Here is a 224808-nt window from a genome sequence, read left to right on the forward strand (position 1 = left end):
CCCACACCCCCCTCCCCACCCTAACCGCCCCCGAATCAGCGGCCGTCACGCCGGGTCAAGGCACGCTTTCCCGCCTTGACGCGGCGTGACGGCCGTTGAACAATCCGGCGTTCGGGTCGGCTGGGGGCCCACCTGTCCACCGAAGTTATCCACAATCCCCACCACCTGTGGACAACTCCGGTGGACAAACCCCGATCGAGCGATTTCGACGGTGCCGGCCGATAGACTGGACTTGGGCACGCCCCCCAGGGAGGGCGGGGAGTCCGGCAGGTCGGTTACTGCTGCGGTGTTCGGTGGTAGACGCGAGATCTGCTGGTCGGCCTCCGTCCGGAGTTGTCGCCGGCCTGAGCGAGTTGCGGTGCCCACCACCCCGAAGTCTGATTGTCACTACGGCCGGTGGTACCGCGTCAAGGCGGGAAAGCGTGCCTTGACCCGGCACCACCGGCCGTGTGGGAGCTTCGGATCGGGGTGGGGGGAGGTCTGGCTGGGGTGCGGGTTGCTCTTCAGCGTCCCGTTCGGGCCGGGGCGGCAGCTGGGAGGCCCTTCGAACTCGCCGGAGCCCTGTAAGGAAGAGCGGGGAGCTGGGATGGCCCAACAAGCAGGTGGTCAGGACTTCAGAGCGGCCACCAGCGAGGACCACCCATCGCCACCTCGCGCGCCGCCGTCAGCTCGCGGATCTGAATGCTCGCTCGTGCCATTCTCCTCGGGTCGGGTGCTTGCACAGGAGACGTAGGCGCCGCCGGAGGAGATTTCGACAGGAGGCACCAGTGAAATACGTGGTCCTGATCTACGGCAACCCCGAGTCGCGCGCGGCCTGGGAAGGCATGAGTGACGCCCAACGCGCCGCCGGGCTCGCCTACTACCGGCAGCTCAACGACGATTTGGACGCCTCCGGTGAACGGATCGTCTCCGAACGTCTCGCCTATCCCGAGCTGACCAAATCCCTCGGCCGCACCGACGGGCCCTTCGCCGAGGCCAAGGAGTTCCTCGCCGGTTTCTACCTGCTCGACTGCGAGAGCGAAGACCGCGCCCTCGAGATCGCCGCGAAGGTGCCGGAAGCGTCCTTCGGCAAGGTTGAGGTGCGGCCCGTGATGGGGCTGCACGGGCCGGAGCTGTGACCGACGTCGAAAGCCTGCTCCGCGAGCTCGCGCCGCAGGTGCTCGCCGCGCTCGTGCGGCGGTACGGCGGCTTCGACACCTGTGAGGACGCCGTTCAAGAGGCGCTGCTCGCCGCGTCGCTGCAGTGGCCGGTCGATGGCGTCCCGGATCACCCGAAGGGGTGGCTGATCACCACCGCGTCGCGGCGGCGGGTCGAGCAGTGGCGCAGTGACAGCGCGCGGCGACGGCGGGAGGAAGCCGTCGCCCAGAACGAGCCGCCGGGCCGGGAACCGGTCAGCGGGGTCGATGACACGCTGACGCTGCTGCTGCTCTGCTGCCACCCCGCCCTGAACCCGCCGTCGCAGGTCGCGCTCACCCTGCGGGCCGTCGGTGGGCTGACCACCGCCGAGATCGCGCGGGCCTTCCTCGTCCCCGAGGCCACGATCGGGCAGCGGATCAGCCGCGCGAAACAGAAGCTGAAAGGCGAACGGCTCACGAACGACCACCGGCCCGAACGGCTGGCCGCGGTGCTGCAGGTGCTCTACCTGATCTTCACCGAGGGCCACACCGCCAGCTCGGGAGACGCGCTGAGCCGCGTCGAGCTGACCACCGAGGCGATCCGGCTGGTCCGGCAGCTGCGCGCGGAACTGCCGGACGACGGCGAAGTCACCGGGCTGCTCGCGCTCATGCTGCTGACCGAGGCCCGGCGCCCGGCCCGCGTCGACGCGACCCGCGCCCTCGTCCCGCTGGCCGAGCAGGACCGGACGCGCTGGAACCGGGCGTTCATCGACGAAGGCGTCGCGCTGATCACCAAGGCACTCGCGACCACCCCCGTCGGCCCGTACCAGCTGCAGGCGGCGATCGCCGCGGTCCACGACGAGGCCCCGACGAGCGAAGACACCGATTGGGCCGAGATACTCACGCTGTACGACCTGCTGCGGGTCGTCGCGCCCGGGCCGATGGTGACGCTGAACCGGGTGGTGGCGTTCGCGCAGGTCCACGGCCCCGAAGCGGGGCTGGCGGAGCTGCGTGAAGCTGAAAAGCACCTCGCGCAGCACCACCGCGTCGACGCCGTCCGCGCGCACCTGCTCGAACGGGCCGGGGACCCCGCCGGGGCCCGCGAGGCGTACCTGGCCGCCGCCCGGCGGACACTGAGCCTGCCGGAGCAGGCGTACCTGCAGTCGCGGGCCGCCGAGCTGGAGAACTGAGAACGGCCGGCCGGGACGAGTCCCGGCCGGCCGCACCCTCAGAGGATCTCGGCGGAGGTGCCGATGTCCGGCGGGCCCAGGTCGGGGTTGAGCGCCCCGGTGAGCTCCACCAGCTCCGGCTCCACCTCGTGCGGCTGGATGCGCCCGTCGCGGATGTCCTCCGCGTAGTGGCACGCCACCCGGTGCCCGCCGCCGATTTCGCGCAGCTGCGGGCGGTCGGTGTCGCACAGGCTCGCCTGCCGCCACGGGCAGCGCGTGTGGAAGCGGCAGCCCGACGGCGGGTTCGCCGGCGAAGGCAGGTCACCGGCGAGCAGGATCTGCTCGCGGGTGTCCTCGACCTGCGGGTCCGGCACCGGGATGGCCGACAGCAGCGCCCGCGTGTACGGGTGCAGCGGCTCCCGGTACAGCGAGTCCGCGTCGGTCTCCTCGACCAGCGCGCCCAGGTACATCACGCCGATGCGGTCGGAGATGTGCCGCACCACCGCGAGGTCGTGCGCGATCACGACGTAGGTCAGGCCGAGCTGCTGCTGCAGATCCTCCAGCAGGTTCACCACCTGGGCCTGCACCGAAACGTCCAATGCGGACACCGGCTCGTCGGCGACGATCAGGTCCGGCTCCACGGCGAGCGCCCGGGCGATGCCGATGCGCTGGCGCTGCCCGCCCGAGAACTCGTGCGGGTACTTGCGCAGCGACGTCTCCGGGAGGCCGACCGCGGCCAGCAGCTGCCGCAGCCGCCGCTGGGTGGCTTCCTTGTCCTTGTCGAGGCCGTGCGCGTGCATGCCCTCGAGCAGGATCGACTCGACCGACTGGCGCGGGTCCAAACTGGACATCGGGTCCTGGAAGATCATCTGCATCCGGCGCCGGGCCTTCCGCAGTTCCTCGCCCTTGAGGTGCGCGACGTCGGTGCCGTCGAACTTCACGGAACCGGCGGTCGGCTCGTTGAGCCGCAGGATCGCCCGGCCCAAAGTGGACTTGCCGCACCCGGATTCGCCCACCAGGCCGTAGGTTTCGCCGCGGCGGATGGCCAGGTCGACGCCGTCGACCGCGTACACGTGCCCGACCGTCCGGTCGATCACGATGCCGCGCTTGATCGGGAAGTGCACCTTGAGGTCGGTGACCTCGAGCAGCACGTCACCAGCAGGACGGGTCATCGGGTTCCTCCTCCCGCGGCGACCGCGGGCCGCACGGGGTTGTGACAGCGCAGCAGCCCGGCCCGGTCGGGCACCAGCTGCGGCTGGACCTCGCGGCAGACCGGCAGCGCGTTGGGGCACCGCGGCGCGAACGCGCACCCGTGGTCCCACGGGATGTTGTCGGCCACCGAACCCCGGATGGGGATCAGCTTCTCACCGCGGCCCGCGTCCAGGCGCGGGATCGAAGCGAGCAGGCCGTGCGTGTACGGGTGCCGCGGCTCGGCGAACAGCTGGTGCCGCTGCGCCCGCTCGACGATCTTGCCGCCGTAGAGGACGTTGACCTCGTCGCAGAGGCCCGCGACGACGCCGAGGTCGTGCGTGATCATGATCAGCGCGGTCCCGGTGTCCTGCACCAGCTCCCGCAGCAGCGCCAGGATCTGCGCCTGGATGGTGACGTCCAGCGCGGTGGTCGGCTCGTCGGCGATGAGCAGCCGCGGACGGCACGCCAGCGCGATCGCGATCAGCGCGCGCTGCCGCATCCCGCCGGAAAGCTGGTGCGGGTACTCGGAGAGCCGCCGCGACGGGTCCGGGATGCCGACCTTGTCCAGCAGGTCCACCGCTTCGACGGACGCCGCCTTGCGCGACATCCCGCGGTGGCGTTCCAGCACCTCGGTGATCTGCAGCCCGATCGGGATGACCGGGTTCAGCGAGGACAGCGGGTCCTGGAACACCATGCCGAGGTCGCGGCCGCGGCGGTCGCGCATGTCCTTGTCGGACAGGCGAAGCAGGTCGGTGCCCTCGAAGCGCACCGAACCGCTGACCTTGTTGCCGCGCTTGGCCAGCAGCCGCATGATCGCCAGCGACGTCACGGACTTGCCGCAGCCGGACTCGCCGACCAGGCCGACCGTCTGGCCCGGCTCGACGTCGAAGCTGACGTTGTCCACGGCGGTGAAGGACTGCTCGCCACGGCGGACGAACTGGACCGTGAGGTCACGGACTTCAAGGAGTGCCATCGGTTTTCACCGCCTGTTCTTCGGGTCGAGGGCTTCGCGGAGTGACTCGCCGAGCAGCGTGAACCCGAGCGCGACGATGATGATCGCGATCGCCGGGTAGTAGGCGAGCTCGGGCCGGACGTCGAGGAACTGCCGGGCACCCTTGCTCAGCATGATGCCCCACTCCGCCCGGTTCGGGTCCGGGTCGCCCAGACCGAGGAACGACAGCGCCGCGGCCTCCAGGATGGCGGTGGCCAGGGTCAGCGTGGCCTGCACGATGACCGGGCCGAGCGAGTTCGGCAGCATGTGCCGGAACACGATCGCCCCGCGCTTCACGCCCAGCGACGTCGCCGCGAGGACGTGGTCGCTGCCCCGCTGCACCAGCATCGAACCGCGCAGCAGCCGCGCGAAGATCGGCACGCCGATCAGCGAGACGGCGAGGATCACCGTCCACTGGCTCGGCTTGGCGAACAGCGCCGCCACCGAGATCGCCAGCAGCAGCGACGGCACCGACAGCATGACGTCGACCAGTCGCATGAGGACGGTGTCGACCCAGCCGCCGAACGCGCCGGCGAGCCCGCCGATGATGATGCCCAGCAGCACGCCGATGACCGTGGCCAGCACACCGACGAGGAGGGTGTTCTGCGCGCCGACGATCAGCCGCGACAGCTCGTCGCGGCCGAAGTCGTCCACGCCGAGCGGGTAGCCCGGCTGGGCGCCGGGGATGATCCCCTGGCCGAGGGCGACCTTGTCCTGCAGGTAGCGCTCGAACGGGTCCTTGGGCGCGATCAGCGGCGCGAACACCGCCAGCAGCACGAACAGGCCGGTGATCACGCCACCGGTGATGGCGACCGGGCTGCGCAGCATCCGCCGCAGTGCTTCGCGGCCGAGGCTGTTGCCGCTCGCCGCGGCGAGCTTGTCGATCGGTTCCTTCTTCTTGTTCAGCAGAGTGTTCATCGCACACGCACCCTCGGGTCGATGATCCCGTACGAGACGTCGACCAGCATGTTCACCAGCACGTACACCAGGGCGCCGAAGAGCAGCAGCGCCTGGAGCCGGGGGTAGTCACGCCGTTCGATGCCTTCGGCCAGCAGGAACCCGAGGCCGCGGAAGTTGAACACCCGCTCGGTCAGCACCGCGCCGCCGAGCAGCGCGCCGGTCTGCAGGCCGATGGTGGTGACCACCGGAAGCAGGCCGTTGCGCAGGATGTGCCGCCGCCGGACGACGGGCTGCGTGAGGCCCTTCGAGTTGGCCGTGCGGATGAAGTCCTCGTTGAGCACTTCGAGCACCGAAGCGCGGGTGATCCGGGTGATCACCGCGAGCGGGATGGTGGCGAGCGCGAACGCCGGGAGGATCAGGTGCCTGATCGCGTCCCAGACGGCGTCCCATTCGCTCGTCATGATGCCGTCGAGGACGGCGAAGTTGGTGACGGCGGTGGCGTCGAGCCCCGCGGTCTGCCGGCCCTGCGACGGCAGGCCCAGCGGCCCGGCCAGCAGGTCCTGCATCATGTAGCCGAGGAAGAACACCGGCACCGCGACGCCGATCAGCGTCAGCACGATGATCACGTTGTCAGCGACGCCACCGCGGTAGCGGGCCGAGAGGTAGCCGGCCGGGATGCCGATGGCCACCGCGATGATCATCGCGGTGATGCCCAGCTCGATGGTGGCCGGCAGGAACGTGCCGATCTCCGACATCACCGGCTGGGTGGAGACCAGCGAGGCGCCGAAGTCACCGGTGATCGCGCGGCCGAGGAACTTGAAGTACTGGATGATGACCGGCTGGTCGAGCCCCAGCACGTGGTTGAGGTTGGCGATCTTCTCCGGCGTTGCCTTGTCGCCGAGGAGGGCGGCCGCGGGCCCTCCGGGCAGCGAACGGAGCCAGGCGAAGACCAGGATGGACAGGATGAGCAGCGTCGGTATCGCTTGTAGCAGCCGACGCACGAGAAAACGGAGCACTTGCAGTCCTTAGGTGGCAGCCCGCTGAGTACGGAACATGGGGTGGGTGCGGTAGCACCCACCCCATGCCTCGCGGCGTTGAGCCGTCAGTTCACGGTGACGGTGTTGAACCGCTCGTCGGTCAGCGGGCTGGCAACCAGACCCTTGACCTTCGGGCCGACCACGATGGCGGGCGGGCCGTAGGAAATCGGGATGGCGGGCAGGTAGTCCATGATCTGCTTGTTGACTTCCTGGTACGCCTTGGCGTGCGCGTCGCCGGCGGGCGAAGCGTCCGCGGCGGCCAGCGCCTGGAACAGCTGCGGGTTGTCGAACCCGAACTCCTTCTTCGTGCGGCCGAAGAACGTGCCGACGAAGTTCCCGGCGTCGTTGTAGTCACCGGTCCAGCCGAGCAGGTGCAGGTCCTGGTAGCCGAACTTCTGGACGTCGTCCTTGTAGCCGCCGTTCCACGGCTTGGCGACCGGCTCGATCTTGATGCCGATGGCCTTCAGGTCCTCCGAGATCGAGGTGAAGACGTCCGCCGGGTTCGGCATGTACGGCCGGGTGACCTCGGTCGGGTAGTAGAACTTCAGCGTCAGGTTCGTCGCCCCGGCCTCCTGCAGCAACTGCTTGGCCTGCTGCTGGTTGAACGGGTACTTGGTGACGTCGTCGGTGTAGCCGGCGATCGTCTTCGGCACGAACTCGGTGGCCACCTCGGCACCCTCGGGCAGCTTGCTCTTGACGAACTGCTCGCGGTTGATGCCGTAGGCCAGCGCCTTGCGGACGCGGACGTCCTTCAGCTTCTCGCCGGCCGGGCCCGACTGGTTGATGCCCAGGTAGAGCACGTTGAACGGCGGGCGCACCAGCACCTGCTCGCCCTCGTTGCGCAGCAGGCCGTAGTCGGCCGGCGCCGGGTAGTCGTAGCCCTGGATGTCGCCGGCCTTGAGCGCCTGCTTGCGGGCGTTCTCGTCCGGGATCACCTTGAAGATCAGCTTGTCGAGCTTGGCCGTCTGGCTCGGGCTGGTGTCGTTCTTGGACAGGGTGATCTCACCCTTGCCCTGGTCCCAGCTGTCGAACTTGAACGGGCCGGTGCCGACCGGGTGCTTGTTCGCGTACTCGCTGTAGGTGAACGAGTCGCCGGACTGGGTGACCTGGTCCGCGTTGTACTGCTTCATCGCGGTGGGGCTCTGCATCGCGAACGACGGCAGGGTGAAGGCCGCCGGGAAGGCGCCCTTCGCCTTGTTCAGGTTCACGACGGCGGTCGCCGGGTCCTTGGCTTCGCAGCTCTTGTAGACCGGGTCGCTGTAGTCGTCGCTCTCGTTCTTGGCGAAGCCGCCGAAGACGTCGGCGTAGTAGATCATCTGGCTCTGGGCGGCGGCGCCCTTCATGTTGTACCAGCGGTCGAAGTTGGCGCAGACCGCGGTCGCGTCGAAGGCGGTGCCGTCGGAGAACTTCACGCCCTGCTTGAGGGAGAAGGTCCAGGTCTTGCCGTCGTTGCTGGGCTCCCACTTCTCGGCCAGCGAGGGCTCGAGGTCGGCGGTGCCCGGCTTGTTCTGGATCAGCGTGTCGAAGATCTGGCGCGTGATCCGGAAGGTCTCGCCCTCGTCGTTGAAGATCGGGTCGAACAACTTCGGGTTACCGGCCGCGCCGAAGATCATGGTGCCCCCGGAACCACCCCCTGCGCCCTCGTCACGCTTGGATTCCGCACAGGCGGACAGCGAAACCGCGAGCGCGCCGCTCAGCCCGATCAGGGCCACGCGGCGTGTTCGGGTCAGCCGCAATTGCTGCATCTGGCACCCCTTGGGAGATGTTCGGGATCAAAGTCACCGTCCGGTCGGTCAGGAACTCGACGGACGATCGGTGTGCCCCGCGACACTAGCGGGAACTCGGCCCAGGCTTAAGTACGTGAGGTTACGATCGCGCTACGTGGGCACCGATTTGACCGCATTGTGTCCATAAACTGCGACAGAATGTGACTGTTCGCGGCCTTCGGCTGCGTGCGGTGGCCGATCCCTAACTCAGATGGCGGTACCGAGATTAGGCCGGTCGTGTTGTGACCGCTCGTCGACTTGATCGATCCGGAGTGCCTCGCACACGCAGGGTGACCGCTTCGTCCCCTACAAAAGTCGGGTCCCGGCCGCTGCCGCGGTGCCGTCGACGGCGAACCAGCCGCGCTCGAACCGTTGCCAGCGGCCCAGTTCGGCCCGTGCGGCCTCACCGTCCCTGGCGACGGTTCTGGCCAGCCTGCCGTCCTCCGGGCCGCCATCGAGCCAGCAGAGGTGCGAAAGCAGGGGTCTTGCCGAAGCGCGGCCGCTGGAAACGCCCTCCAGCACGAGAACCTCCGGCACGGCCACCCGGACGAGCTCACCCGGACGAGGTACCCCAGTGGTCCAGTCCATGCGGCGGTAGGCGCCGGGCAGGCCGGCCGCCAGGGGACGCAGGACGCCGTCGACGAGCCGGGGCCACCACGAAACCGGGTCGTCCCACGTCGCGAAGGCGTCGGTGCTCACCAGGGCCGTTCGGCACCCGCGGGCGGTCAGCCCGGCGACGACCCGGGCGGCCAGAGTGGACTTGCCGGCGCCGGACGGGCCGTCGATGGCCAGCACCCGCACCCGGCCCAGCCGCGCCGGAGCGGCGAGCAGGGTTTCGACCAGGGCGTCACTTGCTGACGCGCTCGACCTCCGGGAGCCCTTTGACGTCGTCGGGCGCGGCCGTCTTCGCCTCCAGCTCGGCGATCCGGCTCGCCAGCTCCCGCCGGGTGTCTTCGAGCTCGCAGCGCAGCAACGCGATCTCCTCGACCGAGGTGCGCACCTCTTCCTCGAGGTGCCCGGTCTCGGTGGACAGGTGCAGCGACACGAGGGCCAGCACGACGCCGGCCAGGAGGAAGACGAAGTTCGACGGGGTCTCCACCCCGGTCAGCCGGGCCAGGAACTGCGCGGCCGCCGGGATCACGGCCAGCACCACCACGCCGATGGCGACGACCAGCCACACGCCCGCGTACTTCTCCCGCAGCTTGCGCCGCCGCATCATCTCGATGACGACGAAGAGCACCAAGCAAGCGATGACGATGCTGAGGATGCGCCAGCCCTGCATCTTCCCAAGCTCCTTACGCCGAGTCCGAGGAGTCGACCGCGGGACGGCGGCGGACCAGCGCGAGCAGCAGCGCGAGCCCGGCGCGGCCCAGGTAGACGGCCGACTTGACGGGCGAGTGGCTGGGCGTGCCGCCCGCGCGCTCACGCATGATGACCGGGATCTCCTTGATGGTCAGCTCGGCCCGGATGGCCATGACCAGCGACTCGACGGTGTCGCCGAGGTACTCGGCCGGGTAGTAGCCGGCGAACAGCCGGATCGCGCGCGGCCCCATCGCCTTGAAGCCCGACGTGACGTCGGTGAGCCGGGTCTTCGCCAGCCGCGAGAACACGATCGACAGCGCGACCATGGCGTACTTGCGCGGCCCGCTGGCCTTGTAGGCGCCCTTGCCGGCGAACCGGGAGCCGATCACGATGTCCGCGTCGGCCAGGCCGCGCAGCAGCGCGTCGAGCTCGTCCGGGTCGTGCTGGCCGTCGGCGTCCACCTGCACGACGACGTCGTAGCCGCGGGCGGCGGCGTAGCGGAACCCGGTGCGCATGGCGCCGCCGACCCCGAGGTTCACCGCGAGCCGGGCCACCTCGGCGCCCGCGGCGCGGGCCAGCTTCGCGGTGTCGTCCACCGAGCCGTCGTCGACGACCAGCAGGTCGCCCTCCGGGAGGGCGCGCTTCACCTGTTCGATGACCGACGCGACGCTCGCCGACTCGTTGAGGGCGGGCATCACGATGAGCACGCGGCGGCTGGTCACCGATGTCGCAGGCACGGGATCACTCTAGCTCTTCACCGGCCTTCACCCGCCGCGGACCCGGCCTCGACGACGTCCTGCTGCCCCTCGATCTCGTAGATCGAGGCACCGGGGTTGCGGTAGACCAGCTTGAACCCCGGAGCGGTGTCCAGGTCCAGCAGACCGGCGTCGTTCGGCACGTCGGGAATGGCGTTGCCCTTGCCGACGAAGGCGAAGCGGACCTTGAGCTCGCACAGGATCTTCCGCGCCCTGGGGTCGGCTTCCAGCCGGTTCGCGTGCGCGCTGACGTAGCCGACGTCGCTGGCGGGCTCGGCGCCGTAGTAGTTCCACTGGGTCGGCTTCACGCCCTGCAGCGCGTACATCCAGACCGACCCGTCGAAGCGGTCGTTCAGGACGCGCTCACCCGGGACGGTTCGCTCGGCCAGCCAGGCGAACGCCGTCTCCTCGTCCGCGCTCACCGCGGGGAAGCCGCGGTAACCGATGTTCACGTGGACGGCGTTGAGGCCGGCGTACCCGCGGCTGAACCCGCCGATCACCGCCGCGAGCAGCACCACGCCGGCCAGGACCGGCGCGGCCGGGTGCAGCTTGGGCAGCCGGGGCCGGACCTTCGCCGCGAACCACGCCGTCGCGGTGTTGACGAACTCGCCGAAGCCCACCGCGCCGATCAGCGGCAGCAGCGCGGCGATCCGGTAGTTGTCGTTGTAGAACGGCCCGGTCAGCAGGTGGATCAGGCCGGTCTCCATGGAGACCGTCGCCGCGTACAGCCCGCCGAGCACGACGTATGCGCCGACCAGCCAGACCGCCTTCCGCTGCCGGGCCAGCAGGACGATGCCGGCGAGCGCGGGCAGGCCGAGCCACCACTGCGGGAAGTCCGCCATCGGCGAGAACGTGACCGTCTGGCCCACCGCGCCGGTCACGGTCGCCGCGTTGCCCCAGACCGCGGACGTGACACCACCGGCGTTGTAGAGCGAGGGCAGCACCTGGGGCAGGCCGAGCCCGGCGGCGAGCACCGCGGCCGCCACCAGCGACGGCCAGGCGCGCTTCCAGTCGATCGGCTCGAACTTCAGCAGCACGGCGGCCAGGATCAGGACGCAGTAGACGACGAGGACGAACACGACGCTGGTGTGCAGGGCCGCCAGGCCGCCCGCCCCGACCCCGACGGCCAGCGGCCCGGTCGCCCCGCCCGGCTCGAGCAGCAGGCGGACCACCGCGAGCATGGCCGGGACCAGCGCGACGCCGGCGGCGTACGGCCAGACCGGACCGTGCCAGAACAGGTCGTAGGGGAACGAGGTGAAGCAGGCGGAAGCGGTGGCGGCCGCGGCGGCCGTCACCGGCGGGAGCCGCCACGCGCGGCACATCGCGGCCACCCCGAGCGGCACCGCGAAGGTGACCGCGATGGACGCGAAGTTGAGCAGCGGCATCACGGTCAGCCCGCCCTTGCCGAAGAGCAGGGCGAGCAGCGCGTGGTAGGTGTCCGGGTAGAAGTAGTGCGTCTCGTCCGGCAGGTTCGCGATGGTGCCGATGGTCGACGGGCGCGCGTCGCCGCGCTCGGCGATCCAGCGGACGAGGTTGGCGTGGAACGCCGCGTCCCAGTTCTGGTTGACCGTGCCGGACGTGGGGATGCCGCGCAGGACGGTGAGCGCGCCGACCGCCATCCCGGTGGCGACGCCGAGCGCCGTCAGTGCGTGCGCGCGCCACGACCACCGCGGGCGCTCGGGCGCTTCGGCGTCCGGACGGCGGTGCCGGTTGAACCGGGCGACGGCCCAGGTGACCGCGAAGCCGGCGGCCGAGACCACCAGTGTCCACAGTGCGACGGAGAGCGCCGTCCACCGGATGCCCGTGCCGCCGAGCAGCGGAATGGCCAGGGCCACGACCCCGAACGTGAGGATCGGCGCCGCCGCGCCCAGCGTCCAGCCGCGCAGGCCGATCGCCGCCCCGAAAACCGCACCCGGCACCCAGAATGCGGCCAGAACGAGCAGAAACCCCATTGTCCCTTCCCATTTCACGCTGATCCGTGCCGATGCCTCGTTGCACACTTCCGGACGGCGGCGGCCACGCTACCGTGCACGTCAGTTCGCTGGTCACCCGCATCCTGGGCACACCGCGGCCACCCATAGACTCCGGGCGTTGACGGCTTTGTTGATCGGAGAAGGCATGTTGTCCGAAGCTGTCCGGCTGGCCGTGGGAATCCTGGTGGTATTGCTTCCCGGATTCTTGATTCTGCTGGTCACCGGCGTCCGCGAACGGTTGTGGCTGGCGGGCCTCTCGGCGCCGTTGACCACCGGGTTCGTCCTGCTGGTGTCGCTCTTCACGGGGGTCACCGGGCTCCGCTTCGGACTGCTGACGACGATCGTCGCGCTCGTGGTCGTCCTGCTCGCGCTCGGCGGCGTGCGGTGGCTGCTGCGCCGGCGGCGCCCGGGCGGGGCACCGGTCGAGCCCGCCGAGGACCCGCGGCTGCGCACGCTGACCGGCCGCGCCGGGGTGGCGGCCCAGGTGCTGGGCGCGCTGATCGCCGTCGCCGGGGTCGGCCTCGGCATCCGCGTGTGGCACAAGGGGCTCGGGTCGTGGCGGACGCCGACCCAGGAGCACGACACCGTCACGCACGCCGTGCTGACCGCCTTCACGCACTTCACCGGCAAGGCCGCGCCGTGGCAGATCCTGCCGATCGACGTCGTGCACGACACGAACGTCCAGTTCTACCCGCCCGGCTTCACCGACCTCTGCGCGCTGCTCACCGACGTCTTCGGCGACACGATGCTGTCGCTGAACCTGGTGACGGTCGCGTTCATGGTGGTCGCGCTGCCGCTGTCGGTGGCCGCCTTCACCGCGGCGGTCCTCCGGCACGGCAGGCTCGGCCGCGGCTGGGTCGAGCTCGCCGCGGGCGTCGCCGCGCTGGTCTCCGTGCAGCTGTACCGCCCCGGCATCGCCTTCGCCCACGACGGCGGCGTCCTGCCGAACGCGGCCGCGATGGCGCTCATGCCCGGGCTCGTCGCCGTGATGCTGGTGCTCGGCAAGCGCAACTGGGGCCGCGCGGTGCTGGTCGGTGTCGCCGCGGCCGGCGCGTTCAACCTGCACCCGAGCGCGCTGACCTCGGTGGCGCTGACGACGGTCGCGGCCATGGCCGGGCTGTTGTTCACCAAGGCGGGCCGGCTCGCCTTCGCAAGGGCGCTGCTGCCGCTGGTGCTGACCGGCGTGGTCGCCGCCGTCCTCATCGTCCCGGACGTGCTGGCGCTCCTGCGGCTCGGCGGCGGCACGGTGGTCGACGCACCGGCCAACATCCCGGGCTCGCCGCTGGGCGAGTCGTTCAAGCTGGTCGCGCGGCTGCCCTACGGCGGCTACTTCGACCCGAGCGGCGTGATGGGCCAGCTGGTGCTCGGCCTGCTGGGCTTGGCGGGCGTCGCCGCCGCGCTGCTTTCGCGGCGCGCGTGGCCGCTGCTGACGGCCTGGCTGTTCTGGGCCGCGGTGATGGTGAGCTTCCACTTTTCGCCGAACTCCGGCTTCGGCGCGACGATCGGCCGGTACTACTACCGCGTCGCCAACCGCCTCGACACCCACGTCTACCTGCTGATCCCACCGCTGGCCGGGGTGCTGTTCGTGGCGCTGGGCCTGGTCGTGGTCGCGGTCCGGAAGGGCAACCCGGTCCCGGCGCGGCTCCGGCCGGCGGTGGCCTTCGGGCTGATCGTGGTGCTGCTCGGCGTGCTGACGGTGACGACGTTCCGCGGCTATATGAACACCGGCGCGCTGTCACTGAGCCAGCGCTACGCGACTCCGCAGTTCGTGCGCTACAACGCGGCCGACGACGCGGCGGCGAAGTGGCTGCACGAGAACGCGGCCCCTGGCGAGGCGATCCTCAACAACGCGAACGACGGCTCGACGCTGCTGTACGTCGACTACGACCTGCCGATCCTCAACATCGTCCCGGACGGCCACAGCCCGATCGAGGACAACATCACCCTGCTGGCGAAGTTCAACGACTTCCCCGAAGACCCCCAGGTGCAGAACATCCTGAGGGCGAAGAACGTCCGCTGGGTGTACGTGGACTCGTCGGCCCCGACGGTCGGCACGGACGGCCACCACTGGACGGGCCAGTCGACCTTCAGCCTGGCGCCGGGGCTGAGCGGCCTGACCGGGCTCCCGGGCCTGACGAAGACGTTCAGCTCGGGCACGGTCAGCGTGTACCGGCTGGACCTGCCGCAGACCCCGCCGCGGGGCTGAGTTCAGGCAGCGTCCGGGTCGGCCTCGACCGGCTCGGGCGCCCGCCGCAGGACGAAGGCGAGCACCACGGCCAGGCCCAGCGTCGGCGCCACCGCGAGGGCCACGACCGCGCGGAACACCGTGTCGCCCGGCAGGAACAGCAGCACCAGCGACGCCGTGCCGGTGACCACCGCCCAGGTCGCCAGCACCAGCTTCGCCTGGGTGCGGGCCACCAGCACCGCGGTGAGCAGCTGCATCGGCACCAGCAGCACCGACGACCAGACGAGCCCGGCCACCGACCAGCCGTCGATGTCGTACTTCGGCCCGCTGACGAACCGGACCGCCCACGGGCCGAGCCACAGCCCCACCAGCGCGCCGAGGGCGGCCAGAGCCAGCGACGCCGCCGCGCCAAGAGCGAGCACGCGGCGCAGCCGGTGGCGGCCCTCCGCCGTCACCGACAGCCGGACGACGAACGGCACCGCCAGCGACTGCACCGGCCCGATCAGCGTCAGCGGCAGCCGCGCGATGACCAGCGCCGCGAACAGCGAGCCGACGCGGTCGCCGTCGCCGCCCGGGGCCAGCAGGCCGACCAGTGCCGGGTAGCCGGTGATGACCGCCGCCGTCAGGGCCGCGCCGACCAGGAGCATGCCCATCCGGCGGGACGTGACGCCCCAGCCGTCGCCCTCGACGTGGAAGTCGAGCAGCTGCCGGGCCGGGCGCGCGAACAGCAGCCAGGCGAACGAGCCGGCCGCGACCGCGATGGCCAGCGAGACGACGTTGTAGGCGACCGAGACGAACAGCACGCCGAGGATCAGGGCGCGCACGGCCGGTTCGGCGATCACGAGCAGCGAGAAGGCCTTGACCTTGTGCTGCCCGATGAGCAGCCCGCGCGTGCCGAACTGGCAGGCGAACGCGACGCCGCCGGCCAGCACGATCACCGCCAGCGACCACTCGCCGTGGAACAGCTTGGCGTTGACCGGCGGGATCAGCAGCGCGAGCGAGAACGCGGCCGCGACGACCACGCCGACCGCGACCGCCCGCAGCGCCGGGCGGCCCGCCTTGCCCCCGGCGAGCGCGGCGACCGCCGACTGGCGCGAGAGCTCCTGCTCCAGCGGCGAAAGCGTGCTGCCGAGGCCCATGAGCAGGCCCCAGAAGGTGACGAAGACCGCGTACTCCTGCGGCGGCAGCAGCCGCTGGCAGGCGACGGTGAGCAGGTAGCCGAGGCCGATGGACACGATCAGCGAGCCGCCGAGGCTGCCCGCGGTCGTGCGCCCGCTGCGCGCGGCGGCCGGGGTGTCCACTTCGGTGCTCATCGACGGCGGAGCCGGGCGCGCCCGGCCATGGCCAGTCCACGCAGGACACCGGCGCCGAAGCCGCCGGCGAACACCGGCAGCAGCTTGGTGACCGCGCGGGCCTCGGGGCCGGTCGCACCGCACTTCTTGACGACCTGGCCCGCCGCGACCGCGCCGAGGACCCCGGCGGCCAGCGTCGTCTTCGGCTTCTTCGCGGCGAAGACGAGGCCGACGGCACCGGCCGCGAGCGCGCCGAACAGGGCGTTGCGGGCCGGGCCGGGCGAGGCGATGTAGGAGTCCACGTACGTCGTGCCGCGGAAGTAGGCCTGCTGCGTGAACTTCTTGAACGAGTCGCGCCCGTGGTAGGTCGCCGACAGCTCCGGGGCCAGCCAGATCCGCTCGCGCTCGGCGATCCAGCGCAGCATGCGCGTGTCGTCGCTGGCGAAGCGGAGGTCGTCGAACAGCGACGCGAACGCCGTCACCGAGCCCTCCAGGAGGCCGCGGCGGGCGCAGAAGAACGTCGTCCCCTTCGGGTAGACGTCGAACTCCTCGATGCCGTACGACATCAGGCGCGGGTTCGCGCAGTACTTTCGCCAGGGCACCTTGACCAGGCCGGCCAGGAAACCGGCGTACGGGTTGTGCTCGGAAGCGACGTTGATGTGCCCGTTCCAGACCGCGCGCTCGGGGTGTTCGACGAGCTGTTCGCGCAGGAACGGCAGGGTGTGCTCGTCGACGACGACGCGGCTGTCGAGCAGTGCGACCCACTCGCCGGACGACTTGGCGATGCCCGCCCGCCGGGCCTCGAACCGGCCGGAGTTGGCCTGGCTCAGCACCGTGATGCCGTGGCGTTCGCGCAGGTCGTCGAGGCGGGACGGGGTGGCGTCCGTGCTGCCGTCGTCGACCACGACGACCTCGATCGGCCAGCTCGCGGCCGCCGCCGAGGCGAGCAGCGCGCCGACACTGCGTTCGATCCAGTCCTGCTCGTTGTAGACCGGGATCACGACGCTGAGCGAGGGGAGGAGCGGGTTCGCACTCACCGTGCCGAGGCTACCCGGCAGCTCCCGTGGCAGGTCGGCCAGTATCCTTACGCCACCGCACCCGACCAGAAATGGGCTTCACGGTGATTTCCTTCATTCTCGGCACCACCGCGGAACTGATCAAGATCGCCCCGGTCTACCACGGGATCCGCGAGCGCGGGATGCGGCCGAAGATCTGGTTCACCGCCCAGCACGTCGACGAGGTCGCGGACGTCCTCGCGGACCTGAACATGCCGGCGCCGGACGTCTGGCTGGTGCCGGAGGACAAGGCCCACAACCTCGAGTCGCCGGCGCAGGTGCCGGGCTGGGCCGCGCAGGTGCTGCGCACCGCGTGGAGCCGCCGCCACGAGCTGCGCGCCGCGCTGACCGAGGACGGCCGTCCGCCGCTGGTGCTGGTGCACGGCGACACGTTCACCACGCCGTACGGCTCGCTGATCGGCAAGCGGATCCTCAAGTCCCGCGTCGGGCACGTCGAGGCGGGCGCCCGGTCGGGCAGCATCCTCTCGCCGCTGCCGGAGGAGCTGAACCGCAAGATCGCGGCGAAGATCGTCGATATCCACTTCGCGCCGAGCGCCCGCGAGGTCAACAACCTGCGCAACGCCCGCGGCGTGGTCGTCGACACCGAGGCGAACACGGCGATCGACGCGATGCGCCTGGCCATCGACCAACCGCTGGACGTGCCGAACCTGCCGGAGAAGTTCGGGCTGGCCACGCTGCACCGCTTCGAGCTGGTCTCGCGCCCGGACAAGTACCGCGAGGCGCTGGAAATCCTGCGCGAGCAGAGCCGCAAGATGCCGATCCTGTACATGGCCGGCGCGCCGGAGCGCGAGAAGATCCGCGCGCTGGGCATCGGGAACATCTTCGACGACCAGTTCATCGTCCAGCCGAAGATGCGGTACCTGAAGTTCCTGCCGCTGGTGGCGCGCGCCGAGTACGTCGTCACCGATTCGGGTGGTCTTTCGGCGGAGTGCTACTACCTCGGCCTGCCGTGCGCGGTGCACCGCGAGCGCACGGAGACACCGCAGCACCTCGGCGAGACGGTCGTGCTGACCGAGATGCGCGGCGACAAGCTGCAGAACTTCCTCGACACGTACCAGAACCGGCGCGGTGAGTCCTGGATGGACAAGTACCACCCGTCCGAGATCGTCGTGGACACCCTGGCGCAGCTCGGCTACTGCTGAGTCGTCGTGAGCGGTGAAGAGGGTTCTAACCCCCTTCACCGCTCACGACGCTTTAGAGCGCGCGGCGGCCGGAGAGCGCGCGGCCCAGGGTCAGCTCGTCCGCGAACTCGAGGTCACCGCCCATCGGCAGGCCCGAGGCCAGCCGCGTGACGCTCAGCCCCGGGAAGTCCCGCAGCATCCGAACCAGGTAGGTCGCCGTCGCCTCGCCCTCCGTGTTGGGGTCCGTCGCGATGATGATCTCCTTGATGTCCGCCTCGCCGATGCGCTTGAGGAGCTCGCGCATCCGCAGCTGCTCCGGGCCGATGCCCGACAGCGGGTCGAGCGCGCCGCCGAGGACGTGGTAGCGCCCCTTGAACTCGCGCGTGCGCTCGACCGCCAGGACGTCCTTCGGCTCCTCGACCACGCAGATGACCGTGAGGTCCCGGCGCTCGTCGCGGCAGATGCGGCACTTCTGCTGCTCGGAGACGTTGCCGCAGACCTCGCAGAACTGCACGCCCTCCTTGACCTTGCCGAGCACGTCCTGCAGCCGCGCGATGTCGGCCGGGTCGGTGGCCAGCAGGTGGAACGCGATCCGCTGGGCGCTCTTCGGCCCGACCCCGGGCAGGCGCCCGAGCTCGTCGATCAGGTCCTGGACGACACCTTCGTACAAGTTCGTCAGCCGCCGAAGCCGAGGCTGCCGAGGTCCGGCATGCCGCCGCCACCGCCGAGGCCGCCGGCCAGCGGGCCGAGCTTCTGCTCGGTGAGCTTCTGGGCGCTCGCCGACGCGTCGCGGACCGCCGCGACGATCAGGTCGGACAGCGTCTCGACGTCGTCCGGGTCGACCACCTTCGGGTCGATCCGGAGGCTCTTCAGCTGGCTGTCACCGGAGACGGTCGCGGTGACCAGCCCGCCGCCGGCCGTGCCGGTGACCTCGGTGTTGGCCAGCTCTTCCTGGGCTTCGACGAGCTTCTGCTGCATCTGCTGCGCCTGCTGCATCAGCTGGGAAAGGTCGAAGCCGCCGCCGGGTTGGGCCATGATCGCACTCGGTCCTCTCTGCACGCCTGTGTCACCACCAGGGTAGTCGCGCCACGCGAGGTGCCGGGCTGTGGCACCGTGGTCGCCGTGCGACGCGCGACTGCTCCCCTGCTGCTGGCCGGTGCCCTCCTGCTCACCGGCTGCTCCGACGACGCTCCGGCGGCTGCGCCTCCGCCCGCTCCGGTGGTCACCAGCGCCTCTCCTTCGCCTTCGGCGTCGGCGTCGGCTTCGGCTACGTCTTCGGTCGCTTCGCCGTCGCCGGTTGCGCCGTCGCCGTCGTCGGCCGGGAAGGTGGTCGTGCTGGATCCCGGGCACAACGGCGGGAACGCCGCCCACCCGGCGGAGATCAACCGCCCGGTGCCCGCCGGGCGCGGGCAGACCAAGCCGTGCAACACGACCGGCACCGCGACCAACGCGGGTTACCCCGAGCACGCGTTCACCTTCGACGTGGCCCAGCGAGTCGGAAAAGCGTTGGCGGACAAGGGGATCCGCGTCGTCTACACGCGACAGGACGACACCGGGGTCGGCCCCTGCGTCGACCGCCGCGCGGCGATCGGCAACGAGGCGAACGCGGACGCGGTCGTCTCCATCCACGCCGACGGCTCGGAAGCGGCCGGGGCGAACGGCTTCCACGTCGCGTATTCGTCGCCGCCGCTGAACGCGGCACAGGGAGCACCTTCGACCCGCTTGGCGCAAACACTGCGCGACACGATGCGCACGAGCGGCTTCAGCGCGGCGAACTACATCGGCTCGAACGGCCTGTCGGCCCGCACGGACCTGGCCGGCCTCAACCTCTCGACCCGCCCGGCCGCCCTCGTGGAGTGCGGCAACATGCGCAACGCCACGGAAGCGGCCCGGATGAGCAGCGCGGACGGACGCCGGCAGTTCGCCGACGCCATCGCGGCGGCGATCGAGGCCTACCTCGCCTCCTGACCCACCCGTGTCGTCCCTCCAGACACGTGAGCCGACCTTTTCCGCACACCTACCGCGTGCCGGAGCGGCGAACTCGCGTGCTTAGAAGGACGACACGCGTGATCCAGAGGACGACACGCGTACCTGGAGGGACGACACACGTACCTGGAGGGTCGGCTGGTGAGCCGGCCGTTCGGGTGCGCCGGGGTCAGTCGAGGGGGCGGGCGCCGAGGTGCTCGGAGAGGAGCTTGCGGGCCAGCTCGTCCGGGTCCTTGTCCGGCGGGGGTGGGGGCGGCGGGGGTGCCGGGCTGGCGTCCTCGTTGTAGAGGTCCTCGTCGTCCTCGTCGGAGGGTTCCGGGGGCAGCGGGATGTCCGGCTCGGTCGTGGTGACCTTGGGCCGCGGCGGGGGTGCCGGGGCCGCGGGGCGGGCCGGCGCCGGTTCGGCGGCGGGCGGCGCGGCCGTCGCGGACTGGCGGGTGAACGACCGCTCCGGCGCCGGGGCCGCCTGCTGCGGGCGGGCGGCGGGTGCGGCCGGGGCGGTGCCGTGGACGCAGCGGACCTGCCAGTCGCCGCCCAGGACGTCGGCAAGGGCGCCGGCGATCTTGCGGGCGTTGTCCTGGTCGGAGAGGCGGCGGGCCAGGGGTTCGGACTTGTGGGTCAGCGTCACGGCGTGGCCCTCGACGCTCGCCACCGTCGCCTGCGTCAGCATCGCTTCGAGGCTGCGGCCGCCGGTGAACTTGCGCAACGCGGTCATCAGCTGCGGCCAGATGCTCCGGATCCCGGCGGCATCCATTTCACCCGAGCCGGCCGCGGCTTCCGGGGCAGCGCTCGCAGGCGCGGGGGCACCGGGCTGGGCCTCGGCCGGAGCTTGGGCTGCCGCGGCCCCCGGGGCAACTCCCCCGCCACCGGGTTGGGCCCCGGCCGCCGAGGTGCCACCGCCCGCTGCTGCCGAAGCGGCAGCCGCAGCACCGCCATCACCCGGCTGGGCCGAAGCGGCGCCCGCAGACCCGGCACCGCCCGGCTGGGCCGAAGCACCACCCGCAGAGCCTGCACCGCCCGCTGGGGCCGGTGAAGCAGCCGCACCACCGCCCGGCGCGGATGAAACTCCCCCGCCGGCACCCGTGGGCTCGGCCACGCGGCCAGGCGGCTTGACCGGCTCCGGCACCGGAGCCGGGCCCGCCGCGGCCGCGCGCTGCGAAGGCCTCGAAAACTCGCGTTCCGGCGCCGCGCGCACCGGGGGCTCCACGCCGCCCTCGGCCGGGGCTCCGCCGCCGCCCGCCACCGTCGCGCGGCGCTCCAAGCGCTCGATGCGGGCCAGGAGCGCCTTTTCCGCGTCCGTCACCGACGGCAGCAACATTCGCGCGCACAGCAGCTCGAGCACCAGCCGGGGGCTGGTTGCGCCGCGCATCTCCAAGAGTCCATTGTGGACGATGTCGGCGTAGCGGGAGAGGGTGGCCAGGCCGATCCGCTCGGCCTGCGCGACCATCCGCGTCAGCTCCTCCTCCGGAGCGGACACCAGCCCGCCCGCGGACTCCGGCACCGCGCGCAGCAGCACCAGGTCGCGCAGCCGGTCGAGCAGGTCGGTCGCGAACCGGCGCGGGTCGTGGCCCGCCTCCGTCAGCTTCTCGACCGTGCCGAACACCGTTGCCGCGTCCTCGGTCGAGAGCGCGTCCACCATGTCGTCGATCAGCGCGACGTCGGTGACGCCCAGCAGCGCGACCGCCCGCGAGTACGAAACGCCTTCCGGCCCCGCACCGGCGAGCAGCTGGTCGAGCACCGACTGCGTGTCGCGCGCCGACCCGCCGCCCGCGCGGATGACCAGCGGGTACACCGCCGGCTCGACCTCGACGCCCTCGGCCGCGATGTTGCGCTCCAGCAGGCTGCGCATCGAGCTCGGCGGGATCAGCCGGAACGGGTAGTGGTGCGTGCGCGAGCGGATGGTGGTGAGCACCTTGTCCGGCTCGGTCGTCGCGAAGATGAAGATGACGTGCTCGGGCGGCTCTTCCACGATCTTCAGCAGGGCGTTGAAGCCCTGCGTGGTGACCATGTGCGCCTCGTCGATGATGAACACGCGGTAGCGCGACTCCGCCGGCGCGTAGAACGCCTTGTCACGCAGCTCGCGGGCGTCGTCGACACCACCGTGGCTGGCCGCGTCCAGCTCCGTGACGTCGACGCTGCCCGGCCCCTCGGGCGCCAGCGCGCGACACGAATTGCACTCGCCGCACGGGTCCGGCGTCGGACCCTTGGCGCAGTTCAGCGAGCGCGCCATGATGCGTGCGCTGGACGTCTTGCCGCAGCCGCGCGGGCCCGAGAAGAGGTAGGCGTGGTTGATCCGCCCGGCGGACAGCGCCGTGCGGAGGGGTTCGGTCACATGCTCCTGACCGACGACCTCGGCGAAGGTCGCCGGACGGTACTTGCGGTACAGCGCTAGAGCCACGCCGCGAGACTACCGCCAGGGTCCGACAACCTTCGCCGTGCGGTCAGGAGACCAGCGCCGCCGCTTCGGCGACCAGACCGTTCACCTTGGTGACGTGCGCTGCGGTGAACGCGTCACGCGCCCGCGCCCTGGGCAGCTCGACATCGAGGTAGTGCTGGTCGCCCGAGTCCGGCCCGTCGAGCACGCCCTGCGCGACCGCCCGCACCTCCGGGCCCTCCCCGAGGGTCCGGGTGACGTAGATGTTCAGGTCGATCAGGTGTGCGGTGTACCGGCCCTTGGCCAGGAACTCGCGGATGTCGGCCACGGTCCCGTCCAGTGCGTTCTGCGCCCACGACTTCGTGGCCGGGCCGCCGGCCGCCATGATCTGGTTGACCTCGACGCGGTCGTCGGTGTCCCGGCCCGGGTAGTCACCGGTGCGCAGCAGCGCGGCGACCCCGGCGTACGGGCCGGCGAGCGCGTCACGAGCCGCCTGGCGCAGGCCCGGGCGGGCGTTCGGGTCGGCCGCGATCGCCGAGACGGCGGCCCGGTCGTCGGACTCCTGCGCGACGGCGAGGCCGCTGCGCACGAACGTGACGACGTCGTCGTCCGAGCCGCTCAGCGCGGCACGGGCGGCGTTCTTGACCGCGGCGCCGCCGTTGCGCAGCAGGTAGACGGACGCCTTGCGCCCGTTCGGCACGGTCAGCGCCGGGTCGGCCGCGTCGGCGAGCAGCTTGTCGTTGTCCGTCTTGGCCTTCGCGGCACGAGCCGCGGCCTCGTCGGCCCGCTGCTGCGCGTCGTGCTCGGCCGCCGCGGCGTCCCGGCCGGCCTGCTGGTTCTGGCCCTGCTGGACGACGAGCCGGTCGGTGTCCGCCTTCCGCGCGTCCGCGGCGAGCTGCGCGGCCTTGTCGGCGGCGAGCTTCACGTCCTGGGGCCGGTTTCCGGCCGCGGCCGCCTTGGCCGCGTCGACCTGCTCCTGGACGGCGGTGACTTCGGCGTCGTAGTCCGCGGCGACCTGCCGCCACAGCGACAGGAAGTACCGGATGTCCTCGGGCGTGCCGTCGAGCGCGGTCTGCGCGGCGGCCTTGACCTCCGGGCCACCGGCGGCCATGGCCTGGGTGGCCGTGACCCGGTCGTCGACGTCCTTCGCCCGCTGCAGGCCGGTCTCCAGGAACGCCCGCACGTCCTCGGGGGTGCCGTTGTCGAGCACCTCGGCGCCCCGTTCGTTGACGGTCGGGCCGCCGACGTCCATGGCCTGGCTGACGGCGATCCGGTCGTCCGCGCTCCGGGCCAGCGGCAGGCCGTTCGCCAGGTATTCGCGGATGTCGTCCTGGGTGCCGCTGAGCGCCCGCTGGGCGGTGCGCTTGGTGATCGGGCCGCCGTTGCTCAGTGCCTGGGTGACGAGGACCCGCTCGTCGTCGTTCTGCGCCTGCCGGCGGCCGGTGGCCAGGAAGGCCGCCAGGTCGGCGGGCGAGCCGAGCAACGCCGCTTCGGCGGCCCTGGCCACGCCGGGACCGCCCGTCTCCAGCAGCGAAACGGCCTGCGCCCGGTCGGGCAGTTCGTTCGCGGAAGCGGGTGTCGCGAAGATCCCGGCCGCGAGCGCGGCGGCAACGATTACTGCGTTTGCACGCAAGTGAAACCCCCTCGATCGATGATCGTCCGTTCCCATATCGCGGCCGTGGTCGGAATGTTTCCGATAACCTCGGATTTCGTGAGCCGAACGCGGAAGACCGATCCGCAGCCCGGGCGGTACCCCGTGCGGTTCGGCACGGCGGAGCTGGTCCGCGACGCCGACCGCGGCAACGCCTGGCTGGTGTCGGTGGACGGCGTCGCGCAGTCGTACGTCGACCTCGACGACCCCGCGCACCTGGAATTCGACTACGTCCGGCGGTTCGGGGACGTGGTGGACCGGTTGCCGCCCGGTCCGCTGGACGCGCTCCACGTCGGCGGGGCGGCGTGCACGCTGCCGCGGTACGTCGCGGCGGTGCGGCCGGGCTCGCGGCAGCTGGTGTTCGACGCCGACGGCGAGCTGGTGGAGCTGGTCCGCGCGCAGCTGGGGCTGCGGGTGCCGGGCCTGCGCGTCCGGGTGACCGACGGCCGCGAAGGCCTCGCGACGCGCCGGGACGATTCGGCGGACCTCGTGGTGGTCGACGCCTTCGAACGAGCCACGCTGGCCGGCGGCCTGGCGACGCTGGAGGCGACGACGGCGATCGCGGGCATCCTGCGCGCCCCCGGGGTGTACCTGGCGAACATCACCGACGGCTCGGGTCTGCCGTTCGCCCGCCGGTTCCTGGCGACGCTGCTCGAGGTGTTCCCGGAGGTGCTGCTGCTGGCGGACCCGGGGGTGCTGCGCGGCCGCCGGTTCGGCAACCTGGTGCTGGCCGCCTCGGCGAGCGCGCTCCCGGCGGCGGAGATCGCCCGCCGGACGGCCTCGGCGGCGTTCCCGGCGCGCTGCCTGCACGGCGCGGAGCTGCGGAAACTGGCCGGGAAGGCGGCCCCGATCACGGATGCGGACGCCCCGCCGCCCCCGAACCCGCCGGACGACGTGCTGGGGCTGTTCTGAGACCCTGAGGCACCCAAAAAAAGGGGACCCCGCGCACCCGCCAGAGCCTGCTTATCCTTGCTGCCTTCCGGCCCTGGGGAGGTTCACAGGGTGGACGCCGCGCGGGGTCCGTGGATCAGTGTAGCGAAGGCCGCTCAGGCACCCGCGCCCGCCTGGGCCCTGGCCCGCTTGAAGGTGTTGTGCAGCACGGCCAGCAGCGCGTCCCGCACCGACAGCTTCTGCCGGGCGTCGAACGTGATCAGCGGGACGTCGTCGCTCACCGCCAAGGCCCACCGCACGTCCTCGAGGTTGTGCCCCAGCGAGCCGTCGAACATGTTCACCGCCACCACGAACGGCAGGCCCGCGTTCTCGAAGTAGTCGACCGCCGGGTAGCAGTCGTCCATGCGGCGGGTGTCGACGATGACCAGCGCGCCCAGCGCGCCGTGGACCAGGTCCTGCCACATGAAGCCGAAGCGGTCCTGGCCCGGCGTGCCGAACAGGTACAGCTTCACCTCTTCGTCGATCGTGATGCAGCCGAAGTCCAGCGCCACCGTCGTCGTGGTCTTGGCCGGGACGTGGCCCGTGCTGTCCACGGCCGCCGCCACGGACGTGATCGCCGCCTCGGTCGTCAGCGGCTTGATCTCCGAGATGGACGACACCGCCGTCGTCTTGCCGACGCCGAAGCCGCCCGCGATGACGATCTTGACCGGGGCCGGGGGCCGGGCGCCCGGTTCAGTGAATGGCTTCGAGTCCACGAATGACCCTTTCGATCATGCCGAGGTCGTGCTTGTTGTGGGTGCCCGGCCGCCGCACGACGACGTAACCCAGTTCGGCGAGGTCGGCCACCAGCACCCTGGCCACGCCGATGTGCAGGCCGAGCATGGCGGCCACCTCGGCGACCGACATCGTGCTCCGGCAGAGGGAAACGATTTCCTGGCGTTCGAACGTGAGCTTCGGGTGCGACGCCGCGCCGAGGCGGGACGTCATGACCTGCGCCTCGATCTCGAGGCTCTGGTCGACCGGCTGGGCCCGCCCCGAGGTCATCAGGTACGGCCGCAGCAGCGAGATGTCCGGCTCTTCGGACATCACGACCCCACGGTGTTCTTGAGCTCCTCGATCAACCCGGGTGTCAGGACCTCGGTGGCGCGGTTGGCGAACATCGCCATTTCGTAGGCGATGGTCCCGAGGCTGGCCTGCTTGTTGGCCAGCACGCCGAGCGAGCACCCGATGCTGATCGTGCAGACGAGCAGGTAGCCGTGCTCGAGCTCGATGATCACCTTGTCCGGCGAGCCGAGCGGGTGGCTTTCGGAGACGCCGTGGGCGAGGCCGAGCATGGCCGAGGAGATCGCGGCGAGGCGGTCGGCGTTGGAGCGCTCGAGCTCCGTCGACATCGCGATCAGCAGGCCGTCGGCCGAGACCGCGATGGCGGCTATCGCGCCCGCGGTGTGCTGCGCGAAGCGGCTCACCAGCCAGTTGAAGTTCTGGGCTTCGACACTGACGCCAGGTGCGGGGATGCTCATTTCCTGCTCTCTTCTCCTCGTTCCATCACACGACCGGCGACCACGCCTTGGGGCGGGCTGTCTGCCGTAACGTCCTCCGCCTTGGCGAGGCCGGCGGAGAACGCGTCGAACGCCGCTCGTTCGGCGGCCGGGTCCCGCTTGGTGCGGTTGACGACGGCGCGGGCGAGCGGCCGCCCCGCCGGCTGCTGACGCAGGCCGGGGGCGAGCTGGGCACCGGGGACGCGGCGGACCAGGCCGTCGCGTGCCTGCGCGGCGGCCGTGAACGGGGCCGTGGGCACCGGTGATGCGCGGACCGGGAGGGGTGACGCGGGTTCGGTCACGCCGGTGGGCGACGCGGGCGGCAGGTCGGCCGTCAGCGCGCTGACCTCGGCGGCCTTCGGGAAGGAAGCGGTGGACGGCGGGCCGGCTTCGGCGGCCTTCGCGAAGGCGCTCGCGAAGCCGTCCATCGCGGCCTTGGTCGCTTCCGGGTCGTGCCGTGGCTTGGTCTCGGCCGCCGGTGCGGACGTCCCCGGGCTGGGCAGCTGGGCGCCGCGGACCCGGCGGCGCAGACCACCACGGGACTCCGAAGACGCCGAAGCGGCAACGGACTCCGAAGAAGACAGAGCGGACGCGGCGACCACCTCCGGCTCGGGCGCTTCGGCGGGCTTGGCGTCGGGTTCGGCGTCCGGCCACACCGGTTCCAGTTCGCGGAACCAGCGGAAGCCGTTGCCGGGGCCGAGCAGCGCCGGGATCGCCGGCGCCGGCAGTCCGGCGGGCCGGTCGCGTTCGGGCGCCGGCGGCCGGAAGTCGTCCAAAGCGGACAGATCGGCCGGGGTGGCCGAGGTGGCCGGTGCGGCGTGCCGGGGCGGCGACGCGATCGGCGGCGCGGCCTGCGCCGGGATCGCGGGCGCCTGCTCGGTCTTCGGCCGCAGCGCGGTGCGGTGGCTGAACAGCGACGCCGGGATGGTCAGCCGCGCGGTCACGCCGCCGGTGGTCGGCGTCGCGAGCAGTTCGACGCCCAGCTCGTGGCGCCGCGCCAGGCGGCCGACCACGAACAGGCCGAGCACGCTGGTCGGCGCGAGCTCCAGGCGTTCGCGCTCGACGAGCCGCTGGTTCTCCTCGGCCAGCTTCTCCGCGGTCATGCCGATGCCGTGGTCGACGATGCTCACCAGCAGCGCGCCGTCGGCCAGCTGCATGGTGTCCACCTCGACCATCGAGCCCGGCGGCGAGAACGACGTCGCGTTCTCGAGCAGCTCGGCGAAGACGAGCACCAGGTCGGCACCGAGGGCCGACGACAGCAGGACTTCGGCGACGACACCGAGCTTGACGCGCTGGTAGTCCTCGATCTCGGCGAGCGCCGAGCGCAGCGCCGTGGACAGCTCGATCGGGCCGGCGATCCGGGTTTCGTCCCGGGTGCCGGACACCACGAGCAGGTTGTCGGCGTTCCGGCGCAGGCGGGTGGAGAGGTGGTCGAGCCGGTAGAGGCTGGCCAGCAGCCGCGTGTCCTGCTCGTTGCGCTCGACCTCGTCGATCAGGGCGAGCTGGCGGCCGACGAGGTTCTGCGTGCGCTTCGCGACGTTCGCGAACATCAGGCTCGTGTTGCGCCGGGTGAGCGCCTGGCGTTCGACCAGCTCGGCCGCGGTGGTCTGGACCCGGTTGAACGCGGCGGCCAGCTTGCCCAGCTCGTCTTCGGAGACGACGTCGATGGTGGCCAGGCGCGGGACCTGCTCCTCGGCCTCTTCGGTGTCGGTCACGCGGACGAGCTCGGTACCGGCGAGGTCGGCGACCGACGTCGCGGCGGTGGTCAGCTGGCGCAGCGGGCCGGCGATCGAGCGGGACACCGCGACGGCGAGGAAGGCGACCAGCAGGAACAGCGCGCCCGCGCCGAGGCCGACCGTCCAGGCCAGCTGTGTCGCGTTGTCGGCGCGTTCGGTCGCGGAGTCGGTGATCTCGCTGATCGCCTTCTCCTGCACGAGCTTGCGCTGGCCCGCGTGGGAGTCCGCCGCGGTGAGCACGTCGGCGACGTACTTCGTGGTGGCCGCCGCGTCACGGGGCTTCTCGACCTCGGCGGCGAGCTCGTCGACACGACGGCCGGCGTCGCTCTGCTCGACCCGGACCACGAGGGCGGAGCGGTTGGCATCGTCACCGTCGTCGCCCTGCTTGACGAACCGGTCGACGAAGATCGGGGCCTGCTGGGTCGCGTCGTCCAGGATGGGCCGTCCGGCCGCCGGCGACAGCGCGGTCACGATGAGGGCCATCGCGCGCAGCGAGTTCTCCTCGTTCGCCCGCAGCAGCGCGTCCAGCGCGGTCAGCTCTCGTGCGCCTTCGGCGTCACTGGTGAGCTGCGGGACCAGGCGCAGGGAGTCGATCACCGCGTCGATCACGGCGTTGTAGGTACGGGCGACGCTGTCGAGCGCGACACCGCGGCGGGCGGCGTTCTGCCGGAGCTCGGCGAGCGAGCCGATCCGGGTCAGCGCCGCGGAAAGCTCGTCGGGAGCGTCGTCGCCGAGGGATCCGCGGACCTCGGCGACCGTCTGGTCGACCACCTTCTGCTGCTGGACCATCTGGTCGGGGCTCGCCGACGGCGTCGCCACGAACGCGCCCGTCAGCAGCCGCTCGCGCTGCAGCTGCCACATCAGCCCGCCGAGCTGCTGGGCGTGCCGCGCCACGGCGGCCGACTGCGCCGCCGCACCGGCGCTGCCGGCCTGCGTCAGCACGAACGGCACCGACACCAGCACCACCGCGACCAGCGGGGGCAGGAGCAGCAGGTTCAGCTTGCCGCGAATCCCGAGCCGGGCGAGAAACCCGCCGCCGCCGGCCCGTTTCGCGGTCGGCCTGCCGTGTCTCATCCCGCGACCTTCCCGTCTTCCGTTCTCACTCGACCGCGGCCACCCGGCTCACGTGGCCCCGGTGCTGCTCCCGGACCAGGTCCTCGATCCGGGCGCGCAGCGCGAGGAACCGCGGTTCGCGCTTCACCGCCAGGTCGCGTTCGGCGGGCAGCGCCACCTCGACGTCGGCGGCGATCCGGCCCGGGTCGGAGGCGAGCACCACCACCCGGCCGCCGAGGAAAACCGCTTCCTCGACGTCGTGGGTGACCATCAGCACCGTCGTGCCGGTGTCGGCCCACACCTGGCGGATGAGCACCTGCATGTCCTCTTTGGTCTGGACGTCCAAGGCGCCGAAGGGTTCGTCGAGCAGCAGGACTTCCGGCTCGCAAGCCAGGGCGCGGGCGATCGCGACCCGCTGCTTCTGGCCGCCGGAAAGCTGTTTCGGCAGCGACTTGCGCACGGCGTCGAGACCGGTTTCGGCGAGGTACCAGTTCACCCGCTCGGCCCGCTCGGCCGGGTCGAGCGAAAGGAGCTCGAGTCCGAACGCGACGTTCTTCTCGACACTGCGCCACGGGTAGAGCGCGCCGGCCTGGAAGACGAGCCCGCGGTCAGGCCCCGGCCCGGTCACCGGCACGCCGTCGAGCGCGATCTCGCCCTCGGTCGGCCTGCTGAGCCCGGCGACCAGCGAAAGCAGCGTCGACTTGCCGGAGCCGCTCGCGCCGACGACGCAGACGAACTCGCCGCGCAGCACTTCGAGGTCGACGCCGTCGAGGGCGCGGGTGACCTTGCCGCGGACGGTGTAGTCCTTGGCGACGTTCCGCAGTTCCAGCGTCATGCCGCCCACTTCCCGACCCGCGTGCGCAGCAGGCGCAGCAGGACGTCGATGGCGAGCCCGGCGATCCCGATGACCACGAGCACCGCGAAGATCTTGTCGGTCTGCAGGAACCGCTGCGCCCGGACGATCCGGTACCCCAGCCCGGCCGAGGAGTTGATCAGCTCGGCGACGACCACGAAGTTCCACGCCGCGGCGGCGTTGACCCGGATCGCGTCGATCATGCCCGGCAGCGAGTGCGGCACGACGATCTTGCGCAGCACCTCGCCGCGGCGCGCGCCGAGGGTGTAGGAGACGTCGATGAGCGAGTTCGGCACGCCGCGGACGACGTCGGCGGTCATCAGGGTGTTGAAGAAGACCGTGCCGATGAAGAGGATGGCGATCTTCGACGGCTCGCCGAGGCCGAGCCAGATGATCAGCAGCGGGATGAACGCGCTCGCCGGCAGGTAGCGCAGCAGCCCGATCAGCGGCTCGAAGAACGCCTGCCCGGCGGTGAAGGTGCCCATCAGGATGCCGAGCGGCACGGAGACTCCCGCGGCGAGGCCGAAGCCCTCGAGCACCCGCAGGGTGGTGGTCCAGAGGTCGTCGAAGAGTTCACCGGTGCTCGCCATGTCGGCCCCGGCCTTCAGGACCGCGACCGGGGACGGCAGGAACGTCGAGTCGACGGACCCGCTGACGCTCAGCGCGATCCACGCGAGCAGCGGGATCGCGAACGACAGCGCCGCCAGCGTCCAGCGGGCCGCCGCGGAAATGGGCCTGCGCAAGGAGAACAGCGGTGAAGCGGTCGGCTTCAGCCCGGCCCGGCGGGGCAGCGGCGACCAGTCCGGTCGTCCGCCGGCCGCCCGGCCCGCCTCCTGCTGTTCGGCGAGCCGCTGCTCGGCTTCCTGCGCCTCGGCGGCCCGCGCCTCGGCCGTGCTCGCCGGGGTGGTGCGCTGGGTGGGACCGGTCACTGGGGCGCGGCCTTCACGAACTGGTCTTCGAACAGCCCGTCGAGGGAGGGCCGCTGCTGGGCGAGCCCGGTGCTGACGATGAAGTCGATGATCTTGTTCGCCTGGAAGTCGAGGTGCTGCGCGGTGACGCCCGGGGTGAACGCGTCGATGTTCTGCTGGCGCGTGAAGATCGTGGTGCCGGCGTCGTAGGTCTTGTAGTCCGCTTCGGACACGCCACCGCGCTTGGCCATGATCTTGACGGCCGCGTCCTTGTTGTTCTTGATCCAGGTCAGCGTCTCGAACCAGGTGTTGACCAGCGCCTGCACGTCCTTCGGGTGGTCCTTGACCAGCTTCTGCGACGTGACGAGGTGGTCCGGGATGGCGCCGGGGAACTCCGCCGACGAGGAGATCGCGCGGCTGCCCGGGCGCTCCAGCGCCGTCGAGGTGAACGGCGCGAACGCGGCGACCGCGTCGACCTGGCCGCTCTTGAACGCCGCGGCCGCGGCGTCGGTCGGGAGGTTGACGAGCTGGATGTCCTTTTCGGTCAGGTTCGCCGTCTGCAGCGCCAGCAGCAGCAGGTAGTGGTCGACCAGGCCCTGCTCGACGGCGACCTTCTTGCCCTTGAGGTCGGCGATGCTGGTGATCCCGTCCCGCGCGATGATCTTGTCGTTGCCGGTGGAGTTGTCGTTCACCAGCACGATCGACAGCTTGGCGCCGCCGGAGACCGACGACAGCGTGTCGTTGAGGGTCTGGCTGTTGGCGTCGATGGCCCCGCTGGAGAGGGCGTTGATGCTGTCGGTGTAGTTGTCGAAGTACTTGAGGTCGACGTTGACGCCGTTCTTGGTGAACAGGCCCTGTTCCTGCGCCACCTGCCACGGGAACCAGCCCGGCCAGGCGCTGAACCCGATGGTGATCTTGCTGCCGCTGCCGGAGGCGGAGCTGTCGCTGCACCCCGAGAGCGCGGTGACCCCGGCCAGGGTCAGCAGGGTCAGGAGCACCGTCAGCAGACGGGGGCGAGGACGGGAAATCACAACGAACTCCAGGTTGCGGGGGAAGTGGAGTGGTGCGGTGCCAAAAGGGGGAATCGGGGCGCTCAGGGGGCTACGGCTGGTGACGACGGGGAGGTCGATCGGTTCGAGCTGCGCTGCCGCGCACGGTCATCGCTGCTCACTTCCGCCGCACCTGATCGGGTCATCGCGAGAGAACGCGGACAGGAGGCGCCTACCACCAGTGAAATCCCAGCACTCAACGCACCGGATCAGCCACCCCTGTCCCTCTCCCGGCGGAGAGCCTAGCGACTAGCACAAGATCCCCACAACGTCCGGCCTTTGCATCCAAAAGAGTGACCACCACCCGGGTCAACCAGCGCAATGAGGGTTGTCCAAGATCACTTTGAAACGGGTTTCTGTCGGCCGACCGGCCAAAATTCCGCCGTGCGTGTGCACCGCGCATGTGCAAGCGCACGCCCTGAAGCCCCTGGTCGTTACCGCGAAAGCGGGGAGTGTCGAGATGATCACGCAGGGCGAGCCGATGGATCCGAACGGGCGTTCGGAATGACCCGGCCACGCTCCGGAAATTCGAACACCTGTCCGCCTTCGCCGATACCGCACCAGTCTGGATTACGCCGAACGATTCTCCGACTGTTAACACGCTTGAAACAATTCAACCGCCGTCGCGGAATTTCTATCAAACGACAGATTCAGCTAGGTCGTAAACGGTCGCGCTCCCGACCGTGCGTGCGGCGAAGTTCTGCTCGACCCAGGCCTGGATCTCCCCGGCGGTCCCGCGGCCGCCGCCGAAGCCGCCGCGGCCACCGGCGACGTAGTAGCGGATGTCGCCGTCGGCGACGTACTGCCGGAACTGCTCCAACGTCGGCGCCGGGTCGCTGCCGCTGAAGCCGCCGATCGCGAGCACCGGCCGTCCGCTCGCCAAGGCCAGGCCGGCCGACTGCATCGCACCGCTCTGCGCCGCCGCCCACTTCGTCGTCGTGCCCTTCAGCAGGTCGATCAGCGCGCTGTCGGTCTCCCGCGCCCCGAAGCCGCGCGAGCCGCCGCCGAAGCCGCGTCCACTCGCGACGGCCGGGCCGGACGACGGCGTCCCGCCGGAGTGCGCGGCCGCGGCCGTGGCCAGCGTGAAGGACGCCGTCCCGAGCAGCGCGCCGCACAGGCCGAGCACGGCCACGACCGGGCCGAGCCGCCGGAACCGGTCGGCACCGAACAGCAGCCCCGCGACGGCGGCGGCGCCGGAGACCAGGAGCGCGTAGCGCACCCACGGCTGCCACTCCGGCGTCCGGGCCAGGAGGACGAAGGCCCAGACCGCCGTCACCGCGAGCATGACGGCGAGCACCGCGCGCGCCGCGAAGTTCGCCCGGCCGCGCCAGAGCTCGCGCGCGGAGATCGCCAGCGTCGCCGCGGCCCCCGGGGCCAGTGCGACCGTGTAGTACGGGTGGATGATGCCGCTCATGTAGCTGAACACCAGCGCGGAGACCACCAGCCAGCCGCCCCACAGCAGCAGCGCCGCCCGTGTGCGGTCGGTGCGGGGCGCGCGGCGCGTGAACCACAGGCCGGCGGCCAGCCCGATGACCGCGGCCGGCAGCAGCCACGACGCTTCGCCGCCGAACTCGCCGGAGAACAACCGCGTCAAGCCGGCCTGGCCCCCGAAGCCACCGAAGCCGCCGCCCCGGCCGCCGGCGGGCAGCTCAACCCCGGCCGGCGGGGTGAACGCCCGGCCCCCGCCACCGCGCCCTTCGCCGAAGATCCGGCCGAGACCGTTGTAGCCGAAGGCCAGTTCGAGCACGGTGTTGTCGGTCGAGCCGCTGATGTAGGGCCGGGCCGAGGCCGGCCAGACGGCGACGGCCACGATCCACCACCCGGCGGAGACGACCACGGCTCCGGCCGCCGCACCCAGCTGGCCGGCCCGGCGCCCGAGCGACGTCGGCGCCGCGACGGCGTAGGCGAGCACGAACGCGGGCAGCACGAGGAAGGCCTGCAGCATCTTGTCGAGGAACCCGAACCCGATCGCGACGCCGGCGAGCACCAGCCACTTCGTGCTCGCGTGCTCCAGTGCCCGCACCACGCAGTAGCCGCCGGCGACGAGGAGGAGAACTAGGAAGGCGTCGGGGTTGTCGTAGCGGAACATCAGCGCGGCGACCGGTGTCAGCGCGAGCCCGGTCCCGGCCAGCAGCCCGGCGCCGGGTCCCGAAAGCCGCCGCACGGCGAGGTAGAGCAGGCCGACCGACGCGACCCCGGCGAGCGCGTTCGGCACGAGCAGGCTCCAGCTGGAGAAGCCGAAGAGCCGGCCGGACAACCCCATGATCCACAACGAAAACGGCGGTTTGTCGACGGTGACGACGTTGCCCGGATCGAGCGAACCGAAGAACAGCGCCTTCCAGCTCCACGTCCCGGCCTGCACGGCCATCGCGTAGAAGTCGTTGGCCCAGCCGGTTTTCGCCAGGTCCCACAGGTAGAGCAGGCCGGTCCCGAGCAGCAGGGCGGCGACGGAAGGCTTGACCCACCGGGGATCCCGGACGCGGGCGGGCGGCTGGGGCTGGGCGTGCTCGGGCGCCGTCAGCGTGGTCGTCATGAGGGTCACCGTGTCGGTGGCGCATGTGGTGAACTTGTGGCGAAGCTGTGCGCCGGCTGTGCATCGCCCCCGGACGGGTGATCACCGCGGCGGCGGCGCCTCCGGGAACGTGATTTCGAACTCCGTCCGCCCCGGCCGGCTCTGCACCCCGACCCGGCCGCCGTGCGCAGCGGCCACCGCGGCCACGATCGCCAGCCCCAGTCCGGTGCTCCCCGCCGCGCGGGAGCGGGAATTGTCGCCGCGGGCGAAGCGCTCGAAGATGTCCGGGAGGATCTCCGGCGGGATCCCCGGGCCGTCGTCGGCCACCCGGAGCCGGACGATTCCGTCCGAAGTGGACAACGCGGTCGTCACCGTGGTGCCCGGCGGGGTGTGCGTGCGCGCGTTGGCCAGCACGTTGATCACCACCTGGTGCAGCTGGCCCGCGTCGCCGAGGACGCCGATCGGCTCACCGGGCACGTCCATCAGCCACTTGTGGTCCGGGCCCGCCACGTGCGCGTCCGCGACCGCGTCGGCCACCAGCCGGCACAGGTCCACCCACTCGTGCACCACCGGGCGGCCCGAATCCAGCCGGGCGAGCAGCAGCAGGTCCTCCACCAGCGTCGTCATCCGGCGCGATTCGGACTCGACGCGGCTCATCGCGAACGCGACGTCGGGTGGCACCTGCTCACCCCCGCGGCGGGTCAGCTCCGCGTAGCCGCGGATCGCCGCCAGCGGGGTGCGCAGCTCGTGGCTGGCGTCCGCGACGAACTGGCGGACGCGGTTCTCGCTCGCGTGCCGCGCGGTCAGCGCGTTCGCGACGTGCTGCAGCATCCGGTTCAGCGCCGAGCCGACCTTGCCGACCTCGGTGTTCGGGTCGGTGTCGGCCTCCGGGACGCGCTCGGACAGCGCGACCTCGCCGCGGTCCAGCGGCAGCTCCGAGACGCGCGTCGCGGTCGCGGCCAGCCGGTCGAGCGGCTGCATCGTGCGGCGGATCGTCGCCGCGCCGAGCGCGCCCGCCACCACGATCCCGGCGAGCGCGACGCCGCCGAGGATGAACCCGAGCTGCCAGAGCGTCTCGTTGACGTCCCGCAGCGGCAGGCCGATGACCGTCTTCTCCCCGCGGGGCGACGTGGTCGAGACGACGCGGTACTCGCCGAGGGTGCCGCCGAGGTCGATGCTGCGGGCGCGGCCGTCGGCCGTGAGCCCGAGCAGCGCCTGCACCTGCTCCGCGGTGATCGGCTTGAGCGGCGGCTTCTTGCCCTGCCCGGAGCCTCCGGCAAAGTCCAGGACGCTGGCCCGGATCACCGGGCCGGTCACCGTGACCGCGAGCGTGCCGTCGCCCTGGCCGAGCACCCGCAACGGGTCGGGCGGCGGCGTGTCGCCGTACACCCACGGCGGGCGCTCGCCGGTGTGCTTGCCGCGTTCGCTCGCCGCGGCCAAGCGCTTGTCCTGCTGGCCGATGAGGAACTCGCTGAGCGCGAACTCCGTCACCACGCCGACGACCACGCACACCAGGGCGAGCAGCGCGGCGAGCTGGACGATCAGCCGTCGCCGCAGCGACCACGGCCGGCGGGCGCGCTTGGGTTCAGCCTGCGGGCTTGAGGACATACCCGGCGCCCCGCATGGTGTGGATCATCGGCTCGCGGTCGGCGTCGATCTTCTTGCGCAGGTAGGAGATGTAGAGCTCGACGATGTTGGCCTGGCCGCCGAAGTCGTAGCTCCAGACGCGGTCCAGGATCTGGGCCTTCGACAGCACCCGCTTCGGGTTGCGCATGAGGTAGCGCAGCAGCTCGAACTCCGTCGCGGTGAGCGGCACGAGGTCGCCGCCGCGGTGCACCTCGCGGCTGTCCTCGTCGAGGGTGAGGTCGCCGACGACCAGCGTCGACCCGCTCGCGCCGGTGACCCCGCCCGCCCGGCGCAGCAGCGCGCGCAGGCGCAGCGCCACCTCTTCGAGGCTGAACGGCTTGGTGACGTAGTCGTCGCCGCCGGCGGTGAGCCCGGCGATGCGGTCCTCGACCGCGTCCTTCGCCGTCAGGAACAGCACGGGCAGGTGCGGCGCCTCGGAGCGCATCCGGCGGAGGACCTCGAGACCGCTGAAGTCGGGGAGCATGACGTCGAGGACGACGGCGTCGGGGCGGAAGTCGCGCGCGACCCGGACGGCCTCGGTGCCGTCGCCCGCGCTGCGCACCTCCCAGCCCTCCATCCGCAGGGCCATCGACACGAGCTCGGCCAGCGTCGCCTCGTCGTCGACGACGAGGACCCGCACCGGGCTCCCGTCGGCGCGGCGCAGGTCGGCCTTGCCAGGGCCCGGTGACGTGGCGTTCATAGCGGTCATAGTGCCACCTTCCCGGCCCGGCGTCGGTGTTCGCTGTGCGGCCGCTGTGCGTTTCCTGTGAAGGTTCCCGCGATCGAGGCGGCTTTCGAGGCACAGCGCCCGCTGACGTTCCGCACAGCGCAAACACAGCCGCGGCGGCGAACCTGAAGGGGACCAGTGTGGGCACCACCGGAGGACACGATGACGACCGAGCCGATGCCGAACATCCAGCCCGAGGGCGCCAACTGGGGCGACCCGGCCCCGGCCGCGCCGAAGAAGGGCTGGTCCGGCAAGAAGACGGCGATCGCGGCGGGCATCGCCGTGGTGATCGCGGCGGGCGGCGGCGCGGCGATCTGGGCGGGCACGAGCAACGCCGACAATTCCGCGCAGGGCCCCGGCGGCTTCGGCGGCCCGGGCGGTGGCCCCGGCGGCGGCCAGTTCCGCGGCCAGGGCCCCGGCGGTGGCTTCGGCGGCGGGATGGCGGCGCTGCGCGAGGCCCTCCACGGCGACTTCGTGGTGGCCGACAGCAGCGGCGGCTACACGACCGAGCGCCTGCAGACGGGCGACGTGACGGAGCTGAGCGCGACGTCGGTGACGCTGACCAGCAAGGACGGCTACAAGCAGACCTACGCGCTCGACTCCTCGACCCAGAAGACGGGCGACGTGAAGACGGGCGACACGAACGTGACGGTGGTGGCCAAGGTCGACGGCCAGACGGCCACGGCGACCTCCCTCGGCAAGGGCTTCGAGCCGGGCCAGCGCCAGCCGGGCCAGCGCCGAGGCGGCTACTCGGCCCGCCCGACGAGCTGACCCCAGCGCCCCTCAGTCAGGGAACGTCCCGGGTGCCGCGCCCCCTCACGCGGCACCCGGGGCGTTCCCGTTCGCCGGATCAGGCCTCCGGCACGAGCTTGTGGCGGTAGGCGTAGACGACGGCGTGCACCCGGTCGGGCAGCCCGAGCTTGCCGAGCACGCGCGACACGTGCGTCTTGACCGTCTCCTCGCCGACGTGCAGCTTCCGCGCGATTTCGGCGTTGCTGCAGGCGCCGGCGAGCAGCAGCAGCACCTCGCGTTCGCGGGAGGTCAGCCGGCCCAGCTCCGGGGGTTCGGCGGCCGCCGGTTCGAGGACCGCCGCGAACTTCGCCACCAGCCGCCGCGTCACCGAAGGGTCGATCAGCGCGTCCCCGCGCGCCGCCACCCGCATCGCCGCGACCAGCTCCTCCGGTGCCAGGCTCTTCAGCAGGAACCCGCTCGCGCCCGCCCGCAGCGCGCGGTAGACGTACTCGTCGGCGTCGTAGGTGGTCAGCACGAGGACGCGGGTGTCGTTGCCCGGCGCGGCCAGGATCGCCTCGGTGGCGGCGAGGCCGTCGAGGCGGGGCATCCGGACGTCGAGGACCGCGACGTCCGGGCGCAGACGGGCGGTCTCGGCGACGGCTTCGCGGCCGTCGGACGCCTCGCCGACGCAGGTGAAGTCGGGCTGGGTGTCGAGCAGCGCGCGCATCCCGGACCGGAACATCGCGTGGTCGTCGGCCAGCAGGACGCGGATCATGTGCTCTCCACCGGGAAGGTCGTGCGCAGCTGCCAGAGCCCGCCGGTCTCGCCGTAGGAGACCCGGCCCCCGAACAGGGTGACGCGCTGGCGGATGCCGGCCAGGCCGCGGTGCGCGTGCTCGTTTTCTTCGCGGCGACCGGCGCGCAGGCCGTTCGTCACCGACAGCACGATTTCGGTGCGGCCGTGGTTCAGCTCGACTTCGACCGGGCCCTCGCCGTGGCGCAGGGCGTTGGTCAGGGCCTCCTGGGCGATCCGGTAGAGCGCGATGTCCAGTGAGCCCGGCAGTTCGCGGGGCTCGCCGCCCAGCGTCAGCCGGGTCGGCAGGCCGGCCGCGCGGACGGTCTCGACCAGCTCGTCGAGGTTGTCCAGACCGGGTTGTTCGGCGTGGGTTTCGGCGTGCAGGAGGTCGAGCAGCCGGCGCAGGTCGGCCATCGCCGAGCGGCTGGCCGACTCGACGGCGCCGAGCGACCTGCGCGCCGGCCCGGCACCCTCGGGGAGGCCGAGCCGGGCGGCGCCGGCGTGCACGCCGATGGCGCTGACGTGGTGGGAGATGACGTCGTGCAGGTCGCGCGCGATGGTGGTGCGCTCCTCGAGGACGGCCCGCTTGACGGCTTCTTCTTCGTGCTGGCGGCGTTCGTCGGCCGCCCGCTCGAGATCGGCGATGTAGGCGCGCCGGGCGGTCGTGTACCGGCCGACCAGCCACGGCAGGAGCGCGGAGACGCCGACGTTGATGCCGATCAGCCGCCAGTCGTTCGCGACCCGGCCGCCGCCTTCGAGACAGCCGGCGGTGACGCCGAGCAGCAGGGCACCGAGCGCGAGCACGGCGGGCCGCGTCCGCAGCCAGGCCCCGGCCCGGTAGCCGGCGATGAGGATCCCGGCGTTGTTGCCGGTGACGTACCCCTGGCAGGTGCAGAGGAGCAGCGGCGCGCCGGCGAAGAGAACGGCATGGGCGAGCGCGACCCACCCGGAGTACCGCGCGGCCCCGGCGAGCGCGGCGTTGACGGCGACGCCCGCGAACAGCACGACCCAGGCCCGCCACCCGGCTTCGGGAAAGGGACCGCGCAGGCCGAAGAGGGCGGCGTCGCAGACCACGCAGACGAGCGCGACCAGCAGCGACTGCCGTCTCAGCGACCCCCGGATGTCCTGCACAACGCCACTGTGCCCTAACCACGACCGCGGCGGCGACGTCCCTGCCTGCTTAGACTGGGCTCATGAAGCGGTGGATCACCCTGGCGGCGGGGGTCGTGCTCGTGCTCGTCGGCGCCGTCTGGGTGCTGCAGGGCATCGGCGTCATCACCGGCAGCTTCATGACCGGGCAGAAGCTGTGGTTCCTCATCGGGCTCGCCGCGTTCCTGGTCGGCGTGGTGCTGGTCGCGGCGAACCTCACCCGGCGCAAACCTACTTCGTGAAGATCTCGAAGATCGGGTAGCCCGGCGCGATCTCGCGCAGCTTCTCGTCCGAGGCCTTGGCGTCGACGCCGTCGAAGAACACGCCGACCTCGAACTTCCAGCGCTTGAGGTAGGCGCGCAGGATGCCCGGCTTCTCGTCGTCGGCCAGCTCGCGGAAGGTGAACGTCTCGACGCGGCGCCCGACGCGCAGCGTGCCCTGGCCCGCCGCCCGCAGGTTGCGCACCCACTGCGTCTCGCCGCGCGGGGCGACCAGGTAGCGGACGCCGTCGACGGTCAGCAGGTTCACCGGCACCGAGCGCGGCTCGCCGCTCTTGCGGCCGACGACGGTCAGCACCCGGCTGCCCCAGACGCTCACGCCCAGCTTGGTCAGCTTCGCGACCAGCTCGTTGAACGCGTTGGTCGACTTCTTCGGCTCGATGTAGCGGGCGGCGGTCATGGTGTCCTCCGAAAGTTTGGGAGAGCAGTGCTCTCGGTTAAGAGCAGTGAACACCAGAGCGCTGCACCCTGTCAAGAGCACTGCTCTCAGTTTTGTGCGCCGCTCTCGTCGTGGCACACTGATCCGCATGACCGCCACCCGAACCGCCCGCGAACGCGCCCGCGCCGAACTGACCCAGGAGATCAAGGACGAGGCCCGCCGCCAGCTCGCCGAGGTCGGCGCGCACGGCCTTTCCCTGCGCGCGGTGGCCCGGGAGCTGGGCATGGTGTCGTCCGCGATCTACCGGTACTTCCCGAGCCGCGACCGGCTGCTCACCGACCTGATCGTCGACGCCTACAACGCCATCGGCGAAGCGGCCGAGCGGGCGGACCCGGGCACCGGCGCCCCCCGCGACCGCTGGGTGGCGATCTGGCTGGGCACCCGCGACTGGGCCCGCGCGCACCCCCACGAGTACGCGCTGATCTACGGCTCGCCGATCCCCGGCTACGCGGCGCCGCAGGACACCGTCGTGCCGGCCGCCCGCGTCGCGCTCGCCCTCGTCGAGGTCCTCACGTCCGCCGAGCTGCGGGACGTCGAGGGCGAAGTCCCGCCCGAGCTGCGCACCCAGGCCGAGACGCTCACGCAGGTCCTCGGGATCGTCGCGAGCCCCGAAACCGTGGCCCGGCTGCTCATGGCTTGGACCCAGCTGTTCGGCACGATCAGCTTCGACCTGTTCGGCCAGTACGTCGGCAGCGTCGACCCGGCCGACGCGTTCTTCGCCCACTCGGCGAGGCGGATGGCGGAGTTCGCCGGGCTCTAGGCTGAGGCGGAGTCCAACGGCGGAAGGCGGGCACGACGTGACGGGGTGGGCCGGGAAGGTCGGCAGGATCCGGGTGATCGGCACCGGGGTGATGGGCCGCGGGATCGTCCAGCTGGCCGCGACCGCGGGGGTGACCGTCGAGCTGGCCGACGTCCGGCGCGAAGCCGTCACCGAGGCGATCGAGTACGTCGGCGGGATGGTCGACAAGCTCGCCGCCAAGGGCAAGCTCACCGGCGAACCGCAGGCGGTGAAGGACAGGCTGGTCGCCGTGGCCGCCCCGGACGCGCCCGCCGACGGCGTCGACCTCGTGGTCGAAGCCGTCCGGGAGGACCTCGCGACGAAACGCGCCCTGTTCGCGGGGCTCGAGCGCGTCTGTCCACAGGAGACGATCTTCGCGACGAACACGAGCTCGCTGTCGGTCACCGAGATCGCCGCCGAGCTGGCCGACCCCGGGCGGCTCGTCGGCCTGCACTTCTTCAACCCGGTGCCGCTGATGCGGCTGGTCGAGGTGGTCCCGGGCGCGCGCACGCACGACTGGCTCCCCGGCCAGGCGCTCGAGCTGGTCCGGAGCTGGGGCCACGAGCCGGTGCTGGCCAAGGACGCCCCCGGGTTCCTGGTCAACCACGCCGGCCGCGGCCTGAACACCGAGGCGCTGCAGATCCTCGCCGAGGCGCTGGCCGAGCCTGCCGACGTCGACCGCATCGCCCGGGACGTGCTCGGTCTGAAGCTCGGCCCGTTCGAGCTGCTCGACCTCACCGGCCTCGACGTCTCGCACGCCGTGCTCGAAAGCATCTGGAGCGGCTTCCACGGCGACCCGCGGCTGCGGCCGTCGTGGCTGACCCGCCCGCGCGTGGCCGCCGGCTTGTTCGGGCGCAAGAACGGCGAGGGCTTCTACTCCTACGCCGACGGCAAGCAGCAGGTCGCCGACGAACCCGCCGCCCCGCCGAAGCCGGCGAGCCCGGTGTTCACCGCGGACGACCACCTCGCCCGTGCGCTGTCGTCCGCGGGCGTGCAGGTGGTGTCCGACGCCTACCCGGACGCGATCCTGCTCGTGCCGCTCTACGGGGAATCCACAGTGGACGCCGCGACCCGGGCCGGGCTGCCGCTGGACCGCGTCGCCGGCGTCGACCCGCTCGGTGGCTACGAACGCCGGCTGACGCTGTCCGTCCACCCCGGACTCGACCCGGCGGTGGGCCGCGCCGCGTGGGGCGCGCTGGCCGCGACCGGCCACCCGGTGACCGTCGTCCGCGACGGGCCCGCCCCGATCGCCCAGCGCCTGCTGGCCTCGATCGTCAACACGGCGTGCTTCATCGCGGGCCAGCACCTGGCCACCCCGCCGGACATCGACACGGCGGTCCGCCTCGGCCTTGGCTACCCGCGCGGCCCGCTGGCCTGGGGCGACCTCGTCGGCGGCGACGTGGTGCTGCGCATCCTGCACGGCCTCACCGCGGCCACCGGCGACCCCCGCTACCGGCCGAGCCCCTGGCTCACCGAGCGCGTCGCACTCGGCCTGCCGCTGACGGCGGCCGGGACGACCCCGGCCGACCTGCGCACGTCCTGACCGGGCTCACCGGACCACCTGGACCTCATCGCCCTTGTCCAGGGTGGTGAAGAACTTCAGCGACGCCGGGCCCGAGAGGTGCACGCAGCCGGCCGAGTACCTGCCGAGGCTGCCCTCGTGGAACGCGATGCCACCGGGGGCGAAGAACACCGAGTTCGGCATCTCCGCGCCGTCGAACTCGGTGCTGAGGTGCATCTTTTCCTTGTACTGCACGTGAAAGGTGCCCACCGGGGTCGGCTCTTCCTTCTTGCCGGGCAGCATCTTCACCGGGCCGTACACGATCTTGCCTTCGTCGAGCAGCCAAGCCTGCTTGCCCGAAAGCGACACACACGCCCTCGCGGAGATCTTGCACGGAACCCCCGCCGCCATCACGGGCTTCGGCGGAGCCGCCTTGGTCGTGGCCGGCGCGCTCTTGGTCGTGGCCGGAGCCGAGGTCTCCGAAGGCGGCGCCGGCGCGGCGGCCGTCGACGGAGACGACGACGGCGTGCCTGCCGCCAGCCGGACGTCCGTGGTCCCGCCCGCCGAGCAGGCGGTCAGCACGGCCCCGGCAGCCAAAGTGGACAGAGCAACGAGAACACGTCGCACGCGCATGTGATCCCCCAGAACTTCGTGTTACCTGCTTTCTGCCACCCAAGACGCGCGGTGGTGGCCGGAGGTTGAGCGGGCGGAAAAAATCTTCGTGGCGGGTCACCAGCGGCGGTCGCGGGGCCCGGCGGAGCCGTAGGTGATGTAGCCGCCCTCGAAGTCGCTGCGGTACACCCCGTTCGCCACGTACTCGTCGGACCTCGGGTAGCGCAGGTAGGAGTACTCCCAGCCGAGGGCCGCCCACCGCTTCCGGATCTCGCCCTTCACCACGTGGGCGCCCGTGGTCCACGTGTAGTAGATCGAGCCGCCGGCGGTGAAGTGGTTGTACCGGCCGCGGCCGTCCGGCGTGCCGAGCTCGTCGGTCGCCGGGTACCCGAGACCGCGTTCGTAGTCGAGCGCCGCCCACTTCTTCCGGATCTCCCCGAAAATCGCGTGCGCACCCGTCCACGGCGTGTAATAGACCGACCCCACCGTGCCGTCCTTGACGAAGTGGTTGTACCGAGCCACCCCATCCGGCGTCCCCAGCTCATCGGTCGTGGGATACCCCACCCCGCGCTCGTAATCCAGCTCCGCCCACTTCTTCCGGATCTCCCCGAAAATCGCGTGCGCACCCGTCCACGGCGTGTAATAAATCGACCCCACCGTGCCGTCCTTGACGAAGTGGTTGTACCGAGCCACCCCATCCGGCGTCCCCAGCTCGTCAGTCGTCGGATACCCCACCCCGCGCTCGTAATCCAGCTCCGCCCACTTCTTCCGGATCTCCCCGAAGATCAGGTGCGCGCCGGTCGCCGGGGTGTAGTAGATCGAACCCACGGTGCCGTTGATGAGGGAGTGGTTGTACTGGGCCACCCCGTCCGGCGTCGTCAGCGTGTCGGTCGACGGCGGGCCGAGCAGCGTGTGCCCGTTGTAGGCGAGGTACTTGTCCAGCACCGGGCCGGTGATGTACCGGGTGCCGGTGTCGGCGCTCCAGTACATCCGGCCGTTCGCGTACGCCCGGTGGTGCACCGGTCCGTCGGTGAGCTCGGCCGCCACCGGCGCGCCGAGCGTCGCCCGCACCGCCGCGTCGGCGTCGTAGCGCTGGTCGATCGGGGTCGCGTAGTTCGCCGTCAGCGTCAGGTCGGTCGGGCCGGCGGTGACGATCCAGGTCGGGTCGGCCGGGCCGCCCTGCCAGCCGGAAAACTTCGAGGCACCGTCGGTGGCCAGCGGCGCGGCCTCGACGTCGAAGGAGGCTCCCTCGGTCACCATGGCCGAACTGGCCCCGCCCGCCACCGGGATGCCCAGCGCCGCGGGTTGCGTGCCGCGCAGCGTGATCCGGTGCCGGCGCGGCATCGCCGTGTACGTCTTGGCCGTGGACACGCCCGCGCTGTCGGTCACCGTCGCGGTGAACTCCACCCGGGAGTCCGGGTGCCCGGTGAAGGCCTGCGAGAAGCTCGCCCCGGTCCCGCCGATGCCCGGGTGCGAGTGGCACGTCGTTTCGCTCGGGCAGTGCCGCACCGCCGTGGTCCAGGTGACCGGCAGGGCGCCGTCCTCGGCGTCGGTCGCGGTGGCGCGCACGGTGACCGGCTGGTTCACGGCGAACGTCGTGGTCCCGGGCGAGGTCAGCGTGAGCACCGGCGTGTGGTTGCCGGGCGCGACCGCGACGGCGGTTTCGCCGCTGAGCCCGAGCGGGTCCCGCACCCGGAGCTTCGCGGTGAACGACGTGGGGCCCGCCGGGTAGGCGTGCGAAACCTCGGGACCGGCGTCGGTGGCGGTGGTCCCGTCCCCGAAGTCCCAGTCGTACCTGAGAACGTCGTTGTCGTAGTCGACCGACGCCGTGCCGTCGAACGAAACCGTGCGCGTGTCCGGGTTCGCCGACGTCGTCGCCTTGGCCACCGGAGCGGTGTTGCCGTCGGCGTAGCTCAGGCGGCGCAGGTTGCCGGACAGGATGTCGGCGTAGACGATGTCGCCGTTCGGCGCCGCCGCGAACTTCACCGGGCCGCCGATGCCGGTGAAGACCGGCGGGTTCTCCGGAGCCTGCGTGAGCCTTCCCTGGTCGTCGTACCGCAGCGTCCAGATCCGGTTCGCCACGTAGTCGCCGAAGAAGTACGAGCCGCGGTAGGCCGCCGGGTAGCTGGTTCCACTGTAGACAATCCCGCCGGTGACGCTGTTGCCCGTCATCACCCCGTCGCCGTGCGGGAGCTCGAACAGCGGCGGCTGGTTCGGCACGCCGGCACAGCCCCCGAGCCCGCTGTAGCCCGGTGTCTGGTGGTTGCCCTCCCAGCACGGCCAGCCCTGGTTGGCGCCGCGCTGGACGACGTCGAGCTCTTCCCAGCCGCCCCAGCCGACGTCGCCGGCGACCGGCAGGCCGAGGCTCGGGTCGATGCTGAAGCGGAACGGGTTGCGGAACCCGCGCGCGAACACCTTGCTCGCGGTCGAGCCCGGGTCGGCCGCGTCGAAGTACGGGTTCCCGGGCACGCCCCGGCCGTCGGCGGTCAGGTGGAGGATCTTGCCGTAGGGCTGGTTGACGTCCTGGGCGCGCAGCGCACCCGGGTCCGTCATCCGGTAGTCGGCGTCGTCGCCGACGGACAGCCACAGCGTCCCGTCCGCCGCGGTGACGACGGTGTCGATCCCGTGGACGTTGTAGGTGGCCGGCGCCTCGAACACGGTCCGCTCACCGGTCAGGCCGGCCGGGGCGCCCGCCGCGTCGGCGGTCACGGTGAACCGCGAAAGCCGCATGACGAACCCGCCGGCGGTGTCGATCGACCGCGTCAGGTAGACGGCCCGCGATGCCGCGTAGTCCGGCGCCACGGCCAGCCCGACGAGGCCGAGGTCCCCGTCGGCGTGGACCGGCAGCGTGGCGATGGTCCGGCCGGTGCCGCCGGCCGGCAGCCAGCGGACGCGGCCGTCCTTGCCGGTGGCGAGGACGGAGGTGTCCGGCAGGTACGCGAAGTCGGTGAGCTGGTACGGCCCCAGGCCGGAGTCGGTGTCCCGGAGCACGAACCCGGGCGGGAGCGTCGCCGCCGTCGCCACTCCGGTGGCGATCACGGGCAGCAACGTCCCGGCGAGGACCGTCGTCAGCAGCAGGCGAAGCGTCCGAAAGGCCATCTGGCCCCCCTTCCCTTGCGATCATTTGTCGCGGGAGAAGGGGGGCCAGTTGCAGCGATCGGGATTACTTGATCTTAATGTGACCTACACCACGTGACGGAAAGTAGTGAAATTACGGGACGACCTGCACGACGTCGCCGACGTGCAGCGTGTTGAAGAACTTGAGGGACGCGCCCGCCGACAGGTGGATGCAGCCGTGCGAGTACACCGAGAGGCTGCCCGTGTGGAAGGCGTCGCCGGGGTAGAAGAAGACCGAGTTCGGCATCGGCGCGTTGTCGAACTGCTTCGACAGGTGCATCTTCTCCTTGGAGAGGACGTGGAACGTGCCGGTCGGGGTCTCGTAGCCCTTGCGGCCCGGCAGCATCGGCACCGGGCCGTAGACGACCTTGCCGCCCTGCAGCAGCCACGCCTTGTGCGCGGAGATGTCGACGCAGGCGGCGGTGCCCGCCGCCGCGGCCGCGGCGGCGCACGGGACGCCCGGGTCCGGCGCGGGGGCCGGTGCGGGCTTCGGCGCCGGCTTGGGCTTCGGCTTGGCCGAGGTGCTGGTCGGCGCCGGCTTCGTGGACGCCGGGGTGGGCGTGGCCGACGACGTCGGGGCCGGCGTCGCCGAAGTGCTGGCCGGCGTGGTGCTGGTCGGCGCGGTGCTGGAGGTCGTCGGCGTCCCGCCGCCGGTCCCCGCCGCGACCGCCCCGCCGCCGGCGTTCGTGCCACCGGCCGAGCCCCCGCCGGAGCACGCGGCCAGCACGAACGCGGTGGCCAGCGCGGCCGCTCCCGCGAGAAGCCTTTTCACGATCCGGTACCCCCAGCTGTTTCGATCATCGCCTTCGGACACCGGTAAAGACGGCGTTCACCCGGTCGAGGTTCGTCGGCGAAGGTCACGATTTGGACAGCTGCACGTCAACCCGGGGGTGGAGACCGGAATCCACCCGGCCCCGGCCCGTGGGCCGACGAAACCGCGCCGCCGGTCGCCGACGCTGGGGAGACCGTCCGCAACCAGGGGAGTTTCCGAAATGCCCAGCGTCCTGCTCTACGTCGCCATCGCGGCCCTCGTCCTGTACCGCGTCGTCTACCAGCAGATCCGCGGCACCCTGCTCAGCCGACGGCGGCTCACCGTCCTGCCGCTGGTGCTCACGGTGCTCGGGGCGTACCTGACGCTGAAAGCGCTGCCCGGCGCACCCGCGGGCGAGCTGGGCCTGCTCGCGGCCGACCTGCTGGTGCTGGCCGGGCTCGGGGTGCTGCGCAGCACCACGACCACGCTCACCGAGCGCGACGGCACGACGTTCCAGAAAGGATCGGCCGTCACGATCGGGCTGTGGGTGCTGACGGTCGCCGTCCGGATCGGCCTGCTCGCACTGGGGACCGCGCTCGGCGTCGCCGGGCCGCTGACCTCGGCGTCGGTCGCGCTCAGCCTCGGGGTGACGATCGCGGTGCAGAACGCCGCGACCTACCGGCGGATCCAGCGCCGCGGGCTGCCGCTCGCCGCCGGCCGCCGCACGGCGGTCAGCCGCTGACGCGGCCCAGCATCCGGGCGTACATCCGGCCGGGACTGGGCACCGACGGCGGCACCAGGAACCCCGGCAGCGGCGGCAGCCCGCCGACGAACCCGCCGAGCCGCTCGTACAGCGCGGCGGCACCGGCCGGGCGGGCTTCCGGGTCCTTCGCCAGCACCTCGGCGAGCAGCGCGTTCAACGCTTTCGGCACACCGGTCACCGGCGGTGGGAGCTCCTTGACCTGCCGCTCGAACACCGCGTACGCGGTCGGCCCGTCGAAGAGCCGTCGCCCGGTGAGCATCTCGTGCAGCACGCACCCCAGCGCGTAGAGGTCGCTGCGCGGTTCGGCGCCGCCGCGCTGGATCTGTTCGGGCGCCATGTACGACGGCGTCCCCAGCAGCTGCCCGGCCCGCGTGAACTGCGCCGCGTCGGCTTCGCGGAGCACGGCCAGCCCGAAGTCCATCACCTTCACGCCGCCGTCGGGGCCGAGCATCAGGTTGGAGGGCTTGAGGTCGCGGTGGCAGACGGCGAGCGCGTGCGCGGCGGTCAGCACCGCACACGCCTGCGCCGCGATCGCCGCGGCCCACGGCACCGGCAGCGGGCCGTGCTCGGCGAGCAGGTCCGCCACGGTCACGCCGTCGACGAACTGCATGACCTGGAACAACCGGTCGTCGTGGGTGCCGTAGTCGTACAGCGTCGGGACGCCGGGGTGGTCGAGCGTCGCCAGGATGCGGGCCTCCCGGGCGAACCGGGCTTCCAGCTCTTCGTCGCGGCCCGGCAGCCTGAGCAGCTTGATCGCGACGCGGCGGCCCAGCCTGCGGTCGTGCCCGCCGTGCACCGCGCCCATCCCGCCGCGGCCGAGCGGCAGCTCGTCGAGCTCGTAGCGGTCGGCGATCAGCATCCGTTCCCCTAACGGCCCGGCCTGAGCCGTCCTTCGACAAGTCCCGCGAAGCCTAGCCGGACCAGCTCGCGGCCGGTTTCCGCCGCCTGGCGCAGGACGTCGTCGAACTCGGCGAGCTTTCCGAAGACCCCGCCGTACTCCCGTTGGAGCGCGATCGGCAGCCGCGGGATCCGCACGCGCCTGCCGTCGATCCGGGTGGACGCCGACGCGGCGGGCAGGTCGGCCGCGCGCAGGCAGCCGGCGAGGAAGTCCGCGTCCAGCCGCTCCGGGTCGACGCGGTACACGGTGAGCCCGGCGCCGACCGGCCGCGGTGGTCCACTGTGGACGTACGCGATGCCGGTCACCGACGCGACGACGTCACCCGCCTCGGCCAGCGGGTGCTCGGCGTCCGCGCGCACCGGTGCGTACCTGACCTCGACGACACCGGCCTTGACCAGCTCGCCAATCGTCGTGAACGCCGGTTCGGCGTCCGCCGCTTCGAGCTCCGGCAGCCGCGGCGTCAGCTCGGCGAACCGGGTGCGCACGGCCTGGAAGGCCTGCCCGGGGTCTTCGTCCCTGGTGCGGCGGCGGGCCGGCGTGAGGTCGATGTCGTCGTCGAGCAGGTCGATGATCCGGAAGCCGGACTCCGGGTGCCTGCCGAACTCGCGCCAGCTCTCCTCCACTGTGGACAGATCGTCGCCGGCTTCGCCGAGCAGCACGGTGGACGGCGCGCGCTCGCCGGGCGCCGGGCGCCGCAGCAGCCAGAGGTCGGGGCCGGCCGGGGTCAGGGTGACCACCGCGCGGACCGCGCCCGCGCGCAGCAGGTTGCCGCGGATCCGTTTGCCGCTGCGCCGCCCGGCCGCCGCGCCCGGCATCAGGATCGCCACCGTGCCACCGGGTTCGACGTGCGCGAGGCAGTGCTGCACCCAGGCGAGCTCGGGTTCGCCGCGCGGGGGCAGGCCGTACTCCCAGCGCTCGTCGCCGACCAGTTCGTCGTGCCCCCAGGCTCGTTCGTTGAACGGCGGGTCGCACAACACCGCTTCGGCGGTCCGGCCGGCGAAGGCGTCTTCGCGCAGTGCGTCGACCGCGTGGACCTCGGCCTCGATGCCGCGCAACCGCAGGCGCAGCGCGGCGATCGACGCCGTCATCGGGTCGCTGTCCTGTGCCAGCACGGTTTTGGCGCCGCTCGCCAACGCGAGCGCGCCGAAGCCGCAGGCGGGGTCGAGGATCGTCGACACCGGGCCGGCGAGCCGGGCCATCAGCTCCGCGATCGGTTCCGGGGTCGCCGACAACCGCCGCGAATGCGCCTCGAAGTACCGGCGGCACAACAGTTCGAACGCTTCGACCGGGCCGTCCCGGTGCGTCATCTCGCTGAGCAGGGTGAGCAGTTCCGGGTCGTCGAGCCGGCCGTCGAAGGTGTCGAAGACGCCGGCCTGGAAGGCGAAGAAGCCGCCCGCGCGGCTGACGCGCTCGGCGAGGTCGAGGTCGTCGCCGAGGGCGCGCAAGCGCTGCCACGCGCGTTCGCCGGCGCTCAGCTCGAACTTCTTGCCGCGGGCGCGGAACCAGCCGGCGACGGCGGAGAGGCCGAACAGCGGGCTCGACGCCGTGCCGCCGACCGGCTGCGGGAAGTCCGGGTAGCGGCGGCGCCAGTTGCTGACCGCAGCGCGCCCGACCCCGGCGAGCCGCGCGATGTCGGCCGCGCTGACCGTGGCATCGTCGTCCATGGCGAGGACTCTATCGGAGGATGCTCCATTCAGCCGAGGCGCTTGTGAACTCAGTCAACCAATGCTTTCATGGGAGCCATGACACACGATCGGTACGTCCTGCGGTACGCCGCCGGGTCGGACGTCGGGAAGCGTCGCCGGGTCAACGAAGACGCGGTCTACGCGAGTTCCCGCCTGCTCGCCGTCGCCGACGGCATCGGTGGCCAGCCGCACGGCGAGGTCGCCAGCGCGACGGCGGTCGACGTGCTGCGCGAGCTCGAGATCGACCTGCGGCGGCTCGACCTGACGAACGTGGACCTGGCCGCCACCCTGGCCGGCGTGGTCAAGTCGATCGCCGCGCGGCTGCAGGAGGTGGCGTCGCAGGAGCCGACGACCGAAGGCATGGGCACCACGCTGACGGCCCTGCTGTTCGACGGTGTCGAGTTCGCGGCGGCCCACATCGGCGACTCCCGCGGCTACCTCCTGCGCGAGGGCGGCCTGCGCCGGCTGACCCGCGACCACACGCTCGTCCAGGCCCTGGTCGAGGACGGCCGCGTCGCCGCGGCGGACGCCGAGTCCCACCCCCGGCGTTCCCTGCTGATGAAAGCGCTGCAGACGGCGGGCTCCGGCGACCCGGACATCTGGACGTTCAAGGCCAAGCCGGGCGACCGCTACCTGCTCTGTTCGGACGGCCTGAGCGGCCCGGTCGCCGAAGCAACCCTGCGCGACGTGCTGGACACCGGCAAGGAGCCGGCCGAGGTGATCCCGGAGCTGATCCGCCTGGCCAACGAGGGCGGCGGCCCGGACAACATCACCTGCGTGGTCGCGGACGTCGTGCCCTGACCCACCTTCACGGGTGACGCGGGCCATCCGGTATCGTCTCCTGCGGAGGATTGGCCGAGCGGCCTAAGGCGCACGCTTGGAAAGCGTGTTGGGTTCACGCCCTCGCAGGTTCGAATCCTGTATCCTCCGCCGTTTCACCAGGCAGAACGCCGGGTGCCCCGCCCTGGGACACCCGGCGTTCTCCGTCTTAGTCTCAGTTCTAGCCTCACTTCCCCAGGTCGAGGCTGCCCCGTCCGATCCGATGGATCACCACATTTTTACGCTATGCATCGGGTTGCATACAGAGAGTTAGATCTTGGTGATGCCCGCCAGCTTTGGGCATCCAATAGCGAGCAACCGTCCAACCCACAGGTTGCGACCGGACAATCAACTCACAAGTCACCGGACTTTTCCGCCTGCGCAGGCGCGCGCTCTTGAGGCGCCAGCCCCTCTACATCAGGAGAAGGAGGCTGCGCCAAGTTCTTAACAATAGAACGCGGAAAGCGTCGTTGGAAGGCGCCCAACACGTGAGCAACCATTACTAGCATACCGAGCAATAATGGCCCCGCTGCCCACGCGAAGATAATTTCAAAAGGACTACCGCCCACCTTTCCAACCTCGAATACCTTCTCAGCGAAATCTAATTGACCATCGAGGCTTGTTAGTTGATATTGAGACTGGTCTACGAGGTCGCCATGACTTAAGGCTCTCACGTACATCGGAATGAAAAGCCAAGGAATCTGTGCGCAGATGAAGATGGCTAACGCCAACCCCGTTAACACCTTAGCTCGGTTCTCACGTCTATACCAAGGTTTACCGAGAGCCAGGAAATCAACACTGATCCGCTTAGACGTCGGCCACTGCTCTAGGCTGCTACCCCGAATGGTCCCAACAACTTTCGGCGACTCTTCACCTTGATGTATTACTTCGAAGATTCCTCCGTCTCCCGCATCAACAAAATCAAAGTCGATAGCAATCGAAGACCTGTCAGCCTCGTCAATCTGGACTGAGAAGTTATTTTGATCACGACTCCAGGCGAGTAGTCGCACCTGCAAGGGGAAGTCACCCTTTTCCAACTGAAGTCGCAGCTTGTCCATTGGGACAACGTCAGATCCCCGCACCGTGTCACCCTGATGATTCCAGATTGCAACGCTTGTGCGCGAGATTCTTGTTATAGGCTCCCCACTTAAGGTGCGCATAAATCCAGCGTCGAACTCACCGTTACGCGAGCTAGCCAATACCTCAGAATCAATAATCGAACGTATGACGGGCCGCTTTCTTCCGCGACGCGCCAAAATGAACGCCAATGGAATACCTATGACCGAAAGTGCGGTACCTAGTATGGCAATAAGATCCATTAATGTCATTATTAGCCTAAGTCGCCGGGTGCTTATACCACAAAGTCGCCTCCTTCAACTGAAGCGTTACGCCAAGCCGCATTTCTCCCACGTCTAACCTCGGTTGCCGTCCGAGTTCGTCCACAACAGCCCGTCGACCCGGCCGGCCACGCCGCGCCTGATGCGGTCGGTCACGTGCTGGTATCGCACGGCCATGGCCGTGCTAGACCACCCCATGATGGACATCACGGTCCACTCGGGGACCTCCACAGCAGCAGGAGGACCGTCGCAGCGGTGTGCCCGGCGTCGTGAAGCCGGCGCTCCCCGACCCTGGCGTCGCGCAGCAGCTCCTTCCAGTGGTGGTAGTCGGTGTTGGGCACCAGCGGCTGACCGGTCGGCGGAAGCGCCTAGGAGCTGTCCTGTAAGTCATCGGAGCCAGAGCACGATTACGGCGATGGTGAGTTCTGCCTGGTAGTAGGCGGCGCGTTTGGCGTAGCGAGTGGCCAGGTCACGGAACTGCTTGAGCCGGTTGAAGCAGCGTTCCACGACATTGCGCTGCTTGTAGACCTCGGCATCGAACGCGGGCGGTCGTCCGCCGCGGGAGCCCTTGGCGGCGCGGCGGGCGATCTGGTCATCCCGCTCCGGGCTGACGACGGCGATCTGCCGGTCCCGCATCGCCTCACGCGTCGAGGGATGCGAGTACGCCTTGTCCGCGATCACCGTCTCCGGCCGGCACCGCGGACGCCCCGGCCCGAGCCGTGCGACGCTGATGCCGTCCAACAGCGGCACCAGCTGCGGATTGTCGCCCGCTTGGCCTGGAGTGAGCAGGAATCGCATCGGCAAGTCCCGCCCATCCGCGGCCAGGTGGATCTTGGTGCTCAGCCCGCCACGGGACCGCCCAAGTCCTTCCCCGTCGAGGGCGAGGGCTTCGATTCCGTCGCTGCATCCCCCTTTTTCCGGGCGCCAGCCGAGTGCTGGTGTGCCCGGACCACGCTCGAGTCGACCGAGATGATCCACTCGAGGTCGCCGACGGCGTCGTCTTTGACGATCACCCGGTCGAGGATCTTGTCCCAGGTGCCGTCCTTGGTCCACAGCTGGAGCCGCTCAAGCGCTGTTTTCCAGGGCCCGTAGGGGTCGGGCAGGTCCCGCCACGGGGCGCCGGTGCGCAGCTTCCACAGGATCGCGTTGATCATCTGGCGGTGATCCCGCCACCGCCGTCCGCCGCCTTGCTGCGGCGGCAGCAACGGCTCGATCACCGCCCACGCCTTGTCCGCGACCCACCACCGGGCACAACTACCAGAGGTCCAGCTCCACCGCTTACAGGACACGCCCTAGTCAGACCAACACCCAGCATGCGTTCAAAGCTCGTCCAGCGTGAGCTTGAAGAGACCCACGTACTCACTGCACCTCACTTCGGGATCGTCCTCCACGAGGTGAAGTGCCGCGCGGCCCGCAATCGGTCGTGTCTTGCACCGGTCGCGCAGATATGACCGTAACGTCGTGCCTACGCTGTTCGACCCGGTACGACGACACGTAGGAGGTAGTCGGCATGACTGACACCGCAGAGAGCGAACCAAACCGGGTGCGCCGGCTCTCAGCAGTCACACGAGCGGAGTTCGGATCCGACTCGCTGGTGGGCTCGTTCTTCTACTCCGACGCCCGGCGGCAGTGGCAGGGCTGTGTCGTGGCGGAGCCCGCACCCGGCTGGTTCCTCGTCGAGCTGTTTGTCCCGGCCATCCGCGAGTCCGAGAACCAGCGACTAGTGTCGATCGACCAGATGGTCGACTGGCGATTCTACGATGACGCGACGTGGATGACTAAGGTTGCCCACCTCGTGGAAGAACGCTGGAAACGTGAGCTCAACAGGGCCAATAAGTGATCTTGGTCACTCCGAGTGGCTGGCGCACTAGCGACGTCGGCCGTCTACGCCTGCTCGCCTAAGCGGGATGGTTAGCTTCGCACTTTGGCCGTCCACGCTCCCTCCGGCAGCCCTCGCCGGTGCATCCGACTCCCCGCCCCTGAAAGTTTGGCAGCCTGACCGTCACCTCACATCACGGCGAAGGCCGCCAATTCATCGCCTACCAGCTCGGCCACTCAGCCTCGGCAGACCCTCACCCCACCACACCTAGTCTCATTCACCCCAGTTCACCGACGTCCGTCAAGGCACACGCGGGGCCCTGACCTGCGCCTCACGGCACGCCGGACCCCGCGTACGGCCGTGTGTAGGCTTGGAAAGCGTGTTGGGTTCACGCCCTCGCAGGTTCGAATCCTGTATCCTCCGCGCTCGAAGCAGGCGAACGCCGGGCCGTCCTCACGGGATGCCCGGCGTTTCGTCTTTCCTGCCCCCTCTGTCACTCGCGTCCCGGCCGTACCTTGCGCGACCCACCGTCGGTATGCCTTGGACACAGTTGCGCGGCACTTTCGGCCCACTCGAACATGAAATGCCTTCCGTGCTGCGGAATTCTCCGCTTGTACGCGGAGTTACGAACAGGGCTGACCGAAGGCCGTTACTCCGGTCGCGCTAGTCTCACCAGCACCTCGCCCGCCCCCGTCGAGAAAGGCCAGCAGTGGCACGAAAACCGCTCTGACCTGGGGTAGCGCTGGCCAGCGACTTCAGTGCGCGGTACTGGCGCCGGGACGACCCCCGCACAGACCGTGATCGGCCCGGCCCCGGACGTTCCCACGTCCGGGGCCTTGCTGATTCCGGACCCGCGGTCACTCGGCAAAGTCTGATGATCACGCTGAGTTGCTGGATCTGTTTCAATGGAATCCGTCCCCGTACGACACCAGATTTCGAGGAGTAGAGGCCCGATGGCCGGAGTCGAAGAGATCCGCGCTGGCATCGCGCTCGCCAACGAGAAGGCGTCCGCGAGCATCGCCGCCCTGCAGCAGGCAGCGCAGTCTCTCGAAGAAGCCCAGCAGTCGCTCGCACAGGCGACGCAGGGGAGCAGCCAGCACGAAGTGAGCCAGGCGCACGGACTCCTGGCGGAAGCCCTGCAAGGCATCAACGGCTTGCAGAGCACCGTCCAAGCAAGCATTTCCTCCGCCGACTCCTACTCGGCGCGTCTGTAAGCCGGATGACGCTCGCCGAACTCCACCAGCTGCTCACCGCTGCCGTGACCGGGCTCGCCGACGCGCGCGCCCACTCCGAACGGGCCACAAGCCTGCTCGGAGAAGCCCGGCAAGCTCTCGTGGATGCCCAGGCCAAGGCCGATCCCTGGCTTCCTTCGCAGTACGCACAGGCCGGCGAGGGGCTGGACCAGCTCCTCGTCCGCCTGCACGCCGCCGAGGATCTGGTGAGCGGATACCGGTCGCGCCTGTAATCCTTCTTGGGGACCACCTTTTTCTTGGGGACGCCGATGGCCAACAAGTCAGCCGAGCAACGCAACCGCGTCGAAACCGCACTCGACCGGGTCCGCCATCAGATCGGACTGGTGCTGGGCGCGGCGGCCGGGGCGCGCCAAGCCGCGGAAGCCGACCTGGCGAAGCTCCAGCTGGAGCAGGACATCGTCAAGGTCGGCATGAACCACGCCAGTGCCGAGCAGCAGAACGAATGGGCACGTCACCCCGCCGCACACGAGGTGTTCGGTGCGCTCGGCAGCGTGCGAAGCGCTTTCTACACCGATTGGAGCCAAGGCCCCGCGACGCTGCGGGAGCTGGTCGCGCAGAACGCACCCGGCCCGGCCGGGCTGCCCCCGGGCGACTGGCTCGGCACGGTCGGGCACAACCCCGGCCTGACCTCGCCCGGGCTGTGGCGCGTCGGCTCGGCCACCGCCGCGGGTGGCGACGCGACCCGCACGTTCGACGTCGCCGTCCCGCTGCTCGACGAGTCGCACCTGGCGATCACGTCGGCGCCGAAGACCCGGCCCGTGATCGACGGCATCGTGCAGAACCTGCTGGTCCGCGTGCTCTCGACGTTCGAGCCCGGCGCGGTGCGCGTGCACCTGTGGGACATCGGGCAGCTGACCGCGATCCTGCCCGACCTCTACCCGCTCAGCCACACCAGCGCGCTTTCGCTGTACGACCCGGGCCGGCTGGAAGACCTGCTCGACGAGCTGGCCGGGCACATCCGCCGCATCCACGCCAGCTGCATGTCCGCCGGGTTCACGTCGCTGCGGGAGATGCGGAAGAAGAACGAGCAGCGGGGCGAGCCGTACCGCATCGTCGTTCTCTACGGCAACGGCGAGACCCTCGAACCCGAACGCGCCCGCGACCTCAAGCGCGTCGCCAGCGGCGCGCTGGCCGCGGGCATCTGCCTGATCATGATCGACGTCCCGACCGCGGTCAGCGCCCCGGTCGAGACGCTGAGCCTGCTCGACGACAAGCACGCGATCAGCAGCATGTCGGGCACCGACCTGGTCGTCGACCTCGATTCCGCGATGCCGTCCGCGCAGGTCATCCGCGCCGTCGACACGATCGCCAAGGCGCTGATCGCCAAGCAGGGCGGGCCGCGGTCGTTCGACGACCTCCTGCCGACGGAGCTGGGCCAGGAGAGCTCAGCCCGCGAACTGCGGGCGCCGGTCGGGTTCTTCGAGGGCGAGCCGGTCGAGGTCGTGATCGGCGACGCGAGCCCGCACGCCCTGATCGGCGGTCCGTCCGGCTCGGGCAAGACGAACTTCCTGTACGCGCTGCTGGGCAGCCTCGCGGCCCGGTACACCCCGGAAGAGCTGGCGCTGTACCTGCTGGACTTCAAGGAAGGCGTTTCGTTCGCCGGCCTGGCGCCCGGCCGGAAGGACGCCAGCTGGCTGCCGCACGCGCGGCTCGTCGGCGTCAACGTCAACACCGACCGCGAGTTCGGCCTGGCGCTGCTGCGGTTCCTGGCCGACGAGCTGCGCCGCCGGTCCGCGGCCGCGAAGGAGCACGAGGTCACCAACCTCGCCGACCTCCGCGAAGCCGACCCGGGCGGGCACTGGCCGCGGATCGTGGCGGTGATCGACGAGTTCCAGTACCTGTTCGCCGGCCGTGACCAGGTGACGGCGGCGGCGACGCAGCTGCTGGAGGACATCGCGCGGCGCGGCCGCTCGCAGGGCATCCACCTGGTGCTGGCCAGCCAGGACGTGGCCGGCATCGAGGCGTTCTGGGGCAAGCCGGCGGTCTTCGAGCAGTGCACGCTGCGGATCGCGATGCCGAAGGCGCGGCGCGTGCTGGCGGAGACGAACAACGCGGCGGTGTCGGCGCCGAAGTGGCACTCGGTGATCAACCACGACTCCGGCGTCGCGCACGGCAACCAGCTGGCCCACATCCCGGACGCGAGCAGCAAGAACGTGTTCGTCCGGCTGCAGCACCGGCTGTGGGAGGAGTACGCGGGCCACTTCCCGCGGCCGCGGCTGTTCGACGGCGCGCATTCGCCGATCCTGGAACGGTTCCCGGCCTACCTCGACCTCAAGCCGAACTCGAAGCCGCGGGCCCTGCTCGGCCAGTCGATCGACGTGACCGAGACGGCGTGCGGCGTCGACCTGCCGCGGGCGCCCGGCCGCAACGTCGCGGTACTCGGCTCGTCGACCGCCGAGGCACTGTCCATCATGGACTCGGCGGCGCGGTCGCTGGCCCGGCAGTACGAACCGGGCGAAGTCGAGTTCATCCTGAGCTGCCCGATCGAGGCGTGCGCCGACGCGGCGATGGAGCTGACCGAGCGGCTGCGCGAGGACCACGCGGCGTCCCTCGTGGACGACCTGACCAGCGTCCTGGAGTCGATGACCGGCTCGATGTCCGGCGGCGCGAAGGTGCTGCTGCTGTACGGCGTCGACGCGGCTCTGCCCGCGCTGGAGGCCAAGGCGGTCGGTCAGCTGAAGAGCGGCCTCGACCACCTGCGGGTGGTGCTCAAGCAGGGTCCGGGGCACGGCATCCACACGATCGGCTGGTGGCGCAGCATCGCCCGGCTCAAGGACACGCTGGGGTTCGCCGGCACCGACGACATCGGCACCTGGGCGGCGCTCGACGTCCAGGGCAACGAGCTGTCGCCGTTCGCGGCGGGCCAGGTCGTGCACTGGTCACCGCGGCCGGGCCGCGCGTTGTTCTTCGACCGCACCACCCACGGCGCCCCCGAAGTGATCATCCCGTTCCAGCGTCCGGAGAACGACCGATGACCGACGACGCCACCGCGGCCATGCGGTACAAGGAAATCATCGCCCTCTCCCGCGGTTCGGCGGAGAACCTGCGCGAGTGGGAGCTGGCGCGCGCGGAGGCGCTGAACGCGGAGATCGAAGCGGCCACCTCGGCCATCGAGGCGGCGGCCGAGCGCGAAGCGAGGGCGGCTGAGCGCGCGACGCGCTGGTGGAAGATGGCGCTGCACAACATCCAGGGCCTGACGTGGCTCAACCCGGGCGACGACCCGCGCCCGGTCTCCACCGCCCGGGCGGCCTACCTGGAGCGGTACCTCGAGGAGGTCAAGCCGAGTTACCAGGAGCTCGTGCAGGCGGTCTTGGCGCTGGGGTGGCGGGCCAAGCGGGCGGCCGCGAAGCAGCGTGGGGAGCCGCCTGCTTAGCGGGTTTCAGAGCGTCCACGGCGCCTCTCTCCCCGCTTGGTGCGGGGCGTGGACGAACTCGTAGTACCTCCCGAACCGGTGCTCGATCAGGGCGTAGCCCCGGCTTCGCGCGACCCAGAGCAGATCGGGTTTGCCGAGGCGGAACTCGACCGTGCGGACGGCCACCTTGCCGCGACCGTCCAGCTGGGCAGCCAGCCGGGCCATCTGCTGTTCGCGTGGCTGGGAGGCCCGGCTCATCCGGATGACCAGCACGGTCACGTGGGCGATCAGCAGGCCGCCCAGCACGACCATGAGGATCAGCCAGAGCCAGAGATCGGTGGCGTCCGAGCGCGCGGCCAGCACCAGCACCGGACTAGACATCGAACACCGTGTCGTAGGGATCGTCGTCGTCGGCCGGGGCTTGCCGACGCGGCGGCGGTGTTTGACGCGGCGGCGGCGCTTGGCGCGGCGCCGGAGACGGCCCGGCCGGGGGCACCGGAGCCGCCCCTCTCCCGGCGGCGACGGCTTCCCGGATGGCCGCGGTGATGGTCCGGCTCAGCGTGACGGCGTCGTACCGCATGGCTTCGGGCGCGAGCCGCACTTCACTGACGACCCCACCGGGCCCGGCCAGCACGGTGACCGACCGATCCGGCGAGGTGACGGTCGCGTGGTTGCTCCCGGCGATCCCCGCCAGGAGGCGCTGGTTCTCGGCTTTGCGGTCTTCGATCCGCCTGAGCTGCCAGCGCATTTCCTCGATCAGCCGATCGTTGTTCACCGCGTCCCCCGGTGTCGCACGAATTCGTAGACCTTCTGGTTCTGCTGGACGGTGTAACCCCGGCTGTGCGCGAGGACCATCAGCTCGGCGAGGGTCAGCGATGTGGAGAAGACGCGCATTCGATAGCTGGGCCGGCCGTCCAGATGCGCCGCGACCTCCTGCAGGAGCGGATTGCCCGCAAACGCCGTCTGCGGTGCGCCGAGCGTGAACTCGTATCGCAGCGCCGCACCGTTCGGAGCCATGGCGTAGCCGCGGGCCTGGGCCGTGCTGAGCACGTCCGGCACGGCCAGCCGGCAGTCGGCGTAGGGAACGTGGACGAGCGGACGGCCGTCGAGCTGCTGGACGAGCCGCTGCACACCGGCGCGCCGAGTCTTCTCCAGCCTGTTCTTCACGAAGAGGAACACACCGATGGCGGTGAGGGCGACAGCGGCAAGGATCGCGAGTGTCCCGAAGTACTCCGCGTCGCTTCCGGTGAACTTGGAGCCGGCGATGATCAGCTCGCTCACGCGTACCGCCCCGGCTGGTGCGGCGTGAAGACGAACTCGTAGTACTGCCCGAACCGGTGGTCGATCAGCGAGTAGCCACGGTGGTACGCGACCCGAAGCAGGTCCTCTTGGGACAACCCGAGCTCAATCTTCCGGATGTACACCTTGTTCCGGCCGTCGAGCTCGGTGGCCAAGCGTGCCATTTGCTTCTCGCGGGGCTTCACCGAACGAAGGACGCGGACGATCGTCAACGTCAGACCGGCGAGCGCCACGAAGCCGATGATCACGTAAAACGCCGTACGCTCGGTCGAACCGGCTGCCAACGTGCTGATCACGACGTTTCCCCGCGCCTGAGGCTCCAGGCCACTTTCGCCGTCGCTTCGGCGATCGCCGGCCAGGCGTCTTCGGACTCCGCCATTACCGACAGGATCACCACGGACCGGCCGTCCGGCAGGGGGATCTGGTACTCCGCCTTGAACTGGGTGCGCACCTCACGTTCGGGCAGGTGGAACTCGCCACCGCTGATTGCGACGACGGCCGGGCCGATCGGGAGGCGCACCGGCTGGACCACCGCGTGCTTGTGCCGGCCCCGGTACTGTTCGGCCATCGCCGCCACCAGAGCGTCACGGCTGCCCGGCGCCTCCTCGGGCCATTGGGCGACGCCGAGCGTCAGGGTCGCGACGTCACCCTTCCGAGGGCCGACGGCGAACTTGCCGAAGACCCGGATGCCGTTGGCCTGCATGGTCGGGATCAGCGCCATCAGGTAGCTGCCGAACTGCTCGACGCTGGCCCCGGACTCGAGGTTTTCGGCCACCATCCAGGCGTGGCTGCGGTTCATCCGGTCGTCGCTGCCCACCGGCATGCCGGCGAATCCGGGCGGCAGGTCGATTTCCAGAGGCATCAGTTCCACACCTCGTCTTCCGCCCGCTCACGCCGGCGCTCCGGCGCGTTGTCGGCCTGCATCCCAGCGTCGGCCGCATTGGTCACCGCGACCGCGGCCCACGGCGCAGGCCCGGTGACGAGCGTGCTCGCGACCACGGCCGCCTGGCCCATGTCCTTCGGCACCCAGTAGTTCATGAGGTCACCAATGGGCCCCTCGAAGCTCCCGCTGTCGCCCATAACCCGTACGCCGGCGTCGATCTGGAACTGAGCCCCGAACGCCCCGTAGCCGAGGCCCTTCGCCACGCCACCGACACCCGGCGGGGCAAAGGTGCCGACCAGCGAAGTCACGGCACCGATCCCGTCGAAAGTCAGCGTCTCCGGAGCTACGTCGGCGCCCGCGATCGCGGCCGTGGCATGACCGGCCAACGCACCCAGCCCCATACCGGTCGCAACGGCTCCCGCGATCGCACCGGCCGGTTCCGGAAGGAACTCTCCGACGAACCCGAGAGCGTTGCCCATGTCACCCATCACGTCCGAGACCTTGGCGATCACCTCCGCGTGGTCCTGGACGAAGTTCCACGCTTCGTCCACCCCGTCCGCGAGGGTGTTCGTCAGGTCGCCGAGTGCCCCGCCGACCGCGTCGCCGAGTTTGTCCAGGACGTCCGGCTCGTCCGGGGCCAGCTCCTTGGCCTTCCGCAGCAGCTTCGCGACCCGGCCCGCCGCGTCCGCGTGCTCCTGCTGGAGCTGCTTCGCCGCGTCCTGGACGTTCTGGCAGCCGTCGATGGCCGCCTGGAGCTGTTGGCCGGCGTTGTCCAGCAGGCGCTGGGCGATCTGCAGGGACTGCTGGTCCGGGAACGTCCGGTCGGCCAGCGCCAGGTCCGGGTTCGCCCGCGCCTGCTCGGCCGCCCGGGCCGCGGCTTCCGCGCGGGCTTCCAGGTCAGCCGCGCGTTTCTGCAGGTCACCCAGGCTCTGGGCCCAGCCTTCGAGCGCTTCGGCGGCTCGGCTCATCGACTTGGCGGCATCGTCGAGGTACTGCGGCAGCGGGCCCACGCGCCGGGCGAAGGCTTCGCTCGCCTCGCCCTGCCAGATGCCCTGCTTCCGGACGATCCGGCGGAGCGAGTCGTCGGCCTCGGTCAGGTCGCCGGCGACCGCGCGGTACTTGCCTGCCAGGTCGGTGATGCCGTCGAGGTCGCCGGGCGCCGGGTCGAAGCCCAGGGCCGGGAAGTCGCGGGCGCTCATCGGTCGAGGCCGTTCAGGATGTCGGTGATGCCGCCGGTCGCGCCGCCACCGACCGGCCGATCGGCGCCCGGCGAACCGCCCGCCTTCGACGCGAGATCGCCGATCCCACCGGTGTAGCCACCACCCACCGGGCCGTCGCCCGAGCCCAGGTCGGCGCCCGGATCGGTCCGCTCGGCCAGGCCGCCGATCCCCGGCACGCCGCCGGTGTAGCCACCACCGACCGGGCCTCCGGACGGCTGCCCGACCCGCGGGTGGTTTCCCTTCACCCCACCGGTGGGCTCGCCACCGGCGGAACCCAGCACCGCCGAGCCGAACCGGCCCAGCTCGTCGCCGAACTGGGCTTCGATCTGCTCGTACTTCTGCTTCGCCGCCTTCAGCCGCTCGGTCACCTCCGAGGCCGCTTCGCCGAGGCGGCCGATGCCGTAGCCCCAGGCCTCCTCGAACTCGACGCCGGCCTTGCCCAGCTCCGCGGTGCCGAGCGAACCGAACGCCCCACCGCCACCGAGCTTCTTGTTGGCGTCGGTCATCTTCCCCGCCGCCGTGTCGAGGTCGCCGATGAGCTTGCCCAGCTCGCCGGCCTTCACCGCATACCCGTCCACGCCACCCTCCCCTTGTGGTCCGTCCACCGTATGACGGCCGTCAACGCTCCGCGGTTCCAGGGTCACCCATCGGAGCGGAAACGGGAAAGGCCACCACCGGGCAAAGCGCCCGATGGTGGCCTTTCCGCCGCGCAGCTACTTGTCGAAGACCTGCTCCAGCCAGTCGAGGAAGTCGTAGACCCCGTCCTCGATCGGGTTCCCCGCGCCCGGCCGGAACCGGATCACCTGCGGGTCGTGGTCACTGGCCTGGTCGGCGAACTCCGCGTTGATGTGGACGACGTCGTAGTCCACCCCGCGCGGCGCCCGCGAAGCCAGGATGTGGTCCAGCACCTGCGACTGGCCCTCGAAGACGTAGCTGTAGCGCTCGGCTTCGGGCACCGACGCGATGAGGTCCTTGAGCGCACCGCCCGCGGTGAGCGTCTGGACCGCCGGCGAGAACGGGTAGTCGTTCAGGTCACCCGCCACCACGATGTTCGCGTTGCGATCGGCCGCCAGCAGCGCATCGACGAACCCGCGCAGCACCGTCGCCTGCTTCGCCCGCTGCACCTCGGAACTGCGCGCCGGCGGCTGGAACCGGCCGTGCGTCGGCTGGTCGCCACCCTTGGAGTTGAAGTGGTTGGCGATGACGAACACCGTGCGGCCTTTGAAGACGAACTCGCCCGCCAGCGGCTTGCGGCTGGTCGTCCACGCCTCGTTCGCGGGGTCGACGCGGCCCGGCGACGCCGTCAGGTGCGCCTTGCCGTGTTCGCGCACGACGCCGACGGCCGTGGTCGACGTCCCACCCGGACGATCCACAAAGGACACGCGGGCCGGGTTGAACAGGAACGCCACCCGGATGTTGCCACCCGGCTGCCCGCCGTCGGAGTCGTTGACCGGGTCGATCTCGCGCCACTGGTAGCGCGGGCCGCCCTTGGCCACGATCGCGTCGGTGAACTTCTGCAGCGTCTGGTCGGCGGCCACCGTGCCGTCGTCGGTCGCGCCCGAGTTGTCCTGGATCTCTTCCAGGTTCACGATGTCCGGCGTCGCCAGGTGCGTCACGATCGCCTCGCCGAGGCGGTCGTACTTCGCCTGCGGGTCGCCCGGCGCGAGGTTTTCGACGTTGTAGGTGGCGACCGCGAGCTCACCGGTCCGCTGCTTGCGGGTGGTCTCGCCCTGCAGCCCGTTATCCTTTTCGGTGCCAAGGACGCTGGCGAACAGCGTGTAGCCACCGAAGTTGCTGTACTCGACCGGCCCGGACGTGGTGCCGGTCAGCACGTCACCGACGTTGAGCTTCGGGAACGGCCGCTCGGCGAACGGGATCAGCGACGAAACCTTCATGACCCCGCTGTTGAGCTGGTCGTACCCCAGGTAGACGCTGCCGCCGCGGACCGACCTGTGCTGGTCCGGCTTCGACGTCACGTACAGCTCGTTGAACGAGTTCGACGGACCGACGACCCGCGCGTCGGTGATCGAAACGATCTCGCTCTCGTGCGCCTCCCAGAAGTCCAGCGCGTACTTCGACGGCTCCAGGGTGAGCGGTTCGATGTTGCCGCCGGGCGACGGCGCGTACGTCGTCGGCACGGTGTCCGGGTTCAGCACGGTCGGCGCCGGGAGGGCGTTCCCGTGCGAGTCGACCGTCCACTGTGCACTGCTCAGCTCGGTGAGCGACTGGTAGTTCGACGTCGCGGGCGCGTCCGGGTAGAACTCGCGCACGGTGCCGGTCGCGGTCACCGCGTCGCCGGCCGCGACGGCCGGGCTGGTCGAGCCGGTGAACACGAACAGGCCCTCGCTGGTGCGCGGGTCGCTGTCCGGGTTCGGGTCGGTGAGCCAGAAACCCCGCGACGAGCCGAACGTCCGGGTCGCGGTGACGACACCGGTGACGCCGGAGACCTTCTTGTCCTTGAAGGGCGAAATCCGTGTGGTGCCCTGGATGTCGTGGATCTTCGCCGGGGTCGGCGCCGGGCCGGTGTCCCCGCCGGTCGACTCGCCCGCGGTGTTGGTCGGCGTCGGCGCGCCGGCGCTGAAGTCGGCGGAGTTGTCGTCGGTGTCGGCCAGTGCCGCACCGCGCGCGACGGAGGTCGTGTTCGACGGCGCCGCGGTCGGGCTGCCCTCGCGCACGGTCGCCGCGCCGAACCCGACGAGGTCCTTGATCCGCGGGTCGGCGGCGCAGTCGGCGACGGTCTTGCAGGTCAGCGCGGTGGTGCCGGAGACGAGGGCGATCGTGCCCGCGGTGGCCGACATCGCGATCGTGCCGGTCGCGTCCGGCGTGGGCAGCTCGACGGTGCCGCCGGCGCCCTTCCCCTCGGCCACGAGGTAGCGGCCGCCCGGTGCGACGCTGCCGGCCAGCGGCGTCACCTGCCAGGTGCTCGACGGGCTCGCCGAGCCGGGCAGGTATTGGACGCTGAAGCCGGCGAGGCTCGCGGCGGCCGCGCCGCGGTTGGCGAGCTCGACGAAGTCGCTGGTGAGCGTCGCTCCGGAGTTGCCACCGCCGCCGTAGACCTCGGCGATGACCGCGTCGGCGCTCGGTGTGGCGAGCGCGGCCGGTGCGGCCACGCCGCCGAGCACCAGGCCCGACGCGACGGCCACCGTGAAGGCGGCCTTGGATCTGTGGGTCTTGGTCACCCTGAGTCCCCTTTGTGCTTGAACAGTCGTGGCATAGTCCCCCGAACAAGTGAGGAGGAGGAAGACAAAGGTGCAACGATTCGTAACAACTACTTTCGTCGTCACTCACTCGGCAGAGCAGGTTTCGTGATCACCCTCGTCCTCGGCGGAGACGTCGCCCTCCCCGCTCGCACCACCCTCACGACCGCCTTCGGCCGGCTGAACCCGCTGCTCGACGGGGCCGACCTCCGGTTCGTCAACCTCGAAGGCCCGGTCGACGCGGCGGCGGCCGAAGGGCTGAAGTCGGCCGGCATCGACGTCGTCTCGGTCGCCAACGACGCACCCCACTCGCCGGCGAGCCTGGCGGCCCTCGACCACGCCGGAATCGCGCACTGCGGGGCCGGCGCGAATCTCGACGCCGCGCACGCACCCGCGGTGCTCGAACGATCCGGCGAAAAGGTGGCATTTCTCGCGTACACCTCGATTCGCGCCCACGGCCAAGCCGCCCAGCCGGACTCGCCGGGGGTCGCGCAAGCGTTTGCGACGACGGCCTACCAGCCCGACCCCCGCGTCGGGGAGATCCCGGGCCGTCCGCCGCTCGTCCGGACGGCACCGGTCCCCGAGCACCTCGAACGGCTCGTCGCCGACGTGAAGCGCGCGAAGGCGGCCAACGACCACGTCGTCGTCTCGATGCACTGGGGGCTGCCGGGCCCCGACCTGGCCGAGTACCAGGTCGCGTACGGGCGCGCCGCGCTCGACGCCGGCGCCGACCTGGTCGCCGGGCACGGGCCGCACACCATCCAGGCCGTCGAGGTGTACCGCCGCCGTCCGATCCTCTACAGCCTCGGCAACCTCGTCGCCGGCCGGCCGGACGGGCTGCTGGCCGGGTGCATGTTCGGCGCCGAACCGCGGCTCGAGCTGATCCCGGTGCGGCGGAACGCCGGCAACGAGTGCGAACCGCTCGCCGGGGACGAAGCGGACAAGGTGCTGCGGTACGTGGCGGAAGCCTCGGCACCGCGGTCGGCGAAGGTGTCCGTCCAGGGCGGAATCGCGTCGGTTGTTGTTGGTGCGTAACGGATTGCGCGCAGCCTGTGACAACGGCACACCGGCGTGTCACCCATCCGGCGCATCTGCCTTAAATGAAGGTCAAGGGTCGGAACAACCTGCGTGAAGCGGCGGTACGGTCTGCGTGAGCCGCCGGAAAAGTGGCACAGACCACTCCCCGACAGCTCTCGGTCGGCACAACACGGGGGGAGGGAGAACGATCATGTGGGGGTTGATTGTTTTCAGCTGCGTGTTCGTGCTGGTGCTGGGGATAGCCGCGGTCGTGGACCTTCGGGACCACGACCGCGGCGAACACCGGGTCTAACGCGCCGCCTGCCTCGTCCGGTACCGGCCCAGCAGCGTCCGCGCGCCGGCCAGCGCCACCCGCCCGGCACCCTTCGCGCTCGCGGCCAGCACCGTCGTCCAGTCGAAGTAGTCGCGCCAGAGCACGATCCGGCCCGCCTCGACCTCGAACGTGCCGCACACCCAGAACTCCGCCTCCCACGCGCCGCGGCGCAGCACGTCGGTGCGTTCGGTGAGCACGACGTTGCCGTCCGCGGCGATGTGGTGGGTCCGCGCCTCGAACCCGGAGCCGTACTTGGCCATCGCCCGCAGTTGTTTTTCGAAGGCCGCGAGACCGCGGGCGGGCGGCAGGGGCACGTTCTGGTACACGATGTCGCTCGCCACGAACGTCAGCGCGCGGTCGACGTCGAGGTCTTCGAGTGCCTTGAGGAAACCGGTCACCACTGCTTTGGGTTCATCGGTCATACGGCCAGGCTACTGCTCAGTAGGGGCGATCGCCCGCGATGGCGACGCGCTCGGCGATCCGGACGTGCGGGTGGTAGTCGTTGACCGCGTAGTGCTGCGTCACGCGGTTGTCCCAGAACGCGACCGAGTTCGGCCGCCAGCTGAACCGGACCTGGAATTCGGGCGTGTGAGCCTGCAGGAACAGGTACCGCAGCAGCCGGTCGCTTTCGGCGCGGTCCAGGCCGGCGATGTGCGTGGTGAACGCCTGGTTGACGAACAGGGTGCGCCGCCCGGTCTCCGGGTGCGTCCGGACCACCGGGTGCGCCACCGGCGGGAAGCGGTCCTGCCACCGCGCCAGCAACGCGGGGTCGGAGAACCGGTCGAAGCCGGGGAGGTAGTCGTGCACCGCGGTGAGCCCGTCGATGCGGGCGCGGACGTCTTCGGGCAGGTTGTCGTAGGCGGCGGCCATGTCGGCCCAGATCGTGTCGCCGCCGACGGGCGGCACCTCGATCAGCCGCAGCACCGAACCGAGCGCCGGGTTCGGCCGCCAGGTGACGTCGGTGTGCCAGATGTTCTCGTAGCCGGGCATGGCCGCGGTGCGCTCGAAGCGCGTGACGGCGTCGTCGTCGCCCTGCGGGATGAACGGGTTGGTCTCCAGCTCGCCCCAGTTCGCGGCGAACGCGCGCTGCTGCGCCGAGGTGATGTCCTGGTCGCGGAAGAAGAGCACCTTCCACTCGAGGAGCGCCTGGTTGAGCTCTTCGCGCAGGTCGGGACCGACCGTCGCGCCGAGGTCGACGCCGTCGACCTCGGCGCCGATCACCCGGCCCAGCGGGCGGAGGGTGAACAGTTCGTACTGCTTCCGCTGCGGTTCCCGGAGCATCCGGGGGCCTTCGACGATGCCATCCGCGGGCGTGACGGCCTCGCGCAGCTGAATCCGGGCAGGGAGCTCTAAGGACATGGTTGTGCTCCAAGGGTTTTCGGGGAATCGGACGCCGGGTTCGCGTCAGGCGGGCGGCGAACCCAGGCGGCCGCGGCGCAGCAGGAGCGCCACGACGCCTTCCCCGATCGACCGCGCGAGCGCCCGGATCGGCGTGCTTTCCGAGGTGGCGGGCATGTGTTCATGGTCGCCTTCTTCCCGATGCGCGGTCAAGACGTCCACTTGGTGGAACGCGGCCAACGCCGCAGGTCACCGCGATGCGGGCGGCCCGGGAGCATGAGGCAAGATCTTCCCCGATCGAGTGAGCGCCCTTGATGACGGAGGTCCCTAATGCCGGCAGGCAGAGGCTCGCGGATCAGTGACACCCCGGGGCGCCCTCCCGGTGGCTTCGCCACCCGGAACCCCCCGGAGAAGGCGGACCGGCTGCGCGGCGCCGCCGATCTGCTCGACCAGGCCGCGGCCGCCGACGACAAGGCCGCGGGGAGGTTCGCCGAAGCCCGCGTCGAATCGACGCCGTTCGGCATCTCCCCGCAGGCCCGTGAACTGGCCGCGCGCTGGGCCACGGCGCTGGCGGCGCGCGAGGCGGACGCGCGGGTCCTCGGCGACGCGACGTCCGACCTGGCCGGCCGGCTGCGCATGACGGCGGTGAGCACCCGGAGCACCGGGTTCCGGGGGCGGTTAGCGGTGGCACCGTGACCACTGAGGTCTTCGAACACCCGGCGCTCGCGTCGGCGGCTTCGCAGCTGTCCGCGTTGCGCGCGGCAGCAGGCCGGCTCGGCGTCGCGGACCCGGTGGCGGCCCTGCGGCACCTCGACTGCGCACCGGCGTCGATCCGCTCGTCCGCCACCGCGGTCGACACCGGCGCGCTGGGCGTGACCGCGGCGCAGGCCGAGTTCCGCGCCGGCGTCGAGCGCGCCGAAAACGCCGGCAGCACCGAAGCTTTCGGCACCTGGGCGGACACAGTGGACGGTCAGTACGCGGCGGCGGCGCGGGCGGCCGCGGAAACGGCGGCGCTGGGCGTCCGCATTGCCGAACGGCTGGACGAGCTGGCGGTGGCCGCGGCCGAGGAGGTGTGCGCGCTCGCTGCCGCCGCCGCGGCCCCGGTGTCGGCGGTGCTGGCCGGCGACCGCTCGGCCGAGGTGGTGAGCGAGGTCGGCACCGCGTGCACGGCGGTGCTCCGGGCCGTGCGGGAGAAGATCGCGGCGCTGACCGCGCTGGCGGCCGAGCTGGAGCCGTTGACGGCCCCGGCCGTCGAACTCAGCTGAAGTGCTCGCGGGCCCACTCCGCGAACGGCCGCGCGGGATGCCCGGTGACGCGGGGGACGTCCAGCGAAACGGGTTCCGGATCCTCGACGAGTGACGCCCAGTGATCCACGGCGCTCGCCGCGAATTCCGCACCCAGGTAGGAACTCAGCTGCGCTTTCGCCTCTTCCGGCGGCTGTTCCTCCCACCTGACGGGTGATCCGAGCGCTTCACCGATGAGCCGCGCCTGTTCGGCCTGCGTGACGGATTCCGGTCCGGTGACGAGGTAGATCTGCTTCGTGTGGTCCCCGGTGAGCGCCTCGACGGCCATGTCGGCGACGTCGCGTTCGTGGACGACCGACCGTCTCGCCTGCCCGTAGGCGGCCCGGACCACGCCGGTTCGCGCCTGCTGCGCCCAGGCGAGCGCGTTGGTGGCGAGGCCGGTGACGCGGAGGAAGGTCCAGTCGCCGGTGACCTTTTCGACGGCGGCCTCGACGTCTCCCCAGACGCCCCCGTCTTCGGCGGACATGGCGGAGAGGTAGACGATTTTCTTGCCTCTGAAGGGTTCCACGGCCCGCTCGATGCCGTCGGCGGTGAAGAAGGGCCACAGCAGGTAGACGGCGTCGACGCCTTCGGCGGCCTTCGCGGGATCGGTGAGGTCGCCCTGGACGACGTCGACGCCGTCCGGGGCCTTCGAGGCATCCCGGACGAGGACCCGGACGTCGGCGCCCGCGTCCTTCAGCCCGGCGACGACGTGCCGTCCGGTGTGGCCGGTGGCTCCGGTGACGAGAACGGTCATTGGTGTGCTCCTGGTGATCGGCTGGTGTCGCCCACGGTCACACTTCAAGAGCCCTTCAAGTCAAGCGGACGGCTCAGCTCGTCCCGCGCGGCGTCGAGGAAGGCGATCTTCGGGCCCCTGAGGTGGTCCCACAGCGAGCCGTCGGCGGGTTCCTGCCAGAGAACGTGGTCCAGCGCCTTGACGTAGGCGCGGGCCAGGCCGTGCAGGGCCGAGGCGAACAGGACGTGGATCATCCGTTCACAAACCCACAGCTCGTCGACGACATCGAGGGCGGCCTTGTTCCAGTCCGGCGACGTCGGCTCGCGGTCCTCGGCCGCCCGTTCGGCCTGCTGGGCGACGCGGATGAACTGGCGCAACAGGTCCACCTGCTCCTCACGCCGCTTGTCGGCGCGCTCGGCGGCCAGCCGTCGCCGCTCGCTGCGCTCGTTGCGCCGTTGCACGGTGGTCTGCACGAGGTAGGACAGGCCGCCACCGAGCACCACGCCGGCCAGGGAGAGGATCGCGAGCCACACCTGCATGCCGCACTTCTTACCAAAGCACAGCAAAACACCCGGCGCCTTCGAGAAGATCGCCGGGCGTTTTGCCGGTAAGAGCGGACCTGCGGGGACGTCTTTCAAACCCGGCCAACCGCCACGGTGACCACCACCGGGGGTCCGGGGGCGAAGCCCGCCGGGCGGGGTCTGGGGGTTGCACCCCCAGAAAACACGGCGAGCGAGGCACGCCGACGCTTTCCGTCGGCACACCTCGCCCACTCGCGAGCGGTGGCGGTGGGATTTGAACCCACGGACGGGGATTAGCCGTCACACGATTTCGAGTCGTGCTCCTTCGGCCGCTCGGACACGCCACCGCAAAGAACAATACCGGAGGCCCCTGCCGCCCCTCACGAGGGGTCGGCTACCTCGGCGCGGCGGATCGCGAAGTACGTCTCCAGCAGCCCCGCGCACTCCTCCACCAGCACGCCTCCGTGCACCTCCGGCCGGTGGTTGAGACGGCGGTCACGCACCACGTCCCACAGCGACCCCACGGCCCCCGTCTTGGGCTCCCACGCCCCGAACACCAGCCGTTCGATGCGCGCCAGGACCAGTGCGCCCGCGCACATCGTGCACGGCTCCAGCGTCACCGCCAGCGTGCAGCCCTCGAGCCGCCAGCCGTCGCCGGCCACGGACGCCGCCGCGCGCAGCGCCAGGATCTCCGCGTGGGCCGTCGGGTCGCCCAGCTCGGTGCGCGCGTTGCGGGCCGCGGCCAGGGGGACGCCGTCGGGGCCGAACACCACCGCCCCGATCGGCACGTCCGAGCCCGGGGCCCGCGCCGCTTCCAGCGCGGCCTCCACGGCCTCGGTGTCGGACGGGCGTCTCAGAGCTCGTCCAGGAGCTTGGCGAACTCGCTGCCGAACCCGCAGCGCTGCGCGACCATCTGCAGCTGCTCGTCCGGGTACAGGTCGACCTCGCCGACGATCACCTCCAGCTCCGGCCCGGGCAGCCCGAGATCGGCCAGGATCTCCAGGTCGCCTTCGGGCCAGACGGAGTCGTCCTCCTCGTCCGGCGGGTCGACGCGCAGGACGTCGAGGACGTCCGCCGCGATGTCGTAGTCCAGCGCCGCCGCCGCGTCCGAGAGCAGCAGCGACGGCCCCCGCGGGCTCGGCCGGACGATCACGAAGAACTCGTCGTCGACCGCCAGCAGGCCGAAGCTCGCGCCGGTGGAACGTAGTTTGCCCAGCTCCGTGATCGCCGCGTCGAGCTCGGTCAACGCCCCCGGGTCGAGCGCACTGCACCGCCACCGACCGTCTTCTCGGACCACAGCCACCGCGAAGCCCGTGACCGGCTCATCCACCGCCATGCGCACACCGTATTCCGCCGGTCGATCTCGCGCACGCACGGTGCGCCCGAAGCGCCGCATGCGGCACTATCGGGACCATGACCGGCCCCACCGACCTGCCCACCTTGCCCGGCACGCCGTTCGCCGGGCTCCTCGACGACGCGCGGGCACTGCAGGACCGCACAGTCGCCCTCCGGCGGGCCGTGCACCGCCACCCGGAACAGGGCCTCCACCTGCCGCGCACGCAGGCGGCGATCCGCGAGGCGCTCGACGGCCTGCCGCTCGAGATCACCGAAGGCAAGGCCACGACGTCGCTGACGGCCGTCCTGCGCGGCGCGCAGGACGGTCCCGCGGTGCTGCTGCGCGGCGACATGGACGCGCTGCCGCTGACCGAGGAGACCGGCCTCGAGTTCGCGTCGGAGGACCCGGAGTCGATGCACGCGTGCGGGCACGACACGCACGTCGCGATGCTCGCTTCGGCGGCGCGGCTGCTCGCGGAGCGCCGCGAGCGGCTGGCCGGGTCGGTCGTGTTCATGTTCCAGCCGGGTGAGGAGGGTCACCACGGCGCCCGGTTCATGATCCACGAGGGCGTGCTCGACGCGGCCGGGACGCGGGTCGAGCGCGCGTTCGGCCTGCACATCCTCGCCAACGCGCCCAGCGGGCTGCTGCAGCTGCGGCCCGGCCCGCTGATGGCTTCGGCGGACTCGTTCCACGTGCGTGTCACGGGCAAGGGCGGCCACGGCTCCGCACCGCAGCACACGATCGACCCGGTGCCCGCCGCCGCGGCCATGGTCGGGGCGCTGCACACGATGATCACGCGCCGGGTGAGCGTGTTCGACCCCGCGGTGCTCTCGGTGACCCGGATCCAGGCCGGCACGACGACGAACATCATCCCGGAGACCGCCGAGCTCGAGGGCACGATCCGCGCGCTGTCCGAGCACACGCGCGCGCTGGTCCGCGCCGAGCTGCCGAAGGTGTGCGAGCAGGTCGGCGCGGCCTACGGCTGCCGCGTGGTCGCCGACGTCGAGCCGGGCTACCCGGTGACGGTCAACGACGACCGGATCGCGGCCGAGGTGCTGCGGCTCGGCGCGGAAGTGCTGGGTCCGCGCAACGTCGAGCTGCTCGCCGACCCGCTGATGGGCGCCGAGGACTTTTCCTACGTCCTGCAACGCGTCCCCGGCGCGTACGCGTTCCTCGGCGCGTGCCCGCCCGGCGTCGACCCCGCCGAAGCGGCGGCGAACCACTCCAACCGGGTGCTCTTCGACGAGGACGCGATGCCCAGCGGCGTCGCGATGCTCGCCGCCTTCGCGCTCGACGCCCTGCGTCAGGGCCCGGTCCGCGACGGGCGGCCGTCCTCCAGGTGACCGGCGAACCGGCGGCGCCACCCCGGCGTCTCGAACGTGACGTCGTACCAGCCGTTGCTCGTCGGCACCGGGAACTCGTGCGCGCCACCCGGCGGGAGGGTGACGTCGTTCAGCGTGACCGGTGACGGCCCGCGGTTGGTCACCGTGACCCGCAGCGCGGGGGTGTCGCCGAACGTGACGGCCGCGTCGAGGCCCAGGCCGCCCGAGGCCTCGACGACGAACCCGTTCGGGCCGTGGACGGCGACGTCGTAGGTCCCGTTGTGCGCGACCTCGCCGGTCAGCTCGCTCTTCGGGCCGACGTCGAAGCGTTGCGACGTCCCGCCGTCGTGGTAGGCGTACGCGGCCAGCTGCAGCGCCTGCGTCCCGTGGTTGGCCAGGTGCAGCTTCAGGACGTTCGCCTCGGCGGCGGCCCACGCGACCGGCTGGTACGGCAGCGGGCGCGCCTTCGCCGTGCCGGGGTCCTGCACCAGCGCGCCCGGCCCCAGCCCCGGCTTCGGCAGCCGCCTCTGCGTGCGGTCGGCTTCGGCGCGCAACGCCCCCGCGTCCGGCAGGAGCGGGATGGTCGTGTCGGGGTTGCGGAAGTCGAAACAGCTGGTCAGGTCGCCGCAGATGGCCCGGCGCCAGGCCGAAATGTTCGGTTCCCGCACGCCGGTCCAGGTCTCCAGGAAGCGCAGCACCGACGTGTGGTCGAAGACCTGGGAGTTCACCCAGCCGCCGCGGCTCCACGGCGAAACGACGGTCATCGGCACGCGCGGGCCGAGCCCGATCGGGACGGGCGCGCCGGACGGCAGGCCCTTCTCCGGCCGGTTCCCGGGCAGGTACTCGCCGGGGGTGCCGGGCGGCGGCGTCGGCGGGACGACGTGGTCGAAGAAGCCGTCGTTTTCGTCGTAGTTGACGAAGACGATGGTCGACTCCCACAGCTGCGGGTTGTCCCACAACGCTTTCAGCATGCGCTGGATGTACGCGGCGCCGTCGACCGGCCGGGCCGCGGGGTGCTCGCAGTAGCCGTACGGGGCCACGACCCAGGAGACCGCGGGCAGCGTCCCGGCCGCGCAGTCCGCGAGGAAGTCGGCCAGCACGTGGTCGAGGTCCTTCCCCTTGCCCGAGTCGGGAAGGAGCTTCTTGCGCAGGTTCGCGCGCTCGGCCAGCCGGCGCTTCACCGGGTCCATCGAGTACAGCGCGTCGTGGAAGTTCTGGAACAGCCAGAGCGGGTTGTCGCCGTAGTCACCGACGAAGTGCTCGGGGACGCCGCGCTCCTCGTCGTTCGCGTAGATCCGCCACGAGACGCCCGCGGCCTCGAGCCGTTCGGGGTAGGTCGTCCAGCGGAAGGACGGTTCGTAGTCCGGCGCGTTGTGCGTCGCGGGGCCGCCGGCCAGTCCGTCGGGGTCGATCGTGCCGGTCCAGTGGTAGAGGCGGTTCGGGTGCGTCGGGCCCTGGATCGAGCAGAAGTAGGCGTCGCACAGGGTGAAGGCGCTCGCCAGCGCGTGCTGGAACGGGATGTCTTCGCGCGTGAAGTACCCCATCGTCATCGGGGTCTTCGCCGCGATCCAGCGGTCGTACGCGCCGCCGTTCCACGCCCGGTGCGTGCTGTTCCAGTCGTGCGGCAGCTCCCCGAGGTCCTGACCGTCCACAACGGACGTGTCGATCCGGAACGGCAGCACCGGGCCGCCCCGGTCGCCGCGCTGGTGGAAGACGTCGCGCAGCGCCGCGCGGTCGCCGAAGCCCCGGACGCCGGCCATGGTGCCGTAGTAGTGGTCGAACGACCGGTTCTCCTGCATGAGCACGACGACGTGGCGGACGTCCTCGATCGTGCCCTTCCGCGGCGCCGGAGCGCAGGCCGCGGACAGCGCACCGGCCGCCGTGACCGCGGCCGCACCGCCCAGCACCGTGCGACGCCGGATCCGGCCCATGCCCACCTCCTCGTCCCGGCCGGTGGCCCGGCCGAGGGGGTACGTTCGCCACCGAGAGGCGAAGCCGTGCTCCGGTCGCCTTCGCACCGACGACCGACCTCGAGCGCTCGCGCGCCTTCTACACGGATGTCACCGGGCTCGAGTTCATCGAGCAGACCCCCTTCGCGTGTGGTTCCGCAGTGCCGCCACCGGTGGTGGCCGCACCTACGACACGCTGCCACAAGCCACCGACAAAATCCGGGCAGCCGAGTTCACTGGAAATTAAACAACAGTGTTGATTTAATGCCTCCATGACCGAAGCCGACCGCCTCGCCCAGCTCGCCGAGCAGGAGGAACGCCTCCAGTTCACGAAGTTCGACAACGAGACCGCCCTCGCCCTCGGCCAGCAGCTGCTGACGGCCGCCCGTGACCGCGGGCTGCCGGTGACGATCTCGATCCGGCGCAACGGCCAGCGGCTCTTCCACGCCGCGCTGCCCGGGACGTCGGCCGACAACGACGCCTGGATCGACCGCAAGAGCCGCGTGGTCGACCGCTACGGGCACAGCTCGTTCTTCGTCGGCACCCAGTTCCGCGCCAAGGGCGGCTCGTTCGAGGAGCACTCCCGCCTCGACCAGGACCGCTACGCGGCGCACGGCGGCGTCTTCCCGGTGCTGGTGCGCGGGGTCGGGCCGGTCGGCACGGTCGGCGTGTCCGGGCTCCCGCAGGCCGACGACCACGCCTTCGTCGTCGAGCAGCTGGAGCTGTTCCTGGCCTCCTGAAATTTCTCCCGGCGGGTTTGTCGAACGGGGGCGGCCCCGTCCGACGGGTCAGGCAGGCCCGATCCGAAGGAGAAACCATGGGCAACCTCACCGTGACGACGTTCCTGACCCTCGACGGCGTCCACCAGGCACCCGGCGGCCAAGAGGAGGACACGTCGGGCGGCTTCGAACTCGGCGGCTGGGTGACGCCGTTCTACGAGGAGGACATGGCGCGGTTCGCCGCGGAGTGGATCTCCCGCGCCGGCGCGTTCCTGCTGGGGCGGCGGACGTACGACATCTTCGCCGCGCACTGGCCGAAGGTCACCGATCCCGCCGACCCGATCGCGTCCCGGCTCAACGGCCTGCCGAAGTACGTGGCGTCGCGGACGCTGACGGACCCGGCGTGGTCCGGCACGTCCGTCGTGGACGGCGACGTCGTCGAGTTCGCCCGCGAGCTGAAGTCCCGGTACACCGGCGAAATCCAGGTGCACGGGAGCGGTGCCCTGCTGCAGACGCTGATCGCGCACGACCTGGTGGACGAGTACCGGCTGTGGCTGTACCCGGTCGTGCTGGGCCAGGGCCGCCGGCTCTTCCCGGACGGCGTGGTGCCGAAGGCGTTCGAGCACGTCGAAACCCGGCGCACGGCCGCGGGGGTGACCGTGCTCGTGCTGCGCCCGGACGGAAAGCCGCGGTTCGACACGTTCCGGCTCGCGGAGTCGTAAAAGGAATGGCGGCCCCTGTTACCGTCGAAGACATGAAGCGCGCTGTTTCCACGACGACGCCGGAGAGTGTCCCGGCGCGCTGAACGACGTTTCCAGCCCGGGGCGGGTGCCCCGGGCTTCGTCTTGTGGTCTCCCGCCCCGCCGTCCACGAGGGAGTCCACCATGCCCGACCACCGCAAGCTCGGCCGCGAACTCGGCCTGTTCGGCACCGACCCGCTGATCGGCGCCGGCCTGCCCTACTGGCTGCCCGACGGCGCGATCGTCCGCCACAGCCTGGAGGAGTACGTCCGCGACCTCGAACGGCGCGCGGGCTACCGGCACGTCCATTCGCCGGTGCTCGGCAAACGCGAGCTGTACGAGATCTCCGGGCACTGGTCGCACTACCGCGACGACATGTACCCGCCCATGGACGTCGGCGGCGAGCAGCTGGTGCTGCGGCCGAGCCTGTGCCCGCACCACGCGTTGATCTACCGCTCGCGCGGCCGCAGCCACCGCGAACTGCCGCTCCGGATCGCCGAAATCGGCGGGATGTACCGGGCCGAGCTCTCCGGCGTGCTCGGCGGGCTGAACCGGGTGCGCGCGATCCAGCTCAACGACGCGCACGTCTTCTGCACCCCCGAGCAGGTCGAAGCCGAGGCGGCCGCCGCGTTCGCCCTGATCCGGCGCGCCTACGACGCACTCGGCATCAGCGCGGCGCGCTACCGGCTGTCCCTGCCCGGACCCGGCGGCAAGTACGTGCCCGGGAACTGGGACGGCGCCGTGGAAATCCTCCGTTCGGTGCTGGCCGGCCTCCCGTACGACGCGGTCGAGGGCGAAGCGGCCTTCTACGGACCGAAGATCGACGTCCAGGTCACCGACGGCGCGGGCCGCGAATCGACCCTGTCCACCGTCCAGGTCGACTTCCACCAGCCCGCGCAGTTCGGCCTGGAGTACGTGGGCGCGGACGGGGCGAAGCACCGGCCGGTCATGGTGCACCGGAGCATCATCGGCAGCGTCGAACGCGCGGTGGCGCAGCTGATCGAGGTCCACGGCGGCGCGTTCCCGGCCTGGCTGGCCCCGGTGCAGCTGAGGCTGCTGCCGGTGTCGGCCGCGGAGCTGCCGTACGCGCGCGAGGTACTGGACCGGTGCGGCGAGGTGCGGGCGGAGATCGCGGCGGACGGAAGCGTCGGCGCGCGGATCCGGGACGGGCGGCTGGTGCCGTTCCAGGCCGTGATCGGGCCGCGCGAAGCAGCGGCGCGGGAGCTTTCCGTGCGGTTGCGCGACGGAAGCCGGCTGGACGCCGCTCCTGCTTCGGACGTGCTGGCGCGGATCGGTGCCGAGGTCAGGAGGCCGTAGCGGAGTTCAGGACCGCGATCCGCCGCGTGCGACGGGCGCTGTGGGGCCGGCGTCGGCAAGCCGTGGCCGCCATCAGCCGCCCGCGACGGACGCCGTCGAACCGCCGAGGCAGGCGCCGGCCTGCCCATCGCCGCGATCCGCTGCGCGAGGGGCGCCCGCGGGACTGCCGGGCCGGCGTCAGCAGGCCGTGGCCGCGGTCAGCCAGTCGAGCGTCGGTGTCAGGCTTTCCGGCGCCGCCCAGCCGTTGATCACCGCGAGCAGCTCCAGGTACCGCTCGCGCCGCGGGTCGTGCACCACGCCGAGCCATTTCCGCAGCTCGGCGGGGTCACGCCCGAGCCCGTCGACGATCGCGGCGGCCTGCGGCGAGCCGGGGTCGATCCCCGCCGCCAGCGCCGGCGCAACCGCCTCGCGCACCTCGGCGGCCAGGTCCCGCCGCAGCCCGCCTTCGTGCCGGTCCACCAGCCGTCGCACGGCGGCGCGGAAGTCCGCGTCCCGCGTCAGCTCGGCCAGTTCGATCCAGGCGTCGAGCTGGCCGGGACTCGGGTCCTCGGGCAGTTCCGGGGTCAGCGTGCGGACGATCCCGGCGAGCTCGGGCCGGTCGCCCATCACCTCGGCGAGGAACTCGCCCACACACTCCAGTTCGGACAGCCGGGCCAGTTCGCGCACGAGTCTCGTCTCCTCCGTGGTCGCGCCGCGGGCGGCGATCGCCGTCCACACCGCGTGCCGCAGGCGCAGCACGCGGATCTCCGTTTCCAGCGCCTCGACGTGCGCCGCCGCGATGTCGGCGACGGTCGTCTCCCCCTCGACGATCCGGCGGACCGCGGCGAGGCCGAGACCGAGCTCGCGGAGCGTGCGGACGAGCTCGAGCCGGGCGAGCGCGCCGTCGTCGTACCGCCGGTGACCTGCGGTGTTGCGGCCGGACGGCGGCACGAGGCCGTGGTCCGAATAGAACCGGACGGCTTTGGTCGTCAGCCCGGTCCGGCGGGCCAGGTCGCCGATCGAGTAGCGCATGCCGCCAGCGTGACACCTCCCCTCGGGGGAGGCGCAAGGATCGGATTCGCCCGATCGTGTCGATCACATGTTCGATGATTGGCGGTAAAGTCGATCACACGAGCTCAGGTTTCCTCCCGGATCCGGGTCACCAGCTGGGTCGGGTTCACGAACCGCAACGCAACGAGAAGGAGCACGAGCATGGAAGCGGTGTAGATGGTCGCCATGGCGTCGACGGACTGGTTGGCGCGGATGCCGGCGGCGAACACGGAGTTGTAGAGCGCCACCACGAGGGTCGTCGAGTCCGGGCCGGCGGTGAGGAAGGTCAGCTCGAACATGCCGACCGTGCGCACCAGCACCAGGATCGACGCGGCCAGGATGCCCGGCAGCAGCAGCGGGCCGAGGATGCGGGTGAACACCGAGACGGTCCGCGCGCCGGACATGCGGGCCGCGGCCTCGATCTTCGGGTCGATCTGCTCGATGAACGGCGTCATCGTCAGCACGACGAAGGGCACCGAGGGCACGAGATTGGCCAGGATGACGCCGGTGATCGTGCCGGCCAGGTGGAACTTGTACAGCACGGTGGCCAGCGGAATGCCGTAGGTGATGGGAGGGATCAGGATCGGCAGCACGAACAGCAGCATCACCAGGCGCTTGCCGGGAAACGAGCGGCGGGCCAGCGCGTAAGCGGCCGGGACACCGACAGCCACCGACACGGCGATCACCACGAGCGCGACGACCGCCGTCGTGAGGAGGACGTCCGACAGGCCGAACTCACGCCACGCGTCGGCGTACCAGTGGGTGGTGAAGCCGTCCGGGAGCCAGGTGCCGAACCACTGCGTCCCGAACGAGTCGACGACCACCGAGAGCACCACGCCGGCGAGGTTGACGAAGAAGAACACGACGACGGCCCAGACGACCCAACGTCCGGGACGCGCGACCCAACCCGTCATCCCTTGCCTCCGGTCGCTCCGCGGTACAGCGTGCCGCGCCACGCCATGACCAGGCCGATCACGATCAGCATGACCACCGCCATGAGCATCGCGACGGCCGAGCCCATCGAGTAGTCGTACTCCTCGAACGCGGCGTGGTAGGCGGCGATCGAGATGACGCGGGTCTCGTTCGCGGGGTCGCCGACGAGCTGCGCGCTCGGGAACACCGAGAAGGCCATGACGAACGAGAGGCAGAAGGTGATCGCCAGCCCGGGCGCCAGGAGCGGCAGCGTGATCCGCCGGAAGCGCTGGACGCCGTTCGCGCCGAGCGTCGCCGCCGCCTTCTCCAGGGAGGGGTCGATACCGGAGAGGTAGGACAACGTCAGCAGGAAGGAGAACGGGAAGCCGGTGATCACCAGGGAGAGGAGCACGCCGGTGTAGTTGTGGATCAGCGGCAGCGGCTGGTCGGTGACACCGAGGACGGTGAGCACCTTGTTCAGCCAGCCCGCCGGCCCGCCGTACATGATCAGGCCCTGTGCGGTGAGCACCGTGCCGAGCGTGATCGGCACGACCAGGATCGTCGTGAGGAGACGTTTGCCGCGGACGCGGCCGCGCATCACGTAGGCGATCGGGATGCTGGCGAGCACGTTGATCAGGGTCGCCGGGAGGGCGATGCCGAGCGTCGTCCAGATGGTGTCGCGCAGGTACGGGTCGTCGAAGAACCGCGCGTAGTTCGCGAAGACCCCGCCCTTGCGCGGCGCGAACGACAGTTGGAGGCCGTAGAGGAAGGGGTACAAGAACAGGCAGGCCGTGACGAGCAGGCCGGGCACCAGGAGCAGCAGGGTGCGATCGATGCCGCGTTCGGCGAGGCGGTGGCGCAGCGCCGGGCGCGCGGTGGCCACGGCGGTCATGGCGCGCCCTCCGCACCGCGGGCGGCACCGGTCGTCGGCGCGATCCGGGCGACACCGCGGGCGGCGCCGGTCGTCGGGGCGATCAGGGCGGTCATGGCGCGAACACCAGAACCCGCTCGGCCGGGACACCGATCTTCGCCGTGTCACCCGGGGCGAGGCGCTTGTCGGTCCGGAAGTACACCGGCTCGCCGGTCCCCAGCCGGGCGGAGACCGACAGCTCGCGGCCGTGGTACTCGACGATCTCGACCGTCACGTCGAGGGCGTTCTCCGTCCCGTCGCCGACCACGAAGTCCTCCGGGCGGATCGCCACCTTCGCCGGGCCCTCCGTGAGCGAGCCGCGGCCGGTGAGGCGGACTCCGCTGCCCTCCACGGTGACCGACGAGGCCGCCGCGGACGTCACCGTCACATCCAGGAGATTGCGATACCCCATGAAGGAGGCCACATAACCGTTCACAGGCTGGGCGTACACCTCCTCCGGCGTGCCGACCTGCTGGACCGCGCCCTCGCGCAGCACCACCAGGCGGTCGGCCAGCGACAGCGCCTCCTCCTGGTCGTGGGTGACGTACACCGTGGTCAGGCCGAGGGTCTGGTGGAGGCGGCGGATCTCCATCCGCATCTCGAGCCGGAGCTTGGCGTCCAAGTTGGACAGCGGCTCGTCCATCAGCACCACGGGCGGCTCGAGCACCACCGCGCGGGCGATGGCGACGCGCTGCTGCTGGCCGCCGGAGAGCTGCGCGGGGAACTTCGCCGCGTGCTCGGTCAGCTGCACCAGGCGGAGCGCTTCGTCGACGCGGCGGCGGGCCTCGGCGCGGGCGACCTTGCGCATCTTGAGGCCGAAGCCGACGTTGGCGCGGACGGACATGTGCGGGAACAGCGCGTAGTTCTGGAACACCATCCCGAACCCGCGCTGCTCCGGTGGCTGCCCGTCGATGCGGGTGTCGTCGAGCCAGATGCTGCCCGCGGTCAGGGGCAGCAGGCCGGCCAGGCAGTTGAGCGCCGTCGACTTGCCGCAGCCGGACGGGCCGAGCAGGGCCACGAACTCGCCCCTGGCGATGGTGAGGTCGAGGCCGCGCAGGGCGTTCGCGGTGCCGAAGCTCCTGGAGACGCCATCCAGCCGGAGCTGCCCGAACGTCACTTCTTCCCGACCTTCGAGCCGCCGACCAGCTGGTTCCACTTGTCGAACGCCTTGACCTGCTGCTCGGCCGGCAGCGACGTCTCCTTGGGGTACTGGGCGATCCACTGCTCGTACTCCGGGCGCCCGAACTGCCGAAGGGTGTCCTGGCTCTTCTGCGGCGCCATCTGCAGGGTGACGTCCTTGACCGCCGGGCCGGGGTAGAAGTACCCGTCGTCGTAGGCGATCGCCTGCTGGTCCGGCTTGAGCATCCACGCGACCAGCTGCAGGATCGCCGACTGCTGATCGGGCGAAAGCCCCTTGGGGATCAGGGCGTACTGGGCGTCGGTGACCCAGTGCATCGGCTGCATGATCGCGGTCTTGACCGTGTTCGGCACCGTGCCGAGCTTGCGCGGGTTGATGTCCCAGCCGGTGGTCGACATGATCATGTCCACCGCCCCGGACGCGAGGTTCTTCATCGTCTCCGTGGTGCCCGACGGGTAGTACTTCACGTACTTGCCGAGCTCCTGCAGGAACGCCCAGGTCTTGTCCCAGCCCTTGTCCGGGTCCTTCGGGTCCTTGTCGCCCAACAGGTACGGCAGGCCCATCAGGAACGTCCGGCCCGGGCCGGAGTTCGACGGCTGGGCGTACTGGAACTTCTCCGGGTGCGCCTTCGCCCAGTCGAGCAGCTCCTGCGGGGACGCGGGGGCGGCGGGCACCGCGCCGGGGTTGAACTCGAGCAGCGGGCCCGACGGGTAGTAGACGACCTCGACTCCGTAGCCGTTGGCCAGTTCCTGCATCTTCGCCGCGGGTTCCTGGTAGTTCTGCATCAGGTTCGGGAACCGGCTCGAAAAGTCCGGCAGGACCTTCGCCAGGGTGCCGTTCGCGATGCCGGCGGAAAGGCCGTCGGTCCCGCTCAGCACCAGGTGGGTCTGGGCGACACCGCCGTCCTGCTCGGCCTTCAGCTTGCCCGCCATGCTCGGCGCGGGCGCCGTCGAATAGGTGACCTTCGCGAGGACTTCGGGGTGCGCGGCCTTGAAGTTCTCGATCATCTGCTTGGTGAGCTGCAGGTTGCCCGCGACGTCGAGGATGTTCAGCTCGACCGGCTTGCTCGGTTTGTCCGGCACGGCTTGGGGCGCCGCCGCCTGGCCGCCGTCGCCGCCGGGTGCGCCGCAGGCCGCCAGACCCGCGGCGAGGCCCACCGCCAGCAACACTCGTCGGAATCGGAAGCTGGTGCAACGCTGCATGGCTGCCCCCTAGGTCCGTGATAATGTTGTATGTCGCATCGTATATCAGATCGGACATGCCAGTGGCGAGCACTTCTTCGGCCCGGAGGCCGCCGCCGCCCGTTTCGCGGACGGATTTCGTGCGTGACGCCATCAAGGAAGCGATCTTGAGCGGGGAGTTCGGGCCGGGCGAAACGCTCGTCGAAGCCGAGGTCGGCGCCCTGCTCGGGGTGTCGAAGACGCCGGTGCGCGAGGCACTGCGGATCCTGGCCGGTTCCGGTTTGGTCACGATGAGCACGTACAAGGGGGCTTCGGTCCGGGTCATGGACGCCGAGAGCGCGCACGCGGTGTACGACCTGCGCGCGCTGCTCGAGCCCGAAGCCGTCCGGCGGGCCGTCGAGCGGGGCACGGACTTCGGGGAGGCGCGGCAGGTGCTGGCCGGGGTCGGGACCGGCGCGGCGGCCGGCGACCGCGCGAAGGCCAGCCTGACGAACCGGCTGTTCCACCGCGCGCTCTACGCCGGGTGCGGGAACCCGCTGCTGGTCGAGGTCCTCGACGGCCTGCGCGACCAGGCCGCGCTGATCACCGTCACGGGCTGGGGCATCAGCCCCACCTGGCAAGGCGAAGCGGCCGAACACCGCGCGATCCTGAACGCCGCCGAGAGCGGCAACGCCCGGCAGACCGAACACCTGCTGCGCAAGCACATCACCGATTTCATCGGCCGGGTCGCCCTCGGGCTGCCCGGTGAACGCACCACCGAGACCGGCGATCCGAAGGGGGCCCGATGACGTTCGAGGAGCAGAGGCGGCGGCTTTCCGGGGTGGTGGCCATCCCGGTCACGCCGTTCGACGCCGAGGGCGCCGTCGACGGCCAGACGTACGCGAAACTGGTGGACCGGCTGATCACCGGCGGCGTCGAGGTCGTGACGCCGAACGGCAACACCGGCGAGTTCTACGCGCTCGACGCGGCCGAAGCGCGGCAGTGCCTGGAGGTCACCGTCGAGGCGGCGGCCGGCCGGGCGAGCGTGCTCGCCGGGATCGGGCACGACGTGACCTCGGCGACCCGGGCCGCGGTCCACGCGCGCGAGGCGGGTGCCGACATGATCATGATCCACCAGCCGGTGCACCCGTACATCTCCGGCGACGGCTGGGTCGACTACCACGCGGCGATCGCCCGCGCGGTGCCGGAACTCGGCGTCGTGCTCTACGTCCGCAACCCGTCGATCGCCGGTGAGCAGCTGCGCGCGCTCGGGGAGGCGGCGGCGAACGTCATCGGCGTGAAGTACGCGGTGCCGGACCCGGTGCGGTTCGCCTCGGTCGCCCGCGACGCGGGCTTCGGCCGGTTCGTCTGGATCGCGGGCCTGGCGGAGCTGTCCGCGCCCGGCTACTTCGCGGTCGGCGCCACCGGCTTCACCTCCGGCCTGGTGAACGTCGACCCGGCGATCTCGCTGGAGATGTTCCACGCACTGTCCACAGCGGACTACCCGGCGGCGATGAAGGTCTGGGAGCGGATCCGGCCGTTCGAGGAGCTCCGCGCCGCCAACGGCAACGCCAACAACGTCAGCGTGGTCAAGGACGCCCTCGGCCAGCTCGGCCTGTGCCGCCCGGACGTCCGGCCGCCGAGCCGGCTGCTGACCGGGCCCGAGCGCGAGCAGCTGTTCGGCCTGCTGTCCTCGTGGGGGCTTTCGTAGGTGACGGAAGTTACTCGCGCGTTAACAAGGAGTAAGCGGACGAACCAAAGCCGTCAGGACGGCATTCACGGGTGATCTCCGGGCCCGGCCGCGGGGGTGTCCTGGCGGGGTCCGATCCGCCGTGATGCCCGGAGGCACCCGTGACGCTCAGCGAGCTTCTTCCCAGCCTCGGCTGCGAAGCCGCCGATCACCTCGAGCCAGGAGTCTGGCCGCGAAGCACGCGACTCGGCGAAGACGGCGAGCTCGTCTTCGCCGGCGCGCGCGTCAGCCACCTCGCCGCCCGCTTCGGGACGCCGTCCTACCTCATCGACGAGCAGCAGGTACGCGACACCGCGCGCGAATACCGCGAAGCGCTGCCGAACGTCGAAGTCGCGTACGCGAGCAAGGCGCTCTGCACGCGGGCCGTACTGCGTTGGGTCGCCGAAGCCGGGTTGTCGCTCGACACCTGCTCCGCCGGCGAGATCGCCGTCGCGCGCTCGGTCGGCTTTCCCGCGGACCGCATGCTGCTGCACGGCAACGCGAAGACACCCGAAGACCTGAAGGCCGCGCTCGGCTACGGCGTCCGGCGGATCGTCGTCGACTCGCTCGACGAGATCGAGCAGCTCGGCGCGCTCGCCCACGGCGCCCAGCAGGTGATGATCCGCGTGACGCCGGGTGTCGCGGCCGGGGCGCACGCGGCCATCAGCACCGGCGCCGAAGGCCAGAAGTTCGGCTTCTCCCTCCTCGACGGCGTTCCCGACAACGTCGACGCCGCCGTCGAAGCCGTGAAGCGACAACCCGGGTTGCGGCTCAACGGGCTGCACTGCCACATCGGGTCGCAGGTCTCCCGGGTCGACCGGTACGAGGCGGCCGCGCGGCGGATGGCCGAGGTGCTCATCCGGATCCGCGACACGCACGGCGTCACGCTGCGGGAGCTCGACCTCGGCGGCGGCCACGCCGTCCCGTACGTCGGCGGCGAGCCAGCGTTCGACCTCGGCGGCTACTCGCGGCGCCTGCGCGTGGCGCTGGCCTACGAATGCGCGGCGCACGGCTTTCCCGTGCCCCGCCTGACGGTCGAACCCGGCCGGGCGCTCGTCGGGCCGGCCGGGATCACGGTCTACCGCGTCTGCGCGGTCAAGCGCGGCAGCCGCACGTTCGTCGCGGTCGACGGCGGCATGAGCGACAACGCGCGGCCGTCCCTCTACGGCGCCCGCTACACGACGCGCCTGGTGGGACGGCGTTCGAAGGCGAAGCGCGTCCCGATGACCGTGGTCGGCAGGCACTGCGAAGCCGGCGACGTCCTCGCCGAGGGCATCAGCCTGCCCGCCGACCTGCACGCGGGCGACCTGCTGGCCGTGCCGTGCACCGGCGCGTACCACCACTCGCTGGCCTCGAACTACAACCAGGTCGGCCGGCCGCCGCTGGTCGGCGTCCGTGACGGCGTCGCGACGCTGCTGGTGCGCCGCGAAACCGAGGAGGACCTCGGCCGGCGCGACTTGGGCTAGGCCTGGGCACTGACGATGGTGTCGCCGCCGCGCGGCACGAGCCCGCGCGGCAGGTGACGGCCGGCGAAGAACTCCCGGCAGGCCCGGTGGACCGCGAACATCAGCGGCACGCCGAGCACGATCGCCACCACGCCGATCACCGCGACGCCGCCGATTCCGAACACCGTCGTCTCGCCCGCGTCCGGCCGCATGTACTCGATCAGCGCGAACACCAGCACGGCCAGGAAGAACACGCCGCCGGTGAACGGCAGCAGCCCGCGGAGCACGAAGTTGCGCAAGCTCGTGAAGAGCGTACGGCGGAACACCCACACGCAGGCGAGCGCGGTCATCGTGTACTCGATGGCGATGGTCAGCCCGACCGCGTCGACCGAGTCGGCCAGCACGTGGTCGCTGATCAGCGCCAAGAGCCCGTACACGGCCAGCGAAACGAGCCCGAACGCCCAGGTCGCCACGGTCGGCGTCCGGAACCGCGGGTGCACGCGCCCGAAGACGCGCGGGAGAGCACCGTGGCTGGCCATCGACAACGTCGTGCGCGCCGCCGGCATGATCGTCGCCTGGCTGGTGGCCGCGCCGCTGGTCAGCACGGACACGATCAGCAGCACGCCCAGTACCTTGCCGGTCGCACCGTCGCCGAACACCGCGCCGCCCAGGCCGGCCAGCACGTCCTCGGAGTTCGCTTCGTTGCTCAGGCCGATCCCGTCTTCGCCCACTCCGGCGAAGGCCAGCGCGGCGACCGTCACGAGCAGGTAGTTCAGCACCAGCAACACCGTCGACAGCACCGCCGCCCGTCCCGGCGCGTGCCGCGGATCGGCCGACTCTTCGTTGACCGACAGCGAACTTTCCCAGCCCCAGTAGATGAACACGGCCAGCAGCACCGCCGAAACCGCGGTGCCCGCGGAGACCCCGCCCGGCCACAGCCAGTCCGGCCGCGGCAGGGACGCCTGCGGGCCGGCCGTGCCGCCGAAGACGCGGACCAGCGCGACGACCGAGAAGAGCGCCAGGACGGCGAGCTCCACGCCGAGCAGGATCCACTGCACCCGCGCGGACACCTCGATGCCGCGGTAGCAGAGCCAGCACAGCGCCAGCAGCCAAGCCGCTCCGATCGCCGTCGTCACCCACCGGTTGCCCGCCGCGTCGGACGCGCCGAACAGCAGCAGCGTGTACCGGCCGGTCAGCGCGGACTGGCTGCTCATCACCAGCAGCTGCGCGGCCGTGACGACCCAGCCGGTGAACCAGCCGGCGTGCGGGCCGAACGCGCGCGCCGCCCAGGTGAAGTTGGTGCCGCAGTCGGGTTCCGCGGTGTTCAGCTCGCGGAAGGCGAACGCGACGAACAGCACCGGGACGAACGACAGCAGCACGAACGCGGCCGCCTTGAACCCGGTGCCTGCCAGCACGATCAGCCCGAGCGTGGCCGCGATGGAGTAGGCCGGCGCCGTCGACGACATCCCGATGACCATCGACGACACCATGCCCAGCGCGCCGCGGCGCAATCCCTTCGCGGGAACGGCGGCGCCGAGCGCCACGGGCTCCGACATGCGTTGGTCCTCCTGGGGTTGCTTCGGGACGAGAGAGCCGCCAGACGGTACCCGGCGTGGCCCGCGGTGCGGGTCCCGCTGTGCGCGGGCGCACACAACCGCCTCGGAAAGCCTTGTCGATTTCGCCATCCACCACCGATTCCTCGGCTGAGCGCCGCGTGCACGTCGAATCGCGCGAAGCTCGCGCGGAGGGCTCGCTTTCTCGGCAGGTCTCGATACGCTGCGCACTTGACAAATCACATGCCGAAACACAGGGAGGGACGGCATGGGTGACGAAACACGTGCGCGCGCGCTGGACAATACGGACAGATCATTGATCGACCTGCTCCAGAAGGACGGCCGGGCCTCGTTCACCGCACTCGCCAAGGCGGTCGGGCTTTCGGAGGGAGCGGTCCGCCAGCGCGTGCAGCGGCTGCTCCGCGACGACCTGATGCAGATCGTCGCGGTGACCGACCCGGTCAACGTGGATCTGACGCGCCAGGCCATGGTCGGCATCAACGTCGACGGCGTCGATCCCCGCGACGTCGCGGACAAGCTGTCCGAGCTGCCGAACGTGCACTACGTCGTGCTGTGCGCCGGGCGTTACGACCTGCTGGCCGAGCTGGTCTGCCGGGACGACGACCACATGCTCGAGGTGCTCGGCGAAGAGGTGCGCAAGATCCCGGGCGTGTCCGGGACCGAGCTGTTCGTGTACCTGAAGCTGGCCAAGCAGAACTACTCCTGGGGCCGGCTCACGGCTTAGCGGTGCGGGGATGACGGGTACCGCCACCCGCCACCCCCGCGTTCGCTACAGGAACCGCCGGTGCCCGGACCTCGCGGGCACCCCGGCCTCGACGAGGCCGGTCAGCGCCGCCGGGAGCGGATCCCGGTGCAGCACCCCGAGGCGCTGCGTGGCGCGCGTGAGCGCGACGTAGAGCTCCGCCGCGCCACGCGGGCCCGCGGCCAGGATCCGCTCCGGCTCCACGACGAGCACGGCGTCGAACTCCAGTCCTTTGGCCGCCGCGGCCGGGATCGTTCCCGGCACGCCCGGTGGCCCGATCACCACGCTGGTGCCCTCCCGGTCCGCCTCGTCGCGGACGAAGCCCTCGATGGCGCCGGCGAGCTCGTCGTCCGCCACTCGTCTGGACCACGGCCGGACCCCGCACGCACGTACCGATTCCGGCGGCCGCACGTCGGGGGCGAACCGCGCCAGCAGCGCGCCGGCGACGGTCATGATCTCCGCCGGGGTGCGGTAGTTCACGGTCAGCGCGCGGTACTGCCAGCGTTCGCCGACGTAGGGCGCCAGCACCGGGCCCCACGCCGTCGCCCCGGCGGCACTGCGGCGCTGGGCGAGGTCGCCGACGATCGTGAACGAGCGGCTGGGGCACCGCCGCATCAGCACCCGCCAGTCCATTTCGGACAGTTCCTGCGCCTCGTCGACGACGACGTGCCCGTACGTCCAGTCCCGGTCCGCGGCCGCCCGCTCGGCCAGGTCACGCGTGTCGCGCTCGGTGAACCGCCCGGCCAGGTCCCCGGCGTCGAGGAGGTCCTCGGCGACCAGCGCGACGTCCTCGTCCAGCTCCTCGGCGTCCAGCTTCATCAGCTCCATGACGCCGGAGGCGTACTCGGCCTCGGCTTCCGCCCGCCGCCGCGCGGCCGCGCGTTCTTCGGTGTCGTCCCGGCCGAGCAGGTCGGCCAGCTCGTCGAGCAGCGGCACGTCCGAGACGGTCCACGCCGTGCCGTCCGCGCGGAAGAACGCCGGATCCGCCCCGGCAGCCTCGAGGCGGCGAGGCGACTCGTACAGCGGCGCCAGCAGCGTCTCCGGCGTCAGGTAAGGCCACAGCTCGTCGAGCGCGGCGCCGAGCGCTTCGTGCGCCGCGAACTCCTCCAGGACGTCGGCGCGCAGGTCCGCCCACAACCCGCGGTCCTTCCGCGTCAGCCAGCCTTCGCCGATCTTCGCCACCACCCGCTCGGCGACTAGCGCGACGGCCCGCTCGCGGAAGACCGCCCGGGCTCGGTTGTGCGGCAGCCCGGAGTCGCGGGCTTCGCGCCTGGCCTCGGCGGCGAGGCCGGCGTCGAGCGCCACGACGACGTCACCCAGGTCGACCGGCACCGGCTCCTCCGGCACCCGCTGCCGGTCGGCGACCGCGGCGGCCAGCACGTCGAGGATCCGCAGCGATCCCTTGCGCCGCGCCACCTCCGGCCGGTCCTCGGCCGTGACGCGCAGCCCGGGCACGAGGTCGCCGGTGGTCAGGAAGACGACGTCCGACTCGCCGAGCGAGGGCAGCACGCGGCCGATGTGGTCGAGGAACAGCGGGCTCGGCCCGACCACGAGCACGCCGCTGCGGGATATCCGCTCGCGCCGGGTGTAGAGCAGGTACGCCACCCGGTGCAGCGCGACGGCCGTCTTGCCGGTGCCGGGACCGCCCTCGACCACCAGCACCCCCGCGTGGTCCAGGCGGATGATCTCGTCCTGCTCGGCCTGGATGGTCGCGACGATGTCCCGCATGCCCTCGCCGCGGGGCGCGTTGACCGCCGCGAGCAGCGCCGCGTCCCCGCGTTCGGCGCCACCCGGACGGCCCAGCACCTCGTCGGTGAAATCGAGGACCCGGCGGCCCACCGTGTGGAACTGACGACGGCGGCGCATGTTTTCCGGCGTCGCCGCGGTGGCGACGTAGAACGGCCGCGCCGCCGGCGCCCGCCAATCCAGCAGGAACGGCTCGTAGTCGTTTTCCTCGTCGAAGAGCCCGATCCGGCCGATGTAGCTGGTTTCGCCCGAAAGGGCGTCCAGCCGGCCGAAGCAAAGCCCGTTGTCGGCGACGTCCAGCCGGATCGCCTCCCGCGACCGGAACCGGACGTCGTTCTCCCGTTCACGCGGCGTCACCCCGGTTTGCCCGAGTGCGCCGTGGTACCGGGCCTGCGCCGCCGCGCGCTGGCGGTCGAGCCGCTCGTACAGCGCGGCGACGTAGGCCCGTTCTTCCCGCAATTCCTCGTCGTACCCCTGGTTTGACAAGTTCCCCTCACAGCGGTTAGACTCATATCAAGTTCGGCGAGTTCTCCTGTTGTTTCTGGAGGGCACGCCGATTTTTTATTGTCCACCCGCTGTCAAGGGCCGGCTGTTGAGTGTCTCAGCCCAGCATGAATTCGCGTGGGTTCAGCGGCCGGTCCACCACCCGCACGTCACCCAGCAACCCGGCGAAACTCCGGTCGACCTTGCTGTCGTACGACGACGCACCGACCAGCCACGAGCCGCCCGGATCGGCGAGCCCGACCGCCGGCGTGGCCGGGTTCCGCACCACCGGGCAGCCGTCGACGTGGACGATCGTGCGCCGCCCGTCGTTCACCACGGCGACGTGCCACCACTTCTCCACCGGCAGCTCGTGGCCCCAGTTCGTCGCGGTCCGGTTCTGGTTCAGCGGGTACACCGCCCACTGCAGCTCCCCACCGTCCGAAAGGGACAGAGTGGCCGCCGATTCCTTCGGGTCGTCGCCGGTCTTTCCCGCGGCGGCGCCGCTGCCCTGCCGGGCGAACAGCCCGCACCAGCCGTGGTGCCCGTCCTTGAAGTTCGCCGGCAGCCGGAAGAACGCCTCGATCGTGTAGCCGCGCTCGAACTCGAGCTTGTTGATCGGCGCGGAATCGACCGTGCGCAGGTAGGCGCCCCGGCTGGGATCGCGGCCGCCGTCGAACCGCAGGCTCGCCCGCGACGGCTGCCGCGGCGAAAACTCGCTCGAGTACTTCAGCGCGTCCGGCCCGCTCCCGGGCGCGGTGACGCGCGTGAGGTCGTTGCCGCGGCCGGTCTGGTCGCGCACGACGACGTCGTCCGGCACCGCCTGGCCGTCCTGGCCGCCTTCGAAGCGCCAGTACGCGACCGTGCCCGGGATCAGCAGCTGCTTCGCGGGCCGCGCGGGCGGGACCGGCACGGGCGCGAAGCCCTTGAACCGCTCGGCGAAGTCGATCTCCAGGCTGAAGTAGTCGGCGGTCCCGCTGCGCTCGACCTCCTGCTGCTGCAGCTCGCTGAGGTGGTCCTGCGCGGCGAGCCACGGGGAGAACGTCCGGACGTCGATCACGCCCCGCGCCAGGTCGAACCGGTAGAGCCGGATCATCGCGCTGCCGCCGTAGTAGCGGTCCTGGTAGTTGGCGATGTGGACGTGCACGTCGTGCCCGGCGGCGTTCTTCCGCACGGTGCGCCCGGTCGGCCAGTAGTGCCCGTTGAGCGTGAGGAAGACCTGGTCGTTGCCCTGGACGAGCTCCTGCCAGACGTGCTCGCCGAACGTGGAGAACTGGGCCTGGTGGTCGTCGTCGGCCCAGACGAGCTCGTGGACGGTGAGGATGGCCGGCAGCGTCGGGTGCTGCGCGAGCACCTGCTTCGCCCAGTTAAGGCCGCCGGCCGAGGGCCGCCAGTCGAGGGCGAGCAGCAGCCACTCGCGCCCGCCGCCGCGGAAGATGTGGAACGTGTTGTAGCCGTCCTTGGACGCGCCCTTGAAGGTCGGCGAGTTGCGCCGGCGCTGCGGGCCGAACGCGTCGAGGTACGGCGACGGGCCGCGCTGGTCGTCCTTCGAGCCGTCGATGTCGTGGTTGCCCGCGAGGGTGCTGTACGGGAACCGGCAGCGGTCCAGCACCTGGAACGACCGGCTGATCCTGGCGAACTCGTCGGCCCGGCCGTTCTGGGTGAGATCGCCGAGGTGGGCGAGGAAGACAACGTTGTCGTCCTGCTCTTCGAGGACGTACCGCAGGGAGGCGTCCAGCGGGGCCGCGTCACCGCGGTCTTCGTCGAACAGGTACTGCGTGTCCGGCATGACCACGAGCGTGAAACGCGGATCTTCGGTGTCCGGGCGGTGCCGGCCCGCGGCTTGGGCGGACGGCGCGCCGAGGACGTTCGGCAGGGTCGCCGCGGCGGCGACGGCCGGGGCGCCGAGGAGGAAGGTCCGGCGAGAAGTGTCAGTCACGGGCGGGAAGCTACGGGCGGCTTCCGACGACCCCGGCAACTGCTGCCGAACACCGGATGAACAGCGGTAGGGTGCCCCGCATGAGCGGCCCGCGGGTGTTCCGGCTGATCCAGCCCGTCGACGACATCGAGGTCGCCGTCGCGTTCTACGCCGCCGTCTTCGGCGATCCCGGCGAGCGGATCGCGGTCAACCGGCACTACTTCACCTGCGGTGGCGTGGTGCTGGCCTGCGTCGAGGCGCCGCTCGAACACCGTGAGCCGCGCCCGCAACGGGACCCGCGGATCGTCTACCTCGCGGTCGAGGACGTCGAGGAGACGTTCTCGCGGGTGCGCGCCGCCGGGCCGCGCTGGCTCGACGACGCGATCGAGACCCAGTTCTGGGGCGAGCGGTCGTTCTACGCCGACGACCCGTTCGGCAACCCGCTCTGCTTCGTCCAGGAGGACACGCTCTACTTGGGCGGCCCGGTCGGCTGAGGGTCCGGGTTCAGCCGGAACGGCATGACGAACCAGAGGATCCCGAAGAGCAGCAGGCACAGCACGGCCATGACGATCATGGCGGCCCAGCCGTAGACCACCTTGGCGATCAGCGCGACCGTCGAAGTGATCGCCAGCGCCAGGCAGACCAGCCCGACCAGCACGAACCGGTTGCCGACGCGCAGGATCCGGTCCCGGCTGCCGGTGCGGAACAGCAGCCGGTGCCAGGCCGCGGGCGCGGTCAGCAGGGCCGTGGCCGCCACCGCGAGCGCGACCGCGGACAGGTGCAGCGCCTTCTCGAACCCGCTGGCGTCGTGGAACCGGTCGGTGAACACGACCGACAGCAGGAAGCCGAAGAGGATCTGCACCCCGGCCTGCGCGACCCGCAGCTCCTGCAGCAGCTCGCCCACGTTGCGGGTGAGCTGCTCGTTGCGGGTTTCGCCGGTGTGTTCGGGCACGAGATGACGATAACCGGGGTCGAGACGGACCACCGGCTGGGAAAACCGTGACTTTTCCACCAAATCGGTCACACTTTCGAGTGGCGATCATGGCGATGTCCCTGGCGGCTGGCTAAAGAGGGGAAATGCGCCTTCTTCCCGCTTTGGCCGCCGCGGCCGCCGTCGCCGTGCTCGCTCCCGGCACCGCCGCCGCGTCGCCGTCACCGGCGCGGTTCACCACCGCGCACGGCACGTTCACCGCGGATGCCCCCGGCGCACCCGCGGTGACGTACCGCCCCGACCTCGTCCCGGCCGGCGCCCGGGCGCACGTGTTCGGCATTTCGGCCGAACCCGCGGGCACGACCACCCTGTTCTTCGTCACCGGCCTGCGGCCGGACCGGGCCTACGGCGCCCACGCGCACACCCAGCCGTGCGGCGCCACCGGCGACGCCGCCGGGCCGCACTTCCAGCACGTGCCGGACCCGGTGAAGCCGTCGGTGGACCCCGCACATGCGAACCCGCGCAACGAGATCTGGCTCGACTTCACCACCGACCGGGCCGGCACCGGCTTCGCCCGGTCCACAGTGGACTGGACGTTCGCCGACCGGCGGGCGAAGTCCGTGGTCGTCCACGAGACCCACACCCACACCGATCCCGGCCACGCGGGCACGGCGGGTGCCCGGCTCGCCTGCCTGAACGTCGGTTTCCAGTCAGAACCCCCAGGTCCGCTCGGGCACCACACGGATGCGGACGGAGTACTTGGCGTCGAACCCGTCCGCGTCCAAGCCGATCGCCGCGTAGCGGGAGCCGTACTTGTCGAGGTACCCGGGCGCCTCGGACGCCTTCCCCGCCTCGACGTGCGCTTTCCCCGTCACGACTAGGATCGAGCCGCCGTGCTCATCACTGTTGAGGTGGAAGCTGACGTCGGGGTTCGCCTCGATGTGCCGGAGCTTCGCGGTGCCGGGCTCGCTGAACACCACGATGTCCTCACCGTCGAGGACGAACCACACCGGCCGCGGCGCGGGCCGCCCCTTCGGCGTGACGGTGGTCAGCCAGGCGATCGGTTCGCCGGCTCGACCGGAAAGTTCAGGTGCTGCCATGTCGGTGTCCCCTGGTCGTCGGATCTGTGACCCAGGTAACCACGGGGCACCGACAATTCTTCCCGGCCTAGCGGGATGCGACCCGCCGCGCGTACCGCGTCCCGGCCGCCAGCAGCACCAGCCCGGCGCCGAGGAACGCGCCCACCCTGGCCAGGCCGTCCAGCGCCGAGAGGTCGAACAGCACCAGCTTGAGCACCGCGGCACCGACCAGGATCAGCCCGGTCACCCGCAGCCCGACGACGTCGATCCCACGCAGGAGCAGCACGAGCGCGGCGATCGTCCAGGACACCGTGATCAGCGCGTGGCCGAGGAGGAACCCGGGCCGGCCGGGCGCCGCCAGCAGCGCACCGCAGAGCACGACCCCGGCGGCGCCGTACAGCGCCGAGACCCCGGCGAGCAGCCAGATCGGCAGGTCTTCGGCCGGACCGCGGAACACCGCCAGGCGGGCGGCGGCCCACGGCAGCGCGACCGAAACGGCGAGGATCAGCGCGGCGACCACGAGCGCGCCGGTCAGCTGGGCGACCGGGTGCGCGCGCGGGACGACCAGCAGCGCGGGCGTGACGTCGAAGAAGACGCCGAGCAGACCACCGATCGCCGCGAACCCCAGCGCGGCGGCGAGCACGCCCCGGTTGCGGCCGCCCACCGCGGCCGCCACCAGCAGCAGGGCCTCGCCGAGCAGCACGCCAGCGCGTGCCGAGCCGTCGAACTGGGTGACCGTCGCCTGCAGGACCGCCAGCAGCCCGGCCAGCCCGGCCACCTGGCCGGCGAACCCGGGCCACCAGCGGCGCGCCGCCCAGACGGCGAGCAGCAGGACGCCCGCACCGGCCGTGATCGGCACCGCCTGCGTCTTCGGCAGCAGCACCGCCGCGATGAGCGTCGGCAGCACCGCGGTGGCCAGCAGGGAAAGCGCGGCGGGATCGTTTTCGCGGCGGCGCAGCACGACCAGCGCGAGCACGACGGACGCGACCCCGGCGCCACCCGCCGCGGCGGTGTTGGCCCAGCTGCCGCCCCCGCCGAGCCACGCCGTGCTGATCACGGAGGCGAGCAGCGGCGGGACACCGGCGGCGAGCGTCAGCGACGACCAGTCCCGGCGCAGCTGCACCGGCGCCGTCGCGAGCTGGACCATCAGCAGGAAGGTGACCAGTTCGGGGGTGAACCCGCGGACGATCATCGGCGCGCACACGACGCAGCCGATGACGACGGCCGAGGCCAGCAGCGGCGACTCCCAGCGCACGGCCACCAGCAGCCCGCCGACGGCGACGGCCAGCCCGGCGGCGAGCCCGGCGAGCGCCGGCAGGAACTCGTACAGCGACGTCGCGGCGACGACGTCCAGGTAGAGCGTCGCGATGCCGGTGGCGGCCAGCGCGAAGGCCCCGGTGCGGCCGGCGGGCTTGCGGTGCAGCCACACGCCGGTGCCGGTCAGCGCCAGCCCGAACCCGGCGCCGACGAGCACCCGCGGCAGCGGCCCGAGCCAGCCGCGCTGCACGGCCAGTACGAGCAGCAGGACGACCCCGAGCAGCGTCACGGCCCCGCCGACCCAGGCGAGCACGCGGCTGCCGGCGCCTTCCTTGCCGAGCTTTTCGCCCAGCGTCGGCCGCGGAACCGGCATGTAGGGCGCCGGCGCGTACAGCGGCTGCGGCTGCGGCTGCGGCGGGGCGAACTGCTGCTGGGGCGGCGGCTGCCACTGGTACTGCGGCCAGGGGACCGACTCGGGTCGCATCGGCCGGGGCGGCTGGGGTTGCGGTTGCGGCTGGGGTTGCGGCTCAGGCTGTGGCGGTGGCGGTGCCTGCTCGGGTTGCGCGGCCTGCTCCGGCTGCGTCTCCTGGACGGTCCGCAGTTCGGAGCCCACCAGGGCGAGACGACGCCCCAGGTCGTCGATCTCGCCGGCGAGCCGGAGGAGCACATCTGCTTCGGTGGTCATACCGGACAGGGTCACGCACGGCGTCGACCTGCGGATCCGTAGCACTACTCAATCCGCGGTCACGTCCTGGTCGCGGCCAGCACCTGGTCCATGGTCGTCATGATCGAGACGGTTTCGTCGAGCGGCATGAGCGGGCTTTCGATCTCCCCGGCCGCCAGCCGAAGCGCCACCTCGTCGGCCTGGTGGCGCAGGCCACGGCCCTCATCGACGTATTCGAAGCGGCTTCGCTCGCCTTCGCGCGGGATGAGGGTGAAGGAGGCAGGGGCGTAGAAGGGCCCGTCGACCTCGATGCGCGCCTCGGTGCCGGCGATCGACGCGGTGGTGGGCGTGACGGCGCTCAAGGTGCAGGTCAGGACGGCTTGCGCCCCGCTCGCGTAGCCGAAGAGCATCGACGTCTGGGCGTCGACACCGGTGAAGGCGGGCGTGGTCATCGCGGCCACGCGCTCGGGCGGCCCGAGCACCATCGAAGCGAACGACACGGGGTAGATCCCCAGGTCGAGCAGGGCCCCACCGCCCAGTCCGGGAGCGAACAGCCGGAAGTCGGGGTCTTCGGCGAACCACTGCCCGTGGTCGGCGGCGACGGTGACGACGTCCCCGAGGCTCGGCAGGAGCTCGCGGAGGTGCCGGACGTGCGGCAGGAAGCGCGTCCACATCGCCTCCATCAGGAATAGGCCGTTGCTCCGCGCGAGGTCGACGAGGTCACGGGCCTCATCGGCGTTCATCGTGAACGGCTTCTCGACGAGCACGGGCTTCCCGGCTTCGAGCGCGAGCCGGGCGTTGGCGTGGTGCAGCGGATGCGGGGTGGCAACGTAGACGACGTCGACGTCCGGATCGTCCGCGAGGGCTTCGTAACTGCTGTGACGGGTGGGGATGCGGTTGTCGTCCGCGAACCGCTCGGCGCTGCCGGAGGTGCGCGAACCGACCGCCGTCACCACGCCGGACTCGGTGAGCTGCAGGTCCCGTGCGAAGGCACCGGCGATCCCGCCGGTGCCCATGATTCCCCAGCGGAGGGGCTTGTCGGCCATCCGGTGAGCCTAGGCGTAACGACGCTGATCGGGCGGGCGACTCCCAGTCGGTATCACCGCCAGCAGGAGGGGATTCGCCGGTATGGGTGCCGACGTGCTCGGAGTACACGGTGTCGGCAACTGGCGGTCGGTGCTCCCCGCCGACCGAGCTGCGGCGCTCAAGCGCGACTGGTCGGAGGCACTGGGCGTCAAGGCGCTCGAGGTGGCGTACTACGCCCACCACCTGTCCCTCGACCACCACGGTGACGACGACCTCGAACTCCTGGACAAGGCATTCGCCGGAGCGCCCGCGGAGCTGCTCGCCGGCTGGATGCGGGCGATCGACCTCGCCGGCGAACCGGACCACGGCCGGGTGCTGGCCCCGATCCGGCAGCTGGCGGCCTGGTGGGTCCAGCGCTTCGGGCTCGACCGCGACACAGCCGATTGGTTCCTCGCCACTTTCCTCGGCGAAATGGTCTGCTACTTCGACCCGCGCACACCGTCGAGACGGCAGGCAGTGCGCACCGAAGTGGCGACGGCGATCAGCCTCCACCGGCCGCGGGTCGTCGTCGCGCACTCCCTGGGTTCGGTGGTGACGTACGAGACGCTGTGGAACTATCCCGCGCTGCAGGTGGAACTCCTGGTGACGATCGGCTCGCCGCTCGGCCTGCCCGACCGCATCCACCCGCTGCTGCAGCCGGCGCACGTCGGCGGCACGGGTGGCCGCCCACCGGGCGTCGGACGCTGGGTGAACGTCGCCGATCCCGCGGACCTGGTCGCCATCCCCAGCCGGCTGAAGGACCACTTCACCGACGTCGAGGACTTTTCCGCGCCGGCGGGCGTCGGGTTCACCCACGCGGCGACGCGCTACCTGGCGACGCGGAAGGTCCGCTCGATCGTCGGCGAGCACCTGCGCTGATTCCGGGTCGCCGCACTCAGTCGGCGCATTCGAGGCAGATCAGCTCGCCCGTCGTCAGCACGAGGATCCGCTTGCCGTCTTCGTGCGGGAAGATCCGCCGGACCGGGGAGCCGACGACTGTCGTTTCCATGAGGAAACGACCCGCGAGGTTCCAGAACCGCACCACGCCGTCTTGGCCCCCGCTGACCACGATGGCGGTGCCCCAGCAGTACACGCACCGCAGCGTGGTGAGTCCCTCGTGCCGCCCCAATACGTCGGGCTCCCGGCTGTCCTGGCTCACCGTGGCCAACTGTTCGCCGCGGCCGATCACCGTGACGAGCTCGAAGCCCACCAGAATCCGGTCCTCGAGCTCGGTCCGTTCCTGCCACCACGGTACGAAGTCGAACTGAGAAAGCGGCACCGGCCCGTAGCCGATACCGACGAGATACCCTTGGGAGCCGGCGCGGATGACGAGAAATCCACGGCCGGCGATTTCGACGTGCTTCAGCTCGTCAATCCGCGTGCGGACAGACCACAGCAGGCGTTCACTTCCGTCCACTTCGGACACCTGCGATATCCGGCCATCCGAGTAGACCGCGAGAACCCGGTTCTCGGGATCGACTTCCACTTCCGTGACTGCCGCGTCGGCACCCTCACCACCGTGCCCGAAACCTTCGGCCGGTCGATCTCGATCGGGGTTTTCGGCGAAATGATAGGCAACCCCGTTTCGGTCTAGCGCCACCCCACGCAGCCCGTCGCTCAACGAGATGCCGATGATGGCACAATTCGACGGCGCGCACCTGATGATCACTTCGCCCTTGCGCCACGCGATGATCCGCCCGTCGGCAGTGCCGGCCGCACCACCTTGCGCCGAAGGGGAGAGAGCCACCGCGGTCAGCGCGGCATCGACGATCTTGACGGGCTCCCAACCACCGTCCTCCACCGACGGACACACTCCGACCGCGCCGTCGGTGGTCCCGGCCACCAGAAACCGGCCGTCCGCGGACAAGTCGAAACACGAAATGGCCTGACCCGCCAGGAACCGGCCGTGGCCGCCGAAAATCTTCAAACCGTGTGCGTTGCGCACTACCGCAATCGGCGCCCTTCCGGACATCGCCCCCAGCCTGACCCCTTGAAGGTTGGCATCAAGCCTTCGGACCACTTCTGATTCACCGGAACGAGTTATCCTGACGATTTGCTCCCCGACGACACAGAGATAGCTGCCCGAAGCCTCCCGCACCGAGTCGGAGAACTGCCCGTGGCCCAGCGAAAAGGTTTGACCCGAGCTGTGCCGCACCAGGAACTCGGATCGGGAAGAGATGCCTACTTCGCCGTCGGCCGTCGGCCTGGTCACCCGGTCCCCGACGATACGAGCTTCGAAGCAGTTCAGCCTCGGCGCGAACTCGTCCGCCCAGCCCCATTCGTACAACCCTGCCGGGCCGATACCGGCGATCCGGCTCCCGTCGGCCGAAATCGCGATCGACCTCAACTCGGTCATCAACGCTCCGGAAACCGTGTCCGGTTCGCGCACGACACCGGTGGTCCACTTGGGCCGCCACCGCAATCCGGCGAGCTTCGCCGCCCGCAACGCCAACGCGGACAGGCCCACCCGAGCCGCGACCATGGCCAGTTCCGCGGGCCCGCTGACGGCACCGAACGGGTTTTCCCAGGTGAACCGCCGGTTGAGCACCAGCCCCGGATCGGACAGCAGTTCCGCCAGGGTGCCACTGCTTCCGGCGTGCTCAAACAGGTGCCGGAACAGGTACGGCTCGGCCGCGTCCCAGTCGCGGGCCTCGGCGGGCCCGAGTGAGGACAGCAGCGCGCCCAAGCCGCGGTCACCGAACGGTGCGGACGTCCCGAGGGTGTCCGCCAGCCCCTGGTGGAACAGGCGGTAGAGATTGCTGTGGTCAGTGTCGACGGACTGCCGGATGTAGAAACTGCCGGCGTGCAGCGCCGTCCGGATCTCCGCCGCTCCCGGGGCGCCGGCCGGGCCGCCGAACACCGGGGCCAGCCGCCGCAGGACGGAAACCGGCAGGCCGGCGCCCCTGGCGTGGGCGAGCGCGGTCAACACTGGGCGCAGCCACGGGTTGTCGCTGTGCAGCTCGAGGTCGAGTTCGAGCACCCCGGCGAGATCGCGTGGCACCCGCCGGCCGATGGCGGCCGCAGCCGCGGTGTCGGTTTCGTCCCTGGTGACGAAGTAGCGGGTGTAGAGGCCGGCCACCAGGAACGGTCCCGCCTGACCGGGCACCGCCAGCGCGGCCGATACCGCACCCGCGAACTCGGCGGAGACGCTGTGCTTGCCCCGGTAGTTCGGTGTCGCGCGCAGCAACCCCTGCACGTAGTCGAAGAGGTCGTTCTCCAGCACCTGCTGTTCCACCAGGTCGAGGTCGACGGTGGTCGCGCGCGCGAAGAGCGGCTCGAAATCGGCGTAGTTGCGGACGCCGACCAGCAGCCGGACCGGCTGCCCCGGCTCCACGAGGGGTAGCAGCAGCTCGTTCATGATCCGGGCCGGGTCGTTCGCCTCGTCGAGTGCGTCGATGACGAGCACTGCGGACCGGGTGCGGAGCGCCGCGACGAGCTCGGCCGGCGGCAGGCTCTCCGGCAACCCCAGCTGGCGGATGACCGACGCCGCGATCCCCTCGACGCCACGCTGCCGGGCGTGCACTGCCACGAGCCCGTCGATGGTCACCGGCGCCTGGGCGACCTGGTTCCAGACGTGCTGGGTGGCCGGGCGGAGTTTCGTGCTCGCCGCGCAGACCAGGATGCCCAGCAGCGCGGACTTGCCGGAGCCGGGGCTGCCGGTGACGACGTACAACGGCGACGAATCGCCGTGCCCGCTCAGCCACGGCGAGATCTGGCGAAGCTCACGGGCCCGGCCGGAGAAACAGCCGATGGACGAGCCCAGCTCCAGCAGGCCGCCCAGCCCGCTGGCCCGTTCCACGAAGTGCCGGGCGTCGAGGCCCTCCTCGAGGTCGTCGAGGAAGGGCAGGACACCCTCGTCCACCGAAGCCCGCATCCGCACCCGCTGGTCCGCCACGTAGGCCGGATTGCGGAAGAACGGCGGCTCGGCCGCGGAGCTGAGGTCGACCAGGCTGGCGGTCACCGTCTGCGGGATCGCATTCACCGCTTGGGAAAGCCGGTTGACCTCCTGCCGGATCGCACGCGCCACCGTGCGCAGGGGCACGTGTTCGACGTTCGGCCCGATGTCGAGTTCCCCGGTCCGCAGGGCCCGCAGCACATTGACCACCGCTTGGCTGAAGCGGCCGCCGTATGCCCGTTCGTGCGCACCACAGGCCGCAATGACCCAGCTGCGCTGCGTCGCTTCGAGCCGGCCCTGCCAAGGCAGGCGGGCGGCGGTCCCGGCGTCGCAGAGGTCGAGGAGGAACAGGGTGGTCGGCCCGTCGCCGTTCTCGCACATCGTCAGCCAGTGGGCGATGCTGCCGTCGGCGTGGGTCACGCCGTCGCTCCCGAGCGCGAAGACCGTGGCGTCCCCGTCCGCACCGCGGCCGTGGGTGCTCAAGTGGATGACGGTCAGATCGCCGGTGCTTCCGTCGGTGATGGTCCGCTTGACGAGCGAGCCGACCTCTTTGCTGGTCAGCCGGGTCGAGTCCGGCACGGCCTGGGGGACGTACCCCAGCTGTTTCAGCTCGTCGGCCAGGCTCAGCGCCAGGTCGGGGGCATACGAGAGCTGTGGGTGAGCGTCGAAGTCGGCCACACCGATGGCCAGCACACGGAGCTGGTTCACTCAGCCCCCCGCCACGGCAGCGTTCCGGAACGCGATCAGCTCATCGCCGGCGACGACGAGCAAGTGATCTGCTCGCGGTGCGGGGAAGATCCGCCAGACCGGGCTGCCGACGGAGATCGAATCCACCTGGGTCGCCTCGACGATGTCCCAGACCCGCACCACACCGTCCGAGCCTCCGCTGAACGCCACCGCGCGGCCGGCCAGGCGGGCACATTGGACGACGGACAGCCCGTCGTGCACACCGATGACCCGGTCCGGTCCGTCGTGCTCGGACGCCACGACTTTGTCGCCCTTCCGCCCCACCGTGACGACGCCTTCGCCGACTTGCGCAGCATCGGAAGCGGACCGGCCCCAAAGTTGTTCCTGCACCCAAGCCTGTGCCTGGACCCGGCTGAGCCCGGAGCCTGGGCGCCAAAGGAAGTCGCCGTCGTCGCCCGACCGGATCACGAGCACCTTCTCCTGTTCCAGTTCGGTCAGCGCCAGCTCGAACGGCACGGCCTCCACGTCGATCTCCGCGACCCTCTCACCAGTCCGCGGATCGATCTGGAGAACGCGGCCGTCGGTGGCGACGAAGATTCCCTCCCGGACGTTCCCGGCCACCACCAGAGCGGGAGGCCGCTGATCAGGCGTGGGCGTTTCCCGTGCCTGCAGCGTCCCCGCCATCTCACGGCTGACGTAGTGCAGCATCCCGTCTGCGTCGAGCGCCACGCATCGCCCTTCGGGGCTCACGCTGACGTCCACGATGGCGGCCGCTGCGGGTTTCGCCGCGGCCAGCTCCTGCCTGTTGTCGGCGGAGATCACGACGACACCGCCGTTCGCCAGTCCCACGGCGAACACGGCTGAACGGACCGCGACTCCGACGGCGGTAACCGGCTGCTCGAAGGTGCGCTCGTAGTTCCACGTCGTGAAGCGTCCCCGATCGACGAGGCCGGCCCACCCGTCGGTGGTCCCAGCCACGATCACCCCACCGTCTTGACTCACACCGAAGCAATTCACCCGCCCGGGAACGGGATAGGGGCTTCCCCAGCTCGTCCCGTGCTCGAAGAGCACCAGCTGACCTGCCAGATTCACCGAAACGGCGACCGGCTCGTCCTTTCGCACGCCCACCGCCCACGACGTACTCCAGTGCCCGGTCTCCTCGTGGTTCACCACGGTGCCGTCGGCCGCGATCCGCGTCACCGTCCCGACGGCGGTCACGCACACGTAACCGGACGGGTCTCCCTTGCTGATCGCATACGCTTTCGACGCCAGGCGCGAGATCCCGGTGCCCTGTTCGCCGCCGCCGACGACGACGACTTCGCTGTTCCGTCCCACCGCAAACGTGCCGGCCGCAGCGGGCGTCACCAGGTGTCCGGCGAGTGCCGAGTTCGTTCTCAGATACGTCGGTTTGGCATCCCTCCGCCAATGCCATTCGTGCGCACCACCCGGTCCGACCTTGATCACGCGACGACCGGACACCGACAGCGCCACGGCCGCGGACTTGCGGTACCCGGCCGAGGCCGGGTCGGACGCCCACACGGCCCAGCGCGGCCACCAAGTGAGCCCGCCGATCTCGGCCGCCCGTGCCGCTACGGCCGTCTTGCCCAGCCGCGTCGCGGCCAGCGCCAGGTCGGCCGCGCTCGTCACCGCACCGAATTCGTGCTCACCGGCGAATTCCGGGTGCAGGACCAGCCCCGGGTCGGACTTCAGCTCGCCGGTCAGCCCGACATCGGCGGCGTGGTCCACCGCGTGCCGGATCAGATAGGGCTCGGCCGCGTTCCAGTCCCGGCGTTCGACCGGTCCGAGCGAGGAAAGTAGCGCCTCGAGCGCGGTGGCGGTGAACGGGCCGTCCGCGACCAGCGCGTCGGCCAATCCCTGGTGGAACAGCCGGTAAAGGCTGCTGTGGTCGCTGTCGAGCGACTGCCGCAGGTAGAAGCTGGCCAGCCGGAGCGCGGCGCGCACCTGGGCGACGCTCGGCCGGGCCGCCGACTCCGAGAACGCCGGGGCAAGCCGCCGCAGGAGCGAGATCGGCATTCCCACGCCCCGTGCGTGCGCGAGCGCGGTCAGCACCGGCCGCAACCAGGGTTCGTCCTGGTGCAGTGCCAGGTCGAGGTTCAGCACGCCCGCCGGGTCACGGGGCACCTGTCGTCCCAGCCGCGCCGCTTCGGCCGCACTGCCGACATCTTCGCCGGTCACGAAATGCCGCGTGTACAACCCGGCGACGAGGAAGGGGCCCGTCTGCCCCGGCTCGGCCAGGGTGGCCGAGACGGCGGAGGCGAACTCGCCGGACACCCCGCCGTTGGCCCGGTAGTGCGGGGTGGCCCGGAGGAGGTTGATCACGTAGGTGAACAGGTCGTTCTCGAGCACGTGCTGCTCGACCCGGTCGAGGTCGACCATCGTGGCCTGCTCGAACAACGGGCGGAAGTCCTCGTAGTTCCGCACGCCCACCAGTAGCCGCACGGGGTTGCCCGGCTGCACGAGCGGAAGCAGCAGCTCGTTCATGATGCGCACCGGGTCGTCGGCTTCGTCGAGGGCATCGACGACGAGTACCGCGGAACGGTCACGCAGGACGGTGATCAGGTCACCGACCGGCAGGCTCTCCGCAAGCCCGAGCTGGCGGGCGATCGAGCCGGCCACGCCGTGAAGACCGCGCTGGCGGGCGTGCACCGCGGCCAAGCCTTCGATCGTCACGGGCGCCTGGGCAACCCGGTGCCAGATGTGCCGGGTCCTGTCGCGTAGCTGACTGCTGGCCGCGCAGGTCAGGACCCCGAGCAAGGCGGACTTGCCCGCCCCGGGGCTGCCGGTCACGACGTAGAGCGGATGCCCGTCACCGTGACCGCTCAGCCACGGGGAGATCAGGCGGAGTTCCTCGTCGCGCCCGGAGAAGCACGCGATGGTCGCGCCGGTTTCCCGCAGCCCGCCCAGGCCGGTCGCACGCTCGACGAAGTGCCGTGCGTCGAGGCCTTCGTCGAGGTCGTCGAAAAAGGGGACGACCCCGGGATCCACTTGCGCGCGGAAACTGCGGCGCGGATCCGGTTCGTATTCCGGGTTGCGGAAGAAGGGTGGTTCGTCGTCGGAACTCAGATCGACGAGACTGGCTGTCACCTGCTGCGGGATGGCGCCGGCCGCGATGGCGAGCCGGTTGACCTCCTGCCGGATCGCCCGGGCGATGGTGGTCAACGGCACGTATTTGGTGCCGGGATCGATGTCCAGATCACCGCTGCGCAGCCCGCGCAGCACGTTGATGACCGCCTGGGTGAACCGGCCGCCGAAGGCCAGCTCGTGTGGCCCGCACGCGGCGATGACCCAACCTCGCGGGCTGTCGATGAGCCCGCTCTGCCACGGCAGCCGGGCGGCCGTGCCGGCCGCGCACAGGTCGAGCAGGAAGAGGGTCGTCGGCCCGGGCACGCTCTGTCGCATGGTCAGCCAGTGCGCGACGCTCGCCTCACCATGCCGGGCACCGTCGCTGCCGATGGCGAAAACCGTCGCGTCACCCTCGACGCTCTCCCCGTGCGTGACCATGTGCACGATCGACAGGTCGTCGTCGGCGCCGTCACCCAGCGCCCGCGCGACCATGGCCCCGAGGTCGCCGCCGTCCACCCGCGACCGCACGGTGTGCGGCCCCGTCAGGTAACCGAGCTCGGCCAGCTCATGCTTGAGCTGTGCCGAAAGTTCGGGCGCGTAGTCAAGCGGGCGGTGCCGGTCGAACGAGCCGACGCCAACCGAGAGCGCACGCCGTCGCACCACTCCCTGCCCCCTCACCAATAGAGACGGGGTGAATATCGCGCCCAGCTGCCGACTTGCTACATCTCGGCGCGGTGATCACGAACCGGTATCGGCAGCGGGCCGGACCCCACTCGCCGTGATCGACACCACAAGCGACAATGGAGGACGTGACCGCCACCTTGAGCAAGCCCGCCCTGAAGATCGGCCCCTACGAGGTCGATCCGCCGGTCGTGCTCGCCCCGATGGCCGGGATCACCAACGTCGCCTTCCGGCAGCTGTGCCAGGAGTACGGCGCCGGCATCTACGTGTGCGAGATGATCACCGCCCGCGCCGTCGTCGAACGGCACCCCGGCACCATGCACATGATGACCTTCGGGGCGAACGAAAAGCCCAGGTCCATGCAGCTCTACGGGGTCGACCCGAAGACCATGGCCGAAGCCGTCCGGATCATCGTCGGCGAGGGGCTCGCCGACCACGTCGACTCGAACTTCGGGTGCCCGGTCGCGAAGGTGACGCGCAAGGGTGGCGGGGCCGCGCTGCCGTTCAAGCGGAAGCTGTTCGAAGCCATCGTGCGCGAGTCGGTGAAGGCGGCCGGGGACACGCCGTTCACGGTGAAGTTCCGCATCGGCATCGACGACGACCACCGCACGTACCTCGACGCCGGCCGCATCGCCGAGGCCGAGGGCGCAGCGGCCGTCAGCCTGCACGCCCGCACCGCCGCGCAGCGCTACTCCGGCCAGGCCGACTGGACGAAGATCGCCGCCCTCAAGGAAGCCGTCACGAGCATCCCGGTGCTCGGCAACGGCGACATCTTCTCGGCAGCCGACGCCCTGCGCATGGTCGAGGAGACGGGCTGCGACGGCGTCGTCGTCGGCCGCGGCTGCCTCGGCCGGCCATGGCTGTTCGGCGAGCTCGAAGCCGCCTTCGCCGGTCGCCCGCTGCCGACCCCGCCCAACCTCGGCGAAGTCTCCGGCGTGTTGCGCCGCCACACCGAGCTGCTCATCGAGCACGACGGCCACGACAAGGCGATGCGCGACATCCGCAAGCACATGGCCTGGTACCTGATGGGCTTCCCGGTCGGCTCCGAACTCCGCCGCGGCTTCGCGATGCTGTCGTCGATGACCCAGCTGGACGACCTGATCGCCCAGCTCGACCACGACGCCCCCTTCCCCGAAGCCGCCACCGGACCGCGCGGACGTCAGGGTTCCCCGGGCAAGGTCACCCTCCCACACGGCTGGCTGGACGACCCGGACGACGACTGCGTCCCCGAAGCGGAAGACATGCACTCGGGCGGCTGAGCCGCACCAGGCTCAGCCCGAACAGCAACACCCCCAGCGGCACGTGCACGGCCTTGACGTGCGCGATCCCGATGAACACCTGCGCCGTCACCAGCACGAGAAAGACGGCCGGGTAGAGCGTGGTCCGCGGCGAGCCACCACCCAGCCACCACCCGAGCACAGCGGCAACCACCTGAACGACGGCGACAATCCACACCGTGTAGGCCGACGCGCTGTGCAGGACGTGCCCGTTCGGGGTGCTCAGCAGCAGGCCGGCGGTGACCGCCGAGAGGAAGACCGCGAGGGTCTGCAGAGCGAGGGTGACGCGCAGGAACGTTGTCATGCCCACCCGACGACGCAGCGGCGCGAAACGTGAGGTGACTACCCACTCGCCGCCGGCTCGAACCGAACAGCTCAATCGCGCCGCCGATTCCGGCCGGCCGCCCGTGACATCTGTCAGGTCCAAGTCGTGGCGGACGGCATCCTTCCCGAGGTCCCCGTCGCGACAAGCTCATCCCATGACGACGAAGACGACGAACCAGCCCGGAAACCCCCTCCTCAAGACCCTCGCGATCGAGATCGCCGTCCCGATGGGCATCTACTACGCGCTCCACTCGTTCGGCGCGAGCGACTTCACCGCCCTCGCCGCCTCGGGGGTCTTCCCGCTGGCCCGCACGCTCTTCCAGTTCGCCAAGGACCGCACGCTCAACAGCCTCGCCCTCGTCGTGCTCGTCACGAACGTCGTCGGCATGCTGCTCACCTTCGTCACCGGTGACGCCCGGATGATGATCGCCAAGGACTCGCTCGGCAGCGGCATCACCGGCCTGGTCATCCTCGCCTCCGCGTTCACCGCGGCCCCGATCATGACCAAGACCATGCGCCCCTTCCTCACCCGCGGCAACGCGGAGCGGGAAGCCGCGTGGGAGCGGCTCGCCGGAACCGGCAGCTTCGACGCCATCCTGCGGCGCTGCAGCGTGATCTGGGGCATCGGCTTCGCGGTGGAAAGCGCGGTCCGGGTCGCCGGCGCGTTCACGCTGCCGGTTTCGACCATGGTCTGGCTGAGCACCGTCATCTTCGCGGGCGCCTTCGCGGTCATCATGGTCGTCTCCGGCAAGGTGGCCGAGAAGGCGGGCAAGATGATCGCCGCCGAGGCCGCCGCCCGCCCCCTTGTGGCCGCTTGACCTGCGACAACCCCGGGTGTACAGGTGTGTACATGTACAGCAAGCGGCAGCAGCTGGTCGGCGATCTCACCGACCTGATCCGCTCCGGGCGCCTCGCCAACGGCGAACGCCTCCCTGGTGAGCACCAGCTCGCCCTGCAGTACCAGGTCAGCCGCGGCACCGTCCGCAACGCCCTGTCCGAGCTCCAGCAGCTCGAGCTCATCTCCACCCAGGCCGGTGTCGGATCGTTCGTCACCTTCGACGGCGTCCAGCTCGACCAGCGGATCGGCTGGGCCCGCGCGCTCGCCGACGCCGGTGCGCCGGTCACCACCGAGCTGCTCGGCATCGAGACCGTCGAAGACGTTGTCCTGGCAGAAGAATTCGGCGAGCGGGCCTACGTCGCCGTGCGACGGCTGCGGCGGGAGCACGACCGCGGTATCTCGCTCGAAACCGCCACCGTGCCCGCCGTCGGGCCGCTCGCCGACCTCCCCGCGACCGGCCTGCGGGACGGCTCCCTGACCAGGACCCTGGAAACCGCCGGCCGGGTCTCCGTCGGCGGCGACCAGTGGATCAGCACCGAACGCCTCGACGCCTGCGCCGCCGGACTACTCGGCCGGAGCATCGGCGAGCTCTTCCTCCGCGCCGAACGCACTTCGGTCGACGTCGAAGGCCGGCTCGTCGAGCGCGTCGTCAGCCTCCTGGACCCGGACCGGTTCCAGTTCCACCTCACCTTCGGACACCGGTGACCGCGCGGGACCGGGCGCTCGGCGCGTTCACCGGGCTGGCCGTCGGCGACGCGCTCGGCATGCCGACGCAGTCGATGTCCCGCGCCGCCATCGCCGCCACCTACGGGCCGGTCACCGGCCTGCTCGCCGCCGCCGCCGAACAGCCGGTCGCGCCGTCGATGCCCGCCGGCTCGGTCACCGACGACACCGAGCAGGCCGTCCTGCTGGCCCGGCTGCTCATCGACGGCCGCGGCGTCGTCGAGCCGCACGTCTTCGCCGACGCGCTGCTGATCTGGGAGGCCGACATGGTCCGCCGCGGCTCCGCGGACCTGCTCGGGCCGTCCACCAAACGCGCGCTCACCCGGCTCCAGGACGGCGTCCCGGCCGACGAAGCCGGCCGCACCGGCACCACCAACGGCGCCGCCATGCGGGTGGCGCCGGTCGGCATCGCCACCCCACCGGAAGACCTGCACCGGCTGGTCGACGCCGTCGTCGCGACCGCGCGGGTCACGCACAACACCAGCCTGGGGATCGCCTCGGCCGCCGCGGTCGCGGCCGTCGTCTCCGCCGGCGTCGACGGCGCGAGCCTGGCCGAGGCGCTGGACGCGGGCGAACGCGCGGCCGTCGTCGGCGGGGAACGCGGGCACTGGGCACCCGGCGGGGAGATCGCCGCCCGGATCCGCTGGGCCCGCGACTGGGTGCGGGGGATGGCCCCGGCCGCCGTCGCCGACGCGGTCGCGCAGGTCATCGGCACGTCGGTCGCGTCGCAGGAATCCGTCGTGGCCGCGTTCGCGCTGGCCGAAGCCATGGGCGACGACCCGCCGGCGGCGTTGCGCCTCGCCGCCGGGCTGGGCGGCGACACCGACACCGTGGCCGCGATCTGCGGGGCGATGCTCGGCGCCGCGCACGGGGTCGGCGCGTTCCGCCCCGACGTCGTCGAGACCGTGCTCGCCGTCAACCGGCTCGAATTCGGGCCACTCGTCGACGAACTCCTGAAGCTGCGCCGCCGATGACCGGGCGGCTGGTGCACACCGGGCAGGTCGTCGTCGACCTCGTCATGGCGGTGCCGGCCCTGCCACCACCGGGCGGCGACGTCCTCGCGTCGTCGGCGAACCTGTTTGCCGGCGGCGGTTTCAACGTCATGGCCGCGGCCGCGCGATCCGGCGCACAGGTGCTTTATGCTGGCAGCCACGGAATCGGCGTCTTCGGCGATCTGGTCCGCGGCGCACTCGCGTCCGAAGGCATTGCACTGGCCCACGAATCACTGTCCGAAGTGGACACCGGAGTCGTGGTCGTGTTGGTCGACGCGACCGGTGAACGCACCTTCGCGACCGGTACCGGCGCCGAAGCACGACTGCGGGCGGCACTGCTCGACCAAGTCACCCCAAAGAATGACGACGTCGTGTACGTGAGCGGATACAGTTGGTTGCACGAGATCAATCGCGGCGCCCTTCTGGAGTGGCTGCCCCGGCTTCCCGGCTCGAGGATCCTGTTCGATCCCGGCCCCCTCATCACCGACATCAACCCTGGAGACCTCCATGACCTTTTATCCACAATAGACATATTGAGCTGCAACGCCCGCGAAGCCGAGGTGCTGGGCGAGCTGCCGCCCGTCGCCGTCGTCCGTGAAGGCGCGAGGGGTTGCCGCGTCCACGAAAACGGCCGGATCACGGACGTCCCCGCGTTTCCGGTCGACGCGGTGGACACCACCGGCGCCGGCGACACGCACTGCGGCGTGCTGGCCGCGGAGCTGTTGCGCGGCAGTACTGTCCTCGACGCCGCCGTGCGCGCCAACGCGGCGGCCGCGCTTTCGGTGACCCGGCGCGGCCCGGCGACGGCGCCGGGCCGGGAAGAGATCGACCAGCTGGTGGAGGCGACGACATGAGCGGTACCGAAGCCCGCGGGCTGAAGGTGGAGACCAACGGCCTCGACGTGATCGACGACGCCGAGCGGCGCGGACGGCCGCGGCAGCTGTTCTGGCCGTGGTTCGGCGCCAACGTGTCGGTGCTGGGGCTGAGCTACGGCTCATTCACCCTCGGCTTCGGCATCTCGTTCGGGCAGGCGCTGGTCGCCGGCGTCGTCGGCATCCTGTTCTCGTTCCTGCTGTGCGGGTTCATCGCCATCGCGGGCAAACGCGGGTCCGCGCCGACGATGCTGCTCTCCCGGGCGGCGTTCGGCGTGCGCGGCAACCGGCTGCCGTCGGCGATCTCGTGGCTGCTGACGGTCGGCTGGGAAACCGTGCTCGCCGCGCTGGCGACACTGGCCACCGCAACAGTGTTCGAGCGCCTCGGCTGGGGCGGCGGAACACCGACGAAGGTGGTCGCGCTCGTCGTGGTGGCGGCGCTGACCGTCGCCGCCGGCGTGCTCGGCTTCGACGCGATCATGCGGCTCCAGACGTGGATCACCTGGATCACCGGGGTGCTCACGGTCGTCTACGTGGTCCTCGTGGCCGGCGACGTGCACTGGGCGGCGGTGCGCGCGCTGCCGTCCGGTTCGGCCCAGCAGTGGGTGGGCGCGCTGGTGTTCCTGATGACCGGCTTCGGCCTCGGCTGGGTCAACGCGGCGGCGGACTACTCGCGCTACCTGCCGCGGTCGTCGTCGAGCCGGGGCGTGGTGGGGTGGACGACGTTCGGCGCGTCGGTGGCACCGGTGGTGCTGCTGGTGTTCGGGCTGCTGCTGGCCGGCTCGTCACCGGACCTGAACAAGGCGATCGCGGCCGACCCGATCGGCGCGCTGACCACGTTGCTCCCGCTGTGGTTCCTGGTGCCGTTCGCGATCGTCGCGGTGCTCGGCCTCGTCGGCGGCGCGGTACTGGACATCTATTCGTCGGGGCTGGCGCTGCTGTCGGCGGGCCTGCGCATCCCCCGTCCGGTGGCGGCGCTGGTCGACGGTGTGATCATGATCCTCGGCACGATCTACATCGTCTTCTTCGGCGGCGAATTCCTGGGCCAGTTCCAGGGTTTCCTGGTGACGCTGGGCGTCCCGGTGGCGGCCTGGTGCGGCGTGATGCTCGCGGACGTCCTCCTGCGCCGCCGCGACTACGCCGAGCCGGACCTGTTCGACCCGGCCGGCCGCTACGGCGACGTCCGGCTGGGCCCGATCGCCCTGGTCCTGGTGGCCACGGCGCTCGGCTGGGGCCTGGTGACGAACACGTCCGCGGAGTGGCTGAAGTGGCAGGGCTACCTCCTGGAACCGTTCGGTCTGGGCGGCCGCGAGGGCGCGTGGGCCTTCGCGAACCTCGGCGTGCTGCTGGCGCTGGCCCTCGGCTTCCTGGTGACATTGCTGACGCGGCGGCGGGTCCGCGAACAGGAGGCAGCGTGAAGAGAATCCTGGCGGTCATCGACCTGCAGAACGTGTTCGCCGACCCGGCGAGCCCGTGGTTCACCCCCCGCTTCGCCGAGGTGGTTCCACGGATCCACCGCCTGGTGACGGCGTTCGGCGAAGACGTCGTGTTCACCCGCTTCGTCGCCCCTCGGCGTCCGGAAGGAGCTTGGCGCCGGTACTACGAGCAGTGGCCGTTCGCGTTGCAGCCACCAGAGGCGCAGCTGTACCAGGTGGTCGCCCCGTTCACTCCACCATCCACAGTGGACGCGTCCACCTTCGGCAAGTGGAACGCCCGCATGGCCACCCGGGTGGGCGGCGCGGGCTTGGTGCTGGCGGGCGTCTCGACGGACTGCTGCGTGCTGTCAACGGCCTTGTCGGCAGCGGATGCGGGCGTCGCGGTCACGGTGGTGTCCGACGCATGCGCAGGCGCGGACGACCAGAGCCACGAGAAGGCCCTGGACATCCTGCGGCTGTACACCCCGCTGGTGACGGTGGCCACCTCGGCGGAGGTGCTCGGCTAAACTACCGCCGGTGACCGGGCTCGAAGCATCAGCGATCGCGTTGACGACTGCGGTGGTGAAAGCGGCCGCGAAGGTCTGGCTGGGTGACCGGGTGATCGCCGCGGACGCCTCGGCGAAAGTCTTCGATCTGCTCGAAAAGCAGGTCACCGGCCTCAACGACCGCCGCAAGCTCCGGCTGCTGTTCACCAACCTCGAATCCCGGGTCGCCGACCGGCTGCTGCCCTTCCTCGACGTCGAGTTCCGGGCGTTGCCGGACAACGAGCGAGCGGCCGCGGTGGAGGCGGTGCACGAGACGTTCGAGCGCGCCGCACTGACCGACGACGACCTGTTCGCTACCGACCTCGACGCCACGTACCTCTACCGCTACCTGCTCCGGACCGTCCCCGGTGTCACCAGGCTCCTGTCGGCCGACGCGACCGAGCTGTACCAGCGGGTCCTGCGGGAATGCTGCGCGTACCTGGTGCAGGTGACGAGCACCCTGCCCCGCTTCCAGCCGGGCGCGCTCGTCGAGATCCTCCAGCGCGAGACGGAGATCCTCGAAACGGTCCGGAACGTGCTGGCGACGCTGCCCGAACGTCGCCACCCGGACGACTTCGCCGCGGACTTCCGCCGCCAGGTCGTGACGGCGCTCGACCGGATGGCGCTGTTCGGCGCGGGCTTGGCCGAGGCGACCCGGCTGTACCCGCTGTCGGTCGCCTATCTGAGCCTGAGCGTCACGTCCGAGCAGGACGTCCCCGGCGACCGGATCGAGCACGTGTTGCCGCGGACGTCGAGGATCCTGCTGCGCGGTGAAGCCGGCTCCGGCAAGACGACGCTGCTGCAGTGGCTGGCCGTCCAGTGCGCGAGCCGGCAGTTGCAGAACGTCGACGGCTGGGATTGCCTCGAGCCGTTCCTGGTGCGGCTGCGCCGGTTCAGCCACTCACCGCTGCCGACACCGGAACGCTTCCTCGACGAGGTCGGCAGGCACATCGCCGACGAAATGCCGTCCGGCTGGGTGCAGCGGCACCTGCGTCAGGGCCGGGCCGTCGTGCTCGTCGACGGCCTCGACGAGGTTCCGGACGAGCGCCGCCGCGAGGTGCGCGAGTGGCTGCGCGAACTCGTCGGCGCGTTCCCCCGTGCCCGGTTCGTCGTCACCACGCGCCCGGCCGCGGTGGCCACCGGCTGGCTGCGCGACGAGGGGTTCACCGAGGTCCGGCTCCAGCCGATGACCCCGCGCGACGTCCGGACGTTCGTGACCCGCTGGCACCGAGCACTGCCCGGCGAGCCGCTCGACGAAGAACGCGACGCCCTGATCGCGGCGATCGGTGCCCGCGGCCCGCTGCGGCGGCTCGCCGAGAACCCGCTGCTGTGCGCGTTGCTCTGCGCACTGCACCACCAGGGCAACGGCCGGCTCCCGGAGAACCGGATGGAGCTGTACGACGTCGCGTTGCGCATGCTGCTCGACAGCCGCGACATCGAGCGCGGGATCGAAGCTCCGGTCCGGCTTTCGCTGACCGAGAAACTGGTGCTGCTGCGAAGCTTGGCGTACTGGCTGGTCCGCAACGGCCACACGGACGTCCCGGCCGCCGACGCCGAAGCCCGCATCACGGCGAAGCTGCGTTCGATGGGCCAGATCGACGTGACACCGCGAACGGTGTTCCGCCACCTCCTCGACCGCGGCGGCGTGCTGCGCGAACCGGTCCCGGGCCGCATCGACTTCGTGCACCGCACGTTCCAGGAGTACCTGGCCGCCCAGACGGCGGTCGAAGAGGACGACATCGGCATCCTGACGGCGAACGCCCACCGCGACGACTGGCGCGAGGTGGTGGTCCTGGCCGCGGGCCACGCCCATCTCGCGCAGCGGGAACGTCTGCTCGACGGCATCCTCCAGCGGGACACGGACGAGCAGGAACGGCTGAAGCTCGACCTGGTGGCACTCGCGTGCTTGGAAACGTCACCGGTGTTGGGCGAGCGGCTGCGCAACGAGATCGAAGACCGGGCCAGCACGCTGATCCCGCCTTCGAGCGAGGAGAAGGCGGGGGCACTGGCAAGAGCCGGTGAATTCGTCCTCGACCTCCTGGCCACCAGTGAACCCGAGACCCACGAAGAGACAGCGGCGACTGTCCACGCGATCGCGTTGATCGGCGGTCCGGCGGCGCTCGAACTGCTGACCCGCTACCGCAATGCCCGGGACCAGCGCGTGGTGGACGTGCTGGTCAGGTCCTGGCGTCGGTTCGACCCCGTCGAATTCGCCGAACGCGTGCTGGCCGACCTGCCGATCGATGGCCTGTTGATGACCGAACCCGCGACCCTTGCCGGCTTGAAGCACCTGCGGCATCTGAGGCACATCCTCTGCGACTTCACCGGCTCGAGGGAGTTCTGCCTTGCGCCGTTGGCGAGCACTTCGCTGGAAAGCATCATCCTGGAAGGGAGCCGGGCCGAGGAATCGATGGATATCGCACCGCTGGCCGAGATATCCACCCTTCACAAGATCATCGCCAGGACTCCGACACACGGGTGGGCGCGACTGGCCGAGCTGCCGAACCTGAATGCACTCACGCTGAGCCACGTCGAAGACATCGACCGGATGGCCGAGCTGAGCCCCTTGCGGCAGTTGACCGCGCTGACCCTGCACCAGCTCCCGGCCCTCACCGACTTGCGGTGTCTGTCCTTTCTGGATCAGCCGAACCAGCTCAGCTTCGAGGGCTGCCCCCGCCTGCGGGATGTCAGCGGCCTGGTTCGCTGGGCCGGCAGCCTGACCGAGCTCAGCTTCCTCGACTGCCCCGAGGTGGATCTGAGCTTGCTGCCTTCCCTGACCGGGCTCCGGGTGCTGCAGCTCGCGAACACCCCCGTACCGGACCTTCGGCTCGTGTCCCGCCTGAGCGCGCTCCGGGAACTGCACCTGAGCGGCAGCGGCGACGTCGATCTGAGCCCTCTCGCCGACCGGCCCGACCTCGAGGTGACAACGGCCTTCCGCCACCCGTACTTCGACGTGAAAGCGACCGCAAGCGATAGGTTCAGGTCGTGATCGACCACATCAGCATCCCCACCGAGGCCGGTTCCTTCGACGCCATCGCCGCCGGGCCCGAAGACGGCAGGCCCGTCCTGCTCCTGCACGGCTTCCCCGAAGCCGCGATCGAGTGGGAGCACCAGGTCGCCACGCTCGGGGTGCTCGGGTTCCGGGCCGTCGCGCCGGACCAGCGTGGCTACTCGCCGGACGTTCGGCCCGAGCAGGCGAGTGACTACTCGATCGATCACCTCGTCGGGGACGTCGCCGCCATCACCGAAGCGCTCGGGTGGCCGAAGTTCGACCTCGTCGGGCACGACTGGGGTGGCGCCGTTGCCTGGTGGACCGCCGATGCGCACCCCGAACGCCTTCGCAGCCTCGCCGTCGTCTCCACGCCGCACCCCGCCGCGCTCGCCGAGGCCATGAAGACCGACGAGGACCAGCACCTGCGTACGCGCTACATGACCGAGTGGCGGCAGACCCGCGTCACCGAACGGCGGATGCTGGAGAACGACGCCCGGGCGCTGCGCGAGATGTTCGATCGGCGCGTGTCGCCGTCGAAGGTCGACGACTACGTGCAGCGGCTGTCCGAACCGGGCGCGCTCACCGCCGCGCTCAACTGGTACCGGGCCGGGCGGCCGGGTGGGAAGATCGGCAAGATCGCCGTGCCGACGCTGTACGTCTGGAGCACCGAGGACGTCTCCTTCGGCTCCACCGCCGCGCTCGACACCGCCAACTGGGTCACCGGGCCCTACCGCTTCGAAATGCTCGAAGACGTCACGCACTGGGTGCCGGAGGAGGCGCCGGAAGCCGTCACCACGTTGCTCGTGGAGCACCTCAACGCGCGGTGACGGCCCGTCACCCCGCCGGGCGGAGCCGGGTAACCCACCCGCCTCGCGGTACGGCGCCTCGAGGGCCGTCGTGTTCACTGGGACCCGTGGATACCGCGACCGAACCCGAGACCGAGCAGGTCGTCTTCGTCACCGAGGACGGCGTGCCCACCGGCGAGACCGGCCCGAAGCTGGCCAGCCACCACGAGCACACCCGGTTGCACCTGGCCTTTTCCTGCTACGTCCTGCGGCGCGGCGACAACGCCCTGCTGATCACCCAGCGCGCCCTCCACAAGAAGGTGTGGCCGGGGGTCTGGACCAACAGCGTCTGCGGCCACCCCGCGCCCGGCGAAACCCTGGAGGACGCCGTCCGGCGCCGCGCGGCCTACGAGCTCGGGCTGCCGTCGCTGTCCGGGTTGCACTGCGTGCTGCCGAGCTACCGCTACCGGACGCCGCCGTTCCAGGGGATCGTCGAGAACGAGTTCTGCCCGGTGTTCGCCAGCTGGGCCGACGTCGAGCCGGCGCCGAACCCGGAGGAGGTCGGCGACTGGCGCTGGGTCGCCTGGAGTGAATACACAGAGCTACTGAACGACCCGACGGCTAATGTGAGTTACTGGGCCAAGGACCAGTACGAGCAGCTCAAGGGCCTCGAACCGTTCACCGGGCTCTGATCCGGCTATTCCGGAGAGTCACCATCGCACTCCCGTTTGAGCGAAATTCACCTTCTTCCGAAGCGGTACCTCAAGCGGAGCCGTCCCCACGACGACAACCAAGGGGTGGTGGAGGTGGGGATGGTCGCCGAGGGCGAAGGCGCACCGGGACGGGCAGCCGGCCCGCAGCCGCCGGACCTGCTCCGCCTGCACGAGGCCATCGCCGGCCTCTTCGCCACCCAGGGCGACTGGCAGCGCGCCTACCAGCACCTGCGGTCCGCGCTGGAGATCGCGCGCGACGGCAGCCTCCGTGACGCGCTGACGTCGAGCTACAACCGCCGTTACTTCGACGAGCGGCTGTACGGACCGTTCACCGACCGCCCGCCGCTGGCGCTCGCGCTGATCGACCTCGACCGCTTCAAGAGCGTCAACGACACGTACGGTCATCTCGTGGGCGACCGCGTCCTGCGCCGCGTCGCCGATCTGCTGCAGGAGGACCTCCCGCCCGACGGCTTCTGCGCCCGCTACGGCGGCGAGGAGTTCGTGCTGTGGCTACCCGGGGTCGACGCCCGGCGCGCTGTCCGCGTCGTCGAGGACACCCGCCTGCGAGTGGCCCGTCATCCCTGGTCAGAACTGCAGCCGGGGCTGCGGGTGACCATCAGCGCCGGCTTGGCGCACGAGCCCGGGAGGCCGTCGTCCCCGGAGCGCCAGCTGCGCCGCGCGGACACCCTCCTTTATGCGGCGAAACGCGCGGGGCGCAACAAAGTCGCCTATCACGACGCGCAAACGACACAGTTAATATCCCACTCTGAGTAACGCAAAGGCGGCATTACTCCGTCTGTCGACAAGCGGTATCACCCGTTTGTCGACCCACACCGGCCGTTCGTCGACTCAAGGTGAAGAAAATTCCGGGAGGGTGTCGTCACGAACGGGGGGTATCCGTACGATAACGAAAACCTCCGGGGGAACGATCACCTCCTGCGGGGGAAGACGGCCAAGTCGAAGCCACCCTTCGATCGCGCGAAAGGAGACCGAGTGCCGGACGAGCTCGACAGCCCGGGAACCGGTCGCCGCCTCGACGGTCCCGCGCGGCCCCGGCCCGGACGGCGCCGGTCGATGGAGGACCAGGGCGGGATCAGCGTCTCGGACGTCGTCGCCAGGACCACCGGCGCCCGCCCGTTGCCGCCCCGCGAGCAGCAGGACCGCTCCGACCAGCCAGGACGCCGCGTCCGCGGTGACGAACCACCGGCCCCGGCGCGGACGTCGCAGCCGCGCGCCCCGAGGCGGGCGCAGGGCCCTGCCGAAGACCCAGTACCCACGGACGCCACTCGTCAATCGCGCACCCCGCGGCCCCGTCAGCCCCGCCGCACGACGGCCGCGGCCCCGCTGCCGGAGGCCCCGCTCCAGAGGCGCCCGCCGGCCGCGAACCCGGGCCCCCAGCAGACGACGGCGGCGCAGCAGCCGCCCAGGCGCCCCCGCCGCACCGACGCCTCCCAGGCCGACGGCGCCCCGCAGCGCCGCGCACCCCGCCCGGCCGCCGAGGGAGCCGCGGCTCAGCGCGGGGCCGGCGACGGCCCGGCTGTCCGCCGCCCCGTGGCTCCGGCCGACTCGGTGGAGAGTCCCGCAGCCCGCCGCCCGATGCCTTCGCCCGAGGCGCCGGTGCCTCCGCGCGCGACGCCGGACAGCCCGGCCCCCCGCCGCACCGCCGAGGGTGCCCGTCGCCCCGTGGCTCCGGCCGACGAAGCTGCGCCTCGACGCGCGGCCGCCGACGGTCCGGCGCCCCGGCGCACCGGCGAAAACCCCGCCACCCGCCGCGCCGCCGCCTCGGCCGAGGCGGCACCGCCGCACTCCACCGACGGACCGGCACCCCGCCGCACCGGCGAAATCCCCGTCTCCCGGCGCCCCGCGGCCCCGGCCGAAGCGGCGGCACCCCCGCACGCCGCCGACGGACCGGGATCCCGCCGCGCCGCCTCCGAAGGAGCCGCACCCCAGCGCGTCGCCGCAGACGGCCCGGCACCCCGCCGCACCACCGAAGGGCCCGCCCCCCAGCGCGCAGCCGCCGATGGTCCGGCTCCCCGGCGCACCGCGGAGAGCTCCCGTCGGCCGGCCGACGCTGCCGCGGTCCCCGGCGCCACCCCCGACAGCCCCGCGCCCCGGCGCGGTGAGGCCGGTGTCCCGCCGCGGGCCGCGCTCGATCCGCTGACCATGACCGACGAGATGGAAGCGATCGACGAGGCCACCCAGTACCGGCGCAAGATCGATCACACCCTCGCCCGGTTCTCCGCCGCGCACGACGAGATGGAAGCCGAGGAAGCCAAGCGGCGCGAACGCCGTGAACGGCTCTCGCCCACCTCGCTGATCGAAAGCACCCGCACCGCCCTGCAGCGCGTTGTCACGACCGCGCCCTCGGCTGAAGAAGACCAAGCCGAAGCCGAGGAGGCTCGGCAGCCGGAGAAGCAGCAGGAAAAGATCCGGCGGTCGGCGCTGGCCGGGCGGATCGCCGCCGCCGTCGTCGCCGGGCTCGTCTTCCTCGGGATCGGGGGGGCCTGGGGCGCCCAGACCTACTTCGACGCCAAGTTCACCCAGGTCTCCGCGCTCGACGAGAACTCCACCGACATCCAGGACGCCGAGGCGCAGGCCAACGACGAGAACTTCCTGATGGTCGGCTCCGACACCCGCGACGGCGCGTCCGCCGAGGAAGGCGTCGGGACCGCCGACAGCACCCCCGGCGCCCGGAGCGACACCGTGATGGTCGCGCACATCCCGGCCGACCGGAAGCGGGTCGTCGTCACGTCCTTCCCGCGTGACCTCGAGATCAACCGGCCGGAGTGCCAGCGCTGGGACCCGGCGCAGAACAAGAACACCGACCAGAAGGTCCCCGCGCAGAAGATCGCCAAGCTCAACACCGCGTACGCGGTCGGCGGGCCGTCGTGCGTCACCAAGGTGATCCAGCAGATCACCGGGCTGCGGATCAACCACTTCGTCGGCATCGACTTCAACGGCTTCAAGGAGATGGTCGACGCGGTGCACGGCGTCACCATCAACAACGAGATCCCCATCGACGACAGCATCCTCGGCAAGGTGCTGCTGCAGACCGGCGAAGTGACGATCTCCGGTGACCAGGCGCTGAACTTCGTCCGCGCGCGGCACGTCAAGGGCGACCCGACGTCCGACTACGGCCGGATCAAGCGGCAGCAGGAGTTCATCGGCGCGCTGCTCAAGAAGGTCATGTCCTCGGACGTCGTGCTCGACCCCGGCAAGCTCGGCGACTTCATCAACGCCTTCGCGAAGGCCACCTTCGGCGACAACCTCGGCGTCAAGCAGATGATGACGCTGGCCCAGTCGATGAAGGGCCTGGACCCGTCGAAGATCACCTTCCTCACCGTCCCGACGGTCGGCACGGCCAACAGCCGCGGCAACGAGGTCCTGGTCGTCAGCAAGACGAAGGCCCTCTTCGACGCGCTGCGCAACAACACCCCGCTGCCCAACCCGAACGCGCCGGTCCCGGTGAGCGAGCAGGCCCCGCCGACCAGCACCTCGAAGCCGAAGAGCACCGGCTCGAAGCCGACCAGCACCCGCAAGAGCACCTCCACGGGCTGATCCGCGAGGATCGTTAGTCCGGGTTCACGTGCGGTTCACCCGGCGATGCGGTATTCGGCCACGGTTGGCCGTAGGGTTGGGCCATGCGTGAGGCCTACCATGTCGAACTCGAACAGCTCGCCGACCACCTGGCCGGCATGTCGGTCCAGGTCGCCGACGCCATGGAGCGCGCCACGCGCGCTCTCCTGGAGGCCGACCTCAGTCTCGCCGAGCAGGTGATCAGCGACGACTCGAAGGTCGACGACGCCCGCGCCCAGTGCGAGGAGCAGGCGTACGCCCTGCTGGCCCTCCAGGCGCCGGTGGCGACCGACCTGCGCACGGTGCTCGCGGCGATCCACGCCGCCGAAAGCCTGGAGCGCATGGGCGACCTGGCGCTGCACGTGGCGAAGGCGGCCCGGCGCCGTCACCCCGAGCCGGTGCTGCCGGAGTCGGTGCGCCCGTACTTCACTGAAATGGGCGAGGTCGCGGTCAAGCTGGCCCGCCAGGTCGAGCAGGTCATCCACTCCAAGGACGTCGAAGCGGCGAAGACGATCGAGTCCGACGACGACCAGGTGGACGACATCCACCGCCACCTGTTCACGGTCCTGATGGACCGCGAATGGCCGTACGGCGTCGCTTCGGCGGTCGACGTCACGCTGCTGGGCCGCTTCTACGAGCGCTACGCCGACCACGCGGTGTCCGTGGCGAAGCGGATGATCTTCGTGGTCACCGGCAAGATGCCGGGCTACGGCACCGACGACGAAATCTGAGCTCCACCAACGAAAACTGCCCCCGGCCGCGGCCGGGGGCAGTTTCATTCCACTGAGGACTCAGCCGAAACGGCCGGAAATGTAGTCCTCGGTGGCCTTTTCGTCCGGGTTGGAGAAGATCTTCTCCGTGTCGTTCAGCTCCACCAGCCGGCCGGGCTGGCCGACGCCGGCGAGGTTGAAGAACGCCGTCTGGTCCGAAACCCGGGCCGCCTGCTGCATGTTGTGCGTCACGATGACGATCGTGTAGTCCTTCTTCAGCTCACCGATCAGGTCCTCGATCGCCAGCGTGGAAATCGGGTCCAGGGCCGAGCACGGCTCGTCCATCAGCAGCACGTCCGGCTGGACCGCGATCGCGCGGGCGATGCACAGCCGCTGCTGCTGACCACCCGACAGCCCGCCGCCCGGCTTGTTGAGGCGGTCCTTGACCTCGTTCCACAGGTTCGCGCCGCGCAGGGCGCGCTCGGCGATGTCGTCGAGGGTCTTCTTCCCCTTGGTGCCACCCAGCTTCAGCCCGGCGACGACGTTGTCCTTGATGGACATCGTCGGGAACGGGTTGGGGCGCTGGAACACCATGCCGATCGTGCGGCGCACCTGCACCGGGTCGACCGACGACGCGTAGATGTCCTCGCCGTCGAGCAGCACCTGGCCGTCCACGCGGGCGCCGGGGATCACTTCGTGCATGCGGTTGAGCGTGCGCAGCACCGTCGACTTGCCACAGCCCGACGGGCCGATGAACGCGGTGACGTTGCGCGGCGGCACGGACAGGGTGACGCCGTCCACGGCGTGGAACTTGCCGTAGTAGATGTCGACGTCCTTGACATCGATTCGCTTGGCCATCAGGAACAGCTCACTTCTTCTTCGGGGCGACGAGGCGCGCGAACACGGTGGCGAGGAGGTTGATCACGGCGATGATGAGCACCAGGGTCAATGCCGCACCCCAGATCCGGTCGAAGCCGACCGAACCCGGCTCCATCGGGTTGCTGACGCGCTCGTTGTTCATCAGCAGCGGCAGCGCGGCCTGCTCACCGCTGAAGATGTCCCAGTTCGTGAAGGCCGAGTAGCCGACCAGCACCAGCAGCGGCGCCGTTTCGCCCATGACACGAGCCAAGGCCATCATGATGCCGCCGATGATGCCGGACAGCGCCGTGGGGAGCACGATCTTCATGATCGTCTTCCACTTCGGCACGCCCAGCGCGTACGACGCCTCACGAAGGTCGTCGGGGACGATCCGCAGCATCTCCTCCGACGACCGGACGACCACCGGGATCATCAGCAGCACCAGGGCCAGCGACACGGCGAAACCGCTGCGCGGCAGGCCGAACGTGGTGATCCACAGCGCGTAGATGAACAGGGCGGCGACGATGGACGGCACGCCGGAGAGGATGTCGACCATGAACGTGGTCGCCTTGGCGAGCTTGCCGTTGCGGCCGTACTCGACGAGGTAGATCGCGACGAGCATGCCGATCGGGACCGCGATGACCGCGCACACCAGGCCCTGCAGCAGGGTGCCGATGATCGCGTGCAGGACACCGCCGCCGACTTCGTCGGACAGCACGGAGCCGAAGTCTTCGGTCCACCAGTTGCTGTAGGGGATGCGCTTGATGCCGTCGGCGATGACCGTGTAGAGCACCCACACCAGCGGGACGACGGCGATCAGGAACGACAGCCAGACCAGCGCGGTCGCCACGCCGTTCTTGATCTTGCGTCCCAGGCTGACCTGCTGGAACGCCGGAGTCGTCGCGGGTGCTTCGAGCGTTGAGGTGGACATGCTCAGTCCCCCTTCTTGTCGCCGATGATGGACCGCGCGGCGAAGTTCACGACGAAGGTGAGCACGAACAGCACCAGGCCGGCCGCGATGTACGCACCGGCCGAAACCTCGTTGTTGAACTCGCTGTAGTTCGCGGCGATCTTCGACGCGAAGGTCGCGCCACCGTCGAAGAGGCTCCAGTCGAAGTTCTTGCCCTGCGGGATGAGCAGGATGACGGCCAGCGCGATCGTCTCGCCCAGGGCGCGGCCGAGGCCGAGCATGGACGCGCCGACGTAGCCGGCCTTGCCGAACGGCAGGACCGTCGTGCGGATGACCTCCCACCGGGTGGCGCCGAGCGCCAGCGCACCTTCGATGTGCGGCGTCGGCGTCCGCTCGAAGACCTCACGCGAAAGCGAGGTGATGATCGGCAGGATCATCACGGCCAGCACGATGCCGGCGGTGAAGATCGTGCCGCGCACGCTCGGCGCGACGTTGCCGGGCGCCAGCAGGGGGAACCACGAGAACGTCTCGTTGATCCACTGCGCGAACGGCTCGATCGCCGGGGCGAACACGAGGATGCCCCAGAGACCGAAGATGATCGACGGCACCGCGGCGAGCAGGTCGATGACGTAGGCGAACGGCCGGGCGAGCCGCGGCGGCGCGTACTGGGTCAGGAACAGCGCGATGCCCAGCGAGACCGGCATCGCGATGATCAGGGCCACGACCGACGTCGCCACCGTGACCTCGAGCAGGTCGAGGATGCCGAACGACATGTTCGCGGGGTCGCCGGTCGACCAGCCGTGGTTCGTCAGGAAGTTGGCCTTGTTGGCCTGCAGCGCCGGGATCGCCTGGATGAGCAGGAAGAGCCCGATCAGGCCGATCAGGCCGACGACGAAGATCCCGGCCCCGGTGGTCAGGTTCTGGAAGATGCGGTCACCGGGCCGCACCTTCTTCGGTTTATCGGCCGCGGGCGGTTGCTTCTCCGCCGGCGGGGCTGCTTGCTCCGAAATCGGGACCTCCGGGGGCGTCGTGACGGACGACGAACGCCCACCGGGGTCGCCGGTGGGCGTTCGCGTCGAGGATGACTCGCTCATCAGCTACTTCTGACCAGCCTCTATCACTCGGGTGTCAGTCGCAACGCCGGTTCAGGAGATCGCCTTGACGGCGGCCAGAACCTTGGTCTGCAGCGACTGCGGGATCGGCACGTAACCCTTCGCGGACAGCGGCTGCTGACCGTCGGTGGCCGCCACCGTCAGGAACGCCTTGACGGCCTTCGCGACGTTCGGGTCCGCGTACTTCGAGCAGACGATCTCGTAGGTCGTCAGCAGCAGCGGGTAGGCACCCGGGGTGTTGCTGGCGTAGATGCCGTTGAGGTCGAGCGCGAGGTCGTTCGAGCCCTCCTTGAGGAACTTCGCCGCGTCGAGGGACTTGGCCACGTTCGCCGCGGACAGCTCGACGCCGCCGGAGCCGCTGTCGATCAGGGCCGCGGTCAGGCCGTCCTTGGCGAACGCGCCTTCGACGTAGGTGATGCCGCCGTCGGAGGCCTTCACCGCGGTCGCGACGCCGTTGGAGCCCTGCGCACCGTTGCCCACGCCACCGTTGAACTTCTTGCCGGCGCCCTTGGTCCAGTCCGCCTTCGCGGCCGCACCCAGGTACTTCTGGAAGTTGTCGGTGGTGCCCGACTCGTCGGCGCGGGAGACGACCTGGATCGGCTTGTCCGGCAGGTTCAGGCTCTCGTTGCCCTTGACCGCCTTGATGGCCGGGTCGTTCCACTTGGTGATCGCGCCGCTGAAGATCTTGGCGGTCACCGACGGGGTCAGCGTCAGCTTGTCCACCCCGTCGAGCTTGTAGGCGACGGCGATCGGGCCGACCACGAGCGGGATGTTCCAGGCGTCGCTGGCGCAGCGGGCCTTGGCGGCCTCGGCGTCGGCGTCCTTGATCGGCGAGTCCGAGCCACCGAAGTCGATCTGGTTGGCGTTGAACTGCTTGACGCCCGCGCCCGAGCCGCTCGGGTTGTAGTTGACCTGCTGGCCGGAGCACTTCTTGCCGTACTGCTGCGTGAAGATGTCGATGGCGTTCTTCTGCGCCGACGAGCCTTCCGCGGACAGCGGGCTCTTGCCGCCGCACTCCACGTCGGCGGTACCGGTCGCAGCGGGCGCCGACGCCGAGTTCGAGCTGCTGCTGTTGGTCGCCGCGGGGTCGGTACCACAGGCGGCGAGCACGAGGGCGGCGCTCGCGACGATGCCCACCGCGCTCAGGGGCCGCATGATCTTCACTGCTGTTTCCTCCATCAGGAGCTTGACCGGGTCGTCGCGGCGTGCTGCCGCGCCGGATCCGGACATTAGGCAGCCTCGGTGGACGGGCGCCCCTCTCCGGATGAACGGAAAGTGAACAAGGCTCCGGATGTGAGCAGTGCTACTGGCCTGAAAGAGTGCCGTGTCCCGGCCGTGACCTGGGCGTTCGCACACCGTGACGAGGTGTTCGCGCCGCGTCCACCGTGGTCACCGACCGTACTGGACGTCGGTTTCGTGACGCGCAAACCCGAGCTTGGTGTAGACCGCCAACGCCGGCGCGTTGTCGCCCTCGACGTACAGGATGATCTGCCGCAGCCCGCGGCTCGCGAGGTACCGCAGCCCGGCAAGGGTGAGCGCCCGCCCGAGCCCGCCGCCCTGCGCGGCCGGGTCGACGCCGACCACGTACACCTCGCCGACGCGCTCGCCACCGAACCGGCCGGGGGTGGGTTCGTGCACCTTCGTCCAGTGGAACCCGATGACGGTGTCTTCCAAGCTGCCGTTCGCTGTGTGCTTTTCCACGGCGAGGAAGAAGCCGTCCGCGTCGAACCACGGCCGGCGCTCGTCGGCACGGATGTCGTCGGCGGTCAGCGCGCCCTGCTCGGGGTGCCAGTCGAAGGCCCGCGCGTTGACCCGGACGACGGCCTCCTCGTCCTGGCCCGGCACGAACGTCCGCAGCGAGACGCCGTCACGCAGGACCGGCTCCGGCCAGTCCGCGCCTTCGACGTCGACGTGCAGGATCAGCAGCTCGCGCTTGCGCTCCAGACCGGCCTTCACGGCCAGCTCCCGCGCCGCCGGGTGGTCGCCGTGGGCCCAGATGCGGAAGCCGACCGCGGCCCGCTCGTCGACCGCTTGGAGGAGCTTCGCGCCGTAGCCGCGGCTGCGGTGGGCCGGGTGCACGAACAGCTCGGCGACCTGGTGCCCGAAGGAGTCGCCCGTGGTGTCGAGGTGGGCGTAGCCGACGACTTCGCCGTCGACGCAGGCCACGAGGTGCTCACCGCCGTCGAACTCGCCGGGCAGCGCGCCTTCGGGTTCGACCTCGGGCCGCCCGTCCGCCTCGCGCACGACCAGCAGCAGCCCGCGCACGTCGTCGAGCTGCTTCTCGTCCAGTTCCTGCCGCCACTCTCCGGTCACCCCTGCGACCGTACCCGCGCCGGCAGGCAACGCGACGGTTGTCGCCGCGTCCAGGTGAACGTGGGGATGTCGTCAGTGAGCGAGTTCGGGGGTCTCGGCGGGCGCTTCGGCCTGGGCCGGCACGCCCGGCCGCGGGCCGCCGCCCTTGGCCGGCCGCTCGAACTTGTAGCCGACGTTGCGCACGGTCCCGATCATCTGCTCGTGCTCGGGGCCGAGCTTGGCGCGCAGCCGCCGCACGTGGACGTCGACCGTGCGCGTGCCACCGAAGAAGTCGTAGCCCCAGACCTCCTGCAGCAGCTGGGCGCGGGTGAACACCCGGCCGGCGTGCTGCGCGAGGTACTTGAGCAGCTCGAACTCCTTGTAGGTGAGCTCGAGGGTGCGCTTGCGCAGGCGCGCGGTGTAGGTCGCCTCGTCGATCACCAGCTCGCCGACCCGCAGCTCGGCGTCGACCTGCGCGGAACCGCCGTCGCGGGTCGTGACCAGCCGCAGCCGGGCGTCGACCTCGGCGGGGCCGGCGGTCGGCAGCAGGATGTCGTCGGTGCGCCACTCGGCGCTCACGGCGACGAGCCCGCCTTCGCCGACGACGGCGATGATCGGGGTGGCCGCCTCTTCCTCGCCGGTGCCCTTGAGCAGGCGGCAGAGGCTCTTCGCCGAGGCCAGGTCGCTGCGGGCGTCGAGGAGGATCACGTCACGGTGGCCCGCGTCGAGCAGGGCCGTCACCTCGGGAGCGCGGACGCGTACGGTGTGCGGCAGCAGGTCCAGTGCGGGCAGCACCGACGTGGCGTCGGCCTCCGCAGTCAGTACCAGAAGGTCCAGGCTCATCAGCCGCACCGCCTTCTCGAGTCGTCGCCGCAAAGCGGCGTTGGTCGGTGCTAAGTGAGAATAGCGGTTGAACGGCCGGGCACCTAACCCTTGCTGGATCGATCACACCTGGAGGAATCCCGGTGTCCCCGACGAACAGGAGTACGGACGCGATGGTGAGCAGGCCCGTGACCCGGGACGACCGACCCGGACCGACGCCGGAAGCCCGGCGCCGCGGCCGCCGTGCGCGGCGGTGGGTGATCGCGCTGATCGTCCTGGTCCTGCTGCTGGTCGGCGCGGATTTCGGAGCCGCCGCGTACGCCGAGCACCTGATCTCGCAGAAAGCCCGCACGCAGCTGCAGCTCAGCGACGACCCGTCGGTGACGATCCACGGCTTCCCGTTCCTCACGCAGGCGCTGGGCGGTGACTACAGTCACATCAGCGTGTCCGCCGCCGGCCTGCCGGTCGCGGACAAGCTGCAGGACGTCGCGGTCAACGCCGAGCTCGAGGACGTCAAGGCGCCGCTGTCCGACCTCGCCAACGGCAACACGAAGGCGATCACCATCGGCCGGCTGACCGGCTCGGTCACCATCAAGGCCGCCGACCTGGCGCGGCTGTCCCCGCTGGACAAGGTCAAGGACCTGCGGATCGAGCCGTCGACCACCGAGTACGTCCAGAACGGCGACAGCGGGCAGAGCGAGCCGGCGCCGACCACGACGAAGACCACCGACGGCCAGGCCGAGCAGGACGAGTCGAGCACCGGTGTCCGCATTTCGGGACACCTTCAGTTCGCGGGCAAGGATCTGGAAATCTTCTGTTTCGCGATGATCGAGGCCGACGCCGCCAAGGGAACGATCAACTTCCTCCCGAAGCGGCTGCAGTTCGGGAACGACCAGGAGACCACCGTCGTCCCGGCCGCGGTGCAGAAGGCGCTGATGCCGAACTTCAACGCGTCGCTCAGCACGAAGGACCTGCCGCTGTCGGTCACCCCGACCGGCGTGCGGGTGCAGAGCGGATCGGTGACGATCAAGGGCAAGGCGGCGAACGTGTCCTTCGCGGACCTGAGCAGGTAGGGAGCGGTGCGGTGACGGGACTGTGGGTGCTCGTGGCGACGCTGGTCGCCGCCGCAGCCGTCGGCGTGCTGCTCAAGGCCCGCAACGGCCGGGTGCGCGACGCCAAGCCGGCGCGTGCGCTGCCCGCCCCCGTCACCGCCGCGCTCGACCCGGCGTCCGCGGTGACGCTGGTCCAGATCTCCACCACCTTCTGCGCGCCCTGCCGGCACGCGAAAGCCGTGCTCGCGCCGCTGGCGGAGCGGACCGACGGCCTGCACCACGTCGAACTCGACGTCACGAACGCCCCGGAGGTCGCGCAGTCGCTGGCCGTGCTGCGGACGCCGACCACGATCGCGCTGACCCCGGACGGCCGGGAGCTGCTGCGCGTCGGCGGGGTCCCCAAGGGACCGGAACTGCTGGCCGCCCTGCGCCCGCATCTCACGACTCGGACACCCTGACCAGGGCGTTGTCCCAGGTAACGGGAATCGTCCCAAGGAATGAACGTGGTTCCCACTCTGAGGGAGCTCTGGGTACCCTCGCACCCGTGACCGGGCTGACCACCTTCTTGACGCAGCGACGCGCAGTCGACCTCTGCCGCGTCCGCAGCAGCCTGTGTCGCGGTCGGTCCGACCGGCGCTGAACCGTTTCGATCCGGTCCCCACCAGCCCTGATGCCGCTGACGCGTGCCGTTCGCACGCACCTTTCTCTGCTCCAGCTGGAGGAACCATGCCCGCCGGACCGGCCGTCGACCCGCGTGGCCCGCGGTTCGCCGCCATCCTGACCACGATCGTGCTCGCGGTCGTGCTGGTCACCGAGTGGTGGCCGCTGCTGGCGGCCCAGACCGCCGTCTTCGCGATCGGCGCCTTCGCCGGCCTCAAGCCGGCGCCGTACTCGATCGTCTACCGCACGCTGGTGGCCCCGCGCCTCGGCCCGACCGACGAGCGGGAGGACGCGGCACCGCTGCGGTTCGCCCAGGCCGTCGGGTTCGTGTTCGCACTGGTCGGCACGGTCGGCTTCGCGCTCGACGTCCGTCCGCTCGGCATCGTCGCGACGGCGTTCGCGCTGTTCGCGGCCTTCCTCAACGCGGCCTTCGACTTTTGCCTCGGCTGCGAAATGTACTTGCTGATCAAACGCTTCAGCCCAGCCCGCGCGTCGTCCTGAAGTCCAACCCAGAAAGAGAGTTCTGTTCTCATGAGCCGTGAAGACGTCCTGGTCACCACCCAGTGGGCCGAGGAGAACCTGGACACCCCCGGCGTCGTGTTCGCCGAGGTCGACGAGGACACCACCGCCTACGACGCCGGCCACATCCGGGGCGCGGTGAAGTTCGACTGGCGCAAGGACCTGCAGGACGGGGTGCGCCGCGACTTCGTCTCCAAGGAGGGCTTCGAGAAGCTCCTCTCGGAGAAGGGCATCTCCAACGACGACCTCGTGATCCTCTACGGCGGCAACAACAACTGGTTCGCCGCGTACGCGTACTGGTACTTCAAGCTGTACGGCCACGAGAAGGTCAAGCTGCTCGACGGCGGCCGCAAGAAGTGGGAGCTCGACGGCCGCGAGCTGAACTCCGACGAGGTCAAGCGCGACACGACCGACTACAAGGCGCAGGACCAGGACCTTTCGCTGCGCGCGTTCCGCGACGAGGTCGTCCAGTCGATCGGGTCGAAGAACTTCGTCGACGTGCGCTCGCCCGACGAGTTCTCCGGCAAGCTGCTCGCCCCGGCGCACCTGCCGCAGGAGCAGTCCCAGGTTCCCGGCCACATCCCCGGCGCGCTGAACGTGCCGTGGGCGAAGGTCGCCAACGAAGACGGCACCTTCAAGACCGAGGAAGAGATCAAGGAGCTGTACAAGGACGAGGGCATCGACGAGGGCAAGGGCACCATCGCCTACTGCCGCATCGGCGAGCGCTCTTCGATCGCGTGGTTCGCGCTCCACGAGCTGCTGGGCTACGAGGACGTGAAGAACTACGACGGTTCATGGACGGAATACGGCTCGCTCGTCGGCGTGCCGGTCGAGTTGGGAGCCAAGTGATGGCGGTTGACGACAGCTGCGGCGCACCGGTCCAGGAGGCCACGCCGTCGGACTTCGACACGCGCGGGCAGGTCGTGCTCGCCGGCAAGGTGACGGGTGCGAACGGGCCGGTCGGCGGCGCGTTCGTCCGGCTGCTGGACGGCGGCGGCGACTTCACCGGCGAGGTCGTCTCGTCGGCCGACGGCGACTTCCGCTTCTACGCGGCGCCGGGCGAGTGGACGGTCCGCGCCCTGCACCGCACCGGCAACGGCGAAGCCTCGGTCACCGCCGAGGGCCCCGGCCTGCACCAGCTGGCCATCTCGGTCGCCTGAGTCCCGTTCCACCCGCGAAGGCCTTCCTGCTCCGGCAGGGAGGCCTTCGCGGCGTTTCCGGGCGGGTGACCGTGCTCACCGCGCCGACCCTGCGCAGGGCCGTTCCGGACCGGGCGGACTATTCTGCGGGGCGTGGAAGCCTTCTTTACGACTCTGCTGGTCCTCGCCGGCATCGCGATCACCTGGTTCGCCGTGTACGTCGTCTACCGGCTGTACGCGGACCAGCGCTGACCCATGACCGCCAGCGGCGACGAAGCCATCGTGGCAGCGGAGAGGCGCGCGGAGAGCACCCGCTCGCGCAACCTCCCGCTGTGGGACGACCTGCCCATCCCCAACGACACCGCGAACCTGCGCGAGGGGCCGAACCTCAACGACGCCTGCCTCGCGCTGCTGCCGCTCGTCGGCGTGTGGCGCGGTGAGGGCGAGGTCGACTACCCGACCATCGACGGCCCGCGCAAGTTCGCGCAGCAGCTGACGATCTCCCACGACGGCCGTCCGTTCCTGATCCACGAGTCCCGTGCGTGGCTGCTGGACGACGACGGCAACGTCATCCGCCCCGCCGCCCGCGAGTCCGGGTTCTGGCGGCCGCAGGCGGACGACACGATCGAGCTGCTGCTCACCCACAACACCGGCATCGTCGAGCTGTACTACGGCAAGCCGCGCAACCAGACGTCCTGGGAGCTCGGCACCGACGCGGTGATCCGCACGGCCACGGCCAAGGACGTCACCGCGGCCCAGCGCCTGTACGGCCTGATCGAGGGCTCCCTCGGCTACGTCGAGGAGCGGGCGATGGTGGGCCAGGAGATGCAGCCGCACACCTCGGCCCTGCTGCACCGCGTCGCCGGCTGACGCCGTGCGCTGGCGGCGGTGCGGCGAGGACGCCGCCCTGCTCGACTGCGACTCGCTCGACCAGATGCGGGCCGCCCACGCGACCGTGCTCGCCGCGCGCCCGCCCGGGGTCGTCGACCTCGTGCCGGGTGCGCGCAGCCTGCTCGTCGTCGGCGGGGTCGCGGCCGTGCGCGCCCTGCTGGAGGCCGCCGACCTCACGCACCCACCCGCGGACGAAGCCCGCGAAGTGACCCTCGACGTCCGCTACGACGGCGAGGACCTGGCCCTGATCGCCGCCGACGCCGGGATCTCGCCCGAAGCCGTCATCTCGATGCACACCGGAGCCGGCTACACCGTGGCGTTCACCGGCTTCGCGCCCGGCTTCGGCTACCTGACCGGGCTTCCGGCCCCGCTCCGGCAGCCTCGTCTGGCGTCCCCGCGGACCCGCGTCCCGGCCGGGTCGGTCGGCATCGCCGGCGAGTTCACCGGCGTCTACCCGCGCGAGTCACCGGGTGGCTGGCGGCTGCTCGGGCACACGTCGGCGACGCTGTTCGACCCGAAGGCCGACCCGCCCGCGTTGTTCGCGCCGGGTGACCGGGTGCGCTTCCGGAGCGTCCGGTGAGAAGCCTGGAAGTGCTCGACCCCGGGCGGTACGCGCTGGTCGAGGACCTGGGCCGGCCCGGGTACGCCCACTTGGGGGTCGCGCCGTCCGGGGCACTCGACCAGGCGTCGCTGCGGCTGGCGAACCGGCTCGTCGGCAACCCCGAGGGCGCCGCCGGGATCGAAGCCCTGCTCGGCGGGCTCTCCGTGCGCTTCACCACCGCGGTGACGGCGGCGGTCACCGGCCCGGCGGTCGACGTCCGGGTCGACGGACGGCCGTCCGGGTCGCACGCGCCGCTGCCGGTTCGTGCGGGTCAGACGCTGACGCTGGGCACGCCTTCGGCGGGCCTGCGCTGCTACCTGGCCGTCTCCGGGGGCATCGCCGTCGAGCCGGTGCTCGGGAGCCGCTCCCGGGACGTCCTGTCCGGCATCGGCCCGCCGCCGCTGCGCGCCGGCGACGTCCTGCCGCTCGGCGAGCCCGGGATTCCGGTCGGTGCGGACGTCGTCGCCGGGGTCCTGGCGCCCGGCGAGCTCGTGGTGCCCGTGACGCTCGGTCCGCGCGACGAGTGGTTCGAGGACCCGGCCGCCGGGCTCTCGGCGGGCTGGAAGGTCACGGCCGAGTCGAACCGGGTCGGCCTGCGCCTCGACGGGACGCCGCTGCGGCGGGCCGTCGACGGCGAGCTGCCCAGCGAGGGCGTCGTCACCGGGGCGATCCAGGTGCCGCCGAGCGGGCGGCCGGTGGTGTTCCTCGCCGACCACCCGACCACCGGCGGCTACCCGGTCGCCGCCGTCGTGAAGACGGCCGCGCTGAGCGCCCTCGGGCAGGCTCGGCCGGGTACCCGAATCCGCTTCCGGCCTTCCTGAGCAAGGCGTACCGCCGCGCGGGTGAGACCGGGATCACCCGGTGCACCCGTCCGGGTAGGGGCCGGAACCATGTCGCGCCGTCACCCGTCCTCATAAGCGTGGAACAGGTGACGATCAGCGGTGGCACGGGTTTCCTGGACGTGAACGCGCGGGCGCGGGCGGAGCTGCCGCAGTCGCTGCGGATCGCGCTGGCCACCGGCCAGCTGCGCCGCCCGCTGGCCACCACCCTCGGGCCGGTCCTCGACCTGCTCGTCGACGGCGACTACCGGGTGAGCGGCCCGGAGCGGCTCCCGGAGGGCGGGCAGCTCACGCCGACCGACGCCTGGCCGCCGTCGGACGAGGCCCGCGTCGGCTACTACCGGACGGCCATCCGCGCCGGGCACCGGCCGGTCGCGGTGGTGCTGGCCGACGGCGAACGCGAGCTGATCATCGACGGCCACCACAAGATCGCCGCCTACCGCGCCGAAGAGGTCGCCCCCGCGGTCGTCCGGATCAGCCAGGGTCAGGCGTATTCGCCCTCGTAGGCCGCGACGAGCTCGGCGTACACCGCGGTGGAGTCCGGCAGCCGCTCGCCGTCCAGCGTGTGCACCCGGGTCAGCTTGCGGACGCTGGAGGCCATGAACACGCCGTCGCCCTCGACGAGGTCGCGCACGGTCAGCGGCTCCACCTTGACTGCCCAGCCCGCCTTCTCGGCCCCGCGGAACACCGCGGCCTGGGTGGTGCCCGGCAGGATCCCGATGCTCGGCGGCGGCGTGTAGAGCGTCCGCCCCTTCGCGAGCACGACGGTCGAGGTCGGCCCTTCGAAGACCGAACCGTCGGCCGCGGTGAAAATCACATCCTCGGCCCCGCGGCGACCCGCCTCGCGCACGGCGGCCATGTTCACCGCGTACGACAACGGCTTCGCCCCGAGCAGCAGCCACGGCGCGCGCTCGGCGAGATCCGGCGGGAAACCGCGTTCGAGGGTGATCGCGGCGACGCCTCCGGCGCGGGCCTTCACGACCGGCGGCGCGACCTCCGAACCGAGCGCGAAGCCGGTCGGTACCGCGGCCGGGTCGGCGTCGGAACCCCTCGTGTACACCAGTTTCAGCACCATTTCGGCGCCACCGGACCACCGTTCGAGCACCTGCGAGACGACCCGCTCCCACGCCGTGAGGTCGGGCTCGGGCAGGTCGAGCATGGCCGCCGAACGGGCCAGCCGGTCGAGGTGCGGCCGCAGTTCCCGGGGCTTGCCGTCGACGACGAGGATCGTTTCGAAGACGCCGTCGCCGCGCATCAGCCCGAGGTCGTCGACCTTGATCTGGGCCACGTCGGGGTCGGCCGGGGTTCCGTCGAGGAAGACGAGCACGCGCATGCCGACACGGTACTCACCTAGGCTGGGCGGTATGCCGTACCGCTCGCCGCTGCTGGACGTGCCCGGATCGATCCCTTCACCCGACGATCACCCCGAAGCCGGCGTCCCCTGGCACTGGGGCGACCCCTTCGCGGAGCAGCGCACGGCCTCGCGCAGCGTGGTCGTGATCGACCGGTCGCACCGCGAGTTCCTCGCCGTGACCGGCGAAGAACGGCTGTCGTGGCTGCACCTGGTCATCTCCCAGCACGTGACCGGGCTGGCCGAGGGGTCCGGGACCGAAGCGCTGGTCCTCGACAGCCAGGGCCGCGTCGAAACGCACATGGTGGTCGCGCACCTCGACGGCACGGTCTACCTCGACACCGATCCGGCCCCCCGCGTGACGAGCGCGCTGCCGAAGGGCGGCCCCCAGACGCTGCGCGAGTACCTCGAAGCGATGAAGTTCTGGTCCAAGGTGGACATCCGGGACGCGACCGGCGAGCTCGCGCTGCTCACCGTGCTGGGCCCGGACGCCGAGCGCGTGCTGAGCGCGGTCGGCGCCGAAGTCGGCCCGGAGCCGTACGCGGTGGCCGCGCTGCCGGGTGGCGGGTTCGTGCGGCGGATGCCGTGGCCGGGACGCTCGAGCGTCGACCTGGCGGTGCCGCGCGACCAGCTCGTGGACTGGTGGCAGCGGCTCACCGACGCGGGCGCGCGGGCGGCGGGCAGCTGGGTGTTCGACGCGCTGCGGGTCGAGTCGGTGCGGCCGCGGGTGGGCGTCGACACCGACGACCGCACGATCCCGCACGAAGCGGGCTGGGTCGGCTCGGCCGCGCACGTGGCGAAGGGCTGCTACCGCGGCCAGGAAACGGTGTCGAAGGTCCACAACGTGGGACGTCCGCCGCGGAACCTGCTCCTGCTGCACCTCGACGGTTCGCCCGAGGTCACGCCGGAGACCGGCGACCCGGTGCTGCTGGACGGCCGGACGGTCGGCCGGATCGGCACGGTGATCCAGCACCACGAGCTGGGCCCGATCGCGTTGGCGCTGGTCAAGCGGTCGACGCCGGTGGGCGCGGAGCTGCTGGCGGGTTCGGGGGACAACCTCGTCCAGGCGGCCATCGACCCCGATTCGGTGCCGCCCGAACAGCCCGCACCGGGCCGTGCGGCAGCCGCGCAACTCCGTGGCTGAACGAAAGCCCCTGACAGCGAGATCACGCTCAACCGGGATAAACTGCGCTGTGATCGAAGTGCGGCCCGGCGGCAGGCGGCGGATCGACCGCGTGCTCGGCCCGGGATACCTCAGCGGCCTGGGTGAACTGCCGCTGAAGGTGCTGCGCGAGCGGCGCGACGAAGCCGCGCAGGAAGAGACCGACCTGTCGTACCTGCGCCGTCTCCTGCACGCCCGGATCGACATCGTGCGCGCGGAGCAGGCCCGGCGCAGCTCGGGCGGCGAAGCGAGCATCGTCGACCAGCTGGCGACGATCCTGGCCGACAACGCACTGGGCCCGGCGGCGGGCTCGGGCCGTCACCAGCAGCTGGAGCCCTCCCGCGCCGGCGAGCACCGGCGGCACGCGGAGGCCCTGATCGGCGACACGGACCTGACCGACGTCGAGTCCTTGTCGGACGAGAAGCTCGCTTCCGCTTTGGACACGTACGCGCGCGAAGAGCTGTCGGTGTCGTCGTTCCGCCGCGAGGTCCAAGGCGTGATGGACACGCTGAACGCGGAGATCGCGAAGCGCTACCAGCAGGGATCGGCCACAGTGGACGAGCTGCTGGAGAACGAAGGCGGCCGCGGCGAGTGACCAACCCCGTGCTCGCCGAAGTCGTCCGGTCCGATTTCGTCGAAAGCGCTCACCGCGGCGCGCTGGTGATCACCGGCCCGGAGGGTTCCGTTCGGCTGGCGCTGGGAGACGTGGTCTCGCCGGTGTACCCGCGGTCGTCGAACAAGCCGCTGCAGGCGGTCGGGATGCTGCGGGCGGGGCTGGGCTTCACGGGCGAGGACCTGGCGCTGGCGTGCGCGTCGCATTCGGGCGAGCCCGGCCACGTGAAGCGGGTCTTGGAGCTGCTCTCGGCGGCGGGCCTGAGCGAGGCCGACCTGGCGTGCCCGCCGGACTTCCCGCTCCACGTCCCGAGCATGCGCGACGCGGCCGAGCCGCGCCGGGTGATGATGAACTGTTCGGGCAAACATGCGGCGATGCTGACGACGTGCGTCCGGGCGGGCTGGCCGCTGTCGGGGTACGCGGCGCCGGATCACCCGCTGCAGCAGGCTCTCGCCGCGGCCGTCTCGTCGCTGACCGGCGAGCCGATCGCCCACACGGGTGTCGACGGGTGTGGCGCGCCGCTGTTCGCGTTCTCCCTGACGGGGCTGGCCCGCGCGTTCGGCCGGCTGGCTTCCGCTTCCGAGGGTCCCTCGGCGGAGGTGGCCTCGGCGATGCGCGCGCACCCGTGGCTGGTTGCGGGGACGGGCCGCGAGGACACGGCGCTGATGTCCGGTGTGGAGGGTCTGGTCGCCAAGGCGGGCGCGGAGGGTGTCCAGGCGTTCGCCCTGCCGGACGGGTTCGCGGTGGCGATCAAGATGGACGACGGCGCGAAACGGGCTTGCGCACCACTGGCGGTTTCGGCGTTGCGGTACCTCGGGGTGGACGTGTCGGGCCTCGAGGAGCTGGCCCGGCCGACCGTGTCCGGCGGCGGGGAGCCGGTGGGGGAGATCCGGGTGCCGGAGCTGCGCTGACGGGCGGCGCGTGCGCCCGCGGGATCAAAGCGGCGGCTGATCGCGCCGGTCGCTCGCCTGTCGGATCGAGGCCCGCGCGCCGGCAGCCGCGGCTGACCGCGGCGGACCTGCCTGCCGGATCAAATCCCGCGTGCCGGCAGCCATAGCCGATCGCGGCCTGCCTGCCGGATCGAAGCCCGCGCAAGCCGCCACAGCTGACCGCGCCGGTCACCCGCCTGCCGCATCGAACCCCGCGCGGTCAGCCGCGGCTGACCGCGCGAGAGGCCCGGTGACCTGCACGGGCGTGACTGAGCAGCCCCCGTTTTCCACGCTACCGGCGGGCACCGACAGTTCCGGGCCGGACGCCTCGCCCGGGCGCCCGGTTGTCCACTAGTTGGCGCGCTCGCGGGCGGCCACGTCGCCCCAGAACTCGCGCAGGTCGGAGAACAGCTCGGCCAGCTCCTCGACGTTGCCCGAGCGCAGCGCGTCCAGGATGTCGTGCACCTCGTCCGCGGTGTTGTCGGCCTCCAGGACCGGGTCCGTGAACAGCTGCACCAGGCCGCCGTAGTCGAGTTCGACCACCGAGTGCTCGTGGAAGTTGTCCAGCCAGCGGCGCGTCTCGAACAGCACGCGGCCCGGCCCGGAGTCGCCGAACGTCTGCTCCAACAGCTCGCCGGCCTCGCGGGCGCGGTGCTGCGCGTCGGCGAGGGTGGCGCGCCAGGAGAGCTCGCGCTGGGGATCGGCGCGGCCGTTGCCGAGCACCAGGCGCCGCTCTTCCGGCTCGATCAGCACGAACCACGGCAGCGGGACCGTCCAGGTCGTCGACAACGTGTGCGCCGCCGACGTGCTGAGGTCCACCATCGCCGACTTCGTCCGGGCGCGGATCGTCTCCTGGGTGAAGCCGCCTTCGTCGAGGACGACGTTCTTCAGCGCCGGGTGGGCGTCGCCGAGGAAGGTGACGAGCGCGGCCGCCGAACGGGCGCGCAGCTCCAGCGGGCAGACGAGCGGCCCGTGCTCGGCCTTGCCGCCCGGTACTTCCGCGGGGTCCAGCACCAGGACGTCGGTCAGCAGGCTCGGCGCCGGACGGCCGTCGGCGAGCTCGGCGGGCAGCAGCCGCCGCGGCGCCGCCACCTGTGACTTGAGCCACATGGCCTGCTCGCGCGCCCCCGCGTCCGTCCGCCTCAGCTTGGCCGCCGCGACGGCCGCGCGCAGCCGCTCGTCCGGCGGATCGCCCAGGGCGAGCAGGGGTTCGTACACCCGCAGGTAAGCCACGAAGGGACGGAGCACGGGTAGATCGTGGCACGTCTACCTGCACCGATCGCCACCGACCGGCCGGTAACCGGTGTCCGGCGAACACTGTCGCGACCGGCACACCGTGCCACGTCGCATCGAACCCCCCGGACACGGTACGGTGTGAGCAGGAAAGAATTGTCGAGACGATGCGGGGCCGCCGATTCCCCCGGCCGCCCCGCCCCTGTGCGAGGGGGTCGAGCCATGGGGCGCGGCCGGGCTAAGGCCAAGCAGACGAAGGTGGCGCGTGAGCTCAAGTACAGCTCGCACGAGACCGACTTCGATGCTTTGCAGCGCGAGCTGTCGAGTAACTCCTCCAGTGACAACCACCACGAGGACCCTGCCGACAGCCGGTATGAAGACCCGTACGACGACGGGTACGACGAGTACCGTCGTTGAGCACGCGTAACCGCGCGAGGGCGTAGCCGGGCAAAACCCGGCGACCGCCCTCGCGCGCTGCGTGCTGCCCTCAAGTCGCGTCCACAGACGCGCCGGGGCTGCGAACCGATGAAGGAGTGAGCCGGTGGTAAGTCGGGTTGGAGTCGTCGGGGCGGGCCTCATGGGGTCCGGCATCGCCGAGGTGCACGCACGGTCCGGGTTGGACGTCGTGATCACCGAGGTGAACCAGCCGGCGCTCGACGCAGGCAGGGCGCGCATCGAGAAGTCGCTGCAACGCGGCGTCAAGAGCGGCAAGCTGACCACCGAGGACGCGGACGCGGCACTCGCCCGGGTCCGGTTCACCACGGACATCGCCGAGTTCGCCGACCGCGACCTGGTCATCGAGGCGATCCTCGAGCAGGAGCAGGCGAAGGTCGACGTCTTCCGCCAGCTGGACAAGATCGTCGAGGCCGAGGACGCGCTGTTCGCGTCCAACACGTCGTCGATCCCGATCATGAAGCTGGGCATGGCGACGAGCCGGCCGCAGCAGGTGGTCGGCATCCACTTCTTCAACCCGGTGCCGGTGCTGCCGCTGGTGGAGCTGGTGCCCTCGCTGCTGACCAGCGAGGAGACCGCCCGCCGCGCGGAGGAGCACGCGACGACGGCCCTGGGCAAGACCGTGATTCGCTCGCAGGACCGCGCCGGCTTCATCGTGAACTCGCTGCTGGTGCCGTACCTGCTTTCGGCGATCCGCATGATCGAGTCGGGCTTCGCGTCGGCCCAGGACATCGACCGCGGCATGGAGCTGGGTACGGCCCACCCGATGGGCCCGCTGCGGCTGTCCGACCTGATCGGGCTGGACACGGTCAAGGCCATCGCGGACTCGATGTACGCGGAGTTCAAGGAGCCGCTGTACTCGTCGCCGCCGCTGCTGCTGCGCATGGTGGACGCGGGCCTCCTCGGCAAGAAGACGGGCCGCGGCTTCTACTCCTACGGCTGACGCGCTTCGGACCGGTCGAAGCTCACCGGCGCGTCGAACGCCGCTCTCCTCGCGGCGCGCCTGAGCACGGCCAGAACGGCGGGCCCGAGCACCACGATGGCGACCGCGTTGGTGATCGCGCGGCCGGTGTCCCAGCCGAGGGTCGAGGTCAGGACGGTGTAGATGGCGAACCGGTGCAGGTTCTCCGCGAGCGGCGCGCCGGGCACGAAGCCGAGCTGCGTGCTGTCCCCGGCGAGGAACGGCCACGACCACAGGCTCATCAGCATGCCGAAGAAGTACGCCGCGAAGACGCCGTAGCCGACGAGCAGGGCGATCTCGGCCTTGCCGCGCGGTTTCCGCGGAAGCAGCCCGGCACCGAGCCCGATCAGCGACGACGCAAGCATCTGGAACGGCAGCCACGGCCCAACCCCGGCGGTGAGCAGCGCACTGGTGAACAGCGACGTCGAGCCGAGCACAAAGCCGAACCCGGGTCCGAAGACCCGGCCGGCGAGCACGAGCAGGAAGAAGACCAGTTCGATCCCACCGGTCCCGGCCCCGAGCGGCCGAAGCCCGGCGTTGACGGCCGAGAGCACGCCGAGGAGAGCGAGCGCCTTGGCATCGATGCCCCCACGGGACAGTTCGGCCAGGACAACGAGGATCAGCACGGGCAGGGTCGCCATGAAGACGAAGGGGGCATCACCGACATGCGCGGCCGCGGTCGGCCGGGGGTGGGCGAAGAGCGGCCAGCAGAACATGGCCAGCCCGAGAAGGCTCGCGACGGTGAGCACCACCGCGGGCCGCGGGGTCAGCCGGACGGGGCGCGGGCTGAGGAAGTCGCTCATGCCGGGGCCTCGGGCATTCCGGCGCTCGGGCATGGGCTGACAGGCGCGATCGCCGCTTGACGCAGGCAGTCGCCGACGCGATCGCCGTAGCCGGCCGCGGCGCGCAAGCCAGCTGCGGGGCGCAAGCTGGTCGCGGGGCGCAAGCCGGCTCCGGCACGCAAACCGGCCGAGGGGCGCAAGCCGCCTCCCGCACGCAAGCCGCCTCCGGCACACAAACCGACTGCGGCACGCAAACCGGCTCCCGCACGCAAACCGGCCGCGGCACGCAAGCCGCCTCCCGCGCGCAAGCCGGCTCCCGCACACAAGCCAGCTCCGGCACGCAAGCCGGATCCGGCACGCAAACCGGCCGCAGGGCGCAAGGCGACTGCGGCACGCAAGGCCGCCGCGGCACACGAGCCGGCCGCGGGGCGCAAGCCGACTGCGGCACGCAAGGCCGCCGCAGCGCACAAACCGGCTCCAGCACACAAGCCGCCTCCCTCGCGCAAACCGGCCGCGGGACGCAAGCCGCCTCCCGCGCGCAAGCCCGCCGTGGCGCGCGTGCCTGTTGCGGCGCGCAGGCCGGCTGCGGAGTGCTCGGCTGCCGGCGGAGGGCCGCTGACCGGGGCGCCCAGTCCAGCGGCAGCGCAGGCTCCTTCCCTTGGGCCCCCCGCCCCCCGCCCCCTCCCCACCCTCCCCGTTCTCATGCCAGCGCCTCGGCGACCTCGTCCACCGTCAGCCACTGCTGCGGGGCCAGGATCTTCGCCACCTGTGGTGCGAACGCCGGCGAGGCGACGATCACCTCCTTCGTCGGGCCGTCCGCCACCACCTCGCCCTCGGCCATGACCACCACTCGGCTCGCCACCGTGGCCACGAACTCGACGTCGTGGGTTGCCAGCACTACCGCGTGGCCCTGCGAGGCCAGCTCTCGCAGGGTCGCCGCGAAGCGCCTTTTTGCGTGGTAGTCGAGGCCGCGGGTCGGCTCGTCGAGCAGGACCAGCGGTGGGGCCGACGCCAGCTGGATCGCCAGCACCAACGCCAGTCGCTGCCCTTCCGAGAGGTCGCCGGGGTGCGCTTCACCGGCGATTCCGGGCGCCAGCCTGTCCAGCAGGGCCCGGGCCGTTCCCGCTGCCACCTCCGACTCGGTGTCCGCCTGTGCGCACTCGGCATCCACCGAATTGAGGTACAGCAGGTCGGCCGGGGTCTGCGGGACCAGGCCGACGCGCTGACGGGCCACTCGTGGCTTGAGCGAAGCCGGGTCCGCGCCACCGACGTCGACCTTCCCCGCCGACCTCGGGCCGCTGCCCTGCACCGCCCAGAGAAGCGACGACTTGCCGGAGCCGTTGCGTCCCATCAGCGCGACCACTTCCCCCGGTCCGACACGCAGGCTCACCCCGCGTACCGCCAGGACATCTCCGTATCGGACCACCACCCCTCTCACATCCAGTGCCGAACCGGTCACCGAGAGACTACGACCCACCACCGACAATTTCTGGAGCCGCGAGCGCAGCGGCCCCGCGACCCGCCGCGCGTCCCGGACCGAAAGCGGCAGCGGCGACCAGCCAGCCAGCCGCCCGAGCTCGGCGATCGGCGGGGCGATCGACGACGTCGCCAGGATCTCGGCCGGCGGCCCGGACCGCACCGAGCCGTCGCCCGGCAGGTACAGCAGCCGGTCGGCGTACTGGGCCACCCGCTCCATCCGGTGCTCCGCGACGATCACCGTCGTCCCCAGGTCGTGCACCAGCCGGGTGATCGCGGCGAGCACGTCCTCGGCGGCCGTCGGGTCCAGCGCCGACGTCGGCTCGTCCAGCACCACGACCGAGGGGTGCGCCGTCAGCACCGAGCCGATCGCGACGCGCTGCTGCTGCCCGCCCGACAGCGTCCGAAGTGGACGGTTGCGCAGGTCCGCGATGCCCAGCAGGTCCAGGGTTTCCTCGACGCGCTTGCGCATGACCTCCGGCGGCACCGCCAGCTGCTCCATCGCGTACGCGAGTTCCTCCTCGACGGTGTCCGTCACGAACCCGGCGAGCGGATCCTGCCCGACGACGCCGACGACCGAAGCCAGCTCCCGCGGCGGGTGGACAGCCGTGTCGAACCCGCCGACGACGACCCGGCCGGACAGCCAGCCGCCGGTGAAGTGCGGGACGAGCCCGTTGAGCGCGCCGAGGAACGTCGACTTCCCCGCTCCCGTCGGCCCCGCGACCAGGCACAGCTCGCCCTCTTCGACCTGCAGCGTCACGTCCGACAGCACCGGGCGTGACGCGTCCGGGTAGGTCACCGTGACCTGCGAAAACTCGATCATCGGGCGACCTCCGGAGCAGGGGGTGCGACGAACGCCGGCAGCACCGCGACCAGCACGGGCAGCGCGTGCACCCAGGACACCTCCGGCCAGCGCAGCGGGCTCAGCGAAGGGAACAGCAGGCCGGGGTCGATCCGGGCGGTCGCGAACAGCAGCGCGCACGCGCCGACGCCGGCCGCGACGACCAGCGTCTCGGGCAGGCGCCACGGGTCCGGCCGGTACGCCGTCCGCCGGACCCGGCGGCCGCCGAGGACGAAGCCCACGACCGCCATGCCCAGCCCGGCCGCCAGCATCGGCACGCCGAGCCAGGACGACGTCCCGTCGAGCACCCCGTAGACACCGACGCACACGCCGGCCAGCCCGGCCAGGACGCAGGACGCGATCAGCGCCCGCAGCCCGCCGCTCAGGTACGCCCGGCGGCCGTAGCCCCGGGAATCCATCGCGGCCGCCAGCCGCAGCGATCGGTCCATCGCGTCCGCCAGCACGGGCACCACGATGCCCTTGACCGCCCGCGGCCCGCGAACCCGGCCCGCCCGCAGCCGCCGCGCCCGCCGCACGCGCTGCACGCTCTCGACGAGCTGCGGGGCGACCGTCAGCGCCACCGTGACCGCCGTCCCGACCTCGGACAACGCGCCCGGAACCGCCTTGAGCAGGCGTTTCGGGTTGGCCAGGGCGTTCGCCGCGCCGACGCAGACGACCATCGTCGCCAGCCGCAGACCGTCGTAGCAGCCGCCGAGCAGCGCCTCCGCCGACACCGGCCCGAACAGGGACAGCCCGGCGGCGAGCGGGATGCGCGGCAGCGTGAACAGCACGTGCCCGCCGTCTTCGCCGCCGATCAGGATCCGGAACAGCACGCGCGAGGCGACGATCAGCGCGCCGACGTAGACGTACAGCCGGAACGCCAGCGCCCAGGGCGCGTCACTCCGCCGGTTCGCGACGACGAACCCGGCGACGGCGATGATCAGGCCGAGCAGCAGCGGGTTCGTCGTCCGGCTGGCGGCGACGGCCAGCGCGAGCGCCCAGACCCACCAGGCGCCGGGGTGCAGCGCCCTACTGCGCACGCCGACGCCGCCGGCGCGACGCGACGAACACGCCCGCGCCACCGAGCACCAGGACGACGGCGGCACCGATCACGAAGCCCCACGGGAACTCGATGTCGCCGGCCTTCGAGACGTCCGGGACAGCCGTCCCGGTCTGCCGGACCGGCGGCACGCGAGGCGGCGTCGGCAGGTCGTTCGCCGACTTCGGCCGCGCGAACGCCCAGCCCTCGAACCCACCGGGAGCCGGCTTCGCGGTCTGCGCGCCTTCCTGGCTCGACGTCCAGGTGCCCCTGGCGGAGGCGTGCCAGTAGCTCCAGTACGCCGTCGCCGACGGCATCCCCGCACAGGACTCGACGTCGGGGCCAGGCTTGCCGTTGATCCGGCACGCCACCGCGAGGCCGTACTTCTGCGAGCCGGCCACCTCGATCCCGGCCTCCTGCAGGGCGGCGATGCCGTTCGCGGGCGTCCCGGCGGCGCAGCGGATCAGCGGCTGCGGCCCGAGGTCGCCGAAGTCCACGACCACCGTCACGCCGCCGCCCTCCGGGCAGGCCCCGTCGGTGCCCGCCGCCGAAGCGGGTGCGGCACCCACGAAGGCGGCACCGAACAGGAGAGCGCAGACGACGGCGAACCGGGAGGCGATCATGCAGGCACTTTAACCACGTCGTCACCCGCCGCAGGTGCGGTTCCGGAGCGACGCGGGACACACCTAGACTGCGGGCCGTGGGACAGCTCATCGCGGACGGACAGCTGCGCGTCGGCCTGATCGGCGCCGGCCCGTGGGCGACGACGATCCACGCACCCGGACTGGCGGATCACCCCGGCACCGCGCTGACCGCGGTCTGGGCCCGGCGGCCCGAAGCGGCGCAAACGCTTGCGGAAACGCACTGCGCGGCCGCAGCCGGCAGCGTCGAGGAGCTGTTCGAGCAGGTGGACGCGGTCGCGTTCGCCGTTCCGCCGTCGATCCAGGCCGAGCTGGGCGTGCGCGCGGCCGAGGCCGGGAAGCACCTGATCCTGGAGAAGCCGATCGCCGCGGACCTGGCCGGTGCGCAGCGGCTGGCCGACGCGGTCACGGCCGCCGACGTGGCCGCGCTGGTCGTGCTGACCCTGCGCTACTCGACGCAGACGCAGGAGTGGCTCGCCGGGCTCGCCCAGGCCGGCGGCTGGGCGGGTGGCGGGGCGCGCTGGCTGTCCGGCGCGCTGCTCGGCGGCCAGTACGCCGGCTCGGAGTGGCGACAGGAGGACGGCGGCGCGCTGTTCGACATCGGCCCGCACGCCCTCGACCTGCTGGACGCCGCGCTCGGCCCGATCACCGAGGTCGTGGCGGCCCGGCAGAGCCCCGGCGACCTCTGGCACCTGATGCTCGCGCACGAAGCCGGCGTGATCAGCACGGCCACGCTCTCGCTGCGGCTGCCGGTGCAGCCGACCGTCGTCGAGGTCGCCGTCTGGGGCGAGCACGGGTACCGGACGCTCGGGCGCAAACCGGGCTCGGCGCAGGAGTCCTACACCGCACTGCTGGATGATTTCGCGGCGATGATCGCGAGCGGCACGACGGCGCACCCCTGCGACGTCCGGCGCGGCCTCCACCTGCAACGGCTGCTCGAGCAGGCACGCGAACTGGCCACGAAGTAGTACACAGGCCAGCCTGACGCCTTTCCCTTGCACCACAACGCTTCCCGAGTTGTCCCCGGAATTCATCCACAGGGTTGTCCATAGCCTCCACTGTGGACAGTGTGTCCCCTGACCGAACCATGATCGAACCACCGGCGCCACCGGAAAGATCACCGAATAGTGCGGTCCGCTCGGAATGCCGAGTCGATCCCGTGATGCGAAGGTGATCTTGCAAGGGGTCGTTCGCAATGCGCACTGAAGATCTTGAGGGGTTCGAGAAGGGAGGCGCATGGGAGCTCTGCTGCGCGCCTTCTGGGGGATGATTCCGATTTCGGCCATCGCGCTGCCGTACGCGCTGCTCGGCTGGCCACTGCTCGCGGCGAGGCGCCGCCGGAGGATGGCCGCCCGCCGCGCGAGCGCGACGGCCGCCGTCGACTGCGCCGCGCTCCTCGTCGCCTTCCTGGTGTTTTGCCTGGTCATCATGCCTGTCGGCGGGTCCGCGGACAGCACGCTGGACCTCGTGCCCGGCGCCGACGTCGCGGCCGCGCTCGGCAGTGACGGGTCACTTTGGCAGGTGATCGGCAACGTCCTGCTGCTCGGCCCGCTCGGCGCGCTGCTGCCCCTGCGGATCCGCCGCCTGCGCGCGCTGCCACGCATCGCGCTGGCCGCGCTGGTGGCGTCCGTGTTGGTGGAAGGTACGCAATATCTGATCCACACCGGTCGCGTGACGTCGGCCGACGACGTCCTGCTCAACACGGTCGGCGCCACGCTCGGCGCTGCGCTGAGCCGCCGGGGCTGGCGCGCGCTGGACGCGGCACCACCGGCCCCGGTCGCGATCCCGCTGCCGCGCCGCACCGTCTGCGAAGCTCCGACGCTCCGGATGCGGGTGCCGAGATCGGTGTGGGACACGCGCTACGCGGCCATCGCCCACCCGGAACGCCGGTAAATCCGGTTGCCGGCCGTGCGACCATGGCCGGGAAGAGCCTCCGTCGACTTCAAGGAATGACCGCCTATGCCTGGCGCCGCCTCCGGCGTCGGCCCCCGCTAGGCCCGACGCCCAGCGATCCGCCCGCAGGCCCGGTCCGCGGGCCGCGGTTCCTTGACGTGCTCTTCGAAAGGCTCACATGTCCGCCATTCAGGCTTATGTCCGCGCGACGGCACCGCGCGGCCGGGAGACCGAACGGATCGGCCCGTTCCTCGCCACCTACGCACCGGGCGACCACCCGATGCTCAACTACGCGATCCCGGACGACGGGGCGCAGCCGACGCCGGCCGAGATCGACGCGCTGACCGCGGCCTACCGGCGGCGGGACCTGCTCCCGCGGCTGGAGTACTTCGCCGACGTCGCTCCCGAACTGGAGAAACTGCTGGTCGGAGCGGGGTACGAGCTCGAACGGCGGGTGCCGCTGATGACGTGCGCGCCGGGCGAGCGCGTCGACCGGGCGGCCCCGGCCGGGATCCGGCTGCGCGTGCCGGAGTCCGAGGAGGACCTCCGGGGGATGCGGGAAGCGCAGAACACCGCGTTCGGCGAACCCGCGGAAATCGGCGACGAAGAGGTCGCGCAGCTCAAAGCCGGTCTCGAAGCCGGTGCGCGGCACCTCCTGGCGGAGGACGCCGTCACCGGGGCCGTGGTCGGCGGCGGGCTCGCCCTCGAAATCGTCGACGGCACCACCGAGATCGCCGGGATCGCCGTGCTCGAGCCGTACCGCGGCCGCGGGATCGCGGCGGCGCTCACCGCGCAGCTCACCCGCGAAGTCCACGAGGCCGGCGCGCACACGGCGTTCCTCACCCCCGGTGACCTGGGGATCGGCCGAATCTACGCCCGGGTCGGCTACCGGCCGGCCGGGGAGTGCGTGCACCTGTCGCTGACCTAGTCGTCGAAGCGCCCGGAACGGCCCTTCTTCACGTCGCTCCGGCGCTTCTTCGACGCCAGGCGGCGCTCCTTCGAACCGCGGGACGGCTTCGTGGGGCGTCGCTTGGCCGGCGGCGGCGCGGACGCGTCCATCAGCAGGTTCGCCAGCCGGCCGCGCGCGGCCTCACGGTTCTGCAGCTGCGACCGGTGTTCGCTGGCCGCGATCGTCAGGACGCCGTCGACCAGCCGCGAACCGAGCCCGGCCAGCACCCGGTCACGCAGGTGCTCGGGGATCGACGGCGAGGCAGCCACGTCGAAGGACAGCTCGACGCGCGAGTCCGTGGTGTTCACACCCTGCCCGCCCGGGCCGGACGACCGCGAAAAGCGCTCGCTCAACTCGGCTCCCGGGATCGTGAACCGGGAGCCGACCACCACGTCTTCGGCTGCCACCCCTCAAGTGTGACAGCCGCGAGCAAGAGCGTTTCAGAACCGCGGGTGGTCGCCCGAGAGGACCGCGCGCGGGCCGTCGACGTCTTCGGCCGGCTGGACGTCGCCGAGCACCCACGCCGGGACGTGCCGCGCGGTCAGCATGGCCAGCGCGCGGTCGACGTCCTCGGCGCCGACGATCGCGACCATGCCGACGCCCATGTTGAACGTCTTCTCCAGCTCGGCGCGCTCGACCTTGCCGCGCTGGCCGATCAGCGCGAACACCGGCGCCGGCGTCCAGGTGCCGCGTTCGAGCCGGGCGACCAGGCCGCGCGGCATGACCCGGGCCAGGTTGGCCTCCAGGCCGCCGCCGGTGATGTGCGCGAACGTCCGGACCTCGGTCTCGGCGGCGAGCGCCAGGCAGTCCTTCGCGTAGATGCGCGTCGGCTCCAGCATCTCCTCGCCGAGGGTGCGGCCGAACTCCTCGACGTGCCCGTCGAGCGGCATCCGGGCGATGTCCAGCAGCACGTGCCGGGCCAGCGAGTAGCCGTTGGAGTGCAGGCCGGACGAGCCGAGAGCCAGCACGACGTCACCGGGGCGGACCTTCTCCGGCGAGAGCAGCTGCGACGCCTCGACCACGCCGACACCGGTGGCCGACATGTCGTAGTCGTGCTCGCCCATCAGGCCCGGGTGCTCGGCGGTCTCGCCGCCGAGCAGCGCGCAGCCGGCCCGGACGCAGCCCTCGGCGATGCCGCCGACCAGCGCGGCGATCTTCTCCGGGTGCACCTTGCCGACGGCGATGTAGTCCTGCAGGAACAGCGGCTCGGCCCCGGTCACGACCAGGTCGTCCACCACCATCGCGACCAGGTCGATGCCGACCGTGTCGTGCTTGTCGAGCGCCTGCGCGACCGCGATCTTCGTGCCGACGCCGTCGGTCGAGGACGCGAGCACCGGCTCCTTCCACTTGTCGAGCTTCAGGGAGAAGAGCCCGGCGAAACCGCCGACGCCACCCATCACCTCGGGCCGCGTCGCCCGCTCGGCGTGCGGCTTGAGCAGCTCGACAGCTTCGTCGCCGGCCTCGATGCTGACGCCGGCGGCGGCGTACGTGGCGCTCGTGGACTCGCTCACGGTGGACGGACTCCCTACTGGAAGGAACTCAGGGACGCCGGACGGCGTCTTCGGCACCGTACCCGGCGGGACTGACGGGGGTTGCCGCGCCATTGACCGCGTCCAGGCTTTCAAGCAGGTGCTTTCCGATCAGCGCGTCCTCCGGCAGCGGGATCGGGTACTCGCCCGAGAAGCACGCCGTGCACAGCCGCGACTTCGGCTGTTCCGCCGCCGCGACCAGGCCGTCCAGGGAAATGTAGCCCAGCGAGTCGGCCCCGATCGAGCGGCGGATGCCGTCGAGGTCGACGCCGTTCGCGACCAGCTCGGCCCGCGACGCGAAGTCGATGCCGTAGAAGCACGGCCAGCGCACGGGCGGTGACGCGATCCGGACGTGCACCTCGAGCGCGCCGGCCTCCCGCAGCATCCGGACGAGCGCGCGCTGGGTGTTGCCGCGGACGATCGAGTCGTCCACCACGACCAGGCGCTTGCCGCGGATGACGTCGCGCAGCGGGTTCAGCTTGAGCCGGATGCCCAGCTGGCGGATGGTCTGCGACGGCTGGATGAACGTCCGCCCGACGTAGGCGTTCTTCACCAGGCCGGTGCCGTACGGGATGCCCGAGCCCTGCGCGTAGCCGATCGCGGCCGGGGTGCCCGACTCCGGCACCGGCATCACCAGGTCGGCCTCGACCGGCTGCTCGGCGGCGAGGCGGCGGCCGATCTCGACGCGGGTGGCGTGCACGCCGCGGCCGGCGATCGTGGTGTCCGGGCGGGCGAGGTAGACGTACTCGAAGACGCAGCCCTTGGGGTCCGGGTTCGCGAACCGCGAGGAGCGCAGGCCCGCGGCGTCGATCGCGATCAGCTCGCCCGGCTCGACCTCGCGGACGAAGGACGCGCCGACGATGTCGAGGCCCGCCGTCTCGCTCGAGACGACCCAGCCGCGCTCGAGCCTGCCGAGCACCAGCGGGTGCACGCCGTGCGGGTCGCGGGCCGCGTACAGCGTGTTTTCGTCGGAGAACACCAGGCAGAAGGCGCCCTTGAGGGTGGGCAGCAGCTCCATGGCGGCGGCCTCGATGCCCTTGTCGGCGGCGTTCGCGGCGAGCAGCCCGCAGATCAGGTCGGAGTCGCTCGACGAGCCGGTCAGGCCCGCGTGCGGCTTCAGGCCCGCTTCGATGGTGCGTTCGCGCAGCTCGGCCGTGTTGACCAGGTTGCCGTTGTGGGCGAAGGAGAGACCGCTGCCGGTCTCGGTGGTGCGGAAGATCGGCTGGGCGTTCTCCCAGATGGTCGCGCCGGTGGTCGAGTACCGGCAGTGACCGACGGCGATGTGACCCTGCAGTGACTGCAGGATCTGCTCGTCGAACACCTGGCTGACCAGGCCGAGGTCCTTGAAGACCACGATCTGGGAGCCGTCGGAGACGGAGATGCCGGCGGCCTCCTGGCCCCGGTGCTGCAGGGCGTAGAGGCCGTAGTAGGTCAGCTTCGCGACTTCTTCCCCGGGAGCCCAGACGCCGAAGACGCCACACTCCTCACGGGGTTCCGGTTCGGGCTGGTCGGACACGAGCTGCGGGTCGGAAACCACCGAGGAGCTCCTGGGAAGACGTGGTCAGGCCGGTTTCAGTGTAGACGGTTCGGGCATGCGCCAGGCCCCGCCCGGCGTGGTTCTGACCACTTCGGACGGGGCCTGCAAGCCAGTACGCGTCAACACGCGTCCGGCAACGAAAGGATCTCCGCCAGCACCTGTGCGCCTTCACCGCAGCGGCGCCACAGCCACCGCTCCGGCTCGAAGATGTTCTCTTCGGTGCCGGGCATCCGCGTCGCCACGACGTCGTCTTCGGCGTTGAGGCGGACCACGTCCACCACGTCGTCGTGCACCCGCACGCCGACGACGGCGAGGACCTCGCCGCGTTCGTCGGCGGGGTGGACGAACTGGTAACCACGGGCCACCAGCTCCTGCAGCCCGGTTTCGATGTCGAAGACGGGGACGAGGGCCTCAGCCGAGGACATCGTCGAATTCACCGTCCTTCGCGCCCGCCAGGAACGCCGCCATCTCGGCACGCGTGTACACCAGCGCCGGACCGGTCGGGAACCGCGAGTTGCGCATCGCGATCTCCCCGTTGGACAGCGGCGCGACCTCGACGCAGTTGCCGTACGCACCGCTGTAGCTCGCCTTGCGCCACTCGGCACCGGACAGCCGATCGGCCGGGATGCCGTTTTCGAATCGCTCAGCCATGTTCCCACCTCTCGATGCGGAAAAGCTTCGGGCGGGCAATGCAGATGCATGTGCATTTGCCCGCGTAGCCGAGGCTAGCACGTGTGCCTGCAACGGTAAATGCACGTGCAGAATTTCTTGCAAAGTTCTCTGACGGTAAAGAACTGCGCGGTTGCGGTTAACCTATCGGGTGATTGGCACCTTCTCGTTCGGCCTAATAGCTACGGCTAGTAACCGCTCAGCGGGACATGCCGGCACCCTCGTACCGGGTCCGGGCCAGGGGTTCTAGATCTCTTGCCTGCGCTTGCCGAGCATCGCCCGGCTCCGCTCCGGCGTCTCCGCGTCGACCGCCAGCATGTCCAGCGCGCGGCTGTACTTCTCGATCTCTTCGCGCTTTTCGATGTAGTGCGCGCCGGTCATGTACTCGACGTAAGCGATGTTCGGCAGTTCCGGTTCGCCGAACCGCAGCAGCGAAAACGCGTGCTCCGCGGAGAGGCCGCTGCGCGAGTACGGCAGGACCTGGATCGACACGTGCGGCAGCGCGCTCATCTCGAGCAGGTATTCGATCTGCTGCTTGAGCACCTTCATCCCGCCGATCGGGCGATACAGCACCGATTCGTCGAGCACCATCCACACGCGCGGCGCGTCCGGCCTGCTGAACATCTTCTGCCGGCGCATCCGCAGCGCGACCAGCTGGTCGACCCGCTCGTCGGCCATCTCCGACCGGCCGTGGCTGAAGATCGCCCGCGCGTACGGCTCGATCTGGAGCAGGCCCGAGACGTAGAGCGGCTCCCAGATCTGGATCCGCGCGGCGGCTTCTTCGAGGCCGACGAGGTCGGTGAACCAGTTCGGCATGGTGTCGCCGAAACGCCGCCACCAGCCTGGCTCGTTCGACTGCTTGACCATGTCGAGGAACGCCCGGCGCTCCGTCGGGTCGTCGACGCCGTACATCGTGAGCAGGTCGGTGACGTCGCGTTCCTTGAACCCGACCCGGCCCAGCTCCAGCCGGCTGATCTTCGACTCGGACCCGCGGATGTTGTAACCGGCCTGCTGGCGGGTGATGCCGGCCTCTTCGCGGAGCCTTCGCAGTTGCGAGCCCAGGATCATGCGCCGCGCCGTGGGGCCGATGTTCTGTTCGCCTGCGGACGCGTTCACCGCGCTCATTCCCGGCCCTTCCGCGTTCACGTCACCAGGGGGTCCTAGCCCGACTACCGAAAGTACACGTTAAGCCTTCTTGCGCAAAGGGGTGACCCGGTTTACCCCATGCGCGCGTCGTCCTACTGTACGTAGGGCACGAGACTTACAACACAGAACTTGCGAGGTTCAAGATGCCCGACGCCGCGACCCGGACCGAACGAGTTCCCGTGGGGGTCGACCCGACCCGAGCGAGCATCGCGCGCGTGTACGACGCCTTCCTGCTCGGGAAGGACAACTACGAGATCGACCGGGAGGTCCTGCACAAGGTGCAGAAGGCCGCCCCGGAGGCGCAGGACCTCGCGTTCGAAAACCGCGGCTTCCTGATCCGCGCCTGCCGCTTCCTGGCCAGCCAGACCGGCATCACCCAGTTCCTCGACTGCGGCTCCGGCCTGCCGACCGCCGAGAACACCCACCAGGTCGTCCAGCGGATCAACCCGGAGATCAAGGTCGTCTACGTCGACAACGACCCGGTGGTGCTCGCCCACGGCCGCGCGCTGCTCGAAGAGAACGAGAACACCCACTTCGTCGCCGAGGACATCTTCGAGCCGCAGCGGATCCTCGAGAACGAGGTCGTCCGGCAGAACATCGACTTTTCGCAGCCGGTCGCCCTCCTCCAGATGGGCACGCTGCACCACTTCAACGGCCCCGACGAGCGGCCGGCGGAGATCATGAAGGAGTACGTCGACGCGCTGCCGTCGGGCTCGTTCGTGGCGATCTCGCACTTCTTCGACCCGGAGGACGAGGACTCCGCGACCGCCCGCAAGATGGAGGACTTCTTCCTGCACAGCCCGATGGGCTCCGGCACGTTCCGGACGCAGAAGGAGATCGAGAACCTGTTTCCGGGCCTGGAGATGGTGCCCCCGGGCGTGGTCCGGTGCGCCGACTGGTGGCCGGACGGACCGCGGCTCAAGGACCTCAACGTCGCGCAGCGGACCATCGCGGGCGGGATCGGCCGCAAGCCGTAGGCAGCCTCCGGTCCCCACCGGCTGTCAAACGCGCAACAGCGGGAGCCAGTGCGAAAGGTCGGCCCGCGAGCCCGACGCCGACACCCGGCCGTCGGCCACCGCCGTGGTCCAGTCCAGCTGCCCCGTGGCCAGTTCGAGCCACGTCCGGGGGTCGGTCTCGACCACGTTCGGCGGGGTGCCCCGGGTGTGCCGGGGCCCCTCCACGCACTGCACTGCGGCGAAGGGCGGCACCCGCACCTCGACCGTCCGGCCCGGCGCGTCCGCCGCCAGGGCCCGCAGGGACAGGCGCACCGCCGCGGCCAGCTCCGGGCGCGCCGGAGCGGGCCCATCACCCTGCAACCACGGGGAAACCGCCAGCACCGCCGCACGTAACTGTCCGGGGTCGACCGAACGCGAAGAGGCCATGGGCAAACAGTAGAGTGGCGCACCAAGACTTGGCAGGCACACCCGAGAACGTGGGGATGACGATGGCGCAGCGGGACGAGGCGGATCGGATGGTTTCGCAGCAGCCCACCGGAAGCGGAGCCGATCGCCCCGGCAGGCACGGCAAGCACAACCGGCCCGCGCGGCGCGAAGGCAGGCAGGCGCGGCGCAGCGGCAAGCACGGCACGCCCGAGATCACCGCGGAGATGCGCGCGAACGCCCGGGCCAACCCCGACAGCTGGCTCTACGTGATCGACGAGGCCTTCGACCCGAACGGCCCGGTGCCGTCGTGGGCGGTCGTCGGCGCGTACCCGGTGAACAGCGCCGGCGACGTCGTCGCCGACTTCCACCCCAACGACCGCTACCGGCCTTCGCCCAAGGCGCTCGGCTTCCCGGACCCGGCGAACGACCTCGAGCACCTGCTGCAGCTCGTCCGCACCGAACACCGCCCGCCGTCGGACCTGCCGAAGGTCGTCCTCGACGCGACGCTGTTCGTGTACGCGATGTCGCCGGTGCAGCGGACCGTCATCGGCTTCCACAATTCCGACGGCCGGGTCATGGTGCCCGCCTACACCCGCAAGTCCCTAGTGCCGCGCGAATGGCCGCACGCGCGGGCCGTGCTCGGCCGCGACATCGTCGACCTGCTCGGCGGGCACCCGGTCGCGATCAACCCGCACGACCTCATCACCGCCGTCGTGCCGGCGGAGCACCTGGTGAAGGCCGTCGCCGACGAGCAGCGCTGACCTGCGGGTCCCACCCCATCGAGTGATCATCGACTCGCCGATCCGGCGACGCCGGTGCATCGTGAGACTGAAGAAGTCTGACGAGATCGGTGGGGAGCAAGAGGGTGAAACGACGTCCGCTGCCCTTCGCCGCCGTCCTCGCGTCCGTCCTGCTCGTGGCCGGGCAGGCGCCGGCGAAGGCGGACGACGTCTACGCCGGCGCCGAGGACCACTACGCGGGTTCGCAGATCGCCGCGGTCGAGGGCGTCGACGGGGTCCCGGACGTGCTGTACGACGGTGCCGACCAGCAGCTCGGGCACGACGTCAGCGGGCACCAGGGCCCGGTCGACTGGGCCGGCGCGGCGGGGGCGGGCGCCAAGTTCGTCTACGTCAAGGCGACCGAGGGCACCGGCTTCGTGAACCCGCAGTTCGCGCAGCAGTACAACGGCTCGTACCAGGCCGGGCTGATCCGCGGCGCCTACCACTTCGCGCGGCCGGACATCTCCGACGGCGCGGCGCAGGCGCGGTACTTCCTCGCCCACGGCGGCGGCTGGTCGGCCGACGGCAAGACCCTCCCCGGCGCGCTCGACGCGGAGTACAACCCGTACGGCGAGACGTGTTACGGCAAGGACGCCGCGGGCATGGTCGCCTGGATCCGCGCCTTCTCCGACACCTACCGCGCGGCAACCGGCCGGTTCCCGACGATCTACACGTCGACGAGCTGGTGGAAGCGGTGCACCGCGAACAACGGCGGCTTCGGCGCCAACCCGCTCTGGATCGCGCGCTACAACTCGTTCATCGGCGAACTGCCGTCCGGCTGGGGCATCCACACGATCTGGCAGTTCGCCGACCGCGGCACCCTGCCCGGCGACCAGAACTGGTTCAACGGCTCGGCGGACCGGCTGCTCGCCCTGGCCTTGGGCTGAACGGCGCAACATTCCAATAATAGGTGTTAACTCGTCACCAATTAACGATCTTCTTCCCGGGAAAATCACCCACCCGTATACCCAATTTCACGGAAGTGAGTGACAAACGCCACTTCGTCCTCAACAATCGTGCTCGGGCGGCTACCTGCAGTAAGCCGCTCATCGCGAGGGTATCCGTGAAGGGATTCAACGATGTCCACATCCCGAAGAGGGCGGTTGTTCGCTGCCCTGGTCGTCCCGGCCACGCTGCTCCTGCTCGGCAGCACGGCGCAGGCGACGACGATCTCCCCCGAAGTCGACCCCGTGACCGCGATCAACGCGGACATCGCCCAGCACAACCACGAGCTGGGGTCGCAGATCCGGCGCGTCGAAGGCGACAAGTCGACTCCGGACACGCAGAAGTCGGCGCAGCAGCCGCAGCCCGGCCAGGCCATCCCCGGCCAGGTGCTGGCGACGGTGGCCGGCATGGACGTCGCCAGCTACCAGGGCAACGTCGACTGGGCGAACTGGTGGAACCAAGGCAAGCGGTTCGTCTGGACCAAGGCCACGGAGAGCACCAGCTACACCAACCCGTACTTCGCCCAGCAGTACAACGGGTCCTACAACCAGGGCTTCATCCGCGGCGCCTACCACTTCGCCACGCCGAACACCTCGAGCGGCGGGGCGCAGGCCCGCTACTTCGTCGCCCACGGCGGCGGCTGGTCGAAGGACGGCAAGACGCTGCCCGGCGCGCTGGACATGGAGTACAACCCGTACGGCGCGACCTGCTACGGGCTGAGCAAGGCCGGGATGACGTCGTGGATCCTCGACTTCCACGACACCTACCACTCCCTGACCGGCCGCTACCCGGTGATCTACACGTCGACGAGCTGGTGGAGCAGCTGCGTGAGCGGTGACTTCTCCAGCACGGCCCCGCTGTGGGTCGCGCGGTACGCGTCGTCGGTCGGCACACTGCCCTACAACTGGGGCTACTACACCGTTTGGCAGTACACCTCGAGCCCGCTCGACCAGGACACCTTCAACGGTGCCTACGACCGGCTCCAGGCGCTGGCCAACGGCTGACCCACCCCACCCGGCTCCCGGATCGTGACGACTTCGCGTCGGCACGGCCCGGGAGCCGGTTTCATGCCGTACCGTCCGAGCTTGCAGAATGCTGCGCACACGTCCTGGGGGGAACCGCACGCGCCCGCCGGACGTCGGAACGCGGACGAACGCCCAGCGCCCGGAAGGCATGAAAGATGACGTACCCGCCTCAGCCGGGCCAGCCCGGCCAGCCCGACCCGTACGGCCAGCAGCCCCAGTCCGGTGGCTTCCAGCAGCCGTACCCGCAGCAGGGTGGGTGGGACCCCAACCAGCAGCAACAGCCGTACCCGACGCAGCAGTACCCGCAGGGCTGGGACCCGAGCCAGCAGCAGGGCTACCCGCCGGCGTCGGGCGGTTTCCCGGCCAACCCGCAGCCGGCGTGGGGTGACCCGTACGCCCAGCAGCAACAGCAGCAGCCGGCGTGGGCGGACCCGAACGCGCAGCAGTACGGCCAGCAGGCCTGGGACCCGAACGCGGCCGGCCAGGTGTCCGGCTGGGACCCGGCGACCGGTGGCTACTCGCAGGGCTTCGGCGGGCCGCCCGCGCCGCCGAAGAAGAGCAAGACCGGGATGTGGATCGGCATCGGCGCGACCGTGGTCGTCGTGCTCGCAGTCTTGGGCATCACGGGCTTCGTCGCACCCGGGTTCTTCCTCTCGAAGGACGACACCAACACGGCCGCGGCCCCGTCGTCGAGCACGTCGGCCAAGCCGTCCCCGTCGAAGCCGACGTCCAAGAAGCCGACGACGTCGGCCTCGCAGCCGCCGGCCGACAGCGGAGGCGGCGCTTCGGACGCGAAGGCCGTCCTCCAGGGCTTCATCGACAAGCTGAACGCGGGCGACAACAACGGCGCCGTCGCCCTGGGCTGCGCCGACTCGAAGCAGCTGCTCAGCTCGTGGCTGGAGACGTTCCTCAAGCCGCCGCTGCAGCTGCAGCTCGGCGATGTGCCCGCCGACAAGTACCTGGTCGAGGGCGAGGTCACCGGGACGTCCGCCGGCAAGCCGGTCAAGGGCACGCTGAGCGCCACGAACTTCGACAAAAAGGGCTTCTGCGTCAGCACGATGCTGGTGTCGTGACGCGTTGAAGCTGTGGCGATCGCCGCTGGCGTGGACGTTCCTCGCATCGGTGGTGCTGCTCGTCGGGGTCGGCGGCTGGCTGCTGACCGACCCCGCCACCAGCCGCAGTGACGCGCTGAAGACGGGCGGCCTGGCGGGCGGCGCGATCGTGGCGCTGTACGCGCTGTGGCTCAACGACCGCCGCCGCCGGGTCGAGGAGCGCCGCCAGGACATCGAGCGGCAGCGGCACGAACTCGAGGCGCAGCGCGCGGAACAGGACCGCGAGCGGGTGGCGGACGAGCGGTTCGCGAAGGCGGTCGAGCTGCTCGGGCACGCGGCCGACCAGGTGCGGGTGGGGGCCCTGCACGCGCTGGCGGGGTTGGCGCGCAGTCGGCCGGACTACACGCAGACGGTGCTGGACGTGCTGTGTTCGTACCTGCGGCGGCCGTTCCGGCACCCCCGGTACAAGACCGATGTCGAGCGGTCACAACGGCAGAACGAGACGGCCGAGCCAGAACAGGACCAGGAGCTGACGGTCCGGCTCACCGCGCAGCGGCTCCTCAAGGAGCTCCTCCCGGCCGCGAGCGACGACACGGCACCCGCGTACGACCTCGACCTGACCGGCGCGGTGCTGGAGTACTTCGACCTGAACGACCGCCGGATCGGCAACCTGCTGCTGCGCTACGCGTCGCTGCACAGCAGCACGCACCTCAACCGCTGCCACGTGCTCGGCAAGGCGTTCTTCACCGGCGCGGGCGCCGGACCCGGCCGTCTGCTGGGCTACTTCCGTTGCCACGACACGGTTTTCGAGGAGCGGGCCTGGTTCAGCGGAACCCGGTTCAGCGAGAGCGCCGACTTCAAGAACACGACGTTCGCGGGCCCGACGACGTTCAAGGACGCCGAGTTCGCGGGCGACGCCGAGTTCACCGGGGCACGGGCGACCGGCTCACTGGACTTGCGGCGGGCCTGCTTCAAGGGCCAGACAGACCTGCGGTTCGCTTCGCTGCCGGATGCGGTTTCGCTGTACAACACGTTGGTGCGGGGTGAGAAGACCGTGGAGCTCCCGGCGAGCTGGACCACCGAAGAACTGCGGGACGGCGACGCACGGATCGTTGCGAAGGCCGGCTGAGCGACCCTCCCGCTGAAACTCCCGCGCCTTTCTCTGACGGTTTCGGCGAAGTCGGGTTGCTGCTGCGGTGTTCTGTGGGTGGAAGCGGGGTCTGGCGGCCTTCGTCCGGAAGCTTGGGCGGGGTCGCGGTGCCCACCACCCCGAAGTCTGATTGTCACTACGGCCGGTGGTACCGCGTCAAGGCGGGAAAGCGTGCCTTGACCCGGCACCACCGACCGTGTGCTGGCTTCGGATCGGGGTGGGTCGAGGTCTGGCTGGGGTGCAGGTGTGGCCGCCAGCGTTCGGGCCGATGATCAGGTCGCCTTCCCAGTGCCCGGGCACCGCCCGATCCGTCACCTCAAGTGGCGGTCGCTGATCATCACCATCGGGGTGGCCATCCGCGGCCGACGCTGATCCGGCCGGCGGGCGATGCGGCCGGTGCGCGGCCAGCCGGCGACCTCGCGCCGTAACCCGCCGCGGGCCTGGACGTAGAGGGCTTGGTAGAGGGTTTCGCAGCTCACATGCCACTCCAGCCGGTCAGGGGTGGTCGTGTCGGAGCCGGCGGACGATCTGCTGCGGACTCCACCGCGTATCCAGCCCATCCTGAACGATCGCCCGCAACACCGGATCCGCGACCAGCTTGCTGACCTTGGGCCGGGCCCGCCGGGCCGCGGCCCGCTCGTGCGCAGCGTACGGCTGATACGTCCCGTCCGGCTGCTGGCTGCGGACCAGCTGCCGGGTGATCGTCGAGACCGGCCGGCCCAACTCGACCGCGATCGCCCGCAGCGAAACCCCGGGCTCGCGGACCCGGTCAGCGATCCGGATCCGCTCGACCAGGCTCAAGAACCGGCACGACACCTCGGCCCGAATGACCGGGGTCGTAGCGGCCTAGGACTGGGCTGCCTCAGCCCGCCAACGTTTCGCGGTCCGGTAGCTGACTCCGATCCGCCGGGCCGCTTCCCACGTACCGACACCGCCTTCCACCAGGCCAAAGCAGGCCGCCCGCTCAGCGATCAGAGGTGTGCCAGGCCGACCAGGACCCCGCAACATGCAATCGGGGACACGGTCACGATCCCGTCTGGACATAAAGCAACTCCTGAACACTCAGGTGTTGCAACCACCCCTAGAAACCGCCCTCCCAGGGGGGCGTCCCCAAGTCCAGTCTATCGGCCCCTAACGACAAAACCCTCGAGCAGAGCGGAAATCTCCGATCTGTCCACAGCCCGGCTGGAATGTGGACAGGTCGGAATCCGGGTCAGTTGAACAGGGCGGGAAGGGTGCCCTCCCAGGCCTCGCGCAGCTCGTCGAGCGTGAACTCCGTGATGCCCTGGAGCTCCAGCGTTCCCGACTCCGGGTCGACCACGCCGGTCCTGCGCCACGGGAGGCCGCGCGCCGTGCACATCTCCGTGAAGCGGAGTTCCTCCGTGCGCGGGACCGCCACCAGCACGCGGCCCGCCGACTCGGAGAACAGCTGCACGAACGGGTCCTGGTCGCCGTCCAGGAACACCCGGGCGCCGCACTGTCCGATGAGGACGGTCTCGACCAGGGTCTGGATCAGGCCGCCGTCCGACAGGTCGTGGGCCGCCGAGATCATGCCGTCGCGGGAACCCGCCACCAGGATCTCGCCCAGCAGCTTCTCGCGAGCCAGGTCCACGCGCGGGGGCACGCCGCCCAAGTGGCCGTGCAGCTCGCGGGCCCACGCCGAGCCGTCCAGCTCGTCGTGCGTTTCGCCCAGTAGCAGCAGGGTTTCGCCCGCCTCCGCACCGATGCCCGTCGGGATGCGGCGGGTCACGTCGTCGATCACGCCGAGGACGCCGATCACCGGGGTCGGGAGGATCGCCGTCGAACCCGTCTGGTTGAAGAAGCTCACGTTGCCGCCCGTCACCGGGATGCCGAGCTCGACGCAGCCGTCCGCCAGGCCGTGGACCGCCTGCTCGAACTGCCACATCACGCCCGGGTCGGTGGGCGCGCCGAAGTTCAGGCAGTCCGACACCGCGACCGGCGTCGCGCCGCCCGTCGCCACGTTGCGGTACGCCTCCGCGAGCGCCAGCTGCGCGCCGCGGTACGGGTCCAGGTACACGAACTTGCTGTTGCAGTCCGTCGCCACCGAGACGCCGCGGCCGGTCGACTCGTCGATGCGGATCATGCCCGAGTCCGACGGCTGGGCCAGCACGGAATTCCCGCGCACGTACCGGTCGTACTGGGACGTCACCCATTCCTTCGACGCCTGGTTGGGCGAGGAGATGAGCTTGAGGACGTCGGCGCGCAGTTCGTCCGGAGTGGACGGACGTGGCAGCTTCGCCGAGGTGTCGGCGATCAGGGCGTCCTGAGTGGACGGACGCTCGATCGGCCGGTCGTACACCGGGCCCTGGTGCGCCACCGTGTGGGCGGGGACGTCGACGACGACCTCGTCGTGCCAGGTGATGACCAGGTGCTCGCCGTCGGTGACCTCGCCGATGTCGGTGGCGATCACGTCCCACTTGCGGCAGACGGCCATGAACGCCTCGACGTTCTCCGGCGCGACGACCGCGCACATGCGCTCCTGCGACTCGCTGGAGAGCACCTCCGCCGGGGTCATCCCGGTGGCGCGCAACGGAACCCGGTCGAGGTAGATGTGCATGCCGCCGTCGCCGGCCGCGGCCAGCTCCGACGTCGCGCAGGACAGCCCGGCGCCGCCGAGGTCCTGGATGCCGACGACGAGCTTCTGCGCGAACAGCTCGAGGCAGCACTCGATGAGCACCTTCTCGGTGAACGGGTCGCCGACCTGGACGCTCGGCAGCTTCTTGCGGCCCGACGCCGACTCGTCACCCGAAAAGGTGTCACTCGCCAGGACGGAAACGCCGCCGATGCCGTCGAGGCCGGTACGCGCGCCGAACAAGATGATCTTGTTGCCGGTGCCGGACGCGAACGCCAGGTGCAGGTCCTCGACGCGCATGGCGCCGACGCACAGCGCGTTCACCAGCGGGTTGCCCGAGTAGGACGGGTCGAACACCAGCTCGCCGCCGATGTTCGGCAGGCCGAGGCAGTTGCCGTAGCCGCCGACGCCGGCGACCACGCCGGGCAGCACGCGCTTGGTGTCGGGGGCGTCGGCCGGGCCGAAACGCAGCGCGTCGGCGACCGCGAGGGGCCGCGCGCCCATCGCCATGATGTCGCGGACGATGCCGCCGACGCCGGTCGCGGCGCCCTGGTACGGCTCCACATAGGACGGGTGGTTGTGGCTCTCCACCTTGAAGGTGACCGCCCAGCCCTCGCCGATGTCGACGACGCCCGCGTTCTCGCCGATGCCGGCCAGCATCTTGGCCTTCATCTCGTCGGTGGCGGTTTCGCCGAAGTAGCGCAGGTGCTTCTTCGACGACTTGTACGAGCAGTGCTCGCTCCACATGACCGAGTACATCGCCAGCTCCGCGTCGGTGGGCCGGCGGCCGAGGATCTCCCGGATGCGGGCGTACTCGTCGTCGGCGAGCCCGAGCTCGCGATACGGCTGGGTGTGGTCCGGGGTCGCCCCGGCGCGCTCGGTGGTGTCAACGGTGCTGGTCACGGTGTCCGTGTCAGGGTTCGCCACGGCCGTCAGGATACGTGCCGCCCGCCGATGCCCCGGACGGTGGGCCGCCGAACCGGGAGGGCCCGCGGGCGGTGTGACCGAGGCGACATCGAGGACGGTCCGGGGCGTTCGGTGCCGGGTGTGTTGGTTGGGGACAACTCGGGGTGCGGCTCGGGCTTGGGGCCGGAATTGTCGGTGCTCGGGAGTAGCGTTGAAACCGGGGGTCCCCCAGCGGGCCCTGGGGACAACTTCGGCACCTTGGCGTCCCCTGGGGACAACTCCGGTGCGGGGGGCTGGAACTGTCGGTGCTCGGGAGTAGCGTTGAAACCGGGGGTCCCCCAACGGGCGAGGGCGGTTGGCGGCTTGCGCCGACCCCGGGATCTCCCAAGAGCGGGCGGTTGCCGGCCCGCACTGATCACGACTCCCCGAACGCCCCGGGCGTGGCTGTCCCGGGAAATCCTCCCGGCCACGCACCCCAAGCGCGCGAAAGATCACCCCGGCGGCGACGGGCACCGGAAAATCGGTCGCCTTCCTCCCGGGGGCGGCTTACCGTCGAGAATCGTGCTTTCCGCCACGTATCCCTTTCCGCCGCTGCGGCTGCCGGTGCGGCCGACCGCGAGCCGGTTCCTGCTTGCCGTCTTCCGGGCTCGGCTCGGGACGGTGGTCGGTGCTGCCGCGATCGGGGTCGTCTGGGCGCTGACCGGTGCGCTGCTGCCGCTCGTCGTCGGTCAGGGCATCGGGGCCATCAGCGCGCACGACGGTGCCGCCGTCCTGCGCTGGGCGGTAGTCGCCGCCGTGCTCGGGGTCGTGCAGACGCTCTTCGGGACCTGGCTGCACTTCCTCAACTACGGCCTGTGGCTGCACGGCGCGGGCTCGACCCAGCGGCTCGTCTCGGCGCACACCACGCGCGTCGGCGCCGGGCTGCGTGAGCAGACCACCACCGGCAACCTCGTCGCGATCTCCACGACCGACATCAACCACATCGGCAACACCGTCGAGATGACCGGCCGGGCGTTCGGCTCGCTGCTGGCGTTCGTCGTGGTGGCCGTGTGGCTGATCTCGACGTCGCCGCTGCTCGGCGTGGTCGCGCTGGTCGGGGTGCCGGTCGCGGTGCTCGGCATCGGGCCGCTGCTCGCGCCGCTGCAGAAGCGCAAGGCGAAGCAGCGGGAGAAGCGCGGGGACGTCAACGCGCTCGGTGCGGACATCGTGGCCGGCCTGCGGATCCTGCGCGGCATCGGCGGCGAGCGGCGGTTCTTCGCCCGCTTCCGCGAGACCAGCCAGCGGGTGCGGCTGGCCGGCGTCGAGGTCGGCGAGGCCGAGGCGTGGCTGGCCGCGGCGGAGATCGCGCTGCCGGGCCTGGTCACCGTGGTGATCACCTGGCTCGGCGCGCGGCTGGCCGTGGCCGGCTCGATCGACGTCGGGCAGCTGGTGGCGTTCTACGGCGTCTCGGCCTTCCTGATCTGGCCGGTCAACGCCGCGACGGAGGCCGTCGGGTCGATCACGTCCGGCCTGGTCGCGTCGCGGAAGGTGGTGGCGCTGCTGGCTATCCGCCCGAAGCTGGCGGACCCGGAGACGCCGGTGCCGCTGCCCGGCGGCCCGCTGGAGCTGGTGGACACCGAGTCCGGGGTCCGGATCGCGCCCGGTCGCCTGACCGTCGTCGACTTCGGGGCCGGCGGCGAAGCGGTGGCCGACCGGCTGGCGCGGTTCGCCGATCCGGCCGAGGGCGAAGAAGTGCTGGTCGGCGGCGTCCGGGCGGACCACGTCGCGCTCGCGGAGCTGCGGCGCCGGATCGTCTACGCGCACAACCAGGACATCTGGTTCTCCGGTGTGCTGCGCGAGCAGCTGGCGCCGGCGCGACCGGGCGGCGTGAGCATCACCGAAGCGCTGTACGCGGCCGACGCCGACGACATCATCGAGGCGCTGCCCGACGGCGTCGACGAGGTGATCGGCGAGCGCGGCCGCGAGGTGTCCGGCGGCCAGCGGCAGCGGCTGAACCTGGCCCGCGTGCTGGCGACCGACGCCGACGTCCTGGTGCTCGACGAACCGACGTCGGCGGTCGACGCGCACACCGAGGCCCGCATCACCGAACGCGTCGCCGAGCTCCGGCGGGGCCGGACCACGGTGGTGTTCAGCCAGAGTCCCTTGTGGACACATGTGGCCGACGAAGTGTTCACCGCGAAGGGGGTGACAGTGTGAAACGGCTTCCCACGGCGGACCGGCGGGACGTCCGCCGCTGGGCCGTGCAGACGGCCAAGAACCACCAGCGCGAGTTCGGCCTGCTGCTGGGCTCGCTGGCCGTGGCCACGCTGATCGGCCTGGCCGGGCCGCAGCTGCTCGGCTCGCTCGTCGACGACGTCGCGGCCGGCACCACGACCGGGCACGTCGACGTGCTGGCGGCGGTGTTCGTCGCCATCCTGCTGCTGCAGGCGGTGGCGCGGAAGGTCGCGCGGATGCGTGGCGCGGTGTTCGGCGAGCTGGTGCTGGCCGAGACGCGCGAGGAGTTCGTCGGGACGGCGTTGCAGCTGCCGCTCGGCACCGTCGAAGCGGCGGGCACCGGTGACCTGCTCAGCCGGGCCACCACCGACCTCGGCCGGATCGACCACGCGGCGCGGTTCGCCGTGCCGCAGATCCTGATCGCGGCGGTGACCGTGGCGTTCACGATCGTCGCGATGGTCGTGACGTCGCCGCTGCTCTCGCTGGGCCTGCTGGTCGCGCTGCCGCTGCTGGTACCGGTGAACGTCTGGTACCAGCGGCGGATCCCGGCGGCCATGCAGTGGATGCTCGACCGCTGGGCCGACCTGACCACCAGCGTCCACGAGACCGCGGAGGGCGCGCGCACGACCGAGGCGCTCGGGCTCGCCGAACGGCGGATCGGCGCGGCGCACGACGCGCTGGAGCGGAGCATCTACGGCGAACGCCGGATGCGGGCGCTGCAGCTGCGGTGGCTGCCGTCGCTGGAGATCAGCTACGTGCTGCCGCTGGCGGTGATGCTGCTGCTCGGCCTGCTCGCGTACGTGCAGGGCTGGGCCGGGCTCGGCGAGATCACCACGATGCTGCTGTACGTGCAGGGCATGGCGGCGCCGCTCAACGAGGCGCTGTTCTGGCTCGAGGACCTGCAGGTCGCGGCGGCCGCGGCGCGCCGGATCCTCGGCGTGCGGTCGGTCGCGGTCGATTCCGCGGGCGTGGACGAGGTGCCGCGCGGGCGGGACATCGACGTCCACGGCGTCCGGTTCGGCTACACCGCCGATCGCGAGGTGCTGCACGGCATCGACCTGCGCGTTCCGCGCGGCGAGCGGCTGGCGATCGTCGGGCCGTCGGGCGCGGGCAAGTCGACGCTCGGCCGGCTGCTGGCCGGCATCGCGGCGCCGTCGGCGGGCTCGGTGCGCATCGGCGGCCAGGACGTCTCGGCGCTGGCCGACGACGTGCTGCGCGGTGAGGTGCTGCTGCTGACCCAGGAGCACCACGTGTTCTCCGGGACGCTGCGGGAGAACCTGGCGCTGCCGGCCCGCCGGGCGGGTGGCGACTGGACGGACGAGGAGCTGACGGCGGCGTGTGCGTCGGCGGGCGTGTCGGACTGGGTCGCGACGCTGCCGTCCGGGCTGGACACGAAGCTCGGGCCGGGCGAGCACCCGGTGCCGGCGGCGATCGCCCAGCAGCTGGCGCTGGCCAGGGTGGTGCTGGCGGACCCGCACACGCTGGTGCTCGACGAGGCGACGTCGCTGCTGGACACGGGCTCGGCCCGCGACCTCGAGCGGTCGCTGAACAGCGTGCTGGAGGGCCGGACGGTGATCGCGATCGCCCACCGCCTGCACACGGCCGCGGCGGCGGACCGGGTGGCGGTGGTCGAGGGCGGCCGGATCACGGAGCTGGGCCCACACGAGGAGCTGCTGTCGGCGGGCGGCTCGTACGCCCGCCTGGTGGCGGCGGCGAGTTAGCACGGAGTGGTCAGGTACACCGGGTCACCGGCGGCCTGCTGGTGTTGCGGTCGCGGTCGACGTGTCGCTCCCGTAGGCGAGGAGCGGGGCTCCACAACGAACCCAAAAGCTCCGGGGCTGTGGACAACTCACGTCCACAGCCCCGGCACCGTCGGTGCGCCCCGGTAGAATGGATACCCGGGGGGCCGAGGGCCGCCCTCAGGCCTTCACAAGCGCGTCCACCGCGCTGAAGAACATCCCGAGCCCGTCGTCCGAGGGCCCGGTGAGCGCGTCGATCGCGTGCTCCGGGTGCGGCATGAGCCCGACGACCCGGCCGTTCTCGCTGCGGATCCCGGCGATGTCGTTGCGCGACCCGTTCGGGTTCCCGCCGACGTACCGGAACACCACGCGTCCCTCGCCCTCCAGCTCGTCCAAAGTGGACTGCTCGGCCATGTAGCAGCCGTCGATGTTCTTCATCGGGATGAGGATCTCCGCGCCGGTTTCGTACCGGGTGGTCCACGCCGTGTCCGTGTTCTCCACCCGCAGCCACTGGTCGCGGCAGATGAAGTGCAGGCCCTGGTTGCGGATCATCGCGCCCGGCAGCAGGCCGGCCTCGCACAGGATCTGGAACCCGTTGCAGATGCCGAGCACCGGCATGCCCGCCCGCGCGGCCTCGATCACCGGCGTCATCACCGGCGCGAACCGGGCGATGACGCCCGCGCGCAGGTAGTCGCCGTAGGAGAAGCCACCCGGGACGATCACGGCGTCGACTTCGTGCAGGTTCTCGTCCGCGTGCCACAGCGGCACCGCCTCGCCGCCGGCGTAGCGGACCGCGCGGGCCGCGTCACCGTCGTCCAGCGTGCCGGGGAACGTGATGACGCCGATGCGCGCGCTCACGCGTCCACCCGCGTGATCGTCCACTGCTCGATGACCGGGTTCGCGAGGAAGCCTTCGGCGATCTTCTCCAGCGTCGCGTCGTCGACCGTGTCGTCGACCTCGATCTCGAAGTGCTTGCCTTGGCGGATCTCGGTGATCCCGGTGAACCCCAGGCGGCCGGCGGCGCCGAGCGCGGCCTGTCCCTGCGGGTCGAGGATTTCGGGCTTCGGCATGACGTCGACGACGACTCGGGCCACGGCAGGCTGCTCCTTATTCACGCAGGTCGTGGGTACCCTGCGAGCATAGTTCACCCTCTCGAACCCCTGGCGGGGCCCACCGGGAAACCTAGACTGGCCGACGGCGCGGCGCTGCGCCATGATGAGTCGTTGACATCTCGCCAACAGGAGGCACCGTGGCCGTCCAAGACTCCTACGACTACGTCATCGTCGGCGCCGGGAGCGCGGGCTGCGTCCTGGCGAACCGGCTGACCGAGGACCCGGCGGCGCAGGTCCTGCTCCTCGAAGCGGGCGCGGAGGACACCGCGGACGAGATCCACATCCCGGCCGCCTTCGCCTCGCTGTTCAAGACCAAGTGGGACTGGAACTACGAGACCGTCGAGCAGAAGCACACGGGCAAGACCTCGTACTGGCCGCGCGGGAAGATGCTCGGCGGCTGCTCGTCGATCAACGCGATGATCTACATCCGCGGCAACCGCGCCGACTACGACGGCTGGCGCGATTCGCACGGCGCCACCGGCTGGGGCTGGGACGACGTCCTGCCGTACTTCAAGCGCGCCGAGGGCAACCAGCGGCTCGGCGGGCCGCTGCACGGCACCGACGGCCCGCTGCACGTCGAAGACCGCCGGTTCACCCACGAGCTGTCGCAGGCCTGGGTCGATTCGGCCGTCGCGTGGGGCCTCAAGCGCACCGACGACTTCAACGGCGAGAGCCAGGAAGGCGCCGGCGTCTACCAGGTGACGTGCAAGAAGGGCCGCCGCTGGTCCACCGCAGACGCCTACCTGCGCCCGGCGCTCTCGCGGCCGAACCTCACGGTGAAGACGTGCACGCCGGCCACCCGCGTCGTCTTCGAGGGCACCCGCGCGGTCGGCGTGTCCTATTTGGACAATGGGGTGGAGCACACGGCGCACGCCGCGGCCGAGGTCATACTTTCGGGTGGTGCCGTCAACTCGCCGCAGCTGCTGATGGTTTCCGGTGTCGGCCCGGCCGAGCACCTGCGCGAGCACGGCATCGACGTGGTCGCCGCGCTGCCCGGCGTCGGCGAGAACCTGCACGACCACCCGGCGTGCGGCATCATCTGGTCCACTCGCGACACGACGGACCTGGTCGACGCGGCTTCGCTCTTCGGACTGGCCCGCTACCAGCTGACCCGGCGCGGCCCGCTGACGTCGAACATCGGCGAAGCGGGCGCGTTCTACCCGACCACGGACGGCTTGCCGGCGCCGGACATGCAGATCCACGTGGCGCCGACGTTGTTCTACGACAACGGGTTGCGCGAGCCGACGGTGCCCGGCTTCACGTCGGCGGCGACCCTGGTGGACGTCGCGAGCCGGGGACGGCTGCGGCTGAAGTCGGCGAACCCGTTGTGGAAGCCGGAAATCGATCCCGCCTACTACGCCGAGCCGCGCGACATGGAGACGATGATCTCGGGCCTGCGGGCGCTGATCGAGATCGGGCAGGCGGGGCCGTTGCGGCGATTCCTGGACAAGCCGTTCCTGCCGGCGCGGCACGACTTGAGCGATTCCGAGCTGGCCGACCACATCCGGGAGAACACGCAGACGCTTTATCACCCGGTCGGGACTTGCTCGATCGGGTCGGTGGTCGACCCGGAGTTGCGGGTCCAGGGCGTGGAGGGACTGCGGGTGGTCGACGCTTCCGTGATGCCGGTGGTGCCGCGGGGGAACACCAATGCGCCGACGATCATGGTGGCGGAGAAAGCGGCCGACCTGATCCGGGGGCGGTCGGCGTAGTCGCGCCCGATCCGGCTCAGCCGGTGGACGCCCCTGACCCGGCCACGGCGTACCGGGCGGCGGTGGTGCGCACGGCCTCGTCGACCACCTGCGTGACGCGTTCGGCGCTCACCGCCCAGCCCGGCACCAGGAGCGCCGGCCAGAAGACGTAGTTGGCGATCATGCCGAGGAACTGGGTGGCCGCGAGGTCGACGTCCTCGATCCGCACGGTTCCCGCCTCGTGCTCGGCGCGGAGGTAGCTGCGCACGGACTCGAAGTAGGGCAGCTTCCCGTGCGAGAACTGGGCGTGGGCGAGCTCGGGGAACCGCGGCAGCTCGGCGATGACGATCCGGAACAGGTCGGTCATCCGGGGCCGGCCCAGCAGCTCGGCGTACCGGCGGCCGATGGTGGCGAGCCCCTCGACGACGTTGCCCGCCGGCGGGGGTTCCTCCTCGCCGGCGGTCGACCACGACTCGGTCACGATGGCGTCGAACAGCGCGGCCTTGGTCGGGAACTGCTTGAACAGGGTGGCCCGCGAAACGCCTGAGCGCTCGGCGATCCGCGCCAGCGACGTCCGGTCGTAGCCCAGCTCGAGGAACAGCGCGGTCGCGGCCGCCACGATCAGCGCGCGCTTTTCCTGGGCGACGCGCTGGTGGTACGTCGTCACGACCTTGCTCATGGGCCGAGCATACGAGGTGAGTGGCTTGACTCGCCACTGCCGCCGACCTAGTGTCGGATGCATGGTGAGTCGACCGGCTCACCACCGCCGTACCGAGGGAACACCCCCATGCCCCGCTTCGACAACCAGACCGTGCTCGTGACCGGTGGGACCGGTGGCCAGGGCTCGAGCCACGTGCGCGCCTTCCACGCGGAGGGAGCGAACGTGGTGATCGGCGACATCGACGCGGAACGCGGCGCCGCTCTCGCCGACGAGCTCGGAACCCGCGCTCGCTTCGCCCGCCTCGACGTCACCGACGAGAGCTCGTGGGCCGCCGCCGTGCTCACCGCCGAAAGCGCTTTCGGCCGCTTGAACGTGCTGGTCAACAATGCGGGCGTGCAGAACCCGCCGGCACCGATCGAGCAGACGGACCAGGCCACGTGGTCGCGCATCCTCGACGTCAACCTCACCGGGACCTTCCTCGGCATCAAGGCCGCGGCCCCCGCGCTGCGCCGCGCGGGAGGGGGAGCCATCGTCAACATCGCCTCGACCATGGGCCTGGGCGGCACGGCGCACTACGCGCCCTACGTCGCCGGCAAGTGGGCCGTGCGCGGTCTCACCCGGACGGCGGCGCTCGAGCTCGGCCGGGACCACATCCGCGTGAACACCATCCACCCCGGCGTGATCGCGACGCCCTTCATCCACGAACCGGCGGCCGGCGCCACCGCGGCGATCGCCGACTTCTACTCGCCCGAGCCGTTCGCCATCCCCCGGCTCGGGGAGCCGGCCGACGTCACCGGGCTCCTCCTGTTCCTCACGTCGTCGGAGGCGTCGTTCGTCACGGGGTCGGAGTACGTCATCGACGGTGGGCTGCTCCTCGGACCCGCGCTGCAGGCCGATGCCGCGTGAGCGGTCTGTCCCACCTGCCCGATCACCTCCGGCGGGCCATCGAGATCACGCCCGCCGCGGGCACCAGCGAACGGATCGTCGACATCACGACGCGGGGGCGCCGCACCGGGCGGCCACGCCGGATCGAGATCTTCTTCTACCGGGCCGCGGGCGCCACTTACCTGTGCAGCGGCGCCGGCGGTGCCGCGACCGGCTGGTACGCGAACCTGCTGGCCAATCCCGGATTCACCGTCCACCTCAAGAACGGGGTCCGGGCGGATCTGCCTGCGTGGGCCACGCCGGTCAGCGACGCGGCTGAACGTCAGGCCGTGCTGGCGGAGATCGTCGCGGATCTCAACCAGCCGCACGACCCCGGCACCATCCGGCCGACCCGGCTCGAAGACTGGGCCGAGAGCCGGCTGATGCGCATCAGCTTCCGCCGGCCGGACGCTGCTCGGTAGGTCGGGTTTCGTTCTTGACGGGCGCGGGCCTCGGCCCCCGGTATCCAGTTTATCGGCGGCCACCGACGATTTCGGTGGGTTCCCGGGGTTGTGGACTCGAGTTGTCCACAACCCCGGGGGCGCTCACCGCTTGCCGTGGAGGATCGTCACCAGCTTGGCCACCAGGGCGTCCGTTGATTCCTTGCGGCTGAACGACGTCAGCGTCAACGGCGCCGTGAACCGCTGGCGGGCGATGGCCTTCGTGCGGGCGAACTCGCGCAGGCCCTCCGGTCCGTGGATGCGGCCGAACCCCGAATCGCCCACGCCGCCGAAGGGCAGGGAGGCGATGCCCGCGAACGACAGCGGGGCGTTGATCGCCGTCATGCCCGTGCGCAGCTTCTCCGCCAGCTCCACGCCACGCGACTTCGAAAACACCGTCGACCCGAGGCCGTACTTCGTGTTGTTCGCGCGTTCGACCGCTTCGTCCATGTCGCGGACTTTCGCGATCGTCACCGTCGGGCCGAACGTCTCCTCCGTCACCGCCTCGGAGTCCTCCGGGACGTCCACCAGCACCGTCGGCTGCGCGTAGCGGTCGCCCACCGCGTCCTCGCCACCGAGCACCGCCTTGCCGCCGCGGGACAGGGCGTCGTGGATGTGGCGCTTGATCACGCCCAGCTGGGACGGCATCGTCACCGGGCCGTACTGGGCCGCCTCGTCCGAGCCCGCGCGGATGTCCTTGGACTTCTCGACCACCTTCGCCACGAACTCGTCGTGGACCTTTTCGTGCACGTACACCCGCTCGACGCCGATGCACGTCTGGCCCGAGTTCGAGAACGCGCCCCACACCGTCGCGTCCGCCGCCGCGTCCAGGTCCGCGTCCGCGTCGACCAGGACCGGGTCCTTGCCGCCCGCCTCGATGACCACCGGGGTGAGCGTCTCGGCCGCCGCGGCCATGATGCGCTTGCCCGTCGCCGTCGAGCCGGTGAAGGCGATCTTGTCGACACCGGCGCCCACCAGCGCCGCGCCCGTCTCGCCGAAGCCCGTGACCAGCTGCAGCACCGGCTGCTCAGGCACGATCTCGGCGAACGCGTCGACCAGCCACTTGCCGACACCCGGGGTGTACTCGCTCGGCTTGAACACGACCGCGTTGCCCGCGGCGAGCGCGTACGCGATCGAGCCCAGCGGGGTGAACACCGGGTAGTTCCACGGGCCGATCACGCCGACCACGCCCAGCGGCTGGTACTCCACCGTCGCCGCCTGGTTCGACATCAGCAGCCCGGCGGACCGCTTTTGCTTGCCGAGCACCTTCTTCGCGTGCTTGCCGGCCCACGCGATGTGCTCGATGGCCAGGATGCTCTCCAGCTGCGCGTCGGCGATCGGCTTGCCGGTCTCGTCGCGGACCACCTGGCACAGCTGCGGCAGCCGCCGCGTCAGCACGCCCTTCCAGCCCCGGAGCCGCTCGGCGCGCCCGGCGAAGCCGAGGTCCGCCCACCACTCCGCCGCGACGCGCGCCCGTTCGACGGCCGCCTTGACGTCCTCCGCGGTGTGGATCGGGTAGGTTCCGACCACCTCGTCGGTCGCCGGGCTGAGCGAGTCGAAGGTCTCGCCGACCGTCGTCGGCTTCGGCTGGACGGCAGTCATCGGCGTCTCCCGTAGGTCGAGGGTCAGCCCAGGTTACGACGTTACTGACACTGTGCCAATAGCTCGTGCGGGCTTCCACACCAGCATTCCACCGGCGATCGCCGCGGCAAAGACACCGAACAACGGGGTCACCCACAGCGGCAGGACACCCACCGCGAGCGACCCGAGGCCGAAGCCGGCGGCCTGCACGGTGAAACTCAGCGAGAACCCCGCCGACCTGCGGTTCTTCGGCAGCAGGCGCTGCAGGTTGACGGAGGTGGCAGCCACCAGCGGCCCGGTGCAGGCACCGATCACGGCCACCGACGCGAGCAACCCGGGCCAGCCGAGATCGGCCGCGAGGGTGAGCCCGCCGGCGACGAACCCGGCGAGGAACAGCCGCGGGTCACCGGTCCTGCCACGCCACGCGTAGAGCGCGCTGCCCGCGATGCTCGCCCCGCTCAGCACGGCGATCACCACGGGCGCGGCGGCCGCGGGCGCCCCGAGCCGCTGGACCAGCGGCAGCGGCGCCACTTCGATGGTCGAAAGCAGCAGCCCGACGGTGAACGCGCAGCACAGCCACGGCAGGTAGGTGCGCAGGCGGGGCGCCGGGAGGTCGTCGCCGGATTCCGCCCGACCGGGCTCACCCGGGCGGCGCGGGACGAGCAACGCCGCCGCCAGGCACGCGGCGGCCATGACGGCGAGCGGGACGAGCGTGCCGGCCAGGTCGAGCAGCGCGACCAGCGCCGGGCCGCCGATGAGCACCCCTTCCATGAGCATCGCGTCCACCGAGATCGCCCGCGGCAGGAGCTCGTCGTCGACCGTGTCGGCCAGGAGCGTCCGGAAGCCGCCCGACAACGCCCCGCCCGCGATGCCGGGCAGCAGGACGAGCGCGACGAGGACAGGGGCGGGAGCGTCGGCGGCCAGCGCCAGCACGGCGTACCCGACGGCGGTCAGGAGCAGCAGCGCGGTCAAGCCCCGTGCCGGGCCGACGCGGTCGAGCAGCCGCCCGACCGGCACCGCGCACACCATCTCGGTGGCGACGTAGACCGACATCAGCACGCCGCCCAGCCGGTACGAACCGGTCGTGGCGGTGGTCAGCAGGGTGAACGCGAGCGGCGCCATGGTCCCCGGGAGCCGGGCCGCCTGGACGCCGGCCGACCAGCGCCAGTACGCGCGATGGGTGAACAACGACATGCCGTCACGCTCTCCTGGAGCGCGCCCGCGGCATACTGATTCGGGTGAGAGCGAATCAGTCGTGATCGAGCTGGCCCTGACCGCGGCCGGGAGCCAACGCGTCCGCTTCGCGATTTCGCCGTTGGAGGAGGTGCTGGGTGCGGTCCAGACGCTGCTCGGCCTCCGGCGGCACCCGGCGCCCCCGCCGTGGCTCGCCGGCCTGCCCGACGTGCCCGAGCTGACGGCGGTGCTGAGCGCGCGGCACTACATCACCGAGTTCCTGAGCCCGCCGCCTGACGGCCCCGAGACCACCGCCGAGGCACAGTTGGCGGTGGTTCGCGCGACGCCCCCGGAGCAGGTGGCGCTGGAGCTGGGCATGGTCGACGCGGACCTGTCCGGGCTGCCCGCCGACCCGGCGGCCGCGCGCGACCTGCTCGCCGGCCAGCTGGAGACGGTGTGGCACACGCTGCTGGCACCGCAGTGGCCCCGCCTGCGCGAGCTGCTCGCGGCGGACATCGCCCACCGGACGCGGCAGCTGGGCTCGGGCGGGCTCACCGCGATGCTGGCGGAGCTCCACCCGCGTGTCCGGCTGTCCGGAACGTCCGTGCTGGTCGACATCCGGGCCCGGGAGCGGCTGTCGATCGACTCGCGCGGGTTGCTGCTGATCCCGGCGGTGTTCGCGTGGCCGAACGTGGGCGTGGTGACGGTGCCGCCGTGGCAGGTCTCGCTGCTGTATCCCGCCCGGGGGGTGGCTTCGCTGTGGGCTTCTTCGGCCACGCCGCCGGAACCGCTGGCCGAGGTGCTGGGCCGCACGCGGGCGTTGCTGCTGACGACCCTCGACCGGCCGGCGGCGACGACCGAACTGGCCCGGCGGCACGGCCTGGCCCCGGCGACGGTGTCGGCGCACCTGACGGCGTTGCGCGGAGCGGGGCTGCTGGCCGCGGAACGACGCGGGCACCGGGTGCTGTACCGGCGCACGGAACTCGGCGACGCGCTGCTCACCGGCAAGCTGTGAACGGGGCTAGGCTGGAAACGACCACCCGTGAAGGAGAACCATCGATGCGTATCGTCCATTTCGGACACGCCTGCCTGTTGCTGGAGACCGGCTCCGAGCGGATCCTGATCGATCCCGGCGTCTTCTCCACCGGCTTCGAGGGTGAGCGGGAACTGTCCGCCGTGCTGGTCACGCACCAGCACTTCGACCACCTCGACGTCGAACGGCTGCCGAAGATCCTCGAAGCCAACCCGGCCGCGAAGCTGATCGTCGATCCCGGGTCCGCCCCCGAAGTGCAGAAGCTCGGGCTGGAGTTCGACATCGCCGACGTCGGGGACGCGTTCGCCGTCGGGGACACCTCGATCAAGGCCGTCGGCGGGGAGCACGCCGTCATCCACTCCGACATCCCCGTCATCCCGAACATCGGGTACGTCTTCGACGACGGCGCCTTCTTCCACCCCGGCGACTCGTTCTTCGCGCCCGAGCAGAAGATCGACGTGCTCGGGCTGCCCACCGGCGCGCCGTGGCTGAAGGCCGGGGAAGCCGTCGACTACCTGCGGGCCGTGGCGCCGCGGGTGGCCGTGCCCATCCACGAAGCCGTGCTCGCCAACCCGGCCATGCACTACGGCCTCTTCGGGAACCTCGCGCCCGAGGGCACCGAGGTCAAGGTGCTCGATCGGGGCGAACCGGCGAAGTTCTAGCCGGGTCAGGCCGCGACCGTGCGCAGCGAGCCGTAGGTCGCGCCGAACGCGCGGTTCTCCAGTGCGACGTCCACCGCGTCGAGCAACGCCTGGCGAAGGCCGGGGCGGGTCAGGTCCGGCGCTGCCACCCCCAGCCGGACCAGCCCGCCCCGGCGGGCCGCGCGGGCCGCCGCCAGCACCAGCGCGAAGCAGCGCACCGTCTCCGTGCGGTGCGACTGGCTCGTGAATTCCTGGACCCGCGCGCGGCGCACCTCGCCGGTGACCAGGTCGCGCACCGCACCGAGGTCCGCGCACAGCCGGAAACCGTGCTCGGCCAGCGCCTGCAGCGTGCCCGGGGACGCGATCCAGCGCGGCGGTGCGAAGCCGTCGACCGACAACCCCGCGTTGTCCAGCGCGGCCTTCGCGGCGATCAGCCGCAGGCGCGCTTCGTGCGCCGGCAGGGTCGCGAACTCCGCCTTCTTGCCCAGGTAGACCGTGCGGTGCGTGGGCGTGACGGAGTGGTCGTAGCCGTGCAGCAGTACGGAATCACCGCCGCGGGCGCGGGTCCGCACCCACTCCGTCACCGGGCCTTCGCCGGTGCGGGCGGCGTACAGCACCGAGAGCGGCACCTTGCGGCGGTCGAGCTCGGCCGCGAGATCGGCGCACCGGTGCAGCGTGCGCGGGGTGATTCCCGACAGCGAAACCAGCAAGCGAGCGTCCACGCCACCATTGGGACGCACGCGTCTGACGTCGCCGTGAACTGCGCAGAACGGGCGGACGACCGTTGCCGGAAGGGTCAGGCACCCTCACGCAGCCGCTGCACGGCCACCGCGATCCGGCCGCGCAGGTCGGGATCGGCGACCTGGCCGTCGGCGACGTCGGCCCGCGAGACCGGGATCCGCGCGCACGCCTCCTCGACGATCTTCGCGCCCGCGTACGTCAGGACCTTGCGCAGCGAGTCGTGCGCGTCCCGGCCGCCGGTCGGGGCCGCGATCGAGGACGCGTTGATCCACGCCACCGGCTTGCCGTACATCTCGCCGCCGCCGACCGTCCAGTCGAGGAGGTTCTTGAGCGAGCCCGGCAGCCCGCCCGCGTACTCCGGCGTGCAGAACAGGACCGCGTCGGCTTCCTTGAGCGACGCGCGCAGAGCGGCGACCTCGGGGTGCAGCGGGTCGCGGTCGTCATCGGGGTTGAAGTGCGGCAGGCCGGCAAGGCCGGTGTACGTCTTGCTCGCGGTGAGGGTCGCGACGGTCCCCAGCACCGCCGCATTGCCCGAGCCGGCTCGCAGGCTGCCGCAGATCAGCAGGATCACGGGGCCAGTCTGCCAGCGAAAGCCCGGTGATGCGCTGGTACGCCTCGACGTACCGGTCGCGCGTGGCCGTCACCACTTCGGGTGGCAACGGGGGCAGCGGGGACACGCAGTCCCAGCCGGAGGCCGGGTCGACCAGCCAGTCGCGCACGTGCTGCTTGTCGAACGACGGCTGCGGGACGCCGGGCTGGTGCCCGTCGGCGAGCCAGTAGCGCGCCGAATCCGGCGTCAGCAGCTCGTCCGCGAGGACCAAGCCGCCGTCGCGGCCGATGCCGAACTCGAACTTCGTGTCGGCCAGCAGCAGGCCCTGCTCCGCCGCGCGCGCGGCACCCCGGCGGTACAGCTCCAGTGACGCCTCCCGGACCTCCTCGGCGAGCGCGCGGCCGAGCGTCGAGACGCACGTGTCGAAGTCGATGTTCTCGTCCTTGTCGCCGGGGCGCGCCTTGGTGGACGGGGTGAAGATCGGCTCGGGCAGCCGCGCGGACTCGGCGAGGCCGGGCGGCAGCGCCAGCCCGCACACCTCGCCGGACCTGCGGTAGTCGGCGTACCCGCGGCCGGTCAGGTAGCCGCGGACGACCGCCTCCACCGGCAGCATGTGGAGCCGCTCGACCAGCAGCGCACGGCCGCGGACGGCCTCGGGGATGCGCGGCCCTTCGCAGGTCACGAGGTGGTTCGGGAGGACGTCGGCGAGCTCGCGGAACCAGAACACGCTCATCGCGGTGAGCACGCGGCCCTTGCCGGGGACCGAGGTGGGGAAGACGCGTTCGAAGGCGGAGATGCGGTCGGAGGCGACGATCAGCAGGTGGTCGTCGCCGACCGCGTAGAGGTCGCGGACCTTGCCCGTGGCGAGTCGTTCGAGGGTGGGGAGGGGTGTCACGCAACGAACGATAACGGGCACCCTCTGCCACCATGGATGATGCTCGCATGGCGTACGACTGGATCTCGGTGACCACCGACTACGGCCTGCGCGACGGCTTCGTGGCGGCCTGCCACGGCGTGATCGCGCGGCTGGCGCCCGCCGTCCGGGTGATCGACATCACCCACGAAGTGCCGCCCCAGGACATCCGGCACGGGGCGATGGCGCTCGCCCAGACCGTCCCCTACCTGCCGGAATCGGTGCACGTCGCGGTGGTCGACCCGGGGGTCGGCACGGACCGGCTCGGCGTGGTCGTCGTCGCCGGGGAGGGCCTGCTGGTCGGGCCGGACAACGGCCTGCTGCTGCCGGCCGCGCAGGCCCTGGGCGGGGTCCGGGCGGCCTACGAGCTCGCGGAGCCGTCACTGCGGCTGCCGGCGACGTCGGCGACCTTCCACGGCCGGGACGTCTTCGCGCCGGCGGCCGCGCACCTCGCGCTGGGCGTCGAGCCTGCCGACTTCGGCGACCCGGTGGACGGCCTGGTCGCGATGCCCGAGCCGTTCGTGGCCGCGTTCCCCGGCAAGCTCGTGTCGGAGGTGCTGACGGTCGACCACTTCGGCAACGTCCAGCTGGCCGCGACCCCGGCGGACCTCGAGCTCTCGGGCCTGTCCGGCCCGGTTTCGGTACACAGCGAGCGCGTGGCGGTGACGACGGTGCTCGGGCGGACCTTCGCCGACGTGCCCGCCGGCGCTTCGGTGCTCTACACCGACTCGGCGGGCCGGCTCGCCGTCGCGGTCAACGGCGGCTCCGCGGCGGCCGTGCTCGGGCTCGGGCCGGCCCAGGAGTGCACGATCACCTCGTCGCCGACGGCGACCTGACCCGGCCGCAGCACCGCGGCTTTCATGCCGAAGACCACACCGCCCTGCGGATCACGCCGGTAGGTCGCGAGGGTGCGGATCGGCTCGGGACCGGCCTTCGCGCCGGTTTCCTGGTCGACCATGGGGACCGCACACCGGACGCACCTCTCGGCGTAACCGATCCGCGCGGTGCCGGCGGTCAGTTCACGGGCCTCGTCTTCGCGGTGGGGTTCGATCCAGCCGGCGAGCACGATGTTGGGCCGGAAGCGGTCCATCGGCACCGGTTCGCCCTGCCCGGCGGCGATCCGCTCGTTGAGGCTGTCCAAAGAGGACTCCGAGGCGAGCAGCAGCGCGTGCGCGTCGCCGAAGGCGGCCAGGCCAGGGAACACCCCGCCGCTGACGCGGTGGTGGTCCGGCGTCACGCCGATCAGCTCGGCCGGGCGGCCGAGCAGGTCCGAGAACCACTCGGCGGCCCGGGGATCCTGCCGGACGCCTTCGCCCTGCCAGCTGAGCATCGACACCGGGCGCCGCGGGCCGTCGCGCCGGATGTCGAAGACGACCTCTTCGCGGCCAGGGGCCGACAGCGCCAGCCGGTCACCGAGCACCCGCGGCCGGACGACCGCCATGACCGGGTGCGGCCGCTGGGTGAGGACGTCACCCTCCGGCGAAATGACCTGGAAGACCCGATCGCCCGCGAGCCCGGCGGGCATCACCTCGGCGGACGGCACGTCGATGCCCGCGCAGGACTTGACCGGGTAGTACGTCAGCCGAGCGATTCTCGCCATCTCCGCAGGCTACCCGGCCGGCCGTCGCCGAAGCGTCTTCTTTCAGAGGACCTGCGAGAGGAACCGCTGCAAGCGGGGACTCTGCGGCTCGTCGAAGATCTCCGCCGGCGGGCCCTGCTCGACGATCCGGCCCGCGTCCATGAACGCCACCTCGTCGGCGACACTGCGGGCGAACCCCATCTCGTGCGTCACCACGATCAGGGTCAGCCCCCTCGACGCCAGGCCGGCCATCAGGTTCAGCACGCCCTTGACCAGCTCCGGGTCCAGCGCGCTCGTCGCCTCGTCGAAGAGCATCACCTCGGGGTCCATCGCCAGCGCCCGGGCGATCGCCACCCGCTGCTGCTGGCCACCGGACAGCGCACTCGGCCGGTACGGCGCCTTGTCCGCCAGGCCGACCTCGGCCAGGCGGGCGCGGGCGATCGCCGTCGCCTCCTCCTTGCTCAGCTTCTTCACGCTGCGCAGCGGCAGCACGATGTTGTCCAGCACGCTCCGGTGGCCGAAGAGGTTGAAGTGCTGAAACACCATGCCGACGCGCTGGCGCAGCGCGTCCGGGTCCGACCTGATCACGGACTCGCCGTCGAGGAGCAGGTCGCCGGAATCGGGCTCCTGCAACCGGTTCACGCAGCGCAGGAGCGTCGACTTGCCGGAGCCGGACGGGCCGATGACGCACGTCGTCTTCCCGCTCTCCACGCGGAGGTCCACCCCGCGCAGGACTTCCAGCGTGCCGAAGCTGACGTGGATGTCCTTCAGTTCCACACTGGACGAACACACCGCCGTCACCACGTGGACACCCTCCCTCCGGCACCGAGCTCCACCGGCTCGCCGTCTTCCGGGTCGTCGACCCGCACCTTGCGGCCGGTCCGGAGCTTCTTGTCGATGTAGTTGACCAGGTGCGTCAGCGGCACGGTGATCACCAGGAAGAACACGCCGGCGGCGACCAGCGGCGACAGGTTGCCCGTGTTCGCCGCGAGGTCCTGGCCGATCCGGAACAGCTCGCGCTGCCCGGACAGCAGGCCGAGCACGTAGACCAGGCTGGAGTCCTTGACCAGCGCGATGAACTGGTTCACCAGCGCCGGCAGCACCCGCCGGACGCCCTGCGGGATGATCACCAGCAGCATCGACTTGGTGTAGCTCATCCCGAGCGCCCGGCTGGCCTCCAGCTGGCCCTTGTCGACGCTCTGGATGCCGGACCGGAAGATCTCGCCGATGTACGCGGCCGCGATCAGGGACAGCGCGAGGATGCCCATCGGGTACGGGTTCGTGCCGACGACGTCCCGCGCGAGCGTGCCGAGGCCCTGACCGATCAGCAGGATGGTCAGGATGGCCGGCAGGCCGCGGAAGATGTCGGTGTACACCCGCGCCGGCCAGCGCAGCCACCACTTGGTGGACAGCCCCATCACGGCCAGGACCATGCCGATCACGGTGCCGATCAGCGCCGACGACACCGAGAGGATCAGCGTGTTCAGCAGCCCGGTCTTAAGCAGATCGGGCAGGACCTGGGAGATGTAGTCCCAGTCCAGGAACGTGTTGACAAAATCGTCCATTGTGGACTACTGCCCCGCCTTGAACTCGGCGGGCACCGGCGCACTGGGTTCGAACTGGTCGTGCACCTTGACCCAGGTGCCGTCGGCGATGACCTTCTTCAGGCCGTCGTTGATCTTGTTGATCAGGTCCGTGTTGCCCTTCTTGAAGGCGAACCCGTGCGGGATGGTGGTGGTGATCGCCTTGGTGACCTTGAGCTTCGCGTCCGGGTTGTTCTTCGCGTAGTCCTCTGCGGTCGCCTGGTCGAACACCGCACCGTCGATCGCGCCGGTCTTGAGCGCGTTGAGCGCGGCGGCGTCGTTCGGGAACCGGACGGCCTGCGCGGTGGGCGCGTTCGTGCCGAGCCAGCTGTCCGAGACCGTGCCCTGGACGACGCCGACCCGCTTGCCCGCCAACGAGTTTTCGTCGGTGATGCCGGCGGTTTCCTTGGCCTCGATGCCGAGGGCCTGGTAGTTGTACGGCGCCGAGAAGTCGACGGTCTTCTTGCGGGCCTCCGTCTGGGAGATCGCCGAGCTGCCGATGTCGAACGTGCCGTTCGCGACCTGGCCGAGCAGCGCCGAAAACTCCGTCGCGGCGAACTCCAGCTTCAGGCCTTCCTTGGCCGCGATGGCCTTCAGCAGCTCGTTGTCGAAGCCGGTGTAGTTGCCGTTCTCCTGGTAGGCGTTCGGCTTCGAGTCGCTCAGCGTGCCGACGCGCAGGGTCTTCTCGCCGCCGCTGTCCGAGCCGCCGCACGCCGTGAGCGCGGCCAGCAGGGTCGCGGTGAGCGCCGTGACCAGTGTTTTCTTCATGCTTCTCCTAACCCTGGAACCCGGCCGGCACCGGAGCGGTCGGCAGGAACTGCTGGTGCAGCTTAAGCCAGGTCCCGTCGGAGATCACCTGCTTGAGCCCAGTGTCGATCTTGCCGAGCAGTTCGGCGTTGCCCTTCTTCACCGCGAAACCGTGCGGCACGTCCGTGACGAAGCTCTTGACAACGACCAGCTTGGCGTCCGGGTTGTCGGTGACGTTCTTCTCGGCAATGGACTGGTCCAGGATGTACGCGTCGACCGCGCCGCTCTTCAACGCGGTCAGCGCGGCAGCGTAGTCGGGGAACCGCACCGCCTGGGCGTCCGGCACCGTGCTGCCCAGCCAGTGGTCGCCGACGGTCGCCTGGATGACGGCGACACGCTTGCCGGCCAGGCCCTTCTCGTCGGTGACCGGCGTACCCTGCTTGGCTTGGATGCTCATCGTCTCGAAGTCGTAGGCCGCGGAGAAGTCGACCGTCTTCTTGCGCTCGTCGGTCTGCGCGATCGCCGAGCTGGCGATGTCGTAGCGGCCCGACGCGACCTGCCCGAGCAGCGCGGAGAAGTCGGTCGCGGCGAACTCCAGCTTCAGGTTCTGCTTGGCCGCGATGGCCTTGAGCAGCTCGTTGTCGAAGCCGGTGTAGTTGCCGTCCTTGAGGTAGATGTTCGGCGGCGCGTCGCTCAGGGTGCCGACGCGCAGCGTCGAGGAAGCGCTGTCCGAGCCGCCGCAGGCGCTCAGCGTGAGGGCGGCGGCCAGTGCAGTGACGATCAGCTTCTTCATGTCACGCCCCCAGGTTCTTCACGGGCAGGCCGGGACCGCCCTGCTGCAGTTCCTTCGACAACGGAGTGTTCTTGTAGAACTGCCCGTAGATCCGGGCGACCGTGCCGTCCGCAACCGCCTTCGCCAGGCCGTCGTTCAGCTTGTTCAGCAGGTCGGTGTTCTTCTTGGCCACCGCGAACGCCGACGGGGTGTCCTTGTCCTCGACGGTGTACCCCAGTTCCAGCGGGACACCCGGGTTCTGGTCCAGGTACTTCTGCCCGATGTCCTGCGGGACGACCCAGCCGTCCAGCGTGCCGTTCTTCAGCTGCGCGAAGCCCGCGTTGTAGTCCGGGAAGCGGACGACCTGGGCGCCGGCGACCTTGCCCGCGAACTCGTCCTGCACCGAGCCCTGGACCACGCCGAGCCGCTTGCCGCCCAGCGCGGTGACCTCCTTGAGGTTCGCCCCCTTGGCCGTGACGATCGTGGTGAAGCCCGTGTTGTAGCCGTTGGAGAAGGCGACCGTCTTCTTGCGGGCCTCGGTGCTGGAGATCGTCGAGCTGCCGATGTCGAACTTGCCGCCCGCGATCCCGGCGAGCAGACTGGAGAACTCGGTGCCGACGAACTCGACCTCGAAGCCCTCACGCTTGGCGATGTCGCGCAGCAGCTCGTTGTCGTAGCCGGTGAACCGGCCGTTCTCCAGGTAGATCGACGGCGGGGCGTCGCTCAGCGTCCCGACGCGCAGGGTGGTCGCCCCCGCGTCGGAACCGCCGCAGGCGGCCAAGGTCAGCGTCAGCGCGCCCGCGGTGACGGCCGCGGCGATTTTCGACAGCGTGGATCTCATCGCTTCTTCCAGAGGTTGGCGCGCCCAGGGCGCGAGGAAAGCACGTCAGGACACTGGGTAAACGTCCTGACGCTCCGGTTTCGTGCGATCGAGATTAGGGATTTCGCCCGTTCGTGTGGATTCGTTCCAGTCCGTGGACTCGTGCGTCAGCTCACAGGATCGGCTGCGGCACGTACCCCGCGGCCTCGGGGAACCGCTCGAGGACCTCGGCGACGCGCTCGGCCACCTGCGTGACCTGGCGCGCGGCCGTCCCGGTGAACGAGATCCGGTCGGCGAGGAGTTTGTCCAGCTCACCGCGGTCGAGCGGGATGCGCTCGTCGGCCGCGAACCGGTCGAGGAGGTCGTTCTCCGCGCGGCCCTCGCGCATCTCGAGCGCGACGGCGACCGCGTGCTCCTTGATCGCCTCGTGGGCCGTCTCACGCCCGACGCCGGCGCGGACCGACGCCATGAGCACCTTCGTCGTGGTGAGGAACGGCAGATAGCGATCCAGCTCACGCTCGATCACCGCCGGGAAGGCGCCGAACTCGGCAAGCACGGTGAGGAACGTCTCCAGCAGGCCGTCGAGCGCGAAGAAGGCGTCCGGCAGCGCGACCCGGCGGACGACCGAGTCGGAGACGTCGCCCTCGTTCCACTGGTCGCCGGCCAGCTCGCCGATCATCGACAGGTAGCCGCGCAGGACCACGGCGAGGCCGTTCACGCGCTCGCACGAGCGGGTGTTCATCTTGTGCGGCATGGCGGACGAGCCGACCTGGCCCGGCTTGAAGCCCTCGGTGACCAGCTCGTGGCCCGCCATCAGCCGGATCGTCTTGGCCAGGCTGGACGGCGCCGCGGCGAGCTGGACCACAGTGGACAGCACGTCGAAGTCGAGCGAGCGCGGGTACACCTGGCCGACGCTGACGAACCGCCGGTTGAAGCCGAGGTGCTGCATCACGCGGTCCTCGAGCTGGTCCAAAGTGGACTCGTCGCCGAGCAGGTCGAGCATGTCCTGCGCGGTGCCGACCGGGCCCTTGATGCCGCGCAGCGGGTAGCGCTCGATCAGGTTGTCGAGCCGCTCGAAGGCGACCAGCAGCTCGTCGGCCGCCGTGGCGAACCGCTTGCCGAGGGTGGTGGCCTGCGCGGCGACGTTGTGCGAGCGCCCGGCCATGACGGTGTCGGCGTGCTCGACGGCGAGGGCGGCCAGCCGCGCCAGCACGGCGGCGACGCGGGTGCGCACCAGCTCCAGCGAGCGGAGCAGCTGCAGCTGCTCGACGTTCTCGGTGAGGTCGCGCGAAGTCATGCCCTTGTGGATGTGTTCCTGGCCGGCGAGGTCGCTGAACTCCTCGATCCGCGCCTTGACGTCGTGGCGGGTGACGCGCTCGCGGGCGGCGATCGACTCGAGGTCGACGTTCTCCAGCACCCGCTCGTAGGCCTCGACGACGCCCTCCGGCACCTCGACGCCGAGGTCCTGCTGCGCCTTGAGCACGGCGAGCCACAGCTGCCGTTCCAGGACGACCTTCTGCTCCGGGGACCAGAGCGAGACCAGCTCCGCCGAGGCGTAGCGGGCGGCGAGCACGTTCGGAATGCGGGGCTTGTCCGTCACGCCTTCACCCTACCTGCGCAGGTCAGCGCGGTAACCGGCCGGGGTTTTCACCACTCGGCGAAGCCGCCGTCGTCGTGGCGCCAGATCGGTGAGCGCCAGGCGTGCCCGACCTCGTCCGCCCGGCGCACGGCGGCTTCGTCGACCTCGATGCCGAGCCCCGGCCCGAGCGGCCGGGCCGCGTAGCCGTCCTGGAAGGCGAAGACGGCCGGGTCGGCGAGGTAGTCGTGCTCCCGGCCCTCGTGGTAGTGCATGCCCAGACTTTGTTCCTGGATCAGGAAGTTCGGCGTCGCGAAGGCGACCTGCAGCGACGCCGCCAGCGAAATCGGGCCGAGTGGGCAGTGGGGTGCCAGCGAAGCGCCGTAGACCTCGGCCAGCGCCCCGATCCGCCGCAGCTCGGAAATGCCGCCGGCGTGCGACGGGTCGGGCTGGACGACCGCGACACCGGCGTCGAGCACCGGCTTGAACTCCCAGCGCGAGTAGAGCCGCTCGCCGAGTGCGATCGGCACGGTGGACGCCTCGACGACCGAGCGCAGCGCGTCACCCTGGATCTCCGGCAGCACCGGCTCCTCGACGAACATCGGCTGGACGTCCTCCAGCAGCCGCACCAGCCGGCGCGCCATCGCGGGCGAGACGCGGCCGTGGAAGTCGATGGCGAGGTCGCGGTGCGGGCCGAGCGCCTCCCGCGCTTCCCACGCGCGGGCCACCGCCGCGTCGGCCTCGGCCGGGGACGCGATCGGCGTCAGCGGCCCGGCGACGTTCATCTTCACCGCGGTGAACCCGGCCTCGACCTGGGCGGCCACCGCTTCCCGGATACCGGCCGGGCGGTCGCCGCCGACCCAGCTGTAGACCCGGACGCGGTCGCGGACCGGCCCGCCGAGCAGCTCGTGCACCGGCGCGTTGCGGACCTTGCCCGCGATGTCCCACAGCGCGTGGTCGAACCCGGCGAGCGCGCTGGAGAGCACCGGGCCGCCGCGGTAGAAACCGCCGCGCCGCAACACCTGCCAGTGGTCCTCGATGCGCAGCGGGTCCTGGCCGACGAGCAGTTCCGAGAGCTCGTGCACGGCCGCGCGGACGGTCTCCGCGCGGCCCTCGACCACCGGCTCGCCCCAGCCGCTGATCCCTTCGTCCGTGCTGACCTTGAGGAACAGCCAGCGCGGCGCGACCAGGAACGTCTCGATGCCGGTGATCTTCACCCGGGGTACCCCGTTTCTACGCGGAATCCTTGGCGGCGGACCAGCCGCCGTCGACGGTCAGCTCGGCGCCGGTGACGAACGACGCCGCGGCCGAGAGCAGGAACGCGATCACGGCCGCGACCTCCTCCGGCCGGCCGAGCCGCCCGGCAGGCGTCGCCCGGGCGCTGCGTTCGCGGTCCTCGGGCGGGATGCGGTCCCACGCCTGGGTGAGCACGGGCCCCGGCAGCACGGAGTTCACCCGCACCTCGGGGGCGTACTCGACGGCCAGCTGCCGGGCCAGCGCGACGAGCGCGCCCTTGCTGGCGGCGTACGCCGGGTGGCCTGCCAGGCCGAAGTGTGCGTGCACCGACGAGACCAGCACGACCGCGCCCCGCCGTTCCCGCAGCGACGGCAGGCAGGCCTTCACGGCGAGGTAGGTGCCGGTCAGGTTGACGTCGAGCTGGCGCTGCCACTCGGCGAGGCCGATCTCGTGCAGCGGCCCGGTGCTCGGGACGTAGGCGTTGCTGACCAGGGCGTCCACCTCGCCGATCGCCGCCCAGGTCGCCTCCTCGCTCACCGAGCCGCGGACCGGCGTGACGCCCTCGGGCAGCTCGGCGATGTCCACGCCCAGCACCCGGTAGCCGTCGTCCAGGAGTTTCCGCGCGGTCGCCGCCCCGATCCCGGACGCCGCTCCGGTCACCACCGCTGTCGGCATCGCCGCTCCCTTCCCGAAGCCAGAATAAATCCTAATTTAAGAACTCACAAGGTAACCTGAGGCCATGAGCTACCGGTGGGAGATCATGGCCGAGGCGGTGCGCCAGGGAGTCGTCGGAATCGTGCGCACGCGCGACGCGGAGTCCGCGGTGGAGGCCGCCCGCGCGGCCATCGAAGCCGGGTTGCGCTCGATCGAGCTGCCGCTGACGAACCCCGGCGCGCTGGACGCGATCGCCGGGCTCGCGGCCGCGTACCCGGAGGCGACGATCGGGGCAGGCACGGTGCTCGACGAGACGTCCGCGGTGCTCGCGATCCGCGCGGGCGCCCGGTTCCTGGTGTCGCCTTCGGTGGACACCGCGGTGATCCGGACCGCGCACCGGTACGGCGCGGCCGCCTTGCCGGGCGCCGGTTCGGTGACCGAAATCGTGCGCGCACTGGAGGAAGGCGCCGACGCGGTGAAGGTGTTCCCGGCGTCGGCGCTGGGGCCGTCGTGGGTGGCGGACGTGCGGGCGGCGCTGCCGCAGGCCCCGCTGGTACCCACCGGCGGCATCGGTCCCGAGGACGTGCCAGGCTGGCTCTCGGCGGGTGCGGTCGCCTGCGGGATCGGCTCGGCGCTGACCCGCGGCACCGCCGCGGAGATCGCCACCCGGGTCGAGACGCTGTTGAGGAGCGCGCATGGCTGAGCTGGTCTTCGTCGGGTGCTACACCGGCGACGCGGGGAACGGCACCGGGATCACCACGCTCTCGCGGTCACCGTCCGGCTCGCTGCGCGAAGTGGCTTCGCTGCCGCTGGAATCGCCGTCTTGGCTGGTGCGCCACCCGTCGTTGCCGGTGCTGTACGCGGCCAACGAGACCGTGGACGGCGGCGTGACGGCGTTGGCCATCTCGCCGTCGGGTGAGCTGTCGGTGCTGGGCACGGCGGAGACGGGCGGCGCGCACCCGTGCCACTTGGCGGTGACGCCGGACGGCCGGTTCCTGTTGTGCGCCAACTACACCGGCGGCAGCGTCGCGGTGTTCTCGCTGTCTTCCTCCGGCACGGTGGAGTCCCGGACGGCTTTGGTGCAGCACAGCGGCAGCGGCCCGGTGACCGACCGCCAGGAAGCCGCGCACGTCCACATGGCGGTCCCGGCCGCGGACGGTTCGGTGGTGAGCGCGGTCGACCTGGGCACGGACGAGATCCGCAGCTACACGCTGACGGCGTCGGGTTCGCTCGAGCCGCTGGCGGTGTCCGCGCTGCCGCCGGGCACGGGACCGCGTCAGCTGGTGCGCCGGCCCGGCACGGACCTGGCGTACGTGGTCGGCGAGCTGGCCGGGACGCTGGTGACCGTCCGCGAGAAGTCGCCGGGGGCGTTCGAAGTGGTCGCGTCGACGCCTTCGACGCTGTCGCCGGTGCAGCCGAACCTGGTGGCGCACCTGGAACTGGCGGACTCGCGCCTGTACGTCTCGAACCGCGGGCCCGACTGCGTGACGGAGTTCGCGCTGGACGAGGCGGCGGCGGTGGCGGACCAGCCGTGCGGCAAGAACCCGCGCCACTTCGCGCTGGTGGACGGGACCTGTTACGTGGCGGCGCAGTCGGAGGACGCGATCACGGCGTTCGCGCTGACCGCGTCCGGCGAGGCGGAGCTGCGGTACTACCCAACGGGTTCACCGACGTTCGTGCTGCCGGTTTCGCTGTCTTGATCCGGCGTTCATAATGCGGTCACCACCTCACCGGCTGAGAGGGCCCTCCATTGACCGAACACCGGCCACGCGGCTTGCACGGCCAGACCGTGGAGGCACTGGCCAGCCGGATCCTCTCCGACGAGTGGGGCGAGGGCACCGTCCTGGACCTGCCCGCGCTGCGCGAAGAGCTCGACATCAGCCTGACCGCGCTGCGGGAGGCGCTGAAGGTGCTCGCGGCCAAGGGCATGATCGACGCCCGGCAGAAGCGGGGCACCTTCGTCCAGCCGCGCGAAAAGTGGAACATGCTCGACGCCGACGTCATGCGCTGGCAGACCGCGGCCGCCGACGACCCCGGGCTGCTCGACGAGCTCTCCGAAGTCCGCGCGGTCGTCGAACCCGCCGCCGCCCGGATCGCCGCCGGGCGCGCCACGGAGGAGGACCTCGATTCGCTGCGGGACGCGCTCGCCGACATGACCGCCGCGGGCGACGACCCGGACGCGAGCGTCCAGGCCGACCTCGCCTTCCACCGGCGGCTGATGGCCGCCACGCACAACAACTTCCTGATGCGGATGGAACGGATCATCGCGATCGGGCTGGCCGAGCGCGACAAGCTGGTGCACGGCACCTCGCCGGCGGAAGACCCGGTGCCGAGCCACCGGAAGGTGTTCGACGCCATCGTCGCGGGTGACCCGGCCGCGGCCGAGCAGGCGATGCTCGCGCTCGTCACGAAGGCGGGCGAAGACCTGGAGAAGGCTCAGCGCAACCGGTCCTGAGTGCTCACCCGGCGAGCGCGGCCTGGAGCATCCGGGCGGCGGCCGCGCGCGGCTCCGGGTCGACCTCGACCAGAGCGTTGACGACCGCGCCGTCGACCAGCGCGACCAGCCGCGCCAGCTCGGTGGGGGTGACCGGGGTGCCCGAGCGGGCGAAGATCTCCGTCAGCAGCTCGTTGAGCTGCGCCGACAGCGTCCGCATCAGCGGCCGCAGGTACTTGCGGCGGCCGGTCGCGACCAGCCGCTCGTACCGCAGCAGGACGGCTTCGGCGTCGGCCACCGGGTCGCCGCTCTCCGGGCCGAGCAGCATCTCCAGCACCAGGTCCACGGTCGCCTGCACGCCGCGGTTGCGGGTCGCGAGCTCCTCCAGCCGGGCGCGGCCGGTCGCCAGCTCGGCGTTCGAGTGGTGCTCGACGGCCGCCGTGACCAGGTCTTCCAGCGAGTCGAAGTAGTACGTCGTCGACGCGAGCGGCAGGCCCGCCCGCTCGGCCACCGCCCGGTGCCGCACCGCGTCGAACCCGCCCTCGACGAGCAGTTTCGCGGCGGCCTCGACGAGCGCGGCACGCCGTCGCTCCCCCTTCGGGGTGGTCGCAGCGGTCATGGCCGGTCATTCTGCCAACCGGGCGGACCCGGGCTCAGAACTGGGGCGCGAGATCGCGGGCGAACCGGTCCACCTGGCCCGCGTACGGCGCCGCCGCCCCCGCGGAAGGCACGCTGACCAGCACCAGCACCCCACCGGACGCCGTACCGGCCCGAGCCGTGACCGTGCCGGCCGGCTGGGACTTGAAGACCTCCGGGATGCCCTTCGGGTACACCGCCGCGGCGACTTCGCCGCCCGGGACCGGGAACCCGGCGGACCGGGACACCGTCGAACAGGCGCCACCCGGGACGGCCTGGGCGGCGACGAAGTGGCCGGGGAGCTCGCCAGCGAGGGCAGTGGCGAGCTCCCCGTCCACCTGTTCGCACCCGGAGGCGCCTTCGGCCAACGGGCCGGTCTTCCCGTCCCCGTCACCCCCCTGCTGAGGTGGCTGGGCCGAGAAGTTCGGTGACTCCCCGCCGACTTCAGGACGCATCGGGCCGTCCCCGGGTTGCCCGGAGCCCCGCCCCGCTTGCGCGGGTGCGGCGTTGTCCGCCGCGGTCATCGACTTGGGGATACCCCCGGACAGCTGGCCGTAGACGCCGAACCCGGCGACGACCAGCACGACGGCCCCCACCCCGGCGGTGATCCGGTTGCGGCGCCGGACGCTCTGGCGGCGGGATTCGCGGACGACGTCGCCCTCGGTGAACGACGGTTCGGGGGCGTCCCCGGGCGCGGCGGAGAACAACGAGCGCAGCTCCTGCTCATCCATTGGTCTCCACCTCCCGTTCGAGGACCTGCCTCAGGTTCGCCAGCCCGCGCGCGGTCTGGCTCTTCACGTTGCCTTCGCTGCAGCCCAGCGCCTTCGCCGCGCCGGTCACGTCGAGCCCTTCGAAGAACCGCATGACCAGCACCGCGCGCTGCTTGGGCGGTACTTCCTTCAACGCCGCGAGCAGGTCCTCCCTGGTCGCGACGAGGTCGTCGAGGCCGGGCGTGTCGTCGGACGGCTCGGGCAGCGTCTCGGTCTGCCACTCGCGCCGCCACGGACGCCGCGATTCGTCGATCGACGCCCGGACGAGCGTCTTGCGGACGTACGCGTCGGTCGCCGCGCGATCCCTGATCTTCTTCCACCTCCGGTGCAGTGCCACGAACGCCGTCTGCGCGAGGTCGTCCGCACGGTGCCAGTCGCCGCAGAGCATGTACGCGGTCCGGCGCACGGCGTCCCGCCTGGCGGCGAAGTACTCCGCGAACTCCTGCTCGTCGCGCTGGTCCACGCGCAGTCGTGCTCCGCTCTGTTGTCGTCCGGCCGTAAGACGGAATCAGGGGCGTCCACGGTTGCACGGACCGGGTGGGTTCGACCACTCAAGGGCGCATTGATCCCCGCGACGAGGGTGTGATGTGATCGCAACGTGACCTTCGACCCGCCCGTACTGGACTTCCGCTCCGACACCGTCACCCGGCCGGACGACACGATGCGGGCGGCGATGGCCTCCGCCGAGGTCGGGGACAACGTCCTCGAACGCGACCCGACGGTCGCCGAGCTGGAGGAGCGGGCGGCGCACGTACTGGGCATGCCGGCCGCGCTCTGGGTGCCGAGCGGGACGATGGCCAACCTGATCGCGCTGAGCCTGCACCTGCAGCGCGGCGACCGGTTCCTCGCCACCCGTGGCGCGCACGTGCTGGTCAACGAGCTGGGCTCGGCGGCGTGGCTGGCCGGCGGCATGCCGGACATCCTCGAGCACGACGGCGGCCCGGGCCGCCCGTCACCCGACTCCCTCGCGGCCGCCATCGGGCAGCCCGGACCGTACTTCACCTTGCGGACCTCGCTGCTCTGCCTCGAGAACACGCACAACGCCGCCGGTGGCGCGGTGACGCCGCCCGACGAGCACGCCCAGCTGCTGTCGGTCGCCAAGGAAGCGGGCCTGACCGTGCACCTCGACGGCGCCCGGCTCTGGCAGGCCGCGGTCGCGCTCGAAGTGCCACCGGCCGCGCTGACCGTCGGCGTCGACACCGTGTCGGCCTGCTTCAGCAAGGGCCTCGGCGCACCGGTCGGCTCGGTCGTCGCGGGCAGCGCGACCTTCGTGGAGCGGGCGCGCCGGATGCGCCAGATGCTCGGCGGCGGCGTCCGGCAGGGCGGCGTCCTGGCCGCGGCCTGCCTGATCGCCCTCGACCGCATCCCCGACCTGGCCGAGTCGCACGAGAACGCGCAGCGGCTCGCCGAAGGCCTGCGCGAGTACGGCTGGCCGACCAACGTGCCCGACACCAACATCGTGCTCGCCGAGGTCCCCGACATCCCGACCGCGCTCGCCTGGCTCGACTCGCTCGGCATCCGCGCGGTGCCGATGGCGGGCAAGGTCCGGTTCGTCACCCACCGGGACCTGAGCGCGACCGACGTCGAAGAAGCCCTGCGCCGGATCAAGACCGGCGCCTGAGGAAGGTCCCGGGGGACAGCGTGAACTGGATCGTGTTCGACTACGGCGACGTGCTCAGCAAGCCGAGCGCCGCCCTGCCCGACCTGGCCGCGGCGATGGGCGCACCGCTGCCGGAGTTCCTGAAGGCGTACTGGGAGCACCGGATCCCCTACGACGCCGGCAGCACCCCGCTCGAGTACTGGCAGGCCGTCGGCAACGCCGTGGGCGCGCCCGTCGACGAGGCGCTGGCCGCCGAGCTGACCCGTGTCGACGTCCAGGGCTGGGGTCACCTGGAGCCGTCGTCGGCGGCGCTGCTCGAAGCGCTTTCCGAAGCCGGGGCGAACCTGGCGCTGCTCTCGAACGCGCCGGTCGCGTTCGGCGAGTGGGTCCGCGCGCAGGAGTGGGCGCGGTACTTCCGCGTCACGCTGTTCTCGGGCGACGTCCGGTGCGTCAAGCCGGACGCGAAGATCTTCCGCCTCCTGCTCGACGAGCTCGGCGCCGAGCCCGCCGACTGCCTGTTCTTCGACGACCGCGAGTCCAATGTGGAGGGTGCGCGGGCGGTCGGGCTCCGCGCGCACGTGTGGAACGGGGCCGACGCGGCCCGCGCCTGGCTCGGCTGACAAATCACCCGCACCGCACGGCCGCCTACCCGCCGTGATCTCCATGACCTAGGCTGAGCGTCCCCACACTCCCCGGTAGGTGCGCATGGCGACGAGCGAACGACCTTCGGCCCACGTCGACTTCGAACGGCCGAGCATCGCTCGCGTCACCGACGCGCTACTGGGCGGGCAGAACAACTACGAGCCCGACCGCGCCGTCCTGCGGCAGCTGACGGCGATCGCGCCGGAAGCCCCGGCGATGGCGCGGGAAACCCGGCAGTGGCTGGTGCGCGCCGTCCGCTACCTGACCGAGCGGCTGGCCGTCGACCAGTTCCTCGACCTCGCCGCCGGCTTCCCGGCGCCGGAAAACACCCACCAGGTGGCGCAGAAGTACAACCCGGAGGCGCACGTCGTCTACGTCGCCGACGACCCGGTGGTGAAGGCGCACAGCCGGGCCCTGCTCGTCGACAACGACTTCACGCACGTCTGCGGCACCGACCCGCTGAACCCCGGCGAAACGCTCGCCGGGGCCACCCGGTTCATCGATTTCGACCGGCCGGCCGGGCTCGTGCTCTGCGGGGTCGTCGACCACATCGCCGACCTCCAGCAGGCGCAGCAGGTGGTCAAGTCCTACGTCGGCGCGCTCGCGCCCGGCTCGTTCCTGCTCCTGCTGCACCGGCACAACCCGGACGACGGCTCCGAAGCGGCCGCCGTCGCGACCGCCCTGCAGGACCACCTCGGCCGCACCGGGCTCGACACGCGCTACCGCACGCGGACCGAGATCACGTCGTTCTTCGACGGCCTCGACCTGCTCGAGCCCGGGCTGACCGCGCCGCACCTGTGGTGGCCGGACGGGCCGCGCCTGGCGCCGCTGACGCCGGTCAACTGGACGGCGCTGGGCGGCGTGGCGCGGATCCCCTGACTTCAGTAGCGGTTGATGCGCCGCGGGTCCTTCTTGCCGCCGGTGACCGCCTTGTAGCCGGCGGCGCCGAGGAAGGCGATGCCGCCGATGATGGCGATCCACAGGACGGCCTTGAACACGAAGCCGATCACGGCGCCGAGCACCATGAACGCCACCCAGGCGACGATCAGGCCGCCGACGATCTTCCAGAACATGGCTCCTCCGACTCTTCCCCGTGGCCCCACCGGCCCGATGACTCCACACTGCCACCTGACGCGGTGAAACTCCCCTCGTCGAGCCAACGTTCGGGGTTTATTCAGGGTTCCCCCTGGCCAGCCAGTCCCCCAGCCGCCGGACTCCCTCGTCGATGTCCTCGGCGCTGCCGGCGAAGGAGAACCGGACGTACTTCCCGCCGTCGACCGGGTCGAAGTCGACGCCGGGCGTGATGGCGAGCCCGGTGTCGGCGAGCAGCCGCTGGCACCAGCTCAGGCTGTCGTGGGTGTACGCGCTGACGTCGGCGTACGCGTAGAAGGCGCCGTCGGCCGGGGCGAGCTTGCCGAGGCCGATCCGCTGCAGTCCGGCGAAGAGGCGATCCCGGTTGGCGCGGTACCGCTCGACGTGCGCGTCGGCCTCCGCGTACGCCTCGGGTGTGAAGGCGGCGAGGGCCGCGTACTGCGAGACGGCGGGCGGGCAGATGGTGAAGTTGCCGGTCAGGACGTCGATCGCGCGGTGCAGCCGCTGCGGGGCGAGCATCCAGCCGAGCCGCCAGCCGGTCATCGCGAAGTACTTCGAGAAGCTGCCGAGCACGATCGGCTCGCGGCCGTACTGCCACGCGCAGTCCAGCTCGGCACCGTAGGAGATGCCGTGGTAGATCTCGTCGCTGATCAGCTGCACGCCGTGCGACGAGCACCAGCCGGTGATGGCGGCGAGCTCCCCGGGCGGCAGCACGGTGCCGGTGGGGTTGCTCGGGCTGGCGACGATCAGGCCGTCGATCGGGCCGAGCTCGTCGAGCAGGGCGACGGTCGGCTGGAAGTTCGTCTCGGCGGTGGTGGCGAACTCGACGACCTCGCAGCCGAGGACGGAGAGCAGGTTGCGGTAGGCGGGGTAGCCGGGCCGCGCCATGGCGACCTTGGCGCCGGGGTCGAAGGCGCTGAGGAAGGCGAGCAGGAAGCCCCCGGAGGACCCGGTGGTCAGGACGACGTCGTGCGCCTGGACGTCGACGTCGTACTTCCGCTGGTAGTGCCCGGCGACGGCCTCGCGCAGCTCGGGGATGCCGAGCTGTTCGGTGTAGCCGAGGGTGCTGTTCCCGAGGGCTTTCTGCGCGGCCTCCCGCACCGGTTCCGGCGCCGGAGCGGAGGGCTGCCCGGCCGCGAGCGAGACGAGATCGCCGTGGCTGCGCTGCCGGGCCCCGGCCGCGGAGAGGACGTCCATGACGTGGAAGGGCGGCACGCCGGCCCGCAGCGCGGGCCCGGCGAAAGCTCCGAGGTCGGCCATGGGGCCAGGCTAGTAGCCGCGGTAGGCACCACCGTGGGCCATGGCCTTGATGCCGGGCACGTTGTCGAGGCTGCCGTACCGGTCGAAGGAGTACCGCACGCCGGCGATGATGTTGTCGACCGGGTTGTAGATGTTGTCGTGGCCGGGCAGCTTGTGGGCGTTGAAGGTGGAGTCGATGCACTGCATCAGCCCCTTGGACGGGTGCCCCGCGGCCGCGTTGCTGTCCCAGTTGTTGATGGCGTTCGGATTTCCGCCGGATTCATGCTGGATGATCGCCCAGATCTTCGGGATGTCGGCGTCCGTCACCGGGATTCCCGCGGCCTGCAGCGCCTTCATGGCCTCCTGGATCCACTGCTGGACGTTCCCCGGCGGCGGCGACGAAGGCGGGCCGCCGCTCGGGCCGAGGCCGCCGCCGCCCCCGCCGCCACCGCCACCGCCGCCCCCACCGCCGCCGCCGTGGGAGGAGCCGTTGCTGTGGATGCCGCCCGTGCTCTTGGGGGCCGCTGCCGAGCTGCTCGGCAGGGGGACCTGGTCGTAGCCGCCCTCGATCTGCTGGGACATCAGCTGCTGGGACGCCTTGATCGCCGTGTCGGCCTGGGTTTGCAGGCCGGTCACGTCGCCGTCGAAGCCGGCCGTGATGGTGTGGATGTCGGTCTTGGCGGTGGCCAGGATCTCGTCGGCGCTGGGGCTGGGCCCCGGCTTGCCCTCGTCGTGCGCCTTCTTCGCCGCGGCCAAGGCGTTGTTGATGTCGGTCTCGGCCTTGGCGTTGCGCTCGTTGACCGCCTTCTCCGCGGCGAGCTGCTTGTCCCCGACGTTCTTCTTGATCTGGTCGAGGGTCCGCGCGAGGTCGTCGAGGTCCTTGGCGACGTCCTCTAGGTGGGTCTGCACCTTGGTGCCGGCGTCGCGGACCTGCCGGACGTACTGGAAGAACTGGTCCGCCGCCGGCCCCGCCCACACGCTGCCGTTGAGCGCGTCGGTCGAATTCTTCAGGGACGCGTTGTGGTCACCGGCATTCTTGCCCGCCTCGCGGAACTGCGCGGCGGCCGCGGTGATTTTCCCCAGATCGACCTTTTCGACCTGGTCGACCTTCTTCATGAAGGCGTCCCAGTTGTCCGGCGTTCCGGCGCCGCCCCCGTTCAAACCCACTGTGGTGCCCCCTGCTTACTTGTCGACGTGCAGTTGCAGATCGCTCGCGCCGACCTGGTCGGTTTCGGCGATCAGCCCGGCGGCCTTGCGCATGGCGTACCCCAGCGCCTCCATGTGCCTGCCCGCGGCGTCGAACTGGTTGTGCACGCCGTCCTTGAACTTGCCGACCGCGCCGTGCGCGTCGCCCGTCTCGTCCATCCCGCCGAAGGGGCTTTCCTTCTCGTGGTCCAGGCCGGTGACTTTCTGCTTGGACTTCTCGAACTCGTCCTTGAGCTTCTCCACCTGGCCGGCCGCGATGGCCATCGATTCGGTGTCGTAGACAGGCACGGTTCGTCATCCCCTTCGGAAACTTGTCTCCGCCCGATCGGACGTCGCCATGACCAGGACGGTTCCCGCGTTCACCTTAGGACTTCACCCGGTGCGCGGGTACGGATCTCCGCCAACTCCACCCCAGCGGGGATCAGGCCTCCGCCACCAGCTCCCGGATCCTCGTCGCCAGCAGCACGTTGTCCGCCGGGGTGACGGTGGCCCACTCGCGGCCGTCGCCGTCGCGGCCCACCTGGAACAGGTAGCGGCCCGCGTCCGTGTCGAAGAACGCCACCACCCGGCCGGCCCGGTGCACCACGCCGTCGCGGGAGGTCCGTTCCGCACCGAACTGGCCGCGGGCCTCCTGGCCCAGCAGCATGCCCGAGAGCTCCTGGGCCTGGAACAACGGGATTCCGCGGTCCTCCAACGCCGTGACCAGCGCCTTCGCGTCGCCCTTCGCCGCCGCGTCGGCGGACTTCACGACTTCGTACGGCAGGCTGACCGTCTGGCCGATGCCGGGGCCCAGGTCGCCCGCCACCGAGACCGCGGCCTCCGCCAGGCCGTCCTCGGTGGCCGGGATCAGCCACACCTCGCCGTTGTCCACCACCCCCAGCACCGCCTGGCCGCGCAGGCTGACCGCGCGGCCGCGGATTTCGCGCTCCGCCCACACCCACACGTCGACGGCGGTCTGCGGGCGCGCCAGCAGGTGCAGCAGGTCGGCCAGTTCGCCGGACACCCGCCGGTTGCGGGCCAGGCGCCGCTCGCTCAGCGACGCCCAGGCCGACTCGACCAGCTCGAGCCGCTCGCCGCGGGTGGTTCCGGCACTCGGCACGTCCAGCGCGACGTGCCGCCGGGGCAGTTCGAAGGATTCCCAGAGCACGTCGAACTCGAGGGCCGACAGGACGAGCGACACGGTCAGCGCCCGTCCCCGCCGTGGTCGCCGAGCACGTCGGGGGAAACCATCCGCTGATCGGCGAACAGGTCCTGGTCGTCGACGCCGTAGCGGCGGACGTGTTCGGCGTCCTCCTCCTGCGGGGCCGCCTCCGACAGGAACTTCGACTCGCCGGGCCGCTGCTTCGGGCTGATCTGCTCCGACTTGCGCAGCGCGACGGCTTCCTCTTCGGGCAGCTCGCCGACCGGCAGCGGCCGCACCGGGCCCTTCGGCTGGCTCTTTTCGCGCCGCTGACGCTCCTTGTCGCCGCTCAACGCGCCGCCGGCCACGCCCGCGCCGATCGCCGCCGCGCCGGCGCCGATGTCGCCGGGGGTCGCGCCGGGCTTGGGGACGAACCCGCGCTCGCCGGTGTACTGGCCGGGCTGGAGCGGGGCCTGCGGCATCGCGCCAACCGTGCGGCCCTTGGCCAGCAGGCCGTCCGGGCCGCGGCCGGTGGAGCTGTCGATGCCGGTCGCCCCGCCGGGCGCGCCGCCGCCCCCGCCGCCACTCCCGGTCCCACTGCCACTCCCGGTCCCGCCGCCGAACGACTTGATCGGCGTCGTCGCGGGGGGCGAGCCGGGCGGCTGCGCGCCGGGCGGGCAGAACGGGTCACCCTGGCCGCCGGTCCCCGGGCCGGGGAAGCCGCGACCGGCCGGATCACCGGAGGTGCCGCGGCCCGGGGCCTGGACCCAGCCCGGCCCGGGCTGGGTGACCGGCGGCTTCGCGCCCGACGGCGTCGTCGACGAACTCGGTGTCGTGGCCTGGGCGGCCGCGGCGCCGATCGAGCCGGTCTGGCGCGCCGGCTCCTGCGGCGCGGGCCGGGAGGGCTGCTGCGCCGCGACGCCGTAGACCGGGGTCGGCGGATCGGCGCGCACGGTGTGGGACACCGGCTGCACCACCGGCGGGTCGACGTGCACCGACCGGACCTTGTCCGAAGCCGGCTTCACGCCGCCGTCCGGGGTCACCGCGACCGAGGCGCCGGCGACGTCCAGCACCCCCGGCGTGATGCCGGGGGCGGCCAGCTTCAGCGACTCCGGGTCGGACAGCGTCTGCGTCGAGAGCAGGTTCGCGCCGCTCTGCTGGGCGTACTCGTTCAGGGCCTGCTGAGCCTGGGCCTTGGCGTCGTTCGCGGCCTCGACCTGCCGGGCGTGGTCGGTCTCGAAGCCGATGAGGCTCATCAGCACGCCGTCGGTGAGGGTGAAGCCGCCGGCGCCCTTCCGGACCGTCTCGGCGTCGGGCAGCTTGTACTTGGTCCGGTTGAAGGCCTCGCCCTGCTCGAACACCATTTCCGCGGCGTGCGCGACCTTCGTGGTGGCGTCCTGGGAGAAGCCGGCCTGCTCGGTGAACACCTGGCTCGCCGCGCCGCCGGCCTGGCTCTGCCACTCGACGCCGAGCTCGAGCAGCTGGGCGCGCAGCGTCTGGTCGGTGTGGGCGAGCGCGGTCGCGACGGCCTTCAGCGCGTCGACGGCGGTGCCGATGCTGCCGGTGCCGTCGCCGTTGATCATCCGGGTGATCTGGTCGGCGATCGCGGTGTTGGTCCAGCCGTCGAACCGGTGGTTCTGGATGCCGGCCGCGAGCTCGGAGAATTCCACGCGCCCTCCCTAGTTGCGTGCTTTCAGGGTCTGCAACGCCAGGTCGGCGGCGCGGGCCGACATGTCGCACAGCTGCGGCTGCGTGAGCTTGCCGCGGGTGATGGCGAAGGTCTGGACGGCGAGCGTCTGCCCGTTCGCGACGCCGACGAGCGTCTCGCAGTCGGCGGGGTCGCCGGCCGCGCGGTAGTTCGTCAGCGCCGGGTAACCACCGATGGTCTTCGGCTCGGTGGTCATGCTGTTCTTCTTGCGGGTGCCGGTGATCCACTGGCCGAGGTCCGCCGACACGGCCCGCACGTGGTAGGCGTGCACCGGCTCGGCGCCGTCGGCGTCGAACACGCAGGTCCGCCCGTCCTCCTCCGGCACCTTGCGGGGGACGCTGGTGATCTTGAGCGCGTCGAGCTGCACCTGCGGGAAGATCTCGCACAGGTCGACGTCCTGCAGCGTCAGGTCGGCCGGCCGTTGCGGGAGCTGGGCGGCCTTGGCGCTCTGCGAAGCGGCCGTGGCGGCCGTCTCGACCGGGTACGGCGTGCCTTCGGTGCCCGCGGAGCAGCCGGCGAGCGCCGCCGTCGCGAGCACGCCTCCGGCTATCCGGTTACGCACCGTGCTTGCCGCGGTCACCGAACACCGCCGCCTTCTCCTCTTCGCTGACCTTGTAGTCCTTCGCGGCCGCGCGCAGCTGCTCGACCAGGCGCTTCAGGCCGGCGACGTACTCGCGGACCTGCCCGGCGTAGGAGCGGTCGCCGTCGGCGATCAGGGTGTTCCAGGCCTGGACCGACTGCGTGCTGATCACGTCGGCGGACGGCGCGTCGATCCGCAGCTGGCCGAGCCGGGTCAGCAGCTGGTCTTCGAGGGCGTTGGCCTGCTCTTCGACGATCCGGGCCACGTCGAGGAGCTTGTCCGGGTGGACCAGGACGTCCGCTGCGGCCGGGGCCACTGGGATGGCCGAACTGAGGTCTTGCGGGGGTCCGGGTGGCGGAGCCCCCGGCCCGGGGCGAAGCCCCGGAACAACGCTGTCGTACGAGGGTCCTGACATGCGCTCCCCTGACGTCATACGGACAGTGACCGGCCGGTTCCCGTCGAGGCTACCAACGTGGGTGTAGTAGCAGCCTGAGTTTGGACGAAGAGCACGCCCGGCCGGTTCCCCCGATCCGTGGAATCAGGCGCGCTGTTTCGCCGTCGGCGCGCCGACCTCGCCGTTCGCCGCCTTCAGCGCGATGTCGGTGCGGTGGTGCGAGCCCGCGAGGTGAACCTTTTCGACGGTCTCGTAGGCGTGCTTGCGCGCCGACTTGAGCGTCTTGCCGGTGCCGACGACCGACAGCACGCGGCCGCCGGCGGAGACGACGGCACCGTCGTCACGGCGGCGGGTGCCGGCGTGCAGGACGCCTTCCAGCTCGGCCCCGGTGATGACGTCACCGGTGCGCGGCTTGCCCGGGTAGCCGTCGGCGGCGATCACGACGGTGACCGCGGCGCCGCCCGCCCACTCCAGCGGCGGGTGCTCGGCGAGCTTGCCGGTGGCGGTGGCGTGCATGAGCCCAGCGATCGGGGTGCGCAGCAGCGCCAGCACGACCTGGGTTTCCGGGTCGCCGAAGCGGCAGTTGAACTCGATGACCTGCGGGCCGTCGGAAGTCAGCGCAAGGCCGGCGTAGAGCAGGCCGGAGAACGGCGCGCCCCGGTTCACCAGCTCGTCGGCGACCGGCTGGACGACGGTCTCGACCAGCTCGTCGACCAGGTTCTCGGGCGCCCAGGGCAGCGGCGCGTAGGCACCCATGCCGCCGGTGTTCGGGCCGGCGTCGTCGTCGCCGACGCGCTTGAAGTCCTGCGCGGGCAGCAGCGGGACGACGGTGTTGCCGTCGACGAAGCAGAACAGCGAGGCCTCTGGGCCGTCCAAAAAGGACTCGAGGAGGACGGGGTGCCCGCCGTCGAGCAGCATGATGGCGTGCTTGCGCGCGACGTCGATGTCCGGCGTGACGACGACGCCCTTGCCGGCGGCGAGGCCGTCGTCCTTGACGACCCAGGTCGGGCCGAAGCGGGCGAGCGCGGCATCGAGCCGGGCGGGGTTGTCGACGACCTCGCTGCGCGCGGTCGGCACGTTCGCGGCGGCCATGACGTCCTTGGCGAAGGCCTTGGACCCTTCGATCCGCGCGGCGGCGGCCGAGGGACCGAAGCAGGCGATGCCGGCCTTGCGGACCGCATCGGCAACGCCGGCGACGAGCGGCACCTCGGGCCCGACGACGACGAGGTCGGCCTGCCAGCTCTTGGCGAGCCCGGCGACCGCTTCGGGATCGGCGGCCTCGACACCGAGCTGCTCGGCGACGGCGGCCGTCCCGGCATTGCCGGGCGCACAGGCCAGGGCGGTGACGGCGGGGTCGCCGGACGCCGCGAGGACGAGTGCATGCTCCCGGGCGCCGGAGCCGATTACCAGTACGCGCACGCCGCACAGCGTATCCGGCCGGGTTCGCGGGGGACATCGCGCCGTCGGCAGGGCGGGGTTGGTGGGGCATTCGGACTGTCGCCGGGTCAGGTGTTGGTGGGACATCGGACCGTCGCCGGGTCAGGTGTTGGTGGGACATCGGACCGTCGCCGGGTCAGGTGTTGGTGGGACATTCGGACCGTCGCCGGGTCAGGTGTTGGCGGGACATCGGACCGTCGCCGGGTCAGGTGTTGGCGGGACATCGGACCGTCGCCGGAGGCAGGTGTTGGTGGCTGGGGTGCGCGGCGATCCACAAGTCTTCGGGGGTGTGGACAGCTCGGCCTTCAGTGCCCGCGAGCCAAGGTTTTCGTCCGACCCCGCCGATACGCTGGAAGCGGGGGCAGCCCCCAGGGAGGGCGGGCCGCGCCCGTGGGGACCTGCCGGCTGACCGCCCGCCACCCACTGCGGGAACCCGGCCCACCGACCGCCGGACTCGGCCCGCCTGCCGGCACCAACCTCGGCGACCAGGGGCGTGCCGCAGGCCACAGCCAGGCGAACAGGAGTCCACGCGCCGTTTACCGCGTCGACCTTCCAACGACGTACTTCGGACGCTTGCGACATCGAGGGTGGCGCGGGTAGTCAGGGCACACCCTGTGTGAAAAGAGGTCACCAGATGAAGCGCAAACGTGTCGGCCTGCTCGCGCTGGCCGGGCTGGTGTTGCTGAGCGTCACCGGTGTTGTTGCTGGGCCGGCCAGTGCCGCCGCAGTGTCCGATACAAGCGGGGGGTCCGCCGATGCGGCCGCGCGGGGGCGGGGCCACCATGATCCCGTGATCATCGGACACCGCGGCGCGCCCGGGTACCGGCCGGAGCACACCCTCGCCTCCTACGAGCTCGCCTACCGGATGGGCGTCGACTGGGTCGACGTCGATCTCGTGCCCACCAAGGACGGCCAGCTCGTCGCCCGGCACGAACCCGAGATCGGTGGCACCACCGACGTCGCGAAGCACCCGGAGTTCGCGAACCGCAAGAAGACCGTCGTGCTCGACGGGGTCACCACCACCGGGTGGTTCACCCAGGACTTCACGCTGGCCGAGCTGAAGACGCTGCGCGCGGTCGAGCGGATCCCGCAGAACCGGCCGCACAACACGCTCTACAACGGCCGCTACCAGATCGCCTCCTACCAGGAGGTCCTCGATCTGACCAAGCGCCTCGGCCGCGAACTGCACCGGACGCTCGGCACGTACCCCGAGGTCAAGCACTCGACGTTCTTCCAGTCCATCGGCAACCCGACCGAGCCGAAGCTGGTCGCGATCCTGCAGCGCAACGGCCTCGACCGGCCGGACGCGCCCGCGATCATCCAGTCGTTCGAGGTGTCGAACCTGATCGCGCTGCACAAGCAGGTCCGGACGCCGCTGCTGCAGCTGACCTCGGCCTCCGGCGCCCCGGCGGACTTCGTCGCGAACGGCGACAAGCGGACGTACGCGGACCTCGTCACGCCGCAGGGGCTGCGCGAAGTCGCGAAGTACGCGAAGTACCTCGGGCCGGACAAGGCGCAGGTCATCCCGCGGGACAAGGACGACAACCTGGGCGCCCCGACCGCGCTCGTCGCGGACGCGCACAAGGCGGGCCTGAAGGTGCAGCCGTACACCTTCCGGAACGAGAACCCGTTCCTGCCCGCGAACCTGCGCTCGTCGGCCGCGCCGGACGCCTTCGGTGACGTCTTCACCGAGGAGGCGGCGTTCTTCCAGGCCGGCGTCGACGGCTTCTTCGCCGACCAGCCGGACACCGCCCTCGAGTCGCTGCACGCGTTCCTGGGCCGTTAATCGCTTTCCCGCGAAGGGCGCTTCCGTGGACGCTGGCTCCATGGAAGCGCCCTTTTCCGGTGTCGTGCTGGTCAGCCGCGGTGACGAGACGCTGCTCGCCGAAGCGTCCGGGTACGCGCACATCGCCCACGGCATCGAGAACACGATCGACACGCGGTTCGCCATCGCCAGCGGTACCAAGGGGTTCACCGCGCTGGTCGTCATCGGGCTCGTCGCCGAGGGGTACCTCGAGCTGCCGACCAGAGCGCGGGACGTGCTCGGCGACGACCTCCCGCTGATCGACGACCGCGTCACCGTCCAGCACCTCCTGACGCACACGTCCGGCATCGGCGACTACTGCGACGACGACAACCCGCCGGAGATCCCGCCGCGGCTCGTCACGTCGGCCGACTACCTGGCCGCGCTCGACGGTTTCCCGCAGCAGTTCCCGCCCGGCGAACGGTTCCACTACAACAACAGTGCGTTCGTCGTCCTCGCCCTGATCGCCGAACGGATCGCGGGCATACCTTTCGCCGACCTCGTGCGGACGCGCGTCACCGAGCCCGCCGGGATGACCGGCACGGCGTTCCTCCGCGCGGACGCGCTGCCCGCCCGGACGGCCACCGGCTACCTCGAAGACGGCCGCAGCAACGTGTTCAGCCTGCCGGTGGTGGGCCACGGCGACGGCGGGATCTACAGCACCGCCCCGGACTTCCGGAAGTTCTGGCGCGCCCTGTTCGAGGGCCGGATCGTGCCGCTCGGGTGGGTCGAGAAGCTGCAGCGCGGCGACCGCTACGGCCTCGGCTTCTGGCTGCCCCGGCCCGGCGTGGTCCGGCTGGAGGGCGGCGACCACGGCGTCGCGTTCCGGAGCACGCACCAGCCGTCGTCGGGCGTCACCGCGACCCTCATCTCGAACAATCACCGAGGTGGCGGGCCCCTGCTGCGCCGGTTGGACGAGTTCTTGACGAAGGCTTGACACCCTCCGGCACCGGGGCTACCTTCGGCGAATTCAATGGTCTGGCCGCATACCTTTCAAGAGGTGCCCGATGGATGTTTCCGACCAGCAGACCACCCCCGACCACGCCGACGAAGACAGCGCCCGCCTGCACCAGCTCGGGTACGCGCAAGAGCTCAAACGGACGATGTCGGCGTTCTCGAACTTCGCCGTGTCCTTCACGATCATTTCGATCCTCTCCGGCTGCCTCACGCTCTACAAGTTCGGCATGCAGACCGGCGGACCGGCCACGATGATCTGGGGCTGGCCACTGGTCGGCGTGTTCGTCGTGCTGGTCGGGCTCGGCATGGCCGAGGTCTGCTCCAGCTACCCGACGGCCGGCGGGCTCTACTACTGGGCCGCGAAGCTGGCACCGGGCAGGTCCGGCCCCGCGTGGTCGTGGTTCACCGGCTGGTTCAACCTGATCGGCCAGATCGCGGTCACCGCGGGCATCGACTTCGGCGCCGCACTGTTCCTCAACGCCTTCCTCGACCTGCAGTTCGGCTTCGAGGCGACGCCCGGGCACACGATCCTGCTGCTGGCGATCATCCTGGTCGTGCACGGCCTGCTGAACACCTTCGGCGTGCGGCTGGTCGCCATCCTCAACAACGTCAGCGTGTGGTGGCACGTGGTCGGCGTGCTGGTGATCGTCGGCGTGCTGGTCTTCGTGCCGGACAAGCACCAGGACGCGTCGTTCGTCTTCGGCAGCTTCGTCAACCAGACCGGCTGGGGCTCGTCGATCTACGTCTTCGCACTCGGGCTGCTGGTCGCGCAGTACACGCTGACCGGGTACGACGCTTCGGCGCACATGACCGAGGAGACCAAGAACGCGGCCAAGGCCGGCCCTCGCGGCATCGTTACGTCGATCGTGGTCTCGCTGATCGCGGGCTGGATCCTGCTGATCGGCCTGACCTTCGCGATCCAGGACTACGACGGCGCGGTCAACTCCGCCACCGGTGTCCCGCCCGCGCAGATCTTCATCGACGCCACCGGCGCGGTCACCGGCAAGTTCCTGCTGCTGATCTGCATCGGCGCCCAGCTGTTCTGCGGCATGGCGTCGGTGACGGCGAACTCGCGGATGATCTACGCGTTCGCCCGCGACGGCGCGATCCCGGGCTCGGGGTTCTGGCACAAGATCAACAAGCGGACGCAGACGCCGACCAACGCCGTGTGGCTCGCCGCCGGCGGTGCGCTGATCCTGGCCCTGCCGTACCTGTGGAGCGCCACGGCCTACGCGGCGGTGACGTCGATCGCCGTGGTCGGGCTGTACGTGGCGTACGTGATCCCGGTGTTCCTGCGCGTCCGCCGCGGCGACTCGTTCGAGCCGGGCCCGTGGACGCTCGGCCGCTGGGGCAAGCCGATCGGGATCGTCGCGACGGTGTGGGTGGCGCTGATCTTCGTGCTCTTCATGCTGCCGCAGGTTTCGCCGGTGACGGGCGCTTCGTTCAACTACACGCCGATCGCGTTCCTCGTGGTGCTCGGCGGGGCCGCCCTGTGGTGGGTGGTTTCGGCCCGGAAGTGGTTCACCGGGCCGAAGGTCCAGGGGTCCGAGGCGGAACTGGCCGCGGTGGAACAGGAACTGAAGGACCTCGGCTGACGTCCGGCGCGAGGTGGCGCGGGAACCGCCGGGCTTCCGCACCACCTCGCGCGCTCACTCAGTCGCCTGACCGCCGCCGGCCAGGCCCCCCGGACAGCCCTACGCGGCTGTCCGGGAGGCGGAGTTTCACGTGGTCGCGGGCCGGGACTCGGTAACCGACGGGGTGTCGTCCTGCGCCGGGGCGCGGTGGCCGGGGCGGACCACCGTCACCGCTGCCGCTCCCAGGGCTCCCACCGCCGCGAAGGCGTAGAAGCCCCACGGGTAGGCGATTCCCGCCGTCAGCAGGGCGCCGCCCAGGAGGGGGCCGGAGATCGCGCCGATGCGGCCGATGCCCGCCGACCAGCCCAGGCCCGTGGCCCGGATCGCGTCCGGGTAGATGCGGCCGATGTACGCGTACACCAGCACCTGGGCGCTGAACACGAAGCAGCCGGTCAGGAACACCGCCGCGTACAGCCCCACCGCCGGCAGTTTCACGCTCAGCAGGGCGAGGAACACCGCGCCCGCGCAGAACCAGACGATGGCCGACGGGCGGATGCCGACGCGGTCGGCGACCCGGCCCGCGACCAGCAGGCCCGCGATGCCGCCGGCGTTCAGCGTCAGCAGCAGGCTCAGCGCCGCACCCAGCGGGTACCCGGCCTGGCGCATGATCTCCGGCAGCCAGGTGTTCAGGCCGTAGACCAGCAGCAGGCCCATGAACGAGGTGACCCAGAACGCGATCGTCGCGCGCAGCAGGCCGCCGCGGAACAGCCCGGCGACGGCGTGCCCCGCCGACCGCTCGGTCTCGCGGACCTGCTGGAACGTCTCGGACTCCGGCAGGTACTTCAGCATCAGCGGGACCAGGACCAGCGCCGGCAGCGCGCCGGCGACGAACATCGCCCGCCAGCCCAGCGGCGAGATCAGCACGATGCCCAGCAGCGCGGTCAGCACCGCACCGACGTGGTAGCCGGTCATCACCGTGGTCGTCGCGCTGCCGGCCTTGCCCCGGCTCGCGTACTCCGTGACCAGCGTGATCGCCGTCGGCAGGCAGCCGCCGAGGCCGAGCCCGGCGACGAACCGCAGCAGCCCGAAGACGAACGTCGACGGCGCGAACGCGCACAGCAGGGTGCACAGCGAGAACAGCGTCACGGAGATGATCAGGGACTTCCGGCGGCCGATGACGTCGGTGACCGTGCCGATCGCCAGCCCGCCCAGCATCATCCCGGCGAGCCCGACGGTGGACACGATCGACGCCGTGGCCGGTGTCAGGCCCCAGACGTGGCCGCGGAGCAGCACGGGCAGCACTGTGCCGAGCACGACCAGGTCGAACCCGTCGAGCAGGACAGCTGTCCAGGCCAGGGGCACGACCCAGCTGCGGGTGCCAGGGGACATCGGAACCTCCGGAAGTGCGTCGGTGCACGTCTTCCGCACACGTGTGCGGATTGCGAACGAGTATGCACACCACCACCGACAGAATCCATCGCCCTTCCGCTCACCGGAAGCCGGGCAAGGCGGCGCGACCTGCGGAAAGATCACCCAGGTGGAAATCCTGACGCTGATGGGCGTGCTCGCCGGCTCGCTGGCCCTGACCGCGCTCGCCCGGCGCTACAACCTGTCGGCGCCGTTGCTGGTGGTGGTCGTCGCGCTCGGCGTCGCGCTGATCCCCGGCGTGCCGCGGCTGGAGCTGGAGCCGGAGCTGGTCCTCACCGTCGTGCTGCCGCCGCTGCTCTACTCGACGTCGCTCGAGAGCTCGCTGACGCACTTCAGGCGGGCGCTGCGGCCGATCGTCGCGCTGGGCGTGGTGCTGGTGGCCGTGACCGCGGTGGTCGTCGCCGTGGTCGTGCACCTGCTGCTGCCGGATGTGCCGTTCGCGTCGGCGCTGGTCCTCGGGGCGGTGGTGGCGCCGCCGGACGCGGTGACCGCGGTGGCGATCGGCCGCAAGCTCGGCCTGCCCCGGCGGGTGATGACCGTGCTGACCGGGGAGAGCCTGGTGAACGACGCCGCCGCGCTGACGCTGTACAAGGTCGCGCTGGCCGCGGTCGCCGGCACCGCGGGCTCGGCCGGCCACGGGTTCGCGGTGTTCGGCGTGGCGACCGTGCTGGGCATCGGGGTCGGTCTGGCCATCGGCGCGCTCGTGGTGCTGATCCGGCGGCAGTTCGACGACCCGCTGGTGGAGTCGGCGTTCGGGATCATCGTGCCGTTCGCCGCGTACGTCACCGCCGAACACCTGCACCCCATCAGTGCGGACTTCAGCGGGTCCGGGGTGCTCGCCGTCGTCGCGGCGGGGCTGCTCCTCGGTCACCGCGCGCTGTACGCGTCACCGGCGACCCGCATGCAGGACAGCTCGGTGTGGGCGTCGATCGACGTCCTGCTGGAGGCGCTGGTGTTCGCGCTGATGGGGCTGCAGCTGCCGTTCGTGCTCGAAGGAGCACGGCACGCGGCCCGCGACAACGGCACGCTCGTGCTGGTGGCGGTAGCGGTGCTCGCGGTGACGATGCTGGTGCGGATTCCCGCGGTGTTCGTCTCCGCGTACCTGCCGCAGACGGTCCGCCTCTTCGGCCGAGACCGCTCGGCGCCGTCGTGGCGGACGCTGGCGGTGGTTTCGTGGACGGGCATGCGCGGCGTGGTGACCCTCGCCGCGGCCGCCGGTGTCCCGGCGGGCACCCCGGGACGCGCGGAGATCCAGCTCTTCGCGTTCACCGTGGCGATCGGCACGGTGCTCATCCAGGGGCTGACCCTGCCGCCGCTGATCCGGGCGCTGAAGGTCGAAGACCCGGCGGAAGCATCGCGGGACGAAGAAGAAGAGCTCGCCGCGCGTGAAGTCGCGAAGAAGGCGGCGCAGGAGCGATTGCGCGAGATCGGCCACGAGCGGCTGGCGTCGCTGGACCTGCCCCAGGAGAAGGTGGACCGGCTAAAGGAGCGGCTCCAGCGGTTGATCGACATGCGCTACCGGTTCGCCAAGGCGGCGATCACGCTGTCCGGCGAGGAACACGCCGGCAGCCCGCAGGCACAGTTCGCGAAGGCCCGCCGGGAGCTGCTGATCACCCAGCGCAAGGCGATGATCGAGGAGAACCGCGCCGGCCGCCTCGACGACGAGGTGCTGCGGAAGGTCCTGCGGGAGCTGGACCTGGAGGAGCTTTCGGTGTCGGCGACGCTCACGAACCGGATGAGCTGAGCGCCGCCCAGGTCCGGAGCCGCTCTTCCGCGGAGCGGATCCCGGTCTGGGTCAGGACGACGTCGGTGGCGCCGGCGTCGTAGTAACGCCGGATCCCCGCCGCGACGGTCTTTTCGTCGCCGATCAGGGCCAGCTCCACTGGGTGGTCCACGCCTTCGGCGTCGAGGATCTTCCGGTACGACGGGATCTGCCCGTAGACGGCCATCTGCTCGGCGGCCAGCGCGCGGACGGCGTCGGGATCGTCGGTGACGACGGCGGGAACACCGGCGATGATCCGCTTGCCGTCGGGGAGGGCCGGGACGATCCGCTCGGCCAGGGCTCTCGGCCCGGCGAGGTAGGGGAAGGTGCCGTCGGCCAGCTCCCCGGTGACGGCCAGCGCCTGCGGCCCCATGGCGGCGACGATGACCGGGACGTCGGTCCCGCCGGCCACTGTGGACGGTCCGAGCGAGTGGGCGCGCACGGTCTCCCCGTCGAAGTCGACGGCTTCCCCGGCGAAGGCCTGCCGGAGAACGGTCAGGTACTCGCGCAGGTGGCGGATCGGCGGCGGGTAGTCGATCCCGTAAACGGGCCCGAGGAAGCCTTGGGAGCCCAGGCCGATCCCGAGCGTGAACCGGCCACCGGTGGCGGCCTGCGCGGTCAGCGCGGCGCTCGCGACCAGCAGCGGGTGGCGCGGGTAGGTGGGCACGACGGAGGTGCCGACCTCGATCCCGGGCACTTCCCGCCCGGCCAGCGCGGCGACCGCGACCGCGTCCTGGCTCAGCGGCAGCTGGGAGAACCAGACCGACTTCAGCCCGGCCTCGGCGGCCTGGCGGGTCTGCGCGATGAGCTCGTCGACGAGGTTCGGCGCCCGGTCCGTGTCACCGGACGGCAGCGCGACTCCGATGGTCATGATCCCAAGCTAGCGAGCGCTGCCACCGGGAAGCGGGCTTCCCAGGAATTGAGAACCCGAGCGGCCGAAGGTGAATTCGCCCACCCTGAAGCGAAAGCCGATCTTCAGGAGAGCCCATGTCGCTGACCGAAGTCATCGAAGGCACCCGCCGGGCCGTCGACGCCGATCCGCACAACGCCGCTGTCTCCTTCAGCGTTGCCAACACCCTCAAGCCCGGTACCAGGACCGAAGTCGAGGTGAAGGTGCGGGACCACGCTTTCACCGTCGACGAACCGGCCGCGCTCGGCGGGACCGACCAAGCCGCCAACCCCGTCGAGTACGCGCTCGCCGCCCTCGGCTCCTGCCAGGTCGTCACCTACCAGTTCTGGGCGGCGAAGCGCGGGATCCCGATCGACTCCATCAAGGTCACCGTCGACGGGGACCTCGACCTGCACGGCTTCTTCGGCTTCTCCTTCAACACGCGCCCCGGCTTCGGGGACGTCCGCGTGTCCGTCGAGCTGGAGGGGCCGGCGAGCCGGGAGCGCTACGAAGACCTCAAGCGCGAGGTCGACGAGCACTGCCCGGTGCTCGACCTGTTCCGGAACGAAACGCCCGTCAGCACGAAGCTGACCTAGACGAACTGGTGCCGCACGATCGTCTGCTCGCGGCCCGGGCCGACGCCGATCGCGGAGATCCGGGCGCCCGACAGCTCTTCCAGGCGCTCGACGTACGCGCGGGCGTTCGCCGGGAGCTCCTCGAACGTGCGGCACGCCGAGATGTCCTCGAACCAGCCCGGGTGCTCTTCGTAGATCGGGATCGCGTGGTGCACGTCGGTCTGCGTCATCGGCATGTCCTGCGTGCGGAATCCGTCGACTTCGTAGCCGACGCACACCGGAACCTTCTCCAGGCCGGACAGCACGTCCAGCTTCGTGAGGAAGTAGTCGGTGATGCCGTTGACGCGCACCGCGTACCGCGCGATCACCGCGTCGAACCAGCCGGTGCGCCGTGAGCGGCCCGTCGTCACGCCGAACTCGCCGCCCTGCTTGCGCAGGTACTCGCCGGACTCGTCGTGCAGCTCGGTCGGGAACGGGCCGGAGCCGACGCGTGTGGTGTAGGCCTTGAGGATGCCGAGCACCGTCGTGATGCGGCCCGGCCCGATGCCCGAACCCGCGCTCGCGCCGCCGGACGTCGGGTTCGACGACGTCACGAACGGGTACGTGCCGTGGTCGACGTCGAGCAGCGTGCCCTGCGAACCCTCCAGCAGCACCGTTTCGCCGCGCTCGAGGGCCTGGTTCAGCTGCAGCCGCGTGTCGGCGATGCGGTGCGCGAACTTCTCGCCCGCCGCCAGCACCTCGTCGGCGACCTGGTTCGCCTCGAGGGCCTTGCGGTTGTAGACCTTCACCAGCACCTGGTTCTTGAACTCCAGCGCGGCTTCGACCTTCTGGCGGAAGATCTTCTCGTCGAGCAGGTCCTGCACGCGGACGCCGACGCGGGCGATCTTGTCCTGGTAGCACGGCCCGATGCCGCGGCCGGTGGTGCCGATCTTGCGGCTGCCGAGGTAGCGCTCGGTGACTTTGTCGATGGCCACGTGGTACGGCATGATCAGGTGCGCGTCGGCCGAAATCAGCAGCTTGGACGTGTCCACGTCCCGCGCTTCGAGGCCGGAAAGCTCCTCCAGCAGCACGCCGGGGTCGACCACCACGCCGTTGCCGATGACGTTCGTCACGCCCGGGGTGAGGATGCCGGAGGGGATGAGGTGCAGGGCGAAGTTCTCACCGTTCGGCAGGACGACCGTGTGACCGGCGTTGTTGCCACCCTGGTAGCGGACGACCCACTGGACGCGGTCACCCATCAGGTCGGTGGCCTTGCCCTTGCCTTCGTCTCCCCATTGGGCACCGATGAGCACGATGGCCGGCATGTGACACTCCAGGTGTTCGACGACTGAGGTTAAGTGTCCCGGACGGACACCGGTGGCGCTGAAGAAATGCCGGTGCATGAGCGTAACGGAGGACCTGCGGGTGCGCGGAATCGTGGTGGCCTGTGGCGAGGACGCGGCCGGCTTCGAAGAGGTCGACGACGTCGAGTCGATCCGCGTCCCGAGCCGCCCCGGCAAGGCGGAAATCGACCCCTTGCTGGGCGAACACGATCACCTGGTGGTCTCGGGCACGGACGCCGACCTCGCCGCGGTCGTGCTGCGACTGCTCCGGAAGGACGCGCTCTCGGGCGTGTCGGTCGGGTTCGTGCCGTCGTCGCCGGACTCGGTCGTCGGCGCGCTCTGGGGCCTGCCGAAGACGCCGCTGCAGGCACTCGCGCTGGCGTTGCGCGGCGAGGTCGACCCGGTGCCGCTGATCCGCGACGACGTCGGCGGCGTGGTCGTCGGGCGCGGGCAGCTGCGGCTGGTCCGCGGCGTGGCCTACGCCGACGAGCAGGTGGCGCTGCGCGGGCCGGCCGCGTCGATCGAGGTGACGCCGGACCCGGGCGGCCCCGGCCTGGCCGTGCGGGTGGTGAAGGGCACGCTCTTCAAGCGGCCGTCCACGCTGTACTCGCGGGCGTTCCAGATCGGCTGCATCCCGACCCGCCCGGTGCGCGACGACGTCGTCTTCGAGCGCGCGGTGAACAAGTGGACCTGGTACCGGCACACCGAGGACCTGCGGCTCGTCCGGGGCGCAGTCTGAGCCCTACGGTGATCCGCGCGTCACGCGGTGTTCATTGACGGGCAGCAACATGTCACCTATACGTGTTGTACGCGCCACTCCCGTGCTTCAGGGTTAGCTGTCCCCACCACTGACACGGAGGCAGCAAAATGCCAACCAGGCGTGCTGTTCGTCATTCGTTCACTGTCCTCGCCGTCACCGCGGTGCTGTCCGGCACCCTGGCCGGCGTCGCGGACGCGACCCCGCCGGGCATCCCCTCGGCCACCACGGCGAAGTCCGAGCTCACGGCCCTGACCGTCAAGGCCGACGGCTCGCAGACCGGCTACAGCCGCGACAAGTTCCCGCACTGGATCGACCAGGGCGGCAGCTGCAACACCCGCGAAGTGGTGCTCAAGCGCGACGGCACGAACGTGGTGACCGACTCCGGCTGCGCCGCGACCTCCGGCAAGTGGGTCAGCCCCTACGACGGCGCGACCTGGACCGCGGCGTCCGATGTGGACATCGACCACGTCGTGCCGCTGGCGGACGCGTGGCGCACCGGCGCGTCGTCGTGGACGACCGCGCAGCGCCAGGCGTTCGCGAACGACCTCACCGACCCGCAGCTGATCGCCGTGACCGACAACGTGAACCAGGAGAAGGGCGACAAGTCGCCCGACCAGTGGAAGCCGCCGCTGGTCGGCTACTGGTGCACCTACGCGAAGATGTGGGTCGCGGTGAAGTACAAGTTCAAGCTGACCGTCAACGCCGCCGAGAAGACCGCCCTGACGGACATGCTCAACCGCTGCTGACGCCGGTACGCTCGGGCGGTGCGGATCCTGTTCACGTGCCGCCCGGCGTACGGCCACCTCTTTCCCCTGCTCCCCTTGGCGAACGCGGCACGCGCGGCGGGGCACGACGTCGTCTTCGGCACCGGCGAGGAGTTCCTGCCGAAGGTGCGGGAGCTCGGGTTCGAGGCCCACCGCGTGGGGATCTCCATCCGCGACGCGGAGGCCGAAGCCCAGCGGCGGCACGGCGCGGACGCCGGTTTCCTCGAACTCGGCATCACGGTTTTCGCCGAGCTGCTGCCGCAGTCGACCATGGCCGACCTGCGCCCGCTGCTGCCGCGGCTGCGCCCGGAGCTGGTGGTCTACGAGCAGAGCGACGTCGGCACCGGCGCGCTGGCCCAGCAGGCGGGCATCCCGGCCGTCTCGCACGTGATCGGCCGGTCGATGCCACCGGAGGTGCTGTCCGTCGCGGCCGAACGGCTGGCCCCGCTCTGGGGCACGCTGCCCGCGGACGCCATGCTCGGCGACGCCTGCGTCGACGTCTGGCCGGACAGCGTCCGCGATCCGGGGACGGCAGCCGTGCCGAAGGTGTTCCGGATGCGCCCGACGCCGTACGACGCCGCCGTCCCGCTGCCACCGCTGCCGGAAGACGGCTTCGCGTACCTGACCCTGGGCACGGTGGTGTTCGGCGCGACGCAGGTGCTGCGCGGGGCGATCGCCGCCCTGTCACGGCTGCCGGTGGACGTCGTCGTGGCGGTCGGCCCGGGCGACCCCGCGGCGCTGGGCCCGGTGCCGGAGAACGTGCGGGTCGCCGGGTTCGTGCCGCAGGCCGAGGTCCTGAAGCACGCCGGGCTGGTGGTGCACCACGGCGGCACCGGGACGGTGCTCGGCACCCTCGCCGCCGGCCTGCCGCAGCTGATCCTGCCCCAGGGCGCCGACCAGTTCGCCAACGCGGAGACGCTTTCGGCCCTCGGCGCGGCAAAGGCGCTGGTGGGCGACGCCATCCGGATCCCCGCGATCGAGGCGGCGGCCCGCGAGCTGCTGGACGGCTCGGCCGCGCGGGAGGTCGCGCGGGGCATCGCGGCCGAGATCGCCGTGATGCCCGCGCCCCAGGTGGTGCTGGGCGAGCTGGTCGCCTGGGCGGGCTGAATTACTAGCGCTCGGTCAGGCTTTCGAACCATCGCGCCAGTGCCTCGATCAACCTCGTGATCGCCGATAGCACCATCGCCAAGGCGGGCGCCGCACTCGGACGCACCGCTGTGACCAAGACCAGCAACCCGGCCAACGAACACGGCGCCAGGATGGCGACGATGAACACGATTTCCATGACAATTCCGTTCGTCAGTTGGTTCAAGGCGGAGCCATCCGAACCATTGCCGCCAATAACCGAAGGCTCAGTGGACTGAGTGCACGAATGCGTCCGCGCCGATGACCGACAGATCGTTGCATCAACCCACTGCGTCCTACAGGTGCAGCACGGAGGCAAAAGGGGGGCAAAAAAGGGGCGACAGTGGCGCAGCCTCCCTCCCACCTGGCAGGATCGAGGCCGCAGCTGAACGCCGAGCACCCCGGGAACGAGATGGATGAGAAGTCGATCAAAGAGAGCCTTCATGCTCTGAAGCAACGAAGCGGCTTGACCCTGGCCCACCTGCGCTCCACTTCTACATGTTCCAGCAGGACCCGCCCTCTCCCGACAATGCCAAGTCAGCGGATTTCGCCGGACCGATTGAGGTCGACATATCCCAACCGGAACCGGTAACCATCTTTCAGACAGAAGCCGCGCAGATTCGATTGAGTCGCGGACGAATACAGATTCCCGATGCCGGAAAAATCACCACTGAGGCACTCCAGAACCTCCCCAGGAACATCGGAGCAACCAACGGCGCCTGGCTGGGATTGGTTCACAACGGAACTCCAACCGTGTCGACGTTCGTGGTGCTCCAAGACTTCGTAGCGGAATGGGAGGAAGAGGATCCGGGACAGGATTCGGTCACGAGTGGCATGTTTGTTCCGATCTATCGGACGGCGCAGCTGCGGTAGCTGATCGCGAGACGGCGGCCAGAGCACTGCCCGAAATCGCCGTGATGCCCGCGCCCGAGGTGGTGCTGGGCGAGCTCGTCAGCTGAGCGGGCTGACCAGCGCCAGGATCTCCCGCGCCACGGCGTCGTTCTGGCGGAAGGACAAGGCGTTCGTCCGCGGCCGGGTGAACGCCGCCGCCGAGCGGGCGCTCGTGTGCGGGCCCACCGCGAACCGGTGCGGGTGGGGGCGGCCCGTTCCGTCGAGGAGACGGGAGTCCGAGACGCGCGTGTGGATGCGGCCCGACGGCAGCGAAACGCCCGTCACCGGGTCCGCCACCGCCTCCTCCGCCAGCTCGCCCGCGTCACGCAGCTGCCGGAGCAGGCCGTCGGCCGCGCGGGTCACGCTCGGGCCCGGCAGCCGCGCCTCGATCAGCGTGCGGGCCTCGACGGTTTCCGGGTGGCTCGCCGACGTCGCCGCGAAGACGCCGCGCTCCGCCGTCACCCGCATTTCCGCGCCCGCGAAGGAAACGATCCCGGCTTCGTGCAGCGCCAGCAGCTCCTCCAGGCGCCGCGGCGGCGGGCCGCTGGCGTAGTAGGAGAAGAACCCGTGGAACCAGCCGTCCATATCGGACACCTGAGAGGACGCGGCCAAACGTCCTTTTTGGACTAACACGGGCAGCTGGCCGTACACCGACAGCAGCGCCGTGAACGCACCCAGGTCGGCGCTGAACTCCTGGTTCGCCCGGCGCGCCAGGTCGGCCTCGACGTACTCGCGCAGCTCCTTGCCGAACTCCTCCGCCGTGCCGAAGGCGCGGCCCGCCATCGGCCGGTCCAGCCGGTCGAGGTCGAGGCGGTCGGCCTCGGCGGGCACCGCCCGCGCGACGAGGTCCCGCATGGCGGGCGAATCCCAGGCCAGGTCGGCGAAGGCGTCGGCGAACACGGCGAAGTCCAGCCGGACGCGCTCGGGGTGCCCGGTGAACAGCTCGCTGTAGTAGCCCCAGGCGAGTTCCTTCGCGACCAGCGGCCAGACGTCGGCGCGGAAATCGAGCGCTTCCCCTGGCAGCGCGTCCATGGCGTAGGCGTCGAAGAACCTGGGCAGCCGCAACGGTTTCCCGCGCAGCCGGTAGCCGATCTTCGCGTGGTAGGGCACCCCGCGCCGGGAGCCGACGTGCAGCACCGGCTCGGCCCCGCTCGGGTGGTAGCGCAGGCCGCCGCACGGCAGGTCCTCGAACCGGCCGCCGCGGCCCTCGGTCAGCAGCAGCATCAGGTCCACGAAGGCCAGCCCGAACCCGCGCACCAGCACGGTTTTGCCCGGTGCGACCCCCGAGTAGTCGACGTCGGCGGTGTAGCCGGCCGGGTAGTAGGACAGCCCGTGCCGCGCGGCGAACGCCACCAGCTCGCGCTCCCGCTCGTCGGGTTCCGCGTCGAGGTGGCCGACGGTGAAGACGACGGCGTCCGCCACGATCGCCGACCCGTCGGAGAGGCGGACGGTGCGGCCGTCGACCCCGGTCGCGCGGGCCGCGTGCTCGACGACGTCGAAGGCCTCCGGCAATTTCTCGACGACCTTCCGGTACACCCAGGTCAGGTAGGCGCTCTGCAGCCGCCGGGTGGGGAAGTGGAAGGGGTCGAGCGCGGTCAGCTCGGCGACGACGTCGGGCGGCACGTCGGCGTCGAGCCCGCCGTCCCGCACCTGCCGCGCCCACTCCAGCAGCGACGGCCCCGGCCGCACCGGACCGGCCATCTTCACCGAGTCGTCGGTGAACATGGTGACGTCCTCGGGCATGGAGTTCATCCGCAGCAGCGGCGACTGGTCGTAGCGCCACACCCGGCCGGGCCCCGGCGGGAACGGGTCGACCAGGTGCACTTCGAGCCGACGGCCGCCGGGCAGCTCACCGGCGTTCGCGCCGAGCCGTTCGAGGACGCCGACCCCGCGGGGTCCGGCGCCCACGACAACCAGGGTGAACGGCGGGAGATCGGCCACGAACCCGAAGCTACGCCGGGCTTTCGCCGCCGGGAGCCCTTCTCACAGAGCGGAACCCATCCGGCTCGCGCGCGGCTCCGAATCCCACGGGAACCCACCGGCGAAAGGAGCGAACTTGACCTTCGTCCACCGAGGCGCCCGGGCCTCTGCCAGCCACCCCCACCTGCGAATACTTGGCCGATGAGATCGGCTCGCCGCACCGCGTCCACACCGCGCAGGACGTGGTCGGCACCCTCCTCCGGGGGAACTGGGCGATCTTCGCCCACGAATGGGCCGATCCGGACGGGATCGACCCCGAGCACTGGCGGGACGTCGTCGAGGCCGCCGCGGAGGCGGCCGGGGTCGACGTCGAGTTCGTGGTCATCCCGCGCCGGTCCCTGACCGTCGTGTTCAACCGGGCGAGCCCGCCCACCTTCGAGCAAGTCCGCGCGTCGATCGAGGTCATCGAGGCGCACCGGCGGTAGTTCCACCCTGCGGACGTCGTTGCCGCCGCGGCACGCCCCGGCGTAGCCGTGGGTGGTACCGACGGAGAGAAGGTGGGCGGCATGCCGGTGGAATTCCTGGGCATCGGGGGCACGCACGACGGGTCGGAGACGCACGCGCGCTCCGGCGGGGTGTTCGACAAGGAGTACACGCTGCGCCTGGCCCGCGCGCACGAGGACTTCGGCTGGGACCGGGTGCTGTTCGCCTACGGCTCCGGTTCGCCCGACCCCGCGCAGGCGGCCGCGTACGTCGCCACGAAGCTGGACAAGCTGCAGATCCTGCTCGCCCACCGCCCGAACGTCTCGTACCCGACGTTCGCCGCGAAGACGTTCGCCACGCTCGACCAGATCTCCGACGGCCGACTGACCGTGCACTTCATCACCGGTGGCAACGACCACGAGCAGCAGCGCGAGGGCGACTACCTGACGAAGGACCAGCGCTACGGGCGCACCCGCGAGGCCATCCAGATCATCAAGAAGGCTTGGACGTCGGACGAGCCCTTCGGCTTCGAAGGCGAGTACTACCGCTTCGCCGACTACGTCAGCGACGTCAAGCCCGTGCAGCAGCCGCGGCCGAACGTCTCCTTCGGCGGCTCCTCGCCCGCCGCGTACGCCGCCGGCGGCGCCGAGGCGGACATCTACTGCCTCTGGGGTGAGCCGCTGGCGCAGACCGCCGAGCAGATCGAGTCGGTCAAGGCCGCCGCGGCGGCCGCCGGCCGCACCGACGTGCCGCGGATCCAGGTCGCGTTCCGGCCCATCATCGCGCCGACCGAGGAGCTGGCCTGGGAGAAGGCGTACGCCACGGTCGGGGCGATCAAGGACCGCACCAAGGGCGGGCAGCCGCTGACCCGGCGGCACAAGCTCACCGAACCCGAGAACACCGGCTCGCAGCGGCTGCTGGAGATCGCGGCGAAGGGCGAGCGGTTCGACCGCGCGCTGTGGACCCCGACCGCGGCCGCGACCGGCGGCGCCGGCAACTCGAACGCGCTGGTCGGGACGCCCGAGACGGTCGCGCAGGCCCTGCTCGACTACTACGACCTCGGCGTGGAGATCCTCTCCGCCCGCGGCTACGACATGCTCGGCGACACGATCGACTTCGGCCGGTACGTCATCCCGATCGTCCGCGAAGAGGTCGCCAAGCGCGACGCCGTCCGTGCCGCCGAAGCCGCCCGGAAGCCCGCGGAGGACGCCCTCGCCGTCGATGGCTGACCTGCCGCTTTCCCCGGTAGCCACCTCGCGGCCGCGAGGTGGCTACTTTTGCCCCTGGCGACCGACCAACCGGTACGGAATGATCGATTGGTGACTCCTGAGCCACCGGTCAGACACTGCGGGCTATCGTCTGACCCGTTCGGGAAGCTCCGTGACACCTTCGATACCAGCGAAAGAACCTAGAGATTTACCAACAGTCACGGGACACTGGCTGAGGTAACTCACGTACCGTGACTGCCTCATGACCGACTGGTCGTCTCGTCACCGGAGGTCATGGGTCGGCCGCGGTCTGTACAGAGGTCGGGAGAAAACGCATGGCAGCACCGCCGGATCGCGTCACGTTCCGCGAGGTGTTCGGGATCGCGGAGTTCCGCGCGCTGTGGTTCGGCGAGCTGCTCTCGATCGCCGGCGACCAGCTGGCCAGGGTCGCGCTGTCCATCCTCGTGTTCACCGGGACGAACTCCGCGACGCTCACCGGCCTGACGTACGCCCTGACCTACGCGCCCTCGCTGCTGGGCGGCATCTTCCTGACCGGCTTCGCCGACCGCTTCCCGCGCCGCAGCGTGATGGTGCTCGTAGACCTGCTGCGCGCCGCCCTGATCCTGCTGGTCGCCCTCCCCGGCATGCCGTTCTGGCTGATGTGCGTGCTGGTCGGCGGCGTTTCCCTGGTCAACCCGCCGTTCAAGGCGTCCCAGCTGGCGCTGCTGCCGCAGGTGCTCGAAGGCGACCGGTTCGTCGTCGGCATGGGCATCCGGAGCATGACCGTGCAGAGCGCCCAGCTACTCGGCTTCGCGGGCGGCGGCGCGCTGCTGATCGCCCTCGACCCGCACGTGGCGCTGGTCGTCGACGCCGCCACGTTCGTCCTGTCGGCCCTCTTCGTGCGCTTCGGCGTCCGGGCCCGGCCCGCCGCGGCGACCGGCGAGCAGCGCAAGTCCTTCTTCGCGACGATCGGCGGCGGTGGCCGGACGGCCTTCGCGAGCTCGCCGCTGCGGACGCTGGTGCTGTTCACCTGGCTGATGGGGCTGCTGCCGGTCTACGAGGGCATCGCCGCGCCGTACGTCACCGCGGCGGGCGGCGGCCCCGAAGCGATCGGGCTGCTGCTCGCGGCCGACCCGATCGGCAGCGTCATCGCGACCTTCGCCTACACGCGCTGGGTGCCCGCGCGGCTGCGGCCGAAGCTGATCGGCCCGCTGTCGGCCCTGTGCGCCGTGCCGCTGGTGCTCTGCTTCCTCAACCCCGGCCCGGTCTCGTCGATCGTGCTGTTCATCGTCTCCGGCGGCCTGGGCACGGTCTGCCTGCTGCAGGCGACCGCGTCGCTGACCCTGGCCGTGCCCGACGAGCAGCGGGCGCAGGTGATGGGCCTGTCCAACACGGGCCTGACCACGATGATGGGCATCAGCCCGCTGATCGGCGGCGTGCTCGCGGACCAGCTGACCCCGCACGGGACGGTCGGGATCTTCGGCGTCGCCGGGATCGTCCTCACCCTGCCGCTGGCGGTGCTGTGGGCCCGGGCTCTGGCGGGCGAACCGGATCGATGGAACGACAAAGAAGCCGCACGCGCCGAACATGCATGACATGCCCCGCGCGTGGGCTCGACCTGCGCGACCTTGCGGTGCGCTGTGCGGTCACTGTTCTTTGCCGCGCATCGCTGGCCACCTCTCGTTCCGGTGTCAAAGAAAAAGTACACACCGAAAGCCCTTGTGGACAGCGGGCGAACGGTCTGAAACTGTCCGTGAGTACTTTGTCACCGTACAACCACGCAAGGGTCTGGGGGAAAAATGGTCACATCGGGGGAACAGCGCGGCCAAGACTTGATTTCTCGCGTTCGGGGCTGGGCACTGTGGACCCGCCCCCGCGACTGGATCATCGCGACGCTGACCGCCATCACGGTCATGCTGAGCTGGACGGCCGTTTCGCTGTTGACCGTGCCGGTCACCGTAGCCCAGCTGGGCACGTTTGCGCTGCTCACAGCCCTGGCCGTGGCGCAGACGGAGGTCAGCAGGCGGCTCGAGCGGCAGCGCCGCATCCTCAGCAACGGGCCCTACATCTCGATGACTTCGGTGTGGCTGCTGCCCGCCGGCCTGCTGCTGCCGGCCCAGCTGATCGCCACGCTCGGTGTCGTCCTGTACGTCTACCTCGCCTTCCGAAGCTGGTCCGGCACCCGTCCGGGTGAATTTCACCGGGTTGCCGCGAACGCGACCACGATGATCCTGTCGGCCTTCTCCGCGGGTGTCGTCGGTCACCTGACCATCGGCAGCGGCGTGGCCACGGTGACGCTGGCCGCGCTGGCCTTCTTCACGGTCAACACCGCGCTCACCGGTCTCGGCCTCTACCTGGCCGACCCGAAGAACGCGACCCCGGTGTCCTGCCTCGGCAACATGGACGACAACCTGCTCGAACTGTCCACTTTGTGCGTCGGCGCGCTGCTGGTGATGGTGCTCAACGAGGAGCCGCTGCTGTCGGTGCTCGTCATCCTCCCGCTGTACGTGCTGCAGCGGTCCGTGCTGATCAAGCGGCTGGAGGAACTGGCCACCACGGACCAGAAGACGCAGCTGCTCAACGCCACCACCTGGCAGGACGGCGCGCAGCGCGAGATCTCGCGCGCGGAGCGGGAAAACGGCAGCTTCGGCGCCATGATGATCGACCTCGACCACTTCAAGCGGATCAACGACACCTACGGGCACCTCGCGGGGGACGACGTGCTCAAGGCGGTCGCCGCCGTGGTCAAGCAGGAGACCAGGGCGCACGACCTGGTCGGCCGGTTCGGTGGCGAGGAGTTCGTCGCGCTGCTGCCGTCGACGTCCAAAGAGGATGCGATCGTCACGGCGGAGCGGATCCGGCAGCGGGTCAGCGAGCTGATCATCAGCACCACGACCAACGAGGGCGCCGCCGTCGACATCGAACGGCAGACGGCGTCGATCGGCGTCGCCGCCTACCCGATCGACGGCTCGTCCATCGAGGAAGTGATGTCGTCCGCCGACGCGGCCGTGTACGCGGCCAAGCACGGCGGGCGCAACCGGGTGGTGGGGTCGGTCGCTGCGGCCTTGGCCGCGGCTTAGCTACCGCAACCGGTCGATGACGTCGCTCGCCTTGGTCTGCAGGCGGGCGACGCCGCCCACGGTGAATTCGGTGAGCAGGTCGATCAGGGCGTCCTGGTCCGGCGGCTCGCCGTCCCAGGTGGCCTGGACCAGTGACTCGGTCATCGCGAAGAAGAGCGTGACGAGCGCGCGGTCCGCCCGGCCGGAGTCGATGCCGTGCGCGGCCCACCGCTTGCGGCTGGCTTCGGCGTAGACAACGGCCAATCTCTCCCTCAACCGGGTGAGAGCGGGGTCGCCCGCGCGCTCGGCCGCGCGGAGTACGCCGTAGCCCTCGGGGTGGTCGGCGACGTAGGTGACCATGTTGGCGTAGTTGGCCCGCGCCCAGGCCCGCAGACCGGGCTGGGTGTCGGCCACCGACGGCCCCGCGATGGCCGCGAAAGCCCTCTCTTCGGTTTCCGCCACGACCTCGGCGAACAGGGTCGCGCGGTCGCCGAACTGCTCGTAGACGGCTTGGCGCGAGACGCCGGCTTCCCGCGCGATCTGCTCGATGGTCGCGCCCTGCATCCCGTGCTGCGCGACGACCCGGGCGGTCGCCTGCACGACGCGGGCGCGCTGCTCCGAAAGCGGGAGCTTGCGCGGCCGCCCGCGTGGAGCGGGGCTTGACATAGTGGTCCACCTCACGTGACTCTTTTTCCGACACCTCTGTCTAAAAAGGTGTTCCCCGCGCACTCGACCTGCTCAACGAGGAGCAAGCATGCGTATCTTCCCCCGCCGCGCCCTCTCCGCGGCCGTCGCCACGGTTTCCGTTCTGGCGTTGGCGACGCTGGGCCCGCCCTCCGCTTCCGCCGCGTCCTTCTACGACCCGCCTTCGCCCCTGCCGGCCGGGAGCAACGGCGACGTCATCCGGCACGAGGCGTCGACGTTCTACATCGATCCGATCCAGCTGATCAAGGCCGACGCGAACGTGCAGCGGATCATGTACCGCAGCACCGACACGCACGGCTCGCCGATCGCCGTCACCGGCACGGTGCTGACGCCGAACTCGGCGTGGCACGGTTCCGGGGCCCGGCCGATCGTCTCCTACGCCGTCGGCACCCAGGGCGAGGGCGACGACTGCGCTCCTTCGAAAGCGCTTGCCGCCGGCTTCGAGTACGAGGGCCCGTTCATCGCCGGGCTCCTGACCAGGGGATACGGCGTCGTCGTCACCGACTACGAGGGGCTCGGCACGCCCGGGGACCACACGTACGTCAACCGCGCGTCGCAGGGCCACGCGGTGCTCGACGCGATCCGCGCGGCGCAGCGGCTGCCGGAGGCGGGGCTGCCGGACGACGGCCCGGTCGCGATCGCGGGCTACTCCCAGGGCGGCGGCGCCTCGGCCGCGGCGGCGGAGCTGCAGCCGAGCTACGCGCCCGAGCTGAAGCTGAAGGGCGCGTACGCGGGCGCGGTGCCGGCGGACCTCGCCGAGGTGGCCAAGAACCTCGACGGCCACTACGCGGTCGGCTTCCTCGGGTTCGCGCTGGTCAGCATGAACTACGCGTACCCCGAGCTGAACATCCCGGCGCTGCTCAACGCCCGCGGGAAGCAGCTGTTCGAGCAGGTCCGGACCGAGTGCACGGTGGAGGCGATCGCCGCGCACGCGTTCACGCAGTCCTCGACGCTGACCAACGACGGCCGCCCGATCACGGCGTACCTCGGCGAGGAGCCGTACGCGTCCCGGGTGGCCGAGCAGAAGATCGGCAGGCTGAAGCCGACCGCGCCGGTGCTGATCGTGCACAGCGCGCTCGACGACATCGTGCCTTACGCGCAGGACCGCGACCTGGGCCGGACGTGGTGCGGGAAGGGCGTGAAGGTGCAGTTCAGCACCACGCTGATCCCGACGCACGCGCTCGCCGCGGTGCGGGCGTTCCCGGAGGCGTTCGCCTGGCTCGAGGGCCGGTTCGCCGGCCTGCCCGCGCCGGTCGACTGCGGCTGGTTCTGACCCCTCCCGCAGCCGGTCGTGAGTGGTAAGGCGGGTTAGAACCCGCCTTACCACTCACGACCGGCCGCGGCAGACTTCAGTAGGCGACGGTGAAACGCGCCCGGCGGTGCTTCGGCTGCTCGATCTCGTCGACGTAGGCGATCGCGAAGTCGTCGCCGCCGATGTGGGAGCGGCCGTTCTCGTCGGTCACCAGGACGTCGCCGCCGATCCGGAACTCGCCGCGGCGCTCGCCCGGCGTCCACGCGCCGAACTCGGCGGCGGGGCTGACGTAGAACCAGTCGACGTTCTCCGGCTGCTCGCGCAGCAGGCCGAGGACCTCGGCGTGGCTGCCGGCCTCGTCCTTGTACTCGGCCGGGAACTCCGGGGTGTCGAACAGCCGCGGGCCG

Annotated in this window: 217 protein-coding genes, 2 tRNA genes, 1 other RNA gene and 3 pseudogenes (1 of these 223 only partly in view); 97 read left to right on the forward strand and 126 right to left on the reverse strand. The window is 71.0% G+C overall.

What is annotated here, in order from left to right:
• The first annotated feature begins 767 nt into the window (after positions 1–767).
• Both ACWEGE_RS21885 and ACWEGE_RS21890 read left to right on the forward strand, forming a co-directional pair.
• Positions 768–1118: a YciI family protein gene (locus ACWEGE_RS21885; RefSeq protein ID WP_449662291.1), complete on the forward strand. Its 351-nt coding sequence runs from the start codon at positions 768–770 to the stop codon at positions 1116–1118.
• Entirely contained in the window at positions 1115–2305 is a 1191-nt protein-coding gene (locus ACWEGE_RS21890; RefSeq protein ID WP_449662292.1) for an RNA polymerase sigma factor, read from the forward strand. The genes ACWEGE_RS21885 and ACWEGE_RS21890 overlap by 4 nt, the downstream gene beginning before the upstream one ends.
• A 38-nt stretch (positions 2306–2343) precedes the next feature.
• Here ACWEGE_RS21890 and ACWEGE_RS21895 read toward each other — a convergent pair whose 3' ends face one another.
• The 9 genes from ACWEGE_RS21895 to ACWEGE_RS21935 form a co-directional block, all read right to left on the reverse strand.
• Positions 2344–3456: an ABC transporter ATP-binding protein gene (locus tag ACWEGE_RS21895; RefSeq protein WP_449662293.1), complete on the reverse strand. Its 1113-nt coding sequence runs from the start codon at positions 3454–3456 to the stop codon at positions 2344–2346.
• Entirely contained in the window at positions 3453–4448 is a 996-nt protein-coding gene (locus ACWEGE_RS21900) for an ABC transporter ATP-binding protein (RefSeq protein WP_449662294.1), read from the reverse strand. Before ACWEGE_RS21900 ends, ACWEGE_RS21895 begins: the two co-directional genes overlap by 4 nt.
• Before the next feature lie 6 nt (positions 4449–4454).
• Positions 4455–5384: an ABC transporter permease gene (locus ACWEGE_RS21905; RefSeq protein WP_449662295.1), complete on the reverse strand. Its 930-nt coding sequence runs from the start codon at positions 5382–5384 to the stop codon at positions 4455–4457.
• Complete coding sequence (locus tag ACWEGE_RS21910) at positions 5381–6382, reverse strand: ABC transporter permease (RefSeq protein ID WP_449662296.1); 1002 nt, start codon at positions 6380–6382, stop codon at positions 5381–5383. Before ACWEGE_RS21910 ends, ACWEGE_RS21905 begins: the two co-directional genes overlap by 4 nt.
• Positions 6383–6468: 86 nt before the next feature.
• The gene (locus tag ACWEGE_RS21915; protein WP_449662297.1) at positions 6469–8148 is read right to left on the reverse strand and encodes an ABC transporter substrate-binding protein; all 1680 of its coding nucleotides are present in this window, start codon (positions 8146–8148) and stop codon (positions 6469–6471) included.
• 327 nt (positions 8149–8475) lie between these two features.
• Positions 8476–9012 (reverse strand): uridine kinase family protein, encoded by a 537-nt coding sequence (locus tag ACWEGE_RS21920; RefSeq protein WP_449662506.1) that lies wholly within the window; start codon positions 9010–9012, stop codon positions 8476–8478.
• A 4-nt stretch (positions 9013–9016) separates the two neighbouring features.
• Positions 9017–9451: a DUF2304 domain-containing protein gene (locus ACWEGE_RS21925; RefSeq protein ID WP_449662298.1), complete on the reverse strand. Its 435-nt coding sequence runs from the start codon at positions 9449–9451 to the stop codon at positions 9017–9019.
• A 13-nt stretch (positions 9452–9464) separates the two neighbouring features.
• The gene (locus tag ACWEGE_RS21930) at positions 9465–10166 is read right to left on the reverse strand and encodes a glycosyltransferase family 2 protein (RefSeq protein WP_449662507.1); all 702 of its coding nucleotides are present in this window, start codon (positions 10164–10166) and stop codon (positions 9465–9467) included.
• Positions 10167–10225: 59 nt separating this feature from the next.
• Positions 10226–12178, reverse strand: a complete 1953-nt coding sequence (locus ACWEGE_RS21935) for a DUF6541 family protein (protein WP_449662299.1) — start codon at positions 12176–12178, stop codon at positions 10226–10228.
• 166 nt (positions 12179–12344) lie between these two features.
• On the opposite strand from ACWEGE_RS21935, the gene ACWEGE_RS21940 reads away from it, so the two are divergent.
• Positions 12345–14405, forward strand: coding sequence for a DUF6541 family protein (locus ACWEGE_RS21940; RefSeq protein WP_449662300.1), 2061 nt, complete (start codon positions 12345–12347; stop codon positions 14403–14405).
• Between the two features lie 2 nt (positions 14406–14407).
• Here the strand turns inward: ACWEGE_RS21940 and ACWEGE_RS21945 are convergent, their stop codons facing one another.
• The gene (locus ACWEGE_RS21945; protein WP_449662301.1) at positions 14408–15697 is read right to left on the reverse strand and encodes a lipopolysaccharide biosynthesis protein; all 1290 of its coding nucleotides are present in this window, start codon (positions 15695–15697) and stop codon (positions 14408–14410) included.
• Complete coding sequence (locus tag ACWEGE_RS21950) at positions 15694–16713, reverse strand: glycosyltransferase family 2 protein (RefSeq protein WP_449662302.1); 1020 nt, start codon at positions 16711–16713, stop codon at positions 15694–15696. The genes ACWEGE_RS21945 and ACWEGE_RS21950 overlap by 4 nt, the downstream gene beginning before the upstream one ends.
• Positions 16714–16784: 71 nt before the next feature.
• Between ACWEGE_RS21950 and ACWEGE_RS21955 the strand changes: the two genes are divergently transcribed.
• Positions 16785–17894, forward strand: coding sequence for a UDP-N-acetylglucosamine 2-epimerase (locus tag ACWEGE_RS21955; protein WP_449662303.1), 1110 nt, complete (start codon positions 16785–16787; stop codon positions 17892–17894).
• Positions 17895–17946: 52 nt separating this feature from the next.
• Here the strand turns inward: ACWEGE_RS21955 and recR are convergent, their stop codons facing one another.
• Both recR and ACWEGE_RS21965 read right to left on the reverse strand, forming a co-directional pair.
• Positions 17947–18543 carry a recombination mediator RecR gene (gene recR / locus ACWEGE_RS21960; protein WP_086671624.1) on the reverse strand — a complete coding sequence of 199 codons (597 nt, stop codon included), beginning with the start codon at positions 18541–18543 and terminating at the stop codon, positions 17947–17949.
• A 5-nt stretch (positions 18544–18548) separates the two neighbouring features.
• Positions 18549–18908: a YbaB/EbfC family nucleoid-associated protein gene (locus ACWEGE_RS21965; RefSeq protein ID WP_103343527.1), complete on the reverse strand. Its 360-nt coding sequence runs from the start codon at positions 18906–18908 to the stop codon at positions 18549–18551.
• A gap of 78 nt (positions 18909–18986) precedes the next feature.
• Between ACWEGE_RS21965 and ACWEGE_RS21970 the strand changes: the two genes are divergently transcribed.
• Positions 18987–19841, forward strand: coding sequence for an N-acetylmuramoyl-L-alanine amidase (locus tag ACWEGE_RS21970; protein ID WP_449662304.1), 855 nt, complete (start codon positions 18987–18989; stop codon positions 19839–19841).
• Between the two features lie 187 nt (positions 19842–20028).
• Here the strand turns inward: ACWEGE_RS21970 and ACWEGE_RS21975 are convergent, their stop codons facing one another.
• Both ACWEGE_RS21975 and ACWEGE_RS21980 read right to left on the reverse strand, forming a co-directional pair.
• Positions 20029–22257: a DNA polymerase III subunit gamma and tau gene (locus tag ACWEGE_RS21975; protein WP_449662305.1), complete on the reverse strand. Its 2229-nt coding sequence runs from the start codon at positions 22255–22257 to the stop codon at positions 20029–20031.
• Positions 22258–22300: 43 nt separating this feature from the next.
• A complete protein-coding gene (locus ACWEGE_RS21980) occupies positions 22301–23866 on the reverse strand; it encodes an ALF repeat-containing protein (protein ID WP_449662306.1) in 1566 nt (521 codons plus the stop codon).
• A gap of 54 nt (positions 23867–23920) precedes the next feature.
• On the opposite strand from ACWEGE_RS21980, the gene ACWEGE_RS21985 reads away from it, so the two are divergent.
• Positions 23921–24796, forward strand: a complete 876-nt coding sequence (locus ACWEGE_RS21985; protein ID WP_449662307.1) for a spermidine synthase — start codon at positions 23921–23923, stop codon at positions 24794–24796.
• Positions 24797–24814: 18 nt separating this feature from the next.
• On the opposite strand, the gene ffs is transcribed toward ACWEGE_RS21985, so the two are convergent.
• The 11 genes from ffs to ACWEGE_RS22040 all read right to left on the reverse strand — a co-directional run bounded on the left by ffs (position 24815) and on the right by ACWEGE_RS22040 (position 36759).
• Positions 24815–24909, reverse strand: an RNA gene (gene ffs, locus ACWEGE_RS21990) — signal recognition particle sRNA small type.
• 21 nt (positions 24910–24930) lie between these two features.
• Positions 24931–25530, reverse strand: coding sequence for a GTP-binding protein (locus ACWEGE_RS21995; protein WP_206789419.1), 600 nt, complete (start codon positions 25528–25530; stop codon positions 24931–24933).
• Positions 25508–25861 (reverse strand): DUF742 domain-containing protein, encoded by a 354-nt coding sequence (locus tag ACWEGE_RS22000; RefSeq protein ID WP_449662508.1) that lies wholly within the window; start codon positions 25859–25861, stop codon positions 25508–25510. Before ACWEGE_RS22000 ends, ACWEGE_RS21995 begins: the two co-directional genes overlap by 23 nt.
• Entirely contained in the window at positions 25861–26295 is a 435-nt protein-coding gene (locus ACWEGE_RS22005) for a roadblock/LC7 domain-containing protein (protein ID WP_003061341.1), read from the reverse strand. The genes ACWEGE_RS22000 and ACWEGE_RS22005 overlap by 1 nt, the downstream gene beginning before the upstream one ends.
• A complete protein-coding gene (locus ACWEGE_RS22010; RefSeq protein ID WP_449662308.1) occupies positions 26292–29123 on the reverse strand; it encodes a nitrate- and nitrite sensing domain-containing protein in 2832 nt (943 codons plus the stop codon). The genes ACWEGE_RS22005 and ACWEGE_RS22010 overlap by 4 nt, the downstream gene beginning before the upstream one ends.
• 25 nt (positions 29124–29148) lie before the next feature.
• Complete coding sequence (locus tag ACWEGE_RS22015) at positions 29149–29937, reverse strand: ABC transporter ATP-binding protein (RefSeq protein WP_449662309.1); 789 nt, start codon at positions 29935–29937, stop codon at positions 29149–29151.
• Complete coding sequence (locus ACWEGE_RS22020; RefSeq protein ID WP_449662310.1) at positions 29934–30884, reverse strand: ABC transporter permease; 951 nt, start codon at positions 30882–30884, stop codon at positions 29934–29936. The genes ACWEGE_RS22015 and ACWEGE_RS22020 overlap by 4 nt, the downstream gene beginning before the upstream one ends.
• Positions 30881–31894, reverse strand: coding sequence for an ABC transporter substrate-binding protein (locus ACWEGE_RS22025; RefSeq protein ID WP_449662311.1), 1014 nt, complete (start codon positions 31892–31894; stop codon positions 30881–30883). Before ACWEGE_RS22025 ends, ACWEGE_RS22020 begins: the two co-directional genes overlap by 4 nt.
• Before the next feature lie 655 nt (positions 31895–32549).
• Positions 32550–34445 (reverse strand): glycosyltransferase family 39 protein, encoded by a 1896-nt coding sequence (locus ACWEGE_RS22030; RefSeq protein ID WP_449662312.1) that lies wholly within the window; start codon positions 34443–34445, stop codon positions 32550–32552.
• Positions 34446–34526: 81 nt separating this feature from the next.
• The gene (locus tag ACWEGE_RS22035) at positions 34527–36032 is read right to left on the reverse strand and encodes a sensor histidine kinase (RefSeq protein WP_449662313.1); all 1506 of its coding nucleotides are present in this window, start codon (positions 36030–36032) and stop codon (positions 34527–34529) included.
• Entirely contained in the window at positions 36010–36759 is a 750-nt protein-coding gene (locus tag ACWEGE_RS22040; protein ID WP_449662314.1) for a response regulator transcription factor, read from the reverse strand. Before ACWEGE_RS22040 ends, ACWEGE_RS22035 begins: the two co-directional genes overlap by 23 nt.
• Positions 36760–36939: 180 nt before the next feature.
• Between ACWEGE_RS22040 and ACWEGE_RS22045 the strand changes: the two genes are divergently transcribed.
• Positions 36940–37548 (forward strand): hypothetical protein, encoded by a 609-nt coding sequence (locus ACWEGE_RS22045; RefSeq protein WP_449662315.1) that lies wholly within the window; start codon positions 36940–36942, stop codon positions 37546–37548.
• Between the two features lie 79 nt (positions 37549–37627).
• Here the strand turns inward: ACWEGE_RS22045 and ACWEGE_RS22050 are convergent, their stop codons facing one another.
• Positions 37628–38284, reverse strand: a complete 657-nt coding sequence (locus tag ACWEGE_RS22050) for a response regulator (RefSeq protein ID WP_449662316.1) — start codon at positions 38282–38284, stop codon at positions 37628–37630.
• Complete coding sequence (locus ACWEGE_RS22055; RefSeq protein ID WP_449662317.1) at positions 38281–39435, reverse strand: sensor histidine kinase; 1155 nt, start codon at positions 39433–39435, stop codon at positions 38281–38283. The genes ACWEGE_RS22050 and ACWEGE_RS22055 overlap by 4 nt, the downstream gene beginning before the upstream one ends.
• 62 nt (positions 39436–39497) lie before the next feature.
• On the opposite strand from ACWEGE_RS22055, the gene ACWEGE_RS22060 reads away from it, so the two are divergent.
• Positions 39498–39695 carry a hypothetical protein gene (locus tag ACWEGE_RS22060; protein WP_449662318.1) on the forward strand — a complete coding sequence of 66 codons (198 nt, stop codon included), beginning with the start codon at positions 39498–39500 and terminating at the stop codon, positions 39693–39695.
• Here ACWEGE_RS22060 and ACWEGE_RS22065 read toward each other — a convergent pair.
• Positions 39685–40131 carry a nitroreductase family deazaflavin-dependent oxidoreductase gene (locus tag ACWEGE_RS22065; protein WP_449662319.1) on the reverse strand — a complete coding sequence of 149 codons (447 nt, stop codon included), beginning with the start codon at positions 40129–40131 and terminating at the stop codon, positions 39685–39687. The genes ACWEGE_RS22060 and ACWEGE_RS22065 overlap by 11 nt on opposite strands.
• A 127-nt stretch (positions 40132–40258) precedes the next feature.
• On the opposite strand from ACWEGE_RS22065, the gene ACWEGE_RS22070 reads away from it, so the two are divergent.
• Both ACWEGE_RS22070 and ACWEGE_RS22075 read left to right on the forward strand, forming a co-directional pair.
• Positions 40259–40930 carry a TetR/AcrR family transcriptional regulator gene (locus tag ACWEGE_RS22070; RefSeq protein ID WP_449662320.1) on the forward strand — a complete coding sequence of 224 codons (672 nt, stop codon included), beginning with the start codon at positions 40259–40261 and terminating at the stop codon, positions 40928–40930.
• Between the two features lie 37 nt (positions 40931–40967).
• Positions 40968–42491, forward strand: coding sequence for a 3-hydroxyacyl-CoA dehydrogenase (locus ACWEGE_RS22075; protein ID WP_449662321.1), 1524 nt, complete (start codon positions 40968–40970; stop codon positions 42489–42491).
• Positions 42492–42497: 6 nt separating this feature from the next.
• Here the strand turns inward: ACWEGE_RS22075 and ACWEGE_RS22080 are convergent, their stop codons facing one another.
• The 3 genes from ACWEGE_RS22080 to ACWEGE_RS22090 form a co-directional block, all read right to left on the reverse strand.
• Positions 42498–43082 (reverse strand): L,D-transpeptidase, encoded by a 585-nt coding sequence (locus ACWEGE_RS22080; protein WP_449662322.1) that lies wholly within the window; start codon positions 43080–43082, stop codon positions 42498–42500.
• Between the two features lie 96 nt (positions 43083–43178).
• Positions 43179–46160, reverse strand: a complete 2982-nt coding sequence (locus ACWEGE_RS22085) for a PQQ-dependent sugar dehydrogenase (protein ID WP_449662323.1) — start codon at positions 46158–46160, stop codon at positions 43179–43181.
• Between the two features lie 112 nt (positions 46161–46272).
• A complete protein-coding gene (locus tag ACWEGE_RS22090; protein ID WP_449662324.1) occupies positions 46273–46950 on the reverse strand; it encodes a L,D-transpeptidase in 678 nt (225 codons plus the stop codon).
• A 220-nt stretch (positions 46951–47170) separates the two neighbouring features.
• Between ACWEGE_RS22090 and ACWEGE_RS22095 the strand changes: the two genes are divergently transcribed.
• A complete protein-coding gene (locus ACWEGE_RS22095) occupies positions 47171–47671 on the forward strand; it encodes a hypothetical protein (RefSeq protein WP_449662325.1) in 501 nt (166 codons plus the stop codon).
• On the opposite strand, the gene ACWEGE_RS22100 is transcribed toward ACWEGE_RS22095, so the two are convergent.
• Complete coding sequence (locus ACWEGE_RS22100) at positions 47661–48551, reverse strand: serine/threonine-protein kinase (protein ID WP_449662326.1); 891 nt, start codon at positions 48549–48551, stop codon at positions 47661–47663. The genes ACWEGE_RS22095 and ACWEGE_RS22100 overlap by 11 nt on opposite strands.
• Positions 48552–48559: 8 nt before the next feature.
• Positions 48560–50254 (reverse strand): HsdM family class I SAM-dependent methyltransferase, encoded by a 1695-nt coding sequence (locus tag ACWEGE_RS22105; RefSeq protein ID WP_449662327.1) that lies wholly within the window; start codon positions 50252–50254, stop codon positions 48560–48562.
• A gap of 78 nt (positions 50255–50332) precedes the next feature.
• Here ACWEGE_RS22105 and ACWEGE_RS22110 point away from each other — a divergent pair, with 78 nt between their 5' ends.
• Both ACWEGE_RS22110 and ACWEGE_RS22115 read left to right on the forward strand, forming a co-directional pair.
• A complete protein-coding gene (locus ACWEGE_RS22110) occupies positions 50333–51076 on the forward strand; it encodes a PP2C family protein-serine/threonine phosphatase (protein ID WP_449662328.1) in 744 nt (247 codons plus the stop codon).
• A 44-nt stretch (positions 51077–51120) separates the two neighbouring features.
• Positions 51121–51205 (forward strand) — tRNA-Ser (locus ACWEGE_RS22115).
• Between the two features lie 242 nt (positions 51206–51447).
• Here the strand turns inward: ACWEGE_RS22115 and ACWEGE_RS22120 are convergent.
• Positions 51448–52152 (reverse strand): hypothetical protein, encoded by a 705-nt coding sequence (locus tag ACWEGE_RS22120; protein ID WP_449662329.1) that lies wholly within the window; start codon positions 52150–52152, stop codon positions 51448–51450.
• A gap of 666 nt (positions 52153–52818) precedes the next feature.
• A pseudogene (locus tag ACWEGE_RS22125) lies at positions 52819–53720 on the reverse strand (IS5 family transposase).
• 221 nt (positions 53721–53941) lie between these two features.
• Between ACWEGE_RS22125 and ACWEGE_RS22130 the strand changes: the two are divergent.
• From ACWEGE_RS22130 to ACWEGE_RS22150, 5 genes are all read left to right on the forward strand, one after another.
• Complete coding sequence (locus tag ACWEGE_RS22130; RefSeq protein WP_449662330.1) at positions 53942–54271, forward strand: hypothetical protein; 330 nt, start codon at positions 53942–53944, stop codon at positions 54269–54271.
• A 932-nt stretch (positions 54272–55203) separates the two neighbouring features.
• The gene (locus ACWEGE_RS22135; protein WP_003056176.1) at positions 55204–55464 is read left to right on the forward strand and encodes a hypothetical protein; all 261 of its coding nucleotides are present in this window, start codon (positions 55204–55206) and stop codon (positions 55462–55464) included.
• 5 nt (positions 55465–55469) lie between these two features.
• Complete coding sequence (locus ACWEGE_RS22140; RefSeq protein ID WP_003056173.1) at positions 55470–55715, forward strand: hypothetical protein; 246 nt, start codon at positions 55470–55472, stop codon at positions 55713–55715.
• A 36-nt stretch (positions 55716–55751) separates the two neighbouring features.
• Positions 55752–58478 carry an FtsK/SpoIIIE domain-containing protein gene (locus tag ACWEGE_RS22145; RefSeq protein WP_449662331.1) on the forward strand — a complete coding sequence of 909 codons (2727 nt, stop codon included), beginning with the start codon at positions 55752–55754 and terminating at the stop codon, positions 58476–58478.
• Positions 58475–58876, forward strand: coding sequence for a hypothetical protein (locus ACWEGE_RS22150; protein WP_449662332.1), 402 nt, complete (start codon positions 58475–58477; stop codon positions 58874–58876). Before ACWEGE_RS22145 ends, ACWEGE_RS22150 begins: the two co-directional genes overlap by 4 nt.
• A 6-nt stretch (positions 58877–58882) precedes the next feature.
• Here ACWEGE_RS22150 and ACWEGE_RS22155 read toward each other — a convergent pair whose 3' ends face one another.
• From ACWEGE_RS22155 to ACWEGE_RS22190, 8 genes are all read right to left on the reverse strand, one after another.
• Entirely contained in the window at positions 58883–59236 is a 354-nt protein-coding gene (locus ACWEGE_RS22155) for a hypothetical protein (protein ID WP_449662333.1), read from the reverse strand.
• The gene (locus ACWEGE_RS22160; RefSeq protein WP_449662334.1) at positions 59229–59630 is read right to left on the reverse strand and encodes a YbaB/EbfC family nucleoid-associated protein; all 402 of its coding nucleotides are present in this window, start codon (positions 59628–59630) and stop codon (positions 59229–59231) included. The genes ACWEGE_RS22155 and ACWEGE_RS22160 overlap by 8 nt, the downstream gene beginning before the upstream one ends.
• Positions 59627–60136, reverse strand: a complete 510-nt coding sequence (locus tag ACWEGE_RS22165) for a hypothetical protein (RefSeq protein ID WP_449662335.1) — start codon at positions 60134–60136, stop codon at positions 59627–59629. Before ACWEGE_RS22165 ends, ACWEGE_RS22160 begins: the two co-directional genes overlap by 4 nt.
• Positions 60133–60450, reverse strand: coding sequence for a hypothetical protein (locus tag ACWEGE_RS22170; RefSeq protein ID WP_449662336.1), 318 nt, complete (start codon positions 60448–60450; stop codon positions 60133–60135). The genes ACWEGE_RS22165 and ACWEGE_RS22170 overlap by 4 nt, the downstream gene beginning before the upstream one ends.
• The gene (locus tag ACWEGE_RS22175; protein ID WP_449662337.1) at positions 60447–61016 is read right to left on the reverse strand and encodes a hypothetical protein; all 570 of its coding nucleotides are present in this window, start codon (positions 61014–61016) and stop codon (positions 60447–60449) included. The genes ACWEGE_RS22170 and ACWEGE_RS22175 overlap by 4 nt, the downstream gene beginning before the upstream one ends.
• The gene (locus ACWEGE_RS22180) at positions 61016–62236 is read right to left on the reverse strand and encodes a putative T7SS-secreted protein (RefSeq protein ID WP_449662338.1); all 1221 of its coding nucleotides are present in this window, start codon (positions 62234–62236) and stop codon (positions 61016–61018) included. The genes ACWEGE_RS22175 and ACWEGE_RS22180 overlap by 1 nt, the downstream gene beginning before the upstream one ends.
• Positions 62233–62835 carry a hypothetical protein gene (locus ACWEGE_RS22185; RefSeq protein WP_449662339.1) on the reverse strand — a complete coding sequence of 201 codons (603 nt, stop codon included), beginning with the start codon at positions 62833–62835 and terminating at the stop codon, positions 62233–62235. The genes ACWEGE_RS22180 and ACWEGE_RS22185 overlap by 4 nt, the downstream gene beginning before the upstream one ends.
• 135 nt (positions 62836–62970) lie before the next feature.
• Positions 62971–65436 carry an endonuclease/exonuclease/phosphatase family protein gene (locus ACWEGE_RS22190; protein WP_449662340.1) on the reverse strand — a complete coding sequence of 822 codons (2466 nt, stop codon included), beginning with the start codon at positions 65434–65436 and terminating at the stop codon, positions 62971–62973.
• 126 nt (positions 65437–65562) lie between these two features.
• On the opposite strand from ACWEGE_RS22190, the gene ACWEGE_RS22195 reads away from it, so the two are divergent.
• On the forward strand, positions 65563–66489 hold the full coding sequence (locus ACWEGE_RS22195; protein ID WP_449662341.1) for a CapA family protein: 927 nt from the start codon (positions 65563–65565) through the stop codon (positions 66487–66489).
• A 291-nt stretch (positions 66490–66780) separates the two neighbouring features.
• Here ACWEGE_RS22195 and ACWEGE_RS22200 read toward each other — a convergent pair whose 3' ends face one another.
• Both ACWEGE_RS22200 and ACWEGE_RS22205 read right to left on the reverse strand, forming a co-directional pair.
• A complete protein-coding gene (locus tag ACWEGE_RS22200; protein WP_449662342.1) occupies positions 66781–67227 on the reverse strand; it encodes a limonene-1,2-epoxide hydrolase family protein in 447 nt (148 codons plus the stop codon).
• Positions 67228–67243: 16 nt separating this feature from the next.
• On the reverse strand, positions 67244–68164 hold the full coding sequence (locus ACWEGE_RS22205) for a TauD/TfdA dioxygenase family protein (RefSeq protein ID WP_449662343.1): 921 nt from the start codon (positions 68162–68164) through the stop codon (positions 67244–67246).
• A gap of 309 nt (positions 68165–68473) precedes the next feature.
• Here ACWEGE_RS22205 and ACWEGE_RS22210 point away from each other — a divergent pair, with 309 nt between their 5' ends.
• On the forward strand, positions 68474–68839 hold the full coding sequence (locus ACWEGE_RS22210) for a hypothetical protein (protein ID WP_449662344.1): 366 nt from the start codon (positions 68474–68476) through the stop codon (positions 68837–68839).
• Positions 68836–69408, forward strand: coding sequence for a hypothetical protein (locus tag ACWEGE_RS22215; RefSeq protein ID WP_449662345.1), 573 nt, complete (start codon positions 68836–68838; stop codon positions 69406–69408). The genes ACWEGE_RS22210 and ACWEGE_RS22215 overlap by 4 nt, the downstream gene beginning before the upstream one ends.
• Here the strand turns inward: ACWEGE_RS22215 and ACWEGE_RS22220 are convergent.
• The 5 genes from ACWEGE_RS22220 to ACWEGE_RS22240 all read right to left on the reverse strand — a co-directional run bounded on the left by ACWEGE_RS22220 (position 69401) and on the right by ACWEGE_RS22240 (position 72019).
• Positions 69401–70183, reverse strand: coding sequence for an SDR family oxidoreductase (locus tag ACWEGE_RS22220; RefSeq protein WP_449662346.1), 783 nt, complete (start codon positions 70181–70183; stop codon positions 69401–69403). The two genes, ACWEGE_RS22215 and ACWEGE_RS22220, sit on opposite strands and share 8 nt — an antisense overlap.
• 44 nt (positions 70184–70227) lie before the next feature.
• A complete protein-coding gene (locus ACWEGE_RS22225) occupies positions 70228–70701 on the reverse strand; it encodes a hypothetical protein (RefSeq protein ID WP_449662347.1) in 474 nt (157 codons plus the stop codon).
• A gap of 241 nt (positions 70702–70942) precedes the next feature.
• Positions 70943–71030 (reverse strand) — tRNA-Ser (locus ACWEGE_RS22230).
• A gap of 33 nt (positions 71031–71063) precedes the next feature.
• Positions 71064–71513 (reverse strand): nucleoside deaminase, encoded by a 450-nt coding sequence (locus tag ACWEGE_RS22235; protein WP_449662348.1) that lies wholly within the window; start codon positions 71511–71513, stop codon positions 71064–71066.
• A 23-nt stretch (positions 71514–71536) separates the two neighbouring features.
• Positions 71537–72019: a tRNA adenosine deaminase-associated protein gene (locus tag ACWEGE_RS22240; RefSeq protein WP_206789346.1), complete on the reverse strand. Its 483-nt coding sequence runs from the start codon at positions 72017–72019 to the stop codon at positions 71537–71539.
• A 77-nt stretch (positions 72020–72096) separates the two neighbouring features.
• Between ACWEGE_RS22240 and ACWEGE_RS22245 the strand changes: the two genes are divergently transcribed.
• Positions 72097–73362, forward strand: coding sequence for a M20 metallopeptidase family protein (locus ACWEGE_RS22245; RefSeq protein WP_449662349.1), 1266 nt, complete (start codon positions 72097–72099; stop codon positions 73360–73362).
• Here the strand turns inward: ACWEGE_RS22245 and ACWEGE_RS22250 are convergent.
• Positions 73323–75272 (reverse strand): phosphocholine-specific phospholipase C, encoded by a 1950-nt coding sequence (locus ACWEGE_RS22250; protein WP_449662350.1) that lies wholly within the window; start codon positions 75270–75272, stop codon positions 73323–73325. The genes ACWEGE_RS22245 and ACWEGE_RS22250 overlap by 40 nt on opposite strands.
• Before the next feature lie 116 nt (positions 75273–75388).
• Between ACWEGE_RS22250 and ACWEGE_RS22255 the strand changes: the two are divergent.
• The 4 genes and pseudogenes from ACWEGE_RS22255 to thrS form a co-directional block, all read left to right on the forward strand.
• Positions 75389–75550 (forward strand): annotated as a pseudogene (locus ACWEGE_RS22255) (hypothetical protein); the annotation flags it as partial.
• A gap of 12 nt (positions 75551–75562) precedes the next feature.
• Positions 75563–76030: a heme-degrading domain-containing protein gene (locus ACWEGE_RS22260; protein ID WP_449662351.1), complete on the forward strand. Its 468-nt coding sequence runs from the start codon at positions 75563–75565 to the stop codon at positions 76028–76030.
• Positions 76031–76107: 77 nt separating this feature from the next.
• Positions 76108–76731 carry a dihydrofolate reductase family protein gene (locus ACWEGE_RS22265; RefSeq protein ID WP_449662352.1) on the forward strand — a complete coding sequence of 208 codons (624 nt, stop codon included), beginning with the start codon at positions 76108–76110 and terminating at the stop codon, positions 76729–76731.
• 162 nt (positions 76732–76893) lie between these two features.
• Entirely contained in the window at positions 76894–78066 is a 1173-nt protein-coding gene (thrS, locus tag ACWEGE_RS22270) for a threonine--tRNA ligase (RefSeq protein WP_449662353.1), read from the forward strand.
• Between the two features lie 177 nt (positions 78067–78243).
• Here the strand turns inward: thrS and ACWEGE_RS22275 are convergent, their stop codons facing one another.
• The 5 genes from ACWEGE_RS22275 to ACWEGE_RS22295 form a co-directional block, all read right to left on the reverse strand.
• Entirely contained in the window at positions 78244–79077 is an 834-nt protein-coding gene (locus tag ACWEGE_RS22275; RefSeq protein WP_449662354.1) for a MerR family transcriptional regulator, read from the reverse strand.
• A gap of 104 nt (positions 79078–79181) precedes the next feature.
• Complete coding sequence (locus ACWEGE_RS22280) at positions 79182–80009, reverse strand: ABC transporter permease (protein WP_091319178.1); 828 nt, start codon at positions 80007–80009, stop codon at positions 79182–79184.
• Complete coding sequence (locus ACWEGE_RS22285) at positions 80006–80899, reverse strand: ABC transporter permease (protein WP_449662355.1); 894 nt, start codon at positions 80897–80899, stop codon at positions 80006–80008. The genes ACWEGE_RS22280 and ACWEGE_RS22285 overlap by 4 nt, the downstream gene beginning before the upstream one ends.
• Before the next feature lie 91 nt (positions 80900–80990).
• The gene (locus ACWEGE_RS22290) at positions 80991–82034 is read right to left on the reverse strand and encodes an ABC transporter ATP-binding protein (RefSeq protein ID WP_449662356.1); all 1044 of its coding nucleotides are present in this window, start codon (positions 82032–82034) and stop codon (positions 80991–80993) included.
• A complete protein-coding gene (locus tag ACWEGE_RS22295; protein WP_449662357.1) occupies positions 82031–83224 on the reverse strand; it encodes an extracellular solute-binding protein in 1194 nt (397 codons plus the stop codon). The genes ACWEGE_RS22290 and ACWEGE_RS22295 overlap by 4 nt, the downstream gene beginning before the upstream one ends.
• 95 nt (positions 83225–83319) lie before the next feature.
• Between ACWEGE_RS22295 and ACWEGE_RS22300 the strand changes: the two genes are divergently transcribed.
• The 3 genes from ACWEGE_RS22300 to lysA all read left to right on the forward strand — a co-directional run bounded on the left by ACWEGE_RS22300 (position 83320) and on the right by lysA (position 86410).
• A complete protein-coding gene (locus ACWEGE_RS22300) occupies positions 83320–84024 on the forward strand; it encodes a GntR family transcriptional regulator (protein WP_449662509.1) in 705 nt (234 codons plus the stop codon).
• Positions 84021–84926 carry a dihydrodipicolinate synthase family protein gene (locus tag ACWEGE_RS22305; RefSeq protein WP_449662358.1) on the forward strand — a complete coding sequence of 302 codons (906 nt, stop codon included), beginning with the start codon at positions 84021–84023 and terminating at the stop codon, positions 84924–84926. Before ACWEGE_RS22300 ends, ACWEGE_RS22305 begins: the two co-directional genes overlap by 4 nt.
• A 140-nt stretch (positions 84927–85066) precedes the next feature.
• Entirely contained in the window at positions 85067–86410 is a 1344-nt protein-coding gene (gene lysA, locus ACWEGE_RS22310; protein WP_449662359.1) for a diaminopimelate decarboxylase, read from the forward strand.
• Here the strand turns inward: lysA and ACWEGE_RS22315 are convergent.
• A complete protein-coding gene (locus ACWEGE_RS22315) occupies positions 86407–87945 on the reverse strand; it encodes an APC family permease (protein ID WP_449662360.1) in 1539 nt (512 codons plus the stop codon). The genes lysA and ACWEGE_RS22315 overlap by 4 nt on opposite strands.
• A 265-nt stretch (positions 87946–88210) precedes the next feature.
• Between ACWEGE_RS22315 and ACWEGE_RS22320 the strand changes: the two genes are divergently transcribed.
• Entirely contained in the window at positions 88211–88687 is a 477-nt protein-coding gene (locus ACWEGE_RS22320) for an Lrp/AsnC family transcriptional regulator (protein WP_449662361.1), read from the forward strand.
• 45 nt (positions 88688–88732) lie between these two features.
• Here ACWEGE_RS22320 and helR read toward each other — a convergent pair whose 3' ends face one another.
• Together helR and ACWEGE_RS22330 are read right to left on the reverse strand one after the other, a co-directional pair.
• Positions 88733–90937, reverse strand: coding sequence for an RNA polymerase recycling motor ATPase HelR (gene helR, locus ACWEGE_RS22325; protein WP_449662362.1), 2205 nt, complete (start codon positions 90935–90937; stop codon positions 88733–88735).
• A 115-nt stretch (positions 90938–91052) separates the two neighbouring features.
• On the reverse strand, positions 91053–92870 hold the full coding sequence (locus ACWEGE_RS22330; protein WP_449662363.1) for a LamG-like jellyroll fold domain-containing protein: 1818 nt from the start codon (positions 92868–92870) through the stop codon (positions 91053–91055).
• An 80-nt stretch (positions 92871–92950) separates the two neighbouring features.
• Here ACWEGE_RS22330 and ACWEGE_RS22335 point away from each other — a divergent pair, with 80 nt between their 5' ends.
• The gene (locus tag ACWEGE_RS22335; RefSeq protein ID WP_449662364.1) at positions 92951–93343 is read left to right on the forward strand and encodes a VOC family protein; all 393 of its coding nucleotides are present in this window, start codon (positions 92951–92953) and stop codon (positions 93341–93343) included.
• Here ACWEGE_RS22335 and ACWEGE_RS22340 read toward each other — a convergent pair.
• Positions 93319–93801 carry a DUF6328 family protein gene (locus tag ACWEGE_RS22340; protein WP_449662365.1) on the reverse strand — a complete coding sequence of 161 codons (483 nt, stop codon included), beginning with the start codon at positions 93799–93801 and terminating at the stop codon, positions 93319–93321. The two genes, ACWEGE_RS22335 and ACWEGE_RS22340, sit on opposite strands and share 25 nt — an antisense overlap.
• 125 nt (positions 93802–93926) lie before the next feature.
• Here ACWEGE_RS22340 and ACWEGE_RS22345 point away from each other — a divergent pair.
• Positions 93927–94487: pseudogene (locus ACWEGE_RS22345) on the forward strand (superoxide dismutase); the annotation flags it as partial.
• Between the two features lie 3 nt (positions 94488–94490).
• Here the strand turns inward: ACWEGE_RS22345 and ACWEGE_RS22350 are convergent.
• The 3 genes from ACWEGE_RS22350 to ACWEGE_RS22360 form a co-directional block, all read right to left on the reverse strand.
• Positions 94491–94880 carry a TIGR03667 family PPOX class F420-dependent oxidoreductase gene (locus tag ACWEGE_RS22350; RefSeq protein WP_449662366.1) on the reverse strand — a complete coding sequence of 130 codons (390 nt, stop codon included), beginning with the start codon at positions 94878–94880 and terminating at the stop codon, positions 94491–94493.
• A gap of 67 nt (positions 94881–94947) precedes the next feature.
• On the reverse strand, positions 94948–96801 hold the full coding sequence (locus ACWEGE_RS22355) for a DUF2339 domain-containing protein (RefSeq protein WP_449662367.1): 1854 nt from the start codon (positions 96799–96801) through the stop codon (positions 94948–94950).
• A 59-nt stretch (positions 96802–96860) separates the two neighbouring features.
• Positions 96861–97826, reverse strand: a complete 966-nt coding sequence (locus ACWEGE_RS22360; RefSeq protein ID WP_449662368.1) for a Gfo/Idh/MocA family protein — start codon at positions 97824–97826, stop codon at positions 96861–96863.
• An 82-nt stretch (positions 97827–97908) separates the two neighbouring features.
• Here ACWEGE_RS22360 and ACWEGE_RS22365 point away from each other — a divergent pair, with 82 nt between their 5' ends.
• Positions 97909–98724, forward strand: a complete 816-nt coding sequence (locus ACWEGE_RS22365; protein WP_449662369.1) for a serine peptidase — start codon at positions 97909–97911, stop codon at positions 98722–98724.
• A 16-nt stretch (positions 98725–98740) separates the two neighbouring features.
• Here ACWEGE_RS22365 and ACWEGE_RS22370 read toward each other — a convergent pair whose 3' ends face one another.
• Both ACWEGE_RS22370 and ACWEGE_RS22375 read right to left on the reverse strand, forming a co-directional pair.
• Positions 98741–102448 (reverse strand): hypothetical protein, encoded by a 3708-nt coding sequence (locus ACWEGE_RS22370; protein ID WP_449662370.1) that lies wholly within the window; start codon positions 102446–102448, stop codon positions 98741–98743.
• Positions 102449–106003: an AAA family ATPase gene (locus tag ACWEGE_RS22375; RefSeq protein WP_449662371.1), complete on the reverse strand. Its 3555-nt coding sequence runs from the start codon at positions 106001–106003 to the stop codon at positions 102449–102451. It abuts the gene before it with no gap.
• 308 nt (positions 106004–106311) lie between these two features.
• Between ACWEGE_RS22375 and dusB the strand changes: the two genes are divergently transcribed.
• Positions 106312–107451: a tRNA dihydrouridine synthase DusB gene (gene dusB / locus ACWEGE_RS22380; protein WP_449662372.1), complete on the forward strand. Its 1140-nt coding sequence runs from the start codon at positions 106312–106314 to the stop codon at positions 107449–107451.
• Here the strand turns inward: dusB and ACWEGE_RS22385 are convergent.
• Positions 107372–107896, reverse strand: a complete 525-nt coding sequence (locus tag ACWEGE_RS22385; protein ID WP_449662373.1) for a hypothetical protein — start codon at positions 107894–107896, stop codon at positions 107372–107374. The two genes, dusB and ACWEGE_RS22385, sit on opposite strands and share 80 nt — an antisense overlap.
• A gap of 52 nt (positions 107897–107948) precedes the next feature.
• Between ACWEGE_RS22385 and ACWEGE_RS22390 the strand changes: the two genes are divergently transcribed.
• The 12 genes from ACWEGE_RS22390 (at position 107949) to phoU (ending at position 121975) form a co-directional block, all read left to right on the forward strand.
• Positions 107949–108611: a VC0807 family protein gene (locus ACWEGE_RS22390; protein ID WP_449662374.1), complete on the forward strand. Its 663-nt coding sequence runs from the start codon at positions 107949–107951 to the stop codon at positions 108609–108611.
• Between the two features lie 32 nt (positions 108612–108643).
• Entirely contained in the window at positions 108644–109336 is a 693-nt protein-coding gene (locus ACWEGE_RS22395) for a GntR family transcriptional regulator (protein WP_449662375.1), read from the forward strand.
• Positions 109333–110328 carry an ADP-ribosylglycohydrolase family protein gene (locus ACWEGE_RS22400; protein ID WP_449662376.1) on the forward strand — a complete coding sequence of 332 codons (996 nt, stop codon included), beginning with the start codon at positions 109333–109335 and terminating at the stop codon, positions 110326–110328. The genes ACWEGE_RS22395 and ACWEGE_RS22400 overlap by 4 nt, the downstream gene beginning before the upstream one ends.
• Entirely contained in the window at positions 110325–111200 is an 876-nt protein-coding gene (locus ACWEGE_RS22405) for a PfkB family carbohydrate kinase (protein ID WP_449662377.1), read from the forward strand. The genes ACWEGE_RS22400 and ACWEGE_RS22405 overlap by 4 nt, the downstream gene beginning before the upstream one ends.
• Entirely contained in the window at positions 111197–112636 is a 1440-nt protein-coding gene (locus ACWEGE_RS22410; RefSeq protein WP_449662378.1) for a purine-cytosine permease family protein, read from the forward strand. The genes ACWEGE_RS22405 and ACWEGE_RS22410 overlap by 4 nt, the downstream gene beginning before the upstream one ends.
• Entirely contained in the window at positions 112633–113160 is a 528-nt protein-coding gene (locus tag ACWEGE_RS22415; protein WP_449662379.1) for a cysteine hydrolase family protein, read from the forward strand. The genes ACWEGE_RS22410 and ACWEGE_RS22415 overlap by 4 nt, the downstream gene beginning before the upstream one ends.
• A gap of 10 nt (positions 113161–113170) precedes the next feature.
• A complete protein-coding gene (locus ACWEGE_RS22420; RefSeq protein WP_449662380.1) occupies positions 113171–116167 on the forward strand; it encodes an NACHT domain-containing protein in 2997 nt (998 codons plus the stop codon).
• Positions 116164–116997, forward strand: coding sequence for an alpha/beta fold hydrolase (locus ACWEGE_RS22425; RefSeq protein ID WP_449662381.1), 834 nt, complete (start codon positions 116164–116166; stop codon positions 116995–116997). The genes ACWEGE_RS22420 and ACWEGE_RS22425 overlap by 4 nt, the downstream gene beginning before the upstream one ends.
• An 86-nt stretch (positions 116998–117083) precedes the next feature.
• Positions 117084–117647 carry an isopentenyl-diphosphate Delta-isomerase gene (gene idi, locus ACWEGE_RS22430; RefSeq protein WP_449662382.1) on the forward strand — a complete coding sequence of 188 codons (564 nt, stop codon included), beginning with the start codon at positions 117084–117086 and terminating at the stop codon, positions 117645–117647.
• Between the two features lie 120 nt (positions 117648–117767).
• Positions 117768–118442 (forward strand): GGDEF domain-containing protein, encoded by a 675-nt coding sequence (locus tag ACWEGE_RS22435; protein WP_449662383.1) that lies wholly within the window; start codon positions 117768–117770, stop codon positions 118440–118442.
• Between the two features lie 1401 nt (positions 118443–119843).
• Positions 119844–121226, forward strand: coding sequence for an LCP family protein (locus tag ACWEGE_RS22440; protein ID WP_449662510.1), 1383 nt, complete (start codon positions 119844–119846; stop codon positions 121224–121226).
• Between the two features lie 83 nt (positions 121227–121309).
• Complete coding sequence (gene phoU, locus ACWEGE_RS22445; protein WP_449662384.1) at positions 121310–121975, forward strand: phosphate signaling complex protein PhoU; 666 nt, start codon at positions 121310–121312, stop codon at positions 121973–121975.
• A 60-nt stretch (positions 121976–122035) separates the two neighbouring features.
• On the opposite strand, the gene pstB is transcribed toward phoU, so the two are convergent.
• The 6 genes from pstB to ACWEGE_RS22475 all read right to left on the reverse strand — a co-directional run bounded on the left by pstB (position 122036) and on the right by ACWEGE_RS22475 (position 127969).
• Positions 122036–122812, reverse strand: coding sequence for a phosphate ABC transporter ATP-binding protein PstB (gene pstB / locus ACWEGE_RS22450; protein WP_125308653.1), 777 nt, complete (start codon positions 122810–122812; stop codon positions 122036–122038).
• Between the two features lie 10 nt (positions 122813–122822).
• On the reverse strand, positions 122823–123743 hold the full coding sequence (gene pstA / locus ACWEGE_RS22455) for a phosphate ABC transporter permease PstA (RefSeq protein ID WP_449662385.1): 921 nt from the start codon (positions 123741–123743) through the stop codon (positions 122823–122825).
• A gap of 2 nt (positions 123744–123745) precedes the next feature.
• The gene (pstC, locus tag ACWEGE_RS22460; RefSeq protein WP_449662386.1) at positions 123746–124669 is read right to left on the reverse strand and encodes a phosphate ABC transporter permease subunit PstC; all 924 of its coding nucleotides are present in this window, start codon (positions 124667–124669) and stop codon (positions 123746–123748) included.
• 198 nt (positions 124670–124867) lie between these two features.
• Entirely contained in the window at positions 124868–125998 is a 1131-nt protein-coding gene (gene pstS, locus ACWEGE_RS22465; protein ID WP_449662387.1) for a phosphate ABC transporter substrate-binding protein PstS, read from the reverse strand.
• 225 nt (positions 125999–126223) lie between these two features.
• Entirely contained in the window at positions 126224–127147 is a 924-nt protein-coding gene (mshD, locus tag ACWEGE_RS22470) for a mycothiol synthase (protein WP_449662388.1), read from the reverse strand.
• Positions 127148–127219: 72 nt separating this feature from the next.
• Entirely contained in the window at positions 127220–127969 is a 750-nt protein-coding gene (locus ACWEGE_RS22475) for a response regulator transcription factor (RefSeq protein WP_449662389.1), read from the reverse strand.
• 152 nt (positions 127970–128121) lie between these two features.
• Here ACWEGE_RS22475 and ACWEGE_RS22480 point away from each other — a divergent pair, with 152 nt between their 5' ends.
• The 9 genes from ACWEGE_RS22480 (at position 128122) to ACWEGE_RS22520 (ending at position 134155) form a co-directional block, all read left to right on the forward strand.
• On the forward strand, positions 128122–129021 hold the full coding sequence (locus ACWEGE_RS22480; protein ID WP_449662390.1) for an LmeA family phospholipid-binding protein: 900 nt from the start codon (positions 128122–128124) through the stop codon (positions 129019–129021).
• Positions 129022–129032: 11 nt separating this feature from the next.
• Positions 129033–129458 (forward strand): TlpA family protein disulfide reductase, encoded by a 426-nt coding sequence (locus ACWEGE_RS22485; protein ID WP_449662391.1) that lies wholly within the window; start codon positions 129033–129035, stop codon positions 129456–129458.
• 268 nt (positions 129459–129726) lie between these two features.
• Complete coding sequence (locus ACWEGE_RS22490) at positions 129727–130161, forward strand: DUF4395 domain-containing protein (protein ID WP_449662392.1); 435 nt, start codon at positions 129727–129729, stop codon at positions 130159–130161.
• Positions 130162–130191: 30 nt separating this feature from the next.
• Positions 130192–131028 (forward strand): sulfurtransferase, encoded by an 837-nt coding sequence (locus ACWEGE_RS22495; RefSeq protein ID WP_449662393.1) that lies wholly within the window; start codon positions 130192–130194, stop codon positions 131026–131028.
• The gene (locus tag ACWEGE_RS22500) at positions 131028–131339 is read left to right on the forward strand and encodes a DUF1416 domain-containing protein (RefSeq protein ID WP_410637385.1); all 312 of its coding nucleotides are present in this window, start codon (positions 131028–131030) and stop codon (positions 131337–131339) included. Before ACWEGE_RS22495 ends, ACWEGE_RS22500 begins: the two co-directional genes overlap by 1 nt.
• 234 nt (positions 131340–131573) lie before the next feature.
• Positions 131574–132188 (forward strand): FABP family protein, encoded by a 615-nt coding sequence (locus ACWEGE_RS22505; RefSeq protein WP_043775837.1) that lies wholly within the window; start codon positions 131574–131576, stop codon positions 132186–132188.
• A 4-nt stretch (positions 132189–132192) separates the two neighbouring features.
• A complete protein-coding gene (pxpB, locus tag ACWEGE_RS22510; RefSeq protein WP_449662394.1) occupies positions 132193–132789 on the forward strand; it encodes a 5-oxoprolinase subunit PxpB in 597 nt (198 codons plus the stop codon).
• Positions 132786–133631, forward strand: coding sequence for a 5-oxoprolinase subunit C family protein (locus ACWEGE_RS22515; RefSeq protein WP_449662395.1), 846 nt, complete (start codon positions 132786–132788; stop codon positions 133629–133631). Before pxpB ends, ACWEGE_RS22515 begins: the two co-directional genes overlap by 4 nt.
• A gap of 98 nt (positions 133632–133729) precedes the next feature.
• Complete coding sequence (locus ACWEGE_RS22520; protein WP_449662396.1) at positions 133730–134155, forward strand: hypothetical protein; 426 nt, start codon at positions 133730–133732, stop codon at positions 134153–134155.
• Here ACWEGE_RS22520 and ACWEGE_RS22525 read toward each other — a convergent pair.
• Positions 134134–134982: an aminodeoxychorismate lyase gene (locus ACWEGE_RS22525; RefSeq protein ID WP_449662397.1), complete on the reverse strand. Its 849-nt coding sequence runs from the start codon at positions 134980–134982 to the stop codon at positions 134134–134136. The genes ACWEGE_RS22520 and ACWEGE_RS22525 overlap by 22 nt on opposite strands.
• Before the next feature lie 31 nt (positions 134983–135013).
• Here ACWEGE_RS22525 and ygfZ point away from each other — a divergent pair, with 31 nt between their 5' ends.
• The 3 genes from ygfZ to ACWEGE_RS22540 are packed head-to-tail and all read left to right on the forward strand — an operon-like array spanning position 135014 to position 137686.
• Positions 135014–136144, forward strand: coding sequence for a CAF17-like 4Fe-4S cluster assembly/insertion protein YgfZ (gene ygfZ / locus ACWEGE_RS22530; protein WP_449662398.1), 1131 nt, complete (start codon positions 135014–135016; stop codon positions 136142–136144).
• A gap of 49 nt (positions 136145–136193) precedes the next feature.
• Positions 136194–136757, forward strand: coding sequence for an RsiG family protein (locus tag ACWEGE_RS22535; protein WP_449662399.1), 564 nt, complete (start codon positions 136194–136196; stop codon positions 136755–136757).
• Positions 136754–137686 carry an asparaginase gene (locus ACWEGE_RS22540; RefSeq protein ID WP_449662400.1) on the forward strand — a complete coding sequence of 311 codons (933 nt, stop codon included), beginning with the start codon at positions 136754–136756 and terminating at the stop codon, positions 137684–137686. The genes ACWEGE_RS22535 and ACWEGE_RS22540 overlap by 4 nt, the downstream gene beginning before the upstream one ends.
• Before the next feature lie 369 nt (positions 137687–138055).
• On the opposite strand, the gene ACWEGE_RS22545 is transcribed toward ACWEGE_RS22540, so the two are convergent.
• Positions 138056–138952, reverse strand: a complete 897-nt coding sequence (locus ACWEGE_RS22545; RefSeq protein WP_449662401.1) for a hypothetical protein — start codon at positions 138950–138952, stop codon at positions 138056–138058.
• Between the two features lie 207 nt (positions 138953–139159).
• On the opposite strand from ACWEGE_RS22545, the gene ACWEGE_RS22550 reads away from it, so the two are divergent.
• Together ACWEGE_RS22550 and ACWEGE_RS22555 are read left to right on the forward strand one after the other, a co-directional pair.
• A complete protein-coding gene (locus ACWEGE_RS22550; RefSeq protein ID WP_003056942.1) occupies positions 139160–139354 on the forward strand; it encodes a DUF3073 domain-containing protein in 195 nt (64 codons plus the stop codon).
• 124 nt (positions 139355–139478) lie between these two features.
• The gene (locus ACWEGE_RS22555; protein WP_449662402.1) at positions 139479–140333 is read left to right on the forward strand and encodes a 3-hydroxybutyryl-CoA dehydrogenase; all 855 of its coding nucleotides are present in this window, start codon (positions 139479–139481) and stop codon (positions 140331–140333) included.
• Here the strand turns inward: ACWEGE_RS22555 and ACWEGE_RS22560 are convergent.
• The 4 genes from ACWEGE_RS22560 to ACWEGE_RS22575 form a co-directional block, all read right to left on the reverse strand.
• Positions 140324–141154 carry an ECF transporter S component gene (locus tag ACWEGE_RS22560; protein WP_449662403.1) on the reverse strand — a complete coding sequence of 277 codons (831 nt, stop codon included), beginning with the start codon at positions 141152–141154 and terminating at the stop codon, positions 140324–140326. The genes ACWEGE_RS22555 and ACWEGE_RS22560 overlap by 10 nt on opposite strands.
• A 679-nt stretch (positions 141155–141833) precedes the next feature.
• Positions 141834–143432 (reverse strand): ABC transporter ATP-binding protein, encoded by a 1599-nt coding sequence (locus tag ACWEGE_RS22565; RefSeq protein ID WP_449662404.1) that lies wholly within the window; start codon positions 143430–143432, stop codon positions 141834–141836.
• Positions 143429–144490, reverse strand: coding sequence for a CbiQ family ECF transporter T component (locus ACWEGE_RS22570; protein ID WP_449662405.1), 1062 nt, complete (start codon positions 144488–144490; stop codon positions 143429–143431). Before ACWEGE_RS22570 ends, ACWEGE_RS22565 begins: the two co-directional genes overlap by 4 nt.
• Positions 144480–145112, reverse strand: coding sequence for a hypothetical protein (locus tag ACWEGE_RS22575; RefSeq protein WP_449662406.1), 633 nt, complete (start codon positions 145110–145112; stop codon positions 144480–144482). The genes ACWEGE_RS22570 and ACWEGE_RS22575 overlap by 11 nt, the downstream gene beginning before the upstream one ends.
• A gap of 77 nt (positions 145113–145189) precedes the next feature.
• Between ACWEGE_RS22575 and ACWEGE_RS22580 the strand changes: the two genes are divergently transcribed.
• From ACWEGE_RS22580 to ACWEGE_RS22590, 3 genes are all read left to right on the forward strand, one after another.
• Positions 145190–146098: a Gfo/Idh/MocA family protein gene (locus ACWEGE_RS22580; RefSeq protein WP_449662407.1), complete on the forward strand. Its 909-nt coding sequence runs from the start codon at positions 145190–145192 to the stop codon at positions 146096–146098.
• A gap of 268 nt (positions 146099–146366) precedes the next feature.
• Positions 146367–147023, forward strand: a complete 657-nt coding sequence (locus ACWEGE_RS22585) for a VanZ family protein (protein ID WP_449662408.1) — start codon at positions 146367–146369, stop codon at positions 147021–147023.
• 178 nt (positions 147024–147201) lie between these two features.
• Complete coding sequence (locus ACWEGE_RS22590; protein WP_449662409.1) at positions 147202–147951, forward strand: GNAT family N-acetyltransferase; 750 nt, start codon at positions 147202–147204, stop codon at positions 147949–147951.
• Here ACWEGE_RS22590 and arfB read toward each other — a convergent pair.
• The 6 genes from arfB to ACWEGE_RS22620 form a co-directional block, all read right to left on the reverse strand.
• Entirely contained in the window at positions 147948–148364 is a 417-nt protein-coding gene (arfB, locus tag ACWEGE_RS22595; RefSeq protein ID WP_449662511.1) for an alternative ribosome rescue aminoacyl-tRNA hydrolase ArfB, read from the reverse strand. The genes ACWEGE_RS22590 and arfB overlap by 4 nt on opposite strands.
• Positions 148365–148412: 48 nt before the next feature.
• Complete coding sequence (gene purM / locus ACWEGE_RS22600) at positions 148413–149483, reverse strand: phosphoribosylformylglycinamidine cyclo-ligase (protein WP_449662410.1); 1071 nt, start codon at positions 149481–149483, stop codon at positions 148413–148415.
• A gap of 28 nt (positions 149484–149511) precedes the next feature.
• A complete protein-coding gene (purF, locus tag ACWEGE_RS22605) occupies positions 149512–151038 on the reverse strand; it encodes an amidophosphoribosyltransferase (protein ID WP_176174135.1) in 1527 nt (508 codons plus the stop codon).
• A 119-nt stretch (positions 151039–151157) separates the two neighbouring features.
• Positions 151158–151463 (reverse strand): hypothetical protein, encoded by a 306-nt coding sequence (locus ACWEGE_RS22610; RefSeq protein ID WP_449662411.1) that lies wholly within the window; start codon positions 151461–151463, stop codon positions 151158–151160.
• On the reverse strand, positions 151450–151689 hold the full coding sequence (locus ACWEGE_RS22615; RefSeq protein ID WP_013230745.1) for a DUF397 domain-containing protein: 240 nt from the start codon (positions 151687–151689) through the stop codon (positions 151450–151452). Before ACWEGE_RS22615 ends, ACWEGE_RS22610 begins: the two co-directional genes overlap by 14 nt.
• Before the next feature lie 264 nt (positions 151690–151953).
• On the reverse strand, positions 151954–152832 hold the full coding sequence (locus tag ACWEGE_RS22620) for a helix-turn-helix domain-containing protein (protein ID WP_449662412.1): 879 nt from the start codon (positions 152830–152832) through the stop codon (positions 151954–151956).
• 200 nt (positions 152833–153032) lie between these two features.
• Between ACWEGE_RS22620 and ACWEGE_RS22625 the strand changes: the two genes are divergently transcribed.
• Positions 153033–153830: an SAM-dependent methyltransferase gene (locus tag ACWEGE_RS22625; RefSeq protein ID WP_449662413.1), complete on the forward strand. Its 798-nt coding sequence runs from the start codon at positions 153033–153035 to the stop codon at positions 153828–153830.
• 24 nt (positions 153831–153854) lie between these two features.
• On the opposite strand, the gene ACWEGE_RS22630 is transcribed toward ACWEGE_RS22625, so the two are convergent.
• Positions 153855–154235 (reverse strand): sterol carrier family protein, encoded by a 381-nt coding sequence (locus ACWEGE_RS22630; protein WP_449662414.1) that lies wholly within the window; start codon positions 154233–154235, stop codon positions 153855–153857.
• Positions 154236–154291: 56 nt separating this feature from the next.
• Between ACWEGE_RS22630 and ACWEGE_RS22635 the strand changes: the two genes are divergently transcribed.
• The 5 genes from ACWEGE_RS22635 to ACWEGE_RS22655 all read left to right on the forward strand — a co-directional run bounded on the left by ACWEGE_RS22635 (position 154292) and on the right by ACWEGE_RS22655 (position 159165).
• A complete protein-coding gene (locus tag ACWEGE_RS22635) occupies positions 154292–154996 on the forward strand; it encodes a type VII secretion system-associated protein (RefSeq protein WP_449662512.1) in 705 nt (234 codons plus the stop codon).
• A 104-nt stretch (positions 154997–155100) separates the two neighbouring features.
• A complete protein-coding gene (locus ACWEGE_RS22640) occupies positions 155101–155901 on the forward strand; it encodes a lysozyme (RefSeq protein ID WP_449662415.1) in 801 nt (266 codons plus the stop codon).
• Between the two features lie 192 nt (positions 155902–156093).
• Positions 156094–156963 (forward strand): lysozyme, encoded by an 870-nt coding sequence (locus ACWEGE_RS22645; protein ID WP_449662416.1) that lies wholly within the window; start codon positions 156094–156096, stop codon positions 156961–156963.
• Positions 156964–157139: 176 nt separating this feature from the next.
• Complete coding sequence (locus tag ACWEGE_RS22650; protein ID WP_449662417.1) at positions 157140–158057, forward strand: hypothetical protein; 918 nt, start codon at positions 157140–157142, stop codon at positions 158055–158057.
• A 4-nt stretch (positions 158058–158061) separates the two neighbouring features.
• Positions 158062–159165: a pentapeptide repeat-containing protein gene (locus ACWEGE_RS22655; RefSeq protein WP_449662418.1), complete on the forward strand. Its 1104-nt coding sequence runs from the start codon at positions 158062–158064 to the stop codon at positions 159163–159165.
• A 332-nt stretch (positions 159166–159497) separates the two neighbouring features.
• Here the strand turns inward: ACWEGE_RS22655 and ACWEGE_RS22660 are convergent, their stop codons facing one another.
• The 4 genes from ACWEGE_RS22660 to purL form a co-directional block, all read right to left on the reverse strand.
• Complete coding sequence (locus ACWEGE_RS22660; protein ID WP_449662419.1) at positions 159498–159665, reverse strand: hypothetical protein; 168 nt, start codon at positions 159663–159665, stop codon at positions 159498–159500.
• 16 nt (positions 159666–159681) lie between these two features.
• On the reverse strand, positions 159682–159987 hold the full coding sequence (locus tag ACWEGE_RS22665) for a helix-turn-helix domain-containing protein (protein WP_449662420.1): 306 nt from the start codon (positions 159985–159987) through the stop codon (positions 159682–159684).
• A 45-nt stretch (positions 159988–160032) separates the two neighbouring features.
• Entirely contained in the window at positions 160033–160230 is a 198-nt protein-coding gene (locus ACWEGE_RS22670; RefSeq protein ID WP_449662421.1) for a helix-turn-helix domain-containing protein, read from the reverse strand.
• A 169-nt stretch (positions 160231–160399) separates the two neighbouring features.
• On the reverse strand, positions 160400–162706 hold the full coding sequence (purL, locus tag ACWEGE_RS22675) for a phosphoribosylformylglycinamidine synthase subunit PurL (protein WP_449662422.1): 2307 nt from the start codon (positions 162704–162706) through the stop codon (positions 160400–160402).
• Positions 162707–163246: 540 nt separating this feature from the next.
• Between purL and ACWEGE_RS22680 the strand changes: the two genes are divergently transcribed.
• Both ACWEGE_RS22680 and ACWEGE_RS22685 read left to right on the forward strand, forming a co-directional pair.
• Positions 163247–164881 carry an ABC transporter ATP-binding protein gene (locus tag ACWEGE_RS22680; RefSeq protein WP_449662423.1) on the forward strand — a complete coding sequence of 545 codons (1635 nt, stop codon included), beginning with the start codon at positions 163247–163249 and terminating at the stop codon, positions 164879–164881.
• Entirely contained in the window at positions 164878–166620 is a 1743-nt protein-coding gene (locus tag ACWEGE_RS22685; RefSeq protein ID WP_449662424.1) for an ABC transporter ATP-binding protein, read from the forward strand. The genes ACWEGE_RS22680 and ACWEGE_RS22685 overlap by 4 nt, the downstream gene beginning before the upstream one ends.
• A gap of 198 nt (positions 166621–166818) precedes the next feature.
• Here the strand turns inward: ACWEGE_RS22685 and purQ are convergent, their stop codons facing one another.
• On the reverse strand, positions 166819–167496 hold the full coding sequence (gene purQ / locus ACWEGE_RS22690; protein ID WP_449662425.1) for a phosphoribosylformylglycinamidine synthase subunit PurQ: 678 nt from the start codon (positions 167494–167496) through the stop codon (positions 166819–166821).
• Positions 167493–167732 carry a phosphoribosylformylglycinamidine synthase subunit PurS gene (gene purS, locus ACWEGE_RS22695; protein WP_013230759.1) on the reverse strand — a complete coding sequence of 80 codons (240 nt, stop codon included), beginning with the start codon at positions 167730–167732 and terminating at the stop codon, positions 167493–167495. The genes purQ and purS overlap by 4 nt, the downstream gene beginning before the upstream one ends.
• Positions 167733–167887: 155 nt before the next feature.
• Between purS and ACWEGE_RS22700 the strand changes: the two genes are divergently transcribed.
• A complete protein-coding gene (locus ACWEGE_RS22700) occupies positions 167888–169462 on the forward strand; it encodes a GMC family oxidoreductase (RefSeq protein ID WP_449662426.1) in 1575 nt (524 codons plus the stop codon).
• 16 nt (positions 169463–169478) lie between these two features.
• Here the strand turns inward: ACWEGE_RS22700 and ACWEGE_RS22705 are convergent, their stop codons facing one another.
• On the reverse strand, positions 169479–170120 hold the full coding sequence (locus ACWEGE_RS22705) for a TetR/AcrR family transcriptional regulator (RefSeq protein WP_449662427.1): 642 nt from the start codon (positions 170118–170120) through the stop codon (positions 169479–169481).
• Positions 170121–170228: 108 nt separating this feature from the next.
• Between ACWEGE_RS22705 and ACWEGE_RS22710 the strand changes: the two genes are divergently transcribed.
• Positions 170229–171008: a glucose 1-dehydrogenase gene (locus ACWEGE_RS22710; protein ID WP_449662428.1), complete on the forward strand. Its 780-nt coding sequence runs from the start codon at positions 170229–170231 to the stop codon at positions 171006–171008.
• A complete protein-coding gene (locus ACWEGE_RS22715; RefSeq protein WP_449662429.1) occupies positions 171005–171448 on the forward strand; it encodes a nitroreductase family deazaflavin-dependent oxidoreductase in 444 nt (147 codons plus the stop codon). The genes ACWEGE_RS22710 and ACWEGE_RS22715 overlap by 4 nt, the downstream gene beginning before the upstream one ends.
• 123 nt (positions 171449–171571) lie before the next feature.
• Here ACWEGE_RS22715 and ACWEGE_RS22720 read toward each other — a convergent pair whose 3' ends face one another.
• Entirely contained in the window at positions 171572–173068 is a 1497-nt protein-coding gene (locus ACWEGE_RS22720; protein WP_449662430.1) for an aldehyde dehydrogenase family protein, read from the reverse strand.
• A gap of 33 nt (positions 173069–173101) precedes the next feature.
• Positions 173102–174241, reverse strand: coding sequence for an MFS transporter (locus ACWEGE_RS22725; protein ID WP_449662431.1), 1140 nt, complete (start codon positions 174239–174241; stop codon positions 173102–173104).
• A 61-nt stretch (positions 174242–174302) separates the two neighbouring features.
• Between ACWEGE_RS22725 and ACWEGE_RS22730 the strand changes: the two genes are divergently transcribed.
• Positions 174303–175235, forward strand: coding sequence for a DUF5937 family protein (locus ACWEGE_RS22730; RefSeq protein WP_449662432.1), 933 nt, complete (start codon positions 174303–174305; stop codon positions 175233–175235).
• A 44-nt stretch (positions 175236–175279) separates the two neighbouring features.
• Positions 175280–175915 carry an MBL fold metallo-hydrolase gene (locus ACWEGE_RS22735; protein WP_449662433.1) on the forward strand — a complete coding sequence of 212 codons (636 nt, stop codon included), beginning with the start codon at positions 175280–175282 and terminating at the stop codon, positions 175913–175915.
• 5 nt (positions 175916–175920) lie between these two features.
• On the opposite strand, the gene ACWEGE_RS22740 is transcribed toward ACWEGE_RS22735, so the two are convergent.
• From ACWEGE_RS22740 to ACWEGE_RS22750, 3 genes are all read right to left on the reverse strand, one after another.
• Positions 175921–176616, reverse strand: coding sequence for a DUF2334 domain-containing protein (locus tag ACWEGE_RS22740; RefSeq protein ID WP_449662434.1), 696 nt, complete (start codon positions 176614–176616; stop codon positions 175921–175923).
• A gap of 74 nt (positions 176617–176690) precedes the next feature.
• The gene (locus ACWEGE_RS22745; protein ID WP_449662435.1) at positions 176691–177155 is read right to left on the reverse strand and encodes an NADPH-dependent FMN reductase; all 465 of its coding nucleotides are present in this window, start codon (positions 177153–177155) and stop codon (positions 176691–176693) included.
• Positions 177076–178080 carry a phosphoribosylaminoimidazolesuccinocarboxamide synthase gene (locus tag ACWEGE_RS22750; RefSeq protein WP_449662436.1) on the reverse strand — a complete coding sequence of 335 codons (1005 nt, stop codon included), beginning with the start codon at positions 178078–178080 and terminating at the stop codon, positions 177076–177078. Before ACWEGE_RS22750 ends, ACWEGE_RS22745 begins: the two co-directional genes overlap by 80 nt.
• Positions 178081–178127: 47 nt before the next feature.
• On the opposite strand from ACWEGE_RS22750, the gene ACWEGE_RS22755 reads away from it, so the two are divergent.
• Entirely contained in the window at positions 178128–178934 is an 807-nt protein-coding gene (locus ACWEGE_RS22755; protein WP_449662437.1) for an SAM hydrolase/SAM-dependent halogenase family protein, read from the forward strand.
• Here ACWEGE_RS22755 and ACWEGE_RS22760 read toward each other — a convergent pair.
• The 9 genes from ACWEGE_RS22760 to ACWEGE_RS22800 form a co-directional block, all read right to left on the reverse strand.
• On the reverse strand, positions 178817–179698 hold the full coding sequence (locus ACWEGE_RS22760; protein ID WP_449662438.1) for an MOSC domain-containing protein: 882 nt from the start codon (positions 179696–179698) through the stop codon (positions 178817–178819). The genes ACWEGE_RS22755 and ACWEGE_RS22760 overlap by 118 nt on opposite strands.
• A gap of 42 nt (positions 179699–179740) precedes the next feature.
• Positions 179741–180481, reverse strand: a complete 741-nt coding sequence (locus tag ACWEGE_RS22765) for an amino acid ABC transporter ATP-binding protein (protein ID WP_449662439.1) — start codon at positions 180479–180481, stop codon at positions 179741–179743.
• Positions 180475–181242, reverse strand: a complete 768-nt coding sequence (locus ACWEGE_RS22770; protein WP_449662440.1) for an amino acid ABC transporter permease — start codon at positions 181240–181242, stop codon at positions 180475–180477. Before ACWEGE_RS22770 ends, ACWEGE_RS22765 begins: the two co-directional genes overlap by 7 nt.
• 6 nt (positions 181243–181248) lie before the next feature.
• Positions 181249–182028: an ABC transporter substrate-binding protein gene (locus ACWEGE_RS22775; RefSeq protein WP_449662441.1), complete on the reverse strand. Its 780-nt coding sequence runs from the start codon at positions 182026–182028 to the stop codon at positions 181249–181251.
• A gap of 7 nt (positions 182029–182035) precedes the next feature.
• Positions 182036–182800 (reverse strand): ABC transporter substrate-binding protein, encoded by a 765-nt coding sequence (locus ACWEGE_RS22780; RefSeq protein WP_449662442.1) that lies wholly within the window; start codon positions 182798–182800, stop codon positions 182036–182038.
• A gap of 1 nt (position 182801) precedes the next feature.
• On the reverse strand, positions 182802–183620 hold the full coding sequence (locus ACWEGE_RS22785; RefSeq protein WP_449662443.1) for an ABC transporter substrate-binding protein: 819 nt from the start codon (positions 183618–183620) through the stop codon (positions 182802–182804).
• 151 nt (positions 183621–183771) lie between these two features.
• Positions 183772–185199 (reverse strand): adenylosuccinate lyase, encoded by a 1428-nt coding sequence (purB, locus tag ACWEGE_RS22790; RefSeq protein ID WP_449662444.1) that lies wholly within the window; start codon positions 185197–185199, stop codon positions 183772–183774.
• A 47-nt stretch (positions 185200–185246) separates the two neighbouring features.
• The gene (gene dgoD, locus ACWEGE_RS22795; protein ID WP_449662445.1) at positions 185247–186392 is read right to left on the reverse strand and encodes a galactonate dehydratase; all 1146 of its coding nucleotides are present in this window, start codon (positions 186390–186392) and stop codon (positions 185247–185249) included.
• 16 nt (positions 186393–186408) lie between these two features.
• The gene (locus ACWEGE_RS22800) at positions 186409–187086 is read right to left on the reverse strand and encodes an SDR family NAD(P)-dependent oxidoreductase (RefSeq protein ID WP_449662446.1); all 678 of its coding nucleotides are present in this window, start codon (positions 187084–187086) and stop codon (positions 186409–186411) included.
• 64 nt (positions 187087–187150) lie between these two features.
• Here ACWEGE_RS22800 and ACWEGE_RS22805 point away from each other — a divergent pair, with 64 nt between their 5' ends.
• The 3 genes from ACWEGE_RS22805 to ACWEGE_RS22815 are packed head-to-tail and all read left to right on the forward strand — an operon-like array spanning position 187151 to position 189520.
• The gene (locus tag ACWEGE_RS22805) at positions 187151–187768 is read left to right on the forward strand and encodes a bifunctional 4-hydroxy-2-oxoglutarate aldolase/2-dehydro-3-deoxy-phosphogluconate aldolase (RefSeq protein WP_449662447.1); all 618 of its coding nucleotides are present in this window, start codon (positions 187151–187153) and stop codon (positions 187766–187768) included.
• On the forward strand, positions 187761–188765 hold the full coding sequence (locus ACWEGE_RS22810) for a lactonase family protein (RefSeq protein ID WP_449662448.1): 1005 nt from the start codon (positions 187761–187763) through the stop codon (positions 188763–188765). The genes ACWEGE_RS22805 and ACWEGE_RS22810 overlap by 8 nt, the downstream gene beginning before the upstream one ends.
• Before the next feature lie 50 nt (positions 188766–188815).
• Positions 188816–189520, forward strand: a complete 705-nt coding sequence (locus tag ACWEGE_RS22815; RefSeq protein WP_449662449.1) for a FadR/GntR family transcriptional regulator — start codon at positions 188816–188818, stop codon at positions 189518–189520.
• A 4-nt stretch (positions 189521–189524) separates the two neighbouring features.
• On the opposite strand, the gene ACWEGE_RS22820 is transcribed toward ACWEGE_RS22815, so the two are convergent.
• Genes ACWEGE_RS22820 through ACWEGE_RS22830 form a run of 3 tightly spaced genes read right to left on the reverse strand, consistent with a single transcriptional unit; the run spans position 189525 to position 191368 of the window.
• Positions 189525–190118 carry a TetR/AcrR family transcriptional regulator gene (locus tag ACWEGE_RS22820; protein WP_449662450.1) on the reverse strand — a complete coding sequence of 198 codons (594 nt, stop codon included), beginning with the start codon at positions 190116–190118 and terminating at the stop codon, positions 189525–189527.
• A gap of 34 nt (positions 190119–190152) precedes the next feature.
• The gene (locus ACWEGE_RS22825) at positions 190153–190866 is read right to left on the reverse strand and encodes a hypothetical protein (RefSeq protein ID WP_449662451.1); all 714 of its coding nucleotides are present in this window, start codon (positions 190864–190866) and stop codon (positions 190153–190155) included.
• Complete coding sequence (locus tag ACWEGE_RS22830; protein ID WP_449662452.1) at positions 190859–191368, reverse strand: SigE family RNA polymerase sigma factor; 510 nt, start codon at positions 191366–191368, stop codon at positions 190859–190861. The genes ACWEGE_RS22825 and ACWEGE_RS22830 overlap by 8 nt, the downstream gene beginning before the upstream one ends.
• Before the next feature lie 135 nt (positions 191369–191503).
• Here ACWEGE_RS22830 and ACWEGE_RS22835 point away from each other — a divergent pair, with 135 nt between their 5' ends.
• From ACWEGE_RS22835 to ACWEGE_RS22845, 3 genes are all read left to right on the forward strand, one after another.
• Entirely contained in the window at positions 191504–192526 is a 1023-nt protein-coding gene (locus ACWEGE_RS22835; RefSeq protein ID WP_449662453.1) for a threonine aldolase family protein, read from the forward strand.
• Between the two features lie 20 nt (positions 192527–192546).
• Positions 192547–193125 (forward strand): HAD family hydrolase, encoded by a 579-nt coding sequence (locus ACWEGE_RS22840; protein ID WP_449662454.1) that lies wholly within the window; start codon positions 192547–192549, stop codon positions 193123–193125.
• A gap of 85 nt (positions 193126–193210) precedes the next feature.
• Positions 193211–194026, forward strand: coding sequence for an SAM-dependent methyltransferase (locus tag ACWEGE_RS22845; protein ID WP_449662455.1), 816 nt, complete (start codon positions 193211–193213; stop codon positions 194024–194026).
• Positions 194027–194028: 2 nt separating this feature from the next.
• Here ACWEGE_RS22845 and ACWEGE_RS22850 read toward each other — a convergent pair whose 3' ends face one another.
• The 9 genes from ACWEGE_RS22850 to purD all read right to left on the reverse strand — a co-directional run bounded on the left by ACWEGE_RS22850 (position 194029) and on the right by purD (position 201905).
• Positions 194029–194220: a hypothetical protein gene (locus ACWEGE_RS22850; RefSeq protein ID WP_103347849.1), complete on the reverse strand. Its 192-nt coding sequence runs from the start codon at positions 194218–194220 to the stop codon at positions 194029–194031.
• A gap of 97 nt (positions 194221–194317) precedes the next feature.
• Complete coding sequence (locus ACWEGE_RS22855; RefSeq protein WP_449662456.1) at positions 194318–195499, reverse strand: pyridoxal phosphate-dependent aminotransferase; 1182 nt, start codon at positions 195497–195499, stop codon at positions 194318–194320.
• 9 nt (positions 195500–195508) lie between these two features.
• Complete coding sequence (locus tag ACWEGE_RS22860; protein WP_449662457.1) at positions 195509–196645, reverse strand: transglycosylase SLT domain-containing protein; 1137 nt, start codon at positions 196643–196645, stop codon at positions 195509–195511.
• A gap of 15 nt (positions 196646–196660) precedes the next feature.
• Positions 196661–196972 carry a hypothetical protein gene (locus ACWEGE_RS22865; RefSeq protein ID WP_449662458.1) on the reverse strand — a complete coding sequence of 104 codons (312 nt, stop codon included), beginning with the start codon at positions 196970–196972 and terminating at the stop codon, positions 196661–196663.
• Positions 196973–197105: 133 nt separating this feature from the next.
• Positions 197106–197864 (reverse strand): ESX secretion-associated protein EspG, encoded by a 759-nt coding sequence (locus ACWEGE_RS22870; protein ID WP_449662459.1) that lies wholly within the window; start codon positions 197862–197864, stop codon positions 197106–197108.
• A gap of 2 nt (positions 197865–197866) precedes the next feature.
• A complete protein-coding gene (locus tag ACWEGE_RS22875) occupies positions 197867–199474 on the reverse strand; it encodes a hypothetical protein (RefSeq protein ID WP_449662460.1) in 1608 nt (535 codons plus the stop codon).
• A 9-nt stretch (positions 199475–199483) separates the two neighbouring features.
• A complete protein-coding gene (locus ACWEGE_RS22880) occupies positions 199484–200050 on the reverse strand; it encodes a DUF3558 domain-containing protein (protein ID WP_449662513.1) in 567 nt (188 codons plus the stop codon).
• Between the two features lie 16 nt (positions 200051–200066).
• Positions 200067–200408 (reverse strand): hypothetical protein, encoded by a 342-nt coding sequence (locus ACWEGE_RS22885; RefSeq protein WP_449662461.1) that lies wholly within the window; start codon positions 200406–200408, stop codon positions 200067–200069.
• Between the two features lie 222 nt (positions 200409–200630).
• Positions 200631–201905, reverse strand: a complete 1275-nt coding sequence (purD, locus tag ACWEGE_RS22890; protein ID WP_449662462.1) for a phosphoribosylamine--glycine ligase — start codon at positions 201903–201905, stop codon at positions 200631–200633.
• Positions 201906–202557: 652 nt separating this feature from the next.
• Between purD and ACWEGE_RS22895 the strand changes: the two genes are divergently transcribed.
• The 3 genes from ACWEGE_RS22895 (at position 202558) to ACWEGE_RS22905 (ending at position 206279) form a co-directional block, all read left to right on the forward strand.
• On the forward strand, positions 202558–203709 hold the full coding sequence (locus ACWEGE_RS22895) for a glycerophosphodiester phosphodiesterase (RefSeq protein ID WP_449662463.1): 1152 nt from the start codon (positions 202558–202560) through the stop codon (positions 203707–203709).
• A 40-nt stretch (positions 203710–203749) separates the two neighbouring features.
• A complete protein-coding gene (locus ACWEGE_RS22900; RefSeq protein ID WP_449662464.1) occupies positions 203750–204664 on the forward strand; it encodes a serine hydrolase domain-containing protein in 915 nt (304 codons plus the stop codon).
• A gap of 70 nt (positions 204665–204734) precedes the next feature.
• The gene (locus tag ACWEGE_RS22905) at positions 204735–206279 is read left to right on the forward strand and encodes an amino acid permease (protein WP_449662465.1); all 1545 of its coding nucleotides are present in this window, start codon (positions 204735–204737) and stop codon (positions 206277–206279) included.
• A 126-nt stretch (positions 206280–206405) separates the two neighbouring features.
• Here the strand turns inward: ACWEGE_RS22905 and ACWEGE_RS22910 are convergent, their stop codons facing one another.
• Positions 206406–207647, reverse strand: coding sequence for an MFS transporter (locus tag ACWEGE_RS22910; RefSeq protein ID WP_449662466.1), 1242 nt, complete (start codon positions 207645–207647; stop codon positions 206406–206408).
• A gap of 148 nt (positions 207648–207795) precedes the next feature.
• Here ACWEGE_RS22910 and ACWEGE_RS22915 point away from each other — a divergent pair, with 148 nt between their 5' ends.
• The gene (locus ACWEGE_RS22915; RefSeq protein WP_449662467.1) at positions 207796–209430 is read left to right on the forward strand and encodes a Na+/H+ antiporter; all 1635 of its coding nucleotides are present in this window, start codon (positions 207796–207798) and stop codon (positions 209428–209430) included.
• On the opposite strand, the gene ACWEGE_RS22920 is transcribed toward ACWEGE_RS22915, so the two are convergent.
• The gene (locus tag ACWEGE_RS22920; protein ID WP_449662468.1) at positions 209411–210319 is read right to left on the reverse strand and encodes a TIGR03564 family F420-dependent LLM class oxidoreductase; all 909 of its coding nucleotides are present in this window, start codon (positions 210317–210319) and stop codon (positions 209411–209413) included. The two genes, ACWEGE_RS22915 and ACWEGE_RS22920, sit on opposite strands and share 20 nt — an antisense overlap.
• A 116-nt stretch (positions 210320–210435) precedes the next feature.
• On the opposite strand from ACWEGE_RS22920, the gene ACWEGE_RS22925 reads away from it, so the two are divergent.
• The gene (locus ACWEGE_RS22925; protein WP_449662469.1) at positions 210436–210933 is read left to right on the forward strand and encodes an OsmC family protein; all 498 of its coding nucleotides are present in this window, start codon (positions 210436–210438) and stop codon (positions 210931–210933) included.
• Here ACWEGE_RS22925 and ACWEGE_RS22930 read toward each other — a convergent pair.
• A complete protein-coding gene (locus ACWEGE_RS22930; RefSeq protein ID WP_449662470.1) occupies positions 210930–212216 on the reverse strand; it encodes an adenylosuccinate synthase in 1287 nt (428 codons plus the stop codon). The genes ACWEGE_RS22925 and ACWEGE_RS22930 overlap by 4 nt on opposite strands.
• 76 nt (positions 212217–212292) lie before the next feature.
• Here ACWEGE_RS22930 and ACWEGE_RS22935 point away from each other — a divergent pair, with 76 nt between their 5' ends.
• The 3 genes from ACWEGE_RS22935 (at position 212293) to ACWEGE_RS22945 (ending at position 214865) form a co-directional block, all read left to right on the forward strand.
• Complete coding sequence (locus ACWEGE_RS22935) at positions 212293–212973, forward strand: hypothetical protein (protein ID WP_449662471.1); 681 nt, start codon at positions 212293–212295, stop codon at positions 212971–212973.
• Between the two features lie 128 nt (positions 212974–213101).
• On the forward strand, positions 213102–213740 hold the full coding sequence (locus ACWEGE_RS22940; RefSeq protein WP_449662472.1) for an HNH endonuclease family protein: 639 nt from the start codon (positions 213102–213104) through the stop codon (positions 213738–213740).
• An 18-nt stretch (positions 213741–213758) separates the two neighbouring features.
• The gene (locus tag ACWEGE_RS22945; protein ID WP_449662473.1) at positions 213759–214865 is read left to right on the forward strand and encodes a glycosyltransferase; all 1107 of its coding nucleotides are present in this window, start codon (positions 213759–213761) and stop codon (positions 214863–214865) included.
• A gap of 4 nt (positions 214866–214869) precedes the next feature.
• Here ACWEGE_RS22945 and ACWEGE_RS22950 read toward each other — a convergent pair whose 3' ends face one another.
• Positions 214870–215043, reverse strand: a complete 174-nt coding sequence (locus tag ACWEGE_RS22950; protein WP_449662474.1) for a hypothetical protein — start codon at positions 215041–215043, stop codon at positions 214870–214872.
• A gap of 338 nt (positions 215044–215381) precedes the next feature.
• Here ACWEGE_RS22950 and ACWEGE_RS22955 point away from each other — a divergent pair, with 338 nt between their 5' ends.
• Positions 215382–215756, forward strand: coding sequence for a hypothetical protein (locus tag ACWEGE_RS22955; protein WP_449662475.1), 375 nt, complete (start codon positions 215382–215384; stop codon positions 215754–215756).
• Between the two features lie 78 nt (positions 215757–215834).
• Here ACWEGE_RS22955 and ACWEGE_RS22960 read toward each other — a convergent pair whose 3' ends face one another.
• A complete protein-coding gene (locus tag ACWEGE_RS22960) occupies positions 215835–217715 on the reverse strand; it encodes an FAD/NAD(P)-binding protein (RefSeq protein ID WP_449662476.1) in 1881 nt (626 codons plus the stop codon).
• Positions 217716–217888: 173 nt separating this feature from the next.
• On the opposite strand from ACWEGE_RS22960, the gene ACWEGE_RS22965 reads away from it, so the two are divergent.
• The 4 genes from ACWEGE_RS22965 (at position 217889) to ACWEGE_RS22980 (ending at position 222465) form a co-directional block, all read left to right on the forward strand.
• Positions 217889–218179: a hypothetical protein gene (locus tag ACWEGE_RS22965; protein ID WP_449662477.1), complete on the forward strand. Its 291-nt coding sequence runs from the start codon at positions 217889–217891 to the stop codon at positions 218177–218179.
• An 81-nt stretch (positions 218180–218260) separates the two neighbouring features.
• Complete coding sequence (locus tag ACWEGE_RS22970; RefSeq protein ID WP_449662478.1) at positions 218261–219406, forward strand: LLM class flavin-dependent oxidoreductase; 1146 nt, start codon at positions 218261–218263, stop codon at positions 219404–219406.
• A 314-nt stretch (positions 219407–219720) separates the two neighbouring features.
• Positions 219721–220980, forward strand: coding sequence for an MFS transporter (locus ACWEGE_RS22975; RefSeq protein WP_449662479.1), 1260 nt, complete (start codon positions 219721–219723; stop codon positions 220978–220980).
• 321 nt (positions 220981–221301) lie between these two features.
• Complete coding sequence (locus ACWEGE_RS22980) at positions 221302–222465, forward strand: GGDEF domain-containing protein (RefSeq protein WP_449662514.1); 1164 nt, start codon at positions 221302–221304, stop codon at positions 222463–222465.
• On the opposite strand, the gene ACWEGE_RS22985 is transcribed toward ACWEGE_RS22980, so the two are convergent.
• On the reverse strand, positions 222466–223110 hold the full coding sequence (locus tag ACWEGE_RS22985) for a TetR/AcrR family transcriptional regulator (protein WP_449662480.1): 645 nt from the start codon (positions 223108–223110) through the stop codon (positions 222466–222468).
• Positions 223111–223198: 88 nt separating this feature from the next.
• On the opposite strand from ACWEGE_RS22985, the gene ACWEGE_RS22990 reads away from it, so the two are divergent.
• On the forward strand, positions 223199–224422 hold the full coding sequence (locus ACWEGE_RS22990; RefSeq protein ID WP_449662481.1) for a lipase family protein: 1224 nt from the start codon (positions 223199–223201) through the stop codon (positions 224420–224422).
• A 76-nt stretch (positions 224423–224498) separates the two neighbouring features.
• Here the strand turns inward: ACWEGE_RS22990 and ACWEGE_RS22995 are convergent, their stop codons facing one another.
• Positions 224499–224808, reverse strand: partial view of an NAD(P)-dependent oxidoreductase gene (locus tag ACWEGE_RS22995; protein ID WP_449662482.1) — the 3' end only. Its footprint extends 332 nt past the window's final position; 310 of the gene's 642 nt are visible here — the last part of the coding sequence; the start codon falls outside the window, past its right edge — the gene reads right to left on this strand; the stop codon is at positions 224499–224501.

This window comes from Amycolatopsis sp. NPDC004747 (genome assembly GCF_053601335.1).

What these genes read in the sequence shown, in the direction of transcription:
- ACWEGE_RS21895 (WP_449662293.1), bottom strand. Translation starts at nt 3,456, where the DNA reads ATGACCCGTCCTGCTGGTGACGTGCTGCTCGAGGTCACCGACCTCAAG.
- ACWEGE_RS21900 (WP_449662294.1), bottom strand. Translation starts at nt 4,448, where the DNA reads ATGGCACTCCTTGAAGTCCGTGACCTCACGGTCCAGTTCGTCCGCCGT.
- ACWEGE_RS21905 (WP_449662295.1), bottom strand. Translation starts at nt 5,384, where the DNA reads ATGAACACTCTGCTGAACAAGAAGAAGGAACCGATCGACAAGCTCGCC.
- ACWEGE_RS21915 (WP_449662297.1), bottom strand. Translation starts at nt 8,148, where the DNA reads ATGCAGCAATTGCGGCTGACCCGAACACGCCGCGTGGCCCTGATCGGG.
- ACWEGE_RS21925 (WP_449662298.1), bottom strand. Translation starts at nt 9,451, where the DNA reads ATGCAGGGCTGGCGCATCCTCAGCATCGTCATCGCTTGCTTGGTGCTC.
- ACWEGE_RS21930 (WP_449662507.1), bottom strand. Translation starts at nt 10,166, where the DNA reads ATGCCCGCCCTCAACGAGTCGGCGAGCGTCGCGTCGGTCATCGAACAG.
- ACWEGE_RS21935 (WP_449662299.1), bottom strand. Translation starts at nt 12,178, where the DNA reads ATGGGGTTTCTGCTCGTTCTGGCCGCATTCTGGGTGCCGGGTGCGGTT.
- ACWEGE_RS21940 (WP_449662300.1), top strand. Translation starts at nt 12,345, where the DNA reads ATGTTGTCCGAAGCTGTCCGGCTGGCCGTGGGAATCCTGGTGGTATTG.
- ACWEGE_RS21945 (WP_449662301.1), bottom strand. Translation starts at nt 15,697, where the DNA reads ATGAGCACCGAAGTGGACACCCCGGCCGCCGCGCGCAGCGGGCGCACG.
- ACWEGE_RS21955 (WP_449662303.1), top strand. Translation starts at nt 16,785, where the DNA reads ATGGGCTTCACGGTGATTTCCTTCATTCTCGGCACCACCGCGGAACTG.
- ACWEGE_RS21965 (WP_103343527.1), bottom strand. Translation starts at nt 18,908, where the DNA reads ATGGCCCAACCCGGCGGCGGCTTCGACCTTTCCCAGCTGATGCAGCAG.
- ACWEGE_RS21985 (WP_449662307.1), top strand. Translation starts at nt 23,921, where the DNA reads ATGTTTCCGATAACCTCGGATTTCGTGAGCCGAACGCGGAAGACCGAT.
- ACWEGE_RS22000 (WP_449662508.1), bottom strand. Translation starts at nt 25,861, where the DNA reads ATGTCCGAAGAGCCGGACATCTCGCTGCTGCGGCCGTACCTGATGACC.
- ACWEGE_RS22005 (WP_003061341.1), bottom strand. Translation starts at nt 26,295, where the DNA reads ATGAGCATCCCCGCACCTGGCGTCAGTGTCGAAGCCCAGAACTTCAAC.
- ACWEGE_RS22010 (WP_449662308.1), bottom strand. Translation starts at nt 29,123, where the DNA reads ATGAGACACGGCAGGCCGACCGCGAAACGGGCCGGCGGCGGCGGGTTT.
- ACWEGE_RS22015 (WP_449662309.1), bottom strand. Translation starts at nt 29,937, where the DNA reads ATGACGCTGGAACTGCGGAACGTCGCCAAGGACTACACCGTCCGCGGC.
- ACWEGE_RS22030 (WP_449662312.1), bottom strand. Translation starts at nt 34,445, where the DNA reads ATGACGACCACGCTGACGGCGCCCGAGCACGCCCAGCCCCAGCCGCCC.
- ACWEGE_RS22035 (WP_449662313.1), bottom strand. Translation starts at nt 36,032, where the DNA reads ATGTCCTCAAGCCCGCAGGCTGAACCCAAGCGCGCCCGCCGGCCGTGG.
- ACWEGE_RS22040 (WP_449662314.1), bottom strand. Translation starts at nt 36,759, where the DNA reads ATGACCGCTATGAACGCCACGTCACCGGGCCCTGGCAAGGCCGACCTG.
- ACWEGE_RS22045 (WP_449662315.1), top strand. Translation starts at nt 36,940, where the DNA reads ATGACGACCGAGCCGATGCCGAACATCCAGCCCGAGGGCGCCAACTGG.
- ACWEGE_RS22050 (WP_449662316.1), bottom strand. Translation starts at nt 38,284, where the DNA reads ATGATCCGCGTCCTGCTGGCCGACGACCACGCGATGTTCCGGTCCGGG.
- ACWEGE_RS22060 (WP_449662318.1), top strand. Translation starts at nt 39,498, where the DNA reads ATGAAGCGGTGGATCACCCTGGCGGCGGGGGTCGTGCTCGTGCTCGTC.
- ACWEGE_RS22065 (WP_449662319.1), bottom strand. Translation starts at nt 40,131, where the DNA reads ATGACCGCCGCCCGCTACATCGAGCCGAAGAAGTCGACCAACGCGTTC.
- ACWEGE_RS22070 (WP_449662320.1), top strand. Translation starts at nt 40,259, where the DNA reads ATGACCGCCACCCGAACCGCCCGCGAACGCGCCCGCGCCGAACTGACC.
- ACWEGE_RS22080 (WP_449662322.1), bottom strand. Translation starts at nt 43,082, where the DNA reads ATGCGCGTGCGACGTGTTCTCGTTGCTCTGTCCACTTTGGCTGCCGGG.
- ACWEGE_RS22085 (WP_449662323.1), bottom strand. Translation starts at nt 46,160, where the DNA reads ATGGCCTTTCGGACGCTTCGCCTGCTGCTGACGACGGTCCTCGCCGGG.
- ACWEGE_RS22095 (WP_449662325.1), top strand. Translation starts at nt 47,171, where the DNA reads ATGCCCAGCGTCCTGCTCTACGTCGCCATCGCGGCCCTCGTCCTGTAC.
- ACWEGE_RS22100 (WP_449662326.1), bottom strand. Translation starts at nt 48,551, where the DNA reads ATGCTGATCGCCGACCGCTACGAGCTCGACGAGCTGCCGCTCGGCCGC.
- ACWEGE_RS22105 (WP_449662327.1), bottom strand. Translation starts at nt 50,254, where the DNA reads ATGGACGACGATGCCACGGTCAGCGCGGCCGACATCGCGCGGCTCGCC.
- ACWEGE_RS22110 (WP_449662328.1), top strand. Translation starts at nt 50,333, where the DNA reads ATGACACACGATCGGTACGTCCTGCGGTACGCCGCCGGGTCGGACGTC.
- ACWEGE_RS22120 (WP_449662329.1), bottom strand. Translation starts at nt 52,152, where the DNA reads ATGGACAAGCTGCGACTTCAGTTGGAAAAGGGTGACTTCCCCTTGCAG.
- ACWEGE_RS22130 (WP_449662330.1), top strand. Translation starts at nt 53,942, where the DNA reads ATGACTGACACCGCAGAGAGCGAACCAAACCGGGTGCGCCGGCTCTCA.
- ACWEGE_RS22135 (WP_003056176.1), top strand. Translation starts at nt 55,204, where the DNA reads ATGGCCGGAGTCGAAGAGATCCGCGCTGGCATCGCGCTCGCCAACGAG.
- ACWEGE_RS22140 (WP_003056173.1), top strand. Translation starts at nt 55,470, where the DNA reads ATGACGCTCGCCGAACTCCACCAGCTGCTCACCGCTGCCGTGACCGGG.
- ACWEGE_RS22145 (WP_449662331.1), top strand. Translation starts at nt 55,752, where the DNA reads ATGGCCAACAAGTCAGCCGAGCAACGCAACCGCGTCGAAACCGCACTC.
- ACWEGE_RS22150 (WP_449662332.1), top strand. Translation starts at nt 58,475, where the DNA reads ATGACCGACGACGCCACCGCGGCCATGCGGTACAAGGAAATCATCGCC.
- ACWEGE_RS22155 (WP_449662333.1), bottom strand. Translation starts at nt 59,236, where the DNA reads ATGTCTAGTCCGGTGCTGGTGCTGGCCGCGCGCTCGGACGCCACCGAT.
- ACWEGE_RS22175 (WP_449662337.1), bottom strand. Translation starts at nt 61,016, where the DNA reads ATGCCTCTGGAAATCGACCTGCCGCCCGGATTCGCCGGCATGCCGGTG.
- ACWEGE_RS22180 (WP_449662338.1), bottom strand. Translation starts at nt 62,236, where the DNA reads ATGAGCGCCCGCGACTTCCCGGCCCTGGGCTTCGACCCGGCGCCCGGC.
- ACWEGE_RS22200 (WP_449662342.1), bottom strand. Translation starts at nt 67,227, where the DNA reads ATGACCGATGAACCCAAAGCAGTGGTGACCGGTTTCCTCAAGGCACTC.
- ACWEGE_RS22205 (WP_449662343.1), bottom strand. Translation starts at nt 68,164, where the DNA reads ATGTCCTTAGAGCTCCCTGCCCGGATTCAGCTGCGCGAGGCCGTCACG.
- ACWEGE_RS22210 (WP_449662344.1), top strand. Translation starts at nt 68,474, where the DNA reads ATGCCGGCAGGCAGAGGCTCGCGGATCAGTGACACCCCGGGGCGCCCT.
- ACWEGE_RS22220 (WP_449662346.1), bottom strand. Translation starts at nt 70,183, where the DNA reads ATGACCGTTCTCGTCACCGGAGCCACCGGCCACACCGGACGGCACGTC.
- ACWEGE_RS22225 (WP_449662347.1), bottom strand. Translation starts at nt 70,701, where the DNA reads ATGCAGGTGTGGCTCGCGATCCTCTCCCTGGCCGGCGTGGTGCTCGGT.
- ACWEGE_RS22240 (WP_206789346.1), bottom strand. Translation starts at nt 72,019, where the DNA reads ATGGCGGTGGATGAGCCGGTCACGGGCTTCGCGGTGGCTGTGGTCCGA.
- ACWEGE_RS22245 (WP_449662349.1), top strand. Translation starts at nt 72,097, where the DNA reads ATGACCGGCCCCACCGACCTGCCCACCTTGCCCGGCACGCCGTTCGCC.
- ACWEGE_RS22250 (WP_449662350.1), bottom strand. Translation starts at nt 75,272, where the DNA reads ATGGGCCGGATCCGGCGTCGCACGGTGCTGGGCGGTGCGGCCGCGGTC.
- ACWEGE_RS22260 (WP_449662351.1), top strand. Translation starts at nt 75,563, where the DNA reads ATGACCGAAGCCGACCGCCTCGCCCAGCTCGCCGAGCAGGAGGAACGC.
- ACWEGE_RS22265 (WP_449662352.1), top strand. Translation starts at nt 76,108, where the DNA reads ATGGGCAACCTCACCGTGACGACGTTCCTGACCCTCGACGGCGTCCAC.
- thrS (WP_449662353.1), top strand. Translation starts at nt 76,894, where the DNA reads ATGCCCGACCACCGCAAGCTCGGCCGCGAACTCGGCCTGTTCGGCACC.
- ACWEGE_RS22275 (WP_449662354.1), bottom strand. Translation starts at nt 79,077, where the DNA reads ATGCGCTACTCGATCGGCGACCTGGCCCGCCGGACCGGGCTGACGACC.
- ACWEGE_RS22280 (WP_091319178.1), bottom strand. Translation starts at nt 80,009, where the DNA reads ATGACGGGTTGGGTCGCGCGTCCCGGACGTTGGGTCGTCTGGGCCGTC.
- ACWEGE_RS22285 (WP_449662355.1), bottom strand. Translation starts at nt 80,899, where the DNA reads ATGACCGCCGTGGCCACCGCGCGCCCGGCGCTGCGCCACCGCCTCGCC.
- ACWEGE_RS22305 (WP_449662358.1), top strand. Translation starts at nt 84,021, where the DNA reads ATGACGTTCGAGGAGCAGAGGCGGCGGCTTTCCGGGGTGGTGGCCATC.
- ACWEGE_RS22315 (WP_449662360.1), bottom strand. Translation starts at nt 87,945, where the DNA reads ATGTCGGAGCCCGTGGCGCTCGGCGCCGCCGTTCCCGCGAAGGGATTG.
- ACWEGE_RS22320 (WP_449662361.1), top strand. Translation starts at nt 88,211, where the DNA reads ATGGGTGACGAAACACGTGCGCGCGCGCTGGACAATACGGACAGATCA.
- ACWEGE_RS22335 (WP_449662364.1), top strand. Translation starts at nt 92,951, where the DNA reads ATGAGCGGCCCGCGGGTGTTCCGGCTGATCCAGCCCGTCGACGACATC.
- ACWEGE_RS22350 (WP_449662366.1), bottom strand. Translation starts at nt 94,880, where the DNA reads ATGGCAGCACCTGAACTTTCCGGTCGAGCCGGCGAACCGATCGCCTGG.
- ACWEGE_RS22355 (WP_449662367.1), bottom strand. Translation starts at nt 96,801, where the DNA reads ATGACCACCGAAGCAGATGTGCTCCTCCGGCTCGCCGGCGAGATCGAC.
- ACWEGE_RS22360 (WP_449662368.1), bottom strand. Translation starts at nt 97,826, where the DNA reads ATGGCCGACAAGCCCCTCCGCTGGGGAATCATGGGCACCGGCGGGATC.
- ACWEGE_RS22365 (WP_449662369.1), top strand. Translation starts at nt 97,909, where the DNA reads ATGGGTGCCGACGTGCTCGGAGTACACGGTGTCGGCAACTGGCGGTCG.
- ACWEGE_RS22375 (WP_449662371.1), bottom strand. Translation starts at nt 106,003, where the DNA reads ATGGTCGCGCGGGCGCTGGGTGACGGCGCCGACGACGACCTGTCGATC.
- dusB (WP_449662372.1), top strand. Translation starts at nt 106,312, where the DNA reads ATGGAGGACGTGACCGCCACCTTGAGCAAGCCCGCCCTGAAGATCGGC.
- ACWEGE_RS22390 (WP_449662374.1), top strand. Translation starts at nt 107,949, where the DNA reads ATGACGACGAAGACGACGAACCAGCCCGGAAACCCCCTCCTCAAGACC.
- ACWEGE_RS22395 (WP_449662375.1), top strand. Translation starts at nt 108,644, where the DNA reads ATGTACAGCAAGCGGCAGCAGCTGGTCGGCGATCTCACCGACCTGATC.
- ACWEGE_RS22405 (WP_449662377.1), top strand. Translation starts at nt 110,325, where the DNA reads ATGACCGGGCGGCTGGTGCACACCGGGCAGGTCGTCGTCGACCTCGTC.
- ACWEGE_RS22410 (WP_449662378.1), top strand. Translation starts at nt 111,197, where the DNA reads ATGAGCGGTACCGAAGCCCGCGGGCTGAAGGTGGAGACCAACGGCCTC.
- ACWEGE_RS22435 (WP_449662383.1), top strand. Translation starts at nt 117,768, where the DNA reads ATGGTCGCCGAGGGCGAAGGCGCACCGGGACGGGCAGCCGGCCCGCAG.
- ACWEGE_RS22440 (WP_449662510.1), top strand. Translation starts at nt 119,844, where the DNA reads ATGGAAGCGATCGACGAGGCCACCCAGTACCGGCGCAAGATCGATCAC.
- phoU (WP_449662384.1), top strand. Translation starts at nt 121,310, where the DNA reads ATGCGTGAGGCCTACCATGTCGAACTCGAACAGCTCGCCGACCACCTG.
- pstB (WP_125308653.1), bottom strand. Translation starts at nt 122,812, where the DNA reads ATGGCCAAGCGAATCGATGTCAAGGACGTCGACATCTACTACGGCAAG.
- pstA (WP_449662385.1), bottom strand. Translation starts at nt 123,743, where the DNA reads ATGTCCACCTCAACGCTCGAAGCACCCGCGACGACTCCGGCGTTCCAG.
- ACWEGE_RS22475 (WP_449662389.1), bottom strand. Translation starts at nt 127,969, where the DNA reads ATGAGCCTGGACCTTCTGGTACTGACTGCGGAGGCCGACGCCACGTCG.
- ACWEGE_RS22480 (WP_449662390.1), top strand. Translation starts at nt 128,122, where the DNA reads ATGGTGAGCAGGCCCGTGACCCGGGACGACCGACCCGGACCGACGCCG.
- ACWEGE_RS22490 (WP_449662392.1), top strand. Translation starts at nt 129,727, where the DNA reads ATGCCCGCCGGACCGGCCGTCGACCCGCGTGGCCCGCGGTTCGCCGCC.
- ACWEGE_RS22495 (WP_449662393.1), top strand. Translation starts at nt 130,192, where the DNA reads ATGAGCCGTGAAGACGTCCTGGTCACCACCCAGTGGGCCGAGGAGAAC.
- ACWEGE_RS22500 (WP_410637385.1), top strand. Translation starts at nt 131,028, where the DNA reads ATGGCGGTTGACGACAGCTGCGGCGCACCGGTCCAGGAGGCCACGCCG.
- ACWEGE_RS22505 (WP_043775837.1), top strand. Translation starts at nt 131,574, where the DNA reads ATGACCGCCAGCGGCGACGAAGCCATCGTGGCAGCGGAGAGGCGCGCG.
- ACWEGE_RS22525 (WP_449662397.1), bottom strand. Translation starts at nt 134,982, where the DNA reads ATGCGCGTGCTCGTCTTCCTCGACGGAACCCCGGCCGACCCCGACGTG.
- ygfZ (WP_449662398.1), top strand. Translation starts at nt 135,014, where the DNA reads ATGCCGTACCGCTCGCCGCTGCTGGACGTGCCCGGATCGATCCCTTCA.
- ACWEGE_RS22550 (WP_003056942.1), top strand. Translation starts at nt 139,160, where the DNA reads ATGGGGCGCGGCCGGGCTAAGGCCAAGCAGACGAAGGTGGCGCGTGAG.
- ACWEGE_RS22560 (WP_449662403.1), bottom strand. Translation starts at nt 141,154, where the DNA reads ATGAGCGACTTCCTCAGCCCGCGCCCCGTCCGGCTGACCCCGCGGCCC.
- ACWEGE_RS22565 (WP_449662404.1), bottom strand. Translation starts at nt 143,432, where the DNA reads ATGATCGAGTTTTCGCAGGTCACGGTGACCTACCCGGACGCGTCACGC.
- ACWEGE_RS22575 (WP_449662406.1), bottom strand. Translation starts at nt 145,112, where the DNA reads ATGATCGCCTCCCGGTTCGCCGTCGTCTGCGCTCTCCTGTTCGGTGCC.
- ACWEGE_RS22585 (WP_449662408.1), top strand. Translation starts at nt 146,367, where the DNA reads ATGGGAGCTCTGCTGCGCGCCTTCTGGGGGATGATTCCGATTTCGGCC.
- ACWEGE_RS22590 (WP_449662409.1), top strand. Translation starts at nt 147,202, where the DNA reads ATGTCCGCCATTCAGGCTTATGTCCGCGCGACGGCACCGCGCGGCCGG.
- ACWEGE_RS22610 (WP_449662411.1), bottom strand. Translation starts at nt 151,463, where the DNA reads ATGTCCTCGGCTGAGGCCCTCGTCCCCGTCTTCGACATCGAAACCGGG.
- ACWEGE_RS22615 (WP_013230745.1), bottom strand. Translation starts at nt 151,689, where the DNA reads ATGGCTGAGCGATTCGAAAACGGCATCCCGGCCGATCGGCTGTCCGGT.
- ACWEGE_RS22620 (WP_449662412.1), bottom strand. Translation starts at nt 152,832, where the DNA reads ATGAGCGCGGTGAACGCGTCCGCAGGCGAACAGAACATCGGCCCCACG.
- ACWEGE_RS22630 (WP_449662414.1), bottom strand. Translation starts at nt 154,235, where the DNA reads ATGGCCTCTTCGCGTTCGGTCGACCCCGGACAGTTACGTGCGGCGGTG.
- ACWEGE_RS22635 (WP_449662512.1), top strand. Translation starts at nt 154,292, where the DNA reads ATGACGATGGCGCAGCGGGACGAGGCGGATCGGATGGTTTCGCAGCAG.
- ACWEGE_RS22645 (WP_449662416.1), top strand. Translation starts at nt 156,094, where the DNA reads ATGTCCACATCCCGAAGAGGGCGGTTGTTCGCTGCCCTGGTCGTCCCG.
- ACWEGE_RS22650 (WP_449662417.1), top strand. Translation starts at nt 157,140, where the DNA reads ATGACGTACCCGCCTCAGCCGGGCCAGCCCGGCCAGCCCGACCCGTAC.
- ACWEGE_RS22670 (WP_449662421.1), bottom strand. Translation starts at nt 160,230, where the DNA reads ATGTCCAGACGGGATCGTGACCGTGTCCCCGATTGCATGTTGCGGGGT.
- ACWEGE_RS22705 (WP_449662427.1), bottom strand. Translation starts at nt 170,120, where the DNA reads ATGAGCAAGGTCGTGACGACGTACCACCAGCGCGTCGCCCAGGAAAAG.
- ACWEGE_RS22710 (WP_449662428.1), top strand. Translation starts at nt 170,229, where the DNA reads ATGCCCCGCTTCGACAACCAGACCGTGCTCGTGACCGGTGGGACCGGT.
- ACWEGE_RS22720 (WP_449662430.1), bottom strand. Translation starts at nt 173,068, where the DNA reads ATGACTGCCGTCCAGCCGAAGCCGACGACGGTCGGCGAGACCTTCGAC.
- ACWEGE_RS22725 (WP_449662431.1), bottom strand. Translation starts at nt 174,241, where the DNA reads ATGTCGTTGTTCACCCATCGCGCGTACTGGCGCTGGTCGGCCGGCGTC.
- ACWEGE_RS22735 (WP_449662433.1), top strand. Translation starts at nt 175,280, where the DNA reads ATGCGTATCGTCCATTTCGGACACGCCTGCCTGTTGCTGGAGACCGGC.
- ACWEGE_RS22755 (WP_449662437.1), top strand. Translation starts at nt 178,128, where the DNA reads ATGGCGTACGACTGGATCTCGGTGACCACCGACTACGGCCTGCGCGAC.
- ACWEGE_RS22760 (WP_449662438.1), bottom strand. Translation starts at nt 179,698, where the DNA reads ATGGCGAGAATCGCTCGGCTGACGTACTACCCGGTCAAGTCCTGCGCG.
- ACWEGE_RS22770 (WP_449662440.1), bottom strand. Translation starts at nt 181,242, where the DNA reads ATGGACGATTTTGTCAACACGTTCCTGGACTGGGACTACATCTCCCAG.
- ACWEGE_RS22775 (WP_449662441.1), bottom strand. Translation starts at nt 182,028, where the DNA reads ATGAAGAAAACACTGGTCACGGCGCTCACCGCGACCCTGCTGGCCGCG.
- ACWEGE_RS22780 (WP_449662442.1), bottom strand. Translation starts at nt 182,800, where the DNA reads ATGAAGAAGCTGATCGTCACTGCACTGGCCGCCGCCCTCACGCTGAGC.
- ACWEGE_RS22785 (WP_449662443.1), bottom strand. Translation starts at nt 183,620, where the DNA reads ATGAGATCCACGCTGTCGAAAATCGCCGCGGCCGTCACCGCGGGCGCG.
- ACWEGE_RS22800 (WP_449662446.1), bottom strand. Translation starts at nt 187,086, where the DNA reads ATGCCGACAGCGGTGGTGACCGGAGCGGCGTCCGGGATCGGGGCGGCG.
- ACWEGE_RS22805 (WP_449662447.1), top strand. Translation starts at nt 187,151, where the DNA reads ATGAGCTACCGGTGGGAGATCATGGCCGAGGCGGTGCGCCAGGGAGTC.
- ACWEGE_RS22810 (WP_449662448.1), top strand. Translation starts at nt 187,761, where the DNA reads ATGGCTGAGCTGGTCTTCGTCGGGTGCTACACCGGCGACGCGGGGAAC.
- ACWEGE_RS22820 (WP_449662450.1), bottom strand. Translation starts at nt 190,118, where the DNA reads ATGACCGCTGCGACCACCCCGAAGGGGGAGCGACGGCGTGCCGCGCTC.
- ACWEGE_RS22825 (WP_449662451.1), bottom strand. Translation starts at nt 190,866, where the DNA reads ATGGATGAGCAGGAGCTGCGCTCGTTGTTCTCCGCCGCGCCCGGGGAC.
- ACWEGE_RS22845 (WP_449662455.1), top strand. Translation starts at nt 193,211, where the DNA reads ATGGCGACGAGCGAACGACCTTCGGCCCACGTCGACTTCGAACGGCCG.
- ACWEGE_RS22850 (WP_103347849.1), bottom strand. Translation starts at nt 194,220, where the DNA reads ATGTTCTGGAAGATCGTCGGCGGCCTGATCGTCGCCTGGGTGGCGTTC.
- ACWEGE_RS22855 (WP_449662456.1), bottom strand. Translation starts at nt 195,499, where the DNA reads ATGGCCGACCTCGGAGCTTTCGCCGGGCCCGCGCTGCGGGCCGGCGTG.
- ACWEGE_RS22895 (WP_449662463.1), top strand. Translation starts at nt 202,558, where the DNA reads ATGAAGCGCAAACGTGTCGGCCTGCTCGCGCTGGCCGGGCTGGTGTTG.
- ACWEGE_RS22900 (WP_449662464.1), top strand. Translation starts at nt 203,750, where the DNA reads ATGGAAGCGCCCTTTTCCGGTGTCGTGCTGGTCAGCCGCGGTGACGAG.
- ACWEGE_RS22905 (WP_449662465.1), top strand. Translation starts at nt 204,735, where the DNA reads ATGGATGTTTCCGACCAGCAGACCACCCCCGACCACGCCGACGAAGAC.
- ACWEGE_RS22910 (WP_449662466.1), bottom strand. Translation starts at nt 207,647, where the DNA reads ATGTCCCCTGGCACCCGCAGCTGGGTCGTGCCCCTGGCCTGGACAGCT.
- ACWEGE_RS22920 (WP_449662468.1), bottom strand. Translation starts at nt 210,319, where the DNA reads ATGACCATCGGAGTCGCGCTGCCGTCCGGTGACACGGACCGGGCGCCG.
- ACWEGE_RS22925 (WP_449662469.1), top strand. Translation starts at nt 210,436, where the DNA reads ATGTCGCTGACCGAAGTCATCGAAGGCACCCGCCGGGCCGTCGACGCC.
- ACWEGE_RS22930 (WP_449662470.1), bottom strand. Translation starts at nt 212,216, where the DNA reads ATGCCGGCCATCGTGCTCATCGGTGCCCAATGGGGAGACGAAGGCAAG.
- ACWEGE_RS22935 (WP_449662471.1), top strand. Translation starts at nt 212,293, where the DNA reads ATGAGCGTAACGGAGGACCTGCGGGTGCGCGGAATCGTGGTGGCCTGT.
- ACWEGE_RS22940 (WP_449662472.1), top strand. Translation starts at nt 213,102, where the DNA reads ATGCCAACCAGGCGTGCTGTTCGTCATTCGTTCACTGTCCTCGCCGTC.
- ACWEGE_RS22950 (WP_449662474.1), bottom strand. Translation starts at nt 215,043, where the DNA reads ATGGAAATCGTGTTCATCGTCGCCATCCTGGCGCCGTGTTCGTTGGCC.
- ACWEGE_RS22955 (WP_449662475.1), top strand. Translation starts at nt 215,382, where the DNA reads ATGTTCCAGCAGGACCCGCCCTCTCCCGACAATGCCAAGTCAGCGGAT.
- ACWEGE_RS22970 (WP_449662478.1), top strand. Translation starts at nt 218,261, where the DNA reads ATGCCGGTGGAATTCCTGGGCATCGGGGGCACGCACGACGGGTCGGAG.
- ACWEGE_RS22975 (WP_449662479.1), top strand. Translation starts at nt 219,721, where the DNA reads ATGGCAGCACCGCCGGATCGCGTCACGTTCCGCGAGGTGTTCGGGATC.
- ACWEGE_RS22985 (WP_449662480.1), bottom strand. Translation starts at nt 223,110, where the DNA reads ATGTCAAGCCCCGCTCCACGCGGGCGGCCGCGCAAGCTCCCGCTTTCG.
- ACWEGE_RS22990 (WP_449662481.1), top strand. Translation starts at nt 223,199, where the DNA reads ATGCGTATCTTCCCCCGCCGCGCCCTCTCCGCGGCCGTCGCCACGGTT.